A 198,451-nucleotide genomic window follows, 5' to 3' on the forward strand; every position below is an offset into this window, starting at 1 on the left:
GATGTGGCCAGTTCGCAAAAAAAGGAGTGGCCAGTTTTGGAATAATCTACAACTAAAACTTGTTTCATCCGCTTTTCAGCAAGTTCAGCACTTTTTTCTTCGTTGTCCGATTTTAGTGGATTGTAAATTATGTCGTGGTAATAAAGGGTAAATAAAATGGTTTCCCAATTTTGTATTTTTTTCTTTACTTCAGTCAATTGAATCAGTAAAGTATCAAGGTGCAGTAAAGTGTGATAATGTCTTTTTTTGCTTGTATAGTTTTTCTCAATTTCTGTCCATAGTTCATTTGTCAGACCGTTATTGTCTGTGTAGTTTGTCAAAAGTTGTATGAATGTTTCTTTTAGCACGGTCGTTTTTTTAAAATCACAGCTAACGTTTTCGGGCTTACCGAAGGGGGGAATTTTTACCGCTGAACTTCATTCGGAGAACTGAACATTCGGATTGAACAAATGTGTCTGCGGAGCACGAAACCCCGCCTTTTGGGTAGGTGCTGTTAGCACTCGTTTTTATTTTCGTGCCGTAATTCATACTTCAATTATGTGCGCTTCAAAAATTGTCTGCAAGTCCTTTTTTGATTTGTTGCTCTCAAACTTGAAGGCACCCATTGTAAGGGCGTAAGCAAAGATGAGCATTCCAAAAGGAATTATTGTCGCTGGATTAAATTCCGACTTGCTAAATGCTTGCATCAGAAAAGCCAAACATCCAAGTCCAACTCCACCACACCAAATACATAAAAAGACTATTACAAAAATATGCAGTCTCATTTTCACTTTGATTGTCAATCCATCAAAGTCTCTTTCGATAACTCCATTAATTCTCGGTAGAAATGAATTTCGATAACTTATAATTCTTTTAATATTAAATGCCTGACCGCTAATTTGTCCTTCATAGGATTTTGTCGAGCCGCTACCGAAAACACCAAACCTAAATGTCTTTTCAGGTTCAATGTAGTCTGAAAGTCTTCTAATGAGTTCATCCTCTTTCAATCGAGTTTTATAAATAATATTTTCAGCCGGTAAAAATTTCATTGTCGTTGGTCGTCTTTTTAAAATGAGTGCTAACTTAATTACTCCCCCTCATTAAATGGCGTTAATACACCGAAAAATTGGCGGCTTTGCGCAACATCAGCGTTATTTATTCTAATAAAATCTTCGGAAATCTACAGGGAGCGCCGAACGTTAATTGCACCTAAGCTAGTAGATTACTTTAACGTTTGCAAATTAATTTGTGGGATACCAAAGGAGTTTTATGCAGTGCTTTTTACACATGTTTAGCTGTATGCTTCCTAATGCAAAGCCTTCATTTACTTACCAGTTATTTTCTTCCTGTGGTTTTGTCCCCAATCACGTAAAGCTTTCATCACTTCGTATAAAGTTTCTGCATGTGCTGTAACTTGATATTGAACTGTCGGTGGAAAAGTGTCGTAAACGGTACGACACACCAAATGATTTGCTTCTAGGTCCTTTAGTTCTTTTGACAGCATTTTGTCGCTGATTCCTTCTACTTCTCTCGCAATTTCTTTGAAACGTTTTGCACCACCCGATAATGAAAACAAAATAGGGAGCTTCCAACTGCCGCTCAACGTCTCCATTGCATCTTTAATGGCACGAATGCCTGTCGGATCACATATCATTGTCTTTGCCATAGCCGAACAAAATTACATTACTAACCTGAATGTAAGTGCTAACCGTTGGGTTAGCGCTTACCGTTGGTTAGCGAATATAGGTAGTTTTGTAACGTCAAATGAAAAATTTAAAGAAAACATGAACAAAGACAAAAAAATCTACTGGATAGTAACCATTATTGCAATGGCGCTGATTGTACTACCTTCATATTTTGCACCGCGTGAGTACCTAGAGGAAACGATGCGCAGAATGCAATTTCCAAGTTATTTTGGATTAGAACTGGATATTTTAAAAGTTGTTGGTGCCATAATTATTCTAATTCCCGTAATTCCAGCCATGTTCAAAGAATGGTCGTATGTCGGCTTCGGAATATTGCTGCTTTCAGCAAGTTTAGCACATTTTATTATCGATGGTTGGACAAAAGGCATGGCGCCGCTGGTTCCGTTTGCAATTCTTTCTGTGTCTTACTATTATTTCAGGAAACTGAATGATGTAAAGTAAAAATTTACGATTTTTTGCTACGTTACCATCAGCAACGAAAATTAAAAACAAACTTTAGGTGCAAGAGGCGTCCAGATTGTCGGCTGGCCACGGTTACTGTTTAATTAACTCTTGCAGCTCAGCATTTAAATCCTTCTTTTGCTTTTCAGTGTAAAATTCTGAGTTTGCTAATGAGTTGTTAAACGCTTTAATGGTTTCATCATAGCGCTGTTTAAGCTGTACTTGCGACTGTACGACATATAAATAAGCTTCTGAAAAATTCGGGTAGGCGTTTAACAAAATTTTCCACGCCTCAATAGCTTTATCATATTTCTTGTTGTTATAGAAATACCAACCTTTTCCATTTAAAATGCCAAGTGAAAAGTTAATTTTTTCGCCATAATTGGATAAGATATCTTTGTCGAGTGCTGGTTTAATACTCAAATCTGTTTGTTTATTCGAAATATACTTCGACTGTATGGCGTACCATTGTTCAAATATTTCATAAAGCGCCGTTTGGATAACTAAACCAGGCGTTGAGTTATGATCAGCTTCTTTAAAATGATAACCCCTCATGTCAAAAAGCGGATTTTGATTGCGCTTTTCAACAGCGTCCATTTTGGCAAAATCATCAGGATAATCATTTCCAATTCCGAAGCGATAGTATTTTTTATGAGTTAAGTTCCTGTTGTTTAACTTGCTTATCGAATCTGTTAGCTCCACATTTTTTTGAGAGAAAAAAGGGCTCATGGAGATAATTGCGCTCCAATCGGCTAACCGTGAGTTTACTATGGAAGTGGTAAAATAACCATACCTGGAATGTCCAATTAACAGTCGAAATTTAGAGGCCTTGTATTTTCTTTCAGCTAATGGAACCAGCTCGTAAAAAATGAATTTTTCATTCTCTAGCGCCTTACCGCCTGCGTCGGAGATTTGATATTGTGTTTCAATGTAGCGATATTTCTGCTCTGATTCCACACTAATGATAATCGATGAAGGCATTTGTTCATTACTGGTCAAATAGTCGATGGTCTGCAGAATGTAATTGTTACTACGTTTATTTTGCTTGTCAAATACAATGATTAATGGAAATTGATTATTTGTTTGCTCTTGGAATTCTATCGGAACCAGTATGGAAAGCTTTTTATCGAAACCAAGATGGCTTGACTTGATCGTGGTATCTTTTAATTTTTTATATCGCTCGTAGTTTTGTGCAAATAAAGAAGAAACGGCTAAAACGAAGGCTAATAGAGAGGCTAAATATTTTTTTATCATTATTTGGGTTTAAAGTAACTGAGTACATCTACGCATGTTGGGCAGTAAATAAAAGATAGCTTGTGCAATAGACATCGCCAGTTGATTAAAATTCAAAAGCTTTGGATATCATCCAAGTGCCAATGGCTAAATTAGGGGATAGCTTTAAGGTATGCAAATCAATTCTGCTAACAATAACGGTGTTCAGCTTAATAGCAAAGTTTGTGGTATAATTTTCAGGTAGTTAACGGCCAAATAAAAAAAAGCCGAAAAGTAAATGCTTTTCGGCTCTAATATTCAATTATTTGCGCTATTTCTTTTGGTATTTACTCCATTGCGCCACGCCATCAGGCTCTGCGTTGGTTACTTCCTCGCTTTTGATTTTGCTGAGCTCTGCGTCCATTTGTTTTGTTTCCGCCAGTTCAGCTTCTTTTTTCTTATCTGCCTTACTTAGCCCTTTGGTTTTGCTTACATGTGCAATCGGATCTTCAATGTATTCCCAATCTTTACCCATATTTGGCATTTCACCTTCATTCCATGGCCCTTTGGCGCTTTCTGGAGAGGATAAGTTAAAATACTGCTGTGTAAACCTAGGGTCGGCTTGTAAAACTCCCGGCGGGAAATTTGGTTCAACGGTAGATAAAGCGGCTTCGAACATTTTGTAATGCGCCACCTCCCGAGTCATCAAAAAGGAAAGTGTATCCTTTACATAAGGGTCGTCGGTAAACTTCATCAAATGCTCATACACCAGCTTCGCTCTCGATTCAGAGGCTAAATTACTTCTAAGGTCAACCGTTAAATCGCCGTTAGAATGGATATAAGAGGCACACCATGGAATCCCTTGACTGTTGGCTAGTCGTGGCCCGCCAGCACTTAGAATGTCGAAGTGGGGGTTAGCTTGTAGCGCTTCATGAATCAGCGAATCTCTAGTTCCACGTCCGTCCATAGATGCCATGATTTCCGATTGGTCGGCGGCATCTTTCAGCTCTCCGTTTACACCTTTCAAAAGCATTTGAATAGTGGCGCCAACAATTTCTAGGTGACTAAACTCTTCTGTAGCAATATCCATTAGCATATCATACTTGTCAGGATGCGGCATTTTAGCATTAAAAGCCTGGGTAAAATACTGCATTGCAGCAGCTAATTCTCCATTTTCGCCTCCAAATTGTTCTAAAAGGATATTCGCAAAGCGAGGATCTGGCCTAGAGACCCTGGCATTAAATTGTAGATCTTTTACGTGATAAAACATAGTGATTAATTTTGTGGTTGGTATGCAGTTGTTATGTGGTTTAAAAAGTAACTCTTGGCATGCTTTGTTTCTATTTTCCACAAAACAGGTATTATGCATCATATTGCTCTAGTTTTCGGGGAAACTACCTTTCACCATTGCGTGCTATGCGGGTTTTGCTCAAACACCGTCATGTTTCTAAACAAAAGCTAGTGCCTGTTGTATGAATTGGTAACGATTGTTTCTGTTCATTTAAAAACTTAAATTATGCTAGCAATGGAATACCGCGGCCCGTATAGGGTACGCACAGTGGAAAAGCCTATGCCCCAAATACTGCATCCCGAAGACGCGATTGTAAGGGTTACCCGTACTTGCATTTGTGGTTCTGATTTGCATTTGTACCATGGGATGGTTCCAGATACAAGGGTGGGCTCTACCTTCGGGCATGAATTTGTAGGCGTGGTTGAAGAGGTTGGCCCTTTGGTGCAAAAGCTGAAAGTGGGCGATCAAGTGTTGGTGCCATTTAACATAGCTTGTGGCAAATGTAACTTTTGTAAACAGGGTTTGTACGGTAATTGCCACGAGTCTAACCCTATGGCAACCGCAGTTGGTGGTATTTTTGGCTATTCGCACACAGCTGGAGGCTACGATGGTGGACAGGCGGAGTATGTTCGTGTGCCTTATGCAGATGTTGGTCCTACTGTAATACCACCAGATATGGATCCAGATGATGCGGTGTTATTGACAGATGTAGTGCCTACAGGTTATCAAGCTGCTGAAATGGGGGGAATTAAACAAGGTGATACCGTAGTAATTTTTGGTGCCGGCCCCATTGGGATTATGGCTGCCAGGTGCGCATGGTTTTTTGGACCTTCGAGAGTAATTATTATTGATCATGTAGATTATCGTTTAGAATTTGCCCGTAATTATGCTTATTGCGAAGCCTATAATTTTAAAGAAATGGATGATCCAGTAGTGTTTTTGAAAAAAACCACAGATTGGTACGGTGCCGATGTTTGTATTGATTGTGTGGGTTGCGAGGCTGAAGGTAATGCACTTCAAACATTTAGTGGCCGCATAGCTATGTTGCAGGCCGGTGCTGGAACCGCGTTACAATGGGCTATCAATTCCGTTAAAAAAGGTGGGATTGTTTCCATAGTAGGGGTGTACGGACCGCCATTTAATTTAATTCCCATCGGTAATGTGCTCAACAAAGGCATTACTATAAGGGCTAATCAGGCTTCCGTAAAACGACTTTTGCCTAAACTGATTGATCATGTACAGCAAGGGCGGTTAAATCCTAAAGGCTTAATTACGCATAAGGTTCCGTTGGAAGATGTTGCTGATGCCTACCGTCTGTTTTCTTCAAAGCTGGATAATTGTATAAAAACTGTTTTAATTCCATCAACTAAAGCTTAACAATATGAAACTTCATGAAAATTATAAAGATATTCCGGGATGGGGGATGGATGCAGATCCAGAAAATGAACCAACTTATCCGATGAAAAACTATACGGGAGATGATCATCACCGATCTGATTATCCACGCTCAGCTCCCCAACCTAAAGATGTGGAAATATTAATGTCTACAGAACGACCAAAAATTAGCGCCGTATTTGGGAATACCGTGCCGCCTAGTGGCTTAAGTGGTAAAATTCGGCGTTATGCTTTTAGCCATAGTGAAGATAGGTATAGACATTGGCTTCCGTTAATTTTGGCAGATAGGATTAACGTGGTGGAAGGAATTGTTAGTGATATTAAGAAAGGGCATGTGCCTAACATGTTTGCAGAGCGAGGTTGGAAAATGGAGATCAAGCATAATGCAAAGGGTTTTGCTCTTAAAGTAGCTACCACTGCAGCTTTGGGTATTGCTATGTATTGGTTGCTTTGTGGCAAAAAACGTAAGTAATTGAGGCTTATAGTTCAAATAGAGCCTTTCTAATGCTAAGAATGTATAACTTCCATTGTTATGCAGGCTAGCTAAATAGATTCCTCCTAACGTCGGAATGACAGGTAGGAACGACAATGGAGTTACTGGTATTTGTACCTTGAATGGCAGCTTGTCCTAGTATCGCTGCTTTTTAACGCTCGTCGTTTGTCATCCGCAAGCTTCAGGGGGCAGGCCATCCCTCGGGTTGATAAATAGTACGTCCATTCCTATCTCGTCATCCTGAATTTATTTCAGGATCTGTAGGCTGGGATGCTCATGGTTGTCATCCGGAGCGAAGTTAAGAATGTATAACTTCCATTGTTATGCAGGCTAGCTAAATAGATTCCTCCTAACTCGGAATGACAGGTAGGAACGACAATGGACTTACTGGTATTGTACCTTGAATGGCAGCTTGTCCTAGTATCGCTGCTTTTTAACGCTCGTCGTTTGTCCTCCGCAAGCTTCGGGGCAGGCCATCCCTCGGAATGATAAGTAGTACCTCCATTCCTATCTCGTCATCCTGAATTTATTTCAGGATCTGTAGGATAGGATGTTCATGGTTGTTATCCAGAGCGAAGCTAAGAATCTATAACTTCCATTGTTATGCAGGCCAGCTAAATAGATTCCTCCTAACGTCGGAATGACAAGTAGGAACGACAATAGACTTACTGGTATTGGTTACTTTGCGGCAAAAAACGTAAGTAATTGAGGCTTATAGTTCAAATAGAGCCCTCCTAATGCTCATACTTGTCATTCAGAGCGCAGGATCTAAACATTCGTTAATTGCCTTAGAAGAGATCAAGTAAAGTCTAACTATATTCCTCCCCGAAGCTTCGGGACAGGCCATCCCTCGGGTTGATAAATAGTACGTCCATTCCTATCTCGTCATCCTGAATTTATTTCAGGATCTGTAGGCTGGGATGCTCATGGTTGTCATCCGGAGCGAAGTTAAGAATGTATAACTTCCATTGTTATGCAGGCTAGCTAAATAGATTCCTCCTAACTCGGAATGACAGGTAGGAACGACAATGGACTTACTGGTATTGTACCTTGAATGGCAGCTTGTCCTAGTATCGCTGCTTTTTAACGCTCGTCGTTTGTCCTCCGCAAGCTTCGGGGCAGGCCATCCCTCGGAATGATAAATAGTACGTCCATTCCTGTCTCGTCATCCTGAATTTATTTCAGGATCTGTAGGCTAGATGTTCATGGTTGTCATCCAGAGCGAAGCCAAGAATGTATAACTTCCATTGTTATGCAAGCCAGCTAAATAGATTCCTCCCAACGTCGGAATGGCAAGTAGGAACGATAGTGGAGTTACTGATATTTGTACCTTGAATGGCAGCTTGTCCTAGTATCGCTGCTTTTTAACGCTCGTCGTTTGTCATCCGCAAGCTTCAGGGGGCAGGCCATCCCTCGGGTTGATAAATAGTACGTCCATTCCTATCTCGTCATCCTGAATTTATTTCAGGATGTGTAGGCTGGGATGCTCATCGTTGTCATTTTAGAGCGAAGCTAAGAATGCATAACTTCCATTGTTATGCAAGCCAGCTAAGTAGATTCCTCCTAACGTCGGAATGACAGGTAGGAATGACGATGGAGTTGCTGGTATTGGTTGCTTTGCGGCAAAAAACGTAAGTAACTGAGGTTTATAGTTCAAATAGAGCCTTTCTAACGCTCATAGTTGTCATCCAGAGCGAAGCTAAGGATCTAAACATTCGTTCATTTCCGTTGAAGAGATCAAGTAAAGCTAACTAGATTCCTCCCCGAAGCTTCGGGGCAGGCCATCCCCAGAATGAGAGCATGAAGAATAGTTAAACAGTTGCTTTATAAAAGCAAAAACCCCGAGTTAAACTCGGGGTTTTGTTATAATTAAAGGTTGTTATTCACCTTTTTGTTTTCTGCCAAGAACTGAATTGCCTTTACCGTAGAAGAAGTAAACAGCAATACCTAATCCCATCCAAAGTGCTAACCTGATCCAAGCTTCAATTGGTAATGAAGACATCAAGTAAACGCACACGATAATACCTAAAATTGGCACCAAAGGCACTAAAGGAGTTCTGAAAGGACGCTCTCTATTAGGATCGGTTTTACGTAAAATCATTACACCAATACAAACTAATGAGAAAGCTAGCAAAGTACCGATAGATACCATGTGACCTAAATCTGTAACTGGAACAAAGCCTGCAAATAAACTTACAAACACCATAAAGAACAAGTTAGTTTTCCAAGGAGTTCTGTATTTCGCATGAATACTTCCGAAGAATTTAGGCAATAAACCATCTTTAGACATTGTATAGAAAACCCTTGATTGGCCCATTAACATTACTAAGATTACTGAAGTGTAACCAGCTAAAATAGCAATGATTAATCCCATTTGAAGGAAACTATATCCTGTTACTTTAAATGCCGTTGCTGCTGGAGAAGCATCACCTTTGAAAACTTGGAAAGGTACTAAGCCAGTCATTACGTGAGCAAATAAAATATATAATACGGTACAAACTGCTAATGAACCTAAAATACCAATTGGCATTCCTTTTTGAGGGTTTTTAGCTTCTTGAGCTGCAGTTGAAACAGCGTCAAATCCAATAAACGCAAAGAATACTAATGCTGCACCCGAGGCAATACCAGAAATACCAAACTGACCACGTAAACCAGTATTTTCAGGGATGTAAGGATGATGGTAAGCTGGATTGATGAATTTCCATCCAAGGCCTATGAACAACAATACTACAGCTACTTTCACTACCACTAGGAAGTTGTTTAAACTTGCTGATTCTTTTGTACCACGCATTAACAATAAAGAAAGTAATGATACGATTACTACCGCTGGTAAATTGATACCGCCGCCATCACCCTCAGCAAAAGTTTTGCTCAGATAGGTAGGCAGTTCAAGTCCGAACTCGTGTAGTAATTTGTTGAAATAGCCAGACCATGATACACCAACGGTGGCAGCACCTAAGGCATACTCTAATACTAAATCCCAGCCAATTACCCAAGCCATAAACTCGCCCATGGTAGCGTAAGAATAAGTGTAAGCACTTCCCGCTACAGGAATCATTGAGGCAAATTCGGCGTAACATAATCCCGCGAATGCGCAACCTACAGCTGCTAAAATAAACGATAAAGTTACCGCAGGACCTGCGTGTTCCGCTGCTGCGATACCAGTTAACGAGAATAAACCAGCACCGATAATTGCTCCAATACCTAGTGCAACTAAACTTGTGCTACTTAAAGTACGTTTGAGCGTGCCTTCACCACTTTCTGCCGATTCGGCAACAAGTAAATCAATAGGCTTTTTTAAATTCATAAAATGATTAATTAGTTAGTTAGTCTGTTTTGTTGATTAAAATAACGCACCAAACCTAAAAAAAAATATCTACAATTGAAAAAGGGATTTTTTGCAAAATCCCTTTCCGAAGTAACAATTTAGTGTTTTTCCATTAAGCATGAGCGTTTAACGTTGCAACAGCCGTTTTTCTTAGCAACAATTTCATGTTTTCCAAGTTGATTTAATGCTGAAGTAGATTGCCCTGCATTGATAGAAATATAAGGTGCAATTACCAACGATACAATAGACATCAATTTAATTAGAATATTCATTGAAGGTCCCGAAGTATCTTTAAATGGATCTCCAACGGTATCACCAGTTACAGATGATTTATGCGGCTCCGATTTTTTGTAATACATTTCGCCATTAATTTCTACACCTTTTTCGAAAGATTTTTTAGCATTGTCCCATGCACCACCTGCATTTGATTGGAAAATTCCCATCAATACGCCTGAAACGGTTACACCTGCTAATAAACCACCCAATACTTCTGGGCCAAAAATAAAGCCTACAATTACGGGTGTAATCAAAGCAATGGCACCAGGCAGTAACATTTCGCGAATAGAGGCTTGCGTAGAAATAGCCACACATTTTTCGTATTCTGGTTTGGCTTTGTATTCCATAATGCCGGGAATTTCTCTAAACTGGCGACGTACCTCCTGTACCATGTCCATTGCGGCTTTACCTACCGCTTGGATACATAATGCCGAGAATACAAAAGGAATCATGCCGCCCACAAATAATCCAGCTAAAACTGGTGCTTTATAAATGTCAATTGCAGAAATGCCTGCAATGCCCACAAAGGCAGCAAATAAAGCCAATGAAGTTAACGCTGCAGAAGCAATAGCGAAGCCTTTTCCGGTAGCTGCAGTGGTATTGCCCACAGCATCCAAATTATCTGTACGCTCACGAACTTCTGGAGGTAATTGACTCATCTCTGCAATACCGCCAGCATTATCCGCAATTGGTCCAAAAGCGTCAATCGCTAATTGCATCGCTGTGGTAGCCATCATTCCGGCAGCAGCAATAGCTACACCGTATAAGCCCGCAAAATAATACGAAGCCATAATTCCACCAGCTAACACCAAGATAGGAATTACTGTAGATTTCATTCCAACTGAAAGTCCGGCAATAATGTTAGTAGCGTGTCCGGTTGAGGATTGTTGGATGATAGAGTTTACCGGGCCTTTGCCCATTGCGGTGTAATATTCAGTTACAATACTCATAATAGCACCAACTACTAAGCCTACAATAATGGCGTAAAATACATTGATGCTCGAAAATTCGTAACCGCGTAAGCTTAAGTTTTCAGGAAGCATCCATTTCACTAATACGAAAGAAGTAATAGCAGTAATAATAATCGACGACCAGTTGCCTAGGTTCAATGCGTTTTGTACGTTAGATTTTTCGTCTTTAATGGTAACAAACCAAGTTCCAATAATGGAAGCAATAATACCCAGTCCGCAAATAACCATTGGTAACAAAATAGGAGACATGCCACCAAAATTATCCGTCACTACAATTTCTTGCCCTAGTACCATTGTTGCTAAAATCGTAGCAACATACGAACCAAATAAATCTGCGCCCATACCTGCTACGTCACCTACGTTATCACCTACGTTGTCCGCAATGGTTGCAGGGTTGCGTACGTCATCTTCAGGGATACCAGCTTCAACTTTACCCACTAAATCTGCACCTACATCGGCCGCTTTGGTGTAAATACCACCGCCCACACGAGCAAATAAAGCAATAGATTCAGCTCCTAATGAAAATCCGGTAAGCACTTCAATAGCAGTTCTCATTTCGTTGCTGTTGGCACTAATTACATTGAAATACTTTAAAAACACGATGAACAAGCCGCCTAGGCCTAAAACAGCTAAGCCAGCCACGCCTAAGCCCATTACCGTACCACCAGTGAAACTTACTTTAAGGGCTTGTTTCAAGCTAGTTCTTGCTGCTTGTGTGGTTCTCACATTGGCTTTAGTAGCTGATTTCATGCCGATATATCCTGCTGTTGCAGAAAACACAGCGCCAATGATGAAGGAAATAGAGATGATCCAACTAGAATGTATCTCTTGGCCATTTACTTCGGTTACCGTGCCAGAATACGCTAATAACGCTGCGGCTAAGATGGCGAATATGCCCAAGATTTTCCATTCTGCCTTTAGGAAAGCCATAGCACCATCTGCAATGTACCCGGCCAGTTCTTGCATGTTGGCATCGCCGGCATCCTGTTTGTTAACCCAGGCGCTTTTTACGGCCATCACCAAAATACCTACCAAGCCAAGTAGGGGAATTACATAAATAAGATTGTTTTGTAAAAAATCCATAGTTCAAATTTATATTTAGTGTTTAGTTGATAATCAATCTACAAGGTAGTAAAAAAGATATTTCATTGTCAAGATATTTTATCAGCTAAAAAATAAAATTGTAACAAATGCGTAGTCAACTTCCAAATATGCTGTTGTAAGCAATTCATCCGCTTTTTTATCAGGGTGTTTGGATTTCAATATTCATCTCTTTTTTTATCTTAGCTAACAATAAACTAAACTAACTGAACTAAAAATGGAAAATCAACAAGAAGAAAACTCTTCTAAACGTAAACTAGGGCTTTTTGATGGCGTAATGCTTGTAATGGGTTCTATGATTGGTAGCGGTATATTTATAGTAAGTGCCGATATCATGAGGAACCTAGGTTCTGGCTATTGGTTAATTGTGGTTTGGCTCATCACCGGGGTTATGACGGTTGCTGCGGCAATTTCTTACGGCGAGCTTTCATCTATGTTTCCCAAGGCGGGAGGGCAGTATACCTACTTGAAAGAAATTTTCGGTAGGATGATGGGTTTTCTTTACGGTTGGGGCTTATTTGCGGTAATACAAACTGGTACTATTGCCGCCGTGGCAGTAGCTTTCGGGAAATTTACGGCGTATTTAATCCCCGCTTTAAATGATGCGGCGCCAATTTTCCAAAGCGGAGGTTATAAAATAACTTGGATTCAAATCTTGGCTATCGCGATTATTTTGTTGCTGACTTACATCAATACTAAAGGTGTGGAAGGCGGCAAGTTGTTGCAAAATGTATTTACAGGCTCAAAAATTGTGGCACTAATTGGCTTGATTTTGTTGGGCTTTATTTTAGTTAAAAGTAACTTTTGGGCTGATAATATGAGCTTTGGCTGGGCGGCCTTCAAAAATTTAAATACGGATGCCAGCGGTAACTTCCTGAAATCAGGTTGGGAGTCCATTTCCGGCATGGCCATTATGGGCGGTATTGCTGCGGCAATGGTTGGTTCGGTGTTTTCAAGTGTAGCGTGGGAAAATGTAACATTCGTTTCGGGAGAGATGGAAAATCCAAAGAAAAATGTGGTGCGTTCCATGGTTTTGGGAACCAGTGCAGTAATGGTATTGTACTTATTGGTCAATTTCGTATACCTTAATGCGCTTGATAGAGATGCGATTGCATTTGCAGCTAACGATAGGGTAGCGGTTGCAGCCTCTGAGAAGATTTTCGGTAGTGGAGTAGGAACTTATGTAATAGCCATTTTAGTGATGATCTCAACTTTTGGTTGTGTAAACGGCATTGTGTTGGCGGGCGCTAGGGTTTTTCAAACCATGGCTCAAGATGGCATGTTTTTCAAAGCTGCAATCCAAAACAATAAAAATGGTGTTCCTGAAAAATCACTTTGGATGCAAGGTATTTGGGCATCGGTTTTGTGTTTAAGCGGACAATACGGAAATCTACTGGATATGATTTCTTTTGTGATTGTGTTATTTTACATGATTACCGTATTTGGCGTCATCTACTTGCGATTTAAAAAACCGAATTTGGAACGCCCGTACAAAACTTGGCTATATCCCATTACGCCAATTGTTTATTTGCTAATTGGCACAGCATTTTGCGTGCTATTGCTTATCTATAAACAACAATATACTTGGCCCGGACTAATCATCGTACTACTTGGTTTACCTATATATATATTAATTAATAAAAAGAAGACTGTAGAATAGCTTGCTACAAAAAACATTTAAAGGCGATTGGGTTTGAAACTCAGTCGCCTTTTTTATTGAAAAGTAGTTTCAGTAGTTCTTGTTTTAATAAGTTTATTACCCGGAGCGCAACGAAGAGCCTATTTTAAAGTGGGTTTGGCATAAGAGAACTATACTATATGCTAGCGATAGCACCTCAAATCTTCGTTCAGCTAATTTTCGGTCTCTTATTTTTCGGGTTGTACCAATAAGCCAAAGCACTTTCTTTGAAAGAAAAATAAGCAACCGAGAGTTTTTGTTACTTTTTGCGGTCAAAAAGTAAGAGCCCAGCGGCGGCGAGCTAAAAGAATACTATTAAATGCAAATTTCAAGAGTTGTAAAAGTACTTATCCCGAACTTACGTTGTTTTACATGTTAGTAGACTTTTTAAAACTCTGAATGAATGCGGCTAGCTAGATCTTGCTTAAAACAGTTGCTACTTTTTAAAATCATTCTTTATTCAAACTAGTTTGCTACTGTTTGCTGAAAACGGGTTACTGCCAACTTTTTTTCTTATTTTTGCGGCAATGGCTACAGCATTAGATTGGGGAATTAGAGGTTATAACAACTACGGCGCTTACTTACGCAAGCATTACGATGGACAGCGTGTATTTAAAGTAATTGTTGATGGCGGTTTTACTTGCCCTAATCGTGACGGCAGCAAGGGTTACGGAGGTTGTACCTATTGTAATGTAGATTCTTTTACACCTGAGCTTTCAAGAAAATTGCCGACCATACGCGAACAACTGGTTCAAGGTATGGAAAGAGCCGAAAAAAACTACGCTGCCGATAAGTTTATCGTTTATTTTCAGCCCAATACCAATACTTACGCTCCAACGCATTATTTAAAGATGATGTATGACGAAGCTTTATCAATCAATAGTGATAAAGTGGTTGGTTTTGCCGTAGGTACCCGCCCCGACTGTATTGATGCGGAAAAGGTGGCGCTGTTGGAAAGCTACGCCGATAAGTACGATGTGGATTTAGAGATGGGTATGGAGTCAATTTATGATGAAACGCTAACTCAAATCAATCGCGGTTGCAGCCACGGTGAATTTGTAGAAGCAGTTAAGCTGCTTGAGAACACTAAACTTAACCTTTGTGTGCATACGATTTTTGGCTTCCCTTGGGAAACAAGAGAGATGATGCATGGTTATATTCACGAAATTAATCGTTTTCCTCAAATTAAATTTGTCAAATTTCATCATTTGCACATTGTTGAGGGCTCAATTATGGGTGTTAAATATAAAAGGGAGCCTTTTAAACTATTTAGTTTGGAAGAATATACTGACCTGCTCTGCGAATTGATTCCGATGCTGCGTCCAGATATTGTTATCCAACGACTTTTTGGTATTTCTGATTACGATTTGTTAATTGCTCCAAACTGGGGTAAAAATAAGTCATCTATACAAACCTACATTGATAAGGAAATTGAGCGTAGGGGTATAATTCAAGGGTCGGCTTACAAAGCTTAATTTTTTCTTACGTATAACTGATATTACTGCTTTCTGCGGGTAATTTTGATTTATATATCATTTTTTTTTCAATTTTCGGTTCGATTTTCAGTGTAATTGAATCTTTTTGTAGCTTTTTTTTTAAAATTTCACTTTTTTAAATTTTTGTTGGTGTTTTTTTGTTGTTTGTATCGTATTTATGTTGTTTTTTGTTTTGTTTTTTATTTTAAATTGTATTTTATTGCTTATTTGTTGGTTTATTTTATCAAAAAATGAAAAATTATCAAAAATTTAATAAAATGTTAATGAAAATTTAAATGTTATTTGTAATTTAGGTTTAAAATCAAACACTAAAATTTAAATTATGAGTAAAGTTTTATTTAAACAGTGGGCTCCCTTCGCGATTTTAATCGCTTTTGCGGTGGCTGCATTATTTATTCCTTTAACAGCCAACTTTGATGATGGAAAGTACAGCGGTCCTGACGTTGCTTTCATTTTAGTTGCTACCGCTTTGGTATTTTTGATGACGCCAGGATTGGCGTTCTTTTACGGCGGGATGGTACATCGTAAAAATGTATTGTCAACAATGATCAAAAGTGTGGTGGCTGCAGGAGTAATTTCTGTATTATGGGTAGTTGTTGGCTTCAGTTTAGCCTTCGGCGAATCCATTAACGGTTTAATTGGTAGCCCTAAAACATTTTTCTTCTTCCAAGGAGTTAATTCGGGTCCGGCATGGGGTACTATTCCTTTGTCGCTTTTTGCAATTTTCCAATGTATGTTTGCCATCATTACACCTGGCTTGGTAGTTGGTGCGGTAGCAGAGCGTATCCGTTTTACGGCCTACATCCTGTTCATTGTGTTATTTGCCATCTTTGTTTATTCGCCTTTGGCACACTGGACTTGGCATGCAGATGGCATTTTGTTTAAAATGGGCGTTTTAGATTTTGCTGGTGGTACCGTAGTGCATATTTCAGCTGGTATGGCTGCATTAGCAGGTGCTTTGGTATTGAAACGCAGAAGATCTCATTTAGAGCATAAAGAAGTTCCTCCTGCCAATATCCCTTACGTATTAATTGGTACTGGTTTACTTTGGTTTGGCTGGTTCGGTTTCAACGCAGGTTCAGCGCTAGGTGCAAATGCCTTAGCAGTGTCTGCTTTTGTTACTACCAATGTTGCAGCGGGTTCTGCAGGCTTATCTTGGATGTTTTTTGATGCCGCAAGAGGTAAAAAACCTTCCGTGCTAGGTTTCTGTATTGGTGCAGTTGTTGGTTTGGTAGCCATTACTCCGGGTGCTGGCTTTGTAAGTATTCCTTCAAGCATATTTATAGGTGTGTTTGCTGCTATTGTATCTAACTTAGTAGTGTCTTGGAAACAAAAAACTGCATTAGATGATACTTTAGATGTATTCCCTTGCCATGGTGTTGGCGGTATAGTTGGTATGCTTTTAACAGGTGTATTTGCTACAAAAACTGTAAATGGCGCTGGCGTTGACGGCTTGCTTTATGGAAATCCTGAATTTTTCTTAATACAGTTAAAAGGCATGTTGCTTGTAGTAGTATTCAGCTTTGTAGTATCCTTCGCTATTTTTAAAGTAATTAACCTTATTCTTCCAATTCGCGTAAGCGCTGATGAAGAGGAGGAAGGTTTGGACGCAAGTCAACACAATGAAAAGTACACTCAAGGTACTTTGATCGTATCTGGACAAGAAGTTCCAAATATATAGTCTACACTTTCGCTTAGGCCAAGTTAAAATCATGATGTTAAATTGTTTTGATATATAAATCATCCTCTCTGGTAATTCAACTACCAGAGAGGTGATTAAATGGTGAGACTCGGATGGGTTGAGCCAGTATCATCAATTTTTTGAGTACAGCTTCAGGTAAGAAGCTGGGTGGGTTTGCTTTGATTAAATTTTGCGCTATGCTATATGGTTTTCCTTGTTGGAAAGCTCAATAAATCAATTATTTAACTTTTAATTCTTTGAGAAAATGAAAAATAATATAGCTGCACTATCCCTTCTTTTATTAAGCACCGCAACAGTAGCCGTTGCACAAGAAAAAGCATCTCCACTTGAAATTTCAGGTTCGGTAGATACCTATTTTAAATATGATTTTAACAAATCAGGAAATATCAAGACCTATTTTGCAGGAGAGCAAAATTCGGTTTCATTGGGTATGATTGATTTGGCACTCAAAAAAACAACAGGAAAGGCTTCCTTCGTAGGAGAGCTTTCTTTCGGCCCAAGGGGGCAATACGAATCTATTCCAGATGCTGCTGGTGGCTATAGTGCAACCGCTAATGGTTTCAATATCCAAAATCTTTATATCAACTACGCATTTTCAGATAAATTTAGCATGGCGGCAGGCTATATGGGAACTTTTGTAGGTTACGAGGTGATTTCCCCAGCCGCAAACTTCAACTATTCTACTTCTTACCTTTTTGGTTCGGGGCCATTTCAAAATGCTGGTATTAAAGGAACTTACAGCTTTTCAGATAAAGTGTCTTTAATGTTAGGCTTGTTCAACGAATGGAACCAATACCGTGCTTCTAGGGGCGTTTCAAGTGTAGGCGGTCAGTTGATGGTGTCGCCTGTTAAAGGTTGGACAGCCTACCTTAATGGCTTACATGGCTTAGATGGTTATGGCAACTACAGCACAGTTTTAGATTTGACAACGGCCTATCAAATCAGCGAAAAGGTTAAAATTGGCTTAAATGCTGCCGACTTAAATGCTGGCGACGATAAATTTGGTTATTCAGGTGTAGCGTTGTATCCACAATATGCATTCACCTCTAGCGTAGCACTAGGTTTAAGGGGCGAATATTTTACTTATAAAGGAATTTCGGGGGCACCTAATACCAGCGTAACTTCAATTACCCTTTCTGGTAACATTAAATCTGGTGGCCTAACTTTCATTCCTGAAGTACGTTTTGATAACGATAAAGATTTTAGTCAGGGCTTTTTGAAAAGCGACGGCACTACGTTAACAAAATCTGCTTCTCAGTTTTCATTAGCAGCAGTTTACAGCTTTTAGTACTTGCTTCGGACAAGCAGCTAATCACAACCGTAGGCGCCTCTTTTTGGGGCGCCTCATTTTTAGAATCATTTTTATGAAATCATTAAGAACTTTATTGGTACTATTTGCTATCTGTTTTCAACTTAAAGCGCAAAAAAACATTGAACTTTTAAAGGATGAAACTGGAAAGTACACCTATTACGAAGTGGTTTTAACTCAAGTTGCTGGCGATAGTTTAATGTTGAGGATGACAGATTTTATTGCGAAGAATGGAAAAGAGCTACGAATGCAAAGTAAATCGGCTATGGGAATAATAGCTGATGGAAAGATGGTGATCCATAAAAGTTTAGCGATAGCCTCGCACCCCACAGGTGAAATTAAATACAACTTCAACTTTGAAAAAACAACAAATAAGTATAGGTTTTGGCTAACTGATTTTCAGTTGGTTCCATATTCCAAAGATAGATATGGGAACTTTGTACCGAGCACTACAATTGCTGCTCCATTGGAAAAGGAAGTTGGAAAATCAGCGAAAGAACAGTGGGAAGATTATAAGCTGCAAGTAGCTACATACGCCACTGATTTTGCTGATAGATTGAAGCTGCATTTGGCAAGTTCTGGCAAAGTAACGCCAAAGCCAGAGGAGAAGAAAGTGATTTCTAAAACTTGGTAGGTGATAGGGATCAGGTATTAGGAGTCAGGTATCAGTTTTATGTGAAAAGTTTTTAGTAGAGGTTCGATTTGCAAGTCATGAATGGTATTTAAGTTAGTGAATGCTACGAACTAGTATATTCCTTGACTGCTTCGCACTTAAAGCAACCAAACTGACCCCTGATTCCTGACCCCTGATCCCTAATACCTAACCACTAATCCCTAAATCCTAATCCCTTCAATGCACCATCTTATCGGCACAGGTTGAACTTGCAAAAGCTTCGGGCTTGGCTTTGAAAATAAACCCCATACTTAAGATATAGCCCATTGCCTCGTTTAATGCTTTATTGGATTTAAAAGATGGGTTAGTGTTAATATCTGCATGCACTTCCAAATCAACATCGTAAATATCTAATAAATCGCAAATGGAATATGCCGTTTCGATAGATTTTTGCACTTCTAAAAGCATGCGCTCCTTGATGCCCATTTGTTGAGTGGTTTTTTCTTGAGCAATGTACATGAAACCACCGTGATGCTTCCTAAGCAAAACAATAACAGTCGCAAAATCGATATGGCTTGCTTTAACTTGAGAATCGGTGCCGATACAAACTTTGAGTTTATAGCCGTTTTCAGTTTCGCGTAAAATGGCTTTTTCTACTTCTTCTAAAATTGACGAATGAATAACTTCGCCACTAAATTTTTTCCAGGTCATAAGTTATTGATATTAAGAGGTAAGTAACCTAAATGAGGTTAAATAAAGTTAACTGCTTACCGTTAAAGTTGTATTAACTATAGGTTGTTTATTTGCTAACATTTACCTGTTTATCAACAAGTTGTAGGTGTGTTTTGTGTGAAGTTTTGTTGCTCGGTTAATTTTGGTAATCTTATTTCCCAATTCGTAATCTTTAAATAAAACCTACCTTTGTATTATGGAAGTGCAAAAACTGCTCTCAAACCTTCGCATTGCTCAATTAAATGATTTGCAAACGGAAGTAGCTGAAAAGGCTAAACTCAATAAAGACCTGCTTGTATTAGCGCCTACGGGTTCGGGTAAAACTTTAGCTTTTTTGATACCCGTACTGCAAAAATTGCAAAGCGGTAAGAAGGGTGTGCAGTGTTTAATTTTGGTGCCATCTAGGGAATTAGGCCTTCAAATTGAGCAGGTTTTTAAGCAAATGGGTACTGGATTTAAGGTAACCTGTTGCTATGGTGGCCACTCGGTAAAGCTGGAGCGCCAAAGTTTAACCGAGGCACCTGCTGTTTTGATTGGAACGCCGGGGCGTATTGCCTATCACATAAGGGAAAACAATTTTGACTTTGGTGCTATCGACTATCTGGTGTTGGATGAGTTTGATAAATCCTTGGAATTTGGTTTTGAGGAGGACATGTCGTTTATTATTGGAGGCTTAAAAAATTTGAAGCAACGCTTTCTTATTTCGGCCACTGAAATGCAGCAAATACCTCAGTTTACAGGCTTAAACGATGAAATTAAAATCAGTTTTTTGTCTGCAGTTGACGTTGTGCCGGATTTAAAATTGATGCGTGTAGATACAGCCGCAGAAGAAAAGTTGGAAACGCTTTTTAAATTGATTTGTAAGATAGGCGATCAATCGATGTTGATATTCTGTAACCACAGGGAAGCAGTAGAACGCATAAGTGATTTGTTGATAGAGAAAGATTTGGTACACGATATTTTCCACGGTGGGATGGAGCAGGAGGATAGGGAGCGAGCCTTGCTGAAATTTAGAAATGGGAGCATCAAAATATTAATTACTACTGATTTGGCTGCTAGAGGCTTGGATATTCCTGAAGTTGGCTACATCATTCACTATCAGTTGCCGCATACCAAAGATGCGTTTGTGCATCGCAATGGTAGAACGGCCAGAATGAAGGCCGCCGGCACCGCATATTTGATATTTTCGGAAGGAGAAAAGTTTGCGTATTTGGAAGATACGATAGATACGGAGGATTTGAATGATAATTACGCCGTACCGCCAGATAGCGAGTGGCAAACCATTTATTTGGCTGCGGGTAAAAAAGATAAGGTGAATAAAATAGATATTGTAGGGTTTTTACTAAAGGTAGGTGGCCTAGCAAAAGATGATGTGGGATTAATTGAAGTGAAAGATGTAAGTGCTTATGCTGCTGTAAAGCGTAAATTAGCGCCTCAGTTAGTTAAGCAACTATCAGGACAAAAAATTAAAGGAAGAAAAGTAAAGGTAGAAATAGCGAGTTAGGGTCAGGAGTTAGGTATCAGGGATTAGGAGTTAGGAGTTAGGTATTAGTTTTAATGACCAATTATCAAATTCCAATTATCAAATTTCAATGCCATTAACTAAAAGCCAAACAACTAAAAAACCAAACAACTAAACAACAAATTAAAATATGAGCAATAACGAAGTAATGAAAAAATTGAGGGTAGCGCTTTCGCTAACTACCGACGATATTATCGAAATATGTAAACTGGTTAATTTCTCTGTAACTAAAAGCGAGTTGGGCGATATCTTTAGAAAGGAAGACCACCCAAACTTTAAAAAATGCGGCGACCAAATTTTAAGAAATTTCCTAAACGGCTTAGTAATTTATAAACGCGGTCCCAGAGAAGAAAAATAATTAGTTGATATTGTGCCTAATGGCCTTCTGATTAATCAACTTTTCGATTTTTTCTAACAATACATCCATTTTAAAAGGCTTTGGCATGAAATCATCCGGTGGAGTATCCAATGTGTTGATTTCTTCTGCTTTGTAAAGACCAGACATCATTAAAACAGGAATGTGTTTAGTTTTGCTGTTAGACTTAATTTCTTTGCAAATTACACGACCGTCAATTTTTCCCAATACAATGTCAAGTATGATTAAATCGGGGTTAAAATTTTGGATATGCTCGTGAATGTTCTCTGCTTCGGCCAGAGGCTCAACTTCGTAACCACCAATTTCTAGAACCAACTCAATGGTATCTAACACTTCCTCATCATCATCTACTACTATAATTCGTTTCATGTGTGCAAATATAATATTGTTGAACTATTTACCTAACAACCAATTGTGCTTAGGGTTTAAACAATTTTAACATTTAACTAAAAATAACGTTTTGCTTGGCCAAATGCTGGGTTAATAGACCATAGTAGCACTACTTTAAGTTAGATAAACCTTGGCGAAGCGGTTATAGCCAACGCAGTGCAGCTATTTGAGCAAAGCAAAGGGCTTAATTTGCCTAAATGTGCCGCTGTTGCTTTCCTGATATCTTTTTGAGATGTGAAATTTTCGCTTTTAAATGTGCCTCATATACCGATGCAGAAATAAATTCAGCATGACGACAACGAAGTTATTTACATGGGCCTTTAAGTGATGTTGCATCCCGTACTCACATTGTTTTAGCTACGTAAGATTTTTTCCATTGCTTTTCCTTTGGCAAGCTCGTCAATTAATTTATCCAGATAACGTACCTGCTGAATTACTTTGTCGTCAATTTCTTCCACTCTATAACCACAAATTACCCCTGTTATTTTTGATGCATTGGGGTTCATCTTTGGAGCGTTAGCGAAGAAAGTTTCAAAATCAGTTTTATCATCTAAAACTCGCTGCAATTCTTCTTCGTTGTAGCCGGTAAGCCAAGAGATAATAGTGTCTACTTCCGCTTTGGTACGGCTCTTTTTCTCCGCTTTTGCAATATAATGTGGGTACACGCTTGCAACAGACATGCGATAAACTCGTTCGTTATTTTTGGCGTTCATTAGGCTTTAAATTAGTTGTTGCAAATTAGCATTTTAGTATAAACAAAAAAAGTCACCCAATTGGATGACTTTTTAAAACTATTTAAGTTAATTAGAAGTAGAATTGAACGCCTAGTTTAGGAGCAAAAGTATTTGCCTCTAAACCGAAGCTGTTGGTTTTTACTTTAGCGCCAGTATTTTCAGCTTTTGTAGTGAAATTTTCATAGCCTAAACCGTTAACAGAAAACTCAATACCAACTTTTTTATTAGGGAAGAAAGCAAAACCAGGAGCCACATTAACACCAATTGATGTAGTTGTTCCTAATTTAGCGCCGGTATCACCGTTTGTGTTTACATCTTTAACGGTACCAAAAGCCAAAGGCACTGATAACTGTCCAAAGAATTTAAATTGATCAGTTAGGTTTACGTAGTAACGACCAAAAGGAGCTACTTCAAACGCTTCATTCTGGTTACGAGTACTTACTGATTTGTTATAGTTGTAACCTACGCCTGTACCAACTGCAAAGTTGTTGCCTACAAAGAAACCTACGTTTGGTACTACGCTAAAATTTACATCGGCTTTAGCGGCACCATCAACTTTTGTACTATTGAAACCAACGTTACCACCTAAAATTATTTTTCCTTTTTCTGTTTGTGCATTTGCTCCGAAAGTAATGGCTGCTACAGCCACTAACGATAATAAAAGTTTTTTCATTGTTTTTTAAATTGTTTTTAATCTGTAATGAAGCTATCCGATAACTCGGATGGTTTCATTGTTTTTTAAATTATTTATGTGTTGTATCAATGATCTTATTTGACCATTTGACAGCTGAAGTTCAAATGCTGTTCCTAATTGAAAATTTGTCAGGCGTGCCAAAAACGCTGTTTTTTGTTTAATCAATTGATTAATAATTGGTTTGTTTTTTCGGGCTGTTTTTGAAATTATACTGCGTTGACAAAACCACTTGTTAGTGACATTTTGGTGATTTTTTGATGGTTTTACAACTTGCCGATTTGGCATTTTTTGTCAGTTTGTGGCATAAAAAAAGAGACAGCTTTTGGGGCTGTCTCTTTGCTATATGATAGTGTGAAATTATTGTATCCGCTAGTTGCTATGCCGGTTACTTATCTTCATTTAAGAAAACAAACTGGTGATCGAACATATCAAGTTTGATTTTACTGTCCTTATCTACTTTTCCAGCTAGTATCTCTTTAGATAATTCGTTAAGGATACGTTTTTGGATAACACGCTTTAGTGGACGTGCTCCAAATTGCGGATCGTAACCTAGCTCAGCTAGCCAATCCAACGCTTCGGTACTTGCTTCCATGGTGATACCCATTTCCGCTAAAGTTTGCTGCACTTGCTTGAACTGCAATGCCACAATATCTCTAATCTCGGTTCTGTTTAGTGGTGTGAACATGATCAGTTCATCAATCCTGTTCAAAAACTCTGGACGAATAGTTTGCTTCAACAATTCGAATAGCTCATTTTTAGTTTTCGCAATTACGCTATCCCTGTTGTCATCATCTAAGTTTTTAAAGTTATCCTGAATCAAATGCGACCCGATGTTGGAAGTCATGATGATGATGGTGTTTTTGAAATTCACTACACGACCTTTGTTGTCGGTCAGCCTACCATCATCTAATACTTGCAACAAGATATTGAAAACATCGGGGTGTGCTTTTTCAATCTCATCTAACAGCACTACCGAATAAGGTTTTCTGCGTACCGCTTCTGTTAGCTGACCACCTTCGTCATAGCCTACATACCCTGGAGGCGCACCAATTAAGCGTGACACGGCATGGCGTTCTTGATATTCGCTCATGTCAATTCTGGTCATAGCGTTTTCATCATTAAATAAAAACTCTGCTAAAGCTTTGGCCAATTCGGTTTTACCAACGCCGGTAGTTCCCAAAAAGATGAACGAACCAATAGGTTTGCGTTTGTCCTGCAAGCCCGCTCTTGAACGACGGATTGCATCCGAAATTGCTTCTATGGCTTCTTCCTGCCCAGCAACACGTTTGTGCAATTCTTCTTCCAAATGCAAAAGCTTTTCTCGCTCGCTGGATACCAACTTGGTGACAGGGATGCCAGTCCACCTACCAACTACGCCGGCAATATCATCAGCAGTAACCTCTTCTTTTAGCATTCTGCTTTCGTTTTGCCTACTTGCCAAGTCCGCTTTTAGTTTTTCTACTTTATCCTGAGCTTCCTTAATTTTACCGTAACGGAGCTCGGCAACTTTTCCATAATCACCGGCACGCTCTGCTTGTTCCGCTTCTAATTTATAGGCTTCAATTTGCTCCAGTTCAGTGTTAATTCCATCCACCAAATCTTTTTCACCCTGCCATTTTGCTTTAAATTCATCACGTTCGGCAGCTAAATTGGCAATTTGCTCACTCAATTCCTTTACCTTGGCCTCGTCTTTTTCACGTTTGATTGCTTCGCGTTCAATTTCTAAACGCATAATTTCACGTTCAAGAGCATCTACGTTTTCTGGCACGCTATCCATTTCCATGCGTAATTTAGATGCCGCTTCGTCCATCAAATCAATTGCCTTATCTGGTAAAAATCTGTCGGAAATGTAGCGCTGACTCATTTCTACCGCTGCAATAATGGCCTCATCCTTAATACGAACTTTGTGGTGCGTTTCGTAACGTTCTTTCAAGCCACGCAAAATAGAAATCGCATCTTGTGTATCAGGCTCATCCACCATTACCTTCTGGAAACGGCGTTCCAATGCTTTGTCTTTTTCCAAATATTTCTGATACTCATCCAATGTAGTGGCTCCAATGGCCCTCAACTCGCCACGTGCCAATGCAGGCTTTAAAATGTTTGCCGCATCCATAGCGCCTTCGCCACCGCCAGCGCCTACCAACGTATGGATTTCATCTATAAATAAAATGATGTCGCCATCGCTCTGCGTAACCTCTTTAACAACGGCTTTTAATCGCTCTTCAAATTCCCCTTTGTATTTTGCACCTGCAATAAGTGCGCCCATATCTAACGAATAAACCACTTTTGATTTTAGGTTTTCAGGAACATCTCCTTTGATGATCCTGAAAGCGATCCCTTCAGCAATGGCCGTTTTACCCACTCCAGGCTCACCGATCAAGATAGGGTTGTTTTTAGTACGGCGAGATAAGATTTGAATTACGCGTCTAATTTCTTCGTCACGACCAATAACCGGATCTAGCTTTCCGCTTTCAGCATACTCATTCAAATTACGGGCATATTTGCCTAAGGCTTGATAAGTAGCTTCTGCATTTTGATCCGTTACACGACTATCGCCACGCAGTTCAGTGATGGCTTTTTTAAGGTCTTTTTCGTTAACACCTTGATCTTTTAATAATTTAGATGTAGCATCGTTTGTAGCTAAAATACCTAAAAGCACATGCTCCACAGAGATGAACTCATCTTTAAATTCCTTTAAAAAAGTTTGTGCTTTCTGTAAAGCTGCATTTGCGTTAGATGATAAATAAATATTGCTTCCACTTACTTTTGGAAACTTGGCAATATCTTCATCTAATTTTTGATTGAGCGTATTTAAATTGACGTTTAATTTCTTCAGCACGTATGAAATCACATTCTCATCTACTGTAAGTAAGCCTTTAAGTAAATGAGCTGTTTCTATAGCCTGCTGCTGATTGCCTTGTGCAATTTCAGAGGCTTTTTGCACAGCCTCCTGGGCTTTTATTGTAAAGTTGTTGAAATTCATAGTATTTTTTCTCCTTAGTTCCTGATTAGCTGATTAAGTATTAGCTCAACTGCTATCGGTTACTACCAAAGGTCAAAACAAATGCCATCAACTAAAAGATTTTAAAATCGGAAATTTTGTCTGTTGGTTTTTATTTTAGCTGAATAAATGTCTGATTTATAGTGTTTTGTGATGAAAAAATGGCAGTGTTGTGTTAAAATTAAATTCATCATAAGTAATGCGATTATGTTTCATCTATCACTTCAGGAAAAAATAATCAATCCCGATTCGTGATAGTGTCAAGAATAATTCGGTAATATTTTTAATTTATTAATTTTGCATAAAAACAATCTAATGCTGCCACCATATCTAGATAACGAACAAGACTTTAATCTGATCAAATATCTTCAGGAAGACGGAAGAATTTCTTTTACAGATCTTGCAAAAAAACTGAATGTTTCTATAAGTACTGTTAGAAATAGATATAATAATCTCGTTAATGATAACGTGATCAATGTGTACGCTAGGATAAATCCAGATAAAATAGGCCTTAACGCTTATTCTAGGATTCTTATTTCTGTGCGTCCTAAAAGCATGATTCAGCAAGTAATAGATAAATTGTATACGTTTCCTGAAATCAGTTTTCTCGCATCAGTTTCCGGAGATTTTGATATTGAGGTTAACGTAATGTGCAGAGATAATAATCATCTTTTGGAAGTTTTACATAACAAAATAAATCAGATTGAAGGAGTGTATAACTCTAAGACCAATTTTTATCTGAAGGTATATAAATTTTCCACTCCAAATTTGGATTATATAAGAGAAGAGTTGTTGAAGTAGCATGAACATCATTTGTATTTAAATGAACCTTCATGCTACTGTTGCAAAGGCCTATTCTATAAGCGAATCTGATATTTTAAGGGCTTCTGAAATGATGGCCAAGCCTTCATCAATTTCTTGTTTATTTATTGTTAGGGGAGGAGCAACAAAAATATAGCCCCAACGTACGAAAGTGTACATTCCTAGCTCACGAATTTTAGCAGCTATCCGATTGCTTATTTTCAAATCGTCTCCAGATGCGTTGTAAGGCGCTATTAATGTTCCTGTTTTTTTATTTTTTAGTACTTCAAGACACCCTAATAATCCTTTGTTTCTGAAATTTCCCATACTTGGATGAAGTGCTCTCATATCATTAATTTTTTGTTCGATATAAGCTCCCATTTTTTGCGCATTTTGTATAAGATTGTCTTCTTCGTAGATTTCAATTACACGTAGGGCCGCTGCAAGGCAAACAGGATGGGCATTGTAGGTAAGGCCAATCATTAGAGGAGTAGTGTTGAATTTTTCGGCAATTCTGTCCGAAACCATTAAGCAACCCAAAGGAAGGTAAGACGAGGTGAGACCTTTGGCCATGCAAATCATATCTGGGATAATATCGTGATGCTCGAAACCAAACCATTTTCCTGTCCTCCCAAATCCGCTCATTACCTCATCTGCGATAAATAAGATTCCATATTTTTCACATAGTTTTTTTACGCCTTTCAGATATCCTTCAGGGTAGTGAAGACATCCTGAAGATCCGCTTTCTCCTTCAAAAATCATTGCGGCAATATTTTCTTTTCCTTCAAAATGAATAATTCTTTCTACATAATCTAGGCTCAGAGAAAGACAGGTGTCATGGTCGAGATTTTTTAGATTAAAGAAGTAATAAGGATCATCCAAATGAATTGCATTTGGCATTTGCTGAGAATCATTCGCCAGTTTTCTTGGATCGCCTCCTACACTCATCCCTCCAATAGATCCACCGTGGAAAGCCCTGTATCTGCCAATGATTTTGTGTCGGCCGGTGTATAACCTTGCAAGTTTTATTGCATTATCAATAGAAGATGTACCGCAGAGCGTAAAAAAAGCTTTGTTCAGATCTCCGGGACAAATCTCAGACAGTTTTTTCGAAAGTTTTGCCCTAATCTCTGTAGTGCAGGAAGGCGTTACATAACTTACGGATTGCATTTGTTCTGTTATAGCATCAGTTACGCGAGAATCTCCATGTCCGATATTTACGGACATAAGACCAGAAGAAAAATCGATAATTTTATTCCCGTCATAATCATAAAGATACACGCCGTGTGCTTTTTCAATGGCAAGAGGATTAACCGAAGCCTGTGCCGACCAAGAGAAAAGACTGTAGTTTTTGCTATCCTCAATAATTTTATTTTTTGAGTCTTGTTTTGTCATATCACAATTTAGTAGATTTTAGAGGTTAGCTCATCCAATTAATTCCAGCTTCAGGATTCCATTTCACGGTAGTTTTTTTAGCTTTCGTCCAAAATTCTATAGAAGATTTTCCTGTAATATCTCCACTTCCATATTTAGATTGATTCCAGCCGCCGAAGCCAAAAGGTTCTCTAGGTACTGGTACACCGATATTTACACCACACATTCCAGCCGAAGCTCTTTTTGATACATAGGATGCAATGCTTCCGCTTTGTGTAAAAATGGAGCAAGCATTGCCATAAGGATTATTATTTTCTATAGCCAGGGCTTCGTCTATTGTTTTACATCTTATAATGGTAAGTACAGGTCCAAAAATTTCCTCTGTTGCCACTGCCATTTCTGGCGTTGCATGGTCTATTATGGTTGGTCCTACATAAAATCCTTGCTCTTTTCCTACAACGGTGGTGTTCCTTCCATCAGACAGTATTTTAGCACCCTGCCTTTCTGCTTCTGTAATATAATTCTCAATCCTCTCTTTTGCCTCTTTTGAAATTACAGATCCAAGGTTGTTTCCGCATTGTATTTTTTTTGATTCATTAACGATTTTTTCAATTATATGGTCGCAATCTCCTACGGCCAGTAATGTAGCGGCTGCCATACATCTTTGTCCTGCGCAACCGCTCATTGAAGCAACAATATTAGTGGCCGCCATTTCTTGGTGTGCGTCTGGAGATAAAATGATATGATTTTTAGCTCCACCTAGAGCGAGTACCTGTTTTAGATTAGATGTACATCGTTTATAAACAAGCGCTGCAATTTTAGTAGAACCTACAAATGTTACTGCCTTAATTTTTGGGTGATCACAAATCATTTCCACTATATCACTTCCACCGTTAATTATCGAAAATATACCGTCTGGCAAACCAGCCTCTTGAAGGTATTTGGCAATATATTGTGACGAAACTGGTACTTTTTCTGAAGGCTTTAAAATAAATGCGTTACCCAGAGCTATGGCATTCATAATGGTCCAATGCGGAACCATGCTTGGGAAATTAAAAGGAACAATAGAGGCAACTACTCCTATAGGATATCTTTCTGAAGTGCATTGTACACCAACACTTACCTCCTCAGTTTCACCATGTGCAAACTGAGGTAAAGCGCAGGCAAACTCACATAATTCTATAGCCTTTTCAATTTCAGCTTTTGCTTCTGAAAATATTTTACCATTTTCTTGAACTATGATGTCTGAAAGAAAATTAATATTTTTTTCTAGGATGGCTTTGTATCTGTAAAACACCTGAACTCGCTCTTTGAGGGTGATTTTTTGCCATTGTTTTTGAGCTTCTGTAGCCGTTGTAATAATTGCTTCCAAATCTTCTTTTGTGGAGGTAGTATATGCTGCAATTAGTTTTCCGTCAACAGGAGATATTATTTTCTCAGTATTACCCGAGCTTCCTGGAATAAATTTGCCATTAATAAAATTATCAACTCTCATATTTCAAAATTTGCATTTTTAACTTATTTTAAATTCAAAATAAGCAGTTTTTTTTTTATAAAAATGCAAATTTTATTTTTTTGTTGGAAAACATTTCTAATTTTACAATACATAATTATTAAAAAATACACTACCATGTTAAAAATTTCTAATGTTGTTGGAGGTATTCTGCTTATTCTGGCAGGAGTCTTTTTCTCCATAAGTTGGTACGCATTGGTGCCAGCATTCACAGTTTTAGGTTTGGCTATTATTACAAGGAAAGCTTTAGAACCGCTCATTGTAGGTTGTTCTGTAGGCTTTATGATGATTGGTAAATACGGACTTCACGAAGTATCAGATGGGCTTTTTCCTGGTATTAAAAATTTGGATATGGCTCCAGCAAGAGAAGTAGCCTTCCCACTTAATCTTCTACAGGGTTTAGAGGATACAATTTCTAGAAGTCTGCATGACGGAGGGCTTATTTGGGTAATTTTAGTTTGTATTCTTTATGGGGCCTTAGTGCAGCTTTTGGTGGCGTCGGGTGGAGTTAGCGCTATTGCAGATTTTTCTTCAAAATTTGTGAATAATAAAAAGCAATCGTTAATAATGACTTATTTCTTAGCATTTTTCTTTTTTATTGATGATTACTTGAGTGCTTTATCTGTAGGAAATACAATGAGGCCAATTACAGACAAATTTAAAGTGTCGAGAGAAAAGCTGGCAATGGTGCTCAGTTTTGTGTGTGTACCCATCACTATCATTATGCCAGTTTCTACTTGGACCATTTTTTATGGTACTAATTTGATGGATGTAGAATCCGTTTCTGCTACCAGTACCAGTGCTATTTCTGCATTTGCAAACACAATTCCTTATAATTTTTCTGCAATTATTTCTCTAGTGATAGGTTTTTTAGTGGTTTTCAAGTTGTTTCCGGATTTGGCAGGCATTAAAGCGGCAGAAAATAAGGCAAATCAGCTATCAGATAATTATGCTGCTGAAAATGAAACTGGTGAAAAAGATAAAAATACGCTTTATCCAAACCGCAACCTAGATGAAGAGGAAATAGAAGAAGAACTAAGCGCTAAAAAAGGGAATATTCTTTATTTCATTGTGCCCATTTTTATGCTCATATTTTTTACAGTATTTGCTTATCCAACAGAGTGGGGAGCAGATTATGTGATTACCGACAACATAGATGCACTTAGAGGAGTTGCGACTACCGTTGTTCTTACTTATTTAGGTTATCTGGTTTTGGGAGTAATGAAATTTGATGACTTGTCGAGCAATTTCGTGAAAGGATTAGAAACCATTACGTTCGTTCTAGTAGTTTTAGGGTTCACTTATTTGTTGAAGGACGTTCAGGGCGCACTAGGCTTTGATGATTTTGTAACGCAAAAGCTACAAAATGTTCCAGGACTCAATGGAAGCACATTTCCTGTAATTGTATTTACAGTAGTGTCTTTTATTTGTTGGGCAACGGGGTCTAACTGGGGCATTTACGCCATTTTGGTACCTGCAACAGCATTACTTTCACAATCTCTAGGCTCAAATTTTTGGCTTACACAAGGCGCTCTGGCTTCTGGTACAGTTTGGGGAGCTGCCGCTTGCTTCTTCTCCGATAACAGAGTTCTTACCGCACAATCTTGTAAGGTAGATATGATGCAGCATGGAACTACTCAATTTCCTTATCAAATTATCATTCTTATTGCATCCATGGCAATGTATCTGTTGGCAGGATTCATATTATAATTTTAAAATAACCATAAATGATTCAACAAGTCATAAACGACGGAAAATTTATTCTCCGAACAGCCGTTCCAGAAGATGCCGCTCCAATGGCAGAAGTGCAGCATATCTGTTACCCAACTTTATCACAAGAAGAAATTCTTACAGAAGAACACTTTGCCAATCATATTAAACTATTTCCAGAAGGACAAATAGTAATTACTGATAATGGAAGAGTGATAGCATCTACAAGTACGTTCAGGTCACACTTTCCAGATCACGATCATACTTTTATGGAAGCCACAGATAATCTTTGGCTTACCAAGTCTCATCAACTAGACGGAGATTGGCTTTACGGAATAGATATGGGTGTTTTGCCAGATTACAGAGGTTTGCGTTTATCCACTGCAATGTACGATGCAAGACAGGAAGTTGCCGAAAAGTTAGGAATGAAAGGGCAAATTACCGTAGGAATGACGATTGGTTACGGACGTTATAAAGACGAAATGTCCATTCAAGAGTATTGCGAAAAATTGAAAAATAATGAACTAACAGATCCTACCGTTACACCTCAGAGAAAAGCAGGTTTCCAGTGGATAAAACCAATTTATGAATATTTGGAAGATCCCACTGCTGGAAATTGTAGCGTGCTTATGGCGTGGCCATTGAAAGGGATTGACATTGCTGAGTTAGTGAAGAAATACCATTAAAATTAAAAGTTAGAAGTAAGAGGTTTGGATGCTTAGCTTTTTTAGTAATCAAACTTCAAATAAAATTAAATAGTAACAAGCTAAAGGCAAAAATCGATAGCTAAAAGCTGATAAAAATGAAAAATATAATTTTAAAAACTGAAATCCCAGGACCTAAAAGCAAAGAATTATTAGCAAGACGAGCAGCAGCGCTTCCATCTGGATTAGGAAAATCAACCGAAGTTTGTGTAGAATCTGCATTAGGTGCATTAGTTCAGGACGTAGATGGAAACCAACTTATTGACTTTGCTGGCGGAATTGGGATGGTAAATTTAGGGCATCGTCCTCAAGCTGTTGTAGATGCTATTAAGGAACAATTAGAAAAACAAATTCACACAGGAGCATTAGTAACCACTTTTGAATCTTATTTAGAATTTGCAGAATTATTAAATTCTCTTACACCAGGCAATTTTCCTAAGAAAACATTATTGGCAAACTCGGGTTCCGAAGCAGTAGAAAACGCCGTTGCAATGGCAAAATATTACACTAAAAGACCGGCAATTATTTGTTTCGAAGGTGCATATCACGGCAGAACAATGCTTACTTTGAGTTTAACATCCAAATATGGTTTATTCAAAAAAGGTTTTGGAAGTTATGCTCAAGATATTTATCGTTTTCATTCGCCTAATATTTACAGAAGGCCAAAATCAATGACGGAAGAAGAATACATTGATTTTTGTATAGAAAGATTCGATCAAAACCTGATTTCACACGTAGATCCTTCTGCTGTTGCTGCAATTATCATAGAGCCAGTTCAAGGAGAAGGCGGTTTTATACCTGTTCCTAAAAGATTTTTAGAAAAAATTCGTCAGGTTTGTGATACACACGGAATCGTATTTATTGCAGATGAAGTACAAGCTGGAGCAGGAAGAACAGGAAAATTTTTGTCAATAGAACATTCTGGCGTAGTTCCAGATGTGGTTACGATGGCAAAATCAATCGGTTCTGGTTTGCCAATTTCCGCCATTACAGGAAAAGCCGAAATTATGGATGCTCCTCATTTAGGAGGAGTTGGTGGAACATACAGTGGAAGTCCAATCGCAGTTGCAGGAGCAATGGCAACTGTAAAAGAGCTCGTAAAACCAGAATTTTTGAACCGTGCAACAGAAGTTGGAAATATCATTACTTCTCGTTTAAAAGCAATGCAAGAAAAATTCAATTGTATTGGTGATATCCGTGGTTTAGGTGCAATGTTGGTGGTAGAATTTGTTAAAAATCAAGACACCAAAGAACCTGATATGGATTTTGCAATGGCAGTTATTAAAAAATCGGTTTCCAAAGGAATTATTCTAATCAGAGCCGGGCTATACACCAATTGTATCCGATTTTTACCACCAATTGTAATTACCGATGAACAATTGCACGAAGGTTTAGACGTAATTGAAGAAAGCATTGCAGAAGTTTTAGCAGGAAAATAATGGATAAGAAATTTTAGAAAATAAAAATCAGTGTTCTAAAAACAACCAAAGTTTTTTAGCTATAATGAAACTCTTTCACAACGCAAATATCATCACCATTAATACTAAAATTCCCGCTGCAAAAGCAATGGCAATAGATGATAATGGAACTATTTTAGAAGTAGGAGAAGAGGAAATTATTGATAAATATCCCACTTCAGAAAAAATAGATTTGCAAGGAAAAACCATAATGCCTGCTTTCAATGATGCACACATTCACGTTTGGAAAGTGGGGCATCTCAAAACCTTTATGTTGGATTTAAGAGGTTGTAAATCCATTGCAGAAATGCAGCAAAAAATAAAGGAATTTGCCGATAAAAACCCAAATAATGATTGGATTTTAGCTCGTGGAATTAACGAATTTGTTTTAGAAGACAAAAGACTTCCTACCAAAGAAGATTTGGATATTGTTTTGCCCAATAAACCGATTTGGCTCATTAGAACTTGTGCTCATATCGGAATTGCCAATTCAAAAGCCATAGAAATTTCGGGAGTTAATGAACATACAGAAGAACCTTTTGGTGGTGAGATTAGAAAAAATGCGGAAGGAAAAATTTCTGGGATTTTCACTGAAACCGCTTTAGGTTTAATTACCAAAAATATGCCTCAAATCAATGATTTTCAGTACGAAAAAATGATTTTGGCAGCGCAGGAAACTTTTTTGGAATTAGGAATCACTTCGGTTACAGATCCAGGAGTTACGCCTGATATTTTGGAGGTCTATAAAAAAATGGATTCCGAAGGAAAATTGAAGATAAAAATCAATCTTTTTCCTTTACGAATTCCAGATGGTGCAACCCAACCACTTCCTCTTCCGGAATTATACGAAAGCGATTTTTTACGCATCAAAACTGTTAAATTTTTTGCAGATGGAGGCTTAAGCAGTCAAACAGCAGCAATGGATATTCCATATTTAGGAACAGATTACAAAGGTGTTTTACGGTTGGATTTTGATATTTTTTATAAGGCAGCTTATGAAAGTTGTGCTAAAGGTTTTTCCGTTGCCACTCACGCTATTGGTCATCAAGCGATGGATTTAGTGGTTGATGTTTATGAAAAATTATTTCAGGATTTTCCGAATATTTCCAATAGAATAGAGCACGTTGGTTTTATTTCCGAGAGAAATTTGGAAAGAATGAAACGTTGTAATATGAAGGCAGTTATGCAACCGATTTTCATTTATGAATTGGGCGAAAATTACCGAAATAGCATAGAAGAAAGTTTATTTGAAACGCTTTTTCCTTTTAAACTATCTCTTGAAAATGGCATTATAACCGCACTTTCTACGGATGGACCTGTGGTAAAAGAATACAATCCTTGGGTGGGAATTCAAACAGCAATTGATAGAAAAGATGCGCAAGGTTTTCAAATAGGAACGAAAGAAGTTTTGACCTTGCATCAAGCTATTGAAGGCTACACTTTAGGCGGCGCAAAAGCCGATGAACAAAGCCATTTAAAAGGAAGTTTAGAAGCTGGAAAACAAGCAGATTTTATCGTTTTAAACGAAAATCCTTTACAAACCGGCAATGTTTCAAGTATTAAAAACCTTCAAACTTTTGTAAACGGAAAGATGGAATTTTCAAGATTTTAAGATTAAAAAAATTAATATAATTTATTTCCTATGACAATTACAGAACAACTATACGAAAGACGAAAAAAAACCATTCCAAATGCGTTAGGAATTTTCAATCCTTCCAGCATTCAATCTGCAAAAGGAGCGATTGTAACCGATGCAGACGGTAGAGAACTCATAGATTTTGCAGGCGGAATTGGTGTAAATAACGCAGGACACGGTGTTCCTGAAATCATAAAAGCGATACAAAATCAAGCAGAAAAATTTATTCACGCTTCATTCAACGTATCTGTTTATGAGCAATATATGGATTTAACCGAAAAATTAGTTGAATTATTACCTCACGGAGAATCTACCAAAGTAATGCTTACCAATTCTGGTGCAGAATCTGTAGAAAATGTAATTAAAATCGCCCGAAATGTAACTGGGCGTTCTGCAATTATTTGTTTTGATGGTGCGTTTCACGGTAGAACTTTAATGGCGGCAACACTTACTTCAAACGTAAAATACAAAGCAGGATGTGGGCCTTATGCTCCCGAAGTTTATCGTTTAGAATATCCGTATTACAAACCTTCGATGTCCAAAAGAATGACTTCCGAAGAGTTCGATGAATTGATGATTATGAAGCTGCACAAAACTTTCTCTTCTGTGGTTTCTGCCAATCAAACGGCGGCAATTATTATAGAGCTGGTGCAAGGAGAAGGCGGATTTACAACGGCTTCAAAATCGTACATTCAATATTTGCGAAAATTCTGTACCGAAAACGGAATTCTACTCATTTTTGATGAAGTTCAATCTGGTTTTGGGCGTACAGGAAAATGGGCTGCTTACGAGCATTACGACGTAATCCCTGATCTTTCTACTTGGGCAAAATCTATGGGTGGCGGAATGCCAATTGGTGCGGTTATCGGGAAAGCAGAAATTATGGATGCCGTTCAAGCGGGAGTAATTGGCGGAACTTATCCAGGAAATCCGCTGTGTTGTGCAGCTTCATTAGCAAGTATCAAATATATGGAAGCGCAAAATATTAATGAAAAAGGGGCAAAAGTAGGAGATAAAGTGCGTTCTAAAATGAATGAATTACAAGCAAAATTTCCGCAAAATATTACCGATGTTCGTGGTTTAGGAGCAATGTTGGCAATGGAATTTATGAAAGACGGAAAACCAGATGGTGATATTTGTAAAAAAATCCAGCAACATTGTTTAGACAACGGATTAATTGTCATCACTGCCGGAACATACGGAAATTGTATCCGTGTTTTGAGTCCGTTAATCATCGAAGATGAAGTGTTAGAAAAAGGTCTTAACATATTATCAGCTGCAATACAAGCAAGTATCTGATAATTATTTGCTTTCAATTTTAATCATTAGCTACATATGAAACAACAATATATCAATGGAGAATGGCTTAATGCTGTAAACGGAAATACCTGGGATTTGATGAATCCGGCAACAGAAGAAATTATCTGCAAAATGCCTTATGGAAACGATCAGGATTTTCAGTTGGCAATGGAAGCAGCAGTTCCAGCTTTTAAAGAATGGAAAAAAACGACACCTTATTTTCGTGGAGATATTCTCAAAAAAACTGCAGATTATATTCGTGCAAATGTCAAAAAATTTGCTGAAGAAACCATTTTAGAAACAGGAAAACCTAGAAATGAAGCGGAAGGAGAATGGTTGGTTTCTGCCAATTTATTTGAATGGTATGCAGAAGAAGGAAAAAGAAGCTATGGAAGAGTAATTCCTACAAATCGTACAGATAAGCGTTCTCAGGTTATTTATCAACCTTTGGGTGTTGTAGGCGTTATTACAGCGTGGAATTTTCCGGCATATAATCCTGCAAGAGCTGTTGCAGCAGCTTTGGCTGCAGGTTGTTCCGTTATTTTAAAAGGTTCTGAATTTACACCAATGAGTGCCTGTAATATTGCAAAAGCATTGCACGAATCTGGTCTTCCGAAAGGCGTTTTTAATCTGATTAACGGAGAATCTGACAAAATTGGAAATGCAATGCTGGAACATCCCGAATTATCAAAAATCAGTTTTACAGGAAGCACCAGAGTTGGAGAAATTTTGATGAACGGAGCAAGTAAAACTCATACTAAATTGTCTTTGGAATTGGGAGGAAACGCTCCTGTGATTATAGAAGATGATGTGGATGTGAAGGAAATAGCAAAACAAGCCGTTATTGCAAAATTGCGAAATTGCGGACAGGTTTGCGTTGCTCCGCAAAGATTCTATATCAGTCAAAATATTTACCAAGATTTTATTTCTGAAGCTACAAATACGCTCAGAACAATAAAAACCGGTCTCAATACAGGAAATGAACTGCTTTTAGGACCTCTAATTAATCAAAAACAGCAGAATCATATTCTCGGTTTGGTAGAAAAAGCTAAAAATGAAGGCGCAAATATGACTATTGGTGGCGAAAAATCTGAGAAAGGTTTTTTTCTGGAGCCTATTCTTTTAGAAGCTAAACAAGAACACAGTTTTATAAAAGAAGAAACTTTCGGGCCTATTCTTATTGCCATTCCTTTTGAAAACAAAGAGCAGGCTTTGGAATGGGCAAATGATACAGAATACGGTCTTGCAAGTTATGTTTTTACCGAAAGTCTGAAAAAAGCAAATTATTACGCAGAAAATCTGGAATTCGGGATGGTTGGAATTAATGAATGGGCGGCTCACGGAACAGAAGTTCCTTTTGTTGGGATAAAAAGTAGTGGTTTAGGTCACGAATCTGGAGCTGAAGGTTTAAAAGAATACCTCGAAATGAAACTCATCAGTTATGGTGGAATGTAATATTTTTTTGGAAAAATAAAATCAACATTTAGTAAATGTAATGTATTGATATTTAATTATTTAAAACACTTACAACCACTCTCATTCAATTTTAAAATAAAAGAAGAAAAAATAGAAATAGATACAATGGAAAACGAGTCAAAATCAGTAAGTCCTTCCTTTTCTGTAGAAGAGGCTGGTTTTGTGCTGAAAAAATTCTGGAATATTGAAAGTAGTTTTAAACCGTTGGACAGTTATTTAGACCAAAATTTTTTGATTAAAAGCATCGAAGGGAAAAAATATGTTCTAAAAATAGCAAACATTAACTCTGCACAAGACGAACTGGATTTGCAGAACAAAGCCTTGCTTTTTCTTCAAGCTAAGCAAATTCCGAAATTGCTACATTCTCTTGATGGTCAGGCAATGATAAACCATCACTCTCATTGGTGGCGAGTTTTGGAATTTATAGAAGGAAAAATGCTTTCAGATGTTCCTTTTCATTCAGATGTATTACTGAAAAACATTGCTGAGTTTTCCGCTAATCTTTCGGTGCAGCTTTCCCAATTTTCTCATAAAGCGGCGGAAAGATTTATACAATGGGATTTGCAACAGGCAACAAAACTTATCAAAAGTTGGATCGATTATTTTGAGGATCCTGTTTTGAAAGAACAAATACTAAATATAGCAGATCTTTTTGAAGCAAAAAAAGATGAAATTCAAAATCTTAGAAAAAGTATTGTTCACGGCGATCTTACACGGTACAATATTTTATTAGATGATGATGGAAAAGATATTTCTGGGATTATAGATTTTGGGGATATTTGTATGTCTTGGTCTGTAAGTGAAGTTGCGGTTTTGCTTTTAGAATCCATCATTACAGGTTCTAAAACCCCATTTTCTGATGCGCATAAAGTACTGAAAATCTATCACAATATTTTTCCTATTACCGAAAAAGAAGCTCGTTTACTTTTTAGTTTCATCAAGCTGAGATCTGCAATTATTGTTTGTGCGTGTGCAAGACAGCTCAATATGGATCCGCAGAATTTATATATCAAAAAACAGTTTGAGGTAGATGCAAAAGTATTTCAAAATCTTTTAGAATACGACGAAAATTTTGTTACAGCTTTGCTGATGGATGCTTGTGGATATACATTTTTTAAGATAAAAGACAACAGAAAAACAGCATCATATCTTGTAGAAACTGATGATTTTCAGATGATAGACATTTCGCCAAAATCAGATATTTATGATGATGGAGCGTGTGAAAATCCGAGACTTTTTTTCAGGAATATACAGCATAAACTGCATCACAATTTCGGATATACAGCATACTTTTCGCCATTTATTTCTTTTGGAGAAAACAACGACACGGAACAAGCTACCATTGCATTAGGAAGCTACGTTTTTTTACCAGAAAATGCTGTGCTAAAAGCACCTTCAAAACTTACTTTTATAGCTCAAACAGACAAAAGATCTACCTTTTTGGCAGAAGATATTTATCTTCATATTGATGGAATCGAGCATCAATTAAAAATAAATGAAACGGTTTCGGAAGGTGCAGAACTTGGAAAAGTAATGTCTGTTTCTGCAGAAAGTCTGTTTCCTTCGCATGTATTTATTCAGTTGGATAAATCTGGAAAAGCACCAATGTTTTGTAAACCAAGCGAAAAGAAAGGTTGGCAATTAATTTGTGAAGATCCACTTTTTCTTATTGGGAAAATTTCTGGTAAATTTCTGGAAAATACAGATCATCTATTGTTAAAACGCCAAACATTTATTCAGCAATCGCAAGAGTATTATTACCAAAAACCAATGAATTTGGTAAGAGGCTGGAAACAATATCTTTATGATGAAAACGGACAAGTGTATTTGGATGCCATCAATAATGTAACCCATATTGGACATTCGCATCCTAAAATTACAGAAACTGCTGTAAATCAATTAAAAAAACTTAACACCAATGCACGTTTTCTCTATAAAGAAAATATAGCATACGCAGAAAAATTGCTTTCGTTTTTTCCGCCGTCTTTGCAAGTCATTTTTTTCACTTGCACAGGAAGCGAAGCGAATGATTTGGCACTTAGATTGGCAAGATGTTACACTAGCGAACAAGATGTGATTGTAATAGACGGAGAATATCACGGCAATACAACCGCAGTTGATGAAATCAGTACTTGTTTGATGGATAATCCAACCGCCTCGAAATCAAAGCGTTCTTTTACGCATCCACTTATTCAGCCAAATACATTTCGTGGAAAATATCGAGAAAATAGTACAGATGTAGCTCAGTTGTATGCTAATGATGTAACGGAAAAAATTAATGAAATAAAATCGCTTGGAAGAAATGTAGCAGCTTTTATTTCAGAATCTTTATTGGGTTCTGGCGGTGGTGTAGAAATGCCAAAAACTTATCTGAAAAAAGTCTATGAAACAGTAAAAAAAGCAGGAGGAGTTTGTATTGCAGATGAAGTTCAGATTGGTTTTGGAAGAATGGGAACTCATTTTTGGGGATTCGAAAAAGAAGGTGTTTTGCCAGATATTGTTACGTTGGGAAAACCTATGGGAAATGGCTATCCAATTTCTGCGGTGGTTACTACCAAAGAAATTGCAAATGCTTATCAAAAAAAATACACCTATTTCAATACCTATTCCGGAAATGCAGTTGCCTGCGAAATCGCTTCTACTGTTTTGGATGTGATACAAGAAGAAAAACTTCAGGAAAATGCACTGCAAACAGGAGAATATCTGAAAAACGAATTAAAAAAACTAATTGCAGACTACAATTCTGTAGGTGCTGTTTACGGACACGCAATGTATTTGGGAGTAGATATTGTGAAAAACAAAAAAACACGAGAACCAGACAGTTCCAAAGCATTGTTAATTTGTGAAGCAATGAAACAAAACGGGATTATTATCTATCCGACTGGAGATTTTTATAATATTCTGAAAATAAAACCACCAATGTGTTTTTCTCAGCAAGATGTTGATTTTTTAGTAGGAAAACTTAGAGAAATTCTATCGATAATGGATAACTGATTTTAATTTAATACAAAAAGTAATATCAATATGTATTCAATGTATATTAACGGAGATTTTGTAAAAGCAAAATCTGGCAAAACGAGAGACATCATCAATCCAGCAAACGGAAAAGTGATGGCAACTGTTCCCGAAGCGCAACCAGAAGATGTTTTTGAGGCAGTAATTGCTGCAAGAGAAGCATTTGACGGACAAGAATGGTCTTCTAAAACCGCATTGGAAAGACAAGACCTTATGTTGGCACTTGCTCAGAAAATAAGAGATAAATTTGATTTTTTTGTAGAACTGGAAACTCAGAACAACGGAAAACCAAAAAGAGAAGCAGAATTTGATATTGATGACAGCATCAACTGTCTAAAATTTTATGCTGGTTTAGCAACCAAAATTCATGGGGAAACAATGTCGGTTCCCGCCAATTCTTTTTCCTTTGTTACAAGAGAGCCAATTGGTGTTTGCGCACAAATTATTCCCTGGAATTTTCCTTTCCTGATGCTGGTTTGGAAGATTGCTCCAGCTCTTATCACAGGAAATACTGTGGTGCTGAAACCGTCGGAAATTACGCCGCTAACTGCATTAGAATTTGCAAAATGTTTTGATGAAGTAGGTTTTCCGAAAGGCGTGTTAAACATCATTACTGGAGACGGAACTGTGGCTGGAAATGCACTGATTTCGGATACCAGAATCGATAAAATTGCATTTACAGGAGGAACAAACACAGGCAAACATATTGCAAAAATTGCCGCCGAAAATCTTAAAAAAGTAACACTGGAATTGGGAGGGAAAAATCCTGTCATCATTTTTGATGACGCCAATCTTGATCTTACCGTAGATTGGGCACTTTTTGCAGCATTTGCAAACAGCGGACAGGTTTGCACAGCCGGGAGCAGATTATTGGTTCACGCAGATATTTATGATGTTTTTGTACAAAAATTTGTAGAAGGCGCAAAAAAAATAAAACTAGGAAACGGACTTCTTTCAGAAACTACAATGGGACCAGTGGTTTCCAAAGCTCATTTTGATAAAATTATGAATTACATCCAAATAGGAAAATCCGAAGCAAATCTGGCATTTGGAGGAAATGGAAATTCCGAAAACGGATATTTTATAGAACCAACCATTTTTGTTGATGTAAAACCGTCTGATAGAATTGCAAAGGAAGAAATTTTCGGACCAGTGGTAGCTATCATGAAATTTGAATCCGAAGAAGAAGCCATTCATCTAGCAAATGATACAGAATATGGTCTAGGTTTCGGAATTTTTACCCAAAATATTACAAAAGTTCACAGAATTAGCCCAAAAATAAAAGCCGGAATTGGCTGGGTAAACTGGTATCATCCAACTTTCAACGAAATGCCATGGGGAGGTTATAAACAATCTGGAACTGGTAGAGAATTAGGTTTGTATGGTATTGAAAATTATTTGGAAGTAAAACAAGTGAATATCAATCTGGATACAGATCCAGTTGGTTGGTATTAATAAAAATAGTCCATTGAAATTATTTGAAGACATAAAAGTTGTTGAATTGGCTTCGGTTCTTGCAGGACCGAGTGTAGGTCGTTTTTTTGCTGAATTGGGTTCTAAGGTTTTTAAAATAGAAAATCCACTTACAGGAGGAGATGTTACACGTTCTTGGAAAACAGTTCATGAATCTGACTCTTCTGTTTCTGCTTATTTTTCGTCTGTAAATATTGGTAAAGAATCTGTTTTTTTGGATTTAACTCAAGAAAAAGATTTTGCCAGATTGATGGATTTATTATCAGATGCCGATGTTTTTTTGGTCAATTTTAAATATGGAGATGCCGAAAAATTCAAATTAGATTACGAAACCATTCATAGATTTTTCCCAAAATTAATTTATGCAGAAATTAAAGGTTTTAATGATGATACCTCTCGTGTAGCTTATGATTTGGTATTGCAGGCAGAATCCGGTTTTATGTCTATCAACGGAGAAAAAAATGCACAGCCTCTTAAAATGCCTGTTGCTTTGATAGATATTTTAGCAGGACATCAGCTTAAAGAAGGTGTTTTAGTGGCACTTTTGGAGAGAATGAACACCAATTTGGGAGCAAAGGTTTCTGTTTCATTGTTAGATGCAGCCATTTCTTCTTTGGCAAATCAGGCAAGTAATTATTTGATGACCAATCAATGCCCTACACAATTGGGAAGCTTGCACCCAAATATTGCGCCTTATGGTGAAATTTTCACATCGAATGACCAAATGCTGTTTACTTTGGCTATCGGAAGTGATAAACAATTCAATGCGCTTTGGGAAGCAATCAATATTCAGCATACTTCAAAAGAACCTTTTGAGACCAACCAAAAAAGAGTCAGCAACAGAACACAGCTTTTTGAAATTTTGCAAAACCGCATCAAGTCATTAAAATTTTCTGAAATAGAAAAATTATGCTTGGATCAGAATATTCCTTTCGGGAAAATAAATTCGGTAAAAGAAGTATTGGATAATCATAAAAATCAACACTTGATTGTAGAAGAAAAATATCAGAATACAATTCTAAAAGCCGTAAAACAAAACGTATTTATTATAAATCAAAGAAAAAATGTTTAAAACTATAAATCCTTACACGCAGGAATTGCTTGCAGAATATCCTATTCTTTCGCAAAAGGAATTAGATGCTAAACTAGCACTATCTTCTAAAGCTTTCCAGTTTTGGAAAAATACCACCTTCCAATATCGTGCAGATATTCTTAAAAGAGCTGCTCAAATTTTATTGAGAGATAAAGAAAAATTTGCTCTAACAATTACCTTGGAAATGGGAAAAATATTGCCGGAATCCAGAGCAGAAATAGAAAAATCTGCAGGAAACTGTGAGTTTTATGCCAATAATGCTGAGCAATTTTTACAAGACACTCCTGTTGAAATGGGCTTGTATAAAAGTGTAATTACCTATCAACCAATTGGTGCTGTTTTCGCCATTATGCCGTGGAATTATCCTTTTTGGCAAGTAATTCGGTATATAGCACCTTGTTTAATGGCGGGAAATGTGTCATTACTAAAACACGCTCCCAATGTTTTGGGTTGTGCAACGCATCTGGAAGATATTTTTTTAGAAGCTGGTCTTCCAGAAGGCGTTTTTCAATCAATTACAATAGATATTCCGCAAGTAGAACAGGTAATTGCCAATGATGTTGTGCAGTTGATAACGCTTACAGGAAGCGAAGCAGCTGGATCTGCAGTTGCTGCATTGGCAGGAAAACATATTAAAAAATCCGTAATGGAATTGGGCGGTTCAGATGGATTTATCGTATTGAATGATGCCGATCTGGAACTTGCTGCCACTGTTGCCACACAATCCCGAATGATGAATGCTGGCCAAGCCTGCATCTGTGCCAAAAGATTTATTGTGGTAGAAGATGTCGCCAATGATTTTTTAGATAAATTTTCTCAAAAAATATCAAAGTTAAAACAAGGAAATCCTTTGGAAGAGGGCATAAATATGGGGCCACTTGCCAGAATAGATTTGGCCGATAATTTGTCTCATCAGTTGCAAAAATCTATTTCGCAAGGCGGAATATTGAAACTGGGAGGAAATCAGGATCAATGCAATTTCCAACCTACTTTATTAGACGGAATTTCTGCTGATAACATTGTGTTTCAGCAAGAAACTTTTGGTCCTTTAGCAACTGTTATCCGTGCAAAAAACGAGCAGCATGCCATAGAACTTGCCAATAATCATAGATACGGATTGGCTTGTGCTTTATGGACTAAGGATTTGGAAAAAGCATCACATTTGGCAAGACAAATAGACAGCGGAAATGTATTTGTAAACTCATTGGTTCGGTCAGATTCCAGATTGCCTTTTGGAGGTATCAAGAAATCTGGATATGGAAGAGAGTTGGGAGAATTGGGAATAAAAGAGCTTTGCAACATTAAATCAATCGTGATAGAATAAAAAAAAACAGCAATAAAAAAACTTCACACTACCTAATTTATGGCACATTCATCTTTACTCAACTCTTTGCTGGGCTATTATAGAAAAGCCTTGCTAGAACTCAAAAAAGAAAACCCGGATTTAGTAAACGGTTATCTTGAAAATTATAATCGCAGAAAATTTCTTAAAATTTCAGCATTAGCAACAGGAAGTTTAGTGGTTGCACCTGCACTCATTAATTTTTCTTGCAAAGAAAAACTGAGCGAAGATGATTTTGTGGCAATTTTAGGGGGAGGAATTGCCGGACTTTCTGCAGCTTATGAACTCCAAAAAATGGGAATTCCATTCAAGGTTTTTGAAGCGGATAAAAGAACTGGAGGAAGAGTAAAAACAAAAAGAGATTTCATTAATGGACTTACCACAGATTGCGGCGGAGAGTTTGTAGATACTACACACGCCGATCTTCTGACTTATCTTAGAGAATTTTCTATCTCTACGATAGATGTAAGAACAGATCAACTCATTAAAGATACTTTTTTCTACAACGGAAAAATTTATTCTGATGAGGAAGTGGTAAATGCTTACAAAAAAATCCTTCCGAAAATTATAGAGGATCAAAATAAGTCTGAAAAAGACGTTGCTTATAACGAAACCATAGACAACACGCCTTTGGATAAGTATTTTGCATCTTTAGATGGCGATGAATGGTTTATAAAATGCTTAGAAAAAGCATACGAATCTGAATACGGAGGAAATATAAGAGAGCAATCTGCAATCAATTTTCTAAGTATGATGCTGCAAGAGGTAGGAAAAACATTTGAAGTATTTGGAGTAAGTAATGAGGTTCTGAAAATAAAAGGTGGAAGCAGTACGCTTACGGAAGCTTTGGCAAAAAAAGTAAAAGATCAGGTTTTCTTAGAACACAAATTACAAAAGGTTACAGAATCCAACGGAACATATTCTCTGCATTTTACTAATGGCAAAATCGTTTCTTCTAAATACGTTTTAATCACGATTCCGTTCACTATTCTCAAAGATATTCCGCTTGAACTTAAAAATATAACCGAAAATAAGAAGAATTGTATTCAAGAACTAGGTTATGGAACCAACGTAAAACTTATACAAAAGTTCGATAAAAAAGTTTGGCGAGAAAAAGGATATCAAGGTTACTTATTTAATAATGTGATACATAACGGATTTGATAGCAGTCAGTTACAAAACGCCAGCATTTCGCAAGGTACTTATACTTTTTATTTTGGCGGAGATGATGCCATGAAACTTTGTCAAAAAGAGCAACTGCCAAGTTTACGAGAAAAATATATTGGTTATTTCGATACTATTTTTCCGGGAGCTATTGCTGCAACACAAAATCATTCCAAAGAAAACGACGGCTTTATATTTATGAACTGGCCACTAAATCCGTTTTCTAAATGCAGCTATTCTTCCTTCAAACCAGGACAATGGACCAAGTACGGAGAAGAAGTTTCTAGGCCTATAGATAACGTTTATTTTGCTGGAGAACATTGCTCAGATGATTTTCAAGGCTTTATGAATGGTGCCATAGAAACAGCAAAAAAAGCAGTGCAAAATATCGCTTCATCTATTTCAAAAATCACAAAATAATCATTAATAAAATAACCTATGAAGTTTTTAAATTTTAGAAAAAAATTGATTCGAGATGGTGAATCTCTTGACGATGGTCATGAAAAATTGAATCGAAGTTTAAGCGTGCTTGATTTAACACTATTGGGCGTAGCTGCAGTAATAGGAGCGGGTGTATTTTCTACTATTGGTTTTGCTTCCTATCACGGTGGGCCAGGTGTTTCCGTCTTATTTGTCTTGATTGCCATTACCTGTGGTTTTTCTGCAATATGCTATGCAGAATTTGCATCCAGAGTTCCACAAAGTGGATCAGCTTATGCCTATGCTTATGTATCATTCGGTGAAGTTTTTGCCTGGATTATAGGTTGGGCGCTCATTTTAGAATATGCTATTGGAAATATCGTAGTAGCAATTAGCTGGAGCGGTTATTTTAATAATTTACTAAAAGGATTTGGGCTACACTTGCCAAACTGGCTTTCGAGGGGATATTGCGCAGCACACGAACCAATTACTGTACTCGAAAATGCTATAAAAGCTGGTCATAAAATAACACCAGAGATGAAAAGACAAGCTTTAGACGCAACAAAGTTCATTGCAGATTGTCCAGATTTTTTTGGGCATAAGTTGCTTATCAATCTTCCGGCTTTCATTATTGTAGGTCTTATAACAATGGTAGCTTATGTAGGAATTCAAGAAAGCAAGAAACTATCTAATGCAATGGTAATTCTCAAAATGCTGGTCATTGTATTAGTTATAGGTTTAGGTTTTTTCTATGTGAAACCAGCTAATTGGTCGCCTTTTATGCCAAATGGAATGTCCGGTGTTTTAGCTGGCGTTTCAGCTGTGTTTTTTGCCTATATCGGTTTCGATGCAATTTCTACCACCGCCGAAGAATGTAAAAATCCACAAAAAGATCTTCCTAGAGGAATGATTTATGCTTTGATACTTTGCACCGTACTTTACATACTCATTTCTTTAGTGTTAACAGGAATGGTAAGTTACAAGGAATTAAATGTAGAAGATCCACTAGCTTATGTTTTCGAGAAAGTAAATCTAGGATGGGTAAGTTATATTATTTCTATCTCTGCGGTTATTGCCATGACCTCTGTTTTGCTCGTTTTCCAACTTGGGCAGCCACGCATTTGGATGAGTATGAGCCGTGATGGATTATTGCCAAAAAGATATTCTAAAATTCATAAAAAATATAAAACCCCATCCTATGCAACCATTGTAACAGGCTTATTAGTTGGTATTCCCTCATTGTTTATGCCCTCTTCTTTGGTGGCAGATCTAACGAGTATCGGGACACTATTTGCTTTTGTTTTGGTTTGTTTGGGCGTTCTTTTACTTCCAAAAATAAAAAAGGAAAGCAACAAGTTTTCTATTCCCTACGTCAATTCCTTATACGTGGTTCCAATCGTATTTGTGCTTTTTTTCTATTTTATGAAAGATAAAGTTATTAGTGCTTTTCTCAACGTGGGGTCTGAAGGACTGAGTGAAGTTTTGTTTTTCATTTTCACACTTATATTTTCTGTTTTATGTATAAGTGCTGTAGTTAGGAGGATGAATGCGATACCTATTTTGGGCGCATTAAGTTGCTTGTACCTGATGATAGAAATACCATCTAACGCATGGATTGGATTTTTTATATGGATGGCGATAGGCTTGTTGATATACATCAGTTATGGACATAAAAAAAGTAAACTAAACCAAAATAATCTTATAAAGTAAATAACCTAAAACTACTACAAAAACCATGAAAAAACTATTTTTATTCATTGCACTATTGTGCACTACATCGCTATTTGCGCAAGAAAAAACGTCAGACTCAGTCAAAACAGAAGCTGTAAAAGGAACTTGGGATTTGAACCTAGATTTAGCTTCTAGATACATTTGGCGAGGACAATCTTGGGGAGGTAAATCTCCGGTGGCTCAGTTGTATGGAAATTATAACTTAACAGATAAGTTTTCTTTGGGATTTTGGACTACCACGAATTTTCAAAATAAAAATTATAAAGAAAACGAAATAGACCCAAATGGGTACCAAGAAATTGATTTCATCGCCAATTACGCATTTACAGATTATTTTACTACTTCTTTACAGTGGTATTATTGGCCAACTGTAGAGAAAATGGAAGGTGTGAGCAACAAACTTTTTGATTTTGGAAATACCAGCGCAAATACTTTAGACTTAATGCTGATGTTTGATTTTACAGAAACTAAAATACCTGTATGGTTTACTTGGAGTACATTGATAGCAGGCAATGATTACAAGTATGCCAATGATGAGGACATAAAAGGCAAGCAAAATTTTACCAGTTATGCAGAAGTAGGTTATTCTCAGGATTTACCGTTAGGTTTTAATATTTCCCCAGTAATTGGAGCAGTGTTAAATAACAAAGCGTTATACTACAGCTATGGCGATCCAGATAAGGTTTCTTTTGTGAATATGGGTGCAAAACTTACTAAAGAATTCAAGTTAAGTGATAAGCTAGAAATGCCAATTTGGTTAAATTACACGCACAATGGAGCAAAAAGAGAAAATGCAATTCCAGAAGGCAGTAAAGACCTTTACAAAAACTATTTTGTGTTTGGAGTGAGTTTTAAATTTTCAAAGTGAGTACATTCTGCAAATTGAAGTATTTACAAAGCATTAATGTACACTAAATGAAGATTCTTCAATAGATTTTGAATATTTAAGTTTGTTAGTGTGTAATTATAGGTTGCACACTAATTACAACTGAATCTTTTATTAAAGTCAAGCTTTGCCAAGTTTAAGTTAACAAAAGTTAAAACCAGATTAAATTTGTTAAAAATTCAAAAATTGATTTCAAGCAATTAAACCTTTTATGTGATTTCTAGTTCATAAAGATATGAACCTAATTTCACGTTTTTTTGGAGTAATTATAACCCTTTTTGCGCTGATGTATTTTTTTATGCTGAACTTTTTTAAGAAAGAAGAGGTTTAGCAACCATTTGATATTCGCGGGTGTCAAAACACAGTACTGAAAGCATAAAAAAAGGAAGTCTTTTGAACTTCCTTTTTTTATCCTAAAATTTCTTTCAGTTTTTGCGTTTGATAGTCGGCCAGTTTTTGTAGCGGGCCCGACGCCAACATTTTCATCATCATATTCAAATCGGCTGAGATGGTATGTGTTGCGGTAGTAGTTCCATCGCCATTATCGCTAACTGACCATTGCAAAGAAACATCAAATGGCGGTTTCTCCGTAGGAATTGCAACCAGTTTTTCATTTTCTACCCTTTCAGCAATATGAATAGCCAATTTGGCCATGTTCTGAATGGTAAAGCTAGCCGTATCAGCTGTGGACGACCAGTTGTAGATATTGTCGGGCATTAATTGCTGGTGATGATTCAAATCAGCAAGAAATTGATATACCTGCGCCACAGGCAAATTAATTACAGCGTTACTTTCAATGATAGTCATTTATTTAGGTTATTGTGTGTTAGCTAATTAAACTGCCGCTCCTTGGCCCCATTCAGCCGGGTTTTCACGCCATTTATTAAGAAAATCGATGTCTGATTTTGCGATGATACTGTGTTCTGCCGCATAATCAATTAATGCTTTGTAGTTTGAAAGTGTAGAATATCTACATTTAGCAGCAGCAAAGTTATCATCCGCTTGTTGGAAACCGTAAGTGAAAATAGCCACCAAACCAGCCACAGATAAGCCCGCATTTCGCAAAGCCTCTACTGCTTGCAAGCTGCTTTTTCCTGTAGAAATCAAATCTTCAATAACTACTACTCTTTGTCCTTCTACTACTTCGCCCTCAATTAAACTGCCAGTGCCGTGTTCCTTTGCTTTTGATCTTACGTAAATGAAAGGCAAACCTAATTCCTGAGCAACCAATACACCTTGAGGAATACCCGCAGTAGCAACACCTGCAATTACGTCAACTGCACCGTATTCTTCCTGGATCAATTGAGCCAATTTTTGACGAATGTAAGTTCTAACCGAAGGGTGAGATAAAGTTACTCTATTATCGCAGTAAATTGGGGATTTCCAGCCAGAAGCCCACGTAAATGGATTAGCAGGTTGTAATTTAATTGCTTTAATTTGTAACAAAAATTCAGCTACCTTTAATTCAATATCACTTTTATTGTACATGGCGCAAAAATACAGAATTTATATTAACGATAACACTTTGTTTATAACTCGCGAAATTCCGCTTCAAGTTGAAAAGATACAACAAATTGAAGTAGAGGGTTTTGGTTTCGAAAATTTTTATAAAAACCTCAAAAGCAGCAAGAAGAAAAATTATTTGCTGCTTTGTAAAAATCCGGAAGGAGTATTTAAAAAAATTAAAAAGGAGTTAACTGTAATTAAAGCCGCCGGGGGATTGGTTACCAATGCCAAAAACGAATTTTTGTTTATCTTCAGAAATAAAAAGTGGGATTTGCCGAAAGGAAAAGTAGATAAAGGTGAAAAAGTTAAGGATGCAGCAGTGAGAGAAGTGGAAGAAGAGTGTGGCGTTAAAATTGATAAGCGGGGTGATCGGGTGTGTAAAACGTATCATGTGTATGAGATGAATAACGAAGTTATTTTAAAAAGAACCAGCTGGTACCATATGACCGTAAAAGGAAGCCCGAAATTGATCCCGCAAACTGAGGAGGGGATTACCGAAGCTGCATGGGTAGCTCCACATGAAATAAAAGCAAAAATTAAAAATACTTATCCGTTAATTACCGACGTTTTAAAGAGTGAGCAGTTGCTTTAAATTATGATTGCATTGAAAAGATTTGTAGCGTTAGCGCTTATGTTGCTTGTTTTCGCCTGTAAAAAGGATGAAAGTGAGGAAATTATTGAGGTATTAACTTCAAAAACTTGGAGACTGGGTTTAAAAGATTTGAATACTGCTACCAATCCAAGTGGTGCTAGCAGCTACTACGCTGTGCCGGAATGTGAACAAGATGATACTTTTTTGTTTAAAACAGATGGTACTTTAGTGATTACTTACGGTACAAAAAAGTGTGATGGCAATACGGCTACTACAAAAACGGTAAGTTATATTTTCAACAAACAAACGAAGGAGCTCACCATTGATGGACAGAAATTTAACGTTACGGAAGAAAATAAAACACAGTTCAAATACATTAAAGCGGTGCCTGGCACAAGCGGCACTAACAATGTGATTTATTTATTGCAGTAACTACAAAAAACGCAGTGCTTCTTTTGGCACAAATTGGCTTACATCACCGTTATTCCTCAAAATATCTCTAACAATAGTAGAGCTAATTGCTGAATACTCTGGTCGACTTAATAAGATAATGGTTTCTGCCTCAGGCATCATGCTTTTGTTAATTTGTGCAATGGCACGTTCGTATTCAAAATCGGCAGCAGAGCGTATGCCCCTAACCATATAGTTAGCGCCAATTTTTTTTGCAAAATCAATGGTTAGGCCTTGGTAGGTTTGCACTTCCACATTCGGGTTTCCTGAAAATATGCTTCTTACAATTTCTTCTCTTTTCTCCGCAGAAAGAAAATTTTGCTTAGAGCTATTTAACCCAATACCAACCACAATTTTATCAAACAGGGGTAGGGAACGCGTCAAAATATCTACGTGAGCTATGGTAATTGGATCAAAAGAACCGGGAAATAAAGCAATTTTCATGTTTGAACTTATTAGCTGTTGAATTGATTATTTTTAGTGATACTTAGTTTCAGGCGAATGGCTCTACGGAGCGAAAAAGCTAAAGGATGAATACCCATATTTTCTGGTTTCTACGTAACCCGGCTGTTGGTTTAGTTTCAACATCGATGGATGCTCCACCACCAATACGCCACCATCATTTAAAAGACGGTGTTGTGCTACCAATTGTGGCAGTAACGGAATATTAGGCAAATCGTAAGGGGGGTCGGCAAAAATGATATCAAATTTTTCGTTGGTTTGTCCCAAGAATTTGAAAACATCAGCTTTGCGAATATCAATGCTATGAAGTTGGTGCTTTTCTTTCACCGATTTTAGCCAAGCAATGCAAGCAGGATGCTTGTCTACAGCAATGATGCTTGCAGCCTCCCTTGATGCAAATTCGATACTGATATTACCCGTTCCCGTAAATAAATCGAGTATTTTACACGCTTCAAAATCGTAGCTGTTCAGCAAAATGTTAAATAGTGCTTCTTTGGCCATATCGGTAGTTGGCCTAACTGGCAACTTCGCCGGAGCATGAAACTGCAGGCCTTTTAAACGTCCGCCAACTATCCGCATTGTTGTAAAGCAAGTAAGCTAGTGTAGTAATGGGCCGGCATATCGTCCAAAATATTGGTATCCAAAGGCGTTGGTGTTACCAAAAAATCAACATTGTTAAAGTGTTGTAACAGCAGGTTCCACTTCTCATCTCCTTGATGGATAATACCACAAACTTTTAATGCGGTTTGTTTGGTATCTATACCCAATTGACTGATGATTAGCAATAAATAATAAGTCAGTTCATCAATGCCATCAAACTGATAATTTTGTACGAAGTTTAGCTTGCTATCTTTGAAATAAAGAAACTGGAAAGAACCTACAGTAAAATCGATAATAACGTTACTGTTTTCGTTTTTGGTGTTTTCCAGTAAACCAGCATCATAAGGAAGCAGTGTTACATTTTCCCAAGTTGCTGTAAGAAGCTTTTCAATGGCACTTGAAATGCCGAAAATGTAATTAAAATCTTGCTGTTCGCTGCTTTGTACGTATATGTTTTGTAAATCTGCATCAACAAAAAATTGTGTATACAGCTTTACCTGATCCTGGTCAAAAATAGCTTTAGGTACGAAAACCAAGTTTGGCGTATAAATGGCTGCCTTAACCGATTGGTAAGGTAGTTTTAAGTAAGCATCCAATTTTAAGCGTTCCTTGAACTTCTCCAATCCGTCTTCGCACTCTTGTTCATCATAAACAGCGTGTACCAGTTCTTTTTCTTCATCAGCTATGCTATAAGAAAAAGTATCGACACCTATTTTTATCAGCAAATTTAAATTAGAACTGTTGGCCGGTTCAAAATTTGGATCAATTAATAAAATGCTATTCTTATTCATCTATCACAAAAATAACAAATTTTTACTTTGCTTCGGTGGTTTACTTGTTCAATAGTTGAAGTCTGGCCACAACTTTACAGCTGCGTTTACGTCAATGTAAACTTCCAACTGAAATGGTTTGTTATCTTTGCGATATGACCAAAGCCAGCGTAATTGCCCAAGCTTACCCTTTTACACCCACTCAACAACAGCTGGAATTTTGCGAAAAGGTAGCTGAATTTCTAAGTAAACCCAATCAAGATGCATGTTTTGTGCTCAGAGGTTATGCAGGTACTGGTAAAACCACTTCTGTAGCGGCATTGGTGAAGGCACTGCCAAAGTTCGGCTTAAAATCGGAGCTATTGGCACCTACAGGGAGGGCTGCCAAGGTAATGAGCAACTATACGCAGAAAAGAGCGCTGACCATACATAAAAGAATTTACCGAAAGAAGAATGCGGTAAGCCTAGATATGGTATTTCAACTGGCACCTAACCTGTCAAAAAATACGGTGTTTATTGTTGATGAGGCTTCCATGATTGCAGATGAATGGAACTCTCAAAGTGGCACAACTTTTTTGGGAGATTTACTTGAATTTGTTTTTCAGCCTGCTCCAGATGGCTCCGATAAGAATTGTTTTTTGCTATTTGTAGGCGATACTGCGCAGTTGCCGCCAGTGGGAAGTACAGACAGCCCTGCTTTAAATCCAGCGTATTTACAAAGTAATTTTCAGTTGGATGTAGCTACTGTTGAGTTGACCGAAGTGGTCCGTCAGGAGAAAAAATCAGGTATTTTGGCTAATGCCACCATGTTAAGGCAGTTAGTAAATACTTACGATGAAGAGCCTGAATGGCCAAAATTTATTACCAAAGGCTTTAAGGATATTTTCCGTATGACCGGATTGAAGTTTGTTGAAGGCTTAGAATATGCTTACGGTAAATATGGCTTAGAAAATACGTTGGTGGTTTGTAGGTCTAACAAATCGGCTAATATTTACAACAATCAAATTAGGTCGCGATTACTTTACCGAGATGAAGAGTTGAGCGGTGGCGACTACATTATGGTGGTGCGGAATAACTACTTTTGGTTGCCTGATGATAATGAAACAGCTTTTATTGCCAATGGCGATATGGCCAGAATTATTAGGGTGAGGAGGGAAGAGGAACGTTACGGCTTCAGGTTTGCGGAAGTTCAATTGGAATTGGTGGATTTTCCGGATGTGGGCGCCATTACTTGCAAGGTACTTTTAGATACGCTTCAAATCGAAAGTCCAAATTTACCTTACGAAGCTAATAAAAGATTGTACGAAGGGCTGTTGTTGGACTATGAGCATATTGTGAATAGAAAAGAACGGCAACTGGCTATTAAGCAAGACCCGTACTACAATGCCTTACAAATTAAATTTGCTTACGCCGTGACTTGCCACAAGGCGCAAGGCGGACAATGGGAAGCGGTATTTGTTGATCAAGGCTTTTTAACTGAGGACATGGTTGACCTTGATTTTATGCGTTGGTTGTACACTGCAGTAACACGTGCAAAAAAGGAGTTGTTTTTGGTGAATTTTAGTAAAGATTTATTTGCCGAAAAGGTCTTCGATGAAGATTAAAGCTCTTTAAATTTCAAATCTTTCTCTTAAACTTTCGCTGTTTGATCTGCTGGAGGTTACTTTCGCTCCATTACTCATTACAAATATCAACGCTCCGTTAAATCCCCTTCTAATTTCTGTAATATGGTTGGTGTTAATGATATCGCTCCTATGGATACGGAGGAAATCTTCGGGAAGCTTCTCCTCTAAATTCGAGAGGGTGTAATCCGTTAAGTGTTTTTTGCCATCCGCAGTGTGCAGAAACACATACTTATCCTCTGCTTGCGCATGAATGATATCTTCTAGCTTTATCAATAAAATTCTGTCACCTAGTTTTACCGTAAGCGTTTTTAAATTGGTTTTTCCTTTAATTTTCTGAAGTAAATCTTCTATCGCGATAGCTGGTTTAGCTAAATTGCTTTGTTTTAATTTAAGGATGGTTTTGTCTAACCGTTCTAACTCAATAGGTTTTAGCAAATAATCAATAGAACCTTCCTCAAAAGCCTTAATTGCATATTGATCGTATGCAGTAGTAAAAACTATTTTAGGTAGATTTTCTTTTAGTTTGGCCAACATTTCGAACCCATTAAGCACTGGCATCTCAATATCTAAAAATATCAAATCGGGCCGTAAAGATTCAATAAGCTGTAGGCCCAGCTGTCCATTTTCGGCTTCTCCGATAATTTCAATTTCACTATAGTTATTTAGTAAACGCTTGAGGCGTTGGCGTGCTAACTGTTCGTCTTCAATAATAATGGTTTTCCAGGTCATGCGCTTAAAGGAATGGTTATTTTAATTTGTTTAATAGGTTCGTTGCTCATTTCAATTTCGTGGCTGTTAGGATAAAGCAGCGTTAGCTTATCAAAAGTGCTTTGCAGTCCGTAACCTGCAATTAATTCCGTTGGAAAAGGCGATCCATTATCTCTCACAAAAATATGTGCTTGATTATCTTCTTTGATTACCTTAACCGCTAGAAGTCCATTTTCTGCGGTATCTTTTAAGCCGTGCTTTAACGCATTTTCAACAAGCGGTTGTAGTAAAAAGCGTGGAAATTGCATGTGTGACAGTGTATTGTCGGTGTCGATATCAAAATTGATCCTATCTCCAAAACGTACTTTCTCAATAGCGAGATAAGTGTTTAGGATATCAATTTCTTCTTGTAAACTGCAAAAATTTTCATGTTGCGAGTTGATGCTGTATCTGAAAAGTTTGGAAAGTTTAATCGTCATATCCTCCGCCTTATCTGGGTCTTCGTGAATGAGACTGGTGATGGCGTTTAAGGCATTGTACAAAAAATGTGGGTTAATTTTCGACTGAAGTGCCTGCAATTCGGCCTCGGTTTTTAACTGATTGATTTTAATTAAATCGGCTTCTTTGGCTTTCAGCGCATTTTCCGCATTGCGTTTTTGTAAATGGTAAAGCAGCATAATGGTGCCCACAATTAGCACAATTACTGAAATCGAACGATAATCCTGTAGGTGATTAAATGCTTCGTATTTGATATTGTAAAAAAGCGAAATGATGAAGTAGCTAATTTCTATTCCTACGATCATTCCCAAGATATTACACAGATAGTACAACAATATCAACTGCCAAAAATTACGTGTAAGTCTACTGCTATAACATTGAAAGATTGAAAATATATTGGATATACCCAAGCTGATAAAAATGCTAAACAGTATATTGAAAAATACTTGTCGGGCAGCGATGCCTTTACCGTTTAGCCCTGCAATAAGCAAACTTAAACTAACCCCCACCAAAACACCTACGCCAATATATTTGATGTTTTGTCGAACAATTCGATGTCGGAGGATTTTCTTTAAAGTAAGTGCCATTTCAATGCAAGTAAAAATACAATATCAAAACAATAAGTAGTAGTAGATTTGTTGTAAAGATGTGAATTGTAATTGCATTAAAGTTGGTTTAAAGGATGGTTAGCATATTTCGAAACCTTAACTGTGTTTTTAAAGCGATGAGTGGTGATAGCGAAATAATTAACTTAGCGACATAATGAAGAAACAGCCCAAATTTTATTTGCCGTTAGAACAAGATGCTATTAAAGTCCCACGTTTTGAAGAAAGCGCTGGTTTTTACACTACTAAGCAACGCAGTAAAACCATGGCTAAAATTAAGGGGAGCAACAGTAAGCCCGAGCTTTTGCTGAGAAAAGCGCTGTGGAAAGAAAACATTCGCTTCCGTATACATCGTAACGATTTGGTAGGAAAGCCTGATTTGGTGATTGACAAGTATCATTTAGCTATTTTTATTGACGGAGATTTTTGGCATGGCTATCAATGGAAAGAGCGCAAACCTAAAAGTAATCAGCAGTTTTGGATTCCTAAAATTGAACGCAACATGCAGCGAGATGAGTTTGTGAACAAGAGTCTGCAAGCAATGGGCTACGTAGTGATGCGATTTTGGGAACATGATATTAAGGGAAATCTGGCAGCCTGCGTCAATCAAATCCAATTGTATATTGAAGCTGCAAAACAACAACGCATTCCCGAGAATTACGAATAGAAAAGGGAATAATAACCAAAGGTCAATCACCAATAATCAATCACCAATAATCAATTAACAATTAACAATTACCAATTACCAATTACCAATAATCAATAACCAATCACCAAAAAACTAAACAACTAAACAACGAAAAAACCAACCAACCAACTAAACAACTAACTAACCTAAAAATTATTACCTTTGCAGTCATGCTTTCTAAAAAGACCAAATATGCCATTAAGGCGCTAGTAGCGCTGGGCAAAAACATTGACTTGCCGCCAATGCAAATCTCGAAGATTGCAGAGGAGGAGCGTATTCCAAAAAAGTTTTTAGAGCAAATTCTTTTAGATTTAAGAAATGCTGGATTTTTGTATAGTAAAAAAGGTGCCGGAGGCGGTTATAGCCTTAACAAAAAACCAGAAGAAATTTTCTTAGTTCAAATTTTACGCCTTACTGATGGTCCCGTAGCTATGCTGCCTTGCGCAAGCTTAAATTTTTATCACAAGTGTGATGAATGTACTGACGAGGTGACCTGCGGCATCAGAAGTGCTTTCATCGATGTGAGGGATGCTACCCTTAAAATCTTAGGCGAAACTAGCATTGCAGATGTAATTGCTAGGGAAGACAAATTAAAGCTAGATTTGTAATTTCAACAAATTACTGTATATCAGTAGGATAACAAACGTCAAACTGTTGTTGTCAAAAAATCTTTAAAAATAATTACTACTATTCCTATATACTTTATATATTTGACGGATGAAGTTGATATTTAAGTACTGTCTGATGCCACAATCAACCATGAACCACTGTTGCAAAACGAGGTAGAAGAAGTACGTATATCATTTTTATAAAGAAATTGAACATAGATGCTTCTCCAAAAAGAGAGGCATTTTTTGAATAAAGCACAACCAGCATCCATGCAAAGTTTTAGAACAGAACTCGAAAATCCAATTGTAGAACAAGATATTATCGACTTAGAGCGTAAGATAAAAGCCTTTCGAGAGGGAACAATCCACGAAGAAAAATTTAGGAGCTTACGTTTGGCGAGAGGGGTATATGGCCAACGTCAGCCGGGAGTGCAAATGGTGCGTATCAAATTGCCTTTTGGTAAAATTACCTTTAAACAATTGTTGCGTATCGCCGATGTAGCCGATGAATACGGCAGTGGTAATTTGCATTTAACTACCCGTCAGGATATTCAAATCCACTATGTGAGTTTGGATAGAACTCCAGAATTGTGGGCTGAATTGGAGCGAGATGATATTACGTTACGAGAAGCATGTGGTAATACTGTTCGCAATGTGACTTCGTCGCCAAATGCTGGCATTGATCCCGAGGAACCATTTGACGTTTCTCCTTATGCCCATGCAGTTTTCGCTTATTTTTTGCGTAATCCTATCTGTCAGGAAATGGGTCGTAAAATTAAAATTTCTTTCTCTTCGAGTGATAAAGATACGGCCTATAGCTATATCCATGATTTGGGTTTTATTCCAAAATTAAATGAAAAAGGAGAAAGAGGCTTTAAGGTGATGTTTGCCGGAGGGTTAGGAGCGCAACCATTTTTAGCCAATGCGGTACAGAAATTTTTGCCTGAAGATCAGCTTATTCCATATACGGAAGCGGTGCTTAGAGTTTTTGATCGATATGGCGAAAGAAACAACCGCAATAAAGCCCGCTTAAAATATTTGGTGCAGAAACTTGGGTTGGATGAAGTAATCCGATTAGTAGAAGCGGAAAAAATCGCTAATAAAGTAAAAAGTTTCAAAGTAGATATCACAGCAGTGCCGCAACCAGTAGCTCCGGTTGAGCAGGCTTTTGAAACTGTAACCATCGCTGATGAAAATCACTATCAGCTTTGGTTGGCAACCAATGTAGTTCCTCAAAAGCAGAAAGGCTTTTATGCGGTTTATGTAAAAGTTACGGTAGGTGATATCAAAACTGATTTAGCGAGAGCATTTGTTGCTGCGGTTAGGCCGTTTATTGCAGATGAAATTAGAATTACGCAAAATCAAGGTTTGCTGCTCAAGTTTGTACGTAAAGAGGCATTGCCATCATTATATGTTGCGCTTAATAACTTAGGTTTTGCTAAGGCAGGTTTTGGAAGTTTAGCTGATATTACCACTTGCCCAGGAACTGATACCTGCAATTTGGGCATTTCCAACAGCATGACCTTGGCTGAAGTTTTAGAGGAAGTGGTTTACCATGATTTTCCAGAGTTTGTGTACCATAAAAACCTCAACATTAAAATTAGTGGCTGCATGAACTCTTGTGGTCAACATGGCTTGGCCGAAATTGGCTTCCACGGAAGTTCTGTTAAAGCGGATGGCAAAGTAGTACCAGCAGTGCAAGTAATGTTAGGTGGTGGTACTGTTGGCAACGGCGAAGGCCGAGTGGCGGAGCGAGTAATCAAAGTTCCGTCTAAACGTGCTACCGGCGTTTTGCATTATTTGCTTAATGACTTTAAGGCCAACGGAAATGCCGAGGAAAACTTTCATCAATATTATGATAGGCAAGGCAAGGACCACTTTTATCAGCTATTGAAGCCATTGGCAGATTTAAGCAACTTACAGGCTGAGGAATTTGTGGATTGGGGACATGAAGAAACCTTTGCAACGGCAATTGGTGTAGGCGAATGTGCTGGTGTGGTGATTGATTTGGTGGCTACTTTATTGCTTGAAGCCGATGAGAAATTCGGTTGGGCTAAAGCTTCACTTCATCATGGCGCTTACGCTGATGCAATTTATCACACTTATGCAGCGATGGTAAGTGCGGCGAAATCACTACTGTTGGATAAAGGCGTAAACGCAAGTACACAGGCCGGTGTAATCAAGGAATTTGACAACCAATACGTGGAAAGTGGCGAATTTAATTTAGGGCAAAGTTTTGCAGATTTAGTTTTTCAAATTAATAAAAACGAACCATCAGCAGAATTTGCTAACGCTTATTACACACAGGCCGAAGCGTTTTTAAATGAAATAAAAGCAAAGCGAGCTGTTGAGTTGGCTAACTAGATGATATAATAATTGGAATGGACGATGACTAATAATATAATGACGAAATAGTGAAATGATAAAGTGATAAAGTGAGTTGCAATTAGTTGAACAGTGCAATTTATTCATTCACTCATTTATTCATTCAATCATTCACTCATTCACTCACTTAGTCATTTATTCATTCAAAATTTTAACAAAATGAACAAACATATAGCACCAAAAATAACTTTGTTAGGCGCAGGTCCAGGTGATCCAGAACTGTTAACATTGAAAGGTGTAAAAGCTTTACAAACTGCAGATGTGGTATTGTACGATGCTTTAACTAATGAGGCCTTGTTGGCACATGCTCCTGAAGCTGCCATCAAAGTTTACGTAGGTAAGCGTTCTGGAGAGCATTCGCATTCGCAGGGGGCAATTAACCAGCTCATGATGGATTATGCTTTGAATTATGGCCACGTGGTACGCCTAAAAGGAGGTGACCCATTTGTGTTTGGTAGGGGATATGAAGAACTGGACTTTGCTGCCTCTTACGCTGTTCCTGTAACTGTTATTCCCGGTATTTCAAGTTCCATAGGTGTACCTGCTTTACAGCAAATCCCGGTTACGCACCGCGGTTTGAGCGAAAGTTTTTGGGTAATTACGGGTACTACAACCAACGGACAAATTTCCGACGATATTTATCAGGCAGCAAATTCTAATGCTACGGTAGTCATTTTAATGGGCTTGAAGAAATTAGCACAAATTGTAAGCGTTTTTAAAGCCGCTGGCAAAGCACAATTACCAGCTGCGGTAGTGCAAAATGGTTCTACTGAAAATGAAAAGCTAGTGGTTGCTACAGTTGAACAGTTGCAGGCTAAGGTAGAGGAAGCGCAAATTGAAGCGCCAGCATTGCTCATATTTGGTGAAGTAGTTTCCTTACATCCATCATTTAAAAATATCATTAAGCAATATGCCGCTATCTCCTAAAAGCAATAACACAGTGGATTTATTGCCAAACGACAGCCATGGCAACCAGCTTTTTCCGGCTTTTATTAAGCTGAATGAGCTGCGTACACTTTTGGTTGGTGCTGGCAAGGTGGGTTTAGAAAAAATTACCGCCATTGTGAACAATTGTAATGGGGCGCAGGTAACTGTAGTTGCTAAAGACGTACATCCCGATTTTTATGAGCTGGCAAAAGTAAACGAAGGCATAACGATAAAGCAAAAAGACTTCTCTGCGGATGATTTGGAAGAGATTGATATTGTGTTTGCTGCCACAAACGATAACCTTTTTAACGCACAGTTGAAAGATTTGGCCCATACCAAAGGCTTGTTAATTAATGTTGCTGATAAGCCAGATCTGTGTGATTTTTATTTGGGGGCGGTGGTGCAAAAAGGAGATTTAAAAATTGCAATTTCTACCAATGGTAAGTCGCCAACTATAGCAAAGCGCTTAAAGGAAATTTTAAACGAAGGTATTCCTAACGAGCTTGACCAAACTTTGCAAAACATGAGTGCTTTGAGACAAAATTTAAATGGAGATTTTGCATCAAAGGTTAAAAAACTCAATAAAGTAACAGAGCGCTTGGTAAATCCTCAAAAGAGCTTTGCCGAACGTAATATCAAATGGCTTATTTGGCTGGTGGCGGTGGCTTTTATTGCTGCGGTTGGTATCACTTTGTGGGAAACGGAGCCAGAGTTTCAATCGTTTTTAACGCATATTGATCCTTTGTTTTACTGGTTTTTAGGCGCAGGTTTTGTGTTCGCAATGATTGATGGTGCCATTGGGATGTCGTATGGCGTAACCTCCGCATCTTTTTCGTTGGCCATGGGTTTGCCGCCTGCATCTGCAAGTATGGCCATCCATATTTCCGAAGTGATGAGCAACGGCATTGCAGGCTGGATGCACTACAAAATGGGAAATGTAAACTGGAAGTTGTTCAAGATACTGATTATTCCAGCTATCGTAGGAGCAGTATTAGGTGCTTATATTCTTTCTTCGTTGGAACATTACAGCGCTTACGTGAAGCCAATTGTAGGTGTTTATACTTTGTTTTTGGGTGCAGTGATTTTGATGAAGGCCTTTAACCTAAAAAGAAAAAAGAACAACGAGAAAATTAAAGAAATTGGTCCTTTAGGATTTATTGGTGGTTTTATTGATGCTGCTTTCGGTGGAGGTTGGGGCTCTATTGTACTTTCAAGTTTGATTGCCGGCGGCAGACATCCTTTATTTTCATTGGGTACAGTAAAAATTAGTCGTTTTTTTATTGCCACTTTAAGCTCCTTGACGTTTTTTACCATGCTTGGTGGCAAATATTGGGAGGCCGTTTTAGGATTAATCATCGGAAGCGCTTTAGCTGCGCCTATAGCTGCTAAGGTTTCCAATAAAATATCGGCCAAAACAATTATGGTGGCTGTAGGCATTATTGTAATGCTGGTAAGTTTACGTAGTGTAACCTTATTTATTTTAAAGTTGATTTAGGAAGATGAAAGATTTGATAGCGCTTAGGCAGCAACTTAACGGACTAAATACCATTGAAAAATTGAAGTATTTAGCTGAGGCATATAAAGATAGGATTGTTTTTTCTACCAGTTTTGGTTGGGAAGATCAGGTAGTTACGCATTTGATATTCGCTAATCAAATCCCTATTAAAGTGTTCACTTTGGAAACAGGACGACTTTTTCCGGAAACTTATTATGTGTGGAACAGAACATTAGAAATATACCAGCAGCCTATTCATGCTTATTTTCCGCAAAGCGATTTGCTGCAAAATATGGTGAATGCTAAGGGCCCTAGCAGCTTTTACGAAAGTGTGGAGAACAGAAAGGAATGTTGTTTTATCAGGAAAATTGAACCTTTAAAAAGGGCATTGGCTGGTAATGAGATTTGGATTACTGGAATTAGGGCTGAACAAAGCGCCAACCGTGAGCACATGGAAGATTTGGAGTGGGACGAAGCAAACCAACTCATTAAGTTTCATCCAATTTTTGATTGGACGCTTGCTGAAGTGAAAGACTTTGTTAAGGAGAATAATATCGTATACAACACATTACATGACAAAGGTTTTCCGAGCATTGGTTGTGCGCCATGTACAAGAGCGGTGAGGGAAGGTGAAGATTTTAGGGCCGGTAGATGGTGGTGGGAAGATCAAAGTAAGAAAGAGTGTGGGTTGCATGCTGCTTCTTAGGGGACAGTAGACAGGGATCAGGGATCAGGGATTAGGAATAAGGGGCAAGGGATTAGGAATTAGCGGAAAGGTTAAGCTCCTTGTCATCCCGAGGAACGAGGGATCTATTGAACGCTTGAATAGATTCTTCACTGCGTTCAGAATGACAGGGTGCCAAAAGGAAGATGCCAATGGCAAGAGGGGGGTACGCTATTTGTCGTAAAGAGGAACTCCCTGTCATTCCGAGGCGCTGCTTGTCATCCCGAGGCGCTCCTTGTCATCCCGAGGAACGAGGGATCTATTGAACATTTGAATGGATTCTTCACCGCGTTCAGAATGACAGGATGGCTAAGACGGATACCAAGGGCAGAGAAAAGTGAAAACTAAACCCGATAGTAGTGAAATGTTTGTCAGTTTGAGCTTGTCGAAAACACAAACATGAAACGAATAGCGGGACTAATGATACCGAAAGGCGATTGACCTTGCTTTTCAAATACAAAAAGTAGAAGATGAATAAATATAATTTTGATTATTTAGATGAGCTTGAAGCGGAGGCTATCCACATTTTGAGGGAAGTGGCTGGGCAGTTTGAGAAACCTGCGCTGCTATTTTCGGGTGGAAAGGACTCTATTACTTTAGTACGTTTAGCGGAAAAAGCTTTTAGGCCTGGTAAATTTCCATTCCCGCTGGTGCATATTGATACCGGTCACAACTTTCAGGAAACTATTGATTATCGTGATGAAATGGTAGAGCGTTTAGGGGAGCGGCTCATTGTTGGCTCGGTGCAGCAATCAATAGATGAAGGTAAGGTGGTTGAGCAAAAGGGTAAAAATGCCAGCAGAAATGCGCTGCAAACGGTTACGCTGTTAGATACTATTGAGCAATATCAGTTTGATGCTTGCATTGGCGGTGCCAGAAGAGACGAGGAAAAAGCCAGAGCAAAGGAACGAATCTTTTCGGTAAGAGATGAATTTGGTCAGTGGGATCCCAAGCGCCAGCGCCCTGAGTTGTGGAATATTTACAATGGAAAAATCCATAAAGGGGAGAACGTACGTGTTTTCCCAATCAGTAATTGGACGGAGTTGGATGTTTGGAACTACATCCGCAGAGAAAACATTGCATTGCCAAGTATTTATTTTGCTCACGAAAGAGATGTGATTACCCGTAATGGGCAGCTGATGGCCGCATCGCCATACTTGAATATGGATGATGAGGATGTTGTGGAGCGAAAAAAGGTGCGTTTTAGAACCGTTGGCGATATTTCTTGTACCGCTGCAATTGCATCAGAAGCTGATCAGATAGACGATATCATTGCGGAAATTAGCCAATCGAAAATTTCGGAACGTGGTGCACGTATGGATGATAAGGTTTCGGAAGCAGCAATGGAAGACAGGAAAAAGGGGGGATATTTTTAAAGAGTATTTAGTAGTTAGCTTTTAGTAGTTAGACAAATTGTTCTACTATCCATGTTAACTGCTTACATCAAAATTTACCGTTATAATCATGTAATTGGACAGATGAATCGGTTATCTAAATACTAACTACTAATATCAAAATACGATAATGAACATACTTAAATTTTTTACGGCGGGCAGTGTAGATGATGGCAAAAGCACATTGATTGGTCGCTTACTTTACGATACAGATTCAATTTTAGCTGATCAACTGGAAGCTATTCAAAATGCGAATCGAAAAAACGATGATGGAACAGTGGATTTGGCCATTTTAACTGATGGTTTACGTGCTGAGCGGGAACAGGGAATTACCATTGACGTCGCCTACAAGTACTTCCAGACAGCGAAGCGCAAGTTTATCATCGCCGATACGCCTGGGCACATTCAATACACTCGAAATATGGTTACTGGGGCATCTACTGCTAACTTGGCCATTATTTTAATTGATGCTAGAAATGGCGTGGTGGAGCAAACCATAAGGCATTCCTACTTAGTTTCGTTGCTTGGCATTAAGCAAGTGGTTGTAGCCATTAACAAAATGGATATGGTGGATTATAGCGAAACAGTTTTTGACGCCATCACACAAAAATATAAATCACTTGCGCAGGAATTGAAACTTGATCAGGTTACTTATATCCCGGTGAGCGCCTTAAAAGGTGATAATATTGTGCATTCTTCTGAACGCATGCACTGGTACCAAGGCGCTAGCTTATTACATTTTTTAGAAACGGTTGATACTACGGTGCAACAACAATCAGATAAAGCTCGTATGCCTGTACAGTGGGTAATTAGGCCACAAACTGATGAATTGCATGATTATCGTGGCTACGCTGGAAGGATTGCAAGTGGCACTTTCAAGGTAGGTGATCAAATTACCGTGCTGCCTTCGGGTGCAAGCTCTACCATTAGCAAAATTGAGTTTTTTGATAAGGAGCTAAGCGAAGCAACTAGCGGTCAATCGGTAACGGTGCATTTAGCTACAGATGTTGATATTAGCCGTGGTGATACGCTGGTAAATTCATCGGCTATGCCACAAGAAAGTAAGCTTATTGAGGCTGATTTATGTTGGATGGACACCAAAGGTTTAGATACATCCATTACTTATTTACTGCAACACAACAGCAAACTTACCAAGTGTAAAGTGGCCGAAGTGATTTACAAAGTAGATATCAATACCTTGGAAAAGCAATCTGCGGATGAATTTAAATTGAATGACATTGGTAGGGTTGTACTTAAAACTGCCGACCAATTACCTTTTGATTTTTATAACGAGAATAAAGCAAATGGTTCAGCTATTTTAATTGATAGTAGAACAAATTTAACTGTAGGCGCTGCAATGTTTAGGGCTTTAGGTTAAAATTTTTGCATCGCTGATGAAATTTTAATTGCTTGGCCAATGGCTGGGCAATTTTTTTGTTTTTTGATGTATAAACTTAAAACATTTTACCTCGGCCGCTGTTTATTGAGTGATTAAAATCTAAAAACACTTACAACAATGGCTGATAATTCTATTTTACTTGACGAAACTAACCAAAGCAAGCATTTGAACAGTACTACTACCGATAGAAGTTACACTTCAACAGTAGCTAAAAATTATGTTGATCAGCGTAAGGAAAAAGCGCAAAAACAAGCTCACGACGAAAAGAACGGTATCTCTAAGGCGAAATTAGCTGAGCAAAAATGGGATGAGATGGTAAGCTACAAATACGCTATCTTTTAGCGATTTGAATATCTTGGAAATAAAAATTGGGCTTGTAGCGTAAAGTTACAAGCCCAATTTTTTTATTGTTGCTTAGGTGCACTGCGATCAGGTTCATAGTGTAAACCTGGAGAAAGCCAGTACAGTAAAACCATTCTGGAATACCTGTAGTTGAAAGGCGAAAACAGCAAGGTAGTTACAAACAATACCGCAATAAAATACCACAGGTTTTCGTATTCCAGCCCTAAACCAAAAATGTAGGCCGCTACCGATGCAGTAACCATTTCTGCTACGTTCATCGCATAGCTTACAAACATTGCAACATAAAAATAACCCGGCTCACGTTCGAAACGTAAACCGCAATGTGGGCAATATTCGTTCATTTTTTGGACTTTAAATCCGTAGGTAGTGCCAGTAAAGGCATCGCCAACTCTACAGCGAGGACATTTTGCGTGTGAAAACCCATGCCATTGCGAAATATAGTAGGGGTGTTTTTTATTTTGTTCCATAAGGATCTGAGATATATTGTTTTCTAAATTTATCGGGTGTAATGCCCTCATATTTTTTGAAGAACTTAACGAAGTAAGATTGATCTTCAAAGTTCAATTTAAAAGCCACCTCTGCCACCCTCAAATCAAGGTTAACAAGCAATCTTTTGGCTTCTAAAATAATTCTATTTCTAATTAACTTACCTGCCGACAGGCCTAAAAATTCATTGCAAAGTGCGTTTAAATGATTAGGTGTGATGTATAACAGTTCCGCATATTGCTTAGGTAGCTTTAAGTTAGTGTAATTTTGCTCAATAAGCTGCTGGAAATTTCTCAAAATAGTGTCGTTGTAATTGTTTTTGGGTAAGTGTTGGTCGGCATTTACTGTTCTTTCTATTTCAATAAATAACTGCAATAATAAAACTTTCACCAAATCATCATTCCAGGGCTTTTGGTTTTCGCCTTCCTTTAAAATATCCTCAAAGATACCAGTTACTTTGCTGCTCAACCGCTCGTTTAAATTTAACACCTGTTGGTTAGTGGTGCCGCTGAAAAAGCTGAATTTTCCCAAGTAATCTTGTTTTAATAAAATCGAGCTAAAATAAGTAGCTGAAAAGTTGATGATGTAGCCATCGGGTTCGCTGGTGAAATTCCAGCTGTGCACTTGTCCGGGCACCATAAAATAAATCAAATTGGGCCTAACGTCGAACGTGTCGAAATCAATTTGATGTTTGCCTTCGCCTTTGGTGAAAAATACTAAATGGTAGAAGCTGTGGCGGTGTGCGGTATGTAAATGCTGGTGCTGTTGTGCATAAGTTCCAAACCTGCTTACCAGTATTCCATCGTTTTTATACGCTGAAAAATATTTGATGTCGTAAACAGGAATGTTTTTCTTCATTCTAGTAAAAATTAATTGTCACAAATGTATCAAAATTGTATGTATGCTTTATGGTGTTTTATTTTTATTAAATGGTATTTTTTACTTATGCTATGAATTTTATCAGCTAAATTTTAGGTTTTTTATGGATAAAAATACTTTTAAAGATTTTTGGATGTAGGAGGTACTTCTTTAAGTGATAACTTTTTTAAAAAAAAAATGTAGAAATATTTTGCATTATCAAAATCTGCCGTATATTTGTCCTCGAGAGCGTTAATTTAGATGATGGGGGTAGGACTTCGGTTCTATCTCCATTTCTTTTTTAGGGCCTTTTGTAATACCATATCAGCTGTTGCAAAAACAACAATCCAATGAGTAAACCTCCAATGATATCGGTAAGCCAATGCGCTCCCAAATAAATCCTAGATATTGGTCCGGCCACGCACATGAAGTAAGCTAACGCAGTAATGCCTGTACGCCAATATTGTGGTAACGATGTTAGCTGTTTCATCAGGAAAATCAAAAATCCAAAAAATACGATGTAGGAAAGTGTATGGCCACTTGGAAAGCTGTTGTTTTGGTAATGATCAATCAAGGTTACTAAATCAGAGGTAGGTCGGGGACGATCAAACACTCGCTTGAGCACAAAGGTGATAATGCCAGTAAAGGCGATGCAACTTACAAATATTGCTTCACGTTTAAGTTTGTTGGCCATCAAAAGCACAGCGGTAATGAGTAAGCTTGCCAATGCAATACTAAGGTTGCCAAATGCGCTAATTACTATCATCACTTGGTCTAACGCGGGTGTTCTGAATTGCTGCACAAATTGCGAAACACTGGTATCAATTTTATTAACAGGATACTGCAATACAAAATAAGCTAGAATTGAGAATAGCAGCAGTAGAATTGAACTGATCAGTAAGTGTTTTTTTAATGGCATCATCGGTGATTTTTTAAATGGGTTTTCTCAAATATCTGTTTTATCACGCAGCTATTAATTAGTGTAACGATTTTTTTTGGTTAGGTGATCTTTAGTGTACCTTTGGTTTTTATGGGAACTACAAACGAAAATAGCTTGTATCTGCGAACAGTTAATGTTACCCGTTACGTTACGCCTTTACGCGAAGGCGGCTCGATGCCTGCCATTGCCGAGGCCGACGACGGCTTTTTGTATGTATTGAAGTTTAGGGGCGCAGGGCAGGGGCACAAAGCATTGATTTCGGAAATTATTGGTGGTGAAATTGCCCGAGCATTGGGCTTAAGGATGCCTGAGCTTGTTTTTGCAAATTTGGATGAAGCTTTTGGACGAACAGAACCTGATGAGGAAATCCAAGATTTGTTAAAAGCCAGTGTTGGCTTAAACTTAGCCTTGCATTATTTATCGGGAGCCATTACTTACGACCCAACCATCACTAAAATTGAGCCTGTTTTAGCATCTAAAATAGTTTGGATGGATTGCCTGCTGACCAACATGGACCGTACTGCTAGAAATACCAACATGCTGTACTGGCATAAGGAGCTGTGGTTAATTGATCACGGTGCCTCTTTGTATTTTCATCATACTTGGCAAAACTGGGAAGAGCAAGCCAAACGACCCTTTGTGTTAGTTAAAGACCATGTACTATTGCCACAAGCTAGCGAATTGAATGCCATAGATGAAGAAATGAAGGCTTTGCTCACACCTCAGCTTATTCACAATATTTTAGCCCTAATTCCCGAGGAGTGGTTAGATGAGCGTAGCTTTGAAACTGCTGCGCAGCAGCGTGAGGCTTATGCCCAATTTTTAAATACTCGAATTCAAAATTCTTCTGTTTTTGTAAATGAAGCCGAAAATGCAAGACAAGCACTTATTTGAGTATGCAGTAATTCGGGTGATGCCAAGGGTAGAACGCGAAGAGTTTATTAATGTAGGGATTATCATGTACTGCGCAAAGCTGAAATATCTTAATGCGGCATTTAAGGTATTTCCTGAGCGTTTAGTAGCTTTAAATTGCCAACTGGAATTAGATACTATTGAACGTAATTTGGATGCTATAGTAACGATTTGTAAAGGTGGCAAAGCTGCTGGCCCAATTGGCATGTTAGATTTAGCTGGGCGCTTTAGATGGTTAACCGCTACAAGAAGTACGGTTGTGCAGTGTTCCAAAGTTCATCCGGGTTTTTGTGTAGATGCGGAAGAAACCTTGAATAAATTGATGGCAGAATTGGTGCTATAAGATAAATGCGGCTTCCATCCGGAGAACCGCATTTTATCAAACTAAACCTAAATTTAAGTCTTACAAACTTGCTTTTACTTCACCGCAAGTCAACATATTTTTTGGATAGTAAGGATTTTTAATTTCCTTGCAGTCACTTAACCAAATCTCGCCAGTCATTGGGCAAACTTGTTGGTATAAAGGTAAATCCATTGGCTTTAACTTGGCTGCAATATTCCAAAATTTAACCGAAAGCGTGGCAAAAGCTTTGCGCTGCTTATTGATATTTTTAGTAGCTGCAATTTCATTAGCCAAATCAATAATTTCTTTTCGGGTAGTAGTAGATAAGTTCATTTGGTCTAAAGTCAACTTTTTGAATTTAAACTTAGCTAGCGCATCAGCAAGTCCTTTTGCGTTAGCAGTTACCGCAACACTATCAGAAATGAGCAGGTTGTTTTTTAATGCCAAGTAATCCGTAGTGATTTCCTTCTTCAAGGTTTCTCTTTGTTCCACCAATTCTGGTGCTACTTCCTGCTTAGAGGTATTTTGTGCATTAGCTACTGACGCCGCAGTAATTAATGCAATGGTTAATAATCTTTTCATATATCTGCTTTCTTAATTTTTGAAGTGATTTTGTCGATTTCGATGATCAAGTTATCATAATGAAGCTTGTTAAGTCCGGTAGCGGTAGCGTTTAACTTCTCAATATCATTTCTTAGCTTGATCAGGTGTTGTTGGCCATATAATTTCACATCACTACGTTGGGCGTTAGTAAGTGCTTTACCAGGCTCAACTTCTTTAGGCAACAGTAGCATACTCATTTTTTCTACATAGCTGCGTTGAGTACTTCTTCTAAAAAAGTCTTGTTTTTCATCTCCAGAAAATTTAACAAATACCGTTTGCTCTAAATCATTTAAAAATTCAGGCACAGTGTAAGCACCTTCAAACTGCATCGCTTTTTGATTGATGTTATACAACAAGCCACTGCTTAATAACATGGTTAACGTTTGGTTTTGTTGATCTGAAATTTCATCGGCGGCTTTTAGCGGAATTAATTGTGCTATTTCTTGAGGGTAAAGCCAAAGTGGGGCAACAAAAAGCTGCCTGCCAATATAATCAATAGCAGCCTTAACTTTTGTTTTTGGTATTGGCTGATAAACGATGCCTTTTTCGTCTGCAGTTCTTTTTGTTACATAGTTGTTGCCTATGTTTTTAAGTACATGATAAAGATATCTAAGATACTGTCTAACCGCCACTTTGTGCATGTCAGCTAAATTATCATAAGCATCTCCAGGCTCGTAAGTCCATTTAACTAAGTTAGGAACTACACGTTTTAGGTTTTTAATACCATAATCGCTAGCCACAATGGCATCATCGCCAAGGTCTTCTGTTTGGCTTCTTGGATCTTCATCCTTGCCTTCTCCACCAAACCACAATTTAGGGTTGGAAGTAAGGCTATCAGTAGTCAGTTTGGCCAATATTTTTTCCTCTTCAAACTCGTCTTTAGCTTTTGGAAAATAGCCATATCCCCATTTTATTGCCCATTTATCATACATTCCAATACGAGGATAAATGCCTTTACTACTGATGTTATCTTCAGGTTGCGCCACATAATTGAAACGAGCATAATCCATAATGGACACCGTATGACCATTGGCTTCAACCCACTTTTTATCTCGCAGTTTTTCTACAGGTGTAGCACTACTAGCGCCCATGTTGTGGCGTAATCCAATGGTATGGCCTATCTCATGCGAAGATACAAAACGGATCAGCTGTCCCATCAGTTCATCATCTAGGTTCATTTTCCTAGCTCTTGGATCTAAGGGGCCGGCTTGAATCATGTACCAGTTTTGTACCAATTTCATCACGTTGTGAAACCAACCTACATGGCTTTCGATGATTTCGCCACTACGAGGGTCGCTGATGCGAGGACCATAAGCATTAGGTGTTTCGGAAGCATAATACCTCACTACCGAATATCTTGCATCCTCTAAGCTCATGGTGGTATCGCTTTCTGGCCACTCTTTTCCAATAATGGCATTTTTGAAACCAGCTGCTTCGAAAGCTTTTTGCCAGTCATTAATACCTGCAATTAAATAAGGTCTCCATTTTTTTGGCGTAGCAGGATCGATATAATAAACAATTTGCTTTTTAGGCTCCACTAGCTGCCCACTTTGATACTTTTTAATATCCTCTTCTTTAGGTTCCAAGCGATAGCGTTGTACCAAATATTTGGTTTCTGCACGTTGTTGTTCATCGTCAAACAGCACATATTTCTCAGCAAAAAAACCAACACGTTCGTCGAAAAAGCGTTTTCTCATAGGGATTTTAGGCAAAAGCACGATAGAAGTATTCAACCTTAATGTTACGCTACCGCTACTTGCTAAGGAATTGGAATAGGTTTTAGTAGTTTTAACTTCTATGTTAATGGGATAGCTGTTGATTGTTTCTATGAAAGATTTATCATCCGCTAACGAGGTCAGTTTTTTCTCTGTTTTTTCTCCATTTGCTAAAGAAAACATTGGATTTTCCTTTTTAAAAGCATCCGTTACCTCAATTACAATATTGCCGGTGGTTGGATTAGTTGTTTTAATTGGAAACGCGGTAACGATAGGATTTTCATTACTTCCTGCCAAGGCTTTTGCAATCATATCATCCGCTTTGCGCACATCTTGTTTATATTGAAGCGCTCTTAAAAACACCGTATTGTTAGGGCCTTTTTCAAAATAGATGGTTTGTTCATTGGCCTTCTCACCACCGAAGCTACCCATCCCTTGTGGAGTAGCTAAATAGCGGGTTACCGTTAACATGTAGCGGTTAAATAAGCTATCTGGAATTTCGAAATAAAACTTAGTATCAACCTGTGTTACAGTAAATAATCCAGCCTTGCTTTTAGCATTGGAAGTAATTACCTTGTTATAAGGTTGTAGCGCCTTTTGGGTGCTATCGGTTTTTTTTTCTGTTGGATTTTGTGAGTAAGCATACTGCTGTGATGCAGCTAGTATGCTTAAAATTACGAGTAGTTTCTTCATCTAAATTAAAAAGGAATTTTTTCGTCAGTGTTTAAAGTGAGCGATGGGTTCATCCTTAACACATTTAATGGAAAAGGAATGATATATAGCCTTGAATTGGGTTTTAAGGTGTAAGTTTTTTGTGGAACTGTTTTGTTTACGATTGGGAATACACGGGTGATTGTTTTTTCGTATTCTGGTTCAGTATTTAAACGCTTTAAATCGAAGAAACGGTTAAAGCCCAATAATAGCTCTTTACGACGCTCGTTGATGACCAACTCCATGGTTTCTTTTCTGGTGGTAGGTACGGTTAAGTTTACCGTTCCACCTGCTAAAATGCGTTTGGCTCTTAACTTGTTCAAAATATCTACAGCCTCTGCAAATTTGTTATCTCGAGCATAACATTCGGCAAGCATCAAATAAACTTCAGTAGTTTTCATGCCAACTGTGGCATAAAAGAAGCGATTGAAATTAACGGCATAGTAAGCCGTGTTAGAGCCAACATCAAGAAAACTAGCATTGGTAGAGTTAAAGAATAAGTTAAAGCGGGCATCGTTGTTGCCAAATAAAGTTCTTAACTCTGGACTAATAATATACTGATAAGCAAAGTTCATCTCGTTGTATCCGGTCATGTACATATAGCTTAGCACTTCGGGATTATTAGGAGCTATTATTGGCACAGCCGTTGGCCCACCTTGCGCAGCGTACTGCACTAAGTCGAAAATTTGGTTGTTATAGCTTAATGATTTTTCCGCAGCCTCTTTTGCTTGAGCAATTTCTCTTTTGAACAAATGTACTTTTGCCTTAAATGCATAGCCAAAAGCAATGGAAGGATGGTAAATGTCAGCGGGCTTAACTTCCAAATAGGGAAGGGCTTCATCTATATCCTTTTGAATAAAGCTGTAAACTTCGGCCACTGTTGATTTTTTAGGCTTTGCTTCCAAGTCGTATTTATCCATGATACAAATACCACCGTCTGTTGCGGCCGTTTGCGGATCAAAAGCTTTGGCGTAGTGGTTTACTAACAGAAAATGGTCGTAAGCACGTAAAAGCTTAGCTTCTGCTTTTGCTAGCTGTTTTGTTTTTTCATCACCTTTGCTGTTATCTACTAATGAAATTACAGTATTCCACCTGTTGATATAGGCATAGGCCTGATTATAAAAACTAGAGGCAGTTAGCAGTGCTACCCTATCAACTGTTTCATCAAAAGTAAAGTTGATGGTGTTGATGTTAGGCGTAATACCAATAACGTTAGACTCTTTCATCCATTGGTCATCTACCAAATATTGAAAGTTATTGATAGGATAACCACGATTTGGGAATGATACGAGTTGATAGAAATCATTTGCTGTTTCTACGACAAATGCCCCTTTTGGCGTAATCTCTGTATATTTTTCGCAAGCCGTTAAACAAACCATTAACGACAGCAGTAGGATATAATTAATGCGTTTCATGCTATTAAAGTGTTAGGTTGAAACCAAATAAATAAGTTTTAGGTAATGGAAGATTCCTTGTACCGGAGTTCAGCGAGAATGTTTCTGGATCAATATCGTTACCAGCAGCACTCCAATACCAAATATTGTTCATTTGAAAAGTTAGCTTAGCCGAAGAAATTCTTATTTTATCGGCAAATGACTTTGGCAAGTTATAGCTTAAGGATACATTTCTCAGCTTCACATAATCTGCATCGGCTACATTCGCATCGGAGTTACGCCATAATGATAGAATGTTGCTGGCATTGTTGATGATATTTGGAACTTCCGGATAATCAACCCAAATGCGAGGTAACCCATTTGATTGCCCATTTTGCGTCACTGAAGAAGTAATGGCAACGGTTTTTCCATCCGCTGGGTCAACAAAATCCTTACGTAACTTATTTCCGCCAGAGAAAACAAAAAGCATGTTAAGATCAAACTGTTTGTAAGAAATACGTTGAGATAAAGAACCTGTGTAAGTTGGGGTAAGCGAACCCATGTTTACCAATGCCGCTAAATTATTAATACCACTTTTTATACTGGTGGGTATAGGGTTTCCATTTGCGTCAAATAAAATTGATGGATTTCCATTTTCATCTAAAACATAAGGATAGCCGTTTACCATTCCGCCGTAACGGTAAGCGTAAAGCGAATTGAAGCTATCGTTAAGGATTAGGTTGTTGGTTGGTGCACCTACATAGCTAGGCGCAGTGGCGTTGCTGCTAGTTACTTTTTTGATAGCATTGTTATTAAATGCGATGATAAAGTTAGAACTTAAGCGCAAATCTCTTCTGTTGTACCAATCAGAACCAACACTTACTTCAATACCTCTATTTCTCATTGCGCCACTGTTGATCACACGTGATAAAGCACCCACTGTTGGATCTAACTCTGTGGTAGCCAGTAAATCAGTACTGTATTTATGGTAAAGATCAACAGCACCCCTTAACTTATTTTTGAACAAGCTATAATCAATCCCGATATTGGCAGTAGCTACTTTTTCCCATCTTAATTTAGGGTTTGGTAGCGCAGTAATATTGGTGTATTGTAGGGTAGGTATTAGGTTGTCATTACGTCTAGTTGCGGTTAAATAAGGTGTTGAACCCTGATCAACATTACCATTTATGCCATAAGTAGCTCTAAGTTTTAGGAAGTTAACCCAAGTTGCATTTTTAAGGAATTCTTCGTTGCTTGCATTCCATCCTAAACCTACCGACCAAAGCGGACGATTTTTATATTTAGGATCTACACCAAATAAATCGGCACGGTCAACTCTAATACTTCCACTCAAATTGTACTTAGATGCGTAAGTGTAGTTGGCATTTGCATAAGCAGATAAATAACGGTGCTTAGTTTCTCTTTGCGTACGAGAAAGCGTACTTAAAGTTCTGCTACCACCATAAATGTAACTTGTAGCTCCAGTTTGGCTCAGCGTAGCATTGTCGATAATTACTGAGGTTAAGGTAACAGGATCGTAGCCGTATCTTAATTCTTCAATGGTTCTAGGGATGTAAGTTTCACGCATTTCGAAACCACCAATGGCAGAAACTACATGTTTGTTTTGATTGAAAGATTTGTTGTAGTTCAGTTGGTTCCTGAAAGTATAGTTGCTGCTTTGTTGGCTAAATTGGTAGTATCGGCCGCCAGCAGGTAGGGCAGAGGTGTATAAGTTTGTAGCAGTAGCATAATTGGCTAATGCATTAGAAGCATAACGCATTTTATAGGATGTAGCATCATAAAAACTTTCGCGGCTGTTTCTTCTATTTTCATACTGAAATTGTGTGCTGAAACTAATGCCATCGTAAATTTTAGCCTGTAAGTTGGCAAACGCCCTCAAGCCTAATGAGTTTTGTTTCTCGATACCTTCTTGCAATGAATTAAGCATGTTGAAACTGGTAGGCTTTAAACTAGCAGTACTATTAATTTTACCAGCTACCAGTGGGTTCATCGCTAACGAACCGGTAAAGCCATCTTTAATATTAACGTAAGAAGAAATTACCGGGTTGCCATTTTCATCAACCAATTGCTCGTACCTATTTTGAATGAAGAAGTCATTGTAAGATCCATCAGTAACATTGGCGGTACTGTAAGAACCGTTAAAACCAATGGTGGCATCTAACCAAGGTTTTACCTGAAATGTACTTTTGGCATATAGCGTAAAATTTTTATCCTCATTGTACTTTACTCTTTGCTTCGCGTCATCAAAATTTAAAGAAACAAAGGTGTTTTGTTTGGTTGAACTATTTGAAAAAGATAAGTTATAGCGCTGCCTAAATTCATTTTGCCAAATGTTGTTGGTATAATCGTTAACGAAATCGTTTTGCCTCCATTGGTTAATGGTATTTCTAAACTGATCATTCGTGATTTTCCCTTCTTCGAGCTCTCTGTTCAGCTGATAAAGCGGAGAGTAATATTTGATGGTACCGTTTGCGATATCGCCATAAGCATTAAACATAGATGCAGTGCTGGCATATCTCGACCGCTCTTTATTGTAAACCGCCTGTTCATAATCAATAACGTCGCTTGTAGATGCATAGTGCATGTTATCTAAATTAGGCTTGGTACTGATGAAAAAATCAGAGTTTAAGCTTACTTTTAAATTGCCACTTCCTTTTTTAGTGGTTAGCACTATAATCCCATTTCCTGCCCTCGATCCATAAATTGAAGCTGCTGCGGCGTCTTTCAGTACACTTACGCTTTCAATATCGTAAGGATTGATTTCATCGAGTGATAATTCGGTAGGTAAACCGTCAATCACCAAAAGCGGACTGTAGCCTACATTTAGTGAAGAATAAGTACCAATACCTCTTAGGATAGGGCGGTCAGAAGCGCTACCAGTTGGATTTTTATCGTATTGTAAACCTGCCACTCTGCCTTCTAAAGCACTTAAAAGACTGGTTGGAACATTTTCCTTCAATACTTTTTCGCCTACTTCGGTAACTGCAGCCGGTGATTCTAATTTCCTTAGTGTTTGATATCCGGTTACAATTACTTCGTTTAATACCGAATTGGAAGTTTTAAGTGATACAATGATTACCGATCCGGCAGCATTTTTGGAATAGCTAACTTCTTTTTGCTCGTAGCCAAGGTAAGAAAACACCAACGCGTTGTTGCTGTCGCTTACATCAATCCCGAAATGGCCGTTTTTATCAGTGTGGGTAATGTTACTTGTACCTTTTTGAGCTACCGTTACTCCTGGCATTGCTATTCCAGTGCTATCGGTTACCATGCCATGTAGTGTATAGGTATTTTCGCCAGCTGATTTGGAGCGTATTACAATTGTTTTTCCGCTAACGCGATAAGTGAAATCCTGGCCTTTAAATACTTGACCTAGTATTTCGTTGATGTTGTCGCTTTTAATTTCGGCATCAATTGGTTTAGCTTTTTGGGCAAAAGATGCGTCGTAAACAAATTGATAGTTAGTTTTTTTAGAGATTTCGGCAATAACGGTATTTAACGGTGCTTTTTTAAAGCTAAAAGTATAAATATTTTGCCCGAATGATAGCTGAATGGTACTTGCGGTAAGGATAGAGACTAGCAAAAATAATCTCAAATAAGTTATATAAGCAGGCGTACTCTTGCCCACTGGGTTAAGTTTATTCATTTAAAGGTTAGTTGAGTTGATGATTAAATAGTTAGTTTGGAGCGCATGTATTAGTTTTCTATGCTAAGCCTCCTTTCTTCAATTTTAAAGTTAAGTCCAGTAGTTGTTTGCAGCATTTGCAAAACATCCTTAAAGGCAGTATTTCTATTAAGTCTTATATATAAGCGTTTGTTGGGGATACTCTCCGCGTCGAAGGTAAAATCATACCAACGGGAAAGTTCTTGGAGTACGTTAATGAGTGGCTGATCGTTAAATACAAATAAACCATTTGTCCAAGCCAATGTGGCTGCGGTGTCAGCTTGATTTACAAGGATTCCACTTGGATCTGAAATGCCTTCTTCGCCGGGTACTAAAATTTGGCGTTTGGATAAATAGCTCAACTGCACGCTACCTTCAAATAGGGTAGTTTTAGTTTGTTTAGCAAAACTGTTGATCATGAATTCCGTACCTAACACTTTCACGTCGGTTCCACCAACGGAAACAATGAAAGGCATTTTCTTATTCTTTGCTACTTTAAAATATGCTTCGCCATTTACTTTAACATGGCGTTCAGCACCGTAAAATCCAACAGGAAATTCGATGCTTGATTTAGCATTAAGGAAAACTTGCGTGCCGTCGCCAAGAGTCACTTTATAGAAGCCGCCCACTGGTGTGCTTACCGTGTGCAGTGCAGAAAGGCCAGTAGTATCGTTGGATATTTGTCTGTAAATGATGCTACCATCAGCGGCTGTAGTTACTGAAATAGCAGCCGCTGGCGAAAATGACCTGATGGTTTTATTGTCAAGTGCTTTCTCTTCATTATTGATAATGAGCACCGCTTTACTGCTGCCTGGAACAATGTTTACCTGTTTAACATCATTATAAAGCATAAGATAGCCCAAACCAAGCACAACAGCTGCTGCCGCGGCCACTTTGTACCAAGTTTTTGTCCATAATAGTTTCGACTTCGGCTTACGATCTATTTGTTGTTCTATTTTTGCGAAAATATTTTGAAGATGTGGTTGTGAAACGGCAATTGACTGTTCCTCCATTTGCATTTCGGCGTTGATGTGATTTTTTAGCTTTTCTTCGCCCAAGCCGTTTAAGTCTTGAAAAAATAAATCAAGTTCTTTTTGTGTAGCTTGGTTATTTAAAAACCTACTAAATAGTTTGTCGAAATCTGGTTTTTGCTCCATGTTTATATACGTATACGCATGAGATTTAGAAACACACTATTGTGATCTAAAAAAAATAAAATTTTGGATTGTGGAATGCTTGGAGAGCTAGTTCTTTAGATATAAAGCAATCACAAAAGCGAGGAATTCCTTTGAGTGGAAGAATACATAGTCCTTAACCGCTTTGGTGGCATGTACCAATTGATTGCTTACGGTAGAGACACTGATATTTAGTAACTCGGCCACTTCTTTGTAAGACTTTTCCTCTATTTTACAAAGCCTGAAAATTTCTCTACGTTGTGGAGGCAGTTGTGCAATGGCTTCCTGCAAAGCAAGGCTACGCTCCTTATTGTAAATGTAATCCTCCGTTTGGTTGTAAAACGCTGCAAAGGTACTAATTAAGTGCTCCTGCATTTTCTTGTCTTGTGCAAGTTTTCTGTAATAATCGTAAACCGTATTTTGAGCAATGGTATACAACCAAGTTTTAAATGATAGTGTTGGATTAATGATGTCTCTTTTCATCCAAACCTTCAAAAAAACATCCTGAAGTAATTCATCTGCTACTTCGGAAAACTTTACCATCCTGTTTAGCTTTTGATATAATGCCGGGCTGTACTTCTCATAGAAGTAAGCAAATGCTTCCCTGTCGGCATTAATTAGCCGTGTTAAGTAAACATCTTCCGATATATCCTTGGCAAACAATTTAAGAATCAATTTTTTTACTAAGATGAGTATAAATTTTCTTGCTTTCAAAGTCGAAATTAAATTGTGAGGAATGTAGCTTGTTTTAGTACTTATTGTTTTAACTAAAAGGAACTTTAATTAAATGGAGTCAATAATTCTTACCCATTTAAAAGTCAATTTTTTTAAGATGATACCTTGATTTTGTTGAAATTGAATGCTTTTTACGGATATGATGTCAATATCGTACATAAGCTTGTGAAGATTTTATAAATAAGCGAGCACTAAATCATTTAAGTTTGCTTTCGCTTGATGGCTATTGAGCCTATTGTTAACCTAACCAAATACAAACATTCATGAACAACCTTCCTATTTTGGACATCGTCATTATCGTGCTTTACTTATTAGCTATGGTATTGGTGGGGGTTTATTTTTCACGTAAAAACAAAAGTGCCGAACAGTTCACCAAGGCATCGGGTAAAATTCCGGGTTGGGCAATTGGCCTTTCTATCTATGCCACATTTTTAAGTAGCAACACGTTTTTGGGCGTTCCTGGTAAAGCATTTGGCGGCAATTGGAACGCATTTGTTTTTAGCATTTCAATGCCATTGGCCGCTTGGATAGCTTCAAAATATTTTGTGCCTTTTTACAGGAGCATCGGAGGAATATCAGCTTATTCACACCTCGAACATCGTTTTGGCCCATGGGCAAGAACCTATGCGGTAATCTGTTTCCTACTTACACAATTGGCTCGTATGGGATCCATCTTTTTCGGAATTGCATTGAGCTTGCAGGCGCTTACAGGCTACAGTATGTCAACGGTAATGATTGTAATGGGAATCAGTATCATCATTTACACGGTAATGGGAGGTATGGAAGCCGTGATATGGACAGAAGTAGTACAAGGCATTATCAAAACCTTGGGTGCGCTGCTCATCATCTATCTAATTGTTGCGGATATGCCCGGAGGAGTTTCAAAAATCATCGACATCGGCGTAGAAAATAATAAGTTTAGCTTAGGCAGCTTTTCTCCAAACCTAACCGAGTCCACTTTTTGGGTGGTGTTATTTTACGGATTCTTTATCAACCTAAATAACTTCGGTATGGATCAAAATTACGTACAACGTTACCATACTGCCAGTACCGAGCAAGAGGCTCGTAAGTCTGTTTGGTTATGCGTTTGGCTGTACGTTCCTGCTTCATTGCTGTTTTTTATCATCGGTGTTTGCTTGTTTGCTTACTATCAGTTGCACCCTGAATTTACGGATGTTATTAAAATGCAGGTTGCTGCGGAAAGGTTGCCTTCATCCGCAACATCAACACAAATAGCTGATATGGCGGCCTCGTTAAAGGCTTCCGATTATGGCGATAAGGTAATGCCACACTTTATGGTGAATAAAATCCCAGCCGGTTTAGTGGGTTTAATTGTGTCTGCTATTTTATCGGCTGCAATGAGCACCATTAGCTCGGGCATGAATGCATCTGCTACTGTTTTTACGGTAGATATTTACAAAAGATATTTCAAGCCTAATTTAACTGATAAGCAAAACTTAAAGTCGTTACACGTAACCACGGTATTGTTTGGCTTAATGGGCATGGCAACTGGTTTGGCTATGATTGGCGTTAAAAGTTTGCTCGACATTTGGTGGGAACTTTCTGGAATTTTTGCAGGTGGTATGCTTGGTTTATTTCTATTAGGGATGATTAGTAAGAAGGCAAAAAATGCAGAAGCTTTTACCGCAACAATTATTGGTATTGTGGTAATTCTTTGGATGACTTTCTCTAGCCTGATTCCCGAAAAATACGAATTCCTCAGAAGCCCATTTCATAAAAACATGATTATTGTAGTAGGTACGCTGACCATTTTCTTGGCCGGAATCATCATTAGTAAAATAAAGAGCAATAAACAGCAGGCGGTACAAGCCTAATATTTACGTTAGAAATTAAGAAGATCACATGAATACGAAAAAAGGATTTATCCCGGTTATGCTAACTCCGTTTAAGGATAATGGTGCGGTGGATTTTGATGGTTTAACCAAGCTTACCTATTTATACCTTGATGCTGGTGCCGCTGGTTTATTTGCAAATTGCTTGTCGAGCGAGATGTTTGAACTTTCAGAAGAAGAGAGGATTGCCGTAGTTAAGCATGTTGTAAAGTTGGCCAAAGATAAAGTGCCCGTAGTGGCAACCGGAACTTTTGGTGGTGCAATAAGCAAACAGGCTGATTTTGTTAAACGTATTTATGATACAGGTATTGATGCCGTGATTGGAATTACAGGCTTACTGGCTAATGCAAATGATAGTGATGCTATTTTTGAAGCCAATGTACACCAGCTTTTACAACTTACACCTGGCGTACCAATTGGCTTTTATGAATGCCCGGTGCCCTACAAAAGGTTAATTTCTCCGCAACAACTAGGTAGTTTGGTGGCTACTGGCAGAATCACTTACCATAAGGATACTTGTTTGGATATCAATCAAATTAAGGAAAAGATTGCGCTAACCAAACATGTGCAAAATTTTGGCCTTTATGATGCCTATATGGTGCATGCTGTAGAAACCCTAAAAGCCGGGGCAGCTGGCTTATCGTGTATACAAGGCAACTATTTCCCAGAATTAATTGTGTGGTTGTGCAATAACTACAATAACTCTTCGCTTAGTGCAGAAGTAGCCTTGGTACAGCAATTTTTTATTGATCAAATGGATGTGATGCATGATGTATATCCAACGGTGGCGAAATATTACCTTCAAAAACGTGGACTGGACATCAGCACCTTTACCAGAAGAACCGGAATTGGTGAATTTGACGTAGTGGTGAAGGCTAAAATTGATCAGCTTTTTGATGATTACAGTGTGGTGAAAGAGCGCATTAATTTGGAGAATGTGCTAGTGTAAAAATAAAAATGGTCTGTAATGGATTATTATTTTTGGTTTGACCCCGAACTAGCTTCGGGGTTTTTTGTAAAATGAAGTGATATGAAAACTAAAACTGTCCTATTGGTTTTGAGTGTGATGTGGCAAATGTTGGTGCATGCACAGGTAAAATTGCCGATGCTGGCAAGTGGCGAGGCTATTCCCAATGGCAACCCTACAGGCTACGGTAGGTTATCGGTGCCGTTTTATAATGGGCATAACATGGGATTTGCAGCTGTTGCTTCCAGCACTCAAAAGGATTTGTTTTTACAGGGAACTGATGGCCACGGCAGAGGAACCTATCTTTACTTGTACAAAGGTTTATCGCCCGATGGCATTCCAATTTTTGCTGAGCCTATTAAAATTAAAGTACCGTTTGAAGATAAGGGAGATAATAGGGGACTTATCGTACAGGATAAAGACGGGCAGATTTACGGCGTTTGGGCCTTTGGTGCAACACTTCGTTATGCGAAATTCAATAAAAAGGATTATAGCTTTTCCGAGTTGAAACGTATCAATATCAAAGGGCAGCCCAGAGGTTACTCCAACTTTGGAATTTTACCATTAAAGGATGGCACATGGCAGTTTTTATTTGTTGTGGGAGAGGAGGGCGTATTCAGTAACAACAAAGAGTTTCCAAAAATGATCACCTACAACGCAGAAGGTTTTTGGCCCTATGATTTACGTAAAATGGGGATTTTTGGTGGTGCTGCTCATAGTTTGGATGTTGCTCAAGTAAATATTGAACAATTAACTGAACTTAATCAGGCGCTTTTTACCATTGATGGGTTTGCGAAGTTGAGCGTCGGTAATAATAGTTATGTGCTTTCGGGCACTCGTTTGGGCAATATCTTATTTTATCAGTTAGATGAGAAGAAAGGCAGGCTCTCGCCACGCAAATTTGCAATAGGTACTGACGGCTTGCTGCTGCGTAATCCGGGTGTACATTCGTCGCCTGCATATTTCTACGATAGCGAGGAAAATCAAGGCTTAATTACCGTTGGCGAAGGAGGATTGTATTACTATAAAAATACCTCGAAAATTGATGCCAAGGGAAATTTAATTATGGAGCAACCAAAACATGTGCTGCAGCAAAATCCGAAGTTATATGGAGGCTCTCTGGTAATTCCATCAATGGCTGATTGGGATGGCGATGGAAAATTGGATATCATCTCAGGAAATTCCATGGGCTTTTTGTTTTTCTACAAAAACATTGGAACTAACGAGCAGCCCGCTTTTATTGATCCTGAACCTTTGGTGGCCGATGGCAAGATTATACATGTTCAACCGGGCTACAGAGAGGATATTCAAGGTCCTGGAGAGGCTCGATGGGGCTACACTTCCCCTAATGTGATAGACTGGGATGGCGATGGTTTGTTGGATATCATCACTGGTGACAGCAGAGGAAAGTTTATGGTTTATCTCAATATCGGTACTAAAACAAAGCCAAAATTGGATCGGGAACACACGCTTTACCTAGATGGTTTGGATATGTACGGCACTTGGCGCACCCGACCTGGTGTTGCAAAATTAGGTAACCGAATGGCTTATATCACGCTTGATAAAGATGATGAATTTCATTTGTATTGGCAATTGGATAAATACAATTTAGAAGATGGTGGAAAGCTTAAAATGGGCGATAAAAATATTAGGGGCAACAAATTAGGAGGTGGCACTGTTGGCAGGGCAAAATTTGAAATCGTTGATTGGGATGGAGACGGCATTAAGGATTTATTGGTAGGCACTTATGGAAAACAATCCATTCCTGATACGATAAGCGGATTGCCAATTCATATGAAGCCAAAACGAGGATCCACAATCTTATTCATGAAAAATAAGGGAACTGATGTTAAGCCAAATTATGAATTTCCGAAGGTACTCAAGTTCAAAGGGCAAAATATATCCTTAGGCGGACATGAAATTGGCGGATGTATTGCTGCCATTGGAGGCGGTAAAACTCCGATGAATTTGATAGTGGGCATTGAAACTGGGGTATTTATGTTTTATGAAAGAAAAGATTTAAGCTGGTGATTAAAGCATATTAACTTTTTGGTGTCAGTTATTCAGCTGATTGCTAAAACCAATGTCAATATCGTATAAATATTAGCCAATAACAGGCAAAATTACAGTGCAGGAGCAAACTAACTTTAGTTCACTTAAATATATCCTGTATTGTATGAAATTGAATTTAATGTGCCGGCATCTGCTGTCGGGCAAACAACTAGCTTTTGTCTCCATCATCTTCATTGCTTCTATTGGTTTTGTTAACATTGCCAATGCTCAATTATTGGCGTGGCAATTTGCTTTACCACAAGCCAGTAAAGGTACTGAGGCGAGTATCAAAGCAACCACCAACAACCAGTTTTTAGAAATAGCGCAACTCACCAGAGGCGAAGGAGTACAGCCCAAGCAAGGCAATAGCAGAGGTTTTAGTGGTAATTTTGGGGTGGATGAGAATTATGATGATGCCCAAAAGTCTAACGCTTATTTCCAATTTGAAGTAAATCCTAAAACAGGATATGAGGTAAGCTTAACTAGTTTAGATGCAATCCTGCGCCGACAGGAACAATCGGCACACAAGTATCGTTGGGCTTACAGTTTAGATGGTAAGAACTTTGTTAAAATTGGCGATGCAGATGTGGAGGTAACTTTCACAGGAAACAATGGCATCAAGCAGCAAACCATCAACCTTTCTAGCATCAAGGCTCTTCAAAAAGTAAGTCGAAAAATCACTTTCCGATTGTATGCCTGGGGCGCTTTAACTAACCAAGGTAAAGCAATTGCATTTGGTTTCGGAAAATCAGATTCCAAAGGAAGCAATGCGCTGGTTGTAGACGGTACAATCACTAAGAAATAACAATCCATTAACCAAAGTAAATCATATGAAAAAACTTTTACTACTCATTTTGCTAGGCTTCACTGCTTTTTTTGCAGGGGCACAAGGAAAAATTGGCTATTTGTCATTTACCTCCGGCTCCTCCTCGGCCAATAATTTAAACCCTCAGGACAATCCAATAGAGGGAAATTATAAGTTGGATGGCCTTACCAACATGACACTTTCAAGAGGTGGCGGATTAACTTATACCAATAACTCTACTTACAGTTACGTAGGTTTGCTTCCAGCTGGCGGCAACCGGGCAGATGCCATTACCAACAACGTTTATTACGAGTTGAAGCTAAATGCAGCTAGCAAGTTTCTGTACCTGAAAAGTTTAGATTTTAGGTTACGCACTGCCGACGCTTGGACTGCAGCTGATGTTACGTACCGATGGTTTTATAGCATTGGCAACACCAATAACTTCGTAGAAATTGGCAATGCCGATGTACTTTTAGGATTTACAAATACCAATGGAGATGTAGAGCCCACCATTGATTTAAGTGGAATTGCTGCCTTACAGCAAATTGCGCCTAATACCAACGTATATTTTCGCATTTACGCCTGGGGTGCTAAAGCTAAGCAAAGCGATGGTGTAACTGATGTTTCGACCACTACTAGAGGTTTTGGCTTTGGTAAAAGTAGTGCCTCAACTACAGAACTAATTACTTTTAAGGGTTACGTAGCCGAAGGACCACTAGCAGCTACTTGGGATTTCTCCAATATCAATGCGAGTACTTATGCAGCTGAGGTAGCAAGTAGTTTTCAGCAAAGTTGGTTGAGAAAATCTACAACTGAAAATACCCTTTTGCTTGTAAGAGGTGCTGGTTTAGAAAAAGCATCTTTAAATAATGCTTATGCCGTTACCTATAAAAGTCAGGTGCTTGAGGATATCCCTTTAAGCTTTAATGATGCCGTAACTAAAGAAACATATTATAAAATAGATTTGACCGGAGATGCAGTGAACTATACTCAACTATTGGGATATAGAATGAAGTTTAGAGGGAATAGCACTACGGCTACCAACGCTAGGTGGCAATTAGTTTTGGGAGATGGTGCTAATGAAATATCTCCCTCAAGCCCAGTAGTAAATTTAGGCAATGATGTTCCGCTAAGTGTAGATGTTGATGGTATTTATTACAGTTTGGCCTTAGCTAATACCGATCTTAGCGCTGTTATTCCGCCGGGAAAAAAAGCAGAGCTACGCTTATATGTATGGGGAGGAACTAGTACAACTGGTGTTTTTGGTTTAGGCCGATTGGCCAGCGAAACGCATTTGCAACTCTATGCGCAAACCCTAACGCCAGCAGCTTATTTGCAGGTACTTCCGGTAAACCTAATCTCTTTTAAAGCAACAAAACAAAACAGCGCTGCTCGTTTAACTTGGTCTACTGAAAGCGAACAAAATAATGCAAATTTCCATGTGTTAAGGGCTGGCGATGATCGAGTTTTCAAAAAAATCGGGCAAATCAATGGAGCAGGTAACTCAAGCGATGCTAAAACCTACAACTTTACAGATTTTCAACCACTTAGCGGCAATAATTACTATCAGCTAACTCAAACTGATTTTGATGGCAAAACCGAGGAAATTGGAGAGGTACAGCTGCTTAACTTCGATAACTCAAAAGCATCGCTCACTATCCTGAATGGAAATCAAAGTGTTAAAGCACTATTGGTCACATCAAAAACCGCAAACGCCAAAGTAGCGCTTCATGGAGTTTCAGGGAATTTGATTTACCAATCGGCAGTAAGCCTAAGCAGTGGTGTTAACCAAATTGAACTTCCAGTAAACCTAACTAACGGGTTGTATATTCTTCAAGTGAAATCGCAGTTTGGAGAAAGCTGGAGCGCAAAATTTACCAAATCATACTAAGTAATAATTGATGTTATAAAATAACTTAAAATATTTAGCCTTAGCTGATTTGGAAATCTTAAAAAATGAATATATTTAGTTCATAAAATATAAACGTGATGAAAAAATTATTACTTACGCTTTTTATAGCGTGCTTTACCGTGGTGTTTGCTAATGCACAGGATGCGCCTAAAAAACCAACTTCATTTGCTTGGAATAAAGCAGCGTTAACTGAAATCGGTTGCAATGCAGACCAAATCAAAAAAATTGCTACAATTAAAAAAGATGCTACCGAAAAAAGAACAAAAATTGAAGCAGACGCTACTTTAGACGAAAAAGCAAAAAAGACCGCAATCAAAGCTGTTGTTAAAGAAAGAAACGAAGCAATGATGGCGGAGTTGAACGACGAGCAAAAGAAAAAAGTAGAAGAAATTAATGCGAAATTGAAAGAAGAGGCAAAAGCCGCAGGCAATCAATAAACTCAATAACTTTTATGAAGAGGGATGGATAGTGTTCACTGTCTGTCCCTTTTTTATTGTTTTAACTTTCCGGAAATCGTGTCCTTGTTGCTCGTTGTAAAGGCAATCTCAAACCCTAGTTTGAAGTTCACTAATAATGCTAATATCCTACAAAAATTGGGAAATAAAAGTAACAGTAATACCGTAACATTGCGTTAAATTAGCAGCATACTAAATGGCAAATAGGAACTTTTCTACGAACTTGCCCGCAACCAAATATATTGAAAATGAATACTAAGATCTTTTTTGGCATCCTCGCCTTGTTTGTTCTCCAGTTAAAAGTAGCTAGTGCTAAAGTGGTACTGCCATCTTTTTTTTCCGATGGCATGGTGTTACAGCAAAATTCACAAGCCGCGATATGGGGTAATTCAGATAAAAATACAGTCACCATTACCTCATCTTGGGATAAAAAGAGCTACAAAGCTTCGGTTGCATCTGGCAGTTGGAAGGTAAAGTTGGCTACACCGGCGGCGGGCGGCCCATATACAGTAACAATTGATGACGGGGAAAAAATTACTTTGAAAGATGTCCTGATAGGTGAAGTTTGGGTGGCGTCGGGGCAATCAAATATGGAAATGCCTCTTCGCGGTTTTAAAGATCAACCAGTAGCTAATGCTGATGAAATTATCAAGAACGCTAAAAACGATAAAATACGATTGTTTTTAGGTGAAAAAGTAACTTGGTCGCGTCCTTTGGCAGATGTGAAAGGCCAATGGAATGCTGCCAGCACCGAAGTAGTTGCCGAATTTAGTGCGGTTGCTTACGGTTTCGCTAAAAACTTGCAGGCAAAATTAAAGGTGCCTATTGGAATTATTCAAGTGGCTTGGGGCGGTACGCTGGTACAAGCGTGGATGAGTGCCAAAAGTTTAAATCCGTACCCTGATGTTACCATACCTCAAGACAATAACGCTGCGCTTGAAAATAAAAATGTAGCTACTGGATTATTCAACGGGATGATTAACCCACTTTTGGGCTATCAAATTAAGGGGGTAATGTGGTATCAGGGCGAGCAAAACCGACACGAACCAGAAAATTATTTAAAGATGTTTCCAGCAATGGTGGCCGATTGGAGGCAGCGCTGGAACGTAGGAGAATTCGCTTTTTATTATGTGCAAATCGCTCCTTACATTTCCAAAACAGAAAAGTTATCCAAAGCTTCTCTGGAATTGCAGCCTAAAGTTCCTTTTTTAAGGGAAGCACAATTAAAAGCGGAGAAACTCATACCCAACTCGGGGATGGCCGTAATCATGGATGTGGGTGCGCAAAACACCATTCATCCGCCAGATAAACAAACCGTAAGCGACAGACTGACCGCAATGGCTTTAAACAAAAGCTATGGGTTTAAAAATGTGCCTTATCAAGGTCCAGAATTTGTAAGCCAGGCTATTAAAGGAAGCAGCGTATGGTTAAAGTTCAATTATGCAGATGGGCTTTATTTCAAAAATGGGAATAGCAATAACTTTGAAATAGCAGGTAAAGATCAGGTGTTTTATCCTGCTACTGCTAAAATAACTAAGGATGGAATAGAGGTTAGCGCTACGCAGGTGCAAAACCCCGTTTCGGTGCGTTATGCATTTAAAGCTTGGGCAATGGGCGATTTATTTAATAAAAATGGCTTTCCAGCTTCCTCGTTTCGTACAGATAATTGGGTGATACCAATGTAATTTCCATCAATTGATTAGCCACAGATGAAAATCAAAGTTATTATCGTTTTATTGCTAATGCCATTTTTGGCAGCAGCTCAAGCTAGCAAAAGTACTAAGCTATTTTTGCCCGAAAAATACGACCATTACCTAGAACTGCCTTATAAGAAAGTTGGAAATTGGATAGGCGTAATGGATTTGTTTATTCCGCAACAGTCAAATAAATCTACTCCCCTGGTGCTTTTTGTACATGGTGGCGGCTGGACTCAAGGCTCAAAAGGAACAGCAAACCAATTTAAAATGTTTTTTAACGAAGGCTACGCCGTGGCCACCATCGAGTATCGTTTAGCTAAGGATGCTCCAGCACCAGCTGCTGTGGAGGATGTACGATCAGCCTTGTGCTACCTACTGAACGAAAGCAAATACCATATCGACCCTGATAAAGTGGTATTAATGGGTGGTTCCGCAGGTGGCCATTTAGCGCTATTGGCCGGTTACATGCAAAGCAACAAGCAGTTTGATCAAGATTGCAGCTATCAAAAGCCCATCAAAATTGCTGCGGTAATAGATAAGTTTGGCATTACTGATGTTTGGGAATATATCCATTCTAAAAGTGGAAGTCGCAACGCCATTTGGCTTGGCGATAAGGCCGAGGAGATTTCTTTCGCAAAATTATTATCGCCATTGCAATATATCAATCAAAATACGCCACCAACTTTTATCGTTCATGGCACGGCTGACCCATCGGTAAATTACCAGCAATCTGTTAACTTAAAAAAATTGCTTGATGCGAATGGCGTGAAAAATCAAATGATTACCATCCCCGATGGACTTCACGGCAAATTTACCTCGCAGCAAAACGCCGAAATTAATACAGCAATCATCAAATTTTTAAAAGAATTAGGGATTTAAACTAAACCTCAAAGAGAAATCAATCCAAAATGAAACAACTATTTATACCTTTTGCAGCGCTGGTGGCACTTCTTCTTTTCGCTTTTACTTTTAAAAAAGCGAGTGTTGTAACGCCTGCGGATAATCCGAAATTAAAGCTATTGAAATACAATAACCCAGGTTTAGTGGTTGATTTAGGGGTTGGCCTTTGGGCTTGGCCGGTTCCTGTGGATTGGGATGGTGACGGTGATATGGACCTTTTAGTTTCCTGTCCTGATAAGCCTTTCAACGGCCTTTGGTTGTTTGAAAATAAATCTGGAGATAAAATTCCGGTATTTGAAAAGCCAGTTAAACTTGGCCCTGCGGTAAAAAATATCCAAATTTCTTATACCAACAACGGCAAAGCACGTTATACTACGCCCGGCGTTGAATTGCCTAATTTTAAGGCCGACTTAGGCAAAAAGAAAGTGAAGCTATTTCCAGCTGATTCTATCCTTAAGGATTTGAAAGGTCGCAACCGTTTTAATCAATGGAAGTTTGTTGATTTTGATGCTGATGGCGATGATGACATCATTGTGGGCATTGATGATTGGGGTGATTACGGTTGGGATAATGCCTATAATAAACAAGGCGTTTGGACAAACGGGCCACTTCGAGGCTTTCTATATCTAGTTGAAAATAAAAACGGCAACTATGAAAACAAAGGTAGGTTAAAGGCTGATGGAAAGGATATTGATGTGTACGGTGCACCTTCTCCAAACTTTGCTGATTTTGATGGAGACGGTGATTTAGATATCATTTGCGGTGAATTTTTAGATAAGATGACTTATTTCGAAAATATAGGAACCAAGCAAAAACCTAAATATGCCAAGGGAAGATATTTGAGCAACGAGTTGGGAGTTATCAAAATGGATTTAGAAATGATTTTGCCAACGGCCGTAGATTGGGATGGAGACGGAGATGTTGATTTGGTGGTAGGAGATGAAGATGGGAGAGTGGCACTCATTGAAAATACGGGCAAAGTAAAAGACGGTATGCCTGTGTTCAAATCGCCGTTTTACTTTAAGCAAAAGGCAGATAATGTGAAGTTTGGTGCCTTGGCTACGCCAGTAGGGGTAGATTGGGATAACGATGGCGATGAAGATATCATTGTAGGGAATTCTGCCGGATATATCGGTTTCATCGAAAACTTGGGAATGAACAATGGTATGCCAAAATGGGCTGCACCAAAATATTTAGAAAGCGATGGAAAAGTAATCCGAATTCAGGCCGGCAGCAATGGCTCAATTCAAGGCCCTGCCGAAGCTAAATGGGGCTATACGACGGTTTCCGTTGCTGACTGGGATAATGATGGTTTAAAGGATATCGTTGTCAACTCCATTTTTGGTGAAGTGCTTTGGTATAAAAATATCGGCACAGCCAAAAGTCCTAAATTGGGCAAAGCACAAAATGTGAAAGTGAAATGGCCTGCCAATACTGTTCCACATAAACCTTCTTGGAACTGGTGGGATCCAAAACCACAAACGTTAGTTACGCAGTGGCGTACAACACCTTTTGTGGTAGATTGGAATAAGGATAAACTTGCCGATATCGTAATGCTTGATACTGGCGGTTATTTAAGTTTTTTTGAAAGATATAAGGATGGCAATGAGTTGTGGTTAAAGCCCGGTAAACGTATCTTTGAAGGCACAAAGGGTGCTGCATTTGATCAGAAACACACAGTTAAAGACAGCTTGCCGGGTACGCTTCAACTAAATGATGGAAAATTTGGCCAAAGCGGTCGCCGAAAATTTACTATTGTGGATTGGGATTGCGACGGTGCCTTGGATGTGATAGTCAACAGTAAAAATGCCAATTTCCTTAAAAATGTTGGCGCCAAAAATGGAAAGGTTCAACTAAGTGATGAAAGTTATTTAGATGATTTGGTGCTCGCAGGTCATGATACCAGTCCAACTACGGTAGATTGGAATAAAGATGGTATCCCTGATTTGTTGATAGGTGCCGAAGACGGACATTTTTATTATATGTTAAATCCAAAAAGCCAAAAAAAGTAAGTTTTATGTTCGATAAAGAGCCCATTCAGTTGACTTTCAGTAATTTCGGACATACCGTAAACACCGGACAAGTGTTTTCTTCGGATAATCAATGGATAGTTTTTGATACTAGAAATAATGATGGGGATATTAAAATCACGGATAGCATTGGGATTGTAAATACGCAAACTGCCGAAGAGAAAATCATTTATACTGTTCCTAATCAATCGCAGTTTGGCCCAGGTGTTGGCGCAGCAAGTTTTTCGCCGGTAGCTAACCGTGTAATTTTTATCCACGGCATTCGCAACGCAAATGAACAAAAACCTTATGATTTTACTCGTAGAACTGGTGTAGCAATTGATTTGGAAAACCCTCAGCAACCTATTTTTATGGATGCTAGGCAGCTTGATTCACCATTTACACAAGGTGCTCTACGGGGCGGTACGCATGCGCATTCGTGGAGTGGAGATGGTCAAATGATCAGTTTTACGTATAACGATGAGGTGATGGCGCAGCTGGCTAAAACCGACGATTCGGTAAAGGATTTACGCACTATTGGATTGATGTTTCCAAAAAAAGTAAGTGTCAATAAAGCTACCGATCTGGAAAATAATGATGGCGAAATGTATGCTGTGTTGGCTGCCGAAGTAACGGAACATCCAAAATTAGGTACGGATGAAATAGATAAGGCTTTTGATGAATGTTGGATAGGTAAGGATGGATATTTAAAACCCGATGGAAGCCGGCAGCAAAAAGCAATTGCATACCAAGGAAATGTGAGGAATGAGCAAGGAGCTACTATTACCGAAATTTTTGTAGTTGATATTCCGGAAAATATTGCCTTACTAGATTTTGGAGCAGATATCGCGGGTACAACTCGCACTAGGCCTGCAGTTCCTAGTGAATTGAAGCAGCGCCGTATTACCTTTTCCAAAAAGGGCGTTCAAGGTCCCAGGCATTGGTTACGGAGCAGTCCAGATGGTGCGTTGATTTTCTTTTTAGCTGAAAATGAGAAGGGTTTGATTCAGGTGTTTTCTGTATCTCCAAACGGAGGTAAAGTTAACCAAGTTACAGACAATTCTTTTTCTATCACCAGCCCTATCAATATCAGTCCTAATGGTTTGTTTATTTCCTACATTGCTGATCAAAGTGTGTTTATTACCGCAATAGCCTCTGGTAAATCCACAAGATTAACACCGCAGTACGAAGCACCTGAACAACTCAATGGTGCTGTATTGTGGTCTAATGATAGTAAAATGTTGGCTTTTAATAGATACGTAAAATCAGCCGATGGTATTTTCTTGCAAATTTTCCTGCTGGAGATTTAATCAGGGCAAATTATCGATCTAATTGGATTTATTGTAGATATTCTTTGTAAGTGGCGGAGTAGTTACGAAACCGTTTTGAAATTAGCCGCTGCTTCAATGGCTCCGTTACTTGCAAGGAAAAATAGCTGATGATCAATCAAAAAAATCCAGAATGCGGATTAGTTATTCAACTCAATGTGATTTTCTGACTTCCAAAAAAAAGAGTTGGGTTTTTAGGTCCAACTCTTTTATTTATTACAATGTTAACATCGCTATTCTGCTCTCTTCAAGCCAAATTTTTCAATTTTGCTATACAGGTGACTTCTTTGTATGTCAATATCGTCTGCAGTTTTGGAAACGTTCCAATTATTTTTCTCCAATTTAAACTTGATGAATTCTTTTTCAGCAAAATCCTTGTACTCTTGGAAATTGTTGAAACTATCGTAATTAAAGCTTCCGCCTTGTCCGCTAGAGCCGCTTGATGTACCAGCGCCAACATTGGTGCCGCCACCCGGATTAGCAAAGGCAACTACGTCTTGTTCGGTAATGGTTTTATCGCTTAAGATAATTAGACGCTCAATCATATTGCGCAGCTCACGTACGTTACCAGTCCACGGTAAGCGTTTTAAGGCTTCCATTGCACCATCCGTAATTTTTTTGGTAGGCATGCCGTACTCGCCGCAAATTTCTTCTAAAAAGCTTTGTGCAATCACCGGAATATCGTCTGTGCGCTCAGTTAAATGCGGTACATGAATGTTAATTACGTTCAAACGGTGGTACAAGTCCATCCTAAAATTGCCGTCTTCAATCTCTTTCAACAAATCTTTATTGGTTGCCGCTACAATTCTAACGTTAACGTCAATTTCCTTCTCGCCACCAACTCTGGTAATTTTGTGCTCTTGTAAGGCACGCAGTACTTTTGCCTGTGCCGACATGCTCATGTCGCCAATTTCATCCAAAAACAACGTACCACCGTTGGCCAACTCAAACTTCCCAATACGTTGCTTTACTGCCGATGTAAATGAGCCTTTCTCATGACCAAACAATTCACTTTCTATTAATTCAGATGGAATTGCAGCGCAGTTTACTTCAATTAACTGACCGTCTGAACGATTTGATTTTTCGTGCAACCATCTGGCTACTAATTCTTTGCCGCTACCATTAGCACCAGTAATCAGTACTCTGGCTTCGGTTGGAGCAACCCTGTCTATAGTTTCTTTGATCTTGCCAATCGTATCTGAATTACCAAGGATATCACGGGTTTTACTAACTTTTCGCTTTAATACTTTGGTTTCCGTTACTAAGGAACCGCGGTCTAAACCATTACGTACAGTAATTAAAAGTCGGTTTAAGTCAGGTGGTTTAGAAATGAAATCAAAGGCGCCTTTTTTACTAGCTTCAACGGCAGTTTCCACAGTGCCATGTCCAGAAATCATAATGAAAGGAAGGTCGGGTTTAATGCCCAATGCTGTTTCAAGCACTTCCATGCCATCCATTTTATTCATCTTGATGTCGCAAAGAACCAAATTATAATCGTTCTTTTTGATCATCTCTAATCCGTCGATGCCGTTGTCTACATCATCAACTTCATAGTTCTCGTATTCTAATATTTCTCTAAGCGTGCTGCGTATCGCTCGTTCGTCATCAATGATTAGTAGTTTTGCCATAGAGGTTTTTAGCTATTTTTCTTATGCGAAGATATTATTTTTTCTGAAATGTATAGTTTTTTGTACAATTTGCTTTTATAACCCTGAGATACAAAAGTTGTTTGAATTTTTTATGCTCGCCAAACAAGCACTTTTAATTCAGTAAGTATTTTCGTATTTTTGACTAATGGGCAGATTAAAAATATACGATATCAGTATTCCTCGTGAGACCATACTCGCCGAGCGAGAGACGCTATATTTACGTAAATCTGCAGAGCAAAAAATATTTACTTTGTTGCAACTGAACCGTACTGCTGTGCAGCTTAATGGAGGTAAGCCATTAAAACAACCACAGGGTAAAGGTCTTCTTATCCGTAAACCAAGCCATAGCTAATCTATGTCTTTCGACAAGGAAAATGCCGAAATGCTGCAATTGCTAAGTGTCTTTCAAAAACACAGCGTAGATTATTTAATTGTTTCGCTCTTCCAGATTTGTAATCTCGAAGCACTATCTCCGGATTTGTAATCCGAATTTAAAATTCAATTTCTAAATCTGGAATGCGCAGGGGCGGATTTTAAATCCGTGGATAAGGATTCCGGATTGCAAATCCGGAACAGCAAAGCTAATCTGTTTGTACATTAAGCTTTGACAAACCTCTAGCAAACTCGATATAGGTTTGTCAAAGCTTGCGCATAGTGCTAATTGTTTCGCTCTTCGAGATTTGTAATCTCGAAGCACTATCTCCGGATTTGTAATCCGAATTTAAATCCAGCTTCCTAAATCCGGAACAGCAAAGCTAATCTGTTTGTGCATTAAGCTTTGACAAACCTCTAGCAAGCTCGATATAGGTTTGTCAAAGCTTGTGCATAGTACGAGTTGATGTTAATTAAACCTGATAGGAGTGAAAATACTTTTTGTTGGCGTCATCCTGAGCCTGTCGAAGGATTGCTGGTTAATAGATGTTTCGATAAACTCAGCATGACGATGATGAAAAAGGCAGTTCCAACAAAAAGATTGTAACGGATAGCAGGGCTGAAGCATCCAAGAACCAATGCCTTGCTTTTCAAAAAAGAATGATTGAACAAAATTCAGTAGTTCAAACAGTTAACCGATAAAAACAATTTGACAATTAATCAATTCAACAATTTCAGTAATCAGAAAAATAGCTTATCTTTGCAAGCAATTAATTAATTTAAATTCACTTTAATATTATTCAAGTAATGTATTTAAGTCCAGAAAAGAAAGCCGAAATCTTTAATCAACACGGCGGAGCAGCATCTAACACAGGTTCTGCAGAAGGTCAAGTAGCTTTATTTACTTATCGTATTGCCCACTTAACAGAGCATTTGAAAAAAAATCGTAAAGATTTTTCTACTCAATTAGCACTACAAAAATTGGTAGGTAAGCGTCGTGGTATTTTAGCTTATCTTTACAAAAAAGATATTGAGCGTTACCGTGCTATCATCAAAGCTTTATCGCTAAGAGATATCATTAAATAAGAGCTTTTATCAATAAAGCCATCCAATTGCGGGTGGCTTTTTTGCTTTGCAAACAAAAGAACGTATAAACGTATATATAAACACCGGTGTGCAAAAAGAGGAAACACACCATAATTTTTTTTAAATGAATGTAATAAAAAAATCGTTCGATTTGGGCGATGGAAGAATTGTTGAAATTGAAACAGGCAAATTAGCAAAACAGGCTGATGGTGCTGTGGTAGTAAAAATGGGTGATACCATGTTGTTAGCAACGGTTGTGTCAACTGTTGGTGCTAAACCAGGTACTGATTTCTTGCCTTTATCGGTAGATTATCAAGAGAAATATGCCGCTACTGGTCGTATTCCAGGTGGTTTCTTACGTCGTGAGGCTAAATTGTCTGACTATGAAGTATTAATTTCTCGTTTAGTAGATAGAGCTTTACGTCCGTTATTTCCTGATGATTACCATGCTGACACGCAGGTAATGATCTCTTTAATTTCGGCAGATAAAAATATAATGCCAGATTGTTTGGCAGGTTTGGCGGCTTCTGCAGCTTTAGCAGTGTCTGATATTCCTTTCAATGGTCCTATTTCTGAAGTTCGTGTAGCAAAAATTGACGGTAAGTTGGTAATTAACCCTTACTTAAGCGATTTAGAAAGAGCTACATTGGAGTTCGTAGTGGCTGGTTCTGCTAACGATATCGTGATGGTAGAAGGCGAGGCTGATGAAATCCAAGAAGAAGAGATGGTAGAAGCTTTGAAATTTGCTCATGAGGCAATCAAAGTACAATGTGCCGTTCAGTTGGAGTTAACAGAAGCAACTGGAAAAACTGTAAAACGTGAGTACAACCACGAAGATCACGATGAGGCCTTAAAAGAAAAAATCTATGCTGAAACTTACGACAGAGTTTATGCTATTGCTAAATCTGGTTTAGGTAAAGATGAGCGTTCTGAAGGCTTTACTGCCATCATCAACGAAATTTTAGATGCTTTCCCTGAAGATACAGCAGATTTAACTAAAGCTTTGGCTAAACATTATTTCCATGATGTGCAGTACGATGCCGTACGTAACTTGTTGTTAAATGAAGGCATCCGTTTAGATGGTCGTACAACTACACAAATCCGTCCAATTTGGAGTGAAGTTGGTTATTTGCCGGCAGCTCACGGTTCGGCGGTATTTACCCGTGGCGAAACTCAATCATTAACATCAGTTACTTTAGGTAGTAAAGATGATGAGCAGATGATTGATGGCGCTTTCATTAATGGTTATAACAAATTCTTGTTGCACTACAATTTCCCTGGTTTTTCAACTGGCGAAGTTCGTCCTAACAGAGGTGTTGGTCGTAGGGAAGTAGGTCACGGTAACTTGGCTATGCGTTCGTTGAAGAAAGTATTGCCTACAGGAGCTGAAAATCCTTACACTATCCGTATTGTATCTGATATTTTAGAATCTAACGGTTCTTCATCAATGGCAACCGTTTGTGCAGGTACTTTAGCATTAATGGACGCTGGTATCAAAATCAAATCTCCAGTATCGGGTATTGCAATGGGTTTAATTACCGATGAGAAAACTGGAAAATATGCTGTTTTATCAGATATTTTAGGTGATGAAGATCACTTAGGTGACATGGACTTTAAAGTTACTGGTACTAAAAATGGTATCGTAGCTTGTCAAATGGACTTGAAAATCAATGGTCTGTCTTACGAAGTGTTAACCAAAGCATTGTTGCAAGCAAAAGATGGTCGTTTACACATTTTAGGTGAAATGAACAAAACTATCGCTGAACCTGCTTCTGATATGAAACCACATGCACCTCGTATCGTTTCTTTAACTATCGATAAAGAGTTTATTGGTGCGGTAATTGGCCCAGGTGGTAAAATTATTCAGGAAATGCAACGCGAGACTGGCGCAACTATCTCTATTGAAGAGGTGGATAACAAAGGTATCGTAGAGGTTTTTGCTGATAATAAAGCTTCAATAGATGCAGCTGTTGCTCGTATCCGTGCCATTGCTGCTAAGCCAGAAATTGGTGAGGTTTACACTGGTAAAGTGAAATCTATCATGCCTTTTGGTGCATTCGTAGAAATTATGCCAGGTAAAGATGGTTTGTTGCACATTTCTGAGATTGATTGGAAACGTTTAGAAACTATGGATGGCGTATTGAAAGAAGGCGAAATCATTGAAGTGAAATTGTTGGATATCGATAAGCAAGGTAAAATGAAACTTTCTCGTAAAGTATTGTTGCCTCGCCCTCCAAAACCTGAAAGTGCTGCTCCAGCTGCGCCACAAGGTTAATAAGTAGCATTTCAAATAACACAAAGAGCCGTCCTAAATGGATGGCTCTTTTGCTTATTACCTTACCTTCTTTTTATAAAATTAGCTATCGCTTCACTTTCTAACTCGTTATCACCAAAGTTAAAGGCAGCCAAACTGTATTGCATTTCAAATTGTTCGTAAACCATACATTTTGGAGAAGTAGGCTTAAATGCATACATTATATATAAGCCACCGCCGGAATTAGGGCAGGTAACGCATACCAAAATAGTTTGGCAATTTTGATTAGCAGTGGCCTGCCATTCTGCCCTGTGAGCATCTACGTAAGCATTAATCTCATCCCAGCATAAACCATTAGGGTCTTTCACTGGGCCTACAATTGGTATAAACACATTATTGTTAATCGAAACTTTTTTAAGATACACTGTTTTTTCTTTTTCGGTTAGTGCTGCCTTAAGTTCTGCTTTAGTTCCTATTATAACTGCGTTTTCTTCACCACCTTTAATTGCTACTTGCATATTCACCGAAAATCGATCCTCTTTCTGTGGTTCCACTTCGTTTTTTTTACAGGCAAAAAAGGTTACAAGCGTAATAGCTAACATTCCGATAATTTGAATAGACTTTTTCATGATTTCTTATTTTAAAGGTTAATACTTGATTGATATTTATGTGATATCAACTCGAAGTGAAATTTGTTACCCCTTAGCTTAAGATCATTTATAACTTAATGTACGGTTTGTCTTTTTGCCATAATTGTTATTATCAAAGAATTTGTAAATTGCGATGATTGTTTCAACCGAGCTATTGATTTAACAAAGTCGTTAAAGAAGCAATCTTATAACATAATTTAACATTGCATTGTGCATAGCAGTAACCAAAAAGCCAAATGAAACACTTAATAGCCCCGTCCATATTATCAGCAGATTTTGCCAACCTACAACGTGATGTAGAAATGATTAACGAAAGTGAAGCTGATTGGTTTCATGTTGATGTCATGGACGGTGTTTTCGTACCCAATATTTCTTTCGGATTCCCAGTAATTGCAGCAGCGAAAAAACACGCTAAAAAGCCATTCGATGTGCATTTGATGATTGTTGACCCGGATAGATACATTGCCGATTTTGCAAAAGCTGGGGCTGATATCATCACTGTTCATTACGAAGCGTGTACCCATTTGCATCGTACCATTCAGTTGATCAAATCAGTAGGATGCAAAGCTGGTGTTGCTTTAAATCCACATACACCAGTACAATTACTAAAAGATATTTTGCAGGATATTGACTTGGCCTTGGTGATGTCGGTAAATCCTGGCTTCGGTGGTCAGCAATTTATACCGCAAACGTTAAATAAAGTGGCTGAATTGAAGCAAATGTCGCTGCAGCTCAATCCTAATTTATACATAGAGGTTGACGGTGGTGTGGGCATTCAAAATATTGCATCTTTAATTGAAGCAGGTGCCAATGTTTTTGTAGCCGGTAATGCGGTTTTTGCAGCGCCAAGTCCTACGCAAATGATTGCTGAATTAAAAAACGTTCAAATCAACACGCAAAGCATCTAAATAATGTTCAAAAAGCTATTTCTTTTGTTACTGCCAGTATTTGTTGGCCTAACTGCTTGGTCGCAACAACCTTTAGCCAAAGTAGTTGGTGTAGTTGTTAACGATAAAAACGAACCTCTACCAAAAGTGACGGTAAGTTTAGTAGGCTTAGCGGCCACTACTACTACAGATAATGAAGGAAAATACAGTATCCAATCTAGGTTGTCAAACTTTAGCTTGCGTTTTAAGCTTGTAGGTTACAAAACAGAAACGGTTGCACTAACCGTTGCTAAAGGTGCTGAACTGGTTAAAAACATCGTTTTGCGACCAGATGTAAAAGAACTAAAGGCAGTAAAGGTGACCAATAAAGCCAATCAGCTTAATAATGCACAGGAGGTTGATGTAATGACGATGAGTAACCTGCCTACCGTGTCCATGAATTTTGAATCGATACTTAAAACTTTGCCCGGCGTGTCAACTAATAATGAGTTAAGTTCTCAATATAGCGTTCGTGGAGGCAATTTTGATGAGAATCTTATTTACGTAAATGACGTTGAAATTAACAGGCCCATTTTAATCAGAAATGGTCAACAGGAAGGTTTAAGTTTTATCAATCCTGATTTTGTAACTAGAGCACGTTTTTCTGCGGGTGGCTTTAATGCTCGTTATAATGATAAGTTGTCCTCTATGTTGGATGTGAGATACGATAAGCCAGACAGCAATCAATATGTTTTAACAGCGGGCTTAATGGGTTTGTCGGCAACTGCTAAGAAGACTTTCAAAAATAGTCACTTGTTGTTTGGTTTCAGACGTAAAGATAATCGTAATATTTTAGGCACTCAAGATGTAAGAGGCAGCTACAGACCAAATTTTAACGATTTGCAGGCGCTTTACCAATATAATTTCAGTAAAAAATTTAGTATCAATACACTGCTTAACTTCAATTCGGGTAGCTTCAAATTAATCCCAGAAAGTAGAGAAACTCAATTTGGAACGATTAACACACCAATAAGGCTAAAGGTAGATTACGAAGGGCAAGAGGTCGACGATTATCATACTTATGGAGGTGCCGTAACAGGAATATTTAATCCGAAGAGCAATATTGCTATCAAATGGATCAATAGTTATTTCGAAATTGTGGAAAGAGAACGTTTCGATATTGATGGAAATTATGTTTTTGAAGGCATAGATAACGATTTTGCCGATGGTCAGTTTGGGCCAGTGCGTAAAAATAGGGGGTTGGGAAGTTACTACAGCTATGCTCGAAATAGCTTAAATTCTACCTTTGCCAGCAGCGAAATTAAGGTTGAGCAAAGTGCAGGGAAACATAGTTTAACCTATGGCGCAAGGTTTGAACAGGCCAAGTATATCGATAAAATTAACGAATATAATTATATTGATTCTGCTGGATATATTTTGCCAGCTAACACCAATTCTTTCACTTTTGAAAATGCGATTTTCTCCAATAACCAACTGAAAGTAAATACCATTTCTGCTTATTTGCAAGATAGTTATGCCATTTCTAGCAAAGCTGATTTTCAGTTCGGAGCAAGGATAAATTATAACGATTTAAGCCAGGAATTGTTGGTAAGCCCACGTTTGCTATTCATCTACCGTCCAAAAGATTACAAGCTTTGGCACTTTACTGCCGGCATTTATCAGCAGCCACCAAGTTATCGCAGCCTTAGGGGGGTGGATGGTTCCTTGTTCTTAAACCAAAAAAGCCAGCGTTCTTACAATGTTTCTGCTGGGTATGATTTTGCCTTTACTGGTTTGGGTACAAGGCTTAAATTTACATCTGAGGTGTATTATAAATATGCCGACCGGATGATCCCCTATACTGTAGATAATGTACGTATTAAATATTTAGCGGATCAAACGGCAAAAGGTCGCACTTATGGTGCTGATTTTTCTGTGAGTGGCGAATTGGTTAAGGACTTGATGTCGCTCTTTAGGGTGTCGGTTTTAAGCGCTGATCAAGATATCATTGGAGACAGCTACGTGAAGAAAGACGCTAATGGACAAAACCAAACAATTTATCCGGGCTATTTAAAAAGACCAACAGACCAACGGGTTAATTTTTCGATGTTTTTTCAGGATAGATTATTCAAAAGTCCTACCTACAAAGTGCATTTGAATTTACTTTATGGTGCAAAACTGCCGGTAGGTTCGCCGTTCGTAAGTACTTATACCGATAATTTTAGTATCCCTGCGTACAGAAGGGTGGATATTGGCTTTTCTAACGACTTTTTGGATGAACAAGCTAAAAGGAAACCACAATTTTTAAGTAGGTATTTTACATCTGTTATTGCGTATGCAGAAGTGTTTAACTTGTTGAATATCAATAACACGGTGTCTTATTTATGGTTAAAAGATGTGAACAATATCAGCTACGGTATACCTAATTACTTAACTGGTCGTCAGGTTAATTTCAAGCTTATTTTTAAACTAAAAACTAAATAGTCGATGTTAATTTTACATCGTAATTGGTTAAAATACTAGCACTTCATTTTTAATTTTTCTCAAACGATTGTCATGTTGGTTATTTGGTTGATAAAAAAACTAAATAATTAATGTCAAAGTGTTAATTTTACGGCAATCAAAAAAAATAAAAATGAGACATAATTTTGGAGCTGGTCCTTGTATTTTACCGCAAGAAGTTTTTAAGCAAGCTTCTGCTGCAGTACTTGATTTTAAAGACGGTTTATCAATTCTAGAAATTTCGCATCGTTCACCTGAATTTGATGGTGTAGTTGAAGAAACAGTGAGATTGGTAAAGGAACTTTTAAATGTACCTTCCGGATATTCCGTACTGTTATTGCAAGGAGGAGCAAGCCTACAATTTTCAATGGTTCCTATGAATTTATTGCCTGATGGCGGAACCGCTGCTTACCTAGATTCAGGGGTATGGGCAAGCAAAGCTATTAAAGAAGTGAAATTCTTTGGTAAAGCTAACATTGTAGCATCTTCAAAAGACTCCAATTATTCCTTCATTCCAAAAGGTTTCGAAGTTCCTGCAGACAGTGCTTATTTCCACTATACTTCAAACAATACGATTTACGGTACCGAGCTTTTTGAACTTCCAGAAGTTAACGTGCCAGTAGTTTGCGATATGTCATCTGACATTATGAGTAGGGTAATTGATGTATCTAAATATGATTTGATTTACGCTGGAGCACAAAAAAATATTGGTCCAGCAGGTTTAACCGTGGTAATCATCAAGGATGAAATTTTAGGTAAAACTGGTCGTGCTATCCCATCTATGTTAGATTACAAATCGCACATTGATGGTGGTTCAATGTACAATACGCCGCCAGTATTTTCTATCTATACGGCAATGCTTAACCTTCGTTGGTTAAAATCAAAAGGTGGTGTAGCAGAAATGGAGAAAGAAAACATTGCCAAAGCGAAGGCGCTTTACGCTGAAATTGACAGAAATACCTTGTTCAAAGGAACCTGTGCCGTGGAAGACCGCTCACGTATGAACGTTTGTTTTGTAATGGAAGATCCAGAAATGGAAAAACCATTCGCAAAATTTGCTGACGAAAATGGCTTTGAAGGTTTAAAAGGCCATAGAAGTGTAGGTGGTTTTAGGGCATCAATGTACAATGCCTTGCCTATTACTAGCGTACATGCGCTAATTGAATTAATGCAAAGTTTTGAAGAAAAATATAAAAAATAATGGCTAGAATACTTGCCAATGATGGCATAGATCCAATAGGAAAAAAATTATTAGAAGATGCTGGACACACTGTTGAGACGCAAACAGTGCCTCAGGACCAGTTAGTGGAAGCACTTCAAAATTATGATGGCTTAACCGTAAGGAGTGCTACTAAAGTTAGAAAGGATTTGATTGATGCCTGTCCTAATTTGAAATTGATTGGTAGAGGTGGTGTTGGGATGGATAATATCGATGTAGATTACGCTAGGTCGAGAGGTATTGCGGTGGTAAACACACCTGCTGCCTCGTCTTTGTCTGTTGCTGAATTGGTGTTTGCTCATTTGTTCACTGGTGTACGTTTCCTACAGGATGCTAATCGCAAAATGCCAGTGGAAGGCAATACTAAATTCAATGATCTAAAAAAGGCTTATGCTAAAGGTATCGAACTACGTGGTAAAACTATCGGTATCATCGGTTTCGGACGTATTGGTAGAGAAACAGCTGCAGTAGCTTTAGGTTTAGGTATGAATGTTTTAGCTTACGATTTATATCCTTTCAGCGGAAACATTACTTTAAACTTAACATTAGGCATAAAAGTAGATATCCCGGTAAGCACCGTGTCGTTGGAAGAAGTGATTGCTAATAGCGATTTCATTTCATTACATACGCCTTTCGCTGATAAACCAATTTTGGGAGCGGAGGAGTTTGCAGCAATGAAAAAAGGAGTGGGCATTGTGAACTGTTCACGTGGTGGCACAATTGACGAGGCCGCTTTAATTGAAGCGTTGGATGCTGGTAAGGTTGCTTTTGCAGGTTTAGATGTTTTTGATAACGAACCTACACCGTCTGCAGCTATTTTAGCTCATTCTAAAATTTCTTTAACGCCGCACATTGGCGCTTCAACTAATGAGGCTCAAGAGCGCATTGGTACCGAACTTGCAAACTTAATTATTGACCATTTTAAAGGTTAACAATTAACTGCTTTATCATAGGAAGCTCGTGATTTGATTAATCACGAGCTTTTGTTTTTTTAAGTATTTTTATTACTCGCTCCCCGTCATTGCGAGGCGCCTGCATTCGGACTAGATTTTCCGTCATTGCGAGGCACGAAGCAATCCCTTGAATACGGAAGTGAATCATTAATAAGATTGCTTCTCCGAACTATCGGAGCAGGCGTTACTTGTCAATTATGCGTTGAATGAAGACGGTTCAACTGGGATGTTAACGGTTAGTTTATAAAGCGCTCTTCCGTCGTTGCGAGGCACGAAGCAATCCCTTGAATACGGAAGTGAATCATCATTAATAAGATTGCTTCTCCGAACTATCAGAGCAGGTAAACTCACAAAGACGTGTTCAGTGAAGATGCTACAATTGCGGCTTTAAAGCGTCAAACTTGAATTTATTCAGGGTAAGCTAGCAGAAAACAACTAAAACTCACTTCATCGAGTTAGTAAGCGCCCAATATCTAAAACCTAAAATTGCCTTTTGTAAGGTGCTAAGCTTCATGGGATCTTTTTTGTAAAGAGAAGGTAGCAGCAAATTATTTAACTTAACAAGCGTCTTAAAAAATGTCTTTCTCATACTATAAAACTTTTATCCCGGCATGCGGCTTTTGCGCCTTTATGATTTTGTTTTTTCGATAAATAAGAAAAATACAAACCGCTAAAGCAATAACAAATAGCAACAACAATAGTTGAAGCCTGTCTTTACTTTTATCTATTTTTTGATTATAAGCCAACAGTTCTTCGTTCTTCACCTGTAAATCTCTAATGGTTTTCTTGTAGCTATCTATCCTCAGCTGGTTATGATCTACATTAGATTTTACTTCCTGAAATTGAAGGTCTTTATAGTCTAACAACACTTTTAGTTCAGTGAAGATATTATTGTCGTTAATGGCAATTTGTCGTAAAATTTCGTTGGAGTTCTTGATGTCTCTTTTTGTCTGAAATCCAAATATTCCAGTTCTTGCATTTAAACTTTCTTCGTATTGTCCAAACTTGGCGCTACGTTCAGCTAAAAGAGCGTTGATTTTATTTCTTTGAAGTTCATAAGCGGAGCTGTCTTGCGCAAAAGTTGCGTTGGTTAAGCTTGCTATCGAGAGTAAAAATATAATGGCTTTTCTTATCATCGTAATTATGTTTGATAAGAATATAGCAAAATTTATGCCTTTGAAGGCGCCCACAGATGCAAGGATAAGCTTATTGATTAAAAAAGAGCAATGATGCTTTCTTGCCGAGGCAATCTTTGCAGCTGAAGCTAAATGTTATGGATGGAATTCGACCCTAACAATATCATTCAGGTGTAGTCCTAATAGGCCGCTTGCCTTTCCTTTATTAATGGCAATTTCAAGGTGATTGCTGATGCCGAACAAACAAAGTTTTTCCCCCTCTGGTACCTCGTTATAATGCCAGCTAAGCTGAGTAATGGTTTCGCTTTTTCTGAAGTACAACGTGAAATCTCTATTTCGCTGAATTTTAGTAAACAAGTCTTTCGTGATATTGGTAATCACATTACTGAAAGTATCAATAAAAATAACACTACCTCGGATGATATCTCTTTCAATCACCGGATGCAATAACATTCGCTGCTCGATATCGTCTGCAGCAATACCAATTTCCTTCAGTTTTCCTCCTTTAGCTAAGTGTACAGCGGCTTTAACCAAAATATCAACCAATGGGAAATGTAGAAACTTCAAATCCTGCATGATGTTCAATTCTACGAGTTCATCAGGCATATCGTCAAAAAGCAAAGAAAAAATGCCGTTATCTGCTCCCACAAAATAATGATCCCTATAACGTAAGGCCATGTATTTGGTGTTTTCATTGAATACAGAATCTATTCCGATAAGGTGTACCGTGTTCTTGGGAAAGTAAGTATAAGCGTTTTTAAGTACAAAGGCAGCATAAGAAATATTGAAGGCTGGAACTTCATGGGTAACATCAACAATATTAACGTTGGGCATTAGGCTCAGGATACTGCCTTTTAAAGCAGCCTGATAGAAATCCTTCGAGCCCAAATCTGTCGTTAATGTGATGATTGCCATTAAAAATTCAATATTTATGCTTATTCTTGCGTATAGGCAAATTGCCTACAAATATTCAAATTTAAATCGAATTACACAGGGCATAGGTTAAAAAAACAATATTTTGAACGAAATAAAACTAATATTAGAAACAAGCGATCAAATTCAATTTTGGGGCGCTAATAACGAGCATTACGAGTTGATCAAAGCTGCTTTTCCTAAGCTTAAAATTGTGGCAAGAGGCAACGAGGTGAAGGCTTTAGGCGATGAGGCTGAACTGAAGAATTTTGAAAATAAGATTAACAGTTTAGTAGCTCATTTAGATAAATTTGGTACACTTACAAGCAATGATGTAGATACAATTTTAGGTGCTAAAAAAAATGTTTCGAATGCCCCTACGGAGGAAAGCTCAACAGCTACGCCTATAAGTAGTGGGGAGGTGATTGTATATGGCAACCATGGTTTAATGGTGAAAGCTCGTACAGCCAACCAACGTAAAATGGTTGATAGCATCAATAAAAATGATGTGCTTTTTGCTATCGGTCCGGCAGGTACGGGAAAAACCTATACTGCGGTAGCCTTAGCGGTAAGAGCATTGAAAAATAAGGAAATCAAACGCATTATTTTGACCAGGCCAGCGGTAGAAGCGGGAGAGAGTTTGGGATTTTTGCCGGGAGATTTGAAAGAGAAAGTTGATCCTTATTTGCGTCCGTTGTATGATGCTTTGGATGATATGATCCCGCCAGAAAAACTAAAAGTGTATTTAGAAAACAGAACCATTGAAGTGGCACCTTTAGCGTTTATGCGTGGCCGTACCTTGGATAATTGCTTTGTAATTTTGGATGAGGCACAAAACTCTACCGATTTGCAGTTGAAAATGTTCTTAACGCGTATGGGACCTACCGCCAAATTTATTGTTACGGGTGATGTTACGCAGATAGATTTACCGAAAAAGGCACAATCGGGTTTACAAAACGCACTACGTATTTTAGGTGACATTAAAGGTATTGATATCATTTACTTGAGTGGAGAGGACGTGGTACGCCACAAATTGGTGAAACAGATATTGAAAGCCTACGGGGATATTCAGTAAGGGGTTAGGAGGTAGTGGTAAGGTATCAGTTCAAGATATCCTAAAATTTAAAGCCCGAAGATAGTTCTAAACCGTCTTCGGACTTTTTGTTTTTAGTCTAAAAACTTCCAACATCTAACGTCTCACATCCGACTTTTTTCCTATTTTTATACCCTCATGAAAGCAGTAAAAGAAACCAAATTCACTTTTCCAAAACAAAGCAGTTTTTACAAAGGCAAGGTACGCGACGTATATACTATTGATAATCAGTTAATGGCAATGGTAGTTACCGATAGGATTTCTGCGTTTGACGTTGTTTTGCCGGAAGCAATTCCTTACAAAGGGCAGGTGTTGAACCAAATTGCAGCCAAATTTTTATCGGCCACTAAAGATATTGTGCCTAATTGGGTACTAGCAACGCCTGATGAAATGGTAACTATTGGCCGTATTTGTGAGCCTTTTAAAGTTGAAATGGTAATTAGGGGATATTTGGCTGGGCATTCAGCTCGCGAATATGCTTTGGGCAAACGTCAGGTTTGCGGTGTAAGCTTGCCGGAAGGACTTAAAGAGAACGACAAGTTGCCTCAACCAATCATTACTCCAACTACCAAGGCGGCCGTTGGTCATGATGAAGATATTTCAAGAGAAGATATTTTAGCTAAAGGGATCGTATCTTTAAATGATTACGAAAAACTGGAGGCATACACCTATGCTTTGTATCAAAGAGGGGTAGAGATGGCTGCAGAAAGAGGCTTGATTTTAGTAGATACGAAGTACGAGTTTGGTAAAGTAGGTGATGAAATTTATTTGATCGACGAAATTCATACGCCAGATTCTTCGCGTTATTTTTACGCTGAAGGTTATGAAGAAAGACAAGCAGCTAACGAACCCCAAAAGCAACTTTCTAAAGAGTTTGTGCGTAAATGGCTGATTGAGAATGGTTTTCAAGGGAAAGATGGGCAGGTGGTTCCTACAATGACAGAGGAGATTGTGACTTCCATTTCTGATCGTTACATTGAGCTTTATGAGCAAATTACCGGAGAGCAGTTTGTGAAAAATCCATCAGAAAATATTTTAAATAGAATAGAAGCAAATACAAAGACAGCTGTTGAACAGTTACTTCAGTAGGCAGTTAACAGTTTTCAGTTAGCAGTTTTCAGTTAACAGTTTTCAGTTAACCAGTTTCAACAATTTAACCAGTTAACCGAATAACCAACTAAACAATTAACCAAAATAAAAAATATGAAATTTAGTGTAGATAAGCATGAGAAATATGTAGTGTTGAAATTAGAGGAGCCGAAATTCACTAATGATAATACACCAGCATTAAAGTCGGAATTCGTATTGCTAAATACCGAAGGATACCGAAATATTGTTTTAGATTTATCAGCAGTTAAAGAATGTAATGATGCTCAAGATTTGAGTTCGTTGCTAGCTGGAGACAGGCTTTGTAAAGCTGCGGGTGGTATTTTTGTAGTATGTTGTGTAAACAAAAATATCGCATCAATTATTCAAATGTCAAACCTTCATCAATCTGTTACGTTTGTTAATAAGTTGGACGAAGCTACAGATTTGATTTTCATGGAGGAAATTGAAAAGGAGCTTCGCGGCAGCGTAGACAAAGGTTAATTTATTGATGAAATTTGAAGTAACGATCTTAGGTAGCACATCTGCTACGCCGGTTTATAACAGAAATCCGACGGCTCAATTGCTTAATTGTAATGAGCGCTTCTACTTAATTGATTGCGGTGAAGGTACCCAACAACAGCTGATAAAATTTGGATTTAAAGCCGCTAAAATCGACTATATTTTTATTAGTCACTTACACGGCGACCATTTTTTTGGCTTAATTGGATTGCTGTCCAGCTTGCACCTAAATGGTAGGGTTAAGCCTTTGCATCTTTTCGCACCTGCGGAATTGAAAGAAATTTTAGACCTCCAGTTTAAACATACGGATACGCAGCTGAGATATCCAATTAATTTTTATCCCTTACAAGCCGAAAAGCCTGAAGTCATCTTTAAAAACAATGATGTGGTGGTAGAGACGATTGTTCTAAACCATCGTATCCCCTGTACAGGGTTTAAGTTTACTGAGAAAAAACGGCTAAGGAAAGTAATTGCAGAAAAATTGGAGAAGGAGCAGGTTCCTATCAGTTACTATCCAATGCTCAAACGCAGTTTAGATGTTGATTTGCCAGATGGCAGAACAATCAAATACGAAGATTATACGGTAGATTCTGCAGTTCCAAAGGTATATTGCTACTGCTCGGATACAAAGTACGATGAGCGCTATTTTCCTCAAATCAGCGGGGCAGATACACTTTATCATGAAGCTACTTTTTTACATGAAATGTTGGAGCGGGCTTTAGAAACCTGTCATACCACCGCGAAACAAGCCGCCGAAGTAGCCAATAAAGTTGGTGCTAAACGGTTGTTAATTGGCCACTTCTCATCTCGTTACAAAGTGTTGGATGACTTATTAAATGAAGCTAAGCTGGATTTTGAAAACACACAATTAGCGATAGAAGGAAAAACATTTGAGATATAAAAAAAAAATCTTCCAATATTGGAAGATTTTTTTTGTCTAAGACTTAATGTTATTTCTCTAAATTATTTGTCTTTCTTATTACCGCCACCAAATACGGAGAAGTGTACATAGCGTTTCGGATTTGCTTTCAAGTCAATCATTAAAGCATCCAGATTTTTTGAAGCACTATTAAGGTTGTCGTACATTTGTCTGTCGTTAAGCAAGGCTCCTAAAGTACCTTTTCCATTTTTAACATCGGTAATCATGCCCTGCAAGTCGGCTACAGCTTTGTTGGCGTTATTTACCGTTTGTTCAAAGTTAATTGCCGCTACTTTATCAGTTACCGTATTTAAGTTGCGCATTACGGCATCAATTTTAGCACCATTGTTTTTGAAATTGGCGGTAATCGCTTCTACGTTTGATAATATTGCAGATAGCTTTGAGCTTTCTGAACCTACCAAAGCATCTACTTTTTTAGAAGTAGCTTCTAATGAGGTTAATGTTCCAGCAATGCTGGTAAAACTGCGGTCAATATTTTTCTGCAAATTAGGATTCAAAATGGTATTCACACTGGTTAAAATAGAATCCATTTTGGTAATGATCAGCTCTGCTTTTTTCTGTACTGGCTGGAAAGTTTCTATCAAGCCTTTTTCTACGTTAGTTTGTAAAAAATCGCCGTCTTCAGCAATGTTTTTATCGTTACCTAGGGTCAATACAATGGCTTTACTGCCTAAAAGGTCGGTACCTTCCAAACGGGCAATTGTATTTTTAGGAATTTCGTATTTACCGTTGATTTTCAAAGTTGCTTGGATGGTAGCATCCGGTTGCAAGTCTAGGGCGGCAACCCTACCAATTTGATATCCGTTAATTAATACAGGTTTAGAAACCGTTAATCCATCAACTTGGGTATATTTAGCGTAAAGTATCGTCTCGTTAGAGAAAATACTATTGCCCTTTAAAAAGTTATAACCAATGATAAGTAAAGCAATAGCAAAGGCTGCTAATATACCAACTTTAGTTTCGTTTTTTATTTTCATTTGTGTAGTAGCGATTGTTTTAGTGGTGTTGAAGTATGTAAGCTAATTTCAGCAAAAAACTTCAATTTATGGTTTATTTTAATTTTCAACTTCCTTTTTATATTGTTTAACTGCATTCACAATCGCAGTAATTATTTCTTCTTGTCCTTCATCAGAATTAATATACTTTTCTTCATCAGCATTAGAGATAAAACCAATTTCAGTTAGTACCGAAGGCATAGCTGCACGCTGTAATATCAATAATCCTTGCTCTTTAACACCTCTGTTCACTCTTTTGTTTACTTCCGTGTAATTTTTTTGTATGTGTCTTGCTAAGGATAAGCTTTTAGAGCGATATAATGATTTGTAAAGCGATAATAAAATCATCTCTTCTGGGTCGGTTGGATCGAATGTATCCTTCTTTTTATAATTTTTATCCTTGATGATTTCCTCGTTTTCTTTCAATCCAGCATCCATCTCATTGATCCGTCGGTAAGCGCCTACGAAAGTTTCGGTGCCGCGTACATGGCTATTGCCTGCGGGCATCGAATTACAGTGGATAGAAATAAATAAATCGGCTTTTGCATCATTTGCAATTTCAGCTCGTTTATACCAATCTACATCAACATCCGTTTTACGTGTTTGGATAATTTTTATGCTTGGAAGTTCTTCTTGCAATTTAGCGCCTAATTTCAATGCAACTTTGAGCGCTACATCTTTTTCCCATGAAAAGTTACCTTTTGCGCCGGGTTTTACGCCACCGTGTCCAGCATCAATTACAATGGTTTTAATTTTATAGCCCTGTGCATTTACGCTGCTGTAACTAACTAATACGATGAAAAAAACGAAGTAACGGAATATATTTTTTAGCTGCATTTAATTGAAATTTGTACAAAAGTACAAAATATTAAATTTCAACGCTCAATTTATATGCTTGTATGGCTTTAAGTAAACAGTTGGCTATCTCCGCTTGGCCTGCTTCCGAGTTCATGTAATCCTCTTCTGAAGGATTGGAAATGAAGCCAATTTCTGTAAGTACGGCCGGCATCCCTGCTCTAGCTAGTACGGCTAAGCTCTTTTCCTGAACACCTCTGTTAATACGTCCAACGCCTATGTATTGGTCTTGGATCATCTTCGCAAATTTTAAACTTTGGGTTCTAAAGGTGTTTTTCATCAAAGATAAAATAATAGCGCTTTCAGGGTCACTTGAGTCAAAACCCTCGTAGTTTTCCTTATAGTTATCTTCTAAAAAGATAGCGGCATTCTCTCTTTTAATGGCATCATCCTGTTCATCAATTCGTCCACTTCCTGATACAAACGTTTCAGTGCCTCGTGTTGATGTACTTTTAACATGCCTAGTGCTGTAAATAGGGATTTTTTTTCCTTTCTTACCTTTTTTATAACCACTAATATATCGCTGGCTATACACTGGCATATCATTACAATGGATGGAAATAAACAAATCTGCTTTTTCCTTGTTGGCTAGGCCTATGCGTTCGTAAAGCGGAATAAAAACGTCTTCTTTTCTGGTATAAACCACCTTTACATCAGGTAAGGTTTCGTTGATAAGTTTGCCTAAACGCAATGCGGTACGTAACGCAACATCTTTTTCTGTAGAATAAGCACCTCTAGTACTGCCATCTTTGCCACCGTGACCGGCATCAATCACAATTGTTTTGATTTTATATTGTTGTGCAAGTGATTGATTTACAGTTATTAATGATGAAAATACAAAAATTACTAATGCCAATATTCGTTTTGCTCTGCTCAATGGTATATTTTTCATTAATTTTGAACGTTTTGTGGTAAACATTATTGCAAAATAAACATTCACGCACAAATTTGAAACTTTTAAACAAACTCATTTTTTCCGTTTTTTTGCTTTGTTTAGCCTTTTCGGCTGATAATAAAGTGTTTGCGTCTGCAAATGAAAGTTTTTTTCAAACTGTACCTCAGCAACAAGATACTATCAAAAGAGACACCACCCGAAAGGTGATGAAAAAAAGTAGCCTTAATTCAAAGCTGGAATATTATGCGAAGGATTCAGTTGTGGTTGATCGAAAAAACGAAGTGCAATATTTGTACGGTGGCGCAAGGGTAAAGTATGAAGGTTTGGAGCTTGATGCTGAATACATCAGGTTTGATAATAAAAACAAACTTATTTTTGCTAAAGGCAGCATTAACGAAAAAGGTAAATATTTCGGCAGGCCAATTTTTAAAACAGATGAACAAGGCAGTTCCATGGCTGATTCCTTAAGCTACAATATAGAGAAGGGGAGTGGTGTTGTAAACGGTGTTTATACGGAACAAGAAGGTGGCTTCTTTTCGGGCGGCAAAACCAAAATGCAGCCTGATAACGAATTTCACGTTAAGGGTACCACTTACAGTACTTGTAATTTGCCCCATCCGCACTTTGGTATTCATATTAGTAAAGGTATTGCTACGGAGAATTATATCATTGCTGGCCCTGTTTACATGAAGTTTGAGGATATCCCGATGCCACTAGGTTTACCATTCCTGTTTTTTCCTAAACCTAATAAAAAAGCTTCGGGATTTATTTTGCCTACCCCAGGAGAAGATGCGACCAAAGGTTTTTCGCTTTTAGGCGGCGGTTATTACTTGGCTTTTAATGATTACATGGATGCTAGGTTGCTTTCCAACTTTTACACCAATGGTTCTTATGATTTAAACTTGGTTTCTAACTATACCAAGCGTTACAAATACAATGGTAATATTAACCTAACTTATTCCAGCACTCGTAACGGTTTGGAGGGGACGCCCGAATATGCTCCTAGGAAAACTTTTATGATTGGTTGGAGCCATAGTCAAGGAGCAAACGCTCGTCCGGGTACTACTTTTAGTGCTTCGGTAAATGCTGGTTCAAGCGCACACAATCAAATTACTGCAGGTAATGGAAGTTATGATCCCACTCGTTTCCTACAAAACTCATTGAATTCGAGTATTTCTTATGGTAAAGTTTTTGGTGACGGGTTATTTAATTTTACCTCGGCTTTAACGCACTCGCAAGAAACGCAAAATAGGACCATCAGTTTAACCTTACCTAACGTGAGTTTAAACATGTCAACTATCAGCCCATTTGATTCGAAAAAGAGAGTTGGCGAAGCTAAATGGTATCAAAAATTAACTTTAGGTTATAGCATGAATGCTACTAACACGGTTAATACCACTGAAGATCTTTTATTTACAAAAGGTGGGTTCAACAGGTTTACCAATAGCGTTGATCATAACATCCCTATCAGCTTACCTTTTACAGTGGCAAAGTATTTTAACTTCTCTTCTAGTTTTACTTATAATGAAAAATGGGATTTTAAAACTATCCGAAACAAATACCTACGTACAGAAACTGGAACAACTCAAGTTTTAACTGATACTGTCAATGGTTTCAAACGCGGTGGTCAGTATAGCTTGGGTACGAATGTGTCTACCAAGATATACGGTATCAAACAATTTAAAGGCGATGGCGCTATTAGGGCTATGCGCCACGTGATGACACCAAATATTGGCTTTACCTATAAGCCCGATTTTTCAGCTAAAAAATATGGTTACTTCGAGCCTCAACAATATTATACCAACGATTTAAGACCTGGAAAAAGCCAACCTATATCAGGTGCTTATGTGTTGGATAATTTAGGTAATCCATTAAAATATTCTATTTTTCCTAATGGCGGCCCTTCCGCGGGTGAGCAAGCCAGTATAAATTTCTCTGTGGATAATAATGTAGAGTTAAAAGTTAGGAATAAAAAAGATACAACAGGAACAGGCGAAAGAAAGCTTGCAATTTTACAGGGCTTAACTTTTTCAAGTTCATACAATTTTGTAGAATCAAATAAGAGATATTTAGCGCCAATTAATTTTAGTGGTCGTTCGCAGTTTACGGAAAAATTGGGGATTAATTTTAGCGGTGCTTTTAGTCCGTATTTAATAGAATCTTACAACGAAGTAATTGGAGGAACGGGAACGGCACAAACCATAACTACATTGTATCGTGAATCAAATCGTTATGTTTGGAGTGCAGGTAAATTGCCACGTTTAACCACCTTTAGCTTTTCTTTCGACTATAGTTTAAATCCAGAAGCTTTTAAAAAGAGAAACGAAAATATAGATAATATCAACAAGCAAACCCCTTCATCTTCACGTACTCAAGAGCAAATAGATGCTTTAAACGCCATAAGTCGTGATCCAAATGCTTTTGTTGATTTTAACATCCCTTGGAACTTCTCTTTTTCTTACAGTTTCAATTACAGCAATCCATTAGGTAGGCCAGAATCACGTAACGTTAACAATACACTTAATTTTAGTGGCGATTTCAATTTAACTCCCAAGTGGAAAATTCAGTATACCTCGGGATACGATTTTAAGGCTAAAAATCTTTCTCAAACTAATTTTTCTATTTACAGAGATTTACACTGTTGGGATTTGAGTGCTACTTGGGTTCCATTTGGTGCCTATCAGAGTTATTCGATAGATATTAAGGTGAAAGCTTCTGTTTTACAGGATTTGAAATTGAGCAAGCGTAAAGGTTTTTATACTCGATATTAGTAACTGGGGGCTAGTGGTCAGGTATCAGTGGCCAGGTATCAGGTATCAGTGGCCAGATGCTAGAGATTAGGTGTTACGAGCTGGTATTAATTATTAGCAAGTGAGAAAGTTAAATTTTAATTTTAAAGATTTAGAAGGGGCGCTGTTGCACACTGACCACTGATCCCTAACTACCTACAACTAAACTCAAATATGTTCGCAGAAATTATAACCATTGGTGATGAAATTTTAATCGGTCAAATTGTAGATACAAATTCTGCTTGGATGGCCGTAGAGCTTAACAAGATTGGTGTAAAAGTAAAGCAGATTACCTCAATTTCGGATGATGCCGAACATATCGTAGCTGCTTTGGATCAGGCTCAACGACGAGCAGATTTAATTCTAATTACTGGTGGCTTAGGGCCTACGAAGGACGATATCACTAAGCATACTTTAGCGAAGTACTTTAATATGCCGCTCCGAATGGACGAAGCGACACTGGCGCACGTAAAGCAGTTTTTTGAAAAACTCAATCGGCCGATGATTGAGTCGAACATAAAACAAGCTGAAGTTCCTGACGGTTGCACGGTAATCATGAACAAAAATGGTACAGCGCCCTGTATGTGGTTTGAGCATCATGGTAAAATTATCGTATCCATGCCAGGTGTACCTTTTGAAATGAAGTATTTGATGGAAGATGAAATTATTCCTCGGATAACACGCACCTTTCAATTGCCTTTTATCGTTCATCAAACTATACTAACGGCTGGGTTGGGAGAGTCTTTCTTAGCACAGCAAATTCAAGATATTGAAGAAAGTCTTCCATCACATATCAAATTGGCGTACTTGCCAAAATTAGGTTTAGTGCGGTTGAGACTGAGTGCCTCTGGACTTAATGAATTAGCACTTAAGGAAGAGGTTTTAACTTACACGCACCAGATTGTAGAACGTGTTGGCAAACATGTTGTTTTAACGGAAGATATCGCTTTCGAAAAAGCTATTATGGATTTAATGGCCAGACATGGACTAACGCTTTCTTTAGCGGAAAGTTGCACAGGAGGCTATTTAGCACATTTGTTTACGCAACATGCAGGTTCATCAGTGGTATTTCAAGGCGGTGCAGTTACTTACTCCAATGCGCTAAAACAGGCCGTATTGGGAGTGCAAGAGCAGACACTAATTGATCTTGGAGCGGTGAGCGAGCAAACAGCTAAGGAAATGGCTTTGGGCGCAGTTAGGAATTTTAAAACTGATTACGCCATTGCTGTCACTGGTGTAGCTGGTCCGGGCGGTGGCACTACCGAAAAACCCGTTGGCATGGTTTGGATAGCCGTAGCAAGTAAAACAATGGTTAAAGCTAAAATGTATCAATTTGCCAGTCAGCGTTTGCAAAATATTGAACGCTCTGCCATGGCCGCAATGATGATGCTTTTTTTACAATTGAAAGCTGATTTAGAAGCGTAATGAGCTTAACTTGCTAAAACATTTGAAGCTTAAATTGTTATCATTATCCAATAGAAATTAATTGAGGTTTAAACCCGTCATTAAAAACTGAGAACACATAACTCTTTCGTGTTCTTGGTGGATTTTAGTATTTTTGCTGGCGAAACCGAATTTACATAACCAAAAAATAGATATGGCTCAATACGAATTGTTATTGCCTAAAATGGGGGAAAGTGTTGCAGAAGCAACGATCATCAAATGGACTAAGCAGCCAGGCGACCAAATAAAATTGGACGATACCATTTTAGAGATTGCTACAGATAAAGTAGATTCAGAGGTGCCTTCGCCGGTTGAAGGTAAATTGGTTAAACAGCTCTTTAGTGCAGATGAGGTTGTGCAAGTTGGTACTGTAATTGCCATTATTGAAACTGATGTAGCAAGCACTGACGCTCCTGCGGTAACTGAAAATAAAGTAGAAGAGATCAAAGAAACTGCCGCTGTAGAAGAAATTCCGGGCATCAGCCAAATTAGCCATCAACCTCAAGAAACATCGCAAGCTCAACCAGACTTTAAGGCTTCTGAAAGGTTTTATTCGCCTTTGGTAAAAAATATTGCAAAAGAGGAAGGCATTTCTGTTGACGAACTTGATAATATCAAAGGTTCAGGTGCTGAAGGTAGATTGACGAAAGAAGATTTGTTGGCTTATGTGCAGCAGAAAAAAGGATCTTCATCACGCATTAGCGAAACGGTTGTGCAAGCTAGGGCCGAAGTAAATAGACCTGCGGAACAAAAAGTAGCTCAACCTGCCAGTGCACCGGTTGCAACTAGCGTTACTGGTGGCGATGAAATTATTGAAATGGACAGGATGCGTAAGCTAATTGCCGATCACATGGTGATGAGCAAGCATACTTCGCCTCACGTCACTTCATTTGTTGAAGCTGATGTCACCAATTTAGTGCTTTGGCGTAACAAGGTGAAGAAAACTTTTGAGCAACGTGAGAATGAAAAAATTACTTTTACGCCGATTTTTGTAGAGGCGGTAGCTAAGGCAATTAAAGATTTTCCAATGATCAATGTTTCGGTTAACGGAACGCAAATCATTAAAAAGAAAGATATCAATATTGGCATGGCAGCAGCTTTGCCTTCAGGTAATTTAATTGTTCCGGTAATTAAAAATGCCGATCAGTTGAACTTATTGGGCCTTACCAAATCAGTTAACGATTTAGCTAATAGAGCCAGGGCATCAAAGTTAAAACCTGATGAAACCCAAAATGGTACGTTTACTTTAACTAATGTAGGTTCTTTTGGCAATGTAATGGGTACACCAATTATCAATCAGCCGCAGGTAGCAATTTTAGCAGTTGGTGCCATTAAAAAGAAACCTGCAGTTTTAGAAACCGAACACGGTGACGTGATTGCTATTAGACACATGATGTTCCTTTCGCTATCATACGATCATAGGGTAGTTGATGGCTCTTTAGGTGGTTCTTTTGTGCGTAGGGTAGCGGATTACCTTGAAAATTGGGATATCAATAGGGAAATATCTTAATGCAGACTTCTATTTGAATGATATATCACGAGGCTTCACAATTTTTGTGGGAGCTTTTTTGTTCAGTAAAAAAACTTTAAAAAGTAAAAGCCCAGACATCCATCTGGGCATTTTACTATCAAAACAAAACAATATAAAATATTTAATTCACAAGTATTTCTTCTTGAGCAACTGTCTTAACTAAATCTTCAGTGTAAATAATGCGACCAGTATGGGCAACAAATACATCTTTGTTAGTTAGTATTTCTTTGTTTTCAAGTAGGTTTTTAAGTGTAACTACCCCAATCACGTATTTGTAATCGTTGCGGGTAAAACGCTCCGAAATACTTTCTAATCCTATTTTCTCCACGGTGTATTCGTGTGCATAACGCAGATATATTTCAAGTTTAACCTTGTCTGTATGCACAAGACCATTTTGTTGATGGTATTTTTTGTACTCGTATCTGTAGTCGTAGCGCAATGCCGCAATGTCTGATAAAACTGCCGCTCCTGTTGGGTGGCCTCCAGCGCCTTTGCCGAAAAAGAACTGTTGATCAGCAAAAGCAGCCTGCACCGTTACGCCATTGTACTCGTTTTCAACGTTGTAAAGGAAATCATCGTTTTTTACAAATTTAGGCAATACAAAAGTGATGATTTGCTGGGTGCTAATTTTACGTGCCGTTGGCACTAATTTAATTTTGTAATTTTTCTCCTTTGCATATTGGATATCGGCATCATTTAAATTTTGAATACCAATGTTCAATAGCTTATCAGGATTTAAAAACAGCCCGTAAGCATGTGCCGTGGCAATGGTAAGCTTAAATTTAGGGTCATAACCTCCAACGTCTAAAATTGGGTTAGTTTCGGCAAAGCCTAAATCTTGTGCCTCTTTTAATGCTGATTGATAACTTGCACCCTCGTTAAATATTTTAGAAAGGATGTAATTAGATGAGCCATTGAAAATACCACTGATGCCATGTAGCAATTCATTGTCGTAATATTCTTCCAAATTTCTGATGATTGGAATACTGCCGCAAACTGCTCCTTCGTAAAGTAAAGAAGTGCCGAATTTTTCCTGCAGCTGCACCAATTCTTCCAAATGATTGGCAATCATTTTTTTATTGGCCGATACTACATTTTTTCCGCTACTTAACGCTTTTTTTGCGATGTGGTAGGCTACCTCAGCGTCATCAATTAGCTCAACAATGGTATTAATTTCCGGATTATCCAAAATCTCGTCATGAGATGTGGTAAATAAATGTGCATCTAAAGTCCTGCGTTTTTCAGGGTTTTTAATTGCTATTTTAACGATTTCTAGATTTAGATTTTGAGCTTTGATGATATCATGTAAACCTTGGCCAACAACGCCAAATCCAAATAATCCTATTTTAAGTTTCTTACTCATGTTTTTATGGTGTTGCGATAAACGTATTGCGACGCGTTGCTTTATCCACCACGCCCATTACTTTTCGCCCTTTTTTACTTTTAACTTTCTACTTTTAACTTGTTAAGCGGTATGCTGTAGTTTAATAACCTTTTTATTGTTAGCCGCATGCTCTTTTAAAAAATTGCCGATGATGTTGGTAAGCTTATCAGTTTCAATTAAAAACCCATCATGGCCGTAAGCACATTTTATGCTGGCAAATTGAGCATCGTTAATGTGATTTGCTAAGAACTGCTGTTCGGTGATAGGAAATAGCACATCGTTTTCAATTCCAATTACTAAGGTATTAGCTTTCACTAGCTTAAGCGCATCAGCTATGCTTTTCCTACCTCTACCTACATTATGGCTATCCATCGCTTTGCTTAAATACCAATAACTGTAGGCGTTAAAGCGCTTGCAAAGTTTTTCTCCTTGATAGTTTTGGTATGATGAAGCTCTAAAATCTGTCGTTTTATCGTTTGAGCTTTCTAGTTGAGTTTCATTGTAAGCCTCGTAAGTTCTGTAAGAGAGTAAGGCAATGCTTCTCGCTGTTTTCAATCCTTTTAAACCGCCGTCTGGTTTGTTAGCAAAAAACGTTCTATCGGTGGCAATGGCCAAACGCTGACTTTCGTTAAATGCAATTCCCCAGGGCGAGTGTACCGCATTTGTTGCCACCAAAATCAAATTTTCAATTTCTGTTTTGCCATTGATAGACCATTCCAAGGCCTGCTGACCACCTAACGAACCGCCAATTAAAGCTTTGATTTGTTTAATACCCAAATGTTCTGCCAATAACTGATGAATGGCGGCTAAATCTCTGATACTGAACTCCGGAAAAGCCAAGTAGTAAGGTTGCCCGGTGGTAGGGTTGTTGCTTAATGGGTTGGTAGTGCCATAATTAGAGCCTAAAACATTAGCACACACAATAAAATGTTGTTCAGGATTAAACAAATCATTAGTGCCAAATAAGCCTTTCCACCAATCTAACACATCAGCGTTGGCGGTAAGTGCATGACAGGCCCAAACTACATTATCTTTTTTGGCATTTAGCGTGCCATAGGTTTGATAAGCAATTTCGAGGTTACGAAGCTTTTTACCGCTTTCTAACTTGAATACTTTTGGATATTTATAGGTGTTAGACATGTTTAAAAGTTGGAATCTTGTAAGGTTGCTGATTAAAAACTGTTAACTAAGTAGCGAAAAAGCTTGTTCAAAATCGGCTTTGATATCATCTATATGTTCAATACCAACCGAAACCCTCAAAAGGTTAGGACTTACGCCTGCGGCTAGCTGCTCCGCATTAGACAGTTGTTGGTGTGTAGTAGCTGAAGGTTGAATAATCAGTGTTTTTGCATCGCCAACATTAGCCAAATGACTTACCAATTTTAGGTTGTCCACTAAGTTGGTTGCGTTTTCTTTACTGCCTTTCAATTCGAAGCTAAGTACCGCTCCAAAACCGTTTGATAAATATTTTTTCGCATTGGCGTGATATGGGCTGCTTTCTAAGCCTGGGTAGTTTACTTTCGCAACTGCGGGATGAGTTTCTAGCCATTTTGCCAAAGCTAAAGCATTCTCAACGTGGCGCTGTACGCGTAGTGATAAGGTTTCTAGGCCCTGTAGCAACAAAAATGAGTTAAATGGCGATTGCGATGCTCCAAAATCTCTCAATCCTTCTACTCTGGCTCTGATAATGAATTGAATGTTGCCGAAAGGACCATTTTGTCCAAAAACATCATTGAAAACCAAGCCATGATAGCCTTCAGAAGGTTCGGTAAACTGTACAAATTTGCCGTTGCCCCAGTTGTAATTTCCGCCATCTACAATTACGCCACCTATGCTAGTGCCATGTCCGCCAATCCATTTAGTGGCTGATTGTACCACTACGTTTGCGCCATGTTCTAATGGTTTAAATAGATATCCAGCTGCGCCGAAAGTATTATCTACAATAAGAGGAAGCTCATGCTTTTTAGCGATAGCAGCAATCTTTTCAAAGTCAAGTACTGAAAATGATGGATTGCCAATGGTTTCCACGTAAATTGCTTTGGTATTCTCATCTATTTTAGCTTCGAAATCAGTAGGTTGGTCAGCATCAGCAAATTTAACTGTGATACCCAAACGCTTAAAAGCTACTTTGAATTGGTTGTAAGAACCACCGTACAAATGGCTTGAGGATACAAAATTATCTCCAGCCTGTAAGATGTTATTTAAGGCGATGAATTGTGCCGCTTGGCCTGATGACACCGCTAAAGCCGCCACGCCACCTTCAAGCGCTGCAATGCGTTTTTCGAACACGTCGGTAGTTGGGTTCATGATACGGGTATAGATGTTCCCAAATTCTTTTAGTGCAAATAAATTGGCACCATGTTCAGAGTTTTTGAATCCGTAAGAAGTGGTCTGGTAAATTGGTACTGCTCTTGAACCTGTTGCTGGATCTATTTCTTGTCCTGCGTGTACTTGTAATGTTTCGAATTTATGTTGAGTTGACATTTGATCTATGGTTTTTTGATTTAGAATTTCGATTTGCTTTTAGCCTAGTTTTTAGGCATAACTGATGTTGCGTACCCTATTTTGGTAGGGCCTTCCTAATTGTTAGAAAATTACAAGTGGAAGATTTTTGATTTTAGTACATGCAAATGCACATACAAATCATCAACTGCATGGCAACGCAATTGCTAATTCCGAAATCGAAAAAAGGAGTTCTGTCTACCTGCTTAGGAAATGTACTGTCTAAAGAAATTGAATTAATTAGTTTCATCTTATTAATTTATATCTCCAAAATGCACCATGCTTTTTGGTCAGGAATTGGCACCTTCTCTTTTTGAGGGTTGCCAGTGGGTCTGTGAGCCTGTCTCTCGCCACTTCTTTATAAATCAATAGCCTAAATTGGGTATTGACTTTTATTTGGTTCTCCAAATAATGTTTCAAATGTAAGATGTTTTTTGTTTTGTTGCAAAATAAAATTCTGATAATTTTTTAATTATTTGTTTTTCAGTTATTTGTGTTTTGTGTTTTGTGTTTTGATGGGAAGTGCTGTTATGGTAGTCCACAGAGTGAGATTGATGACACATTAACGGTCAAAAAAGACACTATGATGTATTTATTCGGTATTGTCGGGAAAATAAAATACTAACTTTGTAGACTAACTATATATTGAACGTTTTGAATACCGATTTTTTAAATAGCATCATACAGCGACAAAATCAGCAACAGGTGGTACCATCTAATGAAATGATTGCCAACTGGGCACAATCCTTACTTAATTTGATTTTTCCAGAGCGTAGTGCCTCTACAAATCATACACAGGAAGTGCTTCAAGGTGTATTTTTTGAGTTAAAAGAAGAATTGCAGCATATTTTACGCTCCACTAAAGATTGCCATAACAGTCGAGAAAAACTTATCGCCGATTCTTTTTTTGAGGTTTTGCCAGAAGTTCACAGAAAGCTAAATACCGACTTGCTAGCGATTGTACAAGGTGACCCTGCGGCCAAAAGTGAGTTCGAAATCATTAGATGCTATCCCGGTTTTTTTGCTATTGCCATGTATCGCTTTGCGCATGAGCTTTACTTGCTTGATGTACCTCACATTCCTCGTATCATTACCGAGGCGGCGCATTCCTTAACGGGTATCGATATCCATCCGGCAGCAAAAATTGGCGAATATTTGTACATAGACCATGGTACAGGGTTGGTGATTGGAGAAACTACCATCATTGGAAACCATGTGAAACTTTATCAAGGGGTTACGTTGGGTGCCTTAAGTGTTGATAAAAACCAATCGAATACCAAAAGACACCCAACTATTGGCAACCACGTTATCATTTATTCGGGGGCCACAATTTTAGGTGGAGATACTTTGATAGGAGATCACAGCATTATTGGAGGAAATGTTTGGTTAACTAAAAGCATCCCCGCAGGTTCTACCGTTTACCACCAGGCTGAGGTTACCATTAAAGAAAATAAGAAGGACTGAACCAGCTACAAACAGTATGACCGCTTTTCCAAACTGTAGGAGCGGGCTGTATGTTGAATTACGGATAAAAATAGGCAGAAATGAAAACAATTATTGATTGCATAGGAAATACGCCACTGGCGGAAATTAGATACTTGAACAACAACCCGAACGTTAAAATTTATGCTAAGTTGGAGGGAAATAATCCAGGTGGTAGCGTAAAAGATAGGGCAGCTTTGAACATGATCAGAAGCGCTATGGAACGCGGCGAAGTGGATAAAAACACTAAATTAATTGAAGCCACCAGTGGAAATACTGGAATAGCCTTAGCAATGATTGCTTCTATTTATGGTATTGACATTGAATTGGTAATGCCAGCAAGTTCAACAAGGGAGCGCACCTTAACTATGGAAGCATTTGGTGCAAAGGTAACTTTATTGGAATCTATTGAGGTTTGTAGAGATTATGCTGAGGAAAAGGGAACACAACCTGATTATTTCCTATTAAACCAGTTTGCCAACCCAGACAACTATTTGGCACACTATAAAACCACTGGTCCCGAAATTTGGAACGACACTAACGGCGCTATTACACATTTTGTAAGTAGCATGGGTACTACGGGGAGTATCATGGGTAATTCTAGGTATTTGAAGGAGAAAAATCCAGCCATTCAAATTGTTGGATGCCAACCTACGGAAGAGTCGTCCATCCCAGGAATTAGAAGGTGGCCGGTTGCTTATCTTCCTAAAATTTACGAACCGGAACGGGTAGACCGAATTATGGATGTTTCTCAGCAAGATGCCACCTTAGCCGCTAGAGCATTGGCTCGTAAAGAAGGTATTTTTGCAGGAATGAGTAGCGGCGGGGCTTTGCATTGTGCATTGCAGCTGGCTAACGAATTAGAAAGCGGACTGATTGTTTTTATCACCTGCGATAGGGGTGATAGGTATTTGAGCAGCGACTTGTTCGGTTAAGTGCGATCACTGTGGAGTTTAAAATCAAATGCCGATTCATCCAATCGGCATTTGATTTTTATAACGATTAAATTGCTTTGGTCATCTCTTTTAGGAAGGCTTTTTCATCCTCATTCAGTAGAGGGCTAACCTTGTCATAAACCTGCTGATGATAATTGTTTAACCAATTGATATGTGAAGTTTCAAGCAGTTCTTTCTTAACTAGCGTAGTATCAATAGGAGCCAAGGTTAAGCTTTCAAAGGCATAAAACTCATTGAATTCGTTGCTTTCATCTTTCACTGTTAAAACTAAATTTTCAATACGTATGCCATGTTTGCCAATGCGGTAAATGCCAGGTTCAATAGAAGTAATGGTGCCTAACTCAACTGGTATTGGCGTAGCCGAAGCGTTGAAAATATGCGGTCCTTCGTGTACGTTGAGGTAGTAGCCTACTCCGTGACCTGTACCGTGGCCGTAGTTTAAAGCATAATCCCACATCGGACTTCTTGTGATTGCATCAATTTGATAGCCGCAAGTTCCTTTAGGGAAACGGGCTTTACAGCCTTCAATCATGGCTTTAAGCACTAAGGTGTAATCTGTACTTTCTTCATCCGTATTATTTCCCATTGGCATCACCCTAGTAATGTCAGTAGTTCCGTATTGATACTGACCGCCTGAATCTACTAAAAACAAACCATCAGCTTTAATGGATACGTTGCTTTCTGGTGTTGCAGCGTAATGAGGCAAAGCGCCATGAGCTTTATATCCAGCAATGGTGTTAAAGCTTTCGCCAACAAATCCATCCTGCTCTGCTCTAAAGTTTTTCAACACCTCAGCTGCCGAAAGTTCGGTGATTTCTATTTTGCCAATATTCTCTTTTACCCATTTAAAAAACTTAGTCATTGCCGCACCGTCTTTAGCCATCGCTTTGCGGGTGTTGGCAATTTCTACTTCGTTTTTAATCGCTTTTAAATAAGTAGATGGGTTGGTTTCGAGGATTTTTTTAACGCCGTTTGCCACCTGTTTGTACATGAAATAGCAATTGCGTTTAGGATCAATTAAAATGCTGCTTGAAGGTGGTAAAGCCTGTAAAGCCGAAGCTAAACCATCGTATGGTAACATTTCCACCCCTTGATTTTGCAATTTTTGCTGATCTTCAAATGAGAGCTTATTTTTATCGATGTAAATTTTTACTGCATCTTCGCTAATTAAGGCAAAGCTCAATACTACAGGGTTATAGCCAACATCTTGTCCCCTCAAATTAAAAATCCAGGCCATATCATCAAGAGATGACACCAAATGAAAATTAGCACGTTGTTTAGCTAAAGATTTTCTTATCGCTGCAAGCTTGCTTTCTACTGATTGCCCAACTACTTCTTCTGAAAGTAAAAATGCCGGCTCAGCAGGTAAAGCTGGTCTGTCTTTCCAAATTTGACCAACATAATCACTATGCAAAAAGCGGATATCTTTAAATGCCAATTGTTGTTCTAATTGTAAGCCCAACAAAACTGAAACTGTTTTCTCATCGAAAGCAATTTTACTGCCTTGCGGAAGTTGCTCCCCAAGCCATTCAATATACTCAGGCATGCCTTGAGCTTTTAGTTTCACTAACTCAAAACCACTTCCTTTTAATTGCTCTTCGGCTTGTACGAAATATCTCGAATCAGTCCATAAGCCTGCAAAATCTTGCGTAATTACCACCGTACTTACCGAGCCGGTAAATCCGGTAACAAAAGGAATGCTTTTATAAAAATCTGGTAGGTACTCGCTAATATGTGGGTCTGCAGATGGAATGATATAGGCATCTACACCATCGTTTTTCATTAATTCACGAATGGCAGCTAACTTTTCTAGGTGTGTCATTTTATTTGTTAATATGTTAGTGCTTCAAAGTAATGGATTATTTTTCAGTTTTTAATTGCCAATTGTCAGTTTACTTCTTGAATGTCCGTAATCTTTAATAAGCACACTTTTTAAGCATTTTGTAATCCCGATGTTAGGAGGGATATACTCTTTCGCAAATAAGGGAATGGTTTTTTAAGATGCTCAAGAATTGAATATGTGGCGCACCGTAAATAATGAACTCACTAAGGAAACGATAAATAATCCAAACAACGATAATTAATGTGCGTTGCCACTAACCACTAACCACTAACCACTAACCACTAACCACTAACCACTAAAAGTTATACATCAGCCTTATTTGGAACAATTAATACCGGACAGGCAGATTTTCTAGCAACATGTTCAGCAACACTGCCCATTAAAAAATGGTTCAAGCCAGTACGGCCATGCGTACCAAGTACAATGAGGTCGGCATTCCATTCTTCTGATTGTTGTAAAATACCATTTGTAGCGGTATCCATTACTGATAAATAAGTGGTTTTAGTACCATTGCTGTACTTATTTTCTATCTCTTTCAATAACACATGGCTATTTTCAACGCTGTTATCGTAAAGTTCTATAATGGCAGGCGTAAAACCAAAATCAGGGTTGGCAATTGGGGGTGCAGGCTCAACAATGTTAAGCAATGCTACTTCTGCCTGGCATAATGAAGCCATGTCGTAGCCAGCTTTGGCAGCTTTTTCTGCACTAGTGCTATTATCTACGGCAATTAAAATTCTTTGATAATTCATGGCGTTTCTTTTTTGTTGTACTAAGTTAACAAATGCCAAGCCATAAAGTTTATTGTGTTTTGCACGAAATAGATTGATATTTATCACATATTCACTTATTTTTAGCCACTTAATTTTTAAATTGATATGGAACCATACCACGTTTGTCGTGTTGCCGTTGCACCGTTAAGAAGCGAACCCTCAGATAGAAGCGAAATTGTATCGACATTGTTATTTGGCGATAGGGTTTTGGTAATTGAAAAAACGGAAAAGTGGTGTTTTGTAAAAAATCATCACGACCAGTACGAAGGTTGGATGGACCATAAACAATTACAAGAGATTACATCGTTACAATATCATGATGAACAAAGTTACCAATATCTTACTGCGGTTAATTTTGATAACCGATTAATAGACGATGCTGGAACAGTTTACTACTTAAGTCCGGGGAGTACTTTACCGTTTTATCAGGATTGCTATTGTTACTTGGCTGACCAGCGTTTTGAGGTAAAAACTACGCCTTTTATTCCAAATGCAGCTGAATTTTACAATCGCGTAGAAGCAACCGCAAAGTTCTTTCTGAATACGCCTTACCTATGGGGTGGTCGTAGTTTTTTTGGTATAGATTGCTCTGGATTTACCCAAACTGTTTATAAATTATGCGGAATTAGCTTAAAACGAGATGCCTCTCAGCAAGTAGACCATGGTGAATTAGTAGATTTCTTGGCTTCGGCAAAGTTGGGCGATCTTGCCTTTTTCGACAATGATGAAGGTAAAATCACACATGTAGGCTTAATGTTAGGAAATGATAAAATTATTCACTCTGCTGGTAAAGTGCGCATTGATCCAATTGATAATCAAGGGATTTTTAATGCAGAGTTGGATAGATATACGCACAAGTTAAGGGTAATTAAACGCATTGTTTAGCGGGCTTTATAACACTTGCGATGTTTTAAAACTTCGCAAGTGTTATAAGGAGCATATTTTAGGCATAATCCCAGTCTAAATGCTAAAATCTAATCACTAAATGTTAATAAAGCTCCTTCATTAGCTTTTCGAAATTCTCTTTCAATTCTGCCAATTCAGTTTCAAGTTTTGCTACCCGTTCTTCCAATTGATGGTTAGCTTTACCAGCGGTTTCGTATGTAATATCATCTTCTTCCATTAAGTCTACATCTCCGCTAAACAAATGCATGTAGCGCTGTTCTTTCTGTCCGGGGCGCTTTGGTAGTTGCTTAACGTAACCTTCGTTGGCAAGTTTCTCCAAAGTTTGGTTTACCTCTTCTAAAGTTTCAAATTCATATAATCGGCCAGAGTTGGTGTTGATTTCTCCGGGTGTTTGTGGGCCACGCAAAAACAACAGACACATTACAGCAACTTCTGATGGCAGAAGTGGATAAGCAATGGCAAAGTTATGCTTGTATTTGGTAGCCCTACTAGAGCCGCCTGTTGCTGTAGAAATTAACCCGCCTATTTTTAATGAGTTCAATGCTGCGCCAATGGTTTCCTCATCGTAGTTTACCACAGGTTTTCTTGACGTTTTTTGATTGCATGCCGCAACTAGGCCGTTCATCGTCATCGGGTAATAGTCGGGTGTTGTTTTTGCCTTTTCCATTAAAGAACCCAAAACCCTGATTTGCTCAGCACTAAGGTGAGGTATTTTTATTTCGTCGTTCATATCAGTATAAGTTGTATTTCAGAATTTAATACACCCCAAAGTGATAATTGAATTTCTAGATCTCCAACTATCAAAAGGCTGTTTTCATTTATATATAGCCGTTTTTCCAAAGATATAAATTTTATTAACAGTTGTTTTTATGGAAAACAGCTAGCAATTGTATCTTTATCGTAAACCTCATTTTTTATGAAGATACATCTTATATTTTTCGCTTTTCTCCTCTCATTTCTATCACTAAGTTCCACTGCACAACGTTCGCTAAGCACAAGTAAAACAAGTGGTAAATACACCTATGTCTATCAATTAACAGATAGAGAAATGATAGAAATTGCCAAGCAAGGTAAATCTGTAATTAATGACAGCTATTTGCATCATTTGGTTGATAGCTTTCAAATCTCGAAGAAATATCACGATGATTTACCTTTTGGTAATTATTTGTACGCTACTCCGATTAAAAATAGATGGGAGTTCAGTTTGCAAGATAATAAGAATGTGGAGATTGCCTTTGTTAATGATAAAAAGCACTTTCAATTATATGTTAAAGATCTGAAAGGTAATTTAATTAGCAATGCATCGGTTTTTTCGGCAAAGGGAAGCCAGTTGAAATATAACCGCAAGACATATTTGTATGAAGGAAATTTTGACAGGAAAAACGATTTTTTATGCGTTAAATACAATGGTGTAAGTAATTTTTTCTCAACTGAAGTTGATGAAGTATACAACTACAAGCGAAATTGGAGTTTTGGTAGGAAACTGCTATATGGTTGGCCGATATTTTACACTTGGATGCCTTTTAAGAACTTGTACCGAAAAATTACGCAACCATCGCAAAATACCTCCAAAGGTTACATGGTGTTTAGCAAACCCAAATATAAGCCGCTAGATACGCTAAAATTCAAAGCTTTCATGGTTGATAAAAATGGAAGAGAAATCAAATCGCCAGACTTGGAAGCGGCACTATTTTATCGCGGTAAAAAAGTAAAATCGCTAGGCATGGTGAAGCCTTATCGTAATGGCGCTTATACGCATAGCTTTGTATTGGCTGATTCGCTTGATTTAGACCTTGACGATAAATATCAAGTTAGACTTTTGCAGCCCGGAAAAAATCCAAATGATCAAAAATATCTGATACAAGGCCAATTTGAATATGAAGAATACGAACTTAAAAGTATAAATTTTAATATCAGGGCTAATCAAACTGAATACTATAGGCAGGACTCGGTAATTGTTTTCATGAAAGCTACTGATGAAAATGAGCTTACAGTACCTGATGGAAGGGTACAATTATCGGTAGTCACTTCTAATGTAGCACGTTACAATGAGCATAAATTATTTGTACCAGATACCTTATGGAAAAAGGAATTGGTGTTAGAGCCCACAGGTGAAACCAAGTTGACGCTTCCAAAACAGATTTTCCCTAAAGCGAATTTGGATGTGACGGTACATGCTAATTTTTTAAATAGCAATAACGAGAACCATAGCAATAATTTAAGGTTAAAGCATTTAGATGAAGAAGCAGATCAAATTAAAGTGCTTTGGAAAGCAGATAGCCTGCATTTCACCCTGGCAAAAGATGGTGGCTTGGCGAATTTTCCGATTGCGTTGAAATGGTACACTGCTAATGACGAGCTGATTGACTCTGCTATAATTAATACTGGCAAAGTTAAAGCCGACTATCGTGCTGACTATTACGAAATCGAAAGCGCCGGAAATACGCAGATGTATTATTTCAGTGATAGTAATCCCCAGTTATCTATCACTGCTTTACACACTAAAAACTTGGCAAATGTCAAAGTTGTCAATGAGCATTACCTCCCTTTTTGGTACACACTCTTTTCGGGCAATAAAGTAATTGCAAAAGGATACGCCACCAGTTTAGATACCTCCTTCAAACACCATCCCTCTAAGGCGGTACATGCAAGCATCAGCTATTTTTGGGACGGAAAAGAGAACACTTCGCAAGGAAGTTTTTTCTATAATCCAAACGAGCTGAATGTGAAATTGGTTGCGCCAGAGGCGGTATATCCCGGACAAAAAGTGAACATGGTAATTAACGTTACAGATAACGATAATTTGCCTGTGCCTAACGTGGATTTAACGGCTTATGCGCAAACTGCAAAATTTGGTGCTATCAAACAACCGTTTTTGCCGAAATTCACTAAAACTTATTATGGCAGGAAACTAAAGGAAATGATAGAGGCTGATGAATTGTCGGCAACTGGAAGTTTTAAATTGTCGTGGCTTAAATGGTCTAAATCTTTGGGGCTTGATACGATTGAATATTATAAGTTTACCAACCACGATAGTTTGTACATCATTACAGAAAATGCCGCTAAAGGTGTTACCCAATTTGTCCCTTTTGTGGTTGATAATGGTGAAATTGATCCAGTGAATGTAATCTATGTGGATGAAATTCCTGTATTTTTCAGCAAGGTAAACCAATTGAGCAGCTATGCTTTTGAAATTACGCCAGGCACACATAAAATAACGCTGCGTACTGCGTCTAGGAAGGCAATAGTGAAGGAATTAATTTTTGTAAACGGCAAGCGTACCATTTTTAGTATCGCTTCAAATTTGGCTAACAAAAAAGCTGAAGTGACTTTAGAAAGAACCGAATTAAGTGATGCCGAAGCAGCTAACTTGGATAGGTATATGATTAAAGTGGCTAACAGTAGCAATCCGTATGACAAAACGCTCATTAAAACTGATGACAATATGGTTTTGGTAAATCCACCTAATTCATTTACAGGTGAATTGCTACTTGGGCCATTTAAAGAAAACTTGCTAACTTATCAAACTGAAGATTTTTCGCATCATTTTATTCGGGAAAGCGGTTATACCTATACCTTTTTACATGGTTTAATAAAGCAAAAATCTTTTAAAAGTGACTACGCTTTCAATAAATTGCTTTCTTCGGCACCAGCCTTGGGCAACACGAGTTATTTACAGCAACTATTGCGCAAATTGGAGATTGATAGCATTTGGAATGATTATTTGGACCTTAGGAGTTACACTACGACTTTGTTCCAAAATGAGCCGGTAAGTGGCGGGGACATAGGTAAACTTGTGATAAAGCTTTCCGATAGCTTAATCAAGCAGCCGTATCTCAAAAACTTGGTTATCTATCAACCAGAGCGGCCAAGCTTTATGCATATTTACCCAGGTCGGGATATCAGATATTTTACCTTGGAGGAAGGGAACTATAAATTGATGTTTTTGTTAAAAGACAATTCGTATTATTTGGTAGATGATTTGAAGGTAAAGAAAAACGGTATCAATTACTACGAGTGGAACGACTTGAAGCGCCTATCTGCTGATAGTAAAAGTTTAGAATTGGACCAATATATCAAATCTCTAAAACGAGAAAATAATAAGCTGTCGAGCAAAATTTTAGAGGCCTTCAATAACGAATATCAGGATTATTCTAGTTTTAAAAACCCAATTAGAGGTAGGGTTTTAGCTAAAAGCGATAAGACCCCAATTCCGGGCGCCACTGTTAAAATTGTAGGTTCTACTGTAGCAGCGTTTACAGATGCAGAAGGATACTTTTATCTGGATGCGCCAAAGAACGGAAAGTTGCTAATCCAATCAATAGGTTTTGAATCGACAGAATTGACAATTAAAGCGGGTGATTTAGGAGAGATCTATCTAATGGAAAGCAGTAATAGGCTCGATGAAATAGTGGTTGCTGGTTATGGATCAATGTTAAAGCATTCACTTACCGGAAGTATTAGTAAAGTAGAAATGGAACAAGTGTTAGCTGGAAGAGTGGCAGGTGTAAGTTTGGCCGGAGCGCAGCAGCAGCTCATACGGATTAGAGGAAACGCCAGTATCGACGCTAATGAAATGCCTTTGATAATTGTTGATGGTGTCCCTTATAGCGGAGATCTTGCTAGTTTAAATAAGGATGATTTAACAGATGTTGTTGTATTAAAGGATGCTAGCGCAACAGCTATTTACGGCGCTAGAGCTGCTAATGGAGTAATTATCATTAAAAGTAAAAAAGGAAACAGCGCTTTGAACGAAAAGGGCGAATTGGTGGCACAGCAACAAACCATGCGAACCAATTTTTCTGACGAAGGTTTTTGGAAGCCTCAACTTAAAACTAATACTGAAGGTAACGCAGCTTTTTCGGTTAAATTTCCAGATGACATTACCAGTTGGAACGCCAGTGTACTAGCCATGAACGGTAAAAAGCAAAGCGGAAGTATTACGTTAAAGATAAAGTCATTCAAAACATTAAGTGCTAATTTAACAACACCTCAGTTTGCGGTATGGGGAGATAGCCTCAACATTATAGGTAAGCTTTTGAATTACTCCCCAACAGAGGAAAAAATACAGCGTACTATGATGGTAGATGGCCTACAGCGCTTAAATAGCGAAGTGATTGTTAAAAATTCTCTGATTGATACCGTTCCAGTTAAAGTAAAGAGCAAAGACAGTTTGAGCTTTCAATATACCTTAAATCAAAGCAACGGCTATTTTGATGGCGAAATCAGGAAAATTCCAGTAATTGAAAAAGGAGTAAAAGAAACCAAAGGCTATTTTAATGCATTACTGGCCGATACTTCTTTAACTTATAATTTTGACCGTGGATTAGGTAAGGTGCATTTCCGTGCTGAAACTTCACTTTTTCCAGTATTGATGGATGAAATTGAGCAACTACGCAATTACGAGTATCTATGCAACGAGCAAATGGCTTCCAAACTCAAGGCATTGTTGCTAGAAAAACAGTTGAAAGGCTATTTGAAGCAAACGTTTAGTAGAGAAAAGGAAATCCGAAACTTAATTAAGAAGTTAGAAGATACAAAGAAAAATCAGCAAACATGGGGATGGTGGAAAGATAGTCCGGAAGAAATTTGGATAAGTTTACATGTGGTGGAGGCTTTGCTAATGGCAGAGCAGGAGGGTTTTAAAGTAGCACTGAATAAGACTTGGCTTCAAGATTATCTGCGCAAGCAAATGGTAGAAAAACAAGACTACAGCAGACTGAAAGTGGTTGAATTGATTTACTTACTAAACAGTAAAACTGAAATAAAAGACTGGCTTAAATTGATAGAGGACAATAAAAATGCAAAGCCAGCACTTTACGATAGGTTGAAATTGATGCAGCTAAAGCAACTTGCTGGACTGAAAATTAATACAGACAGTTTGTTGGAAATCAAAAAGCAAACCATGTTTGGCAATATTTATTGGGGGCAAAATAACGGTTTCTGGGATAGCCATATTCAAAACACTTTGCTGGCCTATCAAATTTTAAAAACATCTGGCAAGCATGAATTGGAACTTCGAAAAATCATCAACTATTTTTTGGAGCAACGTAAAGATGGAAAATGGCGCAATACCTATGAATCATCACTGATTTTACAAACCGTGCTACCACATTTGTTGAAAAACTCCACTGCGGCCAAACCAACACAACTTACCGTAAATGGCAACGAGGTGAAATCGTTTCCATATCAGCTTGAAACAAATGATACCAAGTTTAGTGTAAATAAAACTGGAGAAATGCCGGTGTATTTAACAGCGTATCAGCAATTTCAAAACAGCAATCCTCAAAAAGTAGACAAGGATTTTAAAGTAACTACAAGTTTGTGGCAAAACGGTATTTCAACTAATGTTTTAAAAGCCGGAACAGCAACTAAGTTGAAAGTTAATGTAGAGGTAAAAGCTGACGCCGATTATGTGATGATTGAAGTGCCAATCCCGGCTGGCTGCTCTTATCAATCAAAAGAAACGGCTTATTGGGGAGTTGAAACACACCGCGAATATTTCAAGGAGAAAACCGCTATTTTTTGCACTAAATTGAAACAGGGCAAGTACGAATTTGAAATCAACTTAATGCCTCGCTATAGCGGTAGTTACAATTTAAATCCGGCAAAAGCAGAGATGATGTACTTTCCAGTCTTTTTTGGCAGAGAAGCAATTAAAATGGTTAACATAAAATGATGAGCTTTCTGTTTCGATAACATTGATTCAAATTCATAAAATTCACACAAAATACATAGCCAAGATGATTGTATTTTAAAACTAAATTATTGCCCTACGTTATCGGGAACGATTGCGCAAATATTTGCATCAAAATAGGGGTTTTACTAGCATAAATTATGTAGAATTGTTTCGACCAAATGCTAGTAAAGGTGCTTTTTTCTCTTTATTAGCTTAACATTAACTTGAATAGCAGCATAAAGAGATGATTTTATCAAAGGATAATTTGAAATTCATTACCACCGAAAATGTGGTTGTTCCCAATTCGGAGATCTTCCTATTGCCAGAGAAGGTTTTGCAATTTGGAACTGGCGTTTTATTACGTGGATTGCCAGATTATTTCATCGATAAAGCTAACCGTCAAGGTGTTTTTAATGGTCGCGTGGTGGTGGTCAAATCAACAGGCGCCAATACTGCAGAGTTTGATCAACAAGATTCGCTGTACACCCTTTGCGTACGTGGGATAGAGAACGGTGTTGCTGTAAATGAAAACATCATTTCTTCTGCCATCAGTAGGGTAGTTGCTGCCGAAAAAGACTGGCAGTCGATTTTAGATATCGCTGCTTCTAACGATTTGCAAGTGGTGGTTTCCAATACTACAGAAGTTGGAATTCAGTATGTAGAAGAGCCTATTCAAGCTCATCCGCCAGTATCTTTCCCAGGTAAATTATTAGCGGTTTTATACCAACGTTATCAAGCTTTTAACGGCGATGCGAGTAAAGGCTTAGTGATTATTGCTACTGAATTAATTCCAGATAATGGTACTAAGTTAGCACAGATTGTTTCGAAGCTTGCTCAGCATAATCAACTTGATGCAGGATTTATTTCATGGTTAGAAGAAGCAAATACTTTTTGCAACTCTTTAGTAGATAGAATTGTACCCGGTAAACCTGATGAGGCTACTGTAAATGCCCTGAAGCATGAGTTGGGTTATCAAGATACTTTATTATCAATGACTGAGCCTTACCGACTTTGGGCCATTGAAGGAGGTAAAAAAGTTGCTGATGTGCTTTCCTTTGCAAAGGTGGATGAGGGTGTAGTAATTGCTGAAGATATTGAAATTTACAGGGAGTTAAAGGTGCGTTTATTGAATGGTACGCATACCCTAAGTTCAGGAATTGCATTTTTATTAGGTATCGATACGGTTAAAAATGCCATGAGCAATGAGCTAATGAGCAGCTACATCGAAACCTTAATGGCTACAGAAATTGGCCCTGCTATTCCGTATGAAGTGAATAAAGAACAAACCGATGCTTTTGCAAATACAGTAAAAGACCGATTTGCAAATCCAACTATTGAGCATTTTTGGACAAGTATTGCTTTTCAGTACACCATGAAAATGAAAATCAGGATTGTTCCTTTGCTAACTAATTATTATAAAATATTTAACCAAGTCCCAGCGCATATCGCTTTAGGCTTTGCCGCTTACTTGGCCTTTTCTCGTCCACAGAGAAAAGAAAACGATCTATATTTTGGTTTGGATAACGGTGCGAGTTATCGGTTAAACGATGACTCTGCACCTTATTTATTTGAAAAATATAGTGCATTTAAAGACGATTTTGTTGAAGAAGTATTAGCCGATAAAAACATTTGGGGCGTAGATTTGACGCAATTGACTGGCTTTATTGCCGAAGTGAAAGGCCTATATTTGGACTTAGTTTCCCAGGGCATCACGCCAGTTTTGTCAAACATGATGTCGGCGCAGCTTAAAACCATATAAATGAACCAACAAGTTTTAAAAGTACATCCAAAAGATAATGTTTTAGTTGCCTTAACTAATCTTAAAGCAGGTCAACTGGTAGGTTTTCAAGGGGTAAACTACCAATTGGTTGACGACGTAGATGCAAAGCACAAGTTTTACACACAAGACATGCAAGCTGGCGACGAGGTATACATGTACGGTACCTTGGTGGGTAAAATTCAGTTTCCAGTAAAGCTAGGCACTAGAATGACCACCGAAAACTTGAAGCATGCTGCTGCACCTTACGAATATCGACCATATCAATACCAATGGCATGCGCCAGATGTTTCTAAGTTTGAGGGTAGAACCTTTAATGGTTATCACCGTAGCGATGGCAAAGTAGGAACGGCCAATTATTGGTTGTTTATCCCCACTGTTTTTTGTGAAAATAGAAATCTTGATGTAATTAAGGAAGCCTTGCACAATGAGCTAGGTTATGCAGTTACAGCTAAATATAAAGATTATACCAGGCATTTAGTAGAAGCCTATAAAAACGGCACCGACCTTACAGCTTTAGAAGCTCCCTTGTCTTTTGGGCAGGGAACTGGTGAACGTTTGTTTAAAAATATCGATGGTATCAAGTTCTTAAACCATCAAGGTGGCTGTGGCGGTATCAGGCAGGATGCGGCAGTTTTGAGCAAGTTATTGGCAGCATATGCAGATCATCCAAACGTAGCTGGAGTTACAGTGTTGAGTTTGGGCTGTCAAAACTTGCAAGTACATGATTTTACTGCCGATTTAAAAGAACGCAATCCTAATTTTGATAAACCGCTATTTATTTTCGAGCAACAGCAATCGCAAAGCGAAGAAAATATGATTGCCTTAGCCATCAAAAAAACCTTCGAGGGTTTAGTGGAAGCTAATAAACTTGAAAGAGCTCCAGCGCCCTTAAGCAAGCTGAATTTGGGTGTGAAATGTGGTGGTAGCGACGGATTTAGTGGTATCTCGGCTAATCCAGCGGTTGGTTACTGCTCTGATTTATTGGTGGCCTTGGGTGGTACGGTATTACTTGCTGAATTTCCAGAGCTTTGTGGTGCCGAGCAAAACATGATCGACAGGACAATTGAAGAGCAATCAGCCCGTAAATTCATGCGTTTAATGGGAGCTTACAGTCAGGCTGCTGAAAATGCTGGTTCTGGATTTCACATGAATCCATCTCCGGGAAACATCAAAGACGGATTGATTACTGATGCCATCAAAAGTAATGGTGCTGCCAAAAAAGGGGGTACATCGCCAATTGTAGATGTGTTGGATTATACTGAACCTTCGGTAAAACCTGGGTTAAATTTAGTTTGTACACCGGGTAACGATGTAGAAGCAACTACAGGTAAAGCTGCAAGTGGCGCTACTTTAATTTTATTCACTACCGGATTGGGCACACCAACTGGAAATCCTGTTTGTCCGGTAATTAAAGTGGCTACCAACAACGCACTTACCAAACGTATGGGCGATATCATTGATATCAATACCGGTCCTGTGATTGAGGGAGAAAAAACCATTGAGGAAATGGGAGAGGATATTTTGGAATACTGTATCAAAGCGGCTAGCGGCGAAGTAATTCCAAAAGCAGTGCTGTTAAATCAGGATGATTTTATTCCTTGGAAACGAGGGGTATCTTTATAGCCAAACCTTGGCTTTTGAGGAATAAACCACCTCAAATAGCTAACAAAATATAGAAAATGAAACAAATACAAGCAGTACACTCAGAAGATTTCAAGAGTTACGATACCGAAAAAATCCGTGAAAGGTTTTTGTTGGACGACTTGAAAGCGACAGACAAAGCAAATTTTGTCTACTCACACTACGATAGGATGATTACTGGATTAATCACCCCGGTAAACAGCGTAGTGGATTTAGGTAATTACGATATTTTACGTGCCGAGTACTTTTTGGAAAGAAGAGAACTTGGCGTAATCAACGTAGGTGGCGCAGGAACCATTATTGCCGACGGCACTAGCTACGATTTAAATAAGAAAGACTGCCTGTATTTAGGTAAAGGTGTTAAGGATGTGAAATTTAGCAGTAAAGATAGCGGTAACCCTGCTGTTTTTTATGCGTTATCTGCCCCTGCACACCAAAGCTATCCAACTACATTTGCTAGCCATAAAGATGTTTTTTCGGCTGATTTAGGTGCTTTGGAAACTGCAAATCAGCGTACCATTTCTCGTTATATCCACAAAGATGGTATTCAAAGCTGTCAGTTGGTAATGGGACTAACTTCGCTAGCCACAGGTTCTATTTGGAATACGATCCCTCCTCATACACACGATAGGAGGATGGAAGTTTATTTCTATTTCGACGTGGAGGAAGATCAAAGAGTAATTCATTTTATGGGGCAGCCACAACAAACGCGTCACATTGTAATGGCCAACCACGAAGCGGTTTTATCGCCTTCATGGAGTATTCACTCTGGAGCTGGAACCAAAAATTACAGCTTCATTTGGGGTATGGCTGGCGAAAATTTGGACTATGCTGATATGGATACATTTTCAGTAGCAGAATTGAGATAATATTTGCCTTCCTAGTGCGTCATTGCGAGGGACAGCCTGTTCCTATTTTCCGGGAAAGCAGTCGTAATGCGGTTAGGATAATAGTTAATTAACCACCAAGACACAAAGAAAGACTTACGAAGTTTCAAAAACTTCGTAAGTCTAAGTGGTTTAAAGCCATAACATAACCTTTGTGCTAAAATGAACAATATAATAGTTAATCACCATAAGGATATAAAGAACAAAGTAATTACAAGACTTACGAAGTTTCAAAAACTTCGTAAGTCTAACTCGGTTTAAAGCCATAATATAATCTTTGTGTACTTGGTGCCTTTGTGGTAAAAATGGATAATACATTGGAACAATCATTTTCATTAAAAGATAAAGTTATCGTTGTAACAGGCGGTACAGGAATTTTAGGCAAAGCATTTATTGATGCTATTGTAGAAGCAGGCGGTGCGGTAGGAATTTTAGGTAGAAATGAGAAAGTAGCTAACGAACGTGCCGACGAAATCAATAAAAACGGTGGTAAAGCAATTGCATTAATTGCAGACGCCATGAACGAAGAGCAATTAGTTGCTGCTCGCGAAAAAATTATAGCCGAATTTGGTAAAGTAGATGGCTTAGTGAATGCCGCAGGTGGTAATATGCCTGATGGGGTTTTGCAGCCAGAAGACAACATTTTTGAGATGAAAATGGACGGCATGAAGACAGTGTTAGACCTGAATTTGTGGGGTACATTAATTCCTACTCAAGTGTTTGGTAAAGCCATTGCCGATACTGGAAAAGGAAGTATTGTCAACATCTCTTCAATGAATTCAAAAAGGGCAATTACCAAAGTGCTTGGTTACAACATGGGTAAAGCCGCGGTTGATTGCTATACACAATGGTTTGCCGTTGAGCTGGCCAATCGTTACGGTGATAAAATCAGGATGAATGCACTTGCCCCAGGATTCTTTTTAACTGAACAGAATAGAAATTTATTAACCACAGCTGATGGCGGCTATACACCTAGAGGTGGAGCCGTGATCAATCAAACGCCTTTTAAACGTTTTGGTAACCCAGATGAATTGAAAGGTGCTTTAGTTTGGTTATTAAGTGATGCATCAAAGTTTGTAACTGGTGCAATGATTTGCGTAGATGGTGGCTTCTCTGTTTTTGGAGGAGTGTAGATGGTTGTTTTGTTGATTAGTTCTTGGTTTTTTAGTTAGCACTATCATGCCAGTAACAATCGAAGTTCAATTATCTAAAGTATTTCTATAAAATTTTATTAATTGGTTTAGGTTTGATTTGCTTGTCAACCAAACAACCAAACAACCAAACAACCAAACAACCAAAAGTATAAATGAAAAAGTTTTTAGACGAGGATTTTTTATTGCAAACGGAAACGGCAAAGGTGTTATATCATGAATATGCCAAGCACATGCCTATTATTGATTATCATAATCACTTGATTCCGGAGCAAATTGCAACTGATAAACAGTTCGACAATATTACGCAGGTTTGGCTTTATGGTGATCATTACAAATGGCGTGCTATGCGTACTTTTGGTATCGATGAATATTACATAACCGGAGCTGCTTCTGATTGGGAGAAATTCGAAAAATGGGCTGAAACTGTCCCTTATACGTTAAGAAATCCTTTATACCATTGGACTCACTTGGAGCTTCAGCGCTATTTTGATATCCACGATTTACTTTCGCCAGCAACAGCGAAAAAGATTTGGGATGAATGTAACGCCAAGCTACAAACTAAAGAATACAGCGTTTTAGGTTTATTGAAAAAGATGAACGTAAAAACCTTATGTACTACTGATGACCCGCTTGATAACTTGGAATTTCACCAGCAAATTAAAGCTAAAGGCATCGATTTAGTGGTTTTGCCAGCTTTCAGGCCAGATAAGGCTATGAATGCGGACGATGTTGCAGGCTTGAACCAGTATGTAGATAAACTGGCAGATATCGTTCAAAAGCCAATTACCAATTATCAAGAGTATCTAGCGGCTTTAAAATCTCGTCATGATTTCTTCGTGGAAAATGGTGCATCAGTTTCTGATCATGGTTTAGAGCAAATTTATGCGGAAGATTATACCGAACAGGAAGTAGCTGAAATTTTTCTTAAAATTAGAAGCGGAGCACAAATCACGCCTCAAGAAAACTTGAAGTTTAAATCGGCTATGCTATTTACTTTTGCCCTTTGGGACCACGAAAGGGGATGGGTGCAGCAATATCACCTAGGTGCTATTCGTAATAACAACGATCGTTTGTTATCGTCTTTAGGGCCTGATACAGGTTTTGATTCCATTGGTGATTTTTCTCAAGGTAGAGCTTTGGCTAAGTTCTTAAATAAATTAGATGCTGGTAACAAGCTAACAAAAACCATTTTGTACAACTTAAATCCGGCAGATAATGAACTGATGGCTACCATGATTGGTAATTACCAAGATGGAACCGTTGCAGGAAAAGTGCAGTGGGGCTCAGGTTGGTGGTTTTTGGATCAAAAAGACGGCATGACCAAGCAAATCAACGCCTTGTCTAACATGGGCTTATTAAGTCAGTTTGTGGGCATGCTAACCGACTCTAGAAGTTTCCTATCATTCCCTCGTCACGAGTACTTCCGCCGCATTTTGTGCGATTTATTTGGTACCGACATAGAAAATGGAGAAATTCCTAACGATATAAAATTGGTTAGCCAATTAGTGGAAAATATTTGTTATCACAACGCAAAAGCCTATTTTAGCTTTTAAGTAACAGATTTTTTAATCACCTAGTGGGAGAAAGGATAAGATTTAGTGAAGTTATCTAGGCCTTATACCTTTCGCCTTTTACCTTAAATAAATGAAAGTTTTAAGTTTTGGGGAATTATTATTACGCATTTGTCCTGATATGGATGGAAACTGGCTTGCGGAAAATCAATTGCCCTTTTACGTTGGTGGCGCCGAGTTGAATGTCGCCACGGCATTGGCGCTTTGGGATGTACCATCGGCCTATTTTTCGGCTTTGCCTGATAATTTTATGTCGCAACAAATCATCAATTACGTTAATAAATGTAATATCGATTCGTCGCGGATGCAATTGAGCGGCGACCGCTTAGGGCTATATTATCTACCAAAAGGTAAAGATTTAAAAAATGCCGGAGTAATTTACGATAGAGCTAATTCATCTTTCGCGGCTATAAAACCTCAAACTTTAAACTGGGATGAGATTTTTAAAGATATTTCTTGGTTTCATTTTAGTGCCATTTGTCCGGCTTTAAATCAAGACGCGGCTGACGTTTGTTTGGAAGCAGTTAAAGCGGCAAGTGAACGTGGCATTACCGTTTCAATCGATTTAAATTATAGAGCTAAGCTTTGGAAGTTTGGTAAAGAACCTATTGATATCATTCCAGGTTTAGTGGAGTATTGCGATTTAGTGATGGGCAATATTTGGGCTGCGGAGAAGATGCTTGGTATTACTTTGCCGGCTGATATCGTTAGCATCGATACTAAAGAGAATTATCTTAAACAGGCAGAAATTACTTCGAAGGAAATCATCAATAAATTTCCAAAATGCAAGCATGTAGCCAACACGTTTAGGTTCGACTATAAAGCAGGCATAAGATATTACACTACGCTGTACACCGCAAATCAATTGCATGTGTCTAAAGAGTATTTGTCTGAGCAAATTTTAGACCGTGTTGGAAGTGGCGATTGCTACATGGGAGGCTTAATTTACGGCTTCTACAACCAGCACGAAGCTCAGCAAATTTTAGAGTTTGCTACTGCCGCTGCTTATAACAAATTGTACATTCCAAGCGATTGCACCACCGCTACCGTTCAAGATATTCACCAAACTATAGCTGAAAATGACTAAAAATAAAGAAACTGCAATTCAAGCGATACAACAACAAGGTTTGCTACCGCTATTTTATTACGAAGATCCTCAAATCAGCTTAGAAATTGTCAGAGCATTGTATAAAGGTGGTGTCCGTGTTTTTGAATATACCAACAGAGGCGCTGCTGCTTTAGCTAATTTTAAATTTATTAAAGATGCGTTAAAAACTGAAATGCAAGATTTGTTTTTCGGTATAGGAACCATCAAGAGTGCTGCACAGGCAAAGGAATTTATTGCTGCGGGTGCAGATTTTATTGTTTGTCCAATAATTAACCCGGAAGTAGCCAAACTTACACATGAAGCAGGTTTATTATGGATTCCTGGATGTATGACGCCAACAGAGATTGATTTGGCTCAGCAACATCAAGCGGGCATCATTAAACTGTTTCCAGCCAATGTTTTAGGCGCCGATTTCCTTTCCTCAATTAGAGAGCTTTTTCAAGGTCAGCTATTTGTACCAACAGGTGGTGTTGAAATTGAAGAGAATAATATCGCTAGTTGGTTTAAGGCAGGTGTTTGCGCAGTGGGAATGGGCAGTAAGTTGGTAAGCAAGCAAATTATTGAGCAACGCGACTATGACAAAATTGAGTCGTTAACGAAAAAGACTTTAGAGATTATAAATAAAGTGAGAAACTAATAAATGCACCTACTCTGCTAAGGAAGTTCTCTCCCTTGTGGGGAGAGATCCCGATTTATCGGGAGAGAGGGGGATTTGACCAATTAACCAATTAACCAATTAACCACATAACCAAATAACCAAAATGAACCAAGTTAAACCTAGTAAATACAGATGGACCATTTGCGCTCTGTTGTTTTTCGCAACTACCATCAATTATTTGGATCGTCAGGTGCTTTCCCTCACATGGAAAGATTTTATCAGCCCTGAGTTTCATTGGACTAATAACGATTACGGAAATATCACCGCCTTATTTTCTATTTTCTATGCCATAAGTATGCTTTTGGCGGGTCGTTTTATTGATTGGATGGATACCAAAAAAGGCTTTTTATGGGCTATTGGTATTTGGTCAATAGGTGCAGTTTTACATGCTTTTTGTGGTATTGCTACAGCTGGCTACCTTACCGGCGATTGGTTTGTTGGTTTCGAAGGAGCTAAAGATGCGATTGAAAAAGTAAATGATGTGTCGCTCATCATTAGTGTGAGTGTAACGTTGTTCATTTTTGCTCGTTTTGTTTTAGCAGTAGGAGAGGCAGGTAACTTTCCGGCTGCAATTAAGGCTACTGCCGAATATTTTCCTAAAAAGGATAGAGCACTTGCAACAAGTATCTTTAATGCGGGAGCAACCATTGGCGCACTAGCGGCGCCGTTATGTATCCCGGTAATTGCAAAATATTACGGTTGGGAAATGTCCTTTATTATCATTGGTGCTTTGGGCTTTATTTGGATGGGATTTTGGGTTTTTCTTTACAAAAAGCCTGAAACCAATAGAAAAGTAAACGCAGAAGAGCTTGCCTACATCAACCAAGATGAACAGCTGCAAGTACAGGTGGAGGCATTGCCAGGAAACGATCAAAAACTATCTTTTGGTAAGTGTTTCAGCTACAAACAAACTTGGGCATTTGCATTTGGTAAATTCATGACTGATGGTGTTTGGTGGTTCTATTTATTTTGGATGCCAGCGTACTTATCAGAAGTTTACAATATTAAATCGTCTGATACACAAGGGCAGCTGGCTATTTTTGTACTTTATGCCATTACCTTGCTTTCTATTTTTGGCGGTTGGCTGCCATCTTTCTTTGTAGATAAAAAGAAAATGAACCCTTACGAGGGCCGCATGAAAGCGATGTTGATCTTTGCTTTCTTCCCATTGTTAGCATTATTAACGCAGCCTTTAGGTCACATTTCTTATTGGATTCCAGTAATTTTAATTGGTATTGCTGGTGCAGCGCATCAATCATGGTCTGCAAATATCTTCTCTACTATAGGTGATAGTTTCCCGAAAAGTGCTATTGCTACTGTTACAGGTATTGGTGGTTTAGCGGGTGGCTTAGGCTCTACTTTCATCAATAAGTTCTCCGGTTGGTTGTTTGACCACGCCGAACAAACTCAAATGAAATTCATGGGCTTTCAAGGTATCGAAGCTGGTTACTTCATTATTTTCTCTTTTTGTGCAATAGCTTATCTTATTGCGTGGGTAGTAATGAAATCCCTAGTGCCTAAAATGAAGGTGATTCAACTTTAATCAAATATATCCTCTCTTTAACTAGGAGAGGATATATTAATAATTCAAAAATCTAGTAAATCTATAAACTAAGTAAATAAATAAAATGTCCCTAAACCTAGAAAATTTGTTTCCAGTAGAAACAGATATCCCAGAAGCCTATGCGCTTGAAGGACCTTTAGATCAGCGCAGCTATCTATCCAATGGAGATATGCTTACCTGGTCGGGCGATGTACACACTGTACTGTCACCCATCTGCGTTAAAACCAAAAAAGGCTTGGAGCGTAAGCTAATTGGTACTTATCCGCTTTGCGGCGAAAAGGAAGCGCAAATTGCTTTGGATGCTGCAGTGGCGGCTTACAACAATGGACGTGGCGAATGGCCTACCATGAGTGTGGCGCAACGTATAGATTGCGTAGAGAAATTCACTCGAGATATCATGGCTAAGAAAGATGAGGTGGTAAAACTCATCATGTGGGAAATTGGCAAAACCTACGGCGATTCAGTTAAGGAATTTGATAGAACCATTGAATACATTAACGCCACTATTGATGCATTAAAAGATATCGACCGTAAATCAGCAGGTTTTACCATAGAGCAGGGTATTGTTGCACAAATTCGCCGTTCTCCTTTGGGTGTGGTTTTATGTATGGGGCCATTTAATTATCCTTTGAACGAAACTTTTACCACACTTATACCCGCCCTAATTATGGGTAACACCATTTTATTTAAACCGCCTAAGCATGGTACTTTATTATTTTATCCATTGTTGAAAGCGTTTAGGGATAATTTTCCAAAAGGCGTAGTGAATACCATTTACGGTCGTGGGAACAAAATTATACCGGGCTTAATGGAGTCTGGAAAAATCAACGTGCTTACTTTAATTGGCTCAAGCAAAGTAGCAGATCAATTGAAGAAAATGCACCCTAAAGTAAATCGTTTACGTGCTATTTTAGGTTTGGATGCAAAAAATGCGGCCATTATTACGGCAAATGCCGATTTAAATTTAGCTGTAAAGGAAACAGTACTTGGTGCTTTGTCTTTTAATGGACAGCGTTGTACGGCTCTTAAAATCATTTTTGTGCATAAAAAGCAGGTTGATCAATTTGTGAAAGATTTATCTGAAGAGGTAGCGAAGTTGAAATTTGGAATGCCTTGGGAAGCTGGTGTGTCTTTAACGCCATTGCCAGAGCCGCAAAAGCCTGCTTATTTAAAAGAGCTGATAGAAGATGCCGCGGCGAAAGGAGCGCAAGTGGTTAATCCAAACGGTGGTGAGGCTAAAGAATCTTTCGTTTACCCTGCGGTGGTATATCCCGTAACTAAGGAGATGAAATTATATACGGAGGAGCAGTTTGGGCCGGTAATTCCCGTGGTAACTTTTGATGATATCGAAGAACCAATCAATTATCTGATAGAATCTACCCATGGTCAGCAGGTAAGTATTTTCAGTAATGACCCAACAGAAGTGGCAGCGCTGATTGATCCGATCGTAAATCAGGTGAGTCGTGTGAACATTAATTGCCAATGCCAGCGTGGACCAGATGTGTTTCCTTTTACCGGAAGAAAGGACAGCGCTGAAGGAACACTTTCGGTAGTTGATGCGCTTAGAGCTTTCTCCATCCGCTCTTTGGTAGCAACAAAATTGAACGATAACAATAAACATTTGCTCAACGAAATCATCGATGGCAATAACTCAAACTTTTTAAGTACAAAATATTTATTTTAATGTTTTCACCTAACTTGCTTCGTTTACTGTAAGTTAGGTGTTACGAAAAAAAATATTCTTATTTTTTTTAAAATAATGTATTGAATATTAAAAAAATGTTTTTACATTTGGGCTTACCCTTTCGGGGGTATGTTTTTCATAGGTAGATGTAGGGTCAGGAACTAGTTTCTTGGCCCTTTTTTATTTTAGCTTGTTTTTCTCGTTTTTTAGTCGGTTTAAATGCGTAAAAACCAAGTTTCGTTGTCGCATCTTACAACCTGAAAGAATTTACCATCGCTTTTTACTAGTGAAATTTATCTACCTTTGCAGCCGAAATGAGATTTGAGCTTCGGAAACTTCCTCACATGCTGTGGGAAATTGTCAAAAGTGAGCATACCGTTGATGCATTGCGAAATACTTTGGCGGTAGTAATTCCAATCGTCTTCTTTTTTTATATTGGCTGGCCAACTACAGGAATTGGCGTAGGTATCGGTGCGCTAATGATTTGTATGACTGATTTGCCGGGAAACCGCACAGAAAAATTTAAGGCCGCTTGGATTAGCACTTTGATTTTTGCGTTGGTAGCCTTTTTAGCTGCGTGGAGTACACAATCAGCTTTGCTGATGATTTTTACGGTAGTTGCGCTTACATTCTTGCTAACCATGGTTGGTGTAATGGGGCAACGTATGTCAGCAATTGGGTTAATGGGAATTATTTTAGCTACGTTTACCATCGGACTAAAGCCTAAAAACCCATTACTGTATGCCAACTATATCTTTTTGGGTGGTGTTTGGTATTATTTGATCAGTTTACTGCAAATCTCCATTTTCCCTTATCGTAGTTTAAACAGGGCTATCGCTCAGGCTATTCGAGAAACAGCTGCATTACTTTTTTTAAGAGCAAAAGGCTATAATCCATCCGTAAGTTTAGCCGGTTTCAACAGGCAAAATATCCGTTTACATTTGAGGTTGGCTAATCAGCATGAGTTGATCAGACAATTGCTGCTCAGTGATAAATGTACCATGCAACAGCGGGATGCCAATGCGCAAATGCTCTTGGAAAAATCCATCAGTTTAATTGATTTGTATGAGCAAGTAAGTGCGGTACATTATGATTATCCTTACCTACGGAAAAAACTTGAACATACCAAAGCATTGCCTTTAATTAAGGATGCGATAGAGCTCATGGCAAAAATACTAAGGAAGCCTAGCTCAGCATTGCTGACGGATTTTGAAGGTATCACAGTTGATTTGAAAGAAATTGCGTCAATTTTACCCGTAGAAGAACAAACTTTGATTAACCAAATATCGGCAAATATTGATGAGATTTTTGCTTTAATCATTAGCATCCATTCTCCTCATAGCAGCAAACATTCCGATGAGAGCTCAGGAAGATATACAGATTTTCTAACGGCAAGCCCGGTGCAAGCAACAGCAATCAAAAAGCACTTTTCCTTAAAATCTTCCACCTTTAGGTTCTCACTTCGTTTATCAGCTTTAAGTTTGGCAGCATTACTTTTAATCAATTGGTTATCACCTCAACATTATAGCTATTGGTTGTTGCTTACTATGGTAATTGTGAGTAGGCCAAGTTACGGACAAACCATCAAAAGGAATTTTGAACGCTTAAGCGGTACACTGTTGGGCCTGCTGATAGGGTGGGGTCTAACGCAAGCGGATAGCCTTACATTGCAATTATGCATTAGTGCTGTAGGTTTGTTTGGTTTCTTCGCTTTTAACCGTGTGGCGTATGGTATAAGTGTTGTTTGCATCACGGTAGCAGTTATTTTATGCCTAAATGCATACGAAGGAAATTTGTGGCAATTGCTTACCGATAGGGTTATTTTTACCGTTGGAGGTGTGCTTTTGTGTTTATTGGCTACTTTCTTATTTCCTATTTGGAACGCACCAAGGTTGGGTGATTTGTTTGTTCAAGTGATTAACGCCAACCTCGAATATTTTAGAGCTGCCACAGTTTTAGGGCCATTTGACTTAGAAAAGCTACACGAGAGCAAATTGGCTAGAAAGCAAAGTCATAGGCAATTGGCACAATTAAGCGAAGCAATACAAGCTGCTTTAAAGGAGCCACTACGGAAAAAATTAAACTGGCGCCTAATTAAACGGATGCAGTTGCTTAACTTTCAGTTCAATGTGCTGAATGCCACTTTTGCTAGTAGTCAAAAACAAGGGGCGGCCTTGTTATCACTGGAAGATATCAAAAATATTGAGGCTGACTTGCTTCAATTGCTTGATCAAATACAAAACACGGATTGGTCAAATGCTAAGGAGCTACCGGTGAGGGATGAAAAGCCACTTAACCTAAATGAGGTGTGCAAAGAGATGCTAATGTTAACGAGTTAGTATTTTCGTAGATACAAAACTTTATTTATCTGGAATACTTATTATCGGCCAAAATGGGACGGCAAGGATTCTTATAGCTCGTAGCTTAAGCCGCGTTGTGGTATTTCAGCCTGGTAACCATTTTCTTCTAAAGCTGTTTTAAACGCAGTTAAACTATTGATCTCTCCATGTACCAAAAACACTCTTTTAAGCAAATTTGGGCTTTGTTGTTTCACCATATCCATTAAATCTTCGTGGTCGCCATGGCCGCTTAGTAAATCTGTTTTGGCTATTTTAGCGTAAACCATTAAATCTCTATTTCTTAACCTGATAATTGGGTCGCCTCGTAAAAGTCGATCACCTAAAGTGCCTTTTGCGCAATAGCCAATAAATAAGATGGTGCAGTAGTAATTTTGTACATTATAATAAATGTGATCTTGAATTCTACCGCCTTCAAGCATCCCCGCCGAAGAAATGATAATGCATGGATCCAGGTAATTGGTAACCGCCATGCTTTCTTTCTGCGTTTGCAGGTAAGTTAGGTTCTCAAACTCAAATTCATCACCCTTTAACTGGTAAAAACTCTTAGCCTCCTCATTCACATACTGGTGATGTTTTCTGTAAATATCCGTAGCGTGGTTAGCCAAAGGGCTATCTACAAACACCTCAACAGGTGGCAATAATTTCTTGCTGAAAATTTGATTCAACTTAAAAATCAATGATTGTGTACGCCCAATACTAAATGCCGGGATAATCAATCTGCCAGGGTTTTTAATGCAAGTATCTTCAATAGTTTTAATGAGTACATCATCTAAAGAAGTGTCTTTTGAATGCAGGCGACCGCCGTAAGTGGATTCGCAAACCAAGTAATCTACTTGTGGCAACGTATCAGGATTTACCAATACTGGATAGTTTTTTCTGCCAATATCGCCTGTAAAAGCAATTTTTTTGGTGATTCCGTTTTCATTTACCGTTAACACTGCTGCTGCTGCACCTAACAAATGGCCAACAGGTACAAAGGTTAATTCAATATCTCCGGTAATTTTAAACGATTTATGAAAGCCAATGGTAACAAACCTGTCCATTGTTTCCATCACATGCTTTTGTAGGTAAAGTGGTTGCGGGCCGCTGCTGAACCTTTTTCTTCCTTTTGGTCGGCGTTTTTGTTTTCCCAGGAAGATATTTACCGAATCCATGAGTAAAATCTCGGTAAGGTCTGCCGTAGGGCCAGTGCACAAAATTTGACCTTCGTAACCTGCTCTTACTAAGGTGGGTAAATTGCCTGAGTGATCAATATGGGCGTGTGTCAAAATCACTAAATCAATATCAGCAGGATTAAATGGGAAGATTAAGTTGGCCTCTTGATAAGTGCCTTTTTCGTAATCCAATCCACAATCAATTAATATTTTGTAGTTGTTGATTTGTAAAAGATGCATGCTTCCAGTTACCTGTTGTGCAGCTCCCCATATAGTTAGTTTCATCAAAAGCAGTAAAAAATAAACGCACAATATATGTTTTTTGTATGGAATAGTCGACACTCATTTCCACTTTCAGCCTATTTTTATCTGAATTAAAAACGAGAGCAATTGTATTAAGTTATAGCTCAAAGCTGTAGCAAAATTTCTTTTAGATGATTTTTTTGATATTATTTTCTCGCTTTATAGCTATTTGTTGTGCATTTTTTGATACTAGTTACCGAAAGCGTTAAAGTTTACTGATGCATTTTGGCACAGTTTTTACGATTAGTGTATCAGATCATTATTAATATTAGGGTTTGGTTTTTAAATCAATAATCCACAGTTAATAATGAGAATGAATAGAATTTACTAAACTAAAAATATCAACAAGATGAAAAAGATAATGGCAGTAGTCGCAATTGGTGCAACAGTTTTGGCCTCTTGTGGAAAAAGCGAAAAACAAATAGCATTAGAAAAGCAACAAGCAATTGCTGCTTATCAGGATAGTATTAAGCTAGATAGTTTCAAAAGAGCTGCAGCCGAAGAGCAGCAACGTAAAGTGGAAGAGCAGCATCAAGCTGAACTTGCAGCAGCTAGACGTAGTGCAGCTGCATCGGCAAGAAGCTATCGTTCGTCAAATACGGTAACTACATCATCAGCTGGTGTAACAAGCACTCAAGCTCAAAAGAAAGGCTGGAGTGATGCCGCTAAAGGTACTGTAATTGGTGCTGGTGTAGGTGCACTTGGTGGTGTTTTAATCGATAAAAACAATGCTCGTGGTGCAATTATTGGCGGTTTAGCTGGTGCTGGTGCAGGTTACGCCATCGGTCGTGCAGAAGATAGAAAAAGCGGACGAGTTCAACCAAAGCAATAAACTCTATCATATATAAATGAAGCGCCCATGTGTTAAAGCATGGGCGCTTTTGTTTTGGAAAAACCGAAAGAACATTTAAGTTTTTTAGGTGTTATAGCATTAAAAATACTTTAATTTGTGGACTAGGTCCCTATAAACGGAATAGTAATGAAAACGGATTCAATAGAGATATTTCAAACCATTAGAGCTGCCATGCAGCCATACACTGCACTTGGTTTCACAGCAAGAGCCAATACAGAGCATAATTATGATTTGTGGAGCGAAAAAAATGTAGTAATTGATGGAAAGAAAAAATCGGAGCTGCACTTTGCCGAAGTTAAAGTGTTAAAAGATGCTGTTCAATTTACGGTGTATGCAATTGACATGGCGGGAGAAAAAAAGCAAGGTATTGTAGATCAAAACCTAGCGGCTTATGAAAATGAAAAAGACAATGATTTTACCATAAAACAGCTTGATGATGCATTGATGGAGAACGTGAAAGAAGTTTTAGAGCGGTGCTATCAGCTATTTAAACAAAAGGAATGGGTGTAGAGAGTGAATTTTTTAATGACTTTTTTGACGAAATTAAGCTACGGTTTTACGGCGCAAGTTGGGTGGAGCTTCACCCGTTTAATATTGTTGCGGTTAAGGAAGGAGTATATGTTAACCTTTTGTCTATCGAAAATAGTTTCACTTCACAGCAACTCATTTCTCTACAAACGCTCTATGCTCAAAGTGGTATTTTGTTGGTTCACCTTTGGGAAGATGTTTGGAAGCAGAAAAAATCACAAGTACTTAGCAGGATCAACTCTTTCTGCGGTTTAAATCAAACACTTCATGCCCGCAAAGCAAAAATTACTATTGTTGATGCAACTCAAGCTAAAAATTTTCTAACGGAACACCACTTGCAGGGTTTCTCCAAGGCAAAATTTCATTTAGGCTTGACTATGGGAGGCGAACTTAAGGCAGTTGGGTCTTTTTCTTCATCTCGTCCCATGAAATCAAAAGGCGAGCATTACAAATCTGCCGAATTGGTGCGTTTCGCTACGCATGGCGGCTTTACTATCGTTGGCGGCTTAAGTAAGCTGATCAAAAGTTTCCTTCAAGAAATCAATATTAATGATTTGATGACCTATGCCGATAGGGATTGGTCCGTAGGTAGGGGCTATGATAAATTAGGCTTCCACCTAACTGCTACTACACCTCCAGTTGAGTTCTTGGTAGATACGTCCAACATGTCTCGGTATTATGCTCATCGTTTGCCGAAAAAAATCTTAACCAACTTCGAAGCTCAAAATGTATTAAATTTGGATGAATTTTTAGCCCAAAACGGATTAGTGAAAACGTTCAATACGGGCAACCTTAAATATCATCTTTATACAAATGTCTAATCCAAACCTGCTCGTCGTATTAGGTGCTACTGCTACAGGAAAAACACAATTGGCAGTTCATTTGGCTAGTGTCTTCGGCGGAGAAATTATCAGTGCGGACAGTAGACAGGTTTTTAGGGGTATGGATATCGGTACCGGAAAAGATTTGAATGAATACAGGGTTGATGGAAAGCAGATCCGTCATCACTTGATAGACATTAGAGAAGCGGGTGAAAGGTATCAGGTAAATGCTTTTAAGGAAGATTTTTACGCTGCATTTGAACAAATTAATCAGCGTGCCAATTTCCCGATTTTATGCGGCGGAACGGGGATGTACATTCATAGTTTACTACAAAACCACGAGCTTACTGCTATTCCCGTTAACCTCCATTTGCGTGAAGAATTGATGCTTTTATCTAAGGAAGAGCTTCAAGATAGGATTGGTCAATTTCCTTTGGCATTGCGTTCACATGTGGACTATAGCTCTGCCAAACGTTTGATACGAGCAATTGAAGTTGCCGATTATTTAAGTAAGAACGAAGTGGAAAATGTGCCACGTCCTGTACTTAGTCCACTAGTGATTGGGCTTTACAACGATGTGGAAACCCGCAGGTTTAAAATTGCTGAGCGACTAAAATTGCGTTTAAATAACGGCTTGGTAGAAGAGGTAGAAAAGTTGATTGCCAACGGCGTAAGTAAAGAAATGCTTAATTTTTACGGATTAGAGTACAAGTTTGTGGTTTCCTACCTTAATGGGGAGGTGGATTTTGCTACGATGAATGAGCGCTTGCAAACGGCAATTTTTCAGTTTGCTAAAAGGCAAATGACTTTTTTTAGAAAGATGGAAAAAGACGGGGTGACTATTGTTTGGCTCGAGGCTAAAAATGATAAAGCCGTTATGCATCAGCAAGCGGTGGAACTGGTGGGCAGATTTTTAAATAAAAATGTTGAACATGTATAGATTTCTTGGTGCTACCTTGTTGGTGTTTATAGGCTTGCAATTGCATGCGCAAAAGCAATATCAAGTAATGGATTGGAAAACTGACGTAAGTTTGAATACTTACTTGGTCCAGCAAATGAAAAGCCAGTATCAGTTGCGTAACCTGAAGCTCACGAAAGCATTAACTAGTAAAAATACGGCTATCGCTTATCAAAATGATGTTAAAGCAAAAGCTGAATCACTGTTTAAAAACTTGCCTCCAAAAGCTGCCCTCAATGCGAAAGTTACTGGCATCATACAGCAAAATGGCTATCGAATAGAGAAAGTTGTTTATCAGAGTTTCCAAAATCATCATGTTACAGCGAATTTGTACATGCCAACCGGTAAAGGTCCGTTTGCTGCAGTGTTGTTGTTTTGCGGTCACGAAGATACTTCGAAAGCCACTGAAAGCTATCAAAAAACAGCACAGCTTTTAGTTAAAAACGGTTTTGTAGTGCTGGTGATTGATCCAATTTCGCAAAGCGAACGGGTACAGTTGACAGATGAAAACGGGAAATCTTTAACTAGAGGTTCTACCACTGAACACACATTGTTGAACCTGCAGTCTAATTTGTTGGGTACTTCTGTAGCGGCTTACGAGCTGTTAGATAATGAATGCGGCTTGGATTATTTATTGACTAGAAAAGAAGTAGACCCAAATAAAATTGCTTGCGTTGGAAATAGCGGTGGCGCAATACAAGCCATTTATTTTGCTGCTATTGATGAGCGTGTGAAGGCGATTGTGCCATGCAGCTATCTTTCTAGCAGAGAAAATACGTTGGCTACCAGCGGGGCGGCTGATGGTTGTGCACAAATTCCGAACGAAGGATTGTTGCAGTTGGAGATGAGCGATTATTTGATTGCTGCTGCGCCCAAGCCAATTTTGGTACTTGCAGGCAGGTACGATTTTATTGACTACAATGGTACAGAGCAGTCCGTTGCTGATTTAAAGAAGTTTTATGCCAAATTAGGTTTGGCAAATCGAATTAGTTTTTTTACTTACGATGATGGCCACGGCATATCTAAACCTAAACGTGAAAAGGCAGTGCAATGGCTAAGAAAGTGGTTTTATAATGATGATAGAAAGATTGTAGAGCCTGAGTTAACTGCCCTGAGCGATGTTGAGTTGTTCAGTAGCGAAAAAGGCAAAGTGGTTTTGAGTTATCCGAATGAAGTTGCAGTGCAGCAACTTAACTTACAGCGATTTAATAGCTATGCTCAAAAAAGAAGAGAATTTTCAAGTGGTCCGATAGATTTAAAGCTCAAACGTATTGAAAAGTTCTTAAATATCGGCTCGCTAAATAAAAAAATAGAAGTAGAGGAAGTGGGGCAAGTGGGTAAAGGGAAATTGAACTTCAGCAAAATGATTTTGCGAAAAGACGGCGAACCTCCTATGCCTGTGCTGTTATATCGTCCTGAAAAGCCTGTTAAAAAAGTAGTGATATTTGTAAGTGACGCTGGTAAAGGTAAGTTGGCAGACAGCTTAAGCTTGTTTGATAACTATTTATCCGATCAAAGTACAGCAATAATAGTAGCCGATTTAAGGGGTACAGGCGAAACTGCTGATAAAGCTGCGTTGAACGATCCTAAGTATTTCAGCGAAGATTATCGCAACGCAATGTTGGCTTTGCACATCGGGAAGCCATTACTAGGGCAACGCACCGCTGACATGCTCACGCTTTTCGACTTTTCAGCTAATTTAAATAAGACTGATGTTGCTGAGGTGACGGTCATCTCCTTTGGTAATGTAGGCTTGGCGGCGCTGCATGCATCCTTGTTTAATAATACGGTAAATCAAATGGAATTGCACCACTGTATGCAATCGTTTAAGGAGGTTTTTGAAAATCCATTAGGTAAAAATAGATATGGATTGGTGGTAGATGGAATAGCGCAATATTACGACATCCCTGATATGCTCCAATGGCAGCAAAACAAGTTGATCAAATTTTAATAAAAAAAAAACGAGCCTTTACTTCCCGTAATCAGTCTATATAAAAAAGATTGATCATGAAGCTCAATAAAATTGGTGTCGTGCTTTTGGCGCTTCCCGCAATTGCTTTAGCCTTATCGTTTAAAAGCAACTTTAATCCGAACGAAAATTTATTTACTTATCAGGGAAAAAGCTATAAACCCGGCGATACCGTTTACGGCTATAAATCGTATACTAAACTGGTAGTGGGAGATAATGATGCGCCTTTATTGTTGGGCGTACCGCATGATGGTACAGTGGTGGGTGATCCGGAGATTCCAGAAACTGGAACGACAGGAAGGGATATCAATACCTTGCCTTTGGCTTTTGAAATCGCTTCAAATTTTAAATCGGCAACAAAGAAAAAACCTTGGATAGTAATTAATACCATTGCTCGTAAGCGTGTTGATCCAAATACTTTTCCTAACGAGGTAGATAAACGTTACACCGATGCGGACGCAAAGGAAACTTACTTGAGTTATCATTCATTGTTATCGGCCGCACGTGCTCAAATGGCAATGGTGCAAAAGACCGGAAAAGGAGCGTTGTTTTTGGATCTCCATGGTCAGGCGCATAGCTACCAGTCGGCACAGCCGTACCTCTCTGTTTCGGGGAAAATGCTGAGCAGTAAATTTATTGATCAAACAGAATTGGGTTATGGTTTGAGTAATTACGCCATTTCGCAGAGCGATGAATATCTCAATCGCCTAGCTGATTCTTCTTCTATAGCAGCTATTGCCAAAGCTCACCCTAGCGTGCCGTTTTCAGAGTTAATTAGAGGTCCATACAGTTTTGGCGGATTACTTGAAGCTCAAAAAGTTGTTGCAGTGCCAGGTACAGTGATTAAAACTTTAGAGCAAAACTCAGCGCTTTTTGGGACGGATGCCAATGGCAATGCAAAAAAACGCCCTTATTTCAATGGAGGATATTGTACAAGAAAATATGGTACTGCTCTGCTAGGTTTAACTGTTGGGCTCGGGGATAATATCTCGGCAATAAAAGCGGAAACACCAGGTATTACTGTTAGAAATAATGAACCAATTAGGACTGTTGCAGCAGAAAGGTTTTGTAGGGCAATTATTTCCTTTTTAAATAAATGGTATGGTTATCAATATGTTATAAAATAGTTATTCAAAATTATATCAGCCGTTCCTTCATTTTAATTAGTGCTCGTTCCTAATGCCGACTGTAAAGTCGGCATTTTTTTTTAAAACAATTTGTTGTGTTTGTAGTTGTGTATTTTTGGGGAAATTTCATACCGTTTTCATGGTATTTCTGTTTAGTTTTTGAGGGTTTTATTGTGTAAAAAATTACACGATAATATTGATTTAAGTTCGTTTTAATCAATAAGTGTAGAAAATATTTCTCTGTTTGTGAAATTAAACTTATTTTCGGATGGTTGATTACTGTTTAATTCTTTTTAAGAATGTTTCAGCCGCCAAACACAATAAAGAAATACACACCATCTTGTTAGGATTTTTGCTTTTAGGAATAATTGCTTAAACAGAACTTGTGCAGGTGTTTTAGTGAAAAATGTTAATTAGAACGCTAAAATTTACTGTATCAATTAGGGCAAAGTTTGCACAAAAACTAGGCTTAATTGGGTTTTTGTTAATTTTCACAAGTTTCCTTGCTCAGGCTCAGGTTTGCGGTACTTCGGGTATAGATGGCCCCAGTACTAACACCAATCCAATAAATACTTATTATCCCGTTTCAGGAAACCGCACATTGAATGCAGGCGCAACTTCTATTTTACTAGAAGGCGTTCCCGCTACTGATGCTTATGGCAATAATTACGGTAATATTGGGGTGCGTCCCGGCGACTTAATATTGATCATTCAGATGCAGGATGCGCTAATCAACTCAAGTGACAGTGATCTTTATGGTGGAGGAGCTAGTAATAGCGGTGCCGATGGTTTAGGAGGTACCGGTTACACTAACATTGGTTTTTCCGGAAAATTCGAATATGTAATTGCCTTGAACGCAGTACCAATTACTGGCGGTACACTCAATTTTAGAGGAGGTGGCACCGGAGGTGGCGTGGTAAACACTTATGTTAATGCCGCTCCAAATGCCACTAGAGGGCAAAGGCGTTTTCAAATTGTTAGGGTGCCTCAATATTCGAACCTCACTTTAACTTCAGATATCACCACGGTGCCTTACAATGGAAAAGCTGGTGGTGTAATTGCCTTTGATGTGGCGGGTAATATGAACTTCGGTGGCTTTAAAATCGATGCTTCTGAGAAGGGTTTTAGAGGCGGTTACGGTCCTGTAGCTGGTTCGGCTAATAATACCAACAGTGTTTATGTGGTTAATTCTTCAAGTACGCTTTCTGTAGGTAAAGGTGAGGGTATTGCTGGTACACCGCGTTACATGTACGATGGATACAAGGATTTTGATAATGTGGATGAAGGTTTGCCGGGAGGCTCATACGGTAGAGGTGCGCCTGCCAATGGTGGTGGTGGTGGTAACGACCACAATGCTGGTGGTGGCGGTGGTGGTAATGGTGGTTACGGCGGTGTTGGAGGTATAGGCTGGCAAGGTTATCTAGGCACTGTTAGCAACCCAAACACCTATCCAAATGGAGGTCGCCCCGGAAGTCGCGTTCCTGTAGACATTACCCGCTTGATTATGGGTGGCGGTGGCGGCGGCGGCGATGCCAATAACGCAACCACAGGCGTAAAGGGAGGAGTTGGCGGCGGTATCATCCTCGTTAACGTAGAGAAAATTACTGGTGCTGGTTTAATTGTTGCTAACGGCGGTGCTGGGCAGCCGGGTGTATTTGGAAGTGCACCTGATGGTGCTGGTGGTGGTGGTGCCGGCGGTACTATTTTCGTACGATCTTTAGCTAATAGTGCGGGAGCGGTACTTACGTTACAGGCCGATGGAGGTAAAGGCGGAAACACTTTAAATGACAATAATAATGAACACGGTCCAGGTGGTGGCGGTGGTGGTGGTGTAATTTACCACAACGTACCCGGCGCAACAGTAAGTACTTCGGTAGCTTTAGGTGCTTCGGGTAAAGCTAACAATGGTGCAGGTAGCAATCATTATGCTGGCGATGGTTCAACTGGTGAAGTAGTGGCCTTTAATAATTCGAGCTTACCTTCACATTTGCAAGGCGGCGGAAAAATTTGCTACCCCGAATTAACTACCGTGTTAACGGAGGCCAATCCTGGCATTCCGGGCAGTAGAAACCCGGGAACTACGGCTACCTACACATTAACCGTAAGCAACGCAGCTACTGGTGGAAATGCTGGTGGTGTACAGGCAGCAATTCAACTTCCAACAGGATTCACCATAGCAGCAATTACTGCTACATTAGTTGGAGGCGCTGCAGGTGCTGCCAATCCACCATTTGCTGTTGCGGGTGGTGTTTATCAAATTGGCGATGCCAATGTTACCAATGCCTATAACATCCCTCCGGGGGCGCAAGTGGTTTTTACCATTAGCGTGAATATTGCAAATAATGTGGCTGAAGGGATGCATCACGCCAGTGCGCAGGCTACTTATCTGGATCCAACACGTACTTCAATTGATCCAAATAGGAGAGTTACTGCTAAAAATAATGCATTTGCAGGTAGCAATACTGCTTATGAAACCGGTGGAGGCGATGATGTAGATGGGACTAACTACAATGGTAATGCGATTACATCAACTGGAGAAGATGTACACATTAACGCTAAGCCACGCCCTAATAACTTGGAAGTAGATGTGATAGAGTGTGATGTAAAAGCCGAGGGTGCCTTAACTGCAAGCGATCCGGATGCGGCGCACACTGCCTCAACTTTAACCTATACTTTGGAAGGTACTTATGATACCAGCAAGGGTACTTTCACGCTAAATGCTAACGGGTCGTTTTTGTTTGTTCCTTTAGTTAGATTTTTTGGTACCATTACCATCCAATTCAGAGTAACTGATCCGCTAGGTGCTTATGATATTGGCACGCTAAAAATCAATCAGCCAAAACCTTTATTAGATATTACAGAAACAATTACTCATATCAGCTCCTATGGGGCTAACAACGGTTCAATTAACATTGTTTCTAGCGGCGGAGTAGGGGTGCGCACACATAAGTGGTTATATCCAGATGGTTCAGTTGTTACAGCAACAAACATCAGCAACTTAGCCCCCGGATCTTACACACTCACCGTTACTGATGAAAATAATTGTAAATACAGCGAAACTTATATTGTTAGAGAGCCGCCTTTGGTTACTTTATTGCCTGCAAACGGAATTTGTGTTGGCGAAACATCTATTCTTTTGCCTTTTACAGATCCAAAAGTGAACCCTACTACGTATAGCATAGTTTGGGACAGTGCAGCATTGGCCGCTGGTCTAGCTAATGTAAGTAATAGTGCTTTGCCAAGTATCGTTGCTCCGGCTACAGAATCAAATATTACTATTACAGTACCTGCAAACATTGCCATTAATACCTACAACGGGGTGTTGCGAGTAAGCAATGCCAGCGGCGATAGCAGCGGTCCACTACCATTTACCATTACCATACATCCTTATCCTGTGAAAGCACATATTCAGCTCATTAATTAAAATTATATAATCACCGTAAAAATTCGTTTAAGATGAAAAGAACAATTACCCGCACTGCACTTGTAACTTTGGTTTTGCTGATAACAGCAGTAGTTTCCAGTTACGCACAAACCTATTATGACCTTTATTTATGTGATGACGCCACCGCCAAATTGCGTCCACAACAGGAATCTACTTTGGTAGCTAACGACAAGGTACACTGGTTTTTGGATGGAACTCCAGTTGGAACGCCAATTACCTATACAGGTACTTCAGGTTCTACTGATTTAACTGTTCCAGCTAACTTAACCGTTGGTTTGCATAAATATACTACAGCTATCGAATCAAAGGATGGATGTTTGGGACCACAGTCTGACGCTTTTAACGTGTATAAACTTCCTACAAAAACCTTGGCTTTAAGCGCACCAACCAATGCTTCCTATTGTGGTGATGCAAGTGGTGCAACCGCTAGTTCGCAAATTACTGCGACAAGTACGCCAGCATCTGCTTTGCCTGATGGAATTGCTTATGCTTATACTTGGTCGGCTACTTTTAATGGAACTGCTGTAACGCCAATTACATCTATTGGTTCAAGTAATGGCAGTACAGGAAATACTAATGTGTTTACATTGAATACCATTACAGCGGGTACTTATGTGTTTACAGCAAAAGTGGATTATGCGTTAACGGCAGCTAATACTGGTGTGTTAAAAGCAGGAACTGGATGTAGCGTTTCATCTACTACTTCACAAACTATTACTGTTAATCCTAGACCTGGTAAACCTTCAATTATGTTGGTGAACTAAGTAGTTTAAGCTTAGCTGCTTTTGTTTGGTAGACTGACATATGTTTTAGTGCTGCTATTGTGGTGCGTATGTACCCAAGCGCAAGCCCAAAACCCGATAAGAGTGCCCTATGGCACGCCAGTAACTCTTGGTATTAATAATCCAAACGCTAGTTACACTTATCAATGGTATAGGGATGGCCGTGCTTTGCCTAATGAAACCCGGTCTACCTTAACCACCACGCTTGGCGGACAGTATCAAGTTAGGGCTATCAATCAAACCAATTGCGCTTCAGATCTTTCAGACATTTTTACGGTGATTCTAATGTCGTCAGATCTGGAGGTGATTAAAAAATCTGAAACAAGACCAGTTGGGCCAAATGAAGCGTTTACCTACACCATTAAAGCTCGAAACAATGGGCCAATGGACGATACTCAAATTGTAGTTACCGATAATCTGCCTTTAGGTTTGGAGTATGTGAGTATGAACAGTACAGTTGGCAATGCAAATATCAATGCGGGTTTAATTACCTGGAGAATTCCTTTGCTACGCAACTCCGAAGAAGCGAGCTTAGTCATTACGGTGCGGGGTAAAATGCCAAGTATAATTACCAATACGGCTAAAATTACTGGCACTTTGCCCGATCCAGTTCCAGCTAATAACACTTCCACTGATGAGAAAAAAATTGTAGGTAACATTAAAGTCCCTAATGTAATTACACCTAACGGAGATGGTAAAAACGATGTGCTCAAAATAGAAGGTATTGAGCTTTATAAAGAAAACACTTTGGCCATTTTTAACAGATGGGGTAATGAAGTTTACCGAAGTGAAGGTAACTATCAGAACAATTGGAGTGGTGAAGGCTTAAGCGAAGGTACTTACTATTATGTGCTGAAATTGGTATCTAAAGAGGGTGTTGCTAGTAGTGCAACAGGTTACATTACTTTATTAAGAGATAAATAGTATGGCATGTAGAAGTTGGTATATTATCTTTTTATTTGTTTTTACAGGCTTAAGTGGCTTTGCGCAGCAAGATGCCCAATACAGCCAGTATATTTTTAATGCGATTTATATCAACCCGGCTTACGCAGGCTACAGGGAACGCTTAAATTTGAATGCCACTTATCGTAACCAGTGGACAGGCATTAATGGTGCACCTCGAAGTTTTTCTTTAGCTGCGGATGCACTGATGCCTAACGAAAGGGTGGGCTTGTCGGTTATTTTAAGTGCCGATCAGCTAGGTGCTCAAAAAAACCTTTCTGCTTTTGCTAATTATGCCTACCGCTTTCCGGTTAATGAAGATGAAACTTCCAAACTGGCCTTTGGTGTGGGTGCCGGCTTTCAACAGTTTGGTATTTTTGGTGATTTACTTGAACCCGGCGACCAAGGTGACAACTTTATTCCAGTAGGAGCTGTAAAAGAACTAGTGCCTGATATCAGAGCGGGGGTGTTTTTCTCTACTGAGAAGGCGTATATTGGTGCCTCGGTTAACAATTTAATTGGCAAATACATTTTAGATAAACGGAAGTTAGATTTTAATTTTCCTACACCTAAACCACATTATTATCTTACCGGAGGCGTTTTAATTCCGCTTGTGGAATATGAAATTGATTTTAAGCCTTTCTTTTTAATTAAAGATGATGCCGCGGGACCAACAGTTTTAGATGTGAACGCGTTTTTCCTTTTTAAGCAAAAATTATGGATTGGTGCAGGTTACAGAACGGGCGTTAAGCTGTACAATAAACCTGCAATTGTGGGCAACGTTAAAAATTCTAATGCAGTTATTGGCATGGCCGAAATTTTTATCAGCGAAAAACTAAGGCTTGGCTATTCTTATGACCATAGCATAGGCAGTTTGGCGGGTTACAGCGGCTCAACACACGAAATCTCAATAAGTTGGAACTTCATGAATGAAAGAGAACGTAAAATTAACTTCTGTTATTTTTAAAGAAAGTACACTTGGCAGTGCTTTAAAGTTATCTTCGTTGTGAAAGCCAGTTTTAAACTATCGCCATTAAATTATACTTAAATGTTTTTGTTGTAAATTGCATTAATAACGCAGTAATAAATATATTTACAGCAACTAAGCAATCCATTTGATTTTAAGACGTTACATATTTTTTCTGCTTTGTGCAGTGCTTTCAGCTATTTGTCCTCTTTTAGCGCAACAACAACCTATTGCCTTCAATCATTTGTCGTTTAGGGAAGGTTTGGCGCAAAGCCCTATATCAACCATAATTAAAGACAAAAAAGGATTCATATGGTTAGGAAGTTGGAAAGGCCTAACACGGTATGACGGCTATACTTTTCGCATTTTTCAGCACCAAAATAACCAGCCCAAAAGCATTAGCAACAATAGGATTAATGCCATTGTAGAAGATAAAGCAGGAAAGTTGTGGATAGGAACATCTAACGGCTTAAATATTTATAATCCGGCTACGGAGGTGTTTAAAAGGGTAGATATTAGAGATGTAAAAGGTGGCAGGAACTATATTTCATCTGTATTAATAGATAGCTACAAAAACGTTTGGACGGCCACTTTTGACGGTATTAAACAGGTAGATACATTAAACTGGAAACTCAGGGAGATCACCGGTTTAAAGGATACTTCTGCTAGCAGTCTTTACAATTCGGTAACGTTTACCATGTTTCAAGATCAATCGAAGCAAATTTGGGTAGGATCTAAACTTGGCGTAAAGCGCTTTAATCCCAAAACCAAACGGTTAACATCATTACCAAGCGTAATAGCGAATGATAAAGCCTTGATGAGCGCTAAAATTATTGTCATCAGGCAAGACAAGCAAGGTAATTTATGGTTTGGTTCCGAAACATCTGGCTTATTTAGGTACAACCCTAAAAATAACGAACTGAAATTGTTCCGTACCGAAGATGCCAACCAAAGTAGTATCCTTTCTAATTGGATTCGGGATATCTATGTTTACGACAACAAACATATTTGGATAGGCACACGTAACGGTTTAAGTATTTTCAATACCGAAACACAACGCTTTGATAACCATACGCACAGCCCACTAAATACAAAGAGTTTAAGCGATAATACCATCTGGAGCATCATGCAGGATGAGGCTTCGGGTATTTGGATTGGCACTTTTGCTGGCGGATTGAACGTTTACTATCCGTCAAACGCCAATTTCAATAACATAGCTGAGCGGGTAGGAGATCGGTTGGGGTTATCGCATTTGGTGGTAAACGCCATCTCCGAAGATAGAAATGGTGCACTTTGGGTAGGAACTTACGGCGGTGGCATCAACTATTTGGATAGAAGAACCGGTGCTTATCGTTATTTCGATATTAGGAACGACCAAAAGCAAACTAGAAATGGAGTAAAATCATTAGCTGAAGATGCCAATGGCAACCTTTGGGTGGGTACGCTTGATGGCCTGTGCCATTTTGATAAATCCACTAAAAAAATCAAGTTCTTTAAATTTGCGGTAAGTCAGGGCAAATTCAGCGAAAACTTAATCAATTCTATTATTCCCGAAACGGATGGCGTTTGGGTGGGCACTAACGGTGGCGGATTGAGGCACCTAAATCCCGATGGCTCATACGAAACTTTTGTGCACTCACTCAAAGACACTACCAGCATTAGCGATAATTTTGTGGTGGCCTTAAATAAAGATGCGCAAAACAACATTTGGATTGGTACTCAAAATGGGTTAAACTATTACGATAGGAGAAAAAATAAATTTAAGCGCTTCATTAAACGCAATCAGCCGAATACTTTAAGCAACAATAGTATTATCACCTTGTTTAAGGATGCAAAGGATAGACTGTGGATTGGCACTGATGGCGGTGGATTGAATTATTATAACCCCATTACCAGTAAGTTTTATGCGTTGAACGAAGTTGAAACACTAACTGATGAGGTAATTCATGCCATACAAGAAGACGAGAGTGGCGATATTTGGTTAAGCACTGATAATGGCTTATACCGATTGCATTTTAAAACATTTGACTTGCCTTTTACATCAAAGAGTGTAGAGGTTACGCATTATAACGCGGATGACGGCTTAGCAAGCAATCAATTTCAAACGAATGCGGCACTACGCTTAAAAAGTGGCGAGTTGCTTTTTGGAGGTATCAACGGTCTAACTTCGTTTTTTCCTGACAAGTTAATTAAAAACAAAACCAAACCAAAGGTAGCGTTCACTGATTTTTTAGTCAGAAATAAGCCTGTTTTGATTGATTCCGCTAATTCTCCATTGGAGCAATCAATTACTTTTGCTGACCATGTGGAGCTAAAGCACGATGAGGGCTATATTACCATCAAATTTGCCGCACTAAATTTCATCAATCCTGAGAAAAACCAATACGCCTACAAAATGGAAGGTGTAAAAGGCGATGATTGGCATTATTCGGGTACGCAACGGGAAGCACATTACACCAATTTAAGTCCCGGAAAATATACCTTTAAAGTAATGGCAGCTAACAATGATGGGCTATGGAATACTGAACCAATTAGCTTGTCTATTACCGTATTACCACCCTGGTGGCAAACTTGGTGGGCTTATTTAATTTATGCGGTGATACTTTATTATGTGGCAAACACGATTTATAAGTTCCAAAAAAACAGGCTGAAATTGAAAAAGGAACTTTATTTGGAGCACTTAGAAAAAGAACGTCAGGAAGAGCTGCACCAGATGAAAATAGATTTCTTTACTAATATTTCGCATGAAATTAGAACACCACTTACGCTGATTTTAGGGCCTTTAGAAAAAGCTTTGAGTAGTACAAGTTTGGCAACCGATGCTAAACGACAGCTTGTTCAAGTACAGCAAAATGCCAACAGATTAATGCGTTTGGTAACGGAGTTGATGGATTTTAGAAAAGCCGAAAGTGGCCATATGAAACTCAGTTTCTCTGCTTGTAACATAGTGCATTTTGCTGAGGAAATCTATTTATCGTTTCAAAATCTAGCACATGATAAACAGATCAATTACTCATTTAACAGTAGTGTTGAGCAATTGGAAGTGTATTTCGACAAAGATCATTTGGAAAAGGTATTGTTTAATTTGTTATCCAATGCGTTTAAGTTTACGCCAGAGCGTGGGGAAATTACCTTTGCCATCCAAAAACTTGAACATGAAGTTGCCATTAGCGTTACTGATAATGGAAAAGGGATTTCGGAGAAAAATATCAATCAATTATTTACCAAATTTTTTCAGGTTTATAACGATGAAGTGTCCAACAGTGGCTATGGCATAGGTTTAGCGCTGTCAAAAAGTATCATTGATTTGCATCAGGGTAAAATTGAAGTAAGTAGCGATATCACAAACGAAACCCATAAAACCACCGTATTTACGGTAAAACTCCCGTTGGGTGCCGCCCATTTGGATGAAAAGTCGATCATACCAGAATACATGAATAGCGATAATCCGGTACATTATTATTTGCAGTCGGAGGTTGGTGGTATTATTGCAACGCCTAAGGCTGTAGGAGGTGAGCAAAAGTATACCATTTTAGTTATTGAAGATAATACGGAACTGCGCAATTTTATCAGTGATTCGTTTAAAGAGCAGTACAAAATTTTGCAAGCAACAAATGGTTTACAAGGACTAGAACTGGCATTAAGTGAGCTTCCAGATTTGATTATTAGCGATGTAATGATGCCGGAGATGGATGGTCTGGAGCTCTGCAGGCGCATTAAAACGGATGATAGGATCAATCACATTCCCGTGGTTTTGCTAACGGCAAGGGCTGCGTACATTCATCAGGTTAATGGCTATGAAAAGGGGGCAGATGCCTACATCACTAAACCTTTTAGCATCCAAGTATTAACGCTAAATGTTAAAAATATCTTGGCTACAAAAGAGGCCTCCCGACAGAAATTTGTAAGGGATATTTTGCTAAATCCGGCACCAATTGCCGTTGAAACGCCAGATGATAAATTTTTGGTAAAGTTGATGAAACTCATTGAGGATAACCTGGACAATACCGACTTAGATGTTTCCTTTTTGGTAGAAGCCATTGGAATGAGCAAAACGGTATTGTATAAAAAAGTTCAAGCCATCACTAATTTATCTGTAGCTGATTTAATAAAAACGGTTCGATTAAAACAAGCTGCTTTGTTGCTGGAGCAAAATCAAATGAGCATTGCAGATATTGCCTTTGCTGTAGGCTTTAACGACAGGAAATACTTCAGCAAAGAATTTAAAAAGCAGTTCGAAGTTTCTCCCTCTGAATATATTGCTGCAAAAGGTGCGAAATAAGAGGATTGTCCTCAGCAACTGTTAGACACAGGTCAGACTAAAAATATCTCCAAAAACAGCGTTAAATACAATTTTACCCCTATTTACGGACAATTTTACCCCTCTATTTTTGAAGCGTATCTACATCTTTGCTACAACCAAATATTGTATGATGCAACCTAACCAAAACCATTCGAGGTGTCACTTGGTGTCACAACCAAGTTCAACAATTACTACATCTTACTCGTCAGGAATTATTTATCTGCTATCCACTTTAGTTATGGTCGCATAAGCCATGCTATACAACTGTATATTTTAACAACCATATATATAAGCCCAATTGAATGATACTACTTTACAAGAAAATTAGTTTTTATTCGCCACGTTTATCCATAGTTGCTCACTCCAAAGCAGTATTGCTTTTGTTGCTGATGCTAGCATTTAGCCATGTGCTTTATGCGCAAAACAGAACTATTAAAGGCGTAGTGAAAGATAATCTTGGCTTGCCTATTCCTGGTGCATCCATTAAACTAAGAACTGCGGGCACTACTGCAATTAGTGATGGCGAGGGTAAATATACCATTGCGGTACCAGCCGGGCCAGCAACCTTAATATTCAGTTTTATTGGCTTTACAGCGCAGGAAATTACGGTTGCCGCGGGTGTAAGCGTACAAAATGTAAGCTTGAAAGAAGACAACACTAATTTGAACGAAGTTGTTGTGGTAGGTTACGGAACGCAGAAAAAATCTACCCTTACAGGCGCTATTAGCACCATTAGCAGCAAAGAAATTTTACAATCACCAACATCCAACGTTACCAATAGTTTGATTGGCCGCACACCAGGGCTGGGAGCGGTACAACGTAGCGGTCAGCCAGGTTCCAATAGTGCGGTAATTAACATCAGAGGACTGGCCACTTACAACGGTTCAGGTGCAATTGTGGTAGTTGACGGTATCGAACGACCAGATTTCGGCGATATCGACCCAAATGAAATTGAAACAATCAACGTTCTGAAAGATGCTTCTTCCACAGCCACTTTTGGTATTAGGGGAGCAAATGGCGTTATTATCGTCACTACAAAATCAGGGAAAGAAGGTAAACCAAAAGTAAGTTACAGCGGTAACGCCAGCATACAAACTTACACCGGTATTCCAAAGGCTTTAGATGCCTATTCCAACGCTTATTTAATTAACGAAGCCAACAGGAATGACGGGCTAACTTCGGTTACTTGGAGCGATGCGGCTTTGCAGAAATTTAAAGATGGTTCCGATCCAATTGGCTATCCAAATATTGATTGGTTTGATTATGTGACCAGGAAATACTATCCGCAAACGCAGCATAATGTTAATGTAAGCGGTGGTACTAAAATGGTGAAATATTTTGCTTCGGTGGGTTATCTTTTTGAGGATGGTATCTTTAAACAGTTCGACTCCCCTTATCAAATCAACTCTGTTCCAAATTATAACCGATACAATTTTAGATCAAACTTAGACATCAAACTTACGGAGGATTTAGAAGTGAGTGTACGTTTGGGTGGTCGTTTGCAAAAGCGTTATCAACCAAGCGGTTTACGTTCAGGTACGGGGTCTTTCTCGTATGATAACGTAGAGGCCATGATTTCCCGTATTTTACAAGTGCCTGCATTTGCTTATCCAGTTACTTTGCCTGATGGAAGGTTGGCGCAAAATCCAAGCGTTGGTACCAATATTTGGAATCCACTGGGAGTGCTTACCCGTTGGGGAACACGTAATGATGATTACAACAACGTACAAAGCACATTTAACATCAATTATAATTTAGGGAAGTTGGTAAAAGGACTTTCTTTCAAAGCTAATTTAGGCTACGACTCGTATTTTGAAAACACCACACGCCGTAATGCTGTTTGGGCTGCTTATGTAATTGATAGAGATACCAAAGAGATTACCATTGCTGGTGACAGACCAAGAGACGAGCCTTTAAGCGGATTGATTGCAGATAATGGTGGTACTATTCATACCAACTTACAAGCGGGTTTCAACTATAACCGCAACTTTGGCAAGCACAATTTTACCGGATTAATTTTAGGCACCCGTCAGCTAATTAACGTACAAGGTTCAACCGCCACTACCGCTCCTCCACGTGCTTCGCAAGGGGTAGTTTCAAGAATTACTTACAATTATAACGACCGTTACTTCGCAGAGTTCAATGCAGCCTACAATGGATCTGAAAACTTTCCGGTAGGATTAAAGTATGGCTTTTTTCCGGCAGTTTCAGCTGGTTGGACCGTCAGCAATGAATCTTTTATGGATGATGTCAAATGGCTAAGCTACCTAAAGTTACGTGGTAGCTATGGCTTGGTAGGTAGCGATGAAATTGGTCAGCGTTTCCTTTACATTACTAGTTATTTACGTAATGCAGCTGGTTTTACGGCATCAACGCCGGCATTTACTCGTCCGGGTATGCCAGTACATTTTGGCGATCCAACCAGTGTAGTTACTTACCCAGTGGTGTATTTGCCAAGCAGCAGCATTGGTAACCCCGAAATTACTTGGGAAACAGGTTTGAAAAGAAACATCGGTATTGAAAGTAAGTTCTTTAAAAACTCATTGTCCTTAAACATCGATTTGTTTGATGAAAATCGAAAAGATATTTTAACGCAGCGTAACTCGGGTTTAACTACTTTGGGTCAAGGCTATCCAGCATTAAACGTAGGCGAGGTTTACAACAAAGGCTATGAAGTTGAACTTGATTTCAATAAGCAAAAGGGCGAGTTAATTTACGGCTTGAATGCTCAGGTTTCTTTTGCCCGCAACAAAATTATCAGTAGAGATGAGCCAGTAGGAGCACCAAGTTACCAAAAACAAGAGGGCAAAAGGGTAGGACAGTTTTTTGGCTACGTAACCAACGGTTTTTACACTTCGCAGCAAGATATTGATAGCTACTTACCAAACGAGTTAGGCCGTCCAATTCCTGGCGATTTGAAATACGTTGATATCAATGGTGATGGTCGCATTAATAGCGACGACAGAACAGCTATTGGCTATTCAAGAGTTCCAGAATATATTTTCAGTATTTCTCCTCGAGTTTCTTACAAAGGTTTCTCCGTAACGGTAATGTTCCAAGGTGTTACCAATGTTAGCTCAGATGTGATTTTGACCGAACAAAACAACGGACAGCAAATGTATGAGTTCATGCTGAACAGATGGACGCCACAAACTGCCGCTAGCGCAACTTGGCCAGCCTTACATTCTAGGGGAAATACCTTCATCAGTTACCAATTAAATGATTTCATTTTACAAGATGCCTCTTACCTTAAACTGCGTAACGCCGAAATTTCATACAACCTTCCAAAAAGATGGTTGGAGCCATTAAAAATTTCATCGCTGAGGGTGTTCTTAACTGGTCAAAACCTGGTTACTTGGACTCGCTTCAAAATGTATCTCGATCCAGAGAACATCAACGTTAGCAACAGCGACTTTTCGAGACAATCAATTTATCCAACCTCAAGAATTTACAACTTGGGTGTAAACATTCAACTATAGCTTAACATGAGAAACAGATATTATCACCTTATTTTTCTTTTTGTAGCTCTTGTACTTAGTTCATGTAAAAAGGACTTTCTTGACCGTACACCGTCTGCAGATTTGGACGAGGAAAAAGTATTTAAAGATCCCGCTTTGGTAGCGGCTTATGCCGATAACGCTTATAATCATTTGATAGATGAATATGCCCGTTTTAACGCACATCGTGGTACTACATCTCAAGCTTCAGATGAGGCTGTTTCTGGTAACACCGATGTATCCGTACGTACTTTAAACCAAGGTTTGTTCCATGATCATTACGAACGCGGCGGAGCACAACTAAATGATATTGGAGATGTTTGGGATAGAGCTTATGCCGGAATTAGAATCGCTAATGTGATGCTAAGTAGGATGAAAGCCGCCGAACCTAATACCATTGTAGCCAATCAGGTAAGGGTTGCAGGCGAAATGTATTTCATTAGGGCATTCCTCTATTTTGAGTTGATTAAACGTTTTGGCGGTGTCCCAATTTTTGACAAACCAGCAAGCATTTTCGAAAATATTGATATCCCAAGAAATTCTTATCAGGAATGTTTGGACTTTATTTTAGCTGACTTAACGCAAGCGGAAAGCATGTTGTCAGATAGTTACAATGCTTCCAACTACGGCCGTGCTACCAAATCTGCCGCCATTGCTTTAAGGGCAAGAGCGCTACTTTACGCCGCAAGTCCGCTGAACAACCCTAATAACAGTACTGCAAAATGGCAAGCGGCAGCTGATGCGGCAGCCTTGCTACTCGATAAGTTTAAACTTCATCCATCCTATGCAGAGCTGATGAACTTACAAAGCTCCGAAGAGTACATCATGATTAAAATTCGTCCACCACGTGTAATTGATGGTTTTCTGTTGGATTTTGTAATGTCTCCAGGTTCTGGAGGTGCGCAAGGTTCAATGAACCCTACACAAAACCATGTGGATCTGTACGACATGCAAGCTACAGGTTTGCCCATTACCAATGCTGCCTCAGGATACAATCCACAAAACCCTTATGCAGGCCGTGACCCTCGTTTTTACGCCAATATTTTGTATAACGATGTGTCTTGGCAAGGGCGTAAAATGGGCATGTGGTCGCAATACAACGCTACTACTGATACCTATACTTACGGTGCTGATTTCAGACCAAATAACATCATTTACTCGGCTACTCGTTACTACTGTCGTAAAATGTGGCCCGAAGTTTATGTGCGCAACGCCACTCAAAGGGCACTTTTCAATTTCATCTTTTTCAGGTATGGAGAAGTATTGTTGAACTACGCTGAGGCTATAAATGAAAGTGCTGATAATGTTGCCAATCGCAATTTGGCAATGGCCAGAGTAAATGAAATTAGGAGCAGAGCAGGTATGCCTAGTTTACCAGCCAACTTAACGCAGGCACAATTAAGAGAAGCCATCGTAAAAGAACGAGCAGTGGAATTGGCCTTTGAAGACTTTAGGTGGTATGATTTAATAAGATGGAAGCGTGCAAAAGAAGTGCTTAACCAGCCAATGAAAGCAATGGATGTAGTGCGCAACGCTAATGGAACCTTCAATTATACCGTTACCACACTGCCAAATATTTATCAGAAAAAATTTGAGGACTACATGTATTTGTATCCAATACCTAGGAGGGAAATTTTTAAAAGTAATGGCATTTTAAAACAAAATCCGAGTTGGTAGTGAGTTTAAACTTGATTAAAACAAAGATCTTAAACTCCATACTTAAATAGTTCACAACAGAAAATATGATGAAATTTCTAACAAAATATCTTTTACTTTCTACACTCAGCTTGGTGACTTCGTTTTGCGCTTTGGCACAAACCGAACAAATTACAGCTACAGGCAAAGTAGTTGACCAAGCAGGTGCTCCAATAGCCGGTGTGGCCGTTATTGTGCAAGAGAAAACCAGCGGTGTAAGCAGCAATGCAGAAGGTAAATTTAGCATACAAGTAAACACAAATGATCGCATCGTTCTTAAAATGAACGGGTATAACACGGCATACATTCCAGCTTATGAGGTGTCGGAAACCAAGCCAGTGGTGCTAATCAAATCTTTAATTGAAGCTGGAGATGATGACAACGTGTACATCCCATCAGGCATTAGAAAAAGACGCGAAGTAACCGCAACAATAGCTACTGTAAATACACAAGAGCTGCCACAAATTCCTTTATCTACGCTCAACAATGTATTAACTGGTAGGTTGTCTGGCTTGCACATTCAGCAAACAGGTAACCGTCCGGGTACTGATGACGCTACTTTTTTAATTAGGGGAAGGTCGTCATACAACAGCGGACAATCACCTCTGGTATTGGTTGATGGCGTAGCCCGTGATTTTGTGGACATGGATTTGAACGAAGTTGAAAGCATCAGCGTGTTGAAAGATGCCGCCTCTTTATCTTGGTATGGCATGTATGCCGCTAACGGCGTAATTTATGTGACTACTAAACGCGGCAGTGCAAGTGCAACCAAAGTAACTTTTGACGCTCAAGGTGGTGTACAAACTCCTATCACTTTAGTTAATCCTCTAAATGCTTACGCACATGCCTATTTGTACAATGAGGCACGCCAAAATGATGGGCAGGCACCGCAGTACACTCAAAATCAGTTGATAGGCTACTACACTAAATCAGATCCTTACTTATATCCAGATGTTGATTACACGTCGGAATTTTTAAAGAAAGCTTCGCCTGTACAACGTTACGTAGCTACCGTGAGTGGTGGTAACGCATTTGCAAGGTATTTTACTTCGGTAAGTTTTTACGATCAGGATGGTTTATACAAAGGTGGAGAAACACCAAATTATAATTCAAATACCAATTTCAGAAGATATAACTTCCGTACCAACTTAGATATCCATATCAATAAAACACTTGATGTTACACTAGATGTAGGCGGTAGGGTATCTAATTTACGCTATCCACGTGATGGTAATACCAGTTTTTTAACGGCCATTTTCGGCACACCTGCAAATGCTTTTCCTTTACTCAATCCAAATGGAACTTATGGCGGTAGCTCTTTATTCCGCACCAATCCTTTGGCCATGTTGCAGGCCCGTGGTAACGTGACTGATGTATACCGTACGTTGTTGGCTACCATTACTGCCCGCCAAAAATTGGACGCTGTATTGCCCGGCTTATCCTTAAATGTGGCGTATACCTACGATATGACAGGTTTGTACACTTATGGTTTCAACCAAAACTATATGGTTTACGAATGGCAAGGTGGTAGTTCTTACCAGGGCTATGGTACAGAAACACCGTTAAATTACGCTTCGAGTGCATTTAGTGCCAACTTGCGTAACAATGAATTTTGGGGTGGTTTTGATTACGATAAAACCGTAGGCGAACATGGCTTTAAATTTTCAACGCGTTTCCAAAGAGCGGTTTCTGCTTCGGCAACTCGTTTAGATGATAAGCGTGAAGGCATTTCGAACCGATTATCTTACAGCTTTAAACAGCGCTATTTTGCTGATGCCATTGCAACTTACTCCGGTTCGCAAAACTTTAGACCAGGCAAAAGGTTTGGATGGTTCCCAGCGTTAGCTGCCGGGTGGATTGTAAGTGAAGAAAACTTTTTGAAAGGGAACAAAGTAGTGGACTATTTGAAGCTTCGCGGATCTTACGGGATAGTTGGAAATGAAGCGATAGGAGCTTCTCGCAGGTTCGCGTTTAACGATTACTTCACTCGTGGCGGTTCGCAATATTTCTTCGGAACGGGCTACAGTGCAGTAGCTAATACTGATCAGCTGGATTTAAGCAACCCTAACTTAACGTGGGAAAAAGCAGCTAAAGCCAGTGTTGGATTTGACGCACAGTTTTTAAAACAGTCGCTAACATTAAGCGCTGATATTTTCAGAGAAAAGCGGACCAACCTGCTGACCGCTGATTTGGCGCCGTCCATCATTGGCCAACCATTGGTAAACATTAATGCCGGAGAGGCGCAATATCAAGGCTTTGAGACTAACTTGAACTATAACAAAACCCTTAATAAATTCACTTTCGGCGTTTTTGGAAACTACACTTACGCTAAAAGCGAAATTTTAAAATTGAACGAAGAAGCAGGCATTCCATCTTACCAACGCCAAGAGGGTTATCCTATTGGTGGTGTGGTAAATGGCAGCGGTACGGTACGTAGATTCTTGATTTCCGAAGGTTTATTTCAATCGGAAGAGGAAATTGCTGCTGCACCAGTGCAACGCTTTGCAGGTAATGTAAAACCGGGCGACATTCGCTATAAAGATATCAATGGTGATGGCGTAATTGACAACCTGGATTTTGTAAGCACCAATTACTCTGATATTCCAACTTCGTATTTTGGATTTGGAGGCTCGGTGAAATACAAAGGTTTCGATGTCAACTTCTTATTCCACGGCGTTTCTGGCCGTACGGTTCAAATCAACACCCTAGTTAATGCTGGTACTTCAAACACGGGTTACATCAATCAGTTTAGCGCCTACCGTTGGTCGCAGGCCACTGCAGATGAAGCTCTATATCCAAGGTTAACCATCACCGATAGGGCCAATAATACCCAAAATTCAGATTTTTGGTTGCGCAATGGCGATTTTATCAGATTAAAACATGTTGAGTTAGGCTATTCACTTTCGGCCAATACACTTAAAAAGCTTAAAATTTCGCAGTGCCGATTTTACGTGACTGGCTTCAATTTGCTCACTTTCGATAAGCTAGACGGTTTTCCGATAGATCCTGAAATGCCAGATGCGGGCTATAACTCATCTTACCCTGCTTTAGCAACTTTTGCATTGGGCTTAAATCTTAAATTTTAACAAGATGGCAGTAATTTCTATACATAAATACAAGCATATTTCTACTAAGGCGGTAACGGTATTCGCTCTGCTGGCGCTAGGGTTTTCTTCCTGTAAAAAATCTTATTTACAAGATGGTACTATCACCGATGGCTCTATTACCGGAGAGCAGGTTTGGGGAAATGATGCTTATGCTCGTGGCGTATTAAATAGTGCTTACTTTAACATTCCAGAGGGATTTAGCATTGATGGCAACGGCGGGATGTTGGCTTCTGGTACTGATGAGGCGGTTAACTCTGGCGTAAATGCCACCTTGAGTATTTTTAATAATGGCACTTGGAGTCCACTACGTACCGTAGATGATGAGTACAGCAACTTGTACGAAGGACTAAGAAAAGTGAATTTGTTTTTGGCCAATTTACAAGGCAGTCAGATTATTCCTACTGATGGTTTAAGCGTAGCCGACGACAAAAGTAGGCTGGAAGGTCAGGCTTATTTTTTACGTGCCTTGTTTCATTTTGAGCTGGTAAAACGTTACGGAGCCGTTACTTTGGCTACACGTGTTTTTAGCAGAGATGAAAATTTGAACTTGCCGAAAAACACTTATAAAGAATGTGTGGATCAAATTATAGCCGACTGCGATAAGGCAATAGCTACCAAACTGCCATTGTTTACCAGGGAGGCAGTGACTGATGCCAATCCTTATCCTTGGCGTACTGGCGATTATGGTAGAGCTACCAAAACTGCTGCAATGGGTTTAAAATCTAGGATGTTACTTTACGCCGCTAGTCCGCTTTTTGCTGCGCAAAGTGGGGTAACGTGGCAACAAGCTGCTGATGCTGCCAAAGCTATTATTGATTTGAATGTACACAGCTTGCGCACCAACTATACCAATGTGTTCAATTACGGAGCCGATGCTTATAATTTGGAAGTGCTATTTGCTACTAGGGCGCAGAATAGAAATGATATTGAACAGCAGCAAGCGCCAATAAGTTATGATGGCGCCACAGGCCGTACCAATCCAACGCAGGAAATGGTGGATGCCTTTGAAACTACCAACGGCCGTTTAATTACTGATCCTGCCAATACATTATATAACCCAAATAATCCTTACACCAATAGAGATCCTCGCTTTGCGCTAACTATTAACCACAATGGAAGGGTTTTCAAAGGTAAGGCAGTACAATCTTATGTTGGCGGAGCCGATGGTTTGAATAGAAACATCAACGCTACAAAAACAGGCTATTACATGCGCAAGTTTCTAAGCGAATCTGCTACTTGGAACCAGCAGTCAAACACTTTGGCTCGGAGGCCTTGGGTTGTAATGCGTTATGCAGAAATTTTACTGAACTACGCGGAAGCTTTAAATGAAGCACAAGGCATAGCCGCCACCACTGAAGTGTTAAGAGTGGTAAATTTGATTAGAGCTAGAACCGGCGTTGCCATGCCAGCTTTGCAAACCTCCAATCCAACAGGAAATGGCTATGTCGCTAATACAAAAGAGGCCATTAGAGAACGCATTCAAAACGAACGTAGGGTAGAGTTATGTTTCGAAGGGCACCGCTTTTACGACTTAAGAAGATGGAAATTGGGTGATGCATTTTTAAACAAGCCGGTAACTGGCATGCGCATCACTATTGATGGTAGTGGAGCAACTACTTACTCCAGATTTGAAGTAGAGCGTCGTGTATTTCTAGACAAAAACTACCTCTATCCTTTTTCACAAAATACGGTAAACCGTCAACCTGCATTAGCTCAAAACACTGGTTATTAAAATTTTATTATGATTAAATTACTTAAATACTGCTTATTTCTTTTACTTGCTCTTACCCAAATATCGGTTAATGCACAGTTGGTACAAAATATCTTTGGCCGCAAACACCTTAGTTTAAATGGGCGTTGGAATTACATTATCGACCCTTATGAGATGGGTTATTACGATTACCGACATGAGCCTTTTGATCAATCAAAGACTGGTAAAGGTGGTTTCTACGACGATAGAAAACAGGTTAATAAATCAGAATTAATTGAATATAACTTTGATTTATCGCCAACCATGAGCGTTCCAGGCGATTGGAATTCACAAGTGGACAAACTACAGTTTTACGAAGGTACTATTTGGCTTAGGAATAAGTTTATAGCGCAGCCTCAGGAAGGAAAAAGATACGTGCTTTATTTTGCTGCTGTAAATTACGAAGCGCATGTTTATCTCAACGGTAAAAAACTGGGTACGCACAAAGGCGGATTTACACCATTTCAGTTTGAAGTAACGGATAAGCTAAAGGCTGGAGAAAACTTTGTTGTGGTAAAAGCTGATAACACCCGCAAGCAAGATGAAATACCTACCGTTAACACCGATTGGTGGAACTATGGTGGCATTACACGTGATGTGCTTTTAGCAGAATTGCCAAGCAACTATATCGCCGATTATAAAGTACAATTAGCTCGTGGAAATATGAAGCAAATTGAAGCTTATGTAAAATTGAGTGAAGCTAGTGCAGGACAAAGTGTAGAAATTACTATCCCTGAAGCTGATTTAAAAGCTACTGCAAAAACTGACGCCAATGGTATTGCCAAAGTAGCTTTTGCTGCTAATAAGCTGAGCTTATGGTCGCCAGAAAATCCAAAGTTGTATCAAGTGATCGTAAGTTCAGCAACAGATAAAGTGGAAGATAAAATTGGCTTCAGAACCATTGAAACTCGTGGACAAGATATTTTGCTTAACGGAAAATCTATCTTTTTAAGAGGGATTTCCATTCATGATGAAAATCCTTTAATTCCTGGTAGGTTACGTGGCGAGGGTGACATGCGTATGATGTTGCAGTGGGCAAAAGAATTGAACTGTAATTATGTAAGATTGGCGCATTATCCACACAATGAAGAAATGAATCGTTTGGCGGATGAAATGGGCTTGCTAGTTTGGGCAGAAGTTCCTGTGTACTGGACAATATCTTGGGAAAACCAAGCAACTTATAACAATGCAGCCCAGCAACTAACCGATTTAATTGAGCGTGATAAAAACAGAGCTGCGGTAATTATTTGGTCGATAGGTAACGAAACGCCATTAAGTGAGCCTCGCTATGCTTTTATGAGCAAATTGGCAGATAAAGTAAGGTCTTTAGATAATACCCGCTTGGTAAGTGCGGCTTTGGAAGTTCATCGTAAAGGCTATAATGTCATTGTTGATGATCCGCTAGGTGAAAAGCTAGATTTGGTGAGCTTTAACCAATACGGCGGCTGGTACTGGGAGTTACCGAAAGAGCTTTCGAAGTACAAATTTCAAATTAAATACAACAAGCCGGTCATCATTACTGAAGTTGGGGGAGATGCCCTAGCAGGTTATCATGCTGATGAAGATACACGTTGGTCGGAAGAGTTCCAGGAATCTCTTTACAAGCATCAAATCCCTTTTATGAATACCATGGCTGGATTGAGGGGAATGACACCGTGGATTTTAACGGATTTTCGTTCGCCACGTCGCCAGCATCCATTTTTTCAAGATTTCTGGAATAGAAAAGGCTTGATTTCGGAATCTGGTAAAAAGAAAAAGGCTTTCTATGTTTTAAAAGATTTTTACGATAAAACTGAAGTGAAATATAAGTAGGGGTCAGGGATTAGGGGTCAGGGATTAGGGGTCAGGTATCAGGTATCAGGAGTTAGGTATCAGGTATCAGGTATCAGGGATTAGTAGCTAGGGATCAGGAGTTAGGGGTCAGAGTTGGGGATTGGGTACGGTTTAACAGTTAACAAATAACCTATTAACCAAACAACCAAACAACTAAACAACCAAAAATCCAAACAACCAACTAACCAAACAACCAAAAAATAAAAACCAATTAAAAAGATGAAAAGATATAGCATTTTACTAGTAACGCTCGCATTAGTTTCCAGCGGTTGCTTGAAAGGTCAAAATGATCCGGTTTTTCCATCACCGGAACTTACTATTCCGGTAGATGAAAGCGTGACTTTACAAGCTAGCTTGCCATTTAAGTTTGGCGCTGCGGTAAATAATGGCTTGCTTCGTTCAAAGGCTGCTTATCGCAACGTTGTGATTAAGGAATTCAACAGTTTGACCTCCGAAAATGCAATGAAGTTTGCGCAGTTGCATCCATCGGAAAACACTTACACTTGGTCAGAAGCGGATTACTTCGTTGATTTCGCACAGCAAAACGGTAAACGTGTGCATGGACACACCTTAATTTGGTATAAAAATCCGCCTACTTGGGTGCTTAATTACCAAGGTGATGCTGCTGCTTGGGATAAATTGCTTAAAGATCATATCCAAACCGTAGTTACTCGCTACAAAGGAAAGGTAGCTTCTTGGGATGTGGTAAATGAGGCGGTGGCCGAAAATGGCACTTTAAGAGATTGCATCTGGTTGCAAAAGCTAGGCCCAGAATATATTGAGAAAAGTTTCATTTATGCCCATCAGGCTGATCCTGATGCTTTGTTGTTTTATAACGATTATGGTCACGAATATGGCCCTACTAAAAGAACGGGCATCATTAACCTAGTGAATAGCTTAATTCAAAAAGGTGTTCCAATTCACGGTATCGGTTTGCAAATGCACACCCGTTACACGCAATCTAATGCCAATTTAGCTGCCGCTATTTCAACAGCCGTTGCTACCGGATTAAAAGTGCACATCGCAGAGTTGGATATTGCAATGAACCCGGATAACATTCAAGATTTAACCTATACTGCTGGCTTAGCTGAACAGCAAAAAGCAAAGTACGAATTCATTGTACGCACCTATAATGCCATTCCCAAAAATCAGCAGTTTGGCATTACCACTTGGAACGTTGGCGATTCAGATAGTTGGATTAGGGGAGAGTATAACCGACCTGACTGGCCACTGCCTTTTGATGATAACTACAACAGAAAAGCAGCTTATCAAGGCATTTTAGATGGTGTAAAGTAAATCAATCCTTAAAATGAAGAAAATAATTTTATCGGCTGCTTTAGCATTGGCCACCTTAAACTTTGCCTTCGGTCAATTTAGCTCTGATAATGTGGTGGTGTACCGTTATGGCGATGGCAGTACTGTTGCAAATGGTGCTAAAGTGCCGGTTTTTATCGATGAATATAATCCGAAAACTGGGCAACTAGTTCGCACCATCACAGTGCCAAGAACTAGCGTAGGCAGTAATATTGGTATGGAGGGCTTGGGGCTTACAGGCGCAGGCGCTTACGAAACTGAAGGTTTTCCAGCTTTGTCTAGAGATGGTGAAGTGCTTTCGCTAATCGGTAGGCACCCCACGCAAACCAATCAATTTGTTATTGCCACTGTAAATTCTGCTGGTGCAATCAATGCCAATACTTTAGTTACTGATGATATTGGAGCGCCACGCTCAGCCGTAGTTGAAGGTACTTCCGTTTACTACAACGGTTACCAGAACGGTGTATTCTACAAAATTTTAGGAACACTTACCGCAGGAACAAGAGTTTCGGCAGGGCAGGCAGCACCACGAGTGTTGTCCATTGCCGAAACAGTATATAATGGTGTGGAAAGTGTTCGTATTTTCGCCCCAATTGGCGGAAGTTCGCAGCCTGTGTTGGCCAGCGCATCGCCATTGCCTACCTCATCGGTTACTTTTGCAACTACACCCAATTTTCCTTCTACAGCTAGGCCATTTAATGTTCATCAAGCAATCGCTTTTAGGGCTTACGGTCGTACCATTGTTTATCTTATCGATGATGGCGATGCTACTGGCTCGGCACCTGTAATTAGAAAATACCGAAGTAACGCAGGCGGTACCGATTGGCTTTCTTTGGGAAGTATCACCGTTCCAGCGACCACAAAAAATTTAGCAGCAAAGTTTGATGGAACTGGGGTGAGATTGTATTTCACGACTTTAGGTACACCTGGTACTCAAAATTCACGTCTTTACTCGGTTACTGATATTTTTAACGATGATAACGACGATACTAAACAGCTTACAGAAACCCCGGTTTTAATTGCTACCGCTCCGGCAAATACTTCTTTTAGAGGAGTAACCATGACACCAGGTTATCGCAAAGCACCATCTACTTTAACAGCAAATGTCATTTCGTTAACTCAAGTTCGCTTAAATTGGTTAGATAATTCAACTACAGAAAGTGGTTTTCAAATTGAACGTTCAACTGATGGTACCAATTATAGCTTACTCACCACTACAGCACAAAATGTAGTTACTTACATTGACAACACCATTACTGCAGGTAATACCTATTACTACCGAGTTAGGGGAGTAGAAGGCTCAACCTTTACCATTTACACTAACCCAGCCTCGGCAGAACTTGGCGCTGGTATGGTTACTGATATGAGTTTAGCGGCACAACAGGTTTACGAAAACCGGCCAGCAGGCACTTTGGTAGGTACACTTACTGTACAGCCAACAACTACCACAGGGGTAACTTATACGCTAGTAGCTGGAAATGGAAGTGCTGACAATGCAAAGTTCAGAATCGTAGGCAATGCTTTACAAAACGATGTTCTGTTAGATTACGAAGCGCAGCAAACGTATCAAATAAGGATTAGGGCAACTTCTGCAACAAGTTTCATCTTCGAAAAAACATTCACAGTAAGCATTTTGGATGTAAACGAAGCACCAACTATCAATACCATAGGCAACACCGGTGCTTGTGCAGGAACAGAGGAAAGAATAATCGCATTAACCGGTATTACTGCTGGTCCAGAGGCGGGGCAAACATTAACTGCAACAATCACTAGCGATCAGCTTACGATGTTTCAAAGTCTGCAAGTGAATTTAACAGGAGCAGGTAACGGCGAAATTAGGTACCGTTTAAATGCAAATGCCTCTGGCGAAGCCAACATTGCCCTTACCTTAAAAGATAACGGTGGTACTGCTAATGGTGGTGTAGATAGTTTCGTGGAGAACTTCAAACTAACTGTTTACGCTTTCCCAATAGTAACAATCACATCCGATAGGGGTAATAGTGTGGATAAAGGTGTAGCTGTTAGATTGACCGCTACCGGAGGAACAAGCTACCAATGGGAAGCCAATGGCAGTATTGTTGGCGCAACTAACACGGCCAGCATTACAGTACGGCCAACAACTAATACCACTTACAAGGTTACGGTAGCCAATGCTGGTGGCTGTACGTCAATAGCTGAGTTTACTTTAAGCGTAGCTGATAATTATGAAATCGTAACGGCTGCAAATTTAGTATCACCTAACGGAGATGGTATCAATGATTATTGGATCATCAAAAACATCGACATGTACCCAGAGAGTATAGTAAAGGTTTTCGATAAAACTGGTCGTATCATTTTCACTAAAAAAGGATATCAAAACGATTGGGATGGCAGGGTGTCGGGATCTTCATTAAAAGAAGATAGCTATTACTACATCATTGATTTTGGAGCGGGCTTACCTAAAAAGAAAGGTTCCTTAACAATGATTAACAACTAACTGCCAACTGAGCAACTAAACTAAAGAGAGTAATGAAACAAAAACTGCATATCAAATACTTGTTCATCTGCTTTGCGCTAATCAATGTCCAAACGGCTTTGGCGCAGCTTAGCCCAATGGGCAACATGTATTTTTACAATCAGTATTTAGGAAATCCGGCAATGGCTGGTGCAACCAATAAAATTAATGTGAATGTGCTTTTTCGTAAGCAATTTAACGACGTTCCCAATGCACCAAAATACCAAGTTTTTACTGGCGAATTTGCTTACAGTAAAAATTCAGCGGTTGGTTTAAGTGTAGATTTATCTAACAGCGGTTTGTTCAACAACAGCCGCATAATGGGAACTTACGCGTATCATTTACCTGTTACTGCCAATGCAAAATTACATTTCGGGTTATCAGCTGGCGTAAGCAAAGACTATGTAGATAGGCAAGATGTAACGGCCGATAGCTACGATCCTTCCATTAACCGCTTCAACGATAGAGGCTACAGGTTTGATGGAGATTTTGGTATTGCATTTACTGATGAACAACTGAACTTACAGGCCACTTGGCTTAACCTACACAATCAACTCAATACTGATCCCAATTTTGTAACAGGCATCAATTACGCCACTTTTTTTACTTCGGCTTCTTACAAATTAAAAGCGGGGACCGATTTAGCCGTTGAGCCAAAAATAGTTTACCGGGGAATTAAGGGAATGGACAACATTATTGAAGGAGGACTTGGCTTTAGCTACCAGCAGAAGTTCAGTTTATTTGGCCTCTACCATAGCACTAATAACGCCACAGTTGGCATGGGTATCATTTACAACCAATTTAAACTCACCGGTATTTATAGCATTGGTCCATCTGCCATTCGCTCGTTTACTGGTGGCGATTTTGAAATTGGTTTGGGTTGGAGCTTAAAATAATCGTGTATCAATCTAATCTTCACTAAAATATAAAGTATGAAAAAAAAGCTACTCACTATGTTATTAACGGCAATGAGCACATGGAGTGCCTTTGCACAATTCACCGCAGGCAACCTAGCCATTTATCGTTATGGCAATGGTGCGCCTTTAGCTAATGGCGTTCGTGTGCCTGTTTTTGTAGATGAATACACGCCAAGTGGCACATTCGTAAAAACTATCAGCATTCCACAGGCGGCAGGTGGTGGTAACTATGGCTTCGAAGGATTGGGGCTAACAGCAGGCGGTGCATTTGAAGGGGAGGGATTTCCTGTATTATCTAAGGATGGCGCTACTTTCTCCATTATTGGGTATAATCCGGCGCAATCTGGGCAATTTGTAATTGGCACTTTGGACGCCACTGGTACTTGGACTGCGAATACCTTGGTAGTTGATGCCATTGGAGCACCACGTTCGGCGGTTGTTAACGGCAGTGCGGTTTATTTCAATGGCAACGATTTAGGTGTGCGTTACCAAACTTTGGGTACAAGCACTGCTTCGGTAAGGGTTTCTAATCAGCAGAATGCACCCAGAGTACTTACCATTGCTGAGACTATTTATAATGGCGTAAGCGCTACAAAAATATTTGCTCCAATTGCAAGTACATCACTACCTCAAGCTAATTTGCCAACGGTTTCAACCTTATTTTCTGTAGATAAAAATTCTAGTCCGGCTGTGCCTAGCATTCCGGGAGCAACCCCCTTAGTAAGCGCCCACCAAGTGCTAGCTTTTAGAACCGATGGAGGCCGAACAATTGTTTACGTATTGGATGATAACGGAGGTTCTCCGCTGATTAAAAAGTACCGTTCCAATGCAAATGGGCAGGATTGGGTGCAATTTGGTAACATTTCCGTTCCGGCAAATACCAAAAGCATTGCCGGTATTTACAGAATAGGTGTTGGTGTAACGCTATATTTTACCACTTATGCAAACCCAAGTGCGGGTAATGCATCGCAACTTTACACTTATTTTAATGCATTTACCAATGCCAATGAGGCTGATCCCGTTGTTGCTGGCCTAACTGGAAGTGCTACATTAATTGCAACAGCTCCTGCAAATACAACATTTCGTGGTGTAACAATGGCGCCAGGAACCAGTGTTTTGCCAGTAAACTTAACGGCTTTTAACGCTAATGAGAAAAATGGAACAATCCGCTTAAATTGGACTACCGCCAGTGAAATTAACAATTCGCATTTTGAAATTTTACGTTCCGCTACCGCTGATCACTTCGCGAAAATTGATCAGGTTTCTGGAAAAGGAAATGGAAGTGCCATTACTAATTATGCCTTTGTTGATGAAAAGCCACTTCCAGGTATCAATTACTACCAATTAAAGCAAGTTGATTTTGATGGCAATTCCACCACTTACGGACCAGTAAGCGCAACCACTCCTATTGCTAAAACCAATTTCGATATTGTTAAAACACAAACCGGGGTTGCTTTGCAAATTTATGCTGAAAAAGCGCAAAGCGGGAAAATAGAACTTACCGATGCTAGTGGTAAAGTAAACTATCAACAGTCCATCAACCTGCAAAAAGGTTTCAACAAAGTAGTGTTAAATGCAAGTTTAAGCAAGGGATTAACCATCGTTGTTTTAAAAACATCAGACACTAAACTGGCTAAAAAGACAATTTTTTAACGTATTTCATCAAGCCTTTTGACAGAAAATTAATGGTTCAACAGGCATACTAAAAGCATCTTCCGCTCTCACTGCATTTTTATGCAAAACGCCTATTCGACGTTGTTTCGTCAATATCGAATAGGCTAAAGTTACTTACAACCTCTAACCAATATAAATTATGAACAAAAAAGTAACTATCACCGCATTGGTGCTGGGCAGTATGCTCTGTGCTTGCGAAAAACCGGGTCAAACAGCTAACACTAACCAAGTTAATCTGTCACCCGAAAAATTAATGTCGGCTTCAGCAACTAGTGTAAGCAGCGTATTGCAGGAAGTTAATCCCAACATTATTGTTGGAGCAGCAATTAACTCCAACAAGTTTAGCGTAACTGCCTATAAAGATTTGGCAGAGCTACATTACAATAGCGTAACTGCTGAAAACGATATGAAAATGAATAGCCTTAATCCTTCAAAGTACACTTGGGATTTTGGGATTTTAGGAAATGGAATAGAAGAAAAAAACGAGAAGATACCAAATTTAGCGAAAGACCATGGTGAAAAGCGTATTCACGAGCATGCGCTGGTATGGCATAGGGCTTTGCCAAATTGGGTAAAAGATGTAGAAACTAATACGGCTGTAGGCGCAAGAGCTGATACTTTAAACGCCATTATGAAAAGGCATATAGATAAAACGGTAGGATTTTACAGCAACTATTATAAAGGCGGCAATCCGGCATTGCCATTACTAAAATCATGGGATGTGGTTAATGAAGCCTATTACGATGATGGCACTTTACGCGGCAATGTGAATTTAGATGCACAGGGGAACGACATTGGTAGCATTTGGAAAAGATATATGGGCGAAATTTATATTGAAAAAGCTTTCAGATATGCAAGACTAGCAGCAAGGGCAAATCAAAATTGGAAGCTTAAGCTTTTTTATAATGATTATGGCCACGAATATTCTACTGCTAAATTAAATGCCATTTATAACAAAGTGATGGAATTAAAACCGATGAGAGAGGGTGGTGATCCCATCATCAACGGGGTTGGTTTGCAGATGCACATTAGGTATAACACACCACTGGCAAGCATTAAAGCGGCCATACAAAAAATGAAAGAAACGGGGTTGCTGGTGCATATCGCGGAGCTTGATATCTCTTTACTTGGAGCAAATGAAACTTCGGTGCCTTCGGCCGATTTGGCCAATCGCCGTAATTTGCAAAAATCATTATATTACAACGTTGCAAAAGCATATCAGGAAATTGTGCCAATTGACCAGCGTTGGGGCATTACACTGTGGAATATCGGCGATGCCGACTCTGCTTGGGGACTTAATGCCGAAGCAACCTTATTTGATACGGCATACGGTCAGAAGCTTAATTTTTGGAATTTCAGGGACGGACTTAACCTCCAACTGACACCATAATTTTTTAATACCTAAATCAATTTCAATGAACAAAAACCTAGGCCTTAGTTTTTTAATCAGTTTAGCCTTTGTGGGCCAAGTACATGCCCAACGAAAAACCATTACACAGCGAGTGGATTCGGTAATGAAACTCATGACCATCACCGAAAAAATTGGTCAATTAAACCAATACTCGGGTAGGGAAGTTACCGGCCCGGCCAGTGATCGTAAAAATTACTTGCTCAACGATATCAAAAACGGCATGGTTGGCTCTATGCTTAATGTAAAAGGCGTAAAAGATACCAGGGAAATACAAGCCATCGCTTTGCAATCTCGGTTAAAAATCCCCTTGTTGTTCAGTTTGGATGTAATCCACGGCTACAAAACTGTTTTTCCAATTCCTTTGGCTGAGTCTGCTTCTTGGGATTTAGATATTATCAAACAATCAGCCCAGGTTGCTGCGGAAGAATCTGCCGCTTCTGGAATCCATTGGACTTTCGCTCCCATGGTAGATATTGCCAGAGATCCGCGTTGGGGAAGAGTAATGGAAGGTGCCGGCGAAGATACCTACTTAGGTGCGCAAATTGCAAAGGCTAGGGTATTGGGTTTTCAGGGGGAGAAGTTAGGCTCCGTTGATCGAATTATGGCCTGTGCCAAACATTTTGCCGCTTACGGCGCTGCCATGGCTGGTAGAGATTATAATCCTGTGGACATTAGTAAACAACAGCTTCACGAAATTTATTTGCCACCATTTAAGGCAGCTGCCGATGCCGGAGTGGCTACTTTCATGAACTCTTTCAATACGCTTAACGGGGTTCCGGCAACTGGTAATGCCTATTTGCAACGTCAAATTTTAAAAGGCGACTGGAAGTATAAGGGATTTGTAGTAAGCGATTGGGGTTCGATTAAGGAAATGATCCCTTGGGGATTTGCGAAGAACTTGAGCGAAGCATCGGAGAAAGCTATTGTGGCTGGCAGCGATATGGATATGGAAAGTGAAGCTTATAAAAAGGAACTGGAAAAACTGGTAAAAGCTGGAAAAGTTGATGTAAAATACATAGATGAAGCTGTTAGACGCATTTTGCAGAAAAAGTTTGAGTTGGGATTGTTTGATGATCCTTATCGCTTTTCGGACGAGAAACGTGAGCAAAAAGTAATGAATGATCCGAAATATCAAAGCATTACGAAAGCTGCGGCTCAAAAATCCATTGTGTTATTGAAAAACACCAATCAAGTGCTTCCGTTAAGTAAATCTTTAAAAAACATTGCCTTAATTGGGCCTTTGGTAAATGCTAAAAGAGATCAGGCTGGGAGTTGGGTGGTTTATGCAGATACGGCAAACATCGTGAGTGTGTATGAAGGTGTGAAGCAAAAATTAACCGGAGCCAAAATAGGCTTTTCGCAGGGTGCTAGCATCACTGATACCAGTACTGTGGATTTTTCAAATGCAGTTAAAATGGCAAAAAATGCCGATGCTGTAGTAATGGTTTTGGGTGAAAACTGGGAGATGAGTGGTGAAGCAAAATCACGTACGGATATTGGTTTGCCAGGTAAGCAGGAGGCGCTTTTCAATGCAGTTAAGGCAACGGGAAAACCAGTTGTTGTGGTGTTAATGGCAGGTAGGCCACTAGTGTTTAACGATATTGCGGCAAAAGCCGATGCCATTATTTATGCTTGGTTTTTAGGAGATCAAGGCGGTAATGCCATTGCTGATGTGCTTTTTGGAGATTACAATCCTTCTGGCAAATTACCAATTACCTTCCCTAGAAATGTTGGGCAAATTCCAATTTTCTATAACCACTACAATACCGGACGTCCGGTGACTAAACCTACCGATATCCGTTACAAATCAGCTTATATTGATGCGCCAAACGACCCTGCTTATGCTTTTGGCTACGGTTTAAGCTACACTACATTTGCTTATAGTGATTTGAAATTATCTACTAACAATCCGCAGAAAAATGAAACCGTTAAGGTGAGTTTTACGCTAAGCAATACGGGTAAGGTAGCCGGAGAGGAAGTGGCACAGCTTTATCTTCAGGATACTTTTGCTTCGGTGGTAAGGCCAGTGAAAGCGTTAAAGGATTTTGCTAAAGTGAAGTTAAATCCTGGGGAAAGCAAGCTGATTACTTTTGAAATTACACCAGATAAACTAGCTTTTTACGATGAACAGAAAGGCTGGATTACCGAATCTGGAGAATTTAAAGTGATGGTTGGCGGTGCTTCCAACGATATCAAGTTAAAATCAAGCTTCGAATTGAAGTAACGTTTTTCATTTTTCAAACTTTGTAGGTTTCCTAAACCTACAAAGTTTTTTTGAAACTATTTTCAACCCCGCACCTACGAAGTTAAAATTAGGCGTTTCTTCATTGTGAGTTTACTGCCTGCTCCGATAGCTCTCACTTTAATTTGTATTGCAGCTAACGTTTTTCCGTCATTGCGAGTTTACTGCCTGCTCCGATAGCTCGGAGAAGCAATCTCAAAGCCAAGAGCACCTACGAAACCCGTGGGTTTCCATAATTTCATGAGCCAAAACCAATGCATTCAAAGATTGCTTCGTCGTTCCTCCTCGCAATGACGAAAATCGGTAGCCAATGCTTACACGTCATTGCGAATTTACTGCCCGCTCCGATAGTTCGGAGAAGCAATCTCAAAGCCAAGAGCACCTACGAAACCTGTGGGTTTCCATAATTTCATGAGCCAAAACCAATGCATTCAAAGATTGCTTCGTCGTTCCTCCTCGCAATGACGAAAATCGGTAGCCAATGCTTACACGTCATTGCGAATTTACTGCCCGCTCCGATAGTTCGGAGAAGCAATCTCAAAGCCAAGAGCACCTACGAAACCTGTGGGTTTCCATAATTTCATGAGCCAAAACCAATGCATTCAAAGATTGCTTCGTCGTTCCTCCTCGCAATGACGAAAATCGGTAGCCACGCCCAGCAATAGCTCTAAAATTCCTACCTTTATGCCATGCAAAAAATGGATGATGAACTGAAAGGCAAATTAGGCTACGAAAAGCTATTGCCCATCATCAAGCGTAGCGAAAGGCTTCCATTCAAGCAGGAATCATCAGGCAAATTAATCATTGTTTTTTCAAGGCATAGGCATTATCGGCACTTGGTGATAGAGTTGTACGATGCCCAGCAAACCAAGCAAGGGAAACTAAAAAATCCATTGCAATTGGTTGATCCTCTTGAGTTTGCTTGGAAAGCAGAACAGCAGGATGAAATCAAGTTTTACGCTGCCATCAGTAAGTTCAAAAATCATTATCAAGAAAGTCAAAGTATTTCCGACCTGGCCGCATTAAAAGCCATTGTTAAAAATCCGTTTAATTTATCTGTTTATCTTCACGATGAAAAGATAGCGACTGGCATCAGTTCAAGTTCTCTAATTAAGGTAGATTTAAGTGCCTTAACTGCGTCAATCGAACTCAATGTAGATAGGCGAGGGGATAACTTCGCTATTAGCGGCACATTACATTTTGGTCATCATTCGGTAGCATTGGAAATGGCCGAAGTGCGCTTACAATACTTCATGTTGCTGAAACAGCAATTCTATTTTGTAAACGATCCCGTTTTACTTTCACTCATCGATTTTTTCAAACAACATCGTAATCAGTTGGTGTTAGATTTGGATACTTTCGAAAACTTTCAACAGGATATCCTTGATGCATTGGAGGAAAAAGTGAAAGTGAACTATTCCTATCTCAAACCAGCCACCAAACAGCAACTGGTGGAGCAAGGTTTTGATTTAGACAATGAGCAGCTCATCTATTTAACCGAGTCGGAAGATTTTGTTTTGCTAACGCCCGTAATGCGCTACGGCGGTTTAGAAATTCCGGTCATCTCTAAAAAACAAATTAAGGCAAAGGATAAAAAAGGGCAGGTTTTTACGCTTAAACGCGACGAAGAACGAGAGCTACAGTTTATTAGCGATATAGCCAGAATGCATCCTTATTTTAGTGAGCAGGCAAATGAATTTGCTGAACAGCTTCACGCCGATTGTTTTTACCTGCATCGCAAACATTTTTTGTCTCCGGAGTGGTTTTTGGATGCTTTTGAGGCTTGGCGAAGCAAAGGTATAGCTATTTTAGGGTTTAACGCCTTAAAGGAAAATAAGCTGAGCGAATTTAAAGCAGAAATCGATATCAAAGTCATTAGCGGCTTAGACTGGTTCGAAACTGCCATTAAAGTTCAGTTCAATAAGCAAACGGTATCGCTCAAACACCTGCACAAGTCCATCCGCAATAAAAGTAAGTTTGTGCCTTTAGATGATGGTACCTTTGGTATTTTGCCAGAAGAGTGGTTGCTGAAATTCGAATCTTACTTTGCCAATAGCGAAGTGTTGGAAAATCAATTGCGTACACCTCATATCAACTATGCTAGCGTGGAGGCATTATATGAAGATGCCTTTTTAAGTGGCGAAGTGAAGGAGCGCTTACAACTATACCGTAGTAAACTATCCAGCTTCACCCAAATAGCAGCCACGCCTGCTCCAAAATTGTTAAAAACCACACTCCGACCGTATCAGGAGGAGGGTTTAAATTGGCTTAATTTTTTGGATGAATTTAATTTTGGAGGTTGTCTAGCTGATGATATGGGATTAGGCAAAACCATTCAAGTTTTAGCTTTTATCCTCTCCCAAGCTGAGAAAAATAGCCATAATACCAACCTTATCGTAGTTCCTGCGTCATTAGTTTTCAATTGGCAGCAAGAAATCAGCAAGTTTGCACCTAGTTTAAAAGTGCTTACCATTTACGGTGCCGATAGGGCAAAGCTTGCGACTAATCTAGATAGTTATCAAATTGTGCTTACCTCTTACGGCACCTTGCTTACCGATATTAATTGGCTAAAAAATTACCGCTTCAACTACGTTTTTCTGGATGAATCGCAAGCCATTAAAAACCCAGATGCACAACGTTACAAAGCCGTTCGTTTATTGCAATCTCGCAATAGGGTAGTGCTTACAGGAACTCCTATAGAAAACAATACTTTTGATTTGTACGGACAGCTTTCCTTTGCCTGTCCCGGCTTATTGGGCAATAGAGAGTATTTTAGGCAACAATATGCTGTGCCAATTGATCAATTTAAGGATGCAAAAAGAGCCGAAGAGCTGCAACAAAAAATAAAACCTTTCATTTTACGGCGTACCAAAGCGCAGGTAGCCACAGAATTACCCGATAAAACTGAGATGGTGATTTATTGTGAAATGGGCACCAGACAGCGGGAAATTTACGATAGCGTAAGAAACGATATCAGGGATTATTTGATGGGCCGCTCTGAAGATGAACTGCACCGCAGTAGCATGCAGGTGTTACAAGGGATTACTAAGTTGCGGCAGGTTTGTAATTCGCCAGAATTGATTAGCAAGGAGGCCTATTACCAGAATGCAGCTGCAAAGTTGGATGTATTGCTAGAGCAGATTGAAGTTAAGGCACCGTATCATAAAATCCTAGTTTTTTCGCAGTTTGTGGGTATGCTCAATTTAGTAAAAGCCAAGCTAGAAGAACGAGAAATCAAATTCAGCTATTTAACTGGCCAAACCAAAAACCGAAAAGACGTAGTCAATTCTTTTACGCAGGACGAATCGCAAAGGGTGTTCCTTATCAGCTTAAAAGCAGGTGGCGTTGGCCTTAACCTTACCGAAGCAGATTATGTGTATTTGATTGATCCTTGGTGGAATCCTGCGGTGGAAAATCAAGCCATTGATAGGAGTTACCGTATTGGTCAACATAAAAACGTAATGGCAGTAAGGCTCATTTGTCCGGATACGATTGAAGAAAAAATGATGTTGATGCAGCAGCGTAAGAAAAATTTAGTGGCCGATTTAGTAAAAACGGATTCCACTATTTTTAAATCACTCACAAAGGATGATTTGCTTAGCTTGCTTTAAGCCATTGTTAATACATTAGTTATTGCCAATAATTTTTTGTATCTTTGAAGAAATCAAGGTAGTGTCTTGCCTCTTCTGGAAGTAAAATTCCAGTCTTCGCTTTCCATTTCCCGCATTTAAAATTTGTTCGGTTGGTGTTCTAGGCTAACATCAAAAGCTAACATCTTAAATTATCTATTAACCAATCTCTAAAAAGTATCAATTGCTGATCCAATTGGTAGGAACAGTAAATCATCAATTTAAAAAAGGAATAAGTATGGGTGAATCGTTCGCCAAAAAAGAAAGAAACAAAAGTAAAGCAAAAAAGAAACAAGAAAAGGCTCAAAAAATCATGGATCGTAGACATACGGGCGGAAAATCTTCATTTGAGGATATGATAGCTTATGTTGATGAATACGGTAATATCACGAGTGAGCCAGTAACCACCATTAAAACGGAAATCAAATTAGAGGATATCCAACTTGGTGCTGCTCCGGTAGTACAAGAGAAAGAACATATTGGTACGGTTACCATGTATGATGTGGTAAAAGGTTTTGGTTTTATTTTAGAAAACAAAACAGGAAATAAACTGTTTGTTCATAAAACTGGACTGTTAGATACCATAAAAGAGAACGATAAAGTCACTTTTGAGCGAGAGAAAACCCCTAAAGGTTTAAGTGCGATAATGGTTCGAAAGTATAAGCAATAATCAATAATTAATAATAAATACAATGCAAGAAGGAACAGTTAAGTTTTTTAACGAAACAAAAGGATTTGGTTTTATCACTCCAGCAAACGGTGGTGAAGATGTTTTTGTTCACGTAACAGGACTAAAAGATCAAATCAGAGAAAATGACCAAGTAAACTATGAAGTTGAAAAAGGCAAAAAAGGCTTAAATGCCGTTAATGTGACTATTTTATAAGAAATAAACAACATTATAAAAGAAAAGCTCCGTAAGGGGCTTTTTTTATTGCTGAAAGTTAGGGGTCAGTTGACAGTTGACAGGGATCGGTTGACAGTGGACAGTGGACAGGGGTCAGTTGACAGTTGACAGTTTTCAGTTGTCAGTGGACAGGGGTCAGTTGGCAGTTGTCAGTTTTCAGTTTTCAGTTGACAGGAGTCAGTTGGCAGTTCACAGTTCACAGTTGACAGTTTTCAGTTGGCAGCGGTTAGGTATTAGGAATCAGTTTTCACTAGAATGTTAAAAGTACGTATTCCATTGGCATAGGTATCAATACGCAATCAGCTAATACCCGACCCCTGACCCCTGCTACCTGATACCTGACCCCTGATACCTGACCACTAACTCCTAACCACTAATACCTAACCCCTAATCTACGCTAACGTTTCCGTAACTATTTATGCCGCTAATTTATAGCTTAACCGGCAAATTCTGTATTATTGGGTATCCATTTATAAATAGCATGAGTAATCAAAAACATAAACTATTGCAAACTTGGCGTTGGTATGGTCCAAATGATCCAGTTTCTTTGCAAGATGTAAAGCAGGCAGGGGCAAGCGGTATCGTAACCGCCTTACATCATATTCCGCATGGCGAAGTTTGGCCGCTAAAAGATATTCAAGAGCGTAAAGCTATTATAGAAGCTGCCGGACTCACTTGGAGCGTTGTTGAAAGTGTTCCTGTACATGAAGCCATTAAAACTCGCAGAGCTGATGCAGATCAGTACTTAGCCAACTATAACGAATCATTAAGAAACTTGGCCGCTTGCGGTATCCTAACGGTGTGTTATAACTTTATGCCTGTATTGGATTGGACACGTACGCAGTTGGATTTAGAGATGCCAAACGGAGCCAAAGCTTTGTACTTCAACTGGACCGACTTAGCGATTTTTGATATCTCCATTTTAAAAAGGCCAAATGCTGAAGCCGATTACGATGCAGATATATTAGCTAAGGCTAAAGCGAAATTTGAAGCTATGAGTACCGAGGAGATAGACTTGTTGCGTATCAACGTGCTTATGGGCATCCCTAATGAGAAAGAAATTGAACTGGAAACCCTGCGAGCCAGTATTGATGAGTACCAAGCTATTGGACACGAAGGTTTAAGGGCTAACTTAGCTTGGTTTTTAGCTGGCATAGCCGATACCTGTACCGAGTTAGGCATTAAAATGACCATCCATCCTGATGATCCACCTTATCCAATTTTAGGATTGCCACGTATTGCCAGTACCAAAGAAGATTTTGAGGATTTGCTTTCGAGAGTAAATCAGCCTTTCAATGGTGTTTGTTTTTGCACAGGTTCGCTAGGAGCTGGTACTAAAAATAATATTGTAGAGATTTTCAATACGGTAAAAGAGCGAGTTTACTTTTTGCATTTACGTAACGTATCAAAGGATGCGGAAGGCAATTTCTTTGAAGCAGATCATTTAGGTGGTGATGTAAACATGTACGAAGTGATGAAAGTAGTGACTGAGGAAAATGCTAAACGCACTGAGCCTATTCCATTTAGACCTGATCACGGCCATCAAATGTTGGACGATTTGCATAAAGTAACAAACCCAGGTTACTCCGCCATTGGTAGGCTAAGGGGCCTTGCCGAGCTACGCGGTTTGGAACTAGGCGTTACAGGCAATTATTAAAGAGAATAAATTTTAATTTTTTTTAGATTAATCCTGCAAGAAATTATATCTTTGCACCACCATAATGAAACGGTATCTTATTGTTTTATTATAAGGGCCTCCATAGCTCAGCTGGATAGAGCACCGGTTTTCTAAACCGTAGGTCACAGGTTCGAATCCTGTTGGGGGTACAACAAAGGGCTTTTAGGTAACACTAGAAGCCCTTTTTCTTTTTAGCTTTTAAAGTATATCTCTCGGATTTGGCGCGCATTTGGCGCGCAGTTTATAAATCTAGTTAATTAAAATCACGTTTGCTTAGTTATATCATCCCTTCCTCTGCCATGCTAAAGTAGGCATTTTCACTTATAATCAAATGATCGTGGATATCCATCTCTAAAAGCTTTGCAACTTTCACTAATTTCTCCGTTACCGTTATATCTTGACTAGAAGGTCTTAAGTTTCCGCTTGGGTGGTTATGTGCTAGGATCAAGCTCGTAGCAGTAGCCTTTAGAGCAATAGTGAATATTACCTTGCTATCCATCACTGTTGAGCCTCCACCACCAGTTGACAAGTCTACAATTCCTAACACCCTGTTGTTTCTATTCAGCAGTATCATCTGTAGATTATTCCAAAACTGGCCACTCCTTTTTTTGCGAACTGGCCACATC

At 38.8% G+C, this 198,451-nt stretch carries 149 protein-coding genes, 1 tRNA gene and 1 riboswitch; of the genes, 103 read left to right on the forward strand and 47 right to left on the reverse strand.

Translation table 11 applies throughout. The features are described from left to right. From DUT68_RS13675 to DUT68_RS13685, 3 genes are all read right to left on the reverse strand, one after another. The coding region (locus DUT68_RS13675) for a hypothetical protein (protein WP_198659598.1) at positions 1-347 on the reverse strand (347 nt) is incomplete at its 3' end. Between the two features lie 177 nt (positions 348-524). Continuing rightward, entirely contained in the window at positions 525-1,028 is a 504-nt protein-coding gene (locus tag DUT68_RS13680; protein ID WP_113638776.1) for a hypothetical protein, read from the reverse strand. A 275-nt stretch (positions 1,029-1,303) separates the two neighbouring features. Next, entirely contained in the window at positions 1,304-1,633 is a 330-nt protein-coding gene (locus tag DUT68_RS13685; protein WP_113638777.1) for a winged helix-turn-helix transcriptional regulator, read from the reverse strand. On the opposite strand from DUT68_RS13685, the gene DUT68_RS13690 reads away from it, so the two are divergent. Beyond that, a complete protein-coding gene (locus DUT68_RS13690) occupies positions 1,611-2,126 on the forward strand; it encodes a DoxX family protein (protein ID WP_157960868.1) in 516 nt (171 codons plus the stop codon). The two genes, DUT68_RS13685 and DUT68_RS13690, sit on opposite strands and share 23 nt — an antisense overlap. 93 nt (positions 2,127-2,219) lie before the next feature. On the opposite strand, the gene DUT68_RS13695 is transcribed toward DUT68_RS13690, so the two are convergent. Both DUT68_RS13695 and DUT68_RS13700 read right to left on the reverse strand, forming a co-directional pair. Further along, entirely contained in the window at positions 2,220-3,380 is a 1,161-nt protein-coding gene (locus tag DUT68_RS13695) for an alpha/beta hydrolase-fold protein (protein WP_113638779.1), read from the reverse strand. 289 nt (positions 3,381-3,669) lie between these two features. Continuing rightward, the gene (locus DUT68_RS13700) at positions 3,670-4,608 is read right to left on the reverse strand and encodes a manganese catalase family protein (RefSeq protein WP_113638780.1); all 939 of its coding nucleotides are present in this window, start codon (positions 4,606-4,608) and stop codon (positions 3,670-3,672) included. 246 nt (positions 4,609-4,854) lie between these two features. Between DUT68_RS13700 and DUT68_RS13705 the strand changes: the two genes are divergently transcribed. Next, entirely contained in the window at positions 4,855-6,006 is a 1,152-nt protein-coding gene (locus tag DUT68_RS13705; RefSeq protein ID WP_113638781.1) for a zinc-dependent alcohol dehydrogenase, read from the forward strand. A gap of 4 nt (positions 6,007-6,010) precedes the next feature. Next, a complete protein-coding gene (locus tag DUT68_RS13710; RefSeq protein ID WP_113638782.1) occupies positions 6,011-6,496 on the forward strand; it encodes a hypothetical protein in 486 nt (161 codons plus the stop codon). 1,900 nt (positions 6,497-8,396) lie between these two features. Here the strand turns inward: DUT68_RS13710 and DUT68_RS13715 are convergent. Continuing rightward, positions 8,397-9,824, reverse strand: a complete 1,428-nt coding sequence (locus DUT68_RS13715) for an amino acid permease (RefSeq protein ID WP_113638783.1) — start codon at positions 9,822-9,824, stop codon at positions 8,397-8,399. 119 nt (positions 9,825-9,943) lie between these two features. Continuing rightward, complete coding sequence (locus DUT68_RS13720; protein WP_113638784.1) at positions 9,944-12,175, reverse strand: sodium-translocating pyrophosphatase; 2,232 nt, start codon at positions 12,173-12,175, stop codon at positions 9,944-9,946. Between the two features lie 235 nt (positions 12,176-12,410). On the opposite strand from DUT68_RS13720, the gene DUT68_RS13725 reads away from it, so the two are divergent. The 5 genes from DUT68_RS13725 to DUT68_RS13745 all read left to right on the forward strand — a co-directional run bounded on the left by DUT68_RS13725 (position 12,411) and on the right by DUT68_RS13745 (position 19,012). Then, positions 12,411-13,853, forward strand: coding sequence for an APC family permease (locus tag DUT68_RS13725; RefSeq protein WP_113638785.1), 1,443 nt, complete (start codon positions 12,411-12,413; stop codon positions 13,851-13,853). A gap of 545 nt (positions 13,854-14,398) precedes the next feature. Further along, the gene (gene mnmL / locus DUT68_RS13730) at positions 14,399-15,346 is read left to right on the forward strand and encodes a tRNA modification radical SAM protein MnmL/YtqA (protein WP_113638786.1); all 948 of its coding nucleotides are present in this window, start codon (positions 14,399-14,401) and stop codon (positions 15,344-15,346) included. Positions 15,347-15,689: 343 nt separating this feature from the next. Next, a complete protein-coding gene (locus tag DUT68_RS13735) occupies positions 15,690-17,048 on the forward strand; it encodes an ammonium transporter (RefSeq protein ID WP_113638787.1) in 1,359 nt (452 codons plus the stop codon). Between the two features lie 265 nt (positions 17,049-17,313). Then, positions 17,314-18,357 carry an outer membrane beta-barrel protein gene (locus tag DUT68_RS13740; RefSeq protein ID WP_113638788.1) on the forward strand — a complete coding sequence of 348 codons (1,044 nt, stop codon included), beginning with the start codon at positions 17,314-17,316 and terminating at the stop codon, positions 18,355-18,357. A gap of 76 nt (positions 18,358-18,433) precedes the next feature. Further along, entirely contained in the window at positions 18,434-19,012 is a 579-nt protein-coding gene (locus tag DUT68_RS13745) for a DUF4468 domain-containing protein (RefSeq protein WP_113638789.1), read from the forward strand. Positions 19,013-19,228: 216 nt separating this feature from the next. Here the strand turns inward: DUT68_RS13745 and DUT68_RS13750 are convergent, their stop codons facing one another. Continuing rightward, the gene (locus DUT68_RS13750) at positions 19,229-19,702 is read right to left on the reverse strand and encodes a ribonuclease H-like YkuK family protein (protein ID WP_113638790.1); all 474 of its coding nucleotides are present in this window, start codon (positions 19,700-19,702) and stop codon (positions 19,229-19,231) included. Between the two features lie 217 nt (positions 19,703-19,919). Here DUT68_RS13750 and DUT68_RS13755 point away from each other — a divergent pair, with 217 nt between their 5' ends. Further along, positions 19,920-21,227: a DEAD/DEAH box helicase gene (locus DUT68_RS13755; protein ID WP_113638791.1), complete on the forward strand. Its 1,308-nt coding sequence runs from the start codon at positions 19,920-19,922 to the stop codon at positions 21,225-21,227. A 148-nt stretch (positions 21,228-21,375) separates the two neighbouring features. Beyond that, complete coding sequence (locus DUT68_RS13760; RefSeq protein ID WP_113638792.1) at positions 21,376-21,603, forward strand: DUF1456 family protein; 228 nt, start codon at positions 21,376-21,378, stop codon at positions 21,601-21,603. Here the strand turns inward: DUT68_RS13760 and DUT68_RS13765 are convergent, their stop codons facing one another. From DUT68_RS13765 to clpB, 5 genes are all read right to left on the reverse strand, one after another. Continuing rightward, entirely contained in the window at positions 21,604-21,990 is a 387-nt protein-coding gene (locus DUT68_RS13765; RefSeq protein ID WP_113638793.1) for a response regulator transcription factor, read from the reverse strand. Between the two features lie 374 nt (positions 21,991-22,364). Then, positions 22,365-22,724, reverse strand: coding sequence for a DUF2200 domain-containing protein (locus DUT68_RS13770; RefSeq protein ID WP_113638794.1), 360 nt, complete (start codon positions 22,722-22,724; stop codon positions 22,365-22,367). A gap of 91 nt (positions 22,725-22,815) precedes the next feature. Beyond that, positions 22,816-23,418, reverse strand: a complete 603-nt coding sequence (locus tag DUT68_RS13775; RefSeq protein ID WP_113638795.1) for an outer membrane beta-barrel protein — start codon at positions 23,416-23,418, stop codon at positions 22,816-22,818. A 33-nt stretch (positions 23,419-23,451) separates the two neighbouring features. Beyond that, entirely contained in the window at positions 23,452-23,724 is a 273-nt protein-coding gene (locus DUT68_RS18500; protein ID WP_113638796.1) for a hypothetical protein, read from the reverse strand. 100 nt (positions 23,725-23,824) lie between these two features. After that, on the reverse strand, positions 23,825-26,422 hold the full coding sequence (gene clpB, locus DUT68_RS13785) for an ATP-dependent chaperone ClpB (protein ID WP_113638797.1): 2,598 nt from the start codon (positions 26,420-26,422) through the stop codon (positions 23,825-23,827). 333 nt (positions 26,423-26,755) lie between these two features. Here clpB and DUT68_RS13790 point away from each other — a divergent pair, with 333 nt between their 5' ends. Beyond that, positions 26,756-27,241: an Lrp/AsnC family transcriptional regulator gene (locus DUT68_RS13790; protein WP_113638798.1), complete on the forward strand. Its 486-nt coding sequence runs from the start codon at positions 26,756-26,758 to the stop codon at positions 27,239-27,241. A 51-nt stretch (positions 27,242-27,292) separates the two neighbouring features. Here DUT68_RS13790 and DUT68_RS13795 read toward each other — a convergent pair whose 3' ends face one another. Together DUT68_RS13795 and DUT68_RS13800 are read right to left on the reverse strand one after the other, a co-directional pair. Then, entirely contained in the window at positions 27,293-28,636 is a 1,344-nt protein-coding gene (locus DUT68_RS13795) for an aminotransferase family protein (RefSeq protein WP_113638799.1), read from the reverse strand. A 25-nt stretch (positions 28,637-28,661) separates the two neighbouring features. Beyond that, positions 28,662-30,110: a CoA-acylating methylmalonate-semialdehyde dehydrogenase gene (locus DUT68_RS13800; protein WP_113638800.1), complete on the reverse strand. Its 1,449-nt coding sequence runs from the start codon at positions 30,108-30,110 to the stop codon at positions 28,662-28,664. A gap of 135 nt (positions 30,111-30,245) precedes the next feature. Between DUT68_RS13800 and DUT68_RS13805 the strand changes: the two genes are divergently transcribed. The 13 genes from DUT68_RS13805 to DUT68_RS13865 all read left to right on the forward strand — a co-directional run bounded on the left by DUT68_RS13805 (position 30,246) and on the right by DUT68_RS13865 (position 49,516). Next, a complete protein-coding gene (locus DUT68_RS13805; protein WP_157960869.1) occupies positions 30,246-31,838 on the forward strand; it encodes a Na+/H+ antiporter NhaC family protein in 1,593 nt (530 codons plus the stop codon). Positions 31,839-31,855: 17 nt separating this feature from the next. Continuing rightward, positions 31,856-32,524, forward strand: coding sequence for a nitrilase (locus DUT68_RS13810; protein ID WP_113638802.1), 669 nt, complete (start codon positions 31,856-31,858; stop codon positions 32,522-32,524). A 116-nt stretch (positions 32,525-32,640) separates the two neighbouring features. Continuing rightward, entirely contained in the window at positions 32,641-33,981 is a 1,341-nt protein-coding gene (locus DUT68_RS13815) for an aspartate aminotransferase family protein (RefSeq protein ID WP_113638803.1), read from the forward strand. 64 nt (positions 33,982-34,045) lie between these two features. Further along, positions 34,046-35,611, forward strand: a complete 1,566-nt coding sequence (locus DUT68_RS13820) for an amidohydrolase (RefSeq protein ID WP_113638804.1) — start codon at positions 34,046-34,048, stop codon at positions 35,609-35,611. 30 nt (positions 35,612-35,641) lie between these two features. Next, on the forward strand, positions 35,642-36,934 hold the full coding sequence (locus DUT68_RS13825) for an aspartate aminotransferase family protein (protein ID WP_113638805.1): 1,293 nt from the start codon (positions 35,642-35,644) through the stop codon (positions 36,932-36,934). Between the two features lie 36 nt (positions 36,935-36,970). After that, positions 36,971-38,389, forward strand: a complete 1,419-nt coding sequence (locus DUT68_RS13830) for an aldehyde dehydrogenase family protein (RefSeq protein WP_113638806.1) — start codon at positions 36,971-36,973, stop codon at positions 38,387-38,389. A 45-nt stretch (positions 38,390-38,434) separates the two neighbouring features. Next, on the forward strand, positions 38,435-41,404 hold the full coding sequence (locus DUT68_RS13835; protein WP_198659599.1) for an aminotransferase class III-fold pyridoxal phosphate-dependent enzyme: 2,970 nt from the start codon (positions 38,435-38,437) through the stop codon (positions 41,402-41,404). Between the two features lie 39 nt (positions 41,405-41,443). Then, positions 41,444-42,880: an aldehyde dehydrogenase family protein gene (locus tag DUT68_RS13840; protein WP_198659600.1), complete on the forward strand. Its 1,437-nt coding sequence runs from the start codon at positions 41,444-41,446 to the stop codon at positions 42,878-42,880. Positions 42,881-42,893: 13 nt separating this feature from the next. Then, positions 42,894-43,970 carry a CaiB/BaiF CoA transferase family protein gene (locus DUT68_RS13845; protein ID WP_113638919.1) on the forward strand — a complete coding sequence of 359 codons (1,077 nt, stop codon included), beginning with the start codon at positions 42,894-42,896 and terminating at the stop codon, positions 43,968-43,970. Continuing rightward, a complete protein-coding gene (locus tag DUT68_RS13850; protein WP_113638809.1) occupies positions 43,963-45,315 on the forward strand; it encodes an NAD-dependent succinate-semialdehyde dehydrogenase in 1,353 nt (450 codons plus the stop codon). The genes DUT68_RS13845 and DUT68_RS13850 overlap by 8 nt, the downstream gene beginning before the upstream one ends. Positions 45,316-45,354: 39 nt before the next feature. After that, complete coding sequence (locus DUT68_RS13855) at positions 45,355-46,917, forward strand: flavin monoamine oxidase family protein (protein ID WP_113638810.1); 1,563 nt, start codon at positions 45,355-45,357, stop codon at positions 46,915-46,917. Between the two features lie 18 nt (positions 46,918-46,935). After that, positions 46,936-48,627, forward strand: a complete 1,692-nt coding sequence (locus tag DUT68_RS13860; RefSeq protein ID WP_113638811.1) for an amino acid permease — start codon at positions 46,936-46,938, stop codon at positions 48,625-48,627. A 25-nt stretch (positions 48,628-48,652) separates the two neighbouring features. Next, the gene (locus tag DUT68_RS13865; protein ID WP_113638812.1) at positions 48,653-49,516 is read left to right on the forward strand and encodes a hypothetical protein; all 864 of its coding nucleotides are present in this window, start codon (positions 48,653-48,655) and stop codon (positions 49,514-49,516) included. Positions 49,517-49,942: 426 nt separating this feature from the next. Here the strand turns inward: DUT68_RS13865 and DUT68_RS13870 are convergent, their stop codons facing one another. Continuing rightward, positions 49,943-50,341 (reverse strand): SRPBCC family protein, encoded by a 399-nt coding sequence (locus tag DUT68_RS13870; RefSeq protein WP_113638813.1) that lies wholly within the window; start codon positions 50,339-50,341, stop codon positions 49,943-49,945. Positions 50,342-50,368: 27 nt separating this feature from the next. Continuing rightward, positions 50,369-51,022: an orotate phosphoribosyltransferase gene (gene pyrE, locus DUT68_RS13875; protein WP_113638814.1), complete on the reverse strand. Its 654-nt coding sequence runs from the start codon at positions 51,020-51,022 to the stop codon at positions 50,369-50,371. Between pyrE and DUT68_RS13880 the strand changes: the two genes are divergently transcribed. Both DUT68_RS13880 and DUT68_RS13885 read left to right on the forward strand, forming a co-directional pair. Next, complete coding sequence (locus DUT68_RS13880; RefSeq protein ID WP_113638815.1) at positions 51,021-51,632, forward strand: NUDIX hydrolase; 612 nt, start codon at positions 51,021-51,023, stop codon at positions 51,630-51,632. The genes pyrE and DUT68_RS13880 overlap by 2 nt on opposite strands. 12 nt (positions 51,633-51,644) lie before the next feature. After that, positions 51,645-52,064, forward strand: coding sequence for a hypothetical protein (locus DUT68_RS13885; protein WP_157960870.1), 420 nt, complete (start codon positions 51,645-51,647; stop codon positions 52,062-52,064). Here the strand turns inward: DUT68_RS13885 and coaD are convergent, their stop codons facing one another. From coaD to DUT68_RS13900, 3 genes are all read right to left on the reverse strand, one after another. After that, positions 52,065-52,526: a pantetheine-phosphate adenylyltransferase gene (gene coaD, locus DUT68_RS13890; RefSeq protein WP_113638817.1), complete on the reverse strand. Its 462-nt coding sequence runs from the start codon at positions 52,524-52,526 to the stop codon at positions 52,065-52,067. Between the two features lie 63 nt (positions 52,527-52,589). Continuing rightward, entirely contained in the window at positions 52,590-53,123 is a 534-nt protein-coding gene (locus DUT68_RS13895; RefSeq protein WP_113638818.1) for an RsmD family RNA methyltransferase, read from the reverse strand. Next, a complete protein-coding gene (locus DUT68_RS13900; RefSeq protein WP_113638819.1) occupies positions 53,114-53,935 on the reverse strand; it encodes a DUF3822 family protein in 822 nt (273 codons plus the stop codon). Before DUT68_RS13900 ends, DUT68_RS13895 begins: the two co-directional genes overlap by 10 nt. Before the next feature lie 134 nt (positions 53,936-54,069). Between DUT68_RS13900 and DUT68_RS13905 the strand changes: the two genes are divergently transcribed. Continuing rightward, positions 54,070-55,518: an ATP-dependent DNA helicase gene (locus DUT68_RS13905; RefSeq protein ID WP_113638820.1), complete on the forward strand. Its 1,449-nt coding sequence runs from the start codon at positions 54,070-54,072 to the stop codon at positions 55,516-55,518. A gap of 6 nt (positions 55,519-55,524) precedes the next feature. Here the strand turns inward: DUT68_RS13905 and DUT68_RS13910 are convergent, their stop codons facing one another. Together DUT68_RS13910 and DUT68_RS13915 are read right to left on the reverse strand one after the other, a co-directional pair. After that, on the reverse strand, positions 55,525-56,268 hold the full coding sequence (locus tag DUT68_RS13910) for a LytR/AlgR family response regulator transcription factor (RefSeq protein WP_113638821.1): 744 nt from the start codon (positions 56,266-56,268) through the stop codon (positions 55,525-55,527). Then, entirely contained in the window at positions 56,265-57,050 is a 786-nt protein-coding gene (locus DUT68_RS13915) for a sensor histidine kinase (RefSeq protein ID WP_198659601.1), read from the reverse strand. The genes DUT68_RS13910 and DUT68_RS13915 overlap by 4 nt, the downstream gene beginning before the upstream one ends. Before the next feature lie 457 nt (positions 57,051-57,507). On the opposite strand from DUT68_RS13915, the gene DUT68_RS13920 reads away from it, so the two are divergent. The 9 genes from DUT68_RS13920 to DUT68_RS13960 all read left to right on the forward strand — a co-directional run bounded on the left by DUT68_RS13920 (position 57,508) and on the right by DUT68_RS13960 (position 67,312). After that, complete coding sequence (locus tag DUT68_RS13920) at positions 57,508-58,017, forward strand: very short patch repair endonuclease (protein ID WP_113638823.1); 510 nt, start codon at positions 57,508-57,510, stop codon at positions 58,015-58,017. Positions 58,018-58,208: 191 nt separating this feature from the next. After that, positions 58,209-58,646, forward strand: coding sequence for an RrF2 family transcriptional regulator (locus tag DUT68_RS13925; protein ID WP_113638824.1), 438 nt, complete (start codon positions 58,209-58,211; stop codon positions 58,644-58,646). A gap of 270 nt (positions 58,647-58,916) precedes the next feature. Next, positions 58,917-61,010, forward strand: coding sequence for a HEPN domain-containing protein (locus DUT68_RS13930; protein ID WP_113638825.1), 2,094 nt, complete (start codon positions 58,917-58,919; stop codon positions 61,008-61,010). 180 nt (positions 61,011-61,190) lie between these two features. Continuing rightward, positions 61,191-61,958: a uroporphyrinogen-III C-methyltransferase gene (gene cobA / locus DUT68_RS13935; protein ID WP_113638826.1), complete on the forward strand. Its 768-nt coding sequence runs from the start codon at positions 61,191-61,193 to the stop codon at positions 61,956-61,958. Continuing rightward, positions 61,942-63,453: a TSUP family transporter gene (locus tag DUT68_RS13940; RefSeq protein ID WP_113638827.1), complete on the forward strand. Its 1,512-nt coding sequence runs from the start codon at positions 61,942-61,944 to the stop codon at positions 63,451-63,453. Before cobA ends, DUT68_RS13940 begins: the two co-directional genes overlap by 17 nt. A gap of 4 nt (positions 63,454-63,457) precedes the next feature. Further along, on the forward strand, positions 63,458-64,159 hold the full coding sequence (locus DUT68_RS13945; RefSeq protein WP_113638828.1) for a phosphoadenylyl-sulfate reductase: 702 nt from the start codon (positions 63,458-63,460) through the stop codon (positions 64,157-64,159). A gap of 488 nt (positions 64,160-64,647) precedes the next feature. After that, positions 64,648-65,553, forward strand: coding sequence for a sulfate adenylyltransferase subunit CysD (gene cysD / locus DUT68_RS13950; RefSeq protein ID WP_113638829.1), 906 nt, complete (start codon positions 64,648-64,650; stop codon positions 65,551-65,553). A 148-nt stretch (positions 65,554-65,701) separates the two neighbouring features. Continuing rightward, entirely contained in the window at positions 65,702-66,949 is a 1,248-nt protein-coding gene (locus DUT68_RS13955; RefSeq protein ID WP_113638830.1) for a sulfate adenylyltransferase subunit 1, read from the forward strand. Between the two features lie 138 nt (positions 66,950-67,087). Then, the gene (locus tag DUT68_RS13960) at positions 67,088-67,312 is read left to right on the forward strand and encodes a hypothetical protein (RefSeq protein ID WP_113638831.1); all 225 of its coding nucleotides are present in this window, start codon (positions 67,088-67,090) and stop codon (positions 67,310-67,312) included. A gap of 62 nt (positions 67,313-67,374) precedes the next feature. Here the strand turns inward: DUT68_RS13960 and DUT68_RS13965 are convergent, their stop codons facing one another. From DUT68_RS13965 to DUT68_RS13975, 3 genes are all read right to left on the reverse strand, one after another. Next, positions 67,375-67,800: a DUF983 domain-containing protein gene (locus DUT68_RS13965; RefSeq protein ID WP_113638832.1), complete on the reverse strand. Its 426-nt coding sequence runs from the start codon at positions 67,798-67,800 to the stop codon at positions 67,375-67,377. Beyond that, a complete protein-coding gene (locus DUT68_RS13970) occupies positions 67,787-68,677 on the reverse strand; it encodes a helix-turn-helix transcriptional regulator (RefSeq protein ID WP_113638833.1) in 891 nt (296 codons plus the stop codon). Before DUT68_RS13970 ends, DUT68_RS13965 begins: the two co-directional genes overlap by 14 nt. Positions 68,678-68,978: 301 nt before the next feature. Then, positions 68,979-69,599 carry a phosphatase PAP2 family protein gene (locus DUT68_RS13975; RefSeq protein WP_113638834.1) on the reverse strand — a complete coding sequence of 207 codons (621 nt, stop codon included), beginning with the start codon at positions 69,597-69,599 and terminating at the stop codon, positions 68,979-68,981. A 108-nt stretch (positions 69,600-69,707) separates the two neighbouring features. On the opposite strand from DUT68_RS13975, the gene DUT68_RS13980 reads away from it, so the two are divergent. Both DUT68_RS13980 and DUT68_RS13985 read left to right on the forward strand, forming a co-directional pair. After that, entirely contained in the window at positions 69,708-70,511 is an 804-nt protein-coding gene (locus DUT68_RS13980) for a HipA family kinase (protein ID WP_113638835.1), read from the forward strand. Next, a complete protein-coding gene (locus DUT68_RS13985) occupies positions 70,489-70,872 on the forward strand; it encodes a DUF3037 domain-containing protein (protein WP_113638836.1) in 384 nt (127 codons plus the stop codon). The genes DUT68_RS13980 and DUT68_RS13985 overlap by 23 nt, the downstream gene beginning before the upstream one ends. A 60-nt stretch (positions 70,873-70,932) precedes the next feature. Here the strand turns inward: DUT68_RS13985 and DUT68_RS13990 are convergent, their stop codons facing one another. The 6 genes from DUT68_RS13990 to DUT68_RS14015 form a co-directional block, all read right to left on the reverse strand. Further along, complete coding sequence (locus DUT68_RS13990; RefSeq protein WP_113638837.1) at positions 70,933-71,454, reverse strand: DUF3347 domain-containing protein; 522 nt, start codon at positions 71,452-71,454, stop codon at positions 70,933-70,935. Then, positions 71,451-73,883, reverse strand: coding sequence for a zinc-dependent metalloprotease (locus DUT68_RS13995; protein ID WP_113638838.1), 2,433 nt, complete (start codon positions 73,881-73,883; stop codon positions 71,451-71,453). The genes DUT68_RS13990 and DUT68_RS13995 overlap by 4 nt, the downstream gene beginning before the upstream one ends. Before the next feature lie 5 nt (positions 73,884-73,888). Then, positions 73,889-75,316, reverse strand: coding sequence for a RagB/SusD family nutrient uptake outer membrane protein (locus DUT68_RS14000; protein WP_113638839.1), 1,428 nt, complete (start codon positions 75,314-75,316; stop codon positions 73,889-73,891). A gap of 4 nt (positions 75,317-75,320) precedes the next feature. Continuing rightward, a complete protein-coding gene (locus tag DUT68_RS14005; RefSeq protein WP_113638840.1) occupies positions 75,321-78,941 on the reverse strand; it encodes a SusC/RagA family TonB-linked outer membrane protein in 3,621 nt (1,206 codons plus the stop codon). Between the two features lie 50 nt (positions 78,942-78,991). Then, positions 78,992-80,116: a FecR family protein gene (locus DUT68_RS14010; protein ID WP_113638841.1), complete on the reverse strand. Its 1,125-nt coding sequence runs from the start codon at positions 80,114-80,116 to the stop codon at positions 78,992-78,994. Between the two features lie 87 nt (positions 80,117-80,203). Next, positions 80,204-80,848 (reverse strand): RNA polymerase sigma factor, encoded by a 645-nt coding sequence (locus DUT68_RS14015; RefSeq protein WP_237088342.1) that lies wholly within the window; start codon positions 80,846-80,848, stop codon positions 80,204-80,206. Between the two features lie 284 nt (positions 80,849-81,132). Between DUT68_RS14015 and DUT68_RS14020 the strand changes: the two genes are divergently transcribed. The 10 genes from DUT68_RS14020 (at position 81,133) to DUT68_RS14065 (ending at position 94,829) form a co-directional block, all read left to right on the forward strand. Beyond that, positions 81,133-82,704: a sodium:solute symporter family protein gene (locus DUT68_RS14020; protein ID WP_113638842.1), complete on the forward strand. Its 1,572-nt coding sequence runs from the start codon at positions 81,133-81,135 to the stop codon at positions 82,702-82,704. Positions 82,705-82,732: 28 nt separating this feature from the next. Continuing rightward, the gene (locus DUT68_RS14025) at positions 82,733-83,671 is read left to right on the forward strand and encodes a dihydrodipicolinate synthase family protein (protein WP_113638843.1); all 939 of its coding nucleotides are present in this window, start codon (positions 82,733-82,735) and stop codon (positions 83,669-83,671) included. 81 nt (positions 83,672-83,752) lie between these two features. Then, entirely contained in the window at positions 83,753-85,720 is a 1,968-nt protein-coding gene (locus DUT68_RS14030) for an FG-GAP repeat domain-containing protein (RefSeq protein ID WP_113638844.1), read from the forward strand. Positions 85,721-85,865: 145 nt separating this feature from the next. Then, positions 85,866-86,546 carry a hypothetical protein gene (locus DUT68_RS14035; RefSeq protein WP_237088343.1) on the forward strand — a complete coding sequence of 227 codons (681 nt, stop codon included), beginning with the start codon at positions 85,866-85,868 and terminating at the stop codon, positions 86,544-86,546. Between the two features lie 25 nt (positions 86,547-86,571). Beyond that, positions 86,572-88,437 carry a hypothetical protein gene (locus DUT68_RS14040; protein WP_113638845.1) on the forward strand — a complete coding sequence of 622 codons (1,866 nt, stop codon included), beginning with the start codon at positions 86,572-86,574 and terminating at the stop codon, positions 88,435-88,437. 98 nt (positions 88,438-88,535) lie between these two features. Further along, the gene (locus tag DUT68_RS14045; RefSeq protein WP_113638846.1) at positions 88,536-88,895 is read left to right on the forward strand and encodes a hypothetical protein; all 360 of its coding nucleotides are present in this window, start codon (positions 88,536-88,538) and stop codon (positions 88,893-88,895) included. Positions 88,896-89,161: 266 nt separating this feature from the next. Continuing rightward, positions 89,162-90,598 (forward strand): sialate O-acetylesterase, encoded by a 1,437-nt coding sequence (locus DUT68_RS14050; RefSeq protein ID WP_113638847.1) that lies wholly within the window; start codon positions 89,162-89,164, stop codon positions 90,596-90,598. A 24-nt stretch (positions 90,599-90,622) separates the two neighbouring features. Continuing rightward, the gene (locus DUT68_RS14055; RefSeq protein WP_113638848.1) at positions 90,623-91,489 is read left to right on the forward strand and encodes an alpha/beta hydrolase; all 867 of its coding nucleotides are present in this window, start codon (positions 90,623-90,625) and stop codon (positions 91,487-91,489) included. Positions 91,490-91,518: 29 nt separating this feature from the next. Next, positions 91,519-93,522 carry an FG-GAP repeat domain-containing protein gene (locus DUT68_RS14060; RefSeq protein ID WP_113638849.1) on the forward strand — a complete coding sequence of 668 codons (2,004 nt, stop codon included), beginning with the start codon at positions 91,519-91,521 and terminating at the stop codon, positions 93,520-93,522. Between the two features lie 5 nt (positions 93,523-93,527). Continuing rightward, a complete protein-coding gene (locus DUT68_RS14065; RefSeq protein ID WP_113638850.1) occupies positions 93,528-94,829 on the forward strand; it encodes a DUF3748 domain-containing protein in 1,302 nt (433 codons plus the stop codon). A gap of 251 nt (positions 94,830-95,080) precedes the next feature. Here DUT68_RS14065 and DUT68_RS14070 read toward each other — a convergent pair whose 3' ends face one another. After that, entirely contained in the window at positions 95,081-96,475 is a 1,395-nt protein-coding gene (locus DUT68_RS14070) for a sigma-54-dependent transcriptional regulator (RefSeq protein ID WP_113638851.1), read from the reverse strand. Positions 96,476-96,641: 166 nt separating this feature from the next. On the opposite strand from DUT68_RS14070, the gene DUT68_RS14075 reads away from it, so the two are divergent. The 3 genes from DUT68_RS14075 (at position 96,642) to pnp (ending at position 100,229) form a co-directional block, all read left to right on the forward strand. Further along, on the forward strand, positions 96,642-96,848 hold the full coding sequence (locus tag DUT68_RS14075; protein ID WP_113638852.1) for a hypothetical protein: 207 nt from the start codon (positions 96,642-96,644) through the stop codon (positions 96,846-96,848). A gap of 827 nt (positions 96,849-97,675) precedes the next feature. Beyond that, on the forward strand, positions 97,676-97,954 hold the full coding sequence (gene rpsO, locus DUT68_RS14080; RefSeq protein WP_113638853.1) for a 30S ribosomal protein S15: 279 nt from the start codon (positions 97,676-97,678) through the stop codon (positions 97,952-97,954). A gap of 124 nt (positions 97,955-98,078) precedes the next feature. Next, on the forward strand, positions 98,079-100,229 hold the full coding sequence (gene pnp / locus DUT68_RS14085; RefSeq protein ID WP_113638854.1) for a polyribonucleotide nucleotidyltransferase: 2,151 nt from the start codon (positions 98,079-98,081) through the stop codon (positions 100,227-100,229). Between the two features lie 62 nt (positions 100,230-100,291). On the opposite strand, the gene DUT68_RS14090 is transcribed toward pnp, so the two are convergent. After that, positions 100,292-100,837 (reverse strand): hypothetical protein, encoded by a 546-nt coding sequence (locus tag DUT68_RS14090; RefSeq protein WP_113638855.1) that lies wholly within the window; start codon positions 100,835-100,837, stop codon positions 100,292-100,294. Between the two features lie 257 nt (positions 100,838-101,094). Between DUT68_RS14090 and rpe the strand changes: the two genes are divergently transcribed. The 4 genes from rpe to DUT68_RS14110 all read left to right on the forward strand — a co-directional run bounded on the left by rpe (position 101,095) and on the right by DUT68_RS14110 (position 106,377). Continuing rightward, a complete protein-coding gene (gene rpe, locus DUT68_RS14095) occupies positions 101,095-101,766 on the forward strand; it encodes a ribulose-phosphate 3-epimerase (RefSeq protein WP_113638856.1) in 672 nt (223 codons plus the stop codon). Positions 101,767-101,769: 3 nt separating this feature from the next. Continuing rightward, on the forward strand, positions 101,770-104,208 hold the full coding sequence (locus tag DUT68_RS14100) for a TonB-dependent receptor (RefSeq protein ID WP_113638857.1): 2,439 nt from the start codon (positions 101,770-101,772) through the stop codon (positions 104,206-104,208). A 151-nt stretch (positions 104,209-104,359) separates the two neighbouring features. After that, positions 104,360-105,427 (forward strand): 3-phosphoserine/phosphohydroxythreonine transaminase, encoded by a 1,068-nt coding sequence (serC, locus tag DUT68_RS14105; protein WP_113638858.1) that lies wholly within the window; start codon positions 104,360-104,362, stop codon positions 105,425-105,427. Next, entirely contained in the window at positions 105,427-106,377 is a 951-nt protein-coding gene (locus DUT68_RS14110) for a D-2-hydroxyacid dehydrogenase (protein ID WP_113638859.1), read from the forward strand. The genes serC and DUT68_RS14110 overlap by 1 nt, the downstream gene beginning before the upstream one ends. A gap of 611 nt (positions 106,378-106,988) precedes the next feature. Here the strand turns inward: DUT68_RS14110 and DUT68_RS14115 are convergent. Together DUT68_RS14115 and DUT68_RS14120 are read right to left on the reverse strand one after the other, a co-directional pair. Continuing rightward, positions 106,989-107,534, reverse strand: coding sequence for a hypothetical protein (locus DUT68_RS14115; RefSeq protein WP_113638860.1), 546 nt, complete (start codon positions 107,532-107,534; stop codon positions 106,989-106,991). 135 nt (positions 107,535-107,669) lie between these two features. Beyond that, entirely contained in the window at positions 107,670-108,449 is a 780-nt protein-coding gene (locus DUT68_RS14120) for an SAM hydrolase/SAM-dependent halogenase family protein (RefSeq protein ID WP_113638861.1), read from the reverse strand. Positions 108,450-108,552: 103 nt separating this feature from the next. On the opposite strand from DUT68_RS14120, the gene DUT68_RS14125 reads away from it, so the two are divergent. The 4 genes from DUT68_RS14125 to DUT68_RS14140 all read left to right on the forward strand — a co-directional run bounded on the left by DUT68_RS14125 (position 108,553) and on the right by DUT68_RS14140 (position 112,048). After that, positions 108,553-109,521, forward strand: a complete 969-nt coding sequence (locus DUT68_RS14125; RefSeq protein WP_113638862.1) for a PhoH family protein — start codon at positions 108,553-108,555, stop codon at positions 109,519-109,521. Between the two features lie 156 nt (positions 109,522-109,677). Then, positions 109,678-110,628 carry a phosphoribosylaminoimidazolesuccinocarboxamide synthase gene (locus tag DUT68_RS14130; protein ID WP_113638863.1) on the forward strand — a complete coding sequence of 317 codons (951 nt, stop codon included), beginning with the start codon at positions 109,678-109,680 and terminating at the stop codon, positions 110,626-110,628. A 114-nt stretch (positions 110,629-110,742) separates the two neighbouring features. Further along, positions 110,743-111,129, forward strand: a complete 387-nt coding sequence (locus DUT68_RS14135; protein WP_113638864.1) for an STAS domain-containing protein — start codon at positions 110,743-110,745, stop codon at positions 111,127-111,129. Positions 111,130-111,136: 7 nt separating this feature from the next. Next, on the forward strand, positions 111,137-112,048 hold the full coding sequence (locus tag DUT68_RS14140; RefSeq protein WP_113638865.1) for a ribonuclease Z: 912 nt from the start codon (positions 111,137-111,139) through the stop codon (positions 112,046-112,048). Positions 112,049-112,110: 62 nt separating this feature from the next. Here the strand turns inward: DUT68_RS14140 and DUT68_RS14145 are convergent, their stop codons facing one another. The 3 genes from DUT68_RS14145 to DUT68_RS14155 form a co-directional block, all read right to left on the reverse strand. After that, entirely contained in the window at positions 112,111-113,064 is a 954-nt protein-coding gene (locus DUT68_RS14145; RefSeq protein ID WP_113638866.1) for an MlaD family protein, read from the reverse strand. 78 nt (positions 113,065-113,142) lie between these two features. Further along, positions 113,143-113,919, reverse strand: coding sequence for an N-acetylmuramoyl-L-alanine amidase family protein (locus DUT68_RS14150; protein ID WP_113638867.1), 777 nt, complete (start codon positions 113,917-113,919; stop codon positions 113,143-113,145). 31 nt (positions 113,920-113,950) lie between these two features. After that, positions 113,951-114,829 carry an N-acetylmuramoyl-L-alanine amidase family protein gene (locus DUT68_RS14155; RefSeq protein ID WP_237088344.1) on the reverse strand — a complete coding sequence of 293 codons (879 nt, stop codon included), beginning with the start codon at positions 114,827-114,829 and terminating at the stop codon, positions 113,951-113,953. Between the two features lie 209 nt (positions 114,830-115,038). Here DUT68_RS14155 and DUT68_RS14160 point away from each other — a divergent pair, with 209 nt between their 5' ends. The 3 genes from DUT68_RS14160 (at position 115,039) to DUT68_RS14170 (ending at position 120,574) form a co-directional block, all read left to right on the forward strand. After that, the gene (locus DUT68_RS14160) at positions 115,039-117,603 is read left to right on the forward strand and encodes a putative LPS assembly protein LptD (protein ID WP_237088345.1); all 2,565 of its coding nucleotides are present in this window, start codon (positions 115,039-115,041) and stop codon (positions 117,601-117,603) included. A 192-nt stretch (positions 117,604-117,795) separates the two neighbouring features. Continuing rightward, a complete protein-coding gene (locus DUT68_RS14165; protein ID WP_113638869.1) occupies positions 117,796-119,046 on the forward strand; it encodes a competence/damage-inducible protein A in 1,251 nt (416 codons plus the stop codon). Between the two features lie 172 nt (positions 119,047-119,218). Next, a complete protein-coding gene (locus DUT68_RS14170; protein ID WP_113638870.1) occupies positions 119,219-120,574 on the forward strand; it encodes a dihydrolipoamide acetyltransferase family protein in 1,356 nt (451 codons plus the stop codon). A gap of 142 nt (positions 120,575-120,716) precedes the next feature. Here the strand turns inward: DUT68_RS14170 and DUT68_RS14175 are convergent, their stop codons facing one another. From DUT68_RS14175 to DUT68_RS18615, 4 genes are all read right to left on the reverse strand, one after another. Further along, complete coding sequence (locus tag DUT68_RS14175; RefSeq protein ID WP_113638871.1) at positions 120,717-121,958, reverse strand: homoserine dehydrogenase; 1,242 nt, start codon at positions 121,956-121,958, stop codon at positions 120,717-120,719. 102 nt (positions 121,959-122,060) lie between these two features. Next, positions 122,061-123,119, reverse strand: a complete 1,059-nt coding sequence (locus DUT68_RS14180; RefSeq protein WP_113638872.1) for a homoserine O-acetyltransferase family protein — start codon at positions 123,117-123,119, stop codon at positions 122,061-122,063. Positions 123,120-123,161: 42 nt separating this feature from the next. After that, positions 123,162-124,463 (reverse strand): O-acetylhomoserine aminocarboxypropyltransferase/cysteine synthase family protein, encoded by a 1,302-nt coding sequence (locus DUT68_RS14185; RefSeq protein WP_113638873.1) that lies wholly within the window; start codon positions 124,461-124,463, stop codon positions 123,162-123,164. Between the two features lie 133 nt (positions 124,464-124,596). Further along, complete coding sequence (locus tag DUT68_RS18615; protein ID WP_262510304.1) at positions 124,597-124,731, reverse strand: hypothetical protein; 135 nt, start codon at positions 124,729-124,731, stop codon at positions 124,597-124,599. Positions 124,732-124,737: 6 nt separating this feature from the next. Continuing rightward, positions 124,738-124,848: riboswitch (SAM riboswitch) on the reverse strand. A gap of 287 nt (positions 124,849-125,135) precedes the next feature. Between DUT68_RS18615 and epsC the strand changes: the two genes are divergently transcribed. Beyond that, positions 125,136-125,945 carry a serine O-acetyltransferase EpsC gene (epsC, locus tag DUT68_RS14190; RefSeq protein ID WP_237088346.1) on the forward strand — a complete coding sequence of 270 codons (810 nt, stop codon included), beginning with the start codon at positions 125,136-125,138 and terminating at the stop codon, positions 125,943-125,945. A gap of 80 nt (positions 125,946-126,025) precedes the next feature. Beyond that, on the forward strand, positions 126,026-126,898 hold the full coding sequence (gene cysM, locus DUT68_RS14195; RefSeq protein WP_113638874.1) for a cysteine synthase CysM: 873 nt from the start codon (positions 126,026-126,028) through the stop codon (positions 126,896-126,898). Positions 126,899-126,965: 67 nt separating this feature from the next. Here cysM and DUT68_RS14200 read toward each other — a convergent pair whose 3' ends face one another. Both DUT68_RS14200 and DUT68_RS14205 read right to left on the reverse strand, forming a co-directional pair. Next, complete coding sequence (locus DUT68_RS14200; RefSeq protein WP_113638875.1) at positions 126,966-128,741, reverse strand: aminopeptidase P family protein; 1,776 nt, start codon at positions 128,739-128,741, stop codon at positions 126,966-126,968. A gap of 323 nt (positions 128,742-129,064) precedes the next feature. Further along, positions 129,065-129,514: a universal stress protein gene (locus DUT68_RS14205; RefSeq protein WP_113638924.1), complete on the reverse strand. Its 450-nt coding sequence runs from the start codon at positions 129,512-129,514 to the stop codon at positions 129,065-129,067. 126 nt (positions 129,515-129,640) lie between these two features. On the opposite strand from DUT68_RS14205, the gene DUT68_RS14210 reads away from it, so the two are divergent. Further along, positions 129,641-130,420, forward strand: a complete 780-nt coding sequence (locus tag DUT68_RS14210) for a C40 family peptidase (protein ID WP_113638876.1) — start codon at positions 129,641-129,643, stop codon at positions 130,418-130,420. 103 nt (positions 130,421-130,523) lie between these two features. On the opposite strand, the gene DUT68_RS14215 is transcribed toward DUT68_RS14210, so the two are convergent. Then, the gene (locus tag DUT68_RS14215) at positions 130,524-131,171 is read right to left on the reverse strand and encodes a YceH family protein (RefSeq protein WP_113638877.1); all 648 of its coding nucleotides are present in this window, start codon (positions 131,169-131,171) and stop codon (positions 130,524-130,526) included. Positions 131,172-131,357: 186 nt separating this feature from the next. Between DUT68_RS14215 and DUT68_RS14220 the strand changes: the two genes are divergently transcribed. From DUT68_RS14220 to DUT68_RS14270, 11 genes are all read left to right on the forward strand, one after another. Then, positions 131,358-137,120, forward strand: a complete 5,763-nt coding sequence (locus DUT68_RS14220) for an alpha-2-macroglobulin family protein (RefSeq protein WP_113638878.1) — start codon at positions 131,358-131,360, stop codon at positions 137,118-137,120. A 244-nt stretch (positions 137,121-137,364) separates the two neighbouring features. Then, on the forward strand, positions 137,365-138,879 hold the full coding sequence (locus DUT68_RS14225) for a tagaturonate reductase (protein ID WP_113638879.1): 1,515 nt from the start codon (positions 137,365-137,367) through the stop codon (positions 138,877-138,879). Next, positions 138,880-140,523: a UxaA family hydrolase gene (locus DUT68_RS14230; RefSeq protein ID WP_113638880.1), complete on the forward strand. Its 1,644-nt coding sequence runs from the start codon at positions 138,880-138,882 to the stop codon at positions 140,521-140,523. Between the two features lie 56 nt (positions 140,524-140,579). Next, positions 140,580-141,410, forward strand: coding sequence for a 5-dehydro-4-deoxy-D-glucuronate isomerase (gene kduI / locus DUT68_RS14235; RefSeq protein WP_113638881.1), 831 nt, complete (start codon positions 140,580-140,582; stop codon positions 141,408-141,410). A gap of 323 nt (positions 141,411-141,733) precedes the next feature. Continuing rightward, positions 141,734-142,561, forward strand: a complete 828-nt coding sequence (locus DUT68_RS14240; protein ID WP_113638882.1) for an SDR family oxidoreductase — start codon at positions 141,734-141,736, stop codon at positions 142,559-142,561. Between the two features lie 173 nt (positions 142,562-142,734). After that, positions 142,735-144,135: a glucuronate isomerase gene (gene uxaC, locus DUT68_RS14245; protein WP_113638883.1), complete on the forward strand. Its 1,401-nt coding sequence runs from the start codon at positions 142,735-142,737 to the stop codon at positions 144,133-144,135. 91 nt (positions 144,136-144,226) lie between these two features. After that, the gene (locus DUT68_RS14250; RefSeq protein ID WP_113638884.1) at positions 144,227-145,240 is read left to right on the forward strand and encodes a sugar kinase; all 1,014 of its coding nucleotides are present in this window, start codon (positions 144,227-144,229) and stop codon (positions 145,238-145,240) included. Next, entirely contained in the window at positions 145,233-145,898 is a 666-nt protein-coding gene (locus DUT68_RS14255; protein ID WP_113638885.1) for a bifunctional 4-hydroxy-2-oxoglutarate aldolase/2-dehydro-3-deoxy-phosphogluconate aldolase, read from the forward strand. Before DUT68_RS14250 ends, DUT68_RS14255 begins: the two co-directional genes overlap by 8 nt. A 124-nt stretch (positions 145,899-146,022) precedes the next feature. Further along, positions 146,023-147,462: an MFS transporter gene (locus tag DUT68_RS14260; protein ID WP_113638886.1), complete on the forward strand. Its 1,440-nt coding sequence runs from the start codon at positions 146,023-146,025 to the stop codon at positions 147,460-147,462. Between the two features lie 85 nt (positions 147,463-147,547). Beyond that, positions 147,548-149,167, forward strand: a complete 1,620-nt coding sequence (locus tag DUT68_RS14265) for an NADP-dependent glyceraldehyde-3-phosphate dehydrogenase (protein WP_113638887.1) — start codon at positions 147,548-147,550, stop codon at positions 149,165-149,167. 344 nt (positions 149,168-149,511) lie between these two features. Further along, complete coding sequence (locus DUT68_RS14270; protein WP_214608406.1) at positions 149,512-151,506, forward strand: FUSC family membrane protein; 1,995 nt, start codon at positions 149,512-149,514, stop codon at positions 151,504-151,506. A 71-nt stretch (positions 151,507-151,577) separates the two neighbouring features. On the opposite strand, the gene DUT68_RS14275 is transcribed toward DUT68_RS14270, so the two are convergent. Beyond that, complete coding sequence (locus tag DUT68_RS14275; RefSeq protein ID WP_113638889.1) at positions 151,578-152,966, reverse strand: MBL fold metallo-hydrolase RNA specificity domain-containing protein; 1,389 nt, start codon at positions 152,964-152,966, stop codon at positions 151,578-151,580. Between the two features lie 367 nt (positions 152,967-153,333). Between DUT68_RS14275 and DUT68_RS14280 the strand changes: the two genes are divergently transcribed. The 27 genes from DUT68_RS14280 to DUT68_RS14425 all read left to right on the forward strand — a co-directional run bounded on the left by DUT68_RS14280 (position 153,334) and on the right by DUT68_RS14425 (position 197,974). After that, on the forward strand, positions 153,334-153,816 hold the full coding sequence (locus DUT68_RS14280; protein ID WP_113638890.1) for a YMGG-like glycine zipper-containing protein: 483 nt from the start codon (positions 153,334-153,336) through the stop codon (positions 153,814-153,816). A 147-nt stretch (positions 153,817-153,963) separates the two neighbouring features. Beyond that, positions 153,964-154,347 carry a hypothetical protein gene (locus DUT68_RS14285; protein ID WP_113638891.1) on the forward strand — a complete coding sequence of 128 codons (384 nt, stop codon included), beginning with the start codon at positions 153,964-153,966 and terminating at the stop codon, positions 154,345-154,347. Further along, the gene (locus DUT68_RS14290; protein ID WP_113638892.1) at positions 154,338-155,186 is read left to right on the forward strand and encodes a hypothetical protein; all 849 of its coding nucleotides are present in this window, start codon (positions 154,338-154,340) and stop codon (positions 155,184-155,186) included. The genes DUT68_RS14285 and DUT68_RS14290 overlap by 10 nt, the downstream gene beginning before the upstream one ends. Further along, positions 155,179-156,126: a tRNA (adenosine(37)-N6)-dimethylallyltransferase MiaA gene (miaA, locus tag DUT68_RS14295; RefSeq protein ID WP_113638893.1), complete on the forward strand. Its 948-nt coding sequence runs from the start codon at positions 155,179-155,181 to the stop codon at positions 156,124-156,126. The genes DUT68_RS14290 and miaA overlap by 8 nt, the downstream gene beginning before the upstream one ends. Further along, positions 156,119-158,095 (forward strand): alpha/beta hydrolase family protein, encoded by a 1,977-nt coding sequence (locus DUT68_RS14300; protein ID WP_157960871.1) that lies wholly within the window; start codon positions 156,119-156,121, stop codon positions 158,093-158,095. Before miaA ends, DUT68_RS14300 begins: the two co-directional genes overlap by 8 nt. A gap of 56 nt (positions 158,096-158,151) precedes the next feature. Beyond that, positions 158,152-159,240, forward strand: coding sequence for a hypothetical protein (locus DUT68_RS14305; RefSeq protein ID WP_113638895.1), 1,089 nt, complete (start codon positions 158,152-158,154; stop codon positions 159,238-159,240). Between the two features lie 406 nt (positions 159,241-159,646). Beyond that, complete coding sequence (locus tag DUT68_RS18620) at positions 159,647-162,664, forward strand: Ig-like domain-containing protein (RefSeq protein ID WP_198659602.1); 3,018 nt, start codon at positions 159,647-159,649, stop codon at positions 162,662-162,664. A 32-nt stretch (positions 162,665-162,696) separates the two neighbouring features. Beyond that, the gene (locus DUT68_RS14320) at positions 162,697-163,449 is read left to right on the forward strand and encodes a hypothetical protein (RefSeq protein ID WP_113638897.1); all 753 of its coding nucleotides are present in this window, start codon (positions 162,697-162,699) and stop codon (positions 163,447-163,449) included. Between the two features lie 102 nt (positions 163,450-163,551). Further along, positions 163,552-164,391, forward strand: coding sequence for a T9SS type B sorting domain-containing protein (locus DUT68_RS14325; protein ID WP_157960872.1), 840 nt, complete (start codon positions 163,552-163,554; stop codon positions 164,389-164,391). 1 nt (position 164,392) lies between these two features. Further along, complete coding sequence (locus DUT68_RS14330; protein WP_113638899.1) at positions 164,393-165,376, forward strand: PorP/SprF family type IX secretion system membrane protein; 984 nt, start codon at positions 164,393-164,395, stop codon at positions 165,374-165,376. Positions 165,377-165,524: 148 nt separating this feature from the next. Beyond that, positions 165,525-169,658: a hybrid sensor histidine kinase/response regulator transcription factor gene (locus tag DUT68_RS14335; RefSeq protein ID WP_113638900.1), complete on the forward strand. Its 4,134-nt coding sequence runs from the start codon at positions 165,525-165,527 to the stop codon at positions 169,656-169,658. 323 nt (positions 169,659-169,981) lie between these two features. Further along, a complete protein-coding gene (locus DUT68_RS14340) occupies positions 169,982-173,158 on the forward strand; it encodes a SusC/RagA family TonB-linked outer membrane protein (RefSeq protein ID WP_113638901.1) in 3,177 nt (1,058 codons plus the stop codon). 6 nt (positions 173,159-173,164) lie between these two features. Then, the gene (locus DUT68_RS14345) at positions 173,165-174,853 is read left to right on the forward strand and encodes a RagB/SusD family nutrient uptake outer membrane protein (RefSeq protein WP_113638902.1); all 1,689 of its coding nucleotides are present in this window, start codon (positions 173,165-173,167) and stop codon (positions 174,851-174,853) included. Positions 174,854-174,918: 65 nt separating this feature from the next. Then, complete coding sequence (locus tag DUT68_RS14350) at positions 174,919-177,957, forward strand: SusC/RagA family TonB-linked outer membrane protein (protein ID WP_113638903.1); 3,039 nt, start codon at positions 174,919-174,921, stop codon at positions 177,955-177,957. Positions 177,958-177,961: 4 nt separating this feature from the next. Continuing rightward, a complete protein-coding gene (locus DUT68_RS14355; protein ID WP_113638904.1) occupies positions 177,962-179,710 on the forward strand; it encodes a RagB/SusD family nutrient uptake outer membrane protein in 1,749 nt (582 codons plus the stop codon). 9 nt (positions 179,711-179,719) lie between these two features. Beyond that, the gene (locus DUT68_RS14360) at positions 179,720-181,540 is read left to right on the forward strand and encodes a glycoside hydrolase family 2 protein (protein ID WP_113638905.1); all 1,821 of its coding nucleotides are present in this window, start codon (positions 179,720-179,722) and stop codon (positions 181,538-181,540) included. 240 nt (positions 181,541-181,780) lie between these two features. Then, entirely contained in the window at positions 181,781-182,857 is a 1,077-nt protein-coding gene (locus tag DUT68_RS14370; RefSeq protein ID WP_113638907.1) for an endo-1,4-beta-xylanase, read from the forward strand. 13 nt (positions 182,858-182,870) lie between these two features. Then, a complete protein-coding gene (locus DUT68_RS14375; RefSeq protein WP_113638908.1) occupies positions 182,871-185,351 on the forward strand; it encodes a T9SS type B sorting domain-containing protein in 2,481 nt (826 codons plus the stop codon). Positions 185,352-185,383: 32 nt separating this feature from the next. Further along, the gene (locus DUT68_RS14380; RefSeq protein ID WP_113638909.1) at positions 185,384-186,265 is read left to right on the forward strand and encodes a PorP/SprF family type IX secretion system membrane protein; all 882 of its coding nucleotides are present in this window, start codon (positions 185,384-185,386) and stop codon (positions 186,263-186,265) included. Between the two features lie 36 nt (positions 186,266-186,301). Further along, positions 186,302-187,939 (forward strand): hypothetical protein, encoded by a 1,638-nt coding sequence (locus tag DUT68_RS14385; RefSeq protein WP_113638910.1) that lies wholly within the window; start codon positions 186,302-186,304, stop codon positions 187,937-187,939. A gap of 160 nt (positions 187,940-188,099) precedes the next feature. Further along, positions 188,100-189,350, forward strand: coding sequence for an endo-1,4-beta-xylanase (locus DUT68_RS14390; RefSeq protein WP_113638911.1), 1,251 nt, complete (start codon positions 188,100-188,102; stop codon positions 189,348-189,350). 25 nt (positions 189,351-189,375) lie between these two features. Then, positions 189,376-191,595: a beta-glucosidase BglX gene (bglX, locus tag DUT68_RS14395; protein WP_113638912.1), complete on the forward strand. Its 2,220-nt coding sequence runs from the start codon at positions 189,376-189,378 to the stop codon at positions 191,593-191,595. Positions 191,596-192,302: 707 nt separating this feature from the next. After that, on the forward strand, positions 192,303-195,224 hold the full coding sequence (locus tag DUT68_RS14400) for a DEAD/DEAH box helicase (protein WP_113638913.1): 2,922 nt from the start codon (positions 192,303-192,305) through the stop codon (positions 195,222-195,224). Positions 195,225-195,426: 202 nt separating this feature from the next. After that, positions 195,427-195,912, forward strand: a complete 486-nt coding sequence (locus DUT68_RS14405; protein WP_237088347.1) for a cold-shock protein — start codon at positions 195,427-195,429, stop codon at positions 195,910-195,912. Positions 195,913-195,934: 22 nt separating this feature from the next. Continuing rightward, positions 195,935-196,126 (forward strand): cold-shock protein, encoded by a 192-nt coding sequence (locus tag DUT68_RS14410; RefSeq protein ID WP_113638915.1) that lies wholly within the window; start codon positions 195,935-195,937, stop codon positions 196,124-196,126. Between the two features lie 502 nt (positions 196,127-196,628). After that, positions 196,629-197,804, forward strand: a complete 1,176-nt coding sequence (gene uxuA / locus DUT68_RS14420) for a mannonate dehydratase (protein WP_113638917.1) — start codon at positions 196,629-196,631, stop codon at positions 197,802-197,804. Positions 197,805-197,900: 96 nt separating this feature from the next. After that, positions 197,901-197,974, forward strand: a tRNA-Arg gene (locus DUT68_RS14425). A 128-nt stretch (positions 197,975-198,102) separates the two neighbouring features. On the opposite strand, the gene DUT68_RS14430 is transcribed toward DUT68_RS14425, so the two are convergent. Continuing rightward, positions 198,103-198,451, reverse strand: a 349-nt coding sequence (locus tag DUT68_RS14430; protein WP_113638918.1) for a JAB domain-containing protein, incomplete at its 5' end; no start/stop codon positions are given.

Origin of the sequence: Pedobacter zeaxanthinifaciens (assembly GCF_003313335.1) — a bacterium.
In the GTDB taxonomy this organism is placed as follows: domain Bacteria; phylum Bacteroidota; class Bacteroidia; order Sphingobacteriales; family Sphingobacteriaceae; genus Pedobacter; species Pedobacter zeaxanthinifaciens.

Bases quoted from the DNA above. Each gene is read 5' to 3' on its own strand.
- DUT68_RS13680 (WP_113638776.1), bottom strand. From the start codon at position 1,028: ATGAAATTTTTACCGGCTGAAAATATTATTTATAAAACTCGATTGAAA.
- DUT68_RS13690 (WP_157960868.1), top strand. From the start codon at position 1,611: ATGCCTGTCGGATCACATATCATTGTCTTTGCCATAGCCGAACAAAAT.
- DUT68_RS13685 (WP_113638777.1), bottom strand. From the start codon at position 1,633: ATGATATGTGATCCGACAGGCATTCGTGCCATTAAAGATGCAATGGAG.
- DUT68_RS13695 (WP_113638779.1), bottom strand. From the start codon at position 3,380: ATGATAAAAAAATATTTAGCCTCTCTATTAGCCTTCGTTTTAGCCGTT.
- DUT68_RS13700 (WP_113638780.1), bottom strand. From the start codon at position 4,608: ATGTTTTATCACGTAAAAGATCTACAATTTAATGCCAGGGTCTCTAGG.
- DUT68_RS13705 (WP_113638781.1), top strand. From the start codon at position 4,855: ATGCTAGCAATGGAATACCGCGGCCCGTATAGGGTACGCACAGTGGAA.
- DUT68_RS13710 (WP_113638782.1), top strand. From the start codon at position 6,011: ATGAAACTTCATGAAAATTATAAAGATATTCCGGGATGGGGGATGGAT.
- DUT68_RS13715 (WP_113638783.1), bottom strand. From the start codon at position 9,824: ATGAATTTAAAAAAGCCTATTGATTTACTTGTTGCCGAATCGGCAGAA.
- DUT68_RS13720 (WP_113638784.1), bottom strand. From the start codon at position 12,175: ATGGATTTTTTACAAAACAATCTTATTTATGTAATTCCCCTACTTGGC.
- DUT68_RS13725 (WP_113638785.1), top strand. From the start codon at position 12,411: ATGGAAAATCAACAAGAAGAAAACTCTTCTAAACGTAAACTAGGGCTT.
- mnmL (WP_113638786.1), top strand. From the start codon at position 14,399: ATGGCTACAGCATTAGATTGGGGAATTAGAGGTTATAACAACTACGGC.
- DUT68_RS13735 (WP_113638787.1), top strand. From the start codon at position 15,690: ATGAGTAAAGTTTTATTTAAACAGTGGGCTCCCTTCGCGATTTTAATC.
- DUT68_RS13740 (WP_113638788.1), top strand. From the start codon at position 17,314: ATGAAAAATAATATAGCTGCACTATCCCTTCTTTTATTAAGCACCGCA.
- DUT68_RS13745 (WP_113638789.1), top strand. From the start codon at position 18,434: ATGAAATCATTAAGAACTTTATTGGTACTATTTGCTATCTGTTTTCAA.
- DUT68_RS13750 (WP_113638790.1), bottom strand. From the start codon at position 19,702: ATGACCTGGAAAAAATTTAGTGGCGAAGTTATTCATTCGTCAATTTTA.
- DUT68_RS13755 (WP_113638791.1), top strand. From the start codon at position 19,920: ATGGAAGTGCAAAAACTGCTCTCAAACCTTCGCATTGCTCAATTAAAT.
- DUT68_RS13760 (WP_113638792.1), top strand. From the start codon at position 21,376: ATGAGCAATAACGAAGTAATGAAAAAATTGAGGGTAGCGCTTTCGCTA.
- DUT68_RS13765 (WP_113638793.1), bottom strand. From the start codon at position 21,990: ATGAAACGAATTATAGTAGTAGATGATGATGAGGAAGTGTTAGATACC.
- DUT68_RS13770 (WP_113638794.1), bottom strand. From the start codon at position 22,724: ATGAACGCCAAAAATAACGAACGAGTTTATCGCATGTCTGTTGCAAGC.
- DUT68_RS13775 (WP_113638795.1), bottom strand. From the start codon at position 23,418: ATGAAAAAACTTTTATTATCGTTAGTGGCTGTAGCAGCCATTACTTTC.
- DUT68_RS18500 (WP_113638796.1), bottom strand. From the start codon at position 23,724: ATGCCAAATCGGCAAGTTGTAAAACCATCAAAAAATCACCAAAATGTC.
- clpB (WP_113638797.1), bottom strand. From the start codon at position 26,422: ATGAATTTCAACAACTTTACAATAAAAGCCCAGGAGGCTGTGCAAAAA.
- DUT68_RS13790 (WP_113638798.1), top strand. From the start codon at position 26,756: ATGCTGCCACCATATCTAGATAACGAACAAGACTTTAATCTGATCAAA.
- DUT68_RS13795 (WP_113638799.1), bottom strand. From the start codon at position 28,636: ATGACAAAACAAGACTCAAAAAATAAAATTATTGAGGATAGCAAAAAC.
- DUT68_RS13800 (WP_113638800.1), bottom strand. From the start codon at position 30,110: ATGAGAGTTGATAATTTTATTAATGGCAAATTTATTCCAGGAAGCTCG.
- DUT68_RS13805 (WP_157960869.1), top strand. From the start codon at position 30,246: ATGTTAAAAATTTCTAATGTTGTTGGAGGTATTCTGCTTATTCTGGCA.
- DUT68_RS13810 (WP_113638802.1), top strand. From the start codon at position 31,856: ATGATTCAACAAGTCATAAACGACGGAAAATTTATTCTCCGAACAGCC.
- DUT68_RS13815 (WP_113638803.1), top strand. From the start codon at position 32,641: ATGAAAAATATAATTTTAAAAACTGAAATCCCAGGACCTAAAAGCAAA.
- DUT68_RS13820 (WP_113638804.1), top strand. From the start codon at position 34,046: ATGAAACTCTTTCACAACGCAAATATCATCACCATTAATACTAAAATT.
- DUT68_RS13825 (WP_113638805.1), top strand. From the start codon at position 35,642: ATGACAATTACAGAACAACTATACGAAAGACGAAAAAAAACCATTCCA.
- DUT68_RS13830 (WP_113638806.1), top strand. From the start codon at position 36,971: ATGAAACAACAATATATCAATGGAGAATGGCTTAATGCTGTAAACGGA.
- DUT68_RS13840 (WP_198659600.1), top strand. From the start codon at position 41,444: ATGTATATTAACGGAGATTTTGTAAAAGCAAAATCTGGCAAAACGAGA.
- DUT68_RS13850 (WP_113638809.1), top strand. From the start codon at position 43,963: ATGTTTAAAACTATAAATCCTTACACGCAGGAATTGCTTGCAGAATAT.
- DUT68_RS13855 (WP_113638810.1), top strand. From the start codon at position 45,355: ATGGCACATTCATCTTTACTCAACTCTTTGCTGGGCTATTATAGAAAA.
- DUT68_RS13860 (WP_113638811.1), top strand. From the start codon at position 46,936: ATGAAGTTTTTAAATTTTAGAAAAAAATTGATTCGAGATGGTGAATCT.
- DUT68_RS13865 (WP_113638812.1), top strand. From the start codon at position 48,653: ATGAAAAAACTATTTTTATTCATTGCACTATTGTGCACTACATCGCTA.
- DUT68_RS13870 (WP_113638813.1), bottom strand. From the start codon at position 50,341: ATGACTATCATTGAAAGTAACGCTGTAATTAATTTGCCTGTGGCGCAG.
- DUT68_RS13880 (WP_113638815.1), top strand. From the start codon at position 51,021: ATGGCGCAAAAATACAGAATTTATATTAACGATAACACTTTGTTTATA.
- pyrE (WP_113638814.1), bottom strand. From the start codon at position 51,022: ATGTACAATAAAAGTGATATTGAATTAAAGGTAGCTGAATTTTTGTTA.
- coaD (WP_113638817.1), bottom strand. From the start codon at position 52,526: ATGAAAATTGCTTTATTTCCCGGTTCTTTTGATCCAATTACCATAGCT.
- DUT68_RS13895 (WP_113638818.1), bottom strand. From the start codon at position 53,123: ATGCGGATAGTTGGCGGACGTTTAAAAGGCCTGCAGTTTCATGCTCCG.
- DUT68_RS13900 (WP_113638819.1), bottom strand. From the start codon at position 53,935: ATGAATAAGAATAGCATTTTATTAATTGATCCAAATTTTGAACCGGCC.
- DUT68_RS13905 (WP_113638820.1), top strand. From the start codon at position 54,070: ATGACCAAAGCCAGCGTAATTGCCCAAGCTTACCCTTTTACACCCACT.
- DUT68_RS13910 (WP_113638821.1), bottom strand. From the start codon at position 56,268: ATGACCTGGAAAACCATTATTATTGAAGACGAACAGTTAGCACGCCAA.
- DUT68_RS13915 (WP_198659601.1), bottom strand. From the start codon at position 57,050: ATGATCGTAGGAATAGAAATTAGCTACTTCATCATTTCGCTTTTTTAC.
- DUT68_RS13920 (WP_113638823.1), top strand. From the start codon at position 57,508: ATGAAGAAACAGCCCAAATTTTATTTGCCGTTAGAACAAGATGCTATT.
- DUT68_RS13925 (WP_113638824.1), top strand. From the start codon at position 58,209: ATGCTTTCTAAAAAGACCAAATATGCCATTAAGGCGCTAGTAGCGCTG.
- DUT68_RS13930 (WP_113638825.1), top strand. From the start codon at position 58,917: ATGCAAAGTTTTAGAACAGAACTCGAAAATCCAATTGTAGAACAAGAT.
- cobA (WP_113638826.1), top strand. From the start codon at position 61,191: ATGAACAAACATATAGCACCAAAAATAACTTTGTTAGGCGCAGGTCCA.
- DUT68_RS13940 (WP_113638827.1), top strand. From the start codon at position 61,942: ATGCCGCTATCTCCTAAAAGCAATAACACAGTGGATTTATTGCCAAAC.
- DUT68_RS13945 (WP_113638828.1), top strand. From the start codon at position 63,458: ATGAAAGATTTGATAGCGCTTAGGCAGCAACTTAACGGACTAAATACC.
- cysD (WP_113638829.1), top strand. From the start codon at position 64,648: ATGAATAAATATAATTTTGATTATTTAGATGAGCTTGAAGCGGAGGCT.
- DUT68_RS13955 (WP_113638830.1), top strand. From the start codon at position 65,702: ATGAACATACTTAAATTTTTTACGGCGGGCAGTGTAGATGATGGCAAA.
- DUT68_RS13960 (WP_113638831.1), top strand. From the start codon at position 67,088: ATGGCTGATAATTCTATTTTACTTGACGAAACTAACCAAAGCAAGCAT.
- DUT68_RS13965 (WP_113638832.1), bottom strand. From the start codon at position 67,800: ATGGAACAAAATAAAAAACACCCCTACTATATTTCGCAATGGCATGGG.
- DUT68_RS13970 (WP_113638833.1), bottom strand. From the start codon at position 68,677: ATGAAGAAAAACATTCCTGTTTACGACATCAAATATTTTTCAGCGTAT.
- DUT68_RS13975 (WP_113638834.1), bottom strand. From the start codon at position 69,599: ATGATGCCATTAAAAAAACACTTACTGATCAGTTCAATTCTACTGCTG.
- DUT68_RS13980 (WP_113638835.1), top strand. From the start codon at position 69,708: ATGGGAACTACAAACGAAAATAGCTTGTATCTGCGAACAGTTAATGTT.
- DUT68_RS13985 (WP_113638836.1), top strand. From the start codon at position 70,489: ATGCAAGACAAGCACTTATTTGAGTATGCAGTAATTCGGGTGATGCCA.
- DUT68_RS13990 (WP_113638837.1), bottom strand. From the start codon at position 71,454: ATGAAAAGATTATTAACCATTGCATTAATTACTGCGGCGTCAGTAGCT.
- DUT68_RS13995 (WP_113638838.1), bottom strand. From the start codon at position 73,883: ATGAAGAAACTACTCGTAATTTTAAGCATACTAGCTGCATCACAGCAG.
- DUT68_RS14000 (WP_113638839.1), bottom strand. From the start codon at position 75,316: ATGAAACGCATTAATTATATCCTACTGCTGTCGTTAATGGTTTGTTTA.
- DUT68_RS14005 (WP_113638840.1), bottom strand. From the start codon at position 78,941: ATGAATAAACTTAACCCAGTGGGCAAGAGTACGCCTGCTTATATAACT.
- DUT68_RS14010 (WP_113638841.1), bottom strand. From the start codon at position 80,116: ATGGAGCAAAAACCAGATTTCGACAAACTATTTAGTAGGTTTTTAAAT.
- DUT68_RS14020 (WP_113638842.1), top strand. From the start codon at position 81,133: ATGAACAACCTTCCTATTTTGGACATCGTCATTATCGTGCTTTACTTA.
- DUT68_RS14025 (WP_113638843.1), top strand. From the start codon at position 82,733: ATGAATACGAAAAAAGGATTTATCCCGGTTATGCTAACTCCGTTTAAG.
- DUT68_RS14030 (WP_113638844.1), top strand. From the start codon at position 83,753: ATGAAAACTAAAACTGTCCTATTGGTTTTGAGTGTGATGTGGCAAATG.
- DUT68_RS14035 (WP_237088343.1), top strand. From the start codon at position 85,866: ATGAAATTGAATTTAATGTGCCGGCATCTGCTGTCGGGCAAACAACTA.
- DUT68_RS14040 (WP_113638845.1), top strand. From the start codon at position 86,572: ATGAAAAAACTTTTACTACTCATTTTGCTAGGCTTCACTGCTTTTTTT.
- DUT68_RS14045 (WP_113638846.1), top strand. From the start codon at position 88,536: ATGAAAAAATTATTACTTACGCTTTTTATAGCGTGCTTTACCGTGGTG.
- DUT68_RS14050 (WP_113638847.1), top strand. From the start codon at position 89,162: ATGAATACTAAGATCTTTTTTGGCATCCTCGCCTTGTTTGTTCTCCAG.
- DUT68_RS14055 (WP_113638848.1), top strand. From the start codon at position 90,623: ATGAAAATCAAAGTTATTATCGTTTTATTGCTAATGCCATTTTTGGCA.
- DUT68_RS14060 (WP_113638849.1), top strand. From the start codon at position 91,519: ATGAAACAACTATTTATACCTTTTGCAGCGCTGGTGGCACTTCTTCTT.
- DUT68_RS14065 (WP_113638850.1), top strand. From the start codon at position 93,528: ATGTTCGATAAAGAGCCCATTCAGTTGACTTTCAGTAATTTCGGACAT.
- DUT68_RS14070 (WP_113638851.1), bottom strand. From the start codon at position 96,475: ATGGCAAAACTACTAATCATTGATGACGAACGAGCGATACGCAGCACG.
- DUT68_RS14075 (WP_113638852.1), top strand. From the start codon at position 96,642: ATGGGCAGATTAAAAATATACGATATCAGTATTCCTCGTGAGACCATA.
- rpsO (WP_113638853.1), top strand. From the start codon at position 97,676: ATGTATTTAAGTCCAGAAAAGAAAGCCGAAATCTTTAATCAACACGGC.
- pnp (WP_113638854.1), top strand. From the start codon at position 98,079: ATGAATGTAATAAAAAAATCGTTCGATTTGGGCGATGGAAGAATTGTT.
- DUT68_RS14090 (WP_113638855.1), bottom strand. From the start codon at position 100,837: ATGAAAAAGTCTATTCAAATTATCGGAATGTTAGCTATTACGCTTGTA.
- rpe (WP_113638856.1), top strand. From the start codon at position 101,095: ATGAAACACTTAATAGCCCCGTCCATATTATCAGCAGATTTTGCCAAC.
- DUT68_RS14100 (WP_113638857.1), top strand. From the start codon at position 101,770: ATGTTCAAAAAGCTATTTCTTTTGTTACTGCCAGTATTTGTTGGCCTA.
- serC (WP_113638858.1), top strand. From the start codon at position 104,360: ATGAGACATAATTTTGGAGCTGGTCCTTGTATTTTACCGCAAGAAGTT.
- DUT68_RS14110 (WP_113638859.1), top strand. From the start codon at position 105,427: ATGGCTAGAATACTTGCCAATGATGGCATAGATCCAATAGGAAAAAAA.
- DUT68_RS14115 (WP_113638860.1), bottom strand. From the start codon at position 107,534: ATGATAAGAAAAGCCATTATATTTTTACTCTCGATAGCAAGCTTAACC.
- DUT68_RS14120 (WP_113638861.1), bottom strand. From the start codon at position 108,449: ATGGCAATCATCACATTAACGACAGATTTGGGCTCGAAGGATTTCTAT.
- DUT68_RS14130 (WP_113638863.1), top strand. From the start codon at position 109,678: ATGAAAGCAGTAAAAGAAACCAAATTCACTTTTCCAAAACAAAGCAGT.
- DUT68_RS14135 (WP_113638864.1), top strand. From the start codon at position 110,743: ATGAAATTTAGTGTAGATAAGCATGAGAAATATGTAGTGTTGAAATTA.
- DUT68_RS14140 (WP_113638865.1), top strand. From the start codon at position 111,137: ATGAAATTTGAAGTAACGATCTTAGGTAGCACATCTGCTACGCCGGTT.
- DUT68_RS14145 (WP_113638866.1), bottom strand. From the start codon at position 113,064: ATGAAAATAAAAAACGAAACTAAAGTTGGTATATTAGCAGCCTTTGCT.
- DUT68_RS14150 (WP_113638867.1), bottom strand. From the start codon at position 113,919: ATGCAGCTAAAAAATATATTCCGTTACTTCGTTTTTTTCATCGTATTA.
- DUT68_RS14155 (WP_237088344.1), bottom strand. From the start codon at position 114,829: ATGAAAAATATACCATTGAGCAGAGCAAAACGAATATTGGCATTAGTA.
- DUT68_RS14160 (WP_237088345.1), top strand. From the start codon at position 115,039: ATGAAAAAAAGTAGCCTTAATTCAAAGCTGGAATATTATGCGAAGGAT.
- DUT68_RS14165 (WP_113638869.1), top strand. From the start codon at position 117,796: ATGTTCGCAGAAATTATAACCATTGGTGATGAAATTTTAATCGGTCAA.
- DUT68_RS14170 (WP_113638870.1), top strand. From the start codon at position 119,219: ATGGCTCAATACGAATTGTTATTGCCTAAAATGGGGGAAAGTGTTGCA.
- DUT68_RS14175 (WP_113638871.1), bottom strand. From the start codon at position 121,958: ATGAGTAAGAAACTTAAAATAGGATTATTTGGATTTGGCGTTGTTGGC.
- DUT68_RS14180 (WP_113638872.1), bottom strand. From the start codon at position 123,119: ATGTCTAACACCTATAAATATCCAAAAGTATTCAAGTTAGAAAGCGGT.
- DUT68_RS14185 (WP_113638873.1), bottom strand. From the start codon at position 124,463: ATGTCAACTCAACATAAATTCGAAACATTACAAGTACACGCAGGACAA.
- DUT68_RS18615 (WP_262510304.1), bottom strand. From the start codon at position 124,731: ATGAAACTAATTAATTCAATTTCTTTAGACAGTACATTTCCTAAGCAG.
- cysM (WP_113638874.1), top strand. From the start codon at position 126,026: ATGAAAACAATTATTGATTGCATAGGAAATACGCCACTGGCGGAAATT.
- DUT68_RS14200 (WP_113638875.1), bottom strand. From the start codon at position 128,741: ATGACACACCTAGAAAAGTTAGCTGCCATTCGTGAATTAATGAAAAAC.
- DUT68_RS14205 (WP_113638924.1), bottom strand. From the start codon at position 129,514: ATGAATTATCAAAGAATTTTAATTGCCGTAGATAATAGCACTAGTGCA.
- DUT68_RS14210 (WP_113638876.1), top strand. From the start codon at position 129,641: ATGGAACCATACCACGTTTGTCGTGTTGCCGTTGCACCGTTAAGAAGC.
- DUT68_RS14215 (WP_113638877.1), bottom strand. From the start codon at position 131,171: ATGAACGACGAAATAAAAATACCTCACCTTAGTGCTGAGCAAATCAGG.
- DUT68_RS14220 (WP_113638878.1), top strand. From the start codon at position 131,358: ATGAAGATACATCTTATATTTTTCGCTTTTCTCCTCTCATTTCTATCA.
- DUT68_RS14225 (WP_113638879.1), top strand. From the start codon at position 137,365: ATGATTTTATCAAAGGATAATTTGAAATTCATTACCACCGAAAATGTG.
- DUT68_RS14230 (WP_113638880.1), top strand. From the start codon at position 138,880: ATGAACCAACAAGTTTTAAAAGTACATCCAAAAGATAATGTTTTAGTT.
- kduI (WP_113638881.1), top strand. From the start codon at position 140,580: ATGAAACAAATACAAGCAGTACACTCAGAAGATTTCAAGAGTTACGAT.
- DUT68_RS14240 (WP_113638882.1), top strand. From the start codon at position 141,734: ATGGATAATACATTGGAACAATCATTTTCATTAAAAGATAAAGTTATC.
- uxaC (WP_113638883.1), top strand. From the start codon at position 142,735: ATGAAAAAGTTTTTAGACGAGGATTTTTTATTGCAAACGGAAACGGCA.
- DUT68_RS14250 (WP_113638884.1), top strand. From the start codon at position 144,227: ATGAAAGTTTTAAGTTTTGGGGAATTATTATTACGCATTTGTCCTGAT.
- DUT68_RS14255 (WP_113638885.1), top strand. From the start codon at position 145,233: ATGACTAAAAATAAAGAAACTGCAATTCAAGCGATACAACAACAAGGT.
- DUT68_RS14260 (WP_113638886.1), top strand. From the start codon at position 146,023: ATGAACCAAGTTAAACCTAGTAAATACAGATGGACCATTTGCGCTCTG.
- DUT68_RS14265 (WP_113638887.1), top strand. From the start codon at position 147,548: ATGTCCCTAAACCTAGAAAATTTGTTTCCAGTAGAAACAGATATCCCA.
- DUT68_RS14270 (WP_214608406.1), top strand. From the start codon at position 149,512: ATGCTGTGGGAAATTGTCAAAAGTGAGCATACCGTTGATGCATTGCGA.
- DUT68_RS14275 (WP_113638889.1), bottom strand. From the start codon at position 152,966: ATGAAACTAACTATATGGGGAGCTGCACAACAGGTAACTGGAAGCATG.
- DUT68_RS14280 (WP_113638890.1), top strand. From the start codon at position 153,334: ATGAAAAAGATAATGGCAGTAGTCGCAATTGGTGCAACAGTTTTGGCC.
- DUT68_RS14285 (WP_113638891.1), top strand. From the start codon at position 153,964: ATGAAAACGGATTCAATAGAGATATTTCAAACCATTAGAGCTGCCATG.
- DUT68_RS14290 (WP_113638892.1), top strand. From the start codon at position 154,338: ATGGGTGTAGAGAGTGAATTTTTTAATGACTTTTTTGACGAAATTAAG.
- miaA (WP_113638893.1), top strand. From the start codon at position 155,179: ATGTCTAATCCAAACCTGCTCGTCGTATTAGGTGCTACTGCTACAGGA.
- DUT68_RS14300 (WP_157960871.1), top strand. From the start codon at position 156,119: ATGTATAGATTTCTTGGTGCTACCTTGTTGGTGTTTATAGGCTTGCAA.
- DUT68_RS14305 (WP_113638895.1), top strand. From the start codon at position 158,152: ATGAAGCTCAATAAAATTGGTGTCGTGCTTTTGGCGCTTCCCGCAATT.
- DUT68_RS18620 (WP_198659602.1), top strand. From the start codon at position 159,647: ATGTTAATTAGAACGCTAAAATTTACTGTATCAATTAGGGCAAAGTTT.
- DUT68_RS14320 (WP_113638897.1), top strand. From the start codon at position 162,697: ATGAAAAGAACAATTACCCGCACTGCACTTGTAACTTTGGTTTTGCTG.
- DUT68_RS14330 (WP_113638899.1), top strand. From the start codon at position 164,393: ATGGCATGTAGAAGTTGGTATATTATCTTTTTATTTGTTTTTACAGGC.
- DUT68_RS14340 (WP_113638901.1), top strand. From the start codon at position 169,982: ATGATACTACTTTACAAGAAAATTAGTTTTTATTCGCCACGTTTATCC.
- DUT68_RS14345 (WP_113638902.1), top strand. From the start codon at position 173,165: ATGAGAAACAGATATTATCACCTTATTTTTCTTTTTGTAGCTCTTGTA.
- DUT68_RS14350 (WP_113638903.1), top strand. From the start codon at position 174,919: ATGATGAAATTTCTAACAAAATATCTTTTACTTTCTACACTCAGCTTG.
- DUT68_RS14355 (WP_113638904.1), top strand. From the start codon at position 177,962: ATGGCAGTAATTTCTATACATAAATACAAGCATATTTCTACTAAGGCG.
- DUT68_RS14360 (WP_113638905.1), top strand. From the start codon at position 179,720: ATGATTAAATTACTTAAATACTGCTTATTTCTTTTACTTGCTCTTACC.
- DUT68_RS14370 (WP_113638907.1), top strand. From the start codon at position 181,781: ATGAAAAGATATAGCATTTTACTAGTAACGCTCGCATTAGTTTCCAGC.
- DUT68_RS14375 (WP_113638908.1), top strand. From the start codon at position 182,871: ATGAAGAAAATAATTTTATCGGCTGCTTTAGCATTGGCCACCTTAAAC.
- DUT68_RS14380 (WP_113638909.1), top strand. From the start codon at position 185,384: ATGAAACAAAAACTGCATATCAAATACTTGTTCATCTGCTTTGCGCTA.
- DUT68_RS14385 (WP_113638910.1), top strand. From the start codon at position 186,302: ATGAAAAAAAAGCTACTCACTATGTTATTAACGGCAATGAGCACATGG.
- DUT68_RS14390 (WP_113638911.1), top strand. From the start codon at position 188,100: ATGAACAAAAAAGTAACTATCACCGCATTGGTGCTGGGCAGTATGCTC.
- bglX (WP_113638912.1), top strand. From the start codon at position 189,376: ATGAACAAAAACCTAGGCCTTAGTTTTTTAATCAGTTTAGCCTTTGTG.
- DUT68_RS14400 (WP_113638913.1), top strand. From the start codon at position 192,303: ATGCAAAAAATGGATGATGAACTGAAAGGCAAATTAGGCTACGAAAAG.
- DUT68_RS14410 (WP_113638915.1), top strand. From the start codon at position 195,935: ATGCAAGAAGGAACAGTTAAGTTTTTTAACGAAACAAAAGGATTTGGT.
- uxuA (WP_113638917.1), top strand. From the start codon at position 196,629: ATGAGTAATCAAAAACATAAACTATTGCAAACTTGGCGTTGGTATGGT.